Genomic DNA, 230686 nt, shown 5'->3' with positions numbered 1-230686 from the left:
GGCCGTGGGGGCGCTGGCCACCGGCCGCACCCTGTCCCGGCGCAAGGTGTCCCCGGTCTGGGGCCGTCTCCTGGACATCGGCGAGATCATCCTGATCATCCTGGTGGTGCCCGCCGTGGTCTGGGTCTGCGGACTCCTCACCTGGATCCGGGCGATCAAGGGCTGACGAGCCCGGAGCCGGGCGTTCAAGGACGAGCCCCGGCCCCCGGGATCGGTCGAGAGTGAGCCCTGCCTTGGGTGGTCGAGGTGAGTCCACGCCCGGGTGGTTGAGGGTGAGCCCCTGCCTTGGGTGGTCGAGGTGAGTCCACGCCCGGGGTGGTTGAGGGTGAGCCTCTGCCCGGGGTGGTTGAGGGTGAGCCTCTGCCCGGGGTGGTCAAGTGTGAGCCTGAGCCCGGGCGGTCAACCACGAGCGCAGGGGCGGGCGGTCAACCACGAGCGCAGGGTCGGGCGGTCGACGTCCGAGGACGGCGGCGAGCCCGGGACAGGGCTCGCCGCCGTAGCTCAATCCCGGGTGGGCGGGCCGAAGAGGCCCTTCTCCATCGAGGTGACGCTGAGCAGCAGGTAATGGTCGGACCGGCCGCCGAACGCCGCGACCATCTCGCCGGAGATCGACTGGAGATGGCCGGTGTGGTCCGGGTGCAGCCGCAACGCGGTGGCCGCCAGCCCGGCCTCCAGCGGTGTCAGGGTGCTCGCCACGACCAGGTCGGCGTCCAGCACGAGGCGTACCTGGCCCACGCTGAGTTGCGGGATCACCGACAGGGTGGTCTGCCACGGGCCGGGCGGACGTTCCTCGCCGACACCGACATACCAGATCGGGTGCGTCGGAGTGCCCGCCAGACCGGCCAGCCCGGCGGAATCCAGGACCACGGTGCGGTCCCGGCCGCCGGTCGCGGCCTCGGCGAAACCGGTCCAGGTCGGCTGCAGCGCGGGGTGGATCACCAGCCGCGCGCCGAGGGCCATCGCCCGGAACGTCACCAGCCGGGCCAGCCAGAACCCGCTGAGCACGCTGACCAGCATCGGCCGCGGGCCGAATGCGCGCACCACATACGGCTGGGCGCCGCGATCGCGCCCCAGCATCAACCCGGCGTCCAGCGGGGGCAGCGTGATCCCGGCCAGCGCCTCGGCGCCGGCCCGGTATGCACCCGGCGTGCTCATGACGTCACCTCCGCTGTGTTCCGCCGCCGCGGCAGGTGCGCCGACGGGCGCTGGGACAGGCATGCCGACGGGCGCCGGGATGGGCGCTGCGGCAGGCATGTCGACGGGCGCTGCGACAGGCATCCCGACGGACGCCGGGATGGGCGCTGCGACAGGCATGCCGACGGACGCCGGGATGGGTGCTGCGACAGGCATCCAGGCGGACGCGGCGATGGACGCTGCGACAGGCATCCAGACGGGCGCGGCGATGGACGCTGCGACGGGTGCCCCGGCAGGCGCCGCGAGGGGTGCCGTGACGGGCGGTCGTCCGTACCGATGGATCGGCTTGTGAGCTGGCTCATCGCAGCACCGCCGCGGTCGGAGCGGTCGCCCAGACCGCCGGGCCGTGCCGGCCGTCGAGCCGCTGCAGGCGGCCTCCGGCCCGGTCGGCCAGGGCGAACGCCTGGGTCACCGTCTCGGGGAGCGCGTCCGGCCGGGCGGCCACCCGGACCACGCACCGCGTCTCCACCCCCGAACCGGCCGGCCGCATCGTGATCGTGACGTTGACCAGGTCCGCCGGCAGCCCGGTCAGGGCGGCGAAGAGTTCGTCGGGGCGGTGCGCCGGCCAGCGGGTCAGGACCAGGCCGGCGTGTGCGAGGCCGGCCGCCTGCCAGCCGGTCCACACCTCGGCGCCGGGGGCGGGCTCGCCCGCGTCGGCGGTCGCCGGGCAGGAGCCGGCGAGGGCCGCGACCAGCGCGTCCGGGTCGAGGACCCGCACTGTCAGGCCGGTGCCGCCGAGCACCTTCGCGGTGCGGTTGACCAGCGCGGTGACGGCTTTGTCGACGCCGGTCAGGCCGCCGCCACGGGTGAGCGCCGCAGCGGCCGCGGATTTCGGCTCGAGCCGGACCGCGACCAGCACCTGCTGGTCGGCGGCGACCCGGTCGTGGGCGGTGAGCTCGAGGTAGGAGGTCCGGGCGGGCGCGGCCGGGTCGAGCAGGGTGCTCGGCGCAGGAACGGTCTGGCTGGTCACCGCCAGCGCGGACACGGGGATCGACGAGTCCTCGAAGAGCCGGGTCAGCCGGTCCAGCGGGAGCCGGTCGTCGCCGGTCACGCTCAGCGCGGCGAACCAGCCGCCGGGGTCCTGCCCGACGCCGATGGTGGCGCCCCGGTCGGCGACGGCGCGGACGGTCAGGCCGGGCGCGAGACCGGCCAGGGCGGTGAGCGGCCGGTGCCGGACCGTGTCCGGGCGCACCGCGCGGGCCGCCCGGTTGCGGCGGCGCAGCCGGGCCCGGACGACCTGCCTCTCATACCACCATCCGGCGGCCGTCGGCGTCCATGTCACCACCAGCAGGACGACGGCCACCAAACCGGCCGTGACCAGGGCGATCACGTTGCCGTCGGCGCCGATGCCGGCCAGGATCGCCACGGCGGCCAGCTCGATCGCGATGATGTGCACGATGCTCAGTGGACCGAGCCGTCCACGCCTGCGGACCGGTCTCAACGCCGGTCCTGCCGAGATGACCTCGCTTGTCACACCCCGTGTCCTTCCGTACGGCCGACTCAGCACACTATCGACCGGCCACTATCGTATTGGTGCCACGGTTGCGAACGCAGGGGGAGATCACACGTGCAGACTCGGCGCGAACAGGTCCGCGCGCACCGGTTCGTCACGCGGCGGCTCGTGTCGGCGCTGTTGTCCGGTGAGCCGGAGACCACCGAGCTGCCGATGCGGCGGCTGGGCCTGGCCATGATCGCCAGCGTGCTCGTGGCCGCGATCCTGTTCGCCGGGTTCGGGGCGTATGGTCTGCTCAGTCCCGGTGGCGCGAAACCGGACTCGGGCACCGTGGTGATCGAGCGGGAGACCGGCGCCCGGTATGTGTTCGTCAACGACGTGCTCTATCCGGTGCTCAACTTCGCCTCGGCCCGGTTGATCCTGGGCGCCGAGGCGCCGACCCGCACGATGGCGCAGAATTCGTTGCAGGGCCTGGCCCGGGGCCCGCAGGTGGGCATCGCCGGCGCCCCGGACGGGGTGCCGTCGCCCAAGGCGCTGGTCGGCCTGCCGTGGACGGTGTGCAGCGCCGCGGAGTCGAGCGCGGTGGCGACCCCGGTGACCCGGCTGCTGATCGGGCAGGAGCCGCCGACCGGCCGGGCGCTCGGTGACGACGCGGTGCTGGTGGCCGCCGGCAGCGGCGCCACGGACCGGTATCTGATCTGGCAGAACCGCCGGTACCGGATCAAGGACGGGGAGACGCTCGCCGCGCTGCGCCTGTCCGGCCAGCCGGTGCTGCCGATCGGCCGGGCGCTGCTGAACGCGGTCACCTCCGGCCCGGACCTGGTGCCGCTGGTGCTGCCGAACATGGGTCAGGTCAGCACCCGCCAGGTCAGGGGCGCGCAGGCCAAGGTGGGCCGGGTCTATCACGTCGGCGCCCAGCACTACGTCCTGACCAGCGCCGGGCTGGCCGCGATCGGCGACGTGTCGGCGCTGCTGCTGCTGGCCAAGGGCGGCACCGACGACGAGCTGACCGCCGAGCAGGCCGGTTCGCTGCTGCTCGACTCGCGGCTGGACCCGCCCGGGTTCCCGGCGCAGATGCCGGAGATGCGGGCCGTCGACCCGGTGGGCTCCGCCCTGTGCGCGGGGTACGGCGCGGCCAGCAAGGACGGGCAGGACGTCGCGCTCGCGGTGGCCGACGCCGGGGCGCTGCGCGCGATGACGGGCGGGCGGACCGCTGCCGACCAGGTGTCGCGCGGCGTGCAGGTGGCCGATCAGGTGCTGGTCCAGGGCGGGCACGCGGCGCTGGTCCGGGCGATCCCGGCGGCCGACGCGACGGTCACCGAGGGGCTGCCCGCCTATCTGGTCACCGACGAGGGCCGGCGGTATGCGATGCCCGCCGGGACGGCGGCGCAGGAGTCGCTCGGTTACGGGTCGGTGTCGCCGGTCCCGGTGCCGGCCGCTCTGGTCGCCCTGATCCCGCCGGGACCGCCGCTGGACCCGGCCACGGCCCGGAATTTCAGTGCGCAGAGCGGCGCCGTTTCCGGATCGTGACCCGCTGATCAGGACGAACCCGCCAAGATCATCTGAAATCGGGATCGAATCCAATGGATCGTATGGCCTATGGTGGTGGTCGCAAAAAACCGGCGCGATGACGGACGGGGACCGCGTCCATGCTCCACAACGGCACAGCAGTAGACATCCGATCGCTGGAGGATTTCCACGACACCCTGACCGCCAGGCTGGCGGAGGTGGACGCCGCTCTGCGGATGGCCACCACCCTGGCCGACCGGCGGCCCGCGCTCGGCACGTTCGCCGACGCGGTCCGGGTCGAGGGGACCTACGCGACGCTGAACAGTGGGTACCGCCTGCATCTCGAACAGTTGCGGGAGGCGATCCTGACCACCCGGCAGGCGACCGGTGACATCATCGCCAACTATCGCGGCGCCGAGGAGAGCATCCAGCTCAGCGCCGACGTCGTCGCGGACCGTCTGGACGGAGGCGTCCTCGATGCCTGAGGAGATCGTCGGCGGGTACGCCGCGCAGACGCACGACGAGCTGTACCGCGCCGTGATGGCCGGCGACCCGGATCAGGTCGACGAGGTGGCCACGGTGTGGCGCTCGCTGCAGGGCACCGTCGAGCAGATCGGCGCGGCCCTGGCCACCGACCTGGGCGCGCTCCAGCAGATGTGGCAGGGCGAGGCGGGCGCCGAGTTCCAGCGCCGGGCCGGCCTGATCGCCGGTTACTGCGCCGACCTGGGCCGCGACTTCGACGCCCTGCACCAGGGCCTGACCCTGATGGCCGGGGCGCTGCGCGAGGCGCGCGCCGAGGCCGAGGAGCCGGCCACCCTCACCACCGACCCGGTCGCTCTGGTCGCCGACACCGCCACCATCGGCGCCGCGTTCGGCGCGCAGCCGGAGCGGCAGGAGGCGGCGAAGTCACGGGAGCGGATGGTTCGCCTGGTCACCGATCTGGCGCTGACCTACACCCTGACCGGCGCCGACCGCTGGCCCGGCGAGGTCCCGCAGTCCCCGCCCGACCTGCCCGGCGCCGCGCCGGCGGTGGCCTCCGGCGCCGCCGCGGGTGGGCCGTCCGCCACGGGCGCGCCGTCCACCGCCACACCCGGCGGCACCTCCCTGGCGAGCGGCGGCGGCCTCGCGGCCTCCTCCGTGCCGTCGTCCGGCCTGTTCGACGGCCCGTCCGCCGGCACGCGGGCGGCGGGCGGCTGGTCCGGTGGCGCCGCGGGCGCCGACACCGCGGCCGTGCTCGGCGGCGCGCCGTCGGCCGGCCGGGCCACGAGCCGCCGCGACGACGGGCACCGGGCCGCGGCCGGCGTGTCCGGCATGCGGTCCGGCTCCGCCGGTGACCCGGACGACCACGACAACTGGCTGGTCGAGGACGACCTGGCCTGGGGCGGCGGGGACGACACCGCCCCCGCGGTGCTGGGCGGCGTCGCCGACCGGCCCGACGACTTCGCCTGACCCGGCCGTGCGCCAGCAGATCTGACCGAAACGGAAACGCATGTCAACGAGCAGCCCGGACGGCGAGGAGACCGCCGTCACCACGACGGCGGAACCGGAGGCCGGCGAACAGCCGGCCGCGGAGCCCGCCCCGAAGAAGAAACGCCCGCTCTGGGCCCGGCTGCTGATCTGGACCGGCGTGGTCGTCGTGGTGCTGTCGATCGGCGCGGTGGTCGGCGCCCGCCTGCTGGTCTCCCGCTACACCGGCGCGGTCGCCCAGGAGCCGATGCTGGGCGACGCGGCCGTGCCGGAGCCGGCGAAGGGCGTGTCGCCGCTGGCCGGTCCGCTGAACATCCTGCTGGTCGGGGTGGACGACCGGGCCGACGACGAGAACGGGGTGGGCACCCGCGCCGACTCGATCATCGTGGTGCACATCAACGCCGCGCACGACAAGGCGTACATGCTGTCGGTGCCCCGGGACACGCTGGTCCAGATACCGGCGTACCCGAAGACCGGGTTCACCGGCAGCCACGAGAAGATCAACGCGGCGTTCCAGCACGGCAGCGGCGGCGGTGGCGGCCGGGCCGGCGGTTTCGAGCTGCTCGCGAAGACGGTCAGCCAGGTCACCGGGATGAAGTTCAACGCCGGGATGATCGCGAACTTCGTCGGGTTCGAGGGCGCGGTCAACGCGCTCGGCGGCGTCGACATGTGCATCGACCAGAAGGTCACCTCGATCCACATGAACACCGAGGGCAAGGTCCGCGCCCTGGAGGGCGGCGACGCGAAGGTGTACGAGCCCGGCTGCCGGCACCTGGAGCCGTGGGAGGCGCTCGACTACGTGCGCCAGCGGCACACCAAGGGCGGCGACTACGACCGGCAGCGTCACCAGCAGCAGTTCGTCAAGGCGGTGATGAAGGAGGCCCTGGACACCGGTGTCTCCAGCCCGCTCACCCTGGACCGGGTGCTCACCGCCACCGGCAAGGCGCTGACCGCCGACTGGGGCAAGGCGTCGATGACCGACTGGCTGCTCACCGCCCGCGGCATCGGGTCCGACGGCGTCACCATGCTGCGCACCAACGGCGGCGACTACGCCTCGGTGAAGTGCCCGAACGGCGCCTCCTGCGAGAACCTCACCGCCGAGAGCAGGAAGATGTTCGACGCCGCGCGCGAGGACAAGCTGGACGCCTTCATCGCCGCACACCCGACCTGGGCCGCGGCCGGCAAGTAAGCACCACCGACGGGGAGACCGATGGGATCGATAGCACAAATAGGGTACGGCCACTGGGGCACCAACCTGGCCCGTAACCTGAACACGCTGGCCGGCACGGACTGGCGTTACCTGGTGGAGAGCTCACCCGAGCAGGCCGCCAAGGCCCGCGCGCTGTATCCGCACCTGCGGACCACCGACGACGTGGAGCAGGTGCTCGCCGACGACGACGTGACAGCTGTCGTCATCGTCACCCCGGCGGCCACGCACGCCGACCTGGCCACCCGCGCGTTGCGGGCCGGCAAGCACGTGATGGTGGAGAAGCCGCTCGCGCTGTCGACCGCCGACGCGGTGGCGCTCGCCGAGCTGGCCGACAGTCTCGGTCTGGTGCTGATGGTCGGGCACACCTTCGAGTTCGTGCCCGCCGTCCGGACGATGCGGGAGTACGTGACCGGCAACGAGCTGGGTGACGTGCTCTACCTGCACTCGCAGCGGCTCAACCTGGGCCGGATCCAGACCGACATCAACGCGTTCTGGTCGATCGGCCCGCACGACGTCTCCATCGCGAACTACCTGCTCGGCACCGGCCCGGAGTGGGTGTCCGCCCGCGGCGCGCGCTACCTGCACCACGAGACCGAGGACGTCATGTTCGTCACCCTCGGTTACCCCGGCGGCATCCTCGCGCACGCCCACGTGAGCTGGCTCGACCCGTCGAAGACCCGGCGTACCACGGTGGTCGGCAGCAAGCGGATGCTGGTCTACGACGACATGGACTCCGAGGCCCGCCTGAAGATCTTCGACAAGGGCGCGGACCGGCTCGACCCCGACGCGTACGGCGCCTACCAGTACAAACTCCGCGACGGCGCGATGCTGGTGCCGTCCCTGCCGATGGTCGAGCCCTTGGCCGCGGAGATCAAACACTTCCTGGATTGTGTACGGACGGGAAGCCGCCCCCGGACCGACGGGTGGAACGGCGCCCGTGTCGTGGCGGCGCTGGAGGCCGCCGACCGGTCGCTGCGCAACGACGGCGCGCCGGCTCCGGTCACCGACCTGGGCGGGCCGGCCGCATGATCAGCCCGCTCGCTGTCGTGGCCCCGGGCACGGTGCTCGGCGCCGGCGCCACGGTGGAGGAGTTCTGCCTGATCGGCCGGGCGGAGGAGAGCGAGCCGACCCGGATCGGCGACGGCGCCCGCCTGCGCAGCCACACCGTCGTCTATCACGGCAACCGGATCGGCGCGCGTTTCCAGACCGGCCACCACGTGCTGGTCCGCGAGCACAACACGATCGGCGAGAACGTGTCGATCGGCTCGCTCAGCGTCGTCGAGCACCACGTGACGATCGAGGACGGGGTGCGGATCCACTCGCAGTGCTTCATCCCGGAGTACACGGTGCTCCGGGAGAACGCGTGGATCGGCCCGCGGGTGACCGTCACCAACGCCCCGTTCCCGAAGTGCCCCGATGTGTCGAGCTGCATGCGCGGCGTGACCGTGGAGGCCGGCGCCCGGGTCGGCGCGAACGTCACGATCCTGCCCGGTGTGACGATCGGCGCCGGAGCGCTCATCGGCGCCGGCGCCGTGGTCACCCGGGACGTCCCGGCCCGCACCGTGGTGGTCGGCCCGGCCGCCCGGGTCGTCAAGAACGTCGACGAGCTGCTGTGCCCGGTCGGCGCCGCCCACCAGCCCTACCCGGGTCCGCCCGGAACCGAGGAGGACCCCGCGTGACCGAGATTCCCCTGGTCGACGTCAAGGCCGGATACCTGCGCCAGAAGGACGCCATCGACGCGGCGATCCGCGACGTCGTCGACAACGTCCGGTTCATCAACGGCCCCGAGGTCGCACGGTTCGAGCAGGACTTCGCCGCGTTCTGCGGCACCCGCCGGGCGATCGGCTGCGGCTCCGGCACGGCCGCCCTGCACCTGGCTCTGGCCGCGCTCGGCATCGGTCCCGGCGACCAGGTCGCGGTGCCCGCGCACACCTTCATCGCCAGCGCCGAGCCGATCTCCTGGCTCGGCGCCACCCCCCGGTTCGTCGACGTCGACAGTGAGTCCGGCTGCCTCGACCCGGCCGCCCTGGCCGCCGTGATCGGCGAGGTCAAGGCGGTCATCGCGGTCCACCTCTACGGGCGGCCCGCCGACATGCCGGCGATCATGGCGATCGCCGACGCGGCCGGGGTGCCGGTCATCGAGGACGCCGCACAGGCCCACGGCGCGGAGATGACGACCCCCGACGGACGGACGGTGCGCGCCGGGGCGTACGGCCGGGTCGGTTGCTTCTCGTTCTTCCCGGGCAAGAATCTCGGCGCGTTCGGTGACGCGGGCGCTGTCACCACCGACGACGAGGCGCTGGCCGACCGGATCGCGATGCTCCGCGACCACGGGCGGACGAGCAAATACGAACACCTCGTCTCCGGGTACGCTCACCGGCTGGACACCATCCAGGCCGCGGTCCTCGGGGTGAAGCTGCGGGTGCTGGCGGACAACAACCGGCTGCGGCAGGAGCTCGCCCGGGCGTACGACCAGGAATTGACCGGTGTCGGCGACCTGGCGCTGCCCGCCCGCGGTGACGGTCGCACCGGCGTCTTCCACCTCTATGTGGTGCGCACCGCGCGCCGCGACGACCTGCTGCGGCACCTGCACGCCGCGGGCATCCGCGCCGGGGTCCACTACCCGGTGCCGCTGCACCGGCAGCCCGCCTACGCCGCCCTCGGCCTCGACCCGGCGGACTTCCCGGCGGCCGACGCGTGGGCGCGGGAGTGCCTGTCGCTGCCGATCTACCCGGAGCTCGACCCGGCCCTGGTCGCCGTGGTCGCGAAGTCGGTCCGGGAGTTCTTCGACAGTGCTGATTGACGACAGTGCCACGTGAGGCGTCACCCGGGAGGTCAGGGGGCCCTGGACAGGGCCCCCGCCACCGCGGCGTACGCCGGCTTCGGAACCAGCTCGGCGTCGAACAGGCACGCCATCCCCGCGCCGGACTGGAGGTTGGGGATCCACGAATAACGATCGGTGAAACCCCACACCGTGAAGGACACACACTCCGGTACGGCCAGACAGTCCTGCAGCGTGCGCCGGTACACCTCGGCCTGCTTTTTGAGTTTCGCCGCCGTCGGTGGCAAGATCAGCCGCACATCGACCTCGGTGATCGCCACATCGAGGCCCAGCGCCGCGAACCGCCGGAGGTTTTCCACCCGATGCTCGGGCACCGGCGTGAGATCCACGTGACTCTGGAAACCCACCCCGTCGATCGGCACGCCCTTCTTGACCAGACCGCGGACCAGCTCGTAGAACGCGTCGCTCTTGGCGCCGTCGCCGTCCACCCCGAACTCGTTGAGGAACAACTTGGCGTGCGGATCGGCGGCCCGCGCGGCGCGGAACGCGTCGGCGATCCAGTCCGGCCCCATCGCCTTGGACCAGGCCGTCCTGCGCAGCCGGCCGTCGGCCTCCAAGGGCTCGTTGACCACGTCCCAGCCCCAGATCCGGCCCCGGTAACGGCCCGCCTCCTCGGCGATGTGCCGATGCACCGCCTCCCGGATCTGCGCGTCACTGAGCGAACCGTCGGCGAGCCAGGCGGGTGTCGACGCATACCAGAGAAGGGCATGGCCGTAGACGGTCTGGCCGTTCGCGCGGGCCACCTCGACGACCCGGTCGGCGTCGCTCCAGTCGTGCTGACCGGCCTGCGGCTCGATCCGGGGCCACTTCATCGCGTCCTCCGGCGTCACCATGCTGAACTCGCGGGCCAGCACCGACGCGTACTTCGGGTCCTGCGCCAGGGCCTGCGCGCTCGCGGCCGAGCCGATGAACAGGTCACGCTCGGCGGCCAGCGCCCGCAACGAGCCGGGCTCCGGCACCGGGCAGTAGGGTCCCGGCACCGGACCGGACGGCTCACAGCTGGGCGCGGGACTCGGCTGCGGCCGGGGATCGGGCGCGGCGGCCGTGCCGGCCAGCAGCAGCACGACACTCGCGAGCGGCAACAGGACCGCCAGCACGGTCCAGCCCTTGGCCCAGGCGGACGCCCGTGCTCGATGGAGTGGCTCGAGCACCCGTCGCCCCCTAGTCTCACCGGTCACCGTTCACTATCCCACGTTCGAGGAAGACACTGATGTCCGCAGACACCCTGCCCGCCCGGCCCGCCACATCGGGCGGGCTCTCGCGGCTACTGACCCTGGCCCTGGTCGCTCTGGTCGGTGCGGTGCTCGTCAACGCGCTGTTCGAGGGGTGGGTCCAGGCCCTGCTCGGCTCGACCAGCCGCGGCAACTTCGGACGGGTCGTCCTGCACGAGGTGGCCTGGCCGAAGGCGGTCAAGAACGGGTTGTTCCTCGCCCTGGCCGCGGGCGCGGTGCTCAAGGTGGCCGTGGACCGGCGGTGGCGCGACTTCACCACCCGGGCCGACGTCGCCCTGGCGGTGCTCGGGGTGGTGCTGGTCACCGCCGGCCTGGTCAACGGGTCGTCGCTGTCGCTGATCGCCGAGGCGGGGTACGTCTACCTGCGCGGCGCGATCGTCTTCTACGCGCTGCGGGCGGCGGCCCCGGCCTGGTCCACGATCCGGCCGGTGATGCTGGTGATGGGCGGCCTGGTCGTCCTGAACACGGTCGTCGCGCTGGCGCAGATGATCGGTGGGCCGGCCGTCTACGAGGCGTTCGGCTGGGTGGACATGACGTGGGCGAACACCGCCCGCTCGCAGGGCATGCTGAACCATCCCAACCACCTCGGGCACGTCCTCGCCCTGTCGATCATCGGACTGCTGCTGTGGGCCCGTGCCCGGGAACGGATGGGCCGCCGGGCGTGGATCGCTGTCGGGCTGCTCGCCCTGGCGCTGTCGGCCAGCCAGTCCCGGGAGTCGATCATCGCGTTGTGCGTCACCGTGGGTCTGCTGTGGCTGCTCCGCGGTATCGCGTTCCGGCGGATGGCGATCGTGGCCGTGCTGATCGTCGCGTTCACCGGGGCGCAGATCGTCTTGCGCCCGGACAACCAGGCCGAGTGGCAGAAGCGGCTGAACGGGGTGGCGGCGGCGCTGCGCTTCCCGACCGGGGACGAGGGGCACCGGACCGAGTCCCCGGCGCCGGCCGTCGCCCCGTCCGCGGCGCCCTCCGTCAGCCCCTCGCCGGCCCGGTCCGTCACCCCCTCGCGCAAGCCCACCGGCAAGCCGTCGGGGAAGCCCTCGGGCAAGCCGTCGAACAAGCCGTCGGGGAAGCCGTCCGTCACCGGGTCGCCGAAGCCCTCCGCGGTGTCACCCGGCCCGTCGCCCGCGCCGTCCACCACCTACGTGCCGCCGCGCGAGATCCGCGTCCTCTACTTCCTGCAGAGCGTGCGGCTGATCGAGGCGAAACCGGTGCTCGGCTACGGGATCGGCCAGTTCGGTGGCATCGTCGCCGAGAAGAACAACCCGGACTGGCACCTCAACCCGGCGTTCGGGCCCGAGGGCTTCGACCGGCACGGGTTCGCGGCCAAGCAGGTCGACTCGTTCTGGCTGCACCTGATCGTCGAGGCCGGGGTGCTCGGCATCCTCTCCTACCTGGCCTGGATGGTCCTGATCGGTCAGCCGCTGCTGCGCCGTACCGAACGGTTCCGGGGCGACCGCAAGCCCGGCGGGCCGTACGTCTACTGGGGTCTTGCCGCTCTGATCTTCGGCTTCCAGGTGGCGTTCCTGTCCGCGTCGCTGGAGGACCCGATCCTGCCCGCCCTGATGTTCGCGATCGTGGCGCTGGGCTGGCTGTTCCCCGACCGTGGCGCCAACTCGACCGACCCGGAGGCGACCCTCCCGTGAAGATCCTCGTCGTCACCAACCTCTGGCCCGAGAACGGCGGCTACCGCGGCATCTTCGTCCGTGAACAGGTCGACGCGCTGCGTGCCCTCGGCCTGACCGTCGACGTCGAGGTGGTCGCCCAGTCCCGGGGCCGGGCCGACTACCTGCTCGCCGCGGGCCGCGTCCGGCGGCGGGTCCGCGACGGCGGCTACGACGTGGTGCACATCCACTACGGGCTGGCCGCCCTCGCCGCCCGCCTCGCCGGAACCGTCCCGCAGGTGCTGACCCTGCACGGCAGCGACGTGCAGGTGCCGTGGCAGGCCCGGTTCACCCGGCTCGGCGCGGGCCGGGTCGCCCAGCGCATCTACGTGTCCCAGCGGCTCGCCGACGCCGCAGGCGAACCCGACGGCCTGGTCATCCCGGGCGCCGTCGACTTCGGCCTGTTCACACCGATCGACCGGGCCGCCGCCCGGGAACGGCTCGGGCTGGACCCGGACCGGCCGGTCGCGCTGTTCGGCGCGAACCCGGCCCAGGTCGCCAAACGCTACGACGTCTTCCAACGGGTCCTGGACCGTCTCCGGGAGCGGGGCCTGCCGGTCGCCGAACTGGTGCTCGCCGAGCCCGGCCAGGCCCGGGCCGACGTGCCGCTGAAGTTCGCCGCCGCCGACGTGCTGCTGTTCACCTCGCGGCAGGGGCACGAGGGCTCGCCGACAGTGGTGAAGGAGGCGACCGTGATGGGCCTGCCGGTGGTCACCACGGACGTCGGCGACGTGGCGGACATCCTCGGCCCGATCCGGCCGTCAGCGGTGGTGCCGTTCCCGCCCGGCTGGGGGACCGAGGAATCCGTCGAACACCTCGTCGAGGCCCTCACCGAGCCGGCCGCCCGGATCCTGCGCGACCCGGTCCGCTCCGACGGCCGCGACCACAACGCGTGGCTCGCGGCCGACCGCATCGCCGAACGGATCGCCGACGTCTACCGCCGGGTCGCCGCCTCCTGACCCGGGCCGGTCGTCAGTGCTGTTCCGGCGCCGTCGCAACAGCACCGACCGCCGGCTGGATCCGCCTCCTGACCCGGGCCGGACCCCAGCGCGGTATCAACGCGACAGCACTGACAGCCGGCCGGATCCTGATCGGGGGGCACCGCGGGGCGGCTCTCCATCCGCCCGGGAACCCGTCGGTGACGGTTGCCGCTCGTGAGCGTCCCACCATCGTCCGCACGACGGCCCGCGGCGACGGCGTCTTCTAGCTGCTCTCCTGCACGGCAGCGGCAGCGGGCTTCCCAGGGCGGAGGACGCGCAGCAGGGCGCGGGCGTCCGGAATCATCACGACGGCGGCGAGCAGGGCCGCCACCACGGCCAGCGGCACCGCCCACGCGGACCGGCCGGCAGCGTCGACGGTGGTGGCGGCCAGCGACGCGGTGACCAGCACCGCACACGAGCGGGCCAGGGTGCCCGCCCACGGCATGCGCTCGGCCCGCCACACGAGGACCATCGGGATCGCCGCGGTCACCGCCGAACCGGCCAGGTAGCCGAGGGCCACACCGGTCGCGCCCAGTGGGCCGCCCAGGACGGCCACCACCAGCAGGCCGGTCAGGCAGCCGGTGACCGCTGCCGCGGCCGGGATCCGCGCGCGCCGGCCCGCGTCACTGGCCAGCGCGTTGATCGACGGGACCTGGAGGACACCGAGCCACGTGGCGGCCAGCATCAGCCGCAACACGTCCGCGCCCGCGGCGTACTCCGCGCCGCCGAACACCACCAGCAGCCACGGGGCGAGCAGCGCGGCGGCGGCGAAGACCGGGGCCTGCAGCGTCGCCAGCGCCCGCGTCGAGACGTCACCCTGGCGGCGGACCGCCTCGTGATCGCCGGCGCCGTAGGCGGCCGCCATCGCCGGGAACAGCGCCAGCCCGAGCGCCCGGGGCAGGAAGTAGAGCGGCGCGACCAGAGCCACCGACGCGGCGAACCAGGCCACCTCCTCCGGCCGGGCGAACCAGCCGGCCAGCAACTGGGTGCCCTGCAGGAAGCCCTGCCCGGCCAGGGTGCCGACGGAGGCCACCACGGCGTAGACGAGCACCGGCCGGACCGCGGGACCGGCCTGTGACGTGGCTCCCGGCTCGTCGGCCGGAGCGCGCAGCAGGAGGCGGGCGCCCAGGACGAAGACCGCGTAGCCGACGGCCAGCGGCAGCAGATAGGCGGTCCCGCCGAACACCACGGTGGCCACGGTGGCGAGGATCGCCAGGGACGAGGTGGCCACCTCCAGGATCGCGTACGCCCCGGAGCGGCCGAAACCGTAGAGCGCCGACTTGTCCACCGAGTAGACCGAGTACGACGTGGTGAGCAGCCACACCGCGAACGCCTCGGACCGGCTCAGATCCCACACCACGGCCGCGATCCCGGCCGCCGCCAGACCCAGCAACGGCCCGGACGCCATGCTCCACCGGGTCAGCAGCCGGTGCACGGCCCGTGCCGCCGCCGGCCGCCCGGCGCCCCGCTCCAGCGCCACGTATTTCGCCATCGCGCTGGACAGGCCGCCCGGCAGCATCAGGCTGGCCACCGTGCTCAGCGCGATCAGCGAGCCGACCAGGCCGTACGTCACGCGGTCGGTCGCGTGGCTGACCAGCGAACCGTGCACCAGCCGGGTCAGGCCGACCGCGATCAGCGCGAAGACGGTCAGCAGCCCGGTCCGGGCGATGCTCATTCGCGGTCGGCGGCCAGCGCGCCGCGCTGGCGGGGCACGTGCGGCTTGCGGCGGGACGTCATCCGGTCGATCAGATCGAGATAGACCTCTTTCTGTCGCTGCCAGGCGATCCCCTCGACGACGGTGGAGGCGGCCGCGGCCCGGCGGCGGGCGCCCTCGACGTCGCGCACCACGGCGAGCATCGCCTCATACAGCGTGTCGGGGGTGGCCGGGTCGGCGAACATGACCTCCTCGGCGGTGAACACCGAGTCGATCACCGGGTTGCGGAAGCTGATCGCCGGGATGCCGAGCGTCGCATACTCCAGCAGCTTGGTCGGCAGGACGGCGCTGGTCCACGGGTCGAGCTTGCTCGGCACCAGACCGATGTGAACGCCCTCCAGCCGGCCCACCACCTCGGGCACCGGCAGCGACCGCTCCGGCAGCTCGACCACGTCGGTCAGCCCGAGCCGGGTCACGTCCTCCCGCAGGGGGGCCAGCCCGTCACCGTTGCCCATCACCAGCAGGCGCGCACCCGGCACCTCGGCGCGCAGCCGGCTCAGCGCCTCGGCGACGTTGCTCAGCCCGTGCCGCGGGGCGATCAGGCCGTGATAGCCGAACACCACCTCACCGGCCGGGTCCCACGGGCGGAACGGGCGCGGCTGGAAATAGCGGTCGTCGGGCGCGTTCATCACCACCGACACCGGACGGCTGGTCATCTGCCGGATGGTCTCCGCATACGGCTCGTGGACGGTCAGCACCTCGGTGGCGAACCCGAACGACGCCCGCACCGACCCGTTGAGCAGTCTCGGCAGCAGCGGGTGCCCGGCGAACTTCGACGCGAAAAGCTGCGGCGACAGGTCGTGCACGTCGAGCAGCAGCGGCACCCGCAGGATGCCCTGCACGGCGGCGGCGAAGATGATCGCCTCCGGCACCGAGTGGGCCTGCACCAGGTCGAACGAGCGCGGGCGGCGGGCCAGCCAGCCGGCCGCGTGCGCGGTGAAACCGCCATAGAGCGAGAGGTACGCCCGGACGGAGTCGCCCCGGTACTTGCTCGTCGGCGCGTGCACCACGTGGACGCCGTCGATGATCTCCTCGTCGGGGCGCCCACGGCCGCCGAGCGCGAAGACGGTGACCTCGTCACCCCGGGCCGCCAGCGCCTCGGCCTGCCGGCGCACGCGTGCGTCCGACTCGTACTCACTGCACACGACCATGCCCACACGCAGCCGGTCTCGATGCTGGTCGATGCCCCCATTCACGCCGGACACCCTACCTCCACCAGGTCCTTCCGCGAGGCCCCCGGCGTGATCATGTTGCCCTCGCTACACCTTCGCGCGCCAGCTCGCCACGGCGGCCCGGACCCGCCCGGCCTTGAACCACGGGACGAAACCGAGCCAGAGCCAGCCCGGATCGTCCGGGACGGCCGGGTGCGGAGCCAGGCGGGACGCCTGCGGCAGGCCGGTGCGATCGTCCCAGCGGGCCAGCCGGACCACCGCGACCGTCCGCGGCCCGGCCCGGACGATCTCCAGACCGGCGATCTCGGGCCAGGCGAGCATCCGGCCCTCCGAGGCGGGGTCGGTGAGCTGGACCCCGTGCGGGCACAGGATCCCGGCGACCCGTGGCGGGTCGTCGAGCCGGTAGGCGCGGACGACCCGCCTCACCTGATGGATCAGGATCGCCGCCTCGACGACCAGGACGATGGTCAGCCCCAGTGGTCCGAACAGCGAGTTCGCGACGTTGGCCGCCGACCAGAAGACCGCCGCCATGAACGCCGCGCCGACGGCCAGGAAGATCTCTCCGAGCCACGACGACTTGGGGTCCCACAGCGCGATGCCGTCAGCACACTCGTGCATCACATCTTCCTCCGCGTCGGCGAACGTCGGCATGGACGGTAGCCGAACATCGCCAGGTGGGACGACGCGGGTAGATTCGGATCTCGTGGCCGGCGAGGGCCGGCGCGGTGACGACGAGAGGAATGGCTCATGGTGTTCGGGGGCGGCCAGTCGATGGAGGAGGCGCTGCGGTCCGGCGAGGTGATACAGCGGCGGCTCGAGCAGCTGCAGGAGGGTCTCGCCGCCATCACCGCGGAGGGCCGTGACTCCAGCGGGCTGATCCAGGTCACCGTGGGTGCGGGTGGCGTGCTCACCGACGTCTACGTCAACCCCCGCGCCATGCGGCTGGCCTCCGAGGACCTGGCCGACGGTTTCAAACAGGCGCACGCCGCCGCCTCGCTGGCCCTCGCCGAGCGGATCGCGGAGGTCCGCCGGGAGACGTTCGGCGGCGAGGACCCGCTGGCCGACCTGGAGGGGAAGCAGGCCGGAGAGATCTTCGCCGACCTGCGGCGGAGCGCCGACCGCGGGATCGACGACGCCCTCGCGCAGGTCGAGAAACTGCACCGCGACCTCGGCCGTTAGTCCTCGCTGCCGGTGTCCGCCCCGGAGGCCTCGGCGTAACCGACCGGCTCCTCCTTCTTCGGGGAGATCCACTGGTTGGGCGGCGCCCAGTCGATCTTGGTGGACTTGAGCGTCGCGGTCTCCCCGGCGACCGGGTTGTACTTCATGCCGCTGAGGCCCGCCACCGCGACCGCGCCGAGAAGCGCGCCGGTGGTGGTGACGACGAGGCCGAGCTTGGCCAGCATCGCGTCCAGCGCCGAGTTCAGCGCCGTGACGTTGGCCTCGGCGGCGGCCCGGACCCCCGGCCCGGCCGGCGTGGCCATGGTCGCCAGCACCATGCAGCCGAGATAGACCATGTAACCGGTCACGGCGACAGCGAAGGCCCAGAACGCCGCGTACGCAGCACCCACCGCGTACATGCCGCCACCGACCAGCCCGGTCGACGACTGCACCTGACCGAGATCCTTGACGAGCTCCTTGACCTTGGTCTCCAGAGCGTCGAAGTCGTCGGCGGTCCAGCCCTCCTTCGCGGTGTCCAGAGCGTCGGAGAGCTTCGTCGCCATGTCCCCGATCTGGGCGTCCACCTCGGTCTGCCAATGCGTGCCGGCCGAGAACATGCCGGGCATGTTGGCCACCGCCGCCGACAGGAGCAGAGCCGTCCGCGCCGCGTTGGCGATGGTGAGACTCGACATCCGGGCGGCCTGGAGCGCGAACGGGATCGCCGCCTCCGCCGCGGAAATGGGCGCTGTCATGATGTAAAACCCCCGTGATCGTTACTTGTCGCCGTACAGGACCTGGGTGTTCGTGTCCTCGGCGGCCTCCCAGGCCGGCGCGGTCTTGGTCCGCAGAATCGTCGAGATGTCGTGGACGGTCTCCTGGAACGCGGTCATGTAGTCCCGGAAGTCGTCGATGATCGACGAGTACACCGGCTGCAGACTGACCGCCCCGAGCAGCCCGAACGCCGGAAAGCCGACCTCACACCCCTCGAGCGACCGCTTGGCCACGGTGATCTGATCGGTGACCTTGGTGTCCAGCTCCTTGGCGAGCCCGGTGATCGCCTCCGACGTGACGTGCTTCTTGACCCCCATGCGGCGTCCCTCCCTCAACTGATCCCACAGGGTAACCAGTCGTGCCTTCCTCCGGGACGGGGTTGACCCGCAGCAGCCGCCGGACCGGCCCGCGAGCAGGGGCTCAGTCGATGAAGGGAGCGTCCTGCCGCCGTGCGGCGTCCTCGAGGACGGGGACGTCCGGTCCGAAGAGCGGCGTGGGAAGGCGGTCGAGCGCGAACCACGCCAGTTCGGTGGCTTCGCCGTCGAGGGTGCCGGTCCGGCGGGCCGGGGACGCGAGAAAGACGGCGCCGACGCAGTGCACGACCCGTCCGGTCGGGTAGCGGTGGGTCTGGGTGGCGGGATCGCTGTACAGGCCCAGCAGCCCGTGCAGGGTGATCTCCCAGCCGGTCTCCTCGAGGCACTCGCGCCGGGCGGCCTGCTGCCAGGTCTCGCCGGCCTCGACGCCGCCGCCGGGTATGCCCCACGTCCCTTCGCCCCGGCGGCGGAGCAGCAGGACCCGGCCGTGATCGTCGAGGACGACCACGCCGCAACAGGCGCGGAGCTCGGTCTCGCTGTCCATGCGACGATGCTGCCAGACGTGCCGGAGCCCGGCGCCGTCGTCGTCCTGCCGGGACCCGGTGCTTCGCGAGAGGTGGGGAACACCCCGCCGATTCAGCGGTGCCACCTGTCGTACGGGTGGCGGCCGGGACGGAAGCCCATCGCCTCGACCACGGCGACCGCGTGCGCGAAGCCGTCACCCACGCCGCCGGGATGGTGCGCGTCGCTGCCGAACGTCACCACCGCGCCGCCGCTCTCCCGCCACCACCGCACGATCTCGGGGAAGGGCCGGCGATTGGTGTTGACCTCCAGCACCCGGCCGGCGTCGGCCACCGTCCTCAGCGCATGCCGGAACTCCTCCTCGAAATCCCCGGGACGGAAGGGGCCGGCGCTCCCGGGCCAGAACCGGCTGACATAGTCGATGTGGGCCAGCACCTCGAAATCCGGGAAGCCGTCCACCAGCCGGGGTATCTCGGCCAGATAGTCACGGACCACCTCCGCGGCCGGCCGTCGCGCGAAGTGCTCGCCCGGCTCGTTGAGGCCGGCGCCCAGCGGCAGCGTGTGCAACGAACCGAGCACGCGGTCGAACCGTCCCGCCGCCAGAACCGCGGCGACCTGGTCCCGGTGCCAGTGCGGCTCCCCGACCTCCACGCCGGTCAGGATCAGCAGGCCGGGGTGTCGCTCGCGGCAACGCCGGACGCAGGCCAGATAGCCCTCGACGTCCAGGAGCGGCGGGGTCAGGGTCCCGTCCTCGGTGATCAGGCCGGTCACCTTCGCGGGCGCGTCCGGCGCCGGTTCCACGCCGGTCCAGACCGTGAAGTCGAGGTGCTCGGTGAAGGCGACGGCCGGCAGGCCCACCCTGATCGCCCGGGCGCAACTGGCTTCCATGTCGCCGGGCTCGCAGTCCCACGACCATTCGGTGTGCACATGTCCGTCGGCCGGAAGCACGGCTGTCATCCGGTCCCCGCCCCGAGGAAGCCCGACAGGAGTTGCCGGAACTCGTGCGGGTGCTCGATCGCCGGCACGTGACCGCAGCGGCCGAGGACGTGCAGGCGGACGTCGGGCACGTGCTGGAGAAGGGGCAGGGCGGCGGTCGCGAGCGGGGTGACGCGGTCCTCGGCGCCGTGGACGAGCAGCACCGGAGCACGGATCGCGGCCAGGGCCGGCGCCGGGAGGGTCAGGTCGTCGGCCCACCGTGCCCGGGGCGAGGGGAACAACGACGCGTAGGCGGCCGCCCCCTGTCGCATCGCCGCCGCGCGCGCTTCGACGGCCGCGTCGGTCACCAGCGCCGGGGCGAAGAACAGCCGGCTCAGCATGTCGCGGGCCCCGTTCCGGTCGGCGGGGGCGGCCCAGATCGCGTCGAGGTCGGCGGAGAGCGGCGCGCCGGGGGCGCCCATCGTCGAGACGGCGACGACCCGGGTCACCTGCCGGGGGCGCGCGGCTGCCAGCGCCAGCGCCACCGCGCCGCCCATCGAGTGCCCCACCACGGCGTACCGCTCGACGCCCAGTGCATCCATGAGGCCCGCGGCCTGCTCCGTCCACAGCGTGAGGCCGCTCCGGGAGCCCGGCGGCACCGGCGTGCTGCCGAATCCCGCCTGGTCCGGCACGATCCACCGCCGGGACGGGCCGAGCGCCTCCGCCGTCGCGGCCCAGGCTCCGGACCCGGTCGTGCCGGGGCCGGAGCCGTGCAGCATCAGCACTGCCGGACCGTGGTGGCTGTCCAGGACGTGGACGGGCGAGCCGCCGACGGTGACGGTCCGGAACCCCGTCACCTCACGCCGCTGCGGAGTTGACGGACTTCGCGAACACGTCCATCATCGCCCGGCCGAACTGCGGCATGTCGGGCCAGCCCCGGCACGAGACGAGGTTGCCGTCCACGACGTCGGGCGCGTCGACGACCGTCGCGCCCGCATTTTCCATGTCGCCGGTGATGGGCGGGAAGCACGCGGTCCGGCGGCCTTTCAGCAGCCCGTAGACGGCCGGCACCTGGGCGCCGTGGCACACCAGCGCGATGGGCAGGTTGCGGGCGAAGAAGTGCTCGGTGATACGCCGGACGTCGGCGTCGACGCGGATCCACTCGGGGGCGCGGCCGCCAGGGATGATCAAGGCCTGGTAGCGCTCCACATCGACCTCGGCCCACGGCACGTCGACCGGCAGTTTCCGGCCGTTCTTCTCGACGTAGGCGTCGGAGCCGGGGTCGAACTCGTGGATGACCAGTTGCACGTCACGCAACGTCCGCGACGAGACGTCGACGTCCCAGCCGCCCTCCTGCACGCGATAGTAGGGATACATGGTGTCGAGCTCTTCGGCGGCGTCGCCGGTCAGGAGCAGTGCTCTGGGCACCCGCTTCTCCTCGCATCCGGGGGCGGCTGGGAGGATCCGATCGGATCCGATTTGATCGGACCAGCATCGCTCGGGGTGACCGGCCCGTCAACCCTCTGCCGCCATCGCGCCGACGTCGCTCACCTCGTCGAAGATCCGCCGGAAACGCTCGCCGGAGCGCAGGATGTGCCGGCGCATCGCGTAGGCGGCGGCGTCGGGGTCCCGCGCGGCGATCGCGGCCACGATCTGCTCGTGCTCGGCCATGGCCAGGTGGGTGACCTGGGCGTCGCGGTGCAGCCGGAAGAGGTGTACGTGGCTGTGCAGGCGAGCGAGCGCCTCCTGGATGACCTCGTTCTGCGCGCTCCGGGCGACGAGATCGTGGAAGGCGGCGTCGCGCAGGCCGAACGCGCCATAGGCCGTGGGCCCGGCGCCGCCCTCCAGCTCCGCCATCTCGGCCAGCATCCGCCGCAGGCCGCTGACCTGCTCCGGGGATGCCCGCTCAGCCGATCGGCGCGCCGCGGCGGGCTCGAGAAGCAGGCGAACCTCGAGCATGTCCTCGAAGCGGTGCCGGGTGATCTGCGGGGGAATGCGGTAGCCGGCATGCGGGACCCGCACGACCAGGCCCTCCGCCTCCATGCGGTTGAGGGCGTCCCGGATCGGCGTCTGTGAGACCCCCAGCTCACGTGCCAGGACATCGATCGTGACGCGGGAGCCGGGCTCGATCCGGAGCGACATCAGCTGGCTCAGCAGGGTGTCGTAGACCTCGTCGGCCAGCCGGCCGCGAGACCGGCCCGGCGGTACAGCGCCACCCGCGCCGTTGCGGTCCGGCGAGGTCATCGCTTCGTCGTCCATCGCACCAGGAGGTCCTTCCTGCATCTTCGACCCCGTTGACATCAGTCACCACGCTGCGGCATTCTGACGCCCTCGGGCCGGATCGTATAGGAAAAGTCGCGGATGATCATCCTTCCGCAACTCAGTACATCGAGGCGCACTCGTGTCTCCGGCTCCGGGGCGACACCGATACGGCCCGTCACCCCTCCTCCCGGATCCAGCACCTGCGGAACGCGACGAAGCACCTGGCGAGGTTATAGAAGGTCCCACCTCAGAAAGCAGGCAACAGATGCGATCCTTACCACGAATAGGACGACCTGCTCGAAAGGTATGCCTGACAGCGGCAGCTGTACTGCTGGTGGGCGCCACCATGACCGCCTGCGGGGGCAGCGAGGACGGCGCCGGGCAGGGGAGCGCGCCGAAGGCGCCGGCGACCATCCCGGAACTCACCAAGGACCCGCTGACCCTCAGTTTCGTCTGGTTCGCATGGCCTCCCGCCCAGGCACTGGAGAAGTTCGCGAACGAGGAGTACCGGAAGGTACGCCCGAACGCGACCATCAAGGTCAACACCGTCCCGAACGCGAACTGGCACGACGCCATGTTCACCCAGTTCGCCGCGCGGAAGACCGATTTCGACATCGCGATCCTGGACTCGCAGCACATCGGTGAGGCGGTGACGAACGGCAACATCCTCGACCTCACCGACTTCGTCAAGAACAACATCGACGTCAACGCCTACGACCCGTACCTGCTGGCCGCCTACGGCCAGTTCCCCCAGGCGGAGACCGGCCGGCGCGACGAGAACGCCAGCCTGTACGGGCTGCCGCTGCTCGGCGACACCTGGACGATGATCTACCGCAAGGACCTGATCGGCGACCAGGCGCCACAGACCTGGGACGAGATGATCTCGGCGGCGCAGAAGTGCCAGACGGACCACCCGGGCGTCAGCGGCCTGGCCTTCCACCAGGCCAACGGCTCCGACGCCGCGGCCGTCACCTACAACACGGTCAACGGCGTCTACGGCGGCAACCTGTGGGACGCCAAGGCGAAGAAGATCGAGGGCGTCCTCAACGACGCGGCCGGCCAGGAGGCGATGGACGTCCTGGTCAACAGGATGAAGCCACTGACCGCCAAGGGCTCCGGCAACTGGTTCATCGACGAGGTGAACGCCGCGGTCGCGCAGGGCAAGGCGTGCATCGCGTTCAACTGGATCGCCGCGAGCGGCGGCCTGCTCGACCCGAAACAGTCGACGCTCGGCAAGTCGCGGGAGGAGATCCTCGGCAAGCTGGGCTTCGCCACCCTCCCGAAGCAGAAGACGGACCTGGTCCCGCTCGGCGGCATGGGCATGCACGTGTCGGCCTACTCCGCCGCGGCGAACCAGGCCGAGGCGCTGAACTTCATGAAGTGGTTCGAGCAGGCCGACATCCAGAAGAAGTGGGCCGCGGCGGGCGGCGTGCCGTCGCGGACCGACGCCATCCAGTCACCCGAGTTCCTCAACGCCGGCCCGTTCAACAAGGTGTACGCCGACTCGGTCCCGCGGATGCGCGACATGTGGAACGTGCCCCAGTACGCGCGGCTGGTCGACATCGAGAACACCGGGGTCAACGCGGCTCTCAACGGCGCGAAGAAGCCGGGTGACGCGCTCGACGACATCGCCAGGGAGCAGCAGGCCGTGCTCGACGCCAGCGGCAGAAAGGGCGGCGGCGGACTGTGAGTGACGCCGTTCCCCTGACGACCGACAGCTCTGGGCAGGTGGCGACCGTGACGCCGCCGGCCCGGGGCCGGTCCCGCCGGTTGAGCGACCGCAAGCTCGCCGTGGCGTTCATCACCCCGGCGCTGCTGCTGTTGCTCGCCATGTCGGTGTTCCCGTTGCTGTGGGCGTTGTATCTGTCCTTCACCGACTACTCGGCCACACGTGGAGGGTCGGCCGGCTTCGTCTGGTTCGAGAACTACATCGCCGTCCTGACCTCCGCGCAGGTCCACCTCAGGGCCCTGACGACACTGATCTACGTGGTCGGTGCGGTCGCCCTGCAGACCGTGCTCGGCTTCACCATCGCCTACCTGATCTCCCGGCGCACGCACGGGCGGGGACTGCTGACCACGCTGTTCCTGGTTCCGATGATGCTGTCGCCGGTCGTGGTCGGCCTGTTCTGGCGATTCATGCTCGACGCGCAGTTCGGCGTGGTCAACAGCATGCTCGGCTCGCTCGGCCTGGAGCAGGTGGAGTGGCTCACCCGGCAGCGCACGGCACTCGCCTCCCTGATCGTGGTCGACACCTGGCAATGGACGCCGTTCATCATGCTCATCGCCCTGGCCGGCCTGACCGCGGTGCCTCGATACCTCTACGAGGCCGCGTCGATCGACCGGGCCTCCGAGTGGTTCAAGTTCCGCACCATCACTCTTCCGCTGGTGTGGCCGCTGCTGCTCATCGCCGTGCTGTTCCGGTCCATCGAGGCGTTCCGGCTGTTCGACCTCGTCTACATCCTGACCAGCGGAGGTCCGGGGGTCTCCACCGAGACGCTGTCGTTCCACGTCTACAAGGTCGCGTTCCTGGGCTTCAACACCGGGACCGCCTCGGCGTACGGAATTCTCATGGTCGTCGTCGTCATCGTCCTCACGCAGCTCTACCTGCGCTACCTGAACAAGCTCAAGGAGGACTGATGGCCGTCTCCGTGAACGAGGCCGTGCCCGCAGGTCCGGTTCGGGACCGCACACCACCCGCCCGTCGCGTCGCCGGCGGGCGGGGCCGCTCGGTGCTCGAGGTCGTGCTGCTGGCCGTGCTGGCCGTCGTGATGCTGTTCCCGGTGCTCTGGATGATCGAGACGTCCATCAAGGAGAACCGCGACGTCTACGCCGTACCGGCCAAGTTCATCGACTTCCAGGTCACCCTGGCCCACTACCGGGACGTCTTCGTCGCCCCCGGCGGCGGCCGCTCGGCCCTGTCCGTCGCCTTCCTCAACTCCGTCCTCGTCGCCGGTGTCTCCACCGTGCTGGCCACGTTGCTGGGCGTCCCGGCGGCCTGGGCCTACTCACGCTTCACCCTGAAGGCGAAGAAGGACCAGCTGTTCTTCATCCTGTCCACCCGCTTCATGCCACCCGTGGTGGTCGTGATCCCGATCTTCCTGATGTACCGCACGGCCGGACTCATCGACACCCCGCTCGGCCTGATCCTCATCTACACCGCCTTCAACCTGCCGTTCACGATCTGGATGATGAAGGGGTTCGTCGACGAGGTGCCCCCGGAGTACGAGGAGGCCGCCATGCTCGACGGCCACACCCGCCTGCAGGCGTTCCGGAAGTACACCCTGCCCCTGCTCGTGCCCGGTATCGCCGCGACGGCGGTGTTCGCCCTCATCTTCTCGTGGAACGAGTTCGTGTTCGCCGTCTTCCTCACCTCCAGCGACAGCGTCCGCACGGCCCCGCCGGCCATCGCCGGCCTCATCGGCGGCACGACGGTGGACTGGGGTCTGGTGGCCGCCTCCTCCGTGGTGTTCGCCCTGCCGGTGCTGCTCTTCGCCTACCTGGTGCGCAAGCATCTCGTCGCCGGTGTGACGCTCGGGGCGGTGCGACGCTGATGGCCGCCATCGAGGTGACCGCGCTGCACAAGCGTTACCCGGACGGGACGGTCGCGGTGGAACACGTGGACCTGTCCATCGGCGACGGCGAACTGTTCGTGATGCTCGGCCCGTCGGGTTGCGGCAAGACGACCACGCTGCGGGCCGTAGCCGGCCTGGAGAGGCAGACCGCGGGCGACATCCGCATCGGCGCCACGCTGGTCAACGACCTGCCGCCGGCCGGGCGCGACATCGCCATGGTGTTCCAGTTCTACGCTCTCTACCCACATCTGCGCACCCGCGACAACCTGGCGTTCCCCCTGCGCGCCGAGGGACTTCCCAAGGCCGAGGTACGCGAGCGGGTCGACGAGGCGGCCCGGCTGATGCGGCTCGGTCCGCTGCTGGACCGGCGGCCCCGCCGGCTGTCCGGCGGCGAGCAGCAGCGTGTCGCGCTCGCCCGCGCCCTGGTGCGGCGACCACAGGCCTTCCTCATGGACGAGCCCCTCACCAACCTGGACGCGGAGCTGAGGGCGGACATGCGTACCGAGATCAAGCACCTGCAGGGCGAACTGGGGACGACGATGGTCTACGTCACCCACGACCAGGTCGAGGCGATGTCGCTCGGTCACCGGATCGCCATCCTCAACAAGGGCCGCGTCGAGCAGATCGGCACGCCGCTGGAGGTCTACGACCGTCCGGCGAGTCTCTTCTGCGCCGCCTTCATCGGCTCCCCGCCGATGAACCTCATCGATGTGGAGGTGGCCGACGGGAGGCTGCGCGGCAAGGGCGGGCTGGACCTCACACCACCGCCGGGCCTGCCGCGCGACCGTGACCTGGTCGCCGGTGTCCGGCCGGAGGCGCTGGAGGTCACGGCGCCCGGGGCGGACCGTTCCATCCCGGCCCGCGTGGTCTCGGCGGAGTGGCTGGGCGACGAGATCATCTACGTGGTCGACCACGGCGGCCGGCGCGACGTACGGGTCCGGATGGCTCCGACGGTCCGTTTCGCCACCGACACCCGCGTCGGTCTGCGGCACACCGGCGCTGTCCCCGCGGTGTACGACGTGCGCACGGAACAACTGGTGGCCTGATGGGAACCGTGACACTGCAGGGGCTGCGCAAGTCCTTCGGCAGGGTTCAGGCCCTGGACGGGGTGACCCTGGACGTGCCGGACGGCTCGTTCTTCGTCGTGCTCGGGCCGTCCGGGGCGGGCAAGACGACGACCCTGCGAACGATCGCCGGTCTGGAGAAACCGGACGCCGGCTCGGTGCATCTGGACGGCCGGGACGCGACCGGCGACGCCCCGGCCGACCGCGACCTGGCCATGGTCTTCCAGAACTACGCCCTCTACCCGCGGCACACGGCGTACGAGAACATCGCTTCGCCGTTGCGGGCCCGCGGGAGGTCCCCGGGCGAGATCGCCGAGGCCGTCGACCGGATATCGGGCCTGCTGCACATCGAGCGCCTGCTGCGGCGCCGTCCCGCGCAGATGTCCGGTGGTGAGATGCAGCGGGTCGCCCTGGCCCGCGCACTGGTCCGCAGCCCGCGCGCGTTCCTCATGGACGAGCCGCTCACCAACCTCGACCTCAAGCTGCGCGTCGAGATGCGTACCGAGCTCAGCCGCATCCACCGCAGCCTCGGAGCCACCTTCGTCTACGTGACCAACGACCAGGTCGAGGCGCTGTCCATGGCCGACCGGGTCGCGGTCCTCAAGGAGGGACGGGTGCAGCAGGCCGGGACACCGGCCGAGGTGTACGAGCGGCCGGCCAACCGGTGGGTCGCCGGATTCGTCGGGAGCCCGCCGATCAGTCTGCTCGCCTGCCGCGCCGAAGGAGACCGCCTGATCGGTACGGACGGCTGGTCGCTGCCGCGGCCCGGCTGGACCACGGCCGAGGACGATCGTCCGCTGCTGCTGGGGCTGCGCTCCGAGGACCTGTCCGTCGAGCAGCGGGGCGACGCCTCGTTGCCCGGCGAACTCTACGGGCTCGAGCCGCTCGGTGACCGGACGGTGGTCGACGTCCGGGTGGGAACGGCGATCCTCAAGGTGAAGGCACGGCCCACGATCAGCGGCTCACCGGGTGAGCGGCTGCTCGTCACGGTCGACCTGGATCGTGCGCACCTGTTCGATGCCAGCACCGGGCAGTCACTGTCCGCGGCCACCCGGTGAGGAGCCCCTGCGATGCGTGACCCGATGCACGTCCTGGCCCCCGAGCACCGGCTGCTCCGGATCGGCGACGCCTGGCGCGGCGCCGCGAGCGGAGCCACCTTCACCGTCGAGGACCCGGCCACCGGCGGGACCGTCGCCGAGGTGGCGGACGCCGGTGCGGCCGACGGGCTCGCCGCCCTGGACGCGGCGAGCAAGGCGATGGCGGACTGGGCGGCGACCCCGCCGCGGCGACGATCGGAGTTGCTGACCGCGACGTACCGGGCGCTGACCGAGCGGTCCGAGGACGTCGCCCGCCTGATCACCCTCGAGATGGGCAAGCCGCTCGCCGAGGCGCGAGCGGAGGTGGCGTACGGCGCCGAGTTCTTCCGCTGGTTCGCCGAGGAGGCGGTCCGTGTCGAAGGGCGCTACAGCATCGCTCCCGGGGGCGGCTGTCGCATTCTCACCGTACCGAAGCCGGTCGGACCGTGCGTGTTCGTGACGCCCTGGAACTTCCCGCTGGCCATGGGCGCTCGCAAGATCGCTCCGGCGCTGGCCGCCGGCTGCACCACGATCACCAAACCGGCCGCGCTGACGCCGCTCACCATGCTGTTGCTGGCACGCATCATGGAGGAGGCCGGCGTTCCCCCGGGCGTCGTCAACGTGGTGACCACCAAGCGGGCCGGCGAGGTGGTGTCGGCCCTGCTCCGCGACGACCGGACCCGCAAGATCTCGTTCACCGGGTCGACCGAGGTGGGGCGCGGGCTGCTCCGGCAGGCCGCGGACAACGTGTTGCGTACCTCGATGGAACTGGGGGGCAACGCGGCCCTGATCGTGTGCGCCGACGCCGACCTGGACGTCGCGGTCGACGGGGCCATGGTGGCCAAGATGCGCAACATCGGGGAGTCCTGCATCGCGGCCAACCGGATCTACGTCGAGGAGCCGGTACGCGAGGAGTTCACGACGCGCTTCGCCGGGCGGATGGCCGCGCTGTCGGTGGGTCACGGACTCACCGACGGGGTGGACGTCGGGGCGTTGATCGACGCGCCCTCGGTCGCCAAGGTCGACGAACTCGTCGCCGACGCGGTCGATCGCGGCGCCCGCGTCGTGGTGGGCGGCCGGCGCCCGGACGGGCCGGGCTACTTCTACCCGCCCACTGTCCTCGTCGACGTGCCCGAGGACGCGCGGATGCTGACGGAGGAGATCTTCGGCCCGGTGGCGCCGATCATCTCGTTCACGTCCGACGACGAGGTGATGGCGAAGGCCAACGACACCGGGTACGGCCTGGCGGCCTACGTCTTCACCCGGGACCTGCAACGGGCGCTCCGGTACGCCGAAGGGCTGGAGACCGGGATGCTCGGCGTCAACCGTGGCCTGATATCGGACCCGTCCGCTCCGTTCGGCGGCGTGAAGCAGTCCGGGATCGGCAAGGAGGGCTCGCACGAGGGCATTCTCGAGTACCTCGACCTCACCTACGTGGCGATCGACCTACCGTGACCGGCCCGCTGTCCGTCCATGACCGCCGACGCTCCAGGAGGCGCCGACATGCTTGAGACCGTCCGCGGGCCACGCCAGCTGATCGTGGGCGAGGGCGTCGCGCAGAACATCCCCCGTCTGGTGGCCGAGAGCGGCTCACGGGTCCTCATCGTGACCGACCGGACCCTGCTGGAGCAGCCGGCCGTGGCCGAGATCGTGGCCGCCGTCCGGGACAGGGTGCGCGCTGCCGAGGTCTTTCCCGACGCGACTCCCGACGTGCCGCTCAGCGACGTCGACCTGGCCGTCTCGGCGGCCACCGCCCTGGGCGCCGACGTGATCCTGGCCATCGGTGGCGGCACGGTGATCGACCTCGCCAAGATCGTCGGCGTCATCCGGCGCCACGGTGGGACACCGCGCGACTACTACGGCGAGTCGAAGGTGCCCGGCCCGACGATTCCGCTCGTCGCCGTCCCGACGACGTCGGGCACCGGTTCCGAGCTGACCCCGGTCTCGGTGCTGACCGATCCGGACCGCGCGCTGAAGGTGGGGGTCTCCAGCGTCCACATCGTGCCCGACTTCGCCGTCGTCGACCCCGAACTCACCTACACCTGTCCGCCCACGGTCACCGCCCACTCCGGCATCGACGCGTTCTGCCACGCGGTGGAGAGCTACACCGCGCGGCCCCGGCCCCACGGACCGCGCGACCCGGTGGAACAGGTCTTCCTCGGCCGCAACCGGATCACCGACCACTATGCGCTCCTGGCCGCCGAACGGATCGCCCGCAGCCTGCGCCGAGCCGTCCGGGACGGAGGTGACACGGAGGCGCGCGCCGACATGTCCTACGGGTCCATGCTCGCCGGGATCGCCTTCTCCCACGCCGGCAACGCGGCCCCGCACGCCCTCCAGTACCCGATCGGCGCGGCGACCCACACACCGCACGGCCTGGGTGTCGGGATGCTCCTGCCCTACGCCCTCGACGCGGCCCGGGACGCCGTCGGCGACCGGCTGGCCACCCTGGCCCGGGTGTGCGGCCTCGACGTGGCCGGCGCGCCGGACACCGAGGCCGCGGACGCCTTCCTCACCTGGCTCGACGAGCTCCTGGCCGACATCGGCATTCCGGCCACTCTGGCCGACATCGGCGTGGCCCGCGCCGACCTGCCCCGCTTCGCGGAGATGGCCGGTGGTGTCACCCGCCTGATCCAGAACCATCCGGGCCCGGCCGACACCGCCAGCCTGACCGCGATCCTCGAAGCCGCCTGGACCGGCGACCGGAAACGCAACGTCCCGACCTCGACCAGGGTTCCACGGAGGTGGTGACGGCGATCAGGGCAGCGAACGCCTGAGTGTCACGGAACCGGCGGGTGACGCGATGACCGCTGTCGCGCTCGCAGGGATCCGCCCTGATCAGAGCGCCACCCCGAGGCTTTCCCGCAACCCGCTGGCCCGGGCGATGGGCTGCCCGATCGCGGTACGGACCACATCCTCGCCGCCCACCACCCGCAGCCCCCTTCGCCGTGGTCACCGCCGTGTTGAACAGCGCTCTGGTCAGCAGCCGCCACACCGTGGTGCCGGCCGGCACGCCCCGGACGAACCCGAGCCGTTACTGATCCGGCTTGTCCAGGTCGTACCACCAGTCGGCGATCGCCGTGAACGTGGTGGCGCATGGCCAGGACCGCGCAGACCGTGACGGTCACCAGTGCCGCCAGGGGATAGCGCACTCCGCGAGGGTTACGCAGGTCCGGGACCGGACTCACGGCGGCCAGGAACCCGCCGCGTTCACCGTTGGTGACCGGCGGTGGCGTGTCGGTGCCAGGGGTTGGCACGGTCAGTACGCGGATCAGAGATGATGCCATCGGCGGGTGGAGTCCTCGGTGGTTGTGCAGCGTGAAGAACTCCATGATCACCTTGAGGGCTTCGCCCGCTCCATCCGCCTCCATATAGGCCGATCACTCGACACCATCCCAGCTCAGAGCGTCCGCCCGCGAGGACGCAATAGCCCTGCCGCCGAGCACCGTGGTCGAATGATGGGAAGCGGTTCGGGGATGACTGCCCACCAGGCCATTGTGTTCTCGACGGACACGGCCCTGAACTGGGGATTCACGGCGTGAAGGGCCTCTGTGGAGGCGGAAGCAGCGGGTGGGATCACGTCGGTGATCATGAAGTTTGCTAGGCCACACAAAGCTCCGAGGAACTCACCCGCCGATGGCGTCATCTCTCATCACCGCACTGACCGTCACGACACCCCTTGCTACCACCGCACCGACCCCGGGCACCGACGGTGAACAGTGTGGGTTGCTGAACGCCCTGGCGAAGGTTCCCGATCCGCATGATCCCCGCGAGATTCGTCATCCGCTGTCGGCGGTACTGGCCGTCGCGGTCTGCGCGGTCATGGCCGGCGCATCCTCGTTCGCGGTGATCTCCGATTGGCTGCACGACCTTGACGAACGCGCCCGTACCCGGCTCGGTTCCAGCAGCGGTGTGCCCGCCGGCACGACGAGGTGGCGATTGTTGTCCGTCTCCATCCGACACTGCAGACCACCATCCTCGCCGGCTGGCTTCACGCCCAGGCTCCTCAGCCGGGCCCGACGCCACGCCGCCACCGCGAAGTGATCACTGTGGACGGCAAGACCGTACGCGGCGCCCGCTTGGGTGACGGCCGTCAGGTCCATCTGTTGTCCGCGCTGGATACCGCCACCGGGATCGTGCTCGCCGAGGTCACCGTGGATACGAAGAGCAACGAGCCAACGTCGTTCGCGCCGCTGCTCGATCTGTCGAGAAGGTGCTCGGCACTCTGGCCGGGGTCCTGTTCATCGCCGATGCCCTGCAGACCCAGACCGCGCACGCCGACGAGGTCACCGCCCGCCGAGCTCATCTGCCCGCGCAGGTGAAAGGCAACCAGACAACCCCTTTTCAAGCAGCTCAAACGCCTGCCATGGGCGCAGATTCTCGTCGGTGACCGGACCCGCGATCGCGGTCACGGCCGCCGCGCAACCCGGACCGTCAAGGCCGCCACAGTCGTCACCCCAGGCGGCATCGGTTTCCCGTACGCCGTGCATGCCGTCCGGATCACCCGCACCCGGATGGCCGCCGGCAAGACCAGCCGCGAGACGGCCTACCTTGCCCGTGTCACCGACCGCCAGCCATGCCCCGGTCCGTGATCCGCAGACCTGGATCCGGCGGCATCGGCGCATCGAGAACCGCCAATACCACGTCCGCGACGTGACTTCCGTCAAGACCGGCAACCAACCCGAACGGTCAACGGACCCGCCGTCACCGCGACGCCGCGTAGCACAGCGATCGGTCGGCACCGCCTCAACGGCGCCACCAACATCGCCCGCGCCACACGCCGAACCAACCGTCGCTCATACGACCCGATCGCCGCTGTGACCAGCAGCTACCCGAAAAGGCAATGACCCTGGACTGCCGCCGAGTGGAATTCCTGTCGCGTTGGCCGAAGAAGCATCAATCGGCGTTCGGTGACGACGACTCGTGGCTTGTGTTCGGCTGACCAGTGCTACTGCCGAAAGGCGCGGATGTCGAAGCTGCCGGCCGAGGGTTGGGCTGATCTGAATTCCCGTCTTTTGTGGTGCGGGAGTCCGTCGATGCGAGCCTGAGCGTCAAGAACATGGCGGCGCTGAAAACCGTAATAGCCAGAGCGAGCAGGTACAAAACCTTTCTACGGATTCGCCGCGCGGCGGTCCCGACGATTTCTTGGCGCTCCTCCGGGGTTAATGCAGAGGTTATGAGTAGATCGGACTCTCGCTGGGCCTTCTCGGCGATAGCAGCACCGAATGCACAGATTGCAGCCAGTGCAACCCAGGGGGTCGCGGCGGATACCAGCCGAAATGCGGAAGCCGTTGATCCGCCGACGGCGGCCGTGGTGACGATATTGATCCCGGTTCCGGCGAAGACTCCGCTGAGAAAGTTCAAAAGGCTGGGGGAGGGAATCGAGTTCCAACGCATCAGTGGATCAGCTTCCCAGCATTCCACGCCTCAACTGAACGACTCGCTCGGCGAGCTGGGACAACTGGTTCTCGTTGATCTCTTTTCCTGTGATCTCGGCCAACAGTTCATGAACTTCATTGAGCTTGCGCCGCCATTCTGCCAGGTTGCGGGAAATAATCGGTGAATCTGAATTGTTGGTCAAGGCCAACTGGCGGTCCGAGACGTTTTTCTCGGCGATGCCACGTAATTCGTTCAGCGTCGCTACGATGCGACTGATTTGCGGCTCATCCTGCCTTTCCCGGACTGACTCAGCCGGAGCTTGTAGCGCGGACCATGGGCCACCTACGCTTTCGAGCAACAGAGGAAGCTCCTGCTTGACGGTGGACCACAGGATAGAAATCAGACTACCTACCACAAACGGGATCTTACCGCTCTCGGTCTGTGAATCAGACGCGAGTTGTCCGGCTTCCAGCCAACTGTTGCGGTCTTCTGCCCAAGCGAGAAGTTGCGATATTTCCGGCGCCAGATCACGCCAGAGACCCCCAACCAGCAGCATCGCCTCCACAAATAGCGATGTATCGATCTCTGAGCCTGGGACGCCGCATTCATGACGCTGGCTTCGCATGTATATGCGGCCGACTCGCATTGCGTTGTCATGTATGGGAACGCTGGCACTGCCGAGGGCCGCGAGGCACATAGCCGTGGTCATCAGGCGGGTATTCCATGTACCCGTTCCACTATCCCATGCGCCCAAACTGTAAGGCCCACCAGGCGGGGCAGTTCGCAGCCAGTCGCACGCGTCCTTGACAACGCGACTCGACGAGTAGTTCTCGCCAGCCCTGACCATCCCGAGCACGACTCTCGCCGTCAGCCAGGGAACGCGGGCGGGATAGAAGGAGCCATCAGGTTCTTGCTGTTCCTGCGCGATTGCTTTAAGGCGATTTAGGCGTGCTCTGTCAGGTGAGACAGCAGCGCCTTCGAACCCGAGCAGCAGCCCGAGAGCCCATGTTCTGTGGAAGCGCGTGAAGTCGATATCCGCGTATCCCATCCGGGCCGGAGGTGCACCGCCCTGTCGAGAATCCTCCTCCAGCATTCTTTTTCGAATCTCTGGGAAGTCGTACCATTCGGCGGGTAGGTCACCATTCGGCCTCGGCAGGTCGAAGTCATTATCATACAGCCATCTCGATCGCACATAATCCGCAGAGAGGCTCCATTCTTCGGTTTTACCGATTGCGGCCAGAGCATCGCAGGCGAAAACGGCTGACGATAAGTTGTCGGCCCACGTCGGATCGCTCTTCACCTGACGAGCTAGGTAGCCGCCGAGAAGATTTAGTGAACGCCAAGCGCGGGCTAGGAATGCGCCGGCGTCCTCGGCTCCAGAAAATGCAATCGAAACCAGATCGAGTTGATCCAATGTTGCTCTGATCTGCAGATCGTCGGAGCCGCGCAGATAATCGACTGCAATTTGGGTCACGGACCCGGTCTGAGCAACCTCCGCTGCCCACCGTCGACTCGCATACTTGGCTATCAATGCTGCCTGGCTTCGGTGACCTACCGTGAGGGTAGCGTTATCTATGCGGACCAACCCCGTGTCCACGAGTTCGTTGAGAGCCGCAGGCGGAAGTGAATCTGCGTATCGCTCTTGCACTCGGATCTCAAAAGATCCCAAAGCTGCGAACCAGTACAGCAACTTCCGCGTCTCCGGTGGTAAGCCGATGACCGCAGGCCGTTCGTTTACATAGAGTTCTGCCGCCTCATCGAGGTCGGGCATGGTTCCTCTCTCCGTCGCGAAGGAGATAGCGAGGTTGGCTACGACAAGGTCACCTTTGGAGAGTTCAGCCAGCTTATCGAGCGTTTCATCCTTCAGGCCACGTCGATTGCCGAGAACGCTGACGACCTCTTCTCCGATTGCCTGCAATACTGTGGCGACAGGCAGAACCGATTCAGTTAGTTGCCTGGCCGAAGGCCAGGTGATCAGCAAAATCGAGAGCTGGGAGCGCGACTGCTCGCGGAAACTTTCGACGAGCTTGCAGATCTCGCTTCCGACCAGTGGATTGGCCTGGAAGTTGTCGACGATCACGAGTGGCCGCGCTTCGCCGGCAGGAACTGCGGCGAGGCCTGCGACCAGGCTTGTCGCATTGACTCCAGAGAGTGTCAGATCGAGCCAGACAATCGACGAACCCTGCCTTAGCTCTCGTGAGGTGACGAGTTGAGCGGACAATGTCTTACCGCTTGCACTCGGACCGACCAGAATGACGTCACGCTGCGCTGACAATTCGGAAATGAGTCGGCGGTCGCGACCCGTTTCGACCATTCCTTTAAGGAGTGGCTCCAGCCTGGCGATGCTTTGCTCAGAGGGCTCCACAAGAGCTCGCGCATCATCCCCATTCGGCACTCCTGCCAAGCAGCGAAGGGCAGCGGCCAGCAGGCCGCCGCCCTCGGCGACCGCGAAGCGTGCATCCGGCAGGCTTAGGACCGATTCCCACTGTCCGCCTTCACGACCCATCTGAACGCGCATGCTGCCTGGCTGCGCATCAACCGAAATGGGAAACTTCGGACGCCTTGTACCGAGCCATGAGGAGTATTCGGCCCGGAATAACTCAACCGCAGCAGAGACCGCTACCGCGTCATCTCCAGAGCCGAGAGCAATCAGAAGCGCAGGATTGAGGGCCGGCCACGGTCTGGAATCAGCCAACTGCGGTTTCCAGCCAGTTCTTAAGGTGTCTCACGACAGCGTCCTCCGCTCCGGCGAAGTTATGGGGAGCGCCAGGAACGACGCGAGCAGTTACCGCAGGGCTCGCGGAGAATGAATTTATGACCGCTTCTGGGCTCGGGGAAGCGGCGAAGTCGTCGCCGCCGACGAGGACCAGCATCGGTAGGGAGTTTTCAGCGACGAAAGAGCCTGCAGAGTCGTCACGCGTCGGGAACTGGTCCCAAGCTCCTGACTGTGTCGTGGCTGATCTAATCGTTCCCACAGTGATGGGCCACATGTCGAAAACAGATCTCGGGACGTTGTCGTCGTCAGCGAGATCATGAATCAACTCGTTCAATCCTGCAACGCCCCCAACGGGACCGGAGTAGAACTGCACGACATCGAAGGGAGCCAACAGCACGAAGGCGCGGACTTCCGGCGGGAGCTTCTTCTGTTGGTGGGCGTAAGCGATCTTGATTGCTCCAAGACTGTGTCCTTGGAGGATCAAGGGGCCCTGAGGGTTGAGGAGACGGGCCCACTCGGCCAGTGCCGGGGGGAAGTCGTCCATCCTTTCATTCGCTGCCGTCTCGTCATGTCCCGGTACGTTGACAGTCGCGAAGGAGTAACCAAGCTCTGCATACGCGCTCGCCAGCGGATTGATGAAGGGATTCCCGTAGAAGTTGCCCCAGGTGCCATGAATGTGAAGGGCTAAACCTCTGGGCTGTTCGACGTGGTGCACCAGACCGTGCAGGCTGCCTGTCGATGTGGCAAGTTGGACCAGTTCGAACTGAACAGTCATTCGCTCTCCTTGGCGGCAATAACGCGCAGGTACCTGGCCGGCATGAGTTCACCGGGCACGTCTGCAGTTTCGCTATGGACGATACTGAACCCTACCGCACCGAAGTCGCTCAGGATAGCATCTGCTGCTCCCTGGTCATGGCTGTGCATCCGACGAGCATAGGTTTCTGCCATTCGATAGATCTCTCGTGGCTCGACCTTCAGAAATGACCGCCACTTCTCGGCTCTTCGTCGAGCCCTATGCGCGAAGGCCGAGGCTTCGGCGACTTCATCTCTGGAGTCTTCCTCGCTGCGAGGCAACCTGACCGTGGTGATGACGACACCGCCGGGTTTCAAGGCGGCGTACCACGCCGCCTTGACGCGCCTGCTGTCGCGCCGCGTGAACCGAGTAAGAAACGCATCCGTCGCTATTATGTCGAAGTTTTCTTCCATCATGGCGGTCGGATTCAGGACATCATCCTCTAATGTCATGACTCCGAGTCCCAGCCTGTTTGCATACCAGCGGCAAGCGAATAGCGGAGTGGGACATCGGTCTAGGACCGTGGTGCCGAGGGCATCTTTCGTACGACTTCTTTTCGAGATGACGTATGACAAGAGTGAGTAGTCCGCCGTGCCGCAGATCAAGAGATCTGGCCGTTCCTTCTCGTAATAGGAGTTGAATGCCTCCTGGTAAAACTCCGAATGCCATGTAGGAGTGGATACCATGTCGAAAACTCGGAGATACTGCCACGCTGCGTGGTACCACTCGCATGACGATCTGTCGATGTAGCTGCCAGTGCATAGGACGTGGGCAACCTCGTTCATCAGGTCCGCGCTGTGAGTTAGCGGTTCTTCGAGATTCGGTCCGTCCATGTCAGTTCGAGGGCTTTCCAGGCCGAGGTTCCATAGCGCTCGCCATCGGCTGACCGCCTCGGATACCTCAGATTCGCCGGCGGTCACCCGCCATCCGTCGAGTCCGTTAAGTACTGTTTCCACGATCAAAGTGGAGTCATCGATGAGCCATGTCCTCCGGAATGCTTGGGGAGTAGAAGCAGCGAATGGCACGTCGTTCATAGGCAGAAACCGGGTCTCTGCTCCGGAGGACTGGTCGGCAGCTCGGATCCGGTCGATAGCCTGCTGCGACAGCGCTCGGTTCGGCAGAAGGTATAAGCGCCTTACCAGCTTGCCGTCGAGTGCGACACTCCGCCAGACCATATCAATATAGTCGTCCGGGTCTGGCACTTCTGGAAGGGCAACAATCTGCTGGACATGATTTCCTACCAGAGGTGCAATCGAGCGAGCCAGATCCGGCATTGCTTGAGCCGGAAGAAAAACCGCTCGATCAGTGCCGCTCCATCTTGCACGATATGCGTCCAGGACCGCCATCGAGGCCTTGACTATTGCGGAGCCTGGGTCTTCGCGGTTCACCGTGCCTCAGCGATTATTGCCGTGTGTTCGCTGGTCCTTCTGGCGGAGATGATCAGAGGCGACCAGCCGCTTGACCTCAGGAGATCCTGCACGTCCGTCTCCCTGAATCGGTAGGATCGAAAGCATTCGATTTCGGTGCCGGCCTCGAGGTCTAGGCCGAGCATCGTAGCCGGCCGCTCGAGTATTGCTTTGCCGATGACGGCAGACCCATCCCATGTCACCTCGAAATATGCCCCGTCGTCGGGTAGCCCACTGGCGCGCAAGGGCTCCAGGGCCGCGTTCTCAAATACTCTGGTTCTATAGGGCTGGAGGATGCTGTCGACCGTCTCCTCGGCGGAGGGCGTCAGTACCACGCTCAACAAGAGGAAATCCTTCCTGCGAAGACTATGTCGCAGATTTTTGAGCACGATGCCTGGCGCTTCAGGATTTCCAACCGTATGTCCAACCATCAGTGCGAGCACTCTGTCATCCCGGCGCCACTCCTCGACACGCGATGTCGGGCCGGTCTCGAAGTCCCAAATCGCCGACGCCATCGATATCCCGGGAAAGTGGGTTCGGAACTTGCTCCCGAAGTGTTGCAGCAGCTGCTCACTGAAATCGAGGCCTAGGTAATTCTCTACGGCCCATTGCTGCATATACCTTTGTAGGAGTGTTATGGTATGACGACCGTCACCCGGGCCCGCCTCTACTATGGTCGCCGGCGGTATTAGATCGGCGGCCAGCCGGGTCAGTGCCGCAAACTCGTCCTCGACGGACAAGACTACCGACTGGTATCCCTCTGATTCGGCGAGCTGTAGGTGGGTTGCCGTGGCACTCCCAGCGAACGCAAACTTGAGTGGCGTGCGTCGACGTTCGAGGTGACGTAGGAACTCGGCCTCATGTTTCGGGTTCTCGAAATGCGGCTTTGGCATACGGGCGCCATTCCTTTAGGCTTCGGATGTCCACGACGACTCGGGATCTCGCTGGCGTCGGTCCTCTCAGGAGTGGCAGCATCGGCGGGACTCATGCGATCCAAGAATCAGGCTTGGTATCTACGGCTGTTCGAGGGCGACTGATCGCATGAATGCATGAGCTGGCTGACGTGTTGTCGGCGGTTGCCCGGCTTGGTCGGCCTAGTCGATTGTGTCCTTACCGACGGACGGCTGCAAGTCCTGGCCGGCGATGCCCCGCCAGTTCTAGCGACTCGTTGGGATGTCGGCGTGGCTGGTGGGACCGTCAGGTCGGGTACGCCGTGGCCGGAGCCGGGATTGCATCAACTGGCGACGATCATGAGTATCGGTAGCCGATGATCGTTTCTCGGGTGTGGCGCTCTGATCGATATTGTCGGTAGGTCGGTGGTGTGGTGAGATCTCGCGGTCGGTGCCGCTACGATCATGATCGACTGATACCGGTATCGCGCACCAGCGGTTCGCCTGTTGCTGCGGCTATCCGTGGTGGGCGGTCGGCGGCCTCCAGGCCCTGATCGGTGACACGACGAGAACGCGTTCGCCTAGGACCGGCCAACCTGATGGTTCTGTTAATCCCGACTGTGGAGACCTTCTGCGCCGCGAGAGCGGACATCGGACCTTCGGTAGGCGCGGGACAGGTCTGATTCCGTGAGAAGGGCGACCCTGCTGCACTTACGCGTTATGCGTTGCGTTTGTCGCGCCAGGCGAGGAAATCACGGAGTTCAGTGAAATCGGGTGCGGGGCCGCTCGTGTGGACGGTGAAAAGGCGGGCGCCGAGTTCGTACATCTTGTCGCGGCTCCCGGTGTGGCCCATCACGGAGATCTCGATCTCGTTCGGGTCGCGGCCGACGTCGGCGCAGTGCTGGCCGAGGATGCCGAGTTTGCGCTCCAACGTCGAAGGGTCGGAGAAGCTGTGCCAGATGTCGGCGTGCTTGGCGGTCAGGCGCAGCGTCTTCTTCTCGCCGCCGCCACCGATCAGGACGGGGATGTCGCGGGTCGGCTTCGGGTTCAGCTTCTCCCAGCGGGACTCGATGCGGGGGAGCGTCTCGGCCAGGTCGTCGAGGCGGCCGCCCGCCGTGCCGAACTCGTAGCCGTACTCGGTGTAGTCACGTTCGAACCAACCCGAGCCGATCCCCAGAATCAGGCGGCCTGAAGAGATGTGGTCGACCGTGCGGGCCATGTCGGCGAGGAGCTCGGGGTTGCGATAGCTGTTGCAGGAGACCAGAGCGCCGATCTCGACCCGGGACGTGGACTCCGCCCAGGCGGCGAGCATGGTCCAGCACTCGAAGTGCAGCCCGTCCGGCTCGCCGCTGAGCGGGTAGAAGTGGTCCCAGTTGAACAGCACGTCGAGGCCCAGGTCCTCGGCTTCGCAGGCGGTGCGGCGGATGGTGGCGTAGTCCATGTGTTGCGGCTGCAGCTGCAGCCCGATGCGAACCGGCCTATCGATCATGTTTCCGAGCCTACGTCCCGGCGCCGCCGCGCCCCCGCATTCAGGCGAAGGACAATGATCCGGTACGGGTTCGCTTTAGCTCGAAGAAGTCGGGGTAGGCGGCCAGCGCCCGGGCGCCGTCGAAGATCGCTGCCGCCTGTTCGCCCCGGGGGATGCTGGACAGCACCGGGCCGAAGAACGCCACCCCGTCGATGTGGATGGTGGGTGTGCCGACGTCGGCGCCGACCGGGTCCATGCCCTCGTGGTGCAGTCTGCGCAACGCGGCGTCGTGTTCGTCGCTGCGGGCCGCCTCGGCGAGGGTGGCCGGCAGTCCCACCTCGGCCAGCGCTTCCACGACGACGGCGTCGAAGTCCTTGTCGCCGCGCGGGTGGATGCGGGTGCCGAGGGCCGTGTACAGGTCGCCGAGCACCTGTTCGCCGTGGGCGGTGGCGGCGGCGGTGACGACCCGGGCCGGGCCGAGGGAGCGGTCGACCAGGTCGCGGTACCACTCGGGCAGGTCGCGGCCCTCGTTGAGGACGAACAGGCTCATCGGCCGGAACCGCAGGTCGATCTCGCGCCGGGTCTGGACCTCCAGGATCCACCGGGAGGTGATCCAGGCGAACGGGCAGGCCGCGTCGAAGTAGAAGTCCACTCGTGTCATGCCTCCTACCCTGGGCGGTAAATTGGCATCCTCCAAGTGCCAATGCGACGTGATCTGAGAGAGCCAATGAGCTTCGAGGTGCACCTGGACGGGCCGGATCCGCTCGTCGTTCAGGTGTATCGGCAGGTGCGCGCGGCGATCCTCGACGGGCGGCTGCGGCCCGGTGAGCGGCTGCCGCCGACCCGGGAGCTGGCCCGGGCCACCGAGCTGTCCCGCAACACCGTCGCCACCGCGTACGAGCGGCTGCTCGCCGAGGGTTTCGTCGCCACGAGGGTCGGCTCGGGGACGTATGTGGAGGAGACGATCGCCAGGCCGGCGCCCGCCCGGCCCGGTGGCAGCCTGCGGCCCCGCCGGGCATGGACGCCGGCGTCCCCGTCCGGGGCCGCGCCCCGCTATGATCTGCGCGCCGGCGCCCCCGACCCGGCGCTGTTCCCGCTGGCGTCCTGGCGTCGTCTGATGAACCGTGAGCTGCGGCTGCGTACCCTGACCGACGCCCGTCGCACCGGCCCGGGCGGCGATCCGGCGTTGCGGGCGGCCGTGGCCCACCGGCTGGGCATGTCGCGGTCGGTGCGGGCCGCCGCCGACGACGTGATCGTCACCAGCGGCGCTCAGCAGGCGTTCGACCTGATCGGCCGGGTGCTGCTGGCGCCGGGTGACGTCGTCGCCGTCGAGGATCCGGGCTATCCGCAGGCGCGCCGGCTGTTCGAGGCCCTGGGCGCGGTGCCGGCGCCGGTGCCGGTGGACGGGCGGGGCCTGGTCGTCGACGCGCTGCCGGCCGGCGCCCGGCTGGTCTACACCACCCCGTCGCACCAGTTCCCGACCGGCGTGACGATGTCGCTGTCCCGGCGGCGTGAGCTGCTGGCCTGGGCCGGGCGGCACGACGCCGCGATCGTCGAGGACGACTACGACAGCGAGTTCCGTTTCGAGGACCGGCCGCTGGAGCCGTTGCACAGCCTGGACCGGGCGGGCCGGGTCATCCATGTCGGCTCGTTCTCCAAGACCATGCTGCCGGCGTTGCGGCTGGGGTTCCTGATCGCGCCGGCCGGTCTGCGCGCGGCGCTGCTGGCGGCACGGGAGGTCACGGTTCAGCACGGCGATCCCTGCGCCGAGGCGGCGCTGGCGGCGTTCCTCGAGGAGGGCCTGTTCGCCCGGCATCTGCGGACGGTCACCAGGGCGTACGCCGTACGCCGCGCCCTGCTCCTCGATGCCCTGCACGGCGAGCTGTCGCGGTGGCTGGTCCCGCTGCCGTCGATCGCCGGCCTGCACCTGACCGCCCACCTGCGCCCGGGGGTCCGCGACGGTGCCGCGACCGTGGTGGAGCGGGCCGCCCGGGCCGGGGTGGCGCTGCAGACGCTGGCGCAGTTCCACCGGGGGCCGGCCGGCCCGGACGGTCTGGTGATCGGGTTCGGATCGGTGCCGACCGACCGGCTGCCCGAGGCGTTACGCCTGCTGGCGGGCTGTTTCGCCGAGGGCTGAGACCGGGCCGGCAGTGTCCGCCGGCCGGGTGGGGCCCGGCTGGCCGGCAACTGCCAGCCGGGGGGAGTGGACGGCCGTGATCAGCAGGAGGCCAGGCTGTAGTTGAAGAGGGTCTCGACGTCGCCGTCGGTGGCGTTCATCGACATGGTGCTGGTGCCGGTGGAGGAGCCGGCGTCGATGCGCAGCTCGGTGTTGACGTTGAGGACGCTCTGCGAGCCGCATTCGGCGTACGTGAGCACGGGCGCGACGTCCCACGTTGTCCAGAGACCGTTGAGGGGGCCGCTGAACGTCACGTCCTTGCGCTCGGTGGCTGAGGTGCCCTGCCAGTAGTAGCTGGTGCGCTGCAGGGCGGTGGCGCCGGAGCGCAGGACGGCCTTGCCGCGGTAGTTGGCCGAGGCGATCGCGATGGTCCAGCCGTCGGGGATGGTCACGAGGACGCCCAGCTGGCAGTTCTTGCGGCGGTCGATGACGGCGGCGCCACCACCGGCTTCGGCGACGAAGTCCCGGTACCTGACCCGGAATCCGGTGTTGTCGCCGTTGCCGACGACCGACGCGGTGCCGGGGGCGCATCCGGAGCCGTTGGCGGCGATCACCTCGACGGTGATCGCCGGCGCCGCGGCGTGGGCGGGGGCGGCGGCTAGCGGGACGGCCAGGGCCGTGGTCAGCACGGCCGCCATCACGCGATTGCTGTTCTTCATGGACTTCCTTCCGGGGAACGGGTGGGTGCCACTTCAGGGAAACCTGGAATCATTCCAGAACGGCGGTCATCGCATCCGCGACCACCGTAGTGGCGGCCCTATTGCATTTACAAGCATGAATTACTGATTGATCTACAGGAAGCCTTGCAACTTGCATTGTTGCTGGTCCGGTCGCCGGGCAAATCTACTTATATCGCTTAAAGCGTGTTCTACTTTGCATCCTTTTGCCAGGTTCATGCCTCGCCCTCCTCTTTATCGATGTACATCAATAGGCGCTTCTTCGAGGTGTACGGCTGTTGACTTCTATTGACATGCATCAATAGCTTGGGCCCGTCCGTTCCCATCCCCGAAGGGGTGAACATGAAAAGGTTGTTAACCCGTGCCGCGGTGGCGCTGACGCTCCTCGCGTCCACGCTGCTCGGCGCCGCGCCGGCGTCCGCGGTGATCGTCATCGTCGACCCGCCGCCGGCCGGTGAGATGTCCATCGAGCTGGTCGCGATGGCCGGCTCGGGCTGCGCGCCGGGCACCGCCGACGTCGCCATCTCGCCGGACAACTCGGCCTTCACCGCGATCTACAGCGCCTACCTGGCGCAGGCGGGCCCGAACATCGCGGTCACCGAGAACCGGAAGAACTGCCAGCTCAACGTGCTGGTCCATGCGCCGGCCGGGTTCACCTTCGCGATCGCCAAGGTGGACTACCGCGGCTACGGATACCTGCAGCGCGGCGCGGTCGCGCAGCAGCGGGCGAACTACTACTTCCAGGGCATGACGGCCGGCAGCTACGCCAACCACGCGATCGCCGCGCCGCTGGACGACAACTGGATCGCCACCGACTCGGTGCCGATCGCCTCGCAGGTCTTCCGGCCCTGTGGTGAGCAGCGCAATCTCAACATCAACACCGAGCTGCGGGTCACCAAGGGCACGTCGACCGACGTCAGCTACCTGACGATGGACTCCACCGACGGCAGCATCGAGACGATCTACCACTTCACGTGGATGCGGTGCACCGCGAAGAAGTAAGGACGTAGCGCGCGATGGTGGTGGCGAATCCGCAACGTTCGCCACCACCGGCCTACGTGCAGGTGCCGTCGAGCCTCTGGCCGATGGTGGTGAAGTCGCCGTTCAGGAACGCTTTCGGGTCGGCGCCCCGGGAGGCCGCGGTGAGCGCATCGGCGATCCCGTCCGTCGCGGCGCGCTGGGCGGCGTCGGTGCTCCGGTCGCCGGCCGCGGCGATCTGGGCGGCCATGTCGGCGAAGGTCCGCTTCAGGCCCTCGGCGTCGTCGTTCACGGTGTGCTCGGCCAGCCGGACCGCACCCTCGGTGAGGACCTTGTAGACGGCGGTGCACACATACGCCGGCTGCCCGGCCGACGCCGACGGGATCGGCGCGATGCTCACCGGGGCCGGCAGCGATCCGGCCGGGATCTCGATCTCGATCCCGTCACAGCCGGACGCGAGCGCGGCCCAGGCCGTGAGCAGGGCGGTGGTGACGGCGGCGCGGCGGCGATGCGGCACTGCATTCCCCTCCTTCGATGGCGTACGCCGGAGCATAGTGCCCGCCGCGACTTTTGCCGATCTCGGAAGTTAGCTACCTACGTGGTAAAACTCGCCAAAACTGGTAAAAAGGTGTTACGTCGTGTGGTCCTCACCGGCATCGCGACGGTTCTCGTCGTCGCCGGTGGCACGGCCTTCGCCGAGATCGTCTCCTCGCAGCCGTCGCTCACCCCCTCGTTCAACGGCCCGGTCCACGCCGTCGCCTACGCCGGCGACACCGTCTACATCGGCGGCGACTTCACCAGCGCCTCCGCGGGCGGCACGGCGCAGCCCCGGGCCAGGCTCGCGGCGTTCGACGCGCGCACCGGCGTGCTGCGGGACTGGACGCCCTCCGCCGACGCCACCGTGCGGTCCCTCGCCATCGCCGACGGCGTGGTCTACGTGGCCGGCGACTTCGGCACGGTCAACGGCCAGGCCCGGGACGCGGTGGCCGGGATCAGCGCGGACGACGGCACGGTGACGCCGCTCAGCCACACCGTGGCCGGGCAGCCGAACGCCGTCGCGGCCGGGCACGGACGCCTCTACCTGGGCGGGCGGATCACCGCGGTGGACGGGCAGCCCCGGGCCAACCTGGCGGCCTTCTCCACCGGTAGCGGCGCGCTCGACGCGTGGGCGCCGGCCACCGACGACACCGTGCACGCGCTGGCCGTCACCGCCGACCGCGTCTACCTCGGGGGAAGCTTCCACAAGACCAACGACGTGCGCTCGACGGTACGGCTGGCCGCCGTCGACCCGGCCACCGGCGCGCTGGACGAGACGTTCCTGCCGAAGCCGGTGTCGCAGGTGTTCGCGCTGGCCGCGCACGCCGACGGGGTGTATGCGGCGCTCGGCGGCCAGGGTGGGCGGGCGGTGTCGTACGACCGGGCCGGCGAGACCCGCTGGACCCGGGTCTTCGACGGCGACGCGCAGGCCGTCGCCCTGCTCGACGACACCGTCTACGTGGGCGGGCACTTCGACAAGGCGTGCGTCACCGGCAACAACGGGGCCCGCGGCTCCTGCACCGACGGCGCGGTGGCGCGGGGCAAGCTCGCCGCCGTCGACCGTGAGGGCAACCTGCTGGAATGGGCGCCGCAGGCCAACGGCGTCGCCGGGACCCGGCAGCTGGCGGCCAGTCCCCGGCTCGGGTCGATCAGCGCGGTCGGCGACTTCACCGTGGTCGGCGGCATGAGCCGCAAGCGGTATGTCGAGTTCACCGGGGTCGCGCCGGTCACCGAGTCGGCCGTCGCCGCCGGCCACGTCGCCGCGTACAACTTCGACACCACGATCGCCGACGGCACCTTCGACGACGGGTCGGGGCACGGGCACCTGCTGCGGACGGTCACCCGGAACGGCGGGGCGCCGCGGATGGTCCCGAACGGCAACGGCCAGGCCCTGGCCTTCCCGGCCACGTGCGCCGGCGACGAGTGTCCCCGCCTGATCCTGCGGACCGGCGACACCGAGGACCTCAACCCCCAGGACCGGCCTCTGCGGTACGGAGCGAGCGTGCTCCTGGCCCCGGAGGAGACCGGCCGGGGCGAGAACATCCTGCAGAAGGGCTACTCGAAGAGCGGCGGGCAGTACAAACTGCAGGTCGACGGGCTCTCCGGCAAGCCCAGTTGCGGGATGAGCGACAAGACCGGCGCCTCGGTGTACGTGGCACGCAGCCGTACCTCCGTGGCCGACGGCGAGTGGCACTCCCTGGAGTGCCGCCGCACCGGCCCCACGCTGGCCATCCTGGTCGACGACCGGCTGGAGTCGGTGGCCGCGGTGCCGGCCGCGCTGTCGGTGGAGTCGCACGAGCCGTTCACCGTCGGCGGCAAGGGTGTCGGCCGGGACAACGACCAGTTCCACGGCACGCTCGACGATGTGTGGATCCAGATCGGCTGAGCGAATCGGTGGGCGGTGAGAGCCCCGGCGGCCGTTGTGGACGGCAGACGGACCGCCGGGGCGGGGAGCGTGTGCCGGTCGGAGGGCCGGCACACGCTGCTCACCTTCACGCTCCCGCGTCGTCCCGTCGTCCGGGAGCGGGGGCGCGGCCGGTCCGGCGAGGACGGCGCCGGGGGTCACGCGCTGCCGGGGCGGCGCAGAATCGAAGGTCATCGTTGCAGCCGTGTTGCGTGGACGCAACAGGATGTTCACATCCTGGCGGGCAGTCGTGTCGCCACCAGCGCGCCCACGGCCAGGATCGCCGCTCCGGCGAGCATCGCGGGCGCGACGCCGTCCACGAAGTCCTGCCCGGAGGCGAACCCGCCGTTGCTGCTGAAGATCGAGGAGAGCGCGGCCACCCCGGCCGCCACCCCGAACGAGCGGATCGTGTTGTTGGCGCCGGACGCCACCCCGCGCTGCTCCTCCGCGACGCTGGCCAGGGTGATCGTGCTGATCGGCGCGAAGGTCAGACCCATGCCCACGCCGGCCAGCACGAACGCGCCCACGATGTCGCCGTAGCTCGCGTCGGTCGAGGTGGCCAGCCCGAGCCAGAGGATGCCGGCGGCGAGGAACACCTGCCCGGCCGCGATCAGGTTCCGCAGCCCGATCCGGGCCCCGAAGATGCCGGCCAGCGGCGCGACCACCATCGGCGCGGCCGTCCACGGCAGGGTCCGCAGCCCCGACTCCAGCGGGGTGAGCCCCTGCACCACCTGGAAGAACTGGGCGAGCAGGAACACCGAGCCGAACGCGCCCGCCGAGAACGTCAGCGTCACCACGTTGACCAGGCTGAACGACCGTGACCGGAACAGGCTCAGCGGCAGCACCGGGTTGGGGTTGCGCGCCTGCCAGGCCAGGAACGCGACGATCAGCGCGACGCCGGCGGCCAGCATGACCGGCACCCGGCCGGAGGTCCAGCCACGGTCCGGGCCGTCGACGATGCCCCAGATCAGCAGCAGCATGCCGCTCGACGACAGCAGCAGGCCCAGCGGGTCGAGGCGACGCGCGCCGCCGCGGGACTCGTCGAGCACGACCGCGGCCAGGACCAGCGCGGCGACGCCGATCGGCACGTTGATCCAGAAGATCCAGTTCCAGGTGAGGCCGTCGACGACCGCGCCGCCGATCACCGGGCCGAGCGCGACCCCGAGGCCGGTGATGCCGCCCCAGATGCCGACCGCGGCGTTGCGCAGCCGGTCCGGGACCGCGGCCGCCAGCAGGGTCAGCGACAGCGGCGCCATGGCGGCGCCGCCGATGCCCTGCACGGCGCGCGCCGCGGTGAGCTGCCACGGCTCGGTGGCCAGGGCGGCCGCGGCCGAGGCGGCGGTGAACAGGGCGATGCCCGCCAGATACATCCGGCGGCGGCCGAGGCGGTCGCCGAGCGCGGCGGCGGTGAGCAGGAAGGCGGCGAACGGCAGGGTGTACGCGTTGACGAACCACTGCAGGTCGGCGATCGACGCCCCGAGCTCGGTGCGGATGACCGGCAGCGCGGTGCTGACGACCAGGTTGTCCAGCGCGCCCATGAAGGCCGGGATGCCGACGGCGGCGATCACCAGCCCGAACGGGCGCGTTCTCGTGGGTTTTGCGGCGAGGGTGGTCACGATGCTCCCATAGTTGTTATCGACTGATAACTAAGGACGGTAAGCATCGACTGATAACCTGTCAACATGGTCCGGACACGTCTCACCGCCCAGGAACGTCACGCGCAACTCGTGGCGGCCGCCGTCACCGCCTTCGCGCAGGGCGGTTACGCGGGGACGACGACCGATCAGGTGGCCCGGCTCGCCGGGGTGTCCCAGCCGTATGTGATCCGCATCTTCGGGTCGAAGCAGGAGCTGTTCCTGGCCACCGTGCGGCATGCCGGTGAGCGCGTGCAGCAGATCTGGCGTGACGCCGCCGCCGTGGACCCGACGCTGAGCGGGCTGGGCAAGGCCTACAAGCAGCTGCTCGCCGAGCGTGATCTGCTCGTCGTGCTGCTGCACGGGTTCGCCGCGGCGGCCGATCCGGGTCTCGGCGACGCCGTCCGGCAGTGCTACGGGGAGCAGTTCACGCTGGTTCGCGAGTTGACCGGGGCCTCGGCCGAGGAGACTCGCGACTTCTTCGCGAACGGCATGCTGATCACCGTTCTCGGCGCGATGCGGGTGCTCGGCCCGGACGCGGTCCCGCCGCAGCCGTGGATGGCCGATCTGCTCGACACCCTCCCGCGATAGGACTCAGATGTTGTGCCGGGTGTAGGCGGGCTCCCGCCAGCCCAGCATCGCCTCGGTCATCCGGATCGCGTCGGTGGCGGCCCGCACGTCGTGGACCCGCATGATCCGGGCGCCACGGGTGATGCAGAAGACCAGCGTGGCCAGGGTGCCGGCCAGCCGCTCCTGCTGCGGGCGGTCCAGTGTCTCGCCGATGAAGTCCTTGTTGCTCAGCGCGGCCAGCATCGGGTAGCCGATCGCCGCGATCTCGTCGAGCCGCCGGCACAGCTCCAGTGAGTGGTGGGTGTTCTTGTTGAGGTCGTGACCCGGGTCGATGACGATCTGGTCCGGCCGGACCCCGCGCGACAGCGCCAGCTCCACCTTCTCCCGTAGGAAAGCGCCGACCTCGGCGGTCACGTCGCCGTACCGCGGGCTCGGGTACTCGGTGCGCGGCGCCGCCAGGCTGTGGCAGATCACCAGCTGCGCATCGGTGCCCGCGACCGCGTCGGCCATCGCCGGGTCGCGCAGCCCGGACGTGTCGTTGACGACCCCGGCGCCGGCCCGGATCACCTCGGCGGCGACCTCCGGCCGGAACGTGTCGACCGAGACGACCGCCAGGCCGCGGGCCGCCTCCACGACCGGCAGCACCCGGTCCAGCTCCTCGGCCGCGGTCACCTCCGGGCCCGGCGCGAACGGCACCCCGCCGATGTCGATCCAGTCCGCCCCGTCGGCGGCAGCCCTCGCCACCGCCTCGGTCGCCTTCTCCAGAGCGAACGTGCGGCCCTTGTCGTGGAACGAGTCGGGAGTGCGGTTCACGATCGCCATCACGACGACCCGGCGGGAGAAGTCATAGGACCGGCCGCCGATGATCCGCGGGCCGAGAAGTTCGCTCACGGTTGGCGACCCTAACAAAGACCCGCAGACCTTCGAGGCGGTACGCCGTACCCAAGATCAACGTTTTTAAGGGTCGGGTTTTCGCGCCATTCATCACAACCGGTGACGAGTCGATCGTCTCCGGGTGGGTAGCTGACAGGCCGTATGCATCTTCTCGGTTCGGGAGGAACCACCATGAGTGACGTATCACCGGCCGGTCGCGTGCCGGAGCCGGCATACCCGGCCGACGTGCCGCAGCAGACGTCCTACGACCCGGCGCCGCAGACCTCGCCGGCGAACGCGGACCGGTCCACGGTCAAGCAGGTGGCCCAGCAGACCCGCGCCGCGGCCGGCGACGCGGCGAGCGATGTGGCCGGGACCGCCAAGGAACAGGCCCAGCGGGTCGGCGCCGAGGCGCGAACCCAGGCCCGCAACGTCGCCTCCGAGGTCCGCGACAAGCTCGGCGAGCAGGCCCGTACGCAGAACAGCCGCCTCGTGGGCAGCATCCGGCAGACCGCCGACCACCTCGACGAGATGCGCGGCGACTGGGCCGACTCGCCGGCCGCCGCCGTCGTCTCGCGGGTCGCCGAGGGCGGCCGCCAGTTCGCCGACTACCTGGACCGCAACGGGCCCGAGGGTGTGCTCCGCGAGGTCGAGGACTTCGCCCGCCGCCGCCCCGGCGCGTTCCTGGCCACTGCGCTGGCCGCCGGATTCGTCGTCGGCCGCCTCGGCAAGAGCGTCGCCAAGGCCGACCCGGACGCGGGCGCCGTCAAGCCGAGCACCGACACCTACACCGAGTCCACCGGCTACCCGGCGGCCTCCGCGGGCTCCACCGGCTACCCGGCGGCCTCCGCGGGCTCCACCGGCTACCCGGCGGCCTCCGCCGGCTCCACCGGCTACCCGGCCGCGTCGACCGGCCATGCGACGGAGACCGACGAGACGCTCGCCTACGTGCCGGCCTCCACCGGCTCCGGCTACGTGACGCCGGCCACCACCCAGTACACCGGCACCGGCACCGGCGCCCCGGCCGTCGTCACGCCCGGTGACCCGGAGTACCGGTCATGACCACCCCCGACCGTGTCGAGCAGACCTCGATCGGCGAGATCATCGGCAACATCAGCGACGACCTCTCCCAGTTGTTCCGGCAGGAGGTCGAGCTGGCCAAGGCCGAGATCCGGCAGGAGGCCACCAAGGCCGGCAAGGCCGCCGGGATGCTCGGCGGCGCCGGGTTCGCCGGGTACCTGGCGGTGGTGCTGCTGAGCTTCGCCGTCGTGTTCGGCCTCTCCAACGTGATGGACCCCGGCTGGGCGGCGCTGATCGTCGCCGTCGTCTGGGGCGCCATCGGCGCGGTGCTGTTCGTGAGCGGCCGCAACAAGATGAAGACCGTCGACCCGGTGCCGCGCCGCACCGCCGAAACGTTGAAGGAGGACGCCCAATGGCTGAAGAACCCGACCGGCTGAGGCAGGACATCGAGAGGACCCGGGCGTCGCTCACCCGCGACGTCGACCTGCTGGCCGAGAAGACGAGCCCGCGCCAGGTCGCCCGGCGGCGCTGGACCGCGGTGAAGGAGAGCGTGATGGGTACTGCGGAAGACACCCGGCACAAGGCGTCCGACCTCACGGAGGCCGCCGGCACCAAGGCGTCCGAGCTGTCGGACGCCGCGAGCGACAAGGCGTCGGCCGCCGCCGACCGGGTGCGCCAGGCGCCGCAGGCGGTGGCCCGGCAGACCCAGGGCAACCCGATCGCGGCGGGCATCATCGCGTTCGGCGTCGGCCTGCTGACCGCCTCGCTGATGCCGGTCACCGACGTCGAGCGGCGGGCCGGTCAGCAGCTCAAGGACCACAGCGGCGACCTCACCGACAAGGTCAAGGACGTCGCGAGCGATCTCAAGGACGAGATCGGCGGCACCGTGCAGGAGGCCGCGGGGCAGGTGCGCGAGACGGCCCGCGACGCGGCGCAGGCGACCAGGGAGACGGCCCGGTCGGACGCCCAGGACGTACGGCACGCGGCGACCCCCTGACGACGACGGTCATTTTCGGCGGGACAGACGTGGCAGCTCGAACTGCCACGTTTGTCCCGTTCCTACGAGGGAATCGGGCAGCACCATGAGACTCGGATACAAACTCGCCGCAGAGGCGTTCGGCCCGAAGGAACTGGTCCGGCAGGCGATCCGCGCCGAGGAGGCCGGGTTCGACTTCGTCGAGATCAGCGACCACTACCACCCGTGGCTCGACGTGCAGGGGCACTCGCCGTTCGCCTGGAACGTGCTCAGCGCCATCGCCGTGCAGACCACCCGGCTCGGGCTGGCCACCGGCGTCACCTGCCCGACCGTCCGCTACCACCCGGCGATCATCGCCCAGGCCGCGGCGACCCTCGCGATCCTGTCGGACAACCGGTTCACGCTGGGCGTCGGGGCGGGGGAGCGGCTCAACGAGCACGTCGTCGGCCTCGGGTTCGGCAGCGTCCGGGAACGCCACGAGCGGCTGCGTGAGGCGCTCGACATCATCAACCTGCTCTGGCAGGGCGGCTACCGGTCGTACGAGGGGAAGTACCTGCAGCTGGAGGACGCCCGCGTCTTCGACCTGCCGGAGACCCTGCCGGCGATCGCGGTGGCGGCCGGCGGCACGGCGGCGGCCGAGCTGGCCGCGACCCACGGCACCGGCCTGTTCGCCACCGAGCCCCGCGCCGACCTGGTCGAGACGTTCACCGGCAACGGCGGCAGCGGGCCCCGGTACGCGGAGCTGTCGGTGGCCTGGGCACCGACCGAGGAGGCCGCGATCAAGGAGGCCCACCGCACCACCCGCTGGGCGGTCACCGGCTGGAAGGTGATGTCCGAGCTGCCCAACCCGGTCAACTTCGAGGCCGCGTCGGCGACCGTCACCGAGGACGACGTCCGCGAGAAGTTCGTGGCCGGCCCCGACCCGGACCGCTACACCGACGCCGTCCGCGAGTACACCGACGCCGGCTTCGACCACGTCGTCCTGATGAACACCGGCCCCGACCCGGACGGCTTCCTCGACTTCTTCGCCAAGGAGCTGCGCGGGCGGCTCGCCGCATGACCGTTCCGGCGCCCGTCGCCACCGCCGCGGAGACCGACCGGGTCACCGTGGTGGTGGCCACCCGGGACCGGCGGGAACGGCTGCTCGAGACGATCCCCGAGCACCGCGCCCCGGTGATCCTCGTCGACAACGGCTCCACCGACGGCAGCCCGGAAACGATCAGCCGCGCTTTCCCGGCGGTCGGCGTGGTCCGGCTCGGCGAGAACCGGGGCGCCGCCGCCCGCAACGACGGGGTACGCCGCGCGCGTACCCCGTATGTGGCCTTCGCCGACGACGACTCCTGGTGGACCGCGGGCTCCCTGGCCCGGGCCGCCGCCCTGTTCGACGCCTGCCCGCGTCTGGGCCTGCTCACCGCGCGGGTGCTCGTCGGAGCGGACGGCCGCCTCGACCCGGTCTCCGCGGCGCAGGCCGCCGCGCCGCTCGGCACCCCGCCGGGCGCTCCCGGCCCGCAGGTGACCGGCTTCCTCTCCTGCGCCGTCGTGGTCCGGCGGGAGGCGTTCCTGGCGGCCGGCGGTTTCGAGCCGCGCCTTTTCGTGTACGGCGAGGAGGCGCTGCTGGCCATGGACCTGACCGCCGCCGGCTGGTGGCTGTGCTACCGGCCGGACCTCGTGGTACGTCACTTCCCGCTCCCGGCCGGCCGCGACACCGGAGCGCGTCGCCGCATCGAGTCCCGCAACCGCCTGCTGACGGCCCTGCTGCGCCGCCCGCCGTCGGTGGTCGCCCGCACCGCCGCGGCCACCCTGCGGGACTCGCCGTCCGCCGCGTGGGACGTGACGCGCGCCCTGCCGTGGGCGCTGCACCACCGGCGCGCCCTGCCCCCGTCCACCGAGGCCGCCTTCGCCCGCACGGACCGGTGACCGCTCACCGTCCATCGGGAGACGAGGTCCCCGGCGCCGGTCTCGGCGTACCGGGTCCGCCACCCGTGGGCGTCAGCGGGTGACGAGGCGGAAGACCGGGAAGCCGGGGGCGGCCGCGGCGATGTCGGCCTCGGGGGAGTCGGCCTTGAGGCCATCGAAGAACGCGCCCGTCTCCCACGCCCATTTGCGCAGGTAGAGGCGGATCAGCTCGGGCTTGTCGGCATCCGCGACCTCGACCGGGGTGAAGGTCTCGGCGCGGCGGCCGAGGCGCAGCTCGCCCTCGCCGGCGGCGCGCAGGTTGCGGACCCACTGGGTGTGGCCGCGCGGGGAGAGCAGGTAGCGCTCGCCCTCGAAGTCGAACAGGTTGACCACCGTGGTCCGGATCTCGCCGGACTTGCGGCCGCGGATCGCGACGACCCGGCTGCCCATCAGGCTGACGCCGTGGGCGGTGAGCCACTTGGCGAACTGGTTGAAGAGGTTCGCGGCACGTTTCGGGGCCAGGTATCGCATGATCGCTCCTCGGATGTGCGAGAGCACTGCTCTCTGTTGAGGCCAGTGAACCGCAGTGCGGTGTTCACTGTCAAGAGCAGTGCTCTCTAAATGGAGCGAATGTCTACCAGCCGGAGGGCGGCGCCTCCAGGTGCACGACGGTGGTGACGGTCAGCTCGTCGAGCAGCTCCGGGCCGTACCCGAACCCCTGGCCGCTGGCCCGCCGCGGGTGGGCCGCGCCGCCGGGTGCCCCGCCGAACACCGCATTGACCTTGATCGTCCCCGCCGGCAGCTCCCGCCAGGCGCGCTGCGCGTTGCTCATCGACCCGGTCAGGACCGAGGCGGCCAGCCCGTACGGCGAATCGGCCGCACGGCTCAGCGCCTCCTCGAAGGACCGCACCGTGGCCACCGGCGCGACCGGCCCGAACGTCTCCTCCCGCATCACCGCCATGGCGTCGGTGCAGCCGGACAGCACGGTCGCCGGGTAGTACGCGCCCGCCCCCGACGGCACCGTCCCGCCGCAGACCACCGTGGCCCCGTCCCGTACCGCCTCGCGCACCTGGGCGTGCACCGTCTCCCGCAGCCGCCGGTCGACGAGCGGCCCGATCTGCTTGCCCCAGGTCTCCGCCTCCGCGGCCAGCGCCTCGGTGAACGCGCCGGCGATCGACTCGTGGACGTAGATCCGTTCGACGGCCACGCAGATCTGCCCCGAGTTGGCGAACGCCCCGAGCGCCGCCTGCCCCGCCGCCCACACCGGGTCCACGCCGACGTCGACGATCAGCGGATCGCTGCCGCCGTTCTCCAGCAGCGCCTTCGCCCCGGTCCGCGCGCAGGCCGCCGCGATCGCCCGCCCGGTCGCCGTCGAGCCGACGTGGGCGACCACGTCCACCTCGGACGACGCCAGCGCCGCCCCGGCCGGGCCGTCGCCCTGGATCACGTTGAGCACACCTTCGGGCAGGTGCGGGGCGATCAGCTCGGCGAGCCGCCGGCCGGTCGCCGGGGTGCGCTCGCTCGGTTTGTGGACGACCGTGTTGCCGGTGACCAGCGCCGCCCCGAGCAGGCCGCAGGAGACCGCGACCGGATCGTTCCACGGGGTGATCACCGCGACGACGCCGCGCGGCCGGTACGCCATCAGGTCGATCGCCTCGTCGTTCCCGGCCAGCGTGCGCCCGCGATGGGTGGGTCCGAGTTCGGCGTACTGGCGCAGCGTCCCGACTCCGGCGCCGATCGAGTCGCGTGCCCCGTCGACGGGTTTGCCCATCTCGGCGGCCATGATCTCGGCGAGCTCCCCGGCGGCCGCCTCGATCGTGGTGGCGGCGGCGTGCAGGGCGGCGGCGCGGGCGGCCGGGGCGGTGCGGGCCCACCCGGGGGCGGCCCGGCGGGCGGCGTCGACCGCGGCGGCCACGTCCTGCTCGGAGGCGACCGGAACCCGGGTGACCGGGCTGTCGTCGCGGGGGTCGATAACGGTCAGAATGCGCCCGGAGGCGCCGGTGGCCCACCGTCCGTCGATGAGCTGAGCGGCCTCGTACATGGGCTCAGCCTTCCCGCATTGCATCGTATAAAACCTTTCCCTGCGGCAAATATTCTCAGGAAAAGACCAGCTCAGTGCCAATGTCACGAGAAAGGGGAGAAGTCGATGATCATGTGAGTAAGTGAAAAATTGCGGGGTATCCGGCCCGCCATGCGTGTTCTCGGGATCAACGCGATCTTCCATGATCCATCGGCGGCCGTGATCGTCGACGGTCGTGTGCTCGCCGCCGCGGAGGAGGAACGGTTCAGCCGCCGCAAACACGGCAAACGGCCGGTGCCGTTCTCCGCCTGGGAGCTTCCGGAACTGGCCGCGGCCTGGTGCCTGCAGGAGGCCGGACTGCGCCCGGGCGACCTGGACGCGGTCGCCTACTCGTTCGACCCGGCGCTCTGCCGCGACCAGGCCGACCTGAGCCTCGGCGACCCGTGGGACCACCTGCGCGCCGACTACGCCCGGCGGGCCCCGCAGTTCCTGGCCACCGCGCTGCCCGGCCTCGACCCCGGCCAGGTCCGGTTCGTGCCGCACCACGTGGCGCACGCCGCGTCGGCCGGGCTCAGCGTGCCGGAGGACAGCGCGGTCCTGGTCCTCGACGGGCGCGGCGAGTCGGCCAGCCACCTCGCCGGGGCCTACCGGGGCGGCAAGCTGGAGACGTTCCGCTGCCAGGAGCTGCCGCACTCGCTCGGCCTGCTCTACGAGGACCTGACCCGGCACCTGGGGTTCCTGCACTCCAGCGACGAGTACAAGGTGATGGCGCTGGCCTCCTACGGGCAGCCCCGGTTCCTCGGCCTGCTGCGCGAGCTGGTCCGGGCCGACGGGCAGGGCGGGTTCACCGTGGACCGGATCGACTGGGCCGCCCTCGCCGAGGCCCGCACCGCCGACGGCGAGATGACCGAAGCGCACGCCGACCTGGCGTCCAGCGTGCAGGCTCGCCTCGAGGAGGTGCTGCTCGACCTGGCCCGGTGGACGTACGACGCCTCCGGCGGCCTGCCCACGCTGACCATGGCCGGCGGCACCGCCCTGAACTGTGTCGCCAACGCGCGGATCGCCGCCGAAGGCCCGTTCGACCGGGTGTGGGTGCAGCCGGCCGCCGGTGACGCGGGCACCGCCCTCGGCGCGGCGCTCGCCCTCGGCGCCGAGCACGTCCCGTTCACCACGGCGGCCCTCGGGCGCGGGTGGAGCGACGACGAGCTCGAAGCCGAACTGCGCCGGGCCGCCGTCCCGTACACCCGGCCCGCGTCGATCGCCGCCGAAGCCGCCGCCGTGCTGGCCCGCAACGGGATCGTCGCCTGGTACCAGGGCCGTAGCGAGTACGGCCCGCGCGCCCTCGGCCACCGGTCGCTGCTCGCGCACCCCGGCGACCGCGACACCCAGACCCGGATGAACGACGTGAAGGGCCGCGAGCAGTTCCGCCCGATCGCGCCGATGGTCCGCGCCGAACGGTTCCACGACATCTTCGACGGCGTCTACCCGAGCCCGTACATGCTGTTCGTGCACCGGGTCAGGGACGAGTGGCGCGACCGGATCCCGGCGGTCACCCACGTCGACGGCACCGCCCGGGTACAGACCGTCCACACCGACACCGAGCCGCTGGTGGCCGCGATGCTCGCCGAGTTCGAGCGGCTCACCGGGCTGCCGGTGGTGGTGAACACGTCCCTCAACACGGCCGGCCGGCCGATGGTCGACACCCCGCGCGAGGCCCTGGAACTGTTCGGGTCGGCGCCGGTCGACCTGCTCGCGATCGGCCCGTTCGCCGTGCACCGCGCCCAGGTCTACGGCGGCACACGGTGAACACCGTCAGCGTCGTCGTGCCCACCCTCGGCCGGCCGAGTCTCGCCGCCCTGCTGCGGGCGCTCGGGCCCCTCCCGGCCGGGATGGAACTGATCATCGTGGACGATCGGCCGGAGGTCCGTACCCCCCTCGATCTGCCGTCCGGAAGCCCCGCCCGCGTGGTCGCCGGCCGCCGGGCCGGACCCGCCGCCGCCCGCAACACCGGCTGGCGTGCCGCCCGTCACGAGTGGGTGGCGTTCCTCGACGACGACGTCGTCCCCGAGCCCGGCTGGGCCTGGCGCCTGCTCGGCGATCTGCGCGAGGCCGGGCCCGAGGTCGGCGGGGTGCAGGGCCGGATCAGGGTGCCGCGGCCCGAGGGCCGCCGGCCCACCGACTGGGAACGGGTCACCGCGGGACTCGCCGACGGCGAATGGATCACCGCCGACATGGCCTACCGGCGGGCGGCCCTCACCCGCACCGGCGGCTTCGACGAACGCCTGCCGCGGGCCTTCCGCGAGGACGCCGAACTGGCTCACCGTGTCCGGCGCGCCGGCTGGCAGCTGCGGGCCGGTCAAAGATCAACCACTCATCCGGTACGGCCGGAAGCGCGCTGGATCAGCCTGAGGCTCCAGCGGGGCAACGCCGACGACGCCCTGCTGCGCCGGATCTACGGCCCGTCGTGGCGTACCACCCTCGGCATCCCGCCGGGCCGCCGTCACCGCCACGCGCTGATCACCGCCTGTCTGGCCGCGGCCGCCGCCTGCGCCGCCGCCGGCCTCGTCACCGGCCGTCGCCGGTGGACCGTGGCCGCGGCCGCCGCCACCGCGGGCTGGGCCGCCGGAACCGCCGAGTTCGCCGCGGCCCGCATCCTCCCCGGTCCCCGCGACCGCCGGGAGGTGACCACCATGATCCTGACCAGCGCCGCCATCCCGCCGGTGGCGATCACCCACTGGGTGCGCGGCTGGTTGCGCTGGCGTGGCGCCCGGCCGCTGCCACCAGGGGCTACGCCCGCCCTCACCCGCATCACCGCTCCCACCTCGGCGGTGGCGTTGCCGCCAGGGGGGACGGCCGGCCCCACCGGTATCACCGCTCCCGCCTCGGCGGTGGCGTTGCCGCCAGGGGCGACGCCCGGTCCCACCGGTATCACCGCTCCCCCCTCGGCCGTGACGCTGCCGGACGCCCAAGGCAGCGAGCGCGTCGGGAACAGTGCCGGGGCCCGCCGGTGACCGGGACGCTCTTCGACGCGGTGCTCCTCGATCGGGACGGCACTCTCGTGGTGGACGTGCCGTACAACGGCGATCCCGCGCTGGTGCGGCCGATGCCCGGAGCCCGGGAGGCCCTGGACCGGCTGCGGGCCGCCGGGCTGCGGCTCGGCGTGGTCACGAACCAGTCGGGGCTGGCGCGGGGGCGGTTCACCGCCGGGCAGATGGCGGCCGTCAACCGGCGGGTCGAGGAGCTGCTCGGGCCGTTCGACGACTGGCAGATCTGCCCGCACGACGACACGGCCGGGTGCGGGTGCCGTAAGCCCGCGCCCGGGATGGTCATCGCCGCGGCGGACGCGCTGGGGGTCGCGCCCGGCCGGTGTGCCGTCGTCGGCGACATCGGACGGGACATGGAAGCCGCGCTGGCCGCCGGGGCCACCGGCATCCTGGTCCCGACCGGCGTCACGCTGCCCGCCGAGGTCGCCGCCGCCCCGCATCGCGCCGCCGGCCTCACCGCCGCCGCCGATCTCATTCTGCAACGTCAGGAGCTGCTGAAACCCGCATCCCGGCCGGGACGGCCCGGCGGGGTCCTGGCGGTGCGTTCCGACTCGGCGGGGGACGTCCTGGTCACCGGGCCGGCGATCCGCGCGCTGGCCTCCGGCGCCGGCCGGGTCGTGCTGCTCTGCGGCCCGCGTGGACGGGCCGCGGCCGAGCTGCTGCCCGGCGTCGACGAGATCATCGAATGGCGGCTGCCGTGGATCGACCCTGAACCGGGGCCGGTCGACCCGGACGACATGCGCGCGCTCACCGACCGGCTGCGGCGGGCGGGCGTGGACGAGGCGGTGATCTTCACGTCGTTCCACCAGTCGGCGCTGCCACTGGCGCTGCTGCTGCGCCTGGCCGGGATCGGGCGGATCACCGCGATCAGCGACGACTACCCGGGCTCGCTGCTGGACGTGCGTCACCGCGTACCGCTGGAACTGCCCGAAGCGGAACGTGCCCGCAGCGTCGCGGCAGCGGCGGGGTTCGCTCTTCCCGCGTCCGACGACGGGCGGTTGCGGGTGACCGTGCCGCCCCGGCCGGCCGGCGACTACCTGGTCGTTCACCCCGGCGCCAGCTGCGAGGCACGGGCCTGCCCGCCGGAGAGCCTGCGCCGCATCGTCGCCGCGCTGGCCGGCGCCGGGCACCGCATCGTGGTGACCGGTGGCCCGGGGGAGCGTCACCTGGCCGCGTATGTCGCAGGCGCCGGCCGTCCTGCCGTTGCTGCCCGCCTCACCGGTGTTGATCCTGTTGATCATCGTGCCGGTGTTGATTCTGTTGACGGCGTTGATCCTGTTGATTCTGTTGACGGCGTTGATTCTGTTGATCGTGTTGCCGGTGTTGATCAGGTTGATCGTGTTGATGCTGTTGATCCCGCGTTCGCTGTCGACCGCGTTGCCGATGTTGACCGCCTCGCGGATGCTGACCGCCTTGCCGTCGGCTCGGTCGACATCGCGGGGCCGATGTCGTTCGCCGAGCTCGGCGCGCTGATCGCCGGCGCGCGCTGCCTGATCGTCGCCAACACCGGCCCGGCGCACCTGGCCGCCGCCGTCGGCACCCCGGTGATCAGCCTGTACGCCCCCACCGTCCCCTACGGACGCTGGGGTCCCTACCGCGTCCCGGCCGTGCGCCTCGGCGACGCGGCCGCGGCCTGCCGTGACACCCGGGCCACCCGCTGCCCGGTCCCCGGTCACCCCTGCCTGTCCGGCGTCACACCGGACGACGTCCTCACCGCGGTGCGCCGGCTCGGCGTCACCGCCCCGCAACCGAACCACGACGAGGTGGCCGCGTGAACATCCTGCTCTGGCACGTGCACGGGTCCTGGACGACATCGTTCGTCCAGGGCAAACACCGCTACCTGGTGCCGGTCAACCCGGCCCGCGACGAGTGGGGCCGCGGCCGGGCCCGTACGTTCGACTGGCCCGACTCGGTGGAGGAGCTGCCGCACGACCAGATCCGCGACATCGACGTGGCGATCGCCCAGCGGCCCGAGGAGCTCGACCTGATCCCGCCGCACGTGCCGGTGATCTACGTGGAGCACAACACCCCGAAGGGCGACGTGCCGAACACCCGGCATCCGCTCGCCGACCGCGACGACGTGCTGATCGCCCACGTCACCCACTTCAACGAGCTTTTCTGGGACTGCGGCGGCACCCGTACGACGGTGATCGAGCACGGCATCGTCGAGCCCGCGGCACGCTGGACCGGCGCCCTGGAACGACTGGCGGTCGTCACCAACGAGCCGGTCCGGCGGGGCCGCGTGACCGGAACCGATCTGTTCGGCCGCTTCCCGGCGGTGGACGTCTTCGGGATGGGGGTCGCCGGCCTCGACGGCTGTGCCGTGCACGAGGACCTGCCGCAGCGCGCGATGCACGAGGCCGTCGCCCAGCGCCGCGCCTACCTGCACCTGTGCCGCTGGACGTCGCTGGGGCTGAGCCTGATCGAGGCCATGCAGATGGGCATGCCGGTGCTCGCCCTGGCCACCACCGAGGCGGTCGTCGCCGTGCCGCCGGACGCCGGGGTCCTGTCCACCCGCGTCGACGACCTGGTCGAGGCCGCCCACTGGCTCCTCGACGAACCGGAGGAGGCGGCCCGGCTCGGCGCCCGGGCCCGTCAGGTGGCGCTGGCCCGGTACGGCCTCGACCGGTTCCTCGCCGACTGGGACCGACTGCTGGAGGAGCAGACATGCGCATCGCGATGATCTCGGAACACGCCAGTCCGCTCGCGGCGCTCGGCGGCGTCGACGCGGGCGGGCAGAACGCGCACGTCGCCGAGCTGGCCGCCGCCCTCGCCGGGCACGGCCACCAGGTACGCGTCTACACCCGGCGGGACAGCCCCGGCCTGCCCGAGGTGGCGCCGATGCTCGACGGCGTGGACGTGGCGCACGTGCCCGCCGGTCCGGCGACCGGGCTGCCCAAGGACGAGCTGCTGCCGTACATGGGGGAGTTCGCCGAGTGGACCGCCGCCGACTGGCGCGACGAGTGGAAACCCGACGTGGTGCACGCCCACTTCTGGATGAGCGGGCTCGCCGCCCTGGACGCCGGCCGGGCCTGTCACGTCCCGGTCGTGCAGACGTTCCACGCGCTCGGCTCGGTGAAGCGCCGCTACCAGGGGGCCGCCGACACCAGCCCGGCCCGGCGGATCGGCCTGGAACGGCACATCGGCCGGACCGCCGACCGGATCGTCGTGCAGTGCCGCGACGAGATCGGCGAGCTGCTGCGCCTCGGCGTGCCCCGTTCGCGGATGTCGCTGGTGCCGTCGGGGGTGAACACCGAGCGGTTCAGCGACCGGGGCCCGGCCGTTCCGCGCCGGCCCGGCCTGGCCCGGATCCTCACCGTGGCCCGGCTCGTCGAGCGCAAGGGCATCGAGGACACCGTCCGGGCGATGCGCGGGGTGCCCGGCGCCGAACTGGTCGTGGTGGGCGGCCCGCCGGCGGGCGAGCTGCGCGCCGACCCGTACGCCCGCCGGCTGCAGGCCCTGGCCCGGCACTGCGGGGTCGCCGACCGGGTCACGCTGGTGGGCGCCGTTCCCGCCCACGAGATGCCGGCCTGGTACCGGTCCGCCGACGTGCTCGCCGCGACACCCTGGTACGAGCCGTTCGGCCTGACCCCGCTGGAGGCCATGGCGTGCGGGGTGCCGGTCGTCGCCACCGAGGTCGGCGGCCTCACCGACACCGTCGTCGACGGGATCACCGGCGATCTCGTCCCGCCCCGCGACCCGCGGGCCCTGGCCACGGCGCTGCGGCGGCTCCTCGCCGACGACGTGCGCCGCTACGGGTACGCGGCGGCCGCCGCCGACCGGGCGGCAGCCTCCTACTCGTGGCCCCGCATCGCCGAACGCCTGGCCGCCGTCTACACGACCGTCGCCGAACTGGAGGTTGCCGCGTGAGTAGCACCAGTCCCCTCGACGCGCATCTCACCGGGCTCGTTCAGGCGCTGCTGCCGTACCGGTCGCAGGCCGGACGCCTGGCCCGCTGGGGCGCCCACCTGGCCCGGCGCCTGGCCGGCGGCGGGCGGCTGCTGGTCGCCGGCAACGGTGGCAGCGCCGCCGAGGCCCAGCATCTGGCCGCCGAGCTGGTCGGCAAGCTGCGCGACGACCGGATGCCGCTGTCGGCGATCGCGCTCACCCCGGACTCGTCGGCGGTCACCGCGATCGGCAACGACTACGGCTTCGACGAGGTGTTCGCCCGGCAGGTCCGCGCCCACGGCCGCCGCGACGACATCCTCATCGTGATGTCCACGAGTGGCCGCAGCCCGAATCTGATCACCGCGGTCCGGGCCGCCAAGGAGCTGGGCATGCGCACCTGGGCGCTGGTGGGGGAGCGGCCCAACCCGCTCGCCGACATGTGTCACGAGGCGTTGTGCTGCCCGTCACCGGACAGCCAGGTGGTCCAGGAGCTGCACCTGGTCTCGGTCCACCTGATGTGTGAGTACGTCGACCGCTACCTGCCGATGTTCACCGGCGACGGCGCTCTGCCCGCCGAACTCCCCGGCACGCCCCAGGCGGGGCGTGATCTCCCTTTCGGCCTGGACCACGACGAGTTCGAGGAGATGGTCAACGTATGAGGCTCGTCATCGTCGGCGACACCCTGCTCGACCGGGACGTGCTCGGCACGGTGACCCGGATCGCGCCGGACGCGCCCGCCCCGGTGCTCGACGAGGAGGCCGCACACGAACGGCCCGGCGGCGCCGGCCTGGCCGCCCTGCTCGCCGCCGCCCACGGGCACGACGTCGCCCTGGTCACGGCGCTGGCCGCGGACGCCGCCGGCGCCCGGCTGAGCGAGCTGCTCACGGCCGCCGGCATCGAGGTGTACGCCCTCCCGCTGCCCGGCCCGACTCCGGAGAAGATCCGGATGCGCGCGGGCGGCCAGGTGCTGCTCCGCCTGGACCGTGGTGGCGCGCCCCAGCCGCCCGGCGACGCCCCGGACGCCGTGCTGGAGCTGCTGCGCGACGCCACCGCGATCCTGGTCAGCGACTACGGCCGGGGGATGGCCCGGCATCCGGCTCTGCGCGCCGCGATCGAGGAGTCGAAGGCGCCGGTGGTGTGGGACCCGCACCCGAACGGCCCGCCCCCGGTCCCGAACGTGCGGCTGGTGACCCCGAACGAGTCCGAGGCCCGGCGGCTCTCCGGGGACGCCGGCAACGGCTCGGGCCTGTCCACCGCCCAGCGTGCCGGCCACGTCCTGCGGCAGCGCTGGCAGGCCGGCGCGGTCGTGGTCACCCGCGGCGCGGAGGGCGCGGTGCTGTGTCAGGGCGGCCCGACGCCGCTGGTGGTCCCGGTGCCGTCGGCGTCCGGCGGCGACACCTGCGGGGCCGGTGACGCGTTCGCCGCCGCCGCCGCGGTCGCGCTGGCCGGCGGGGCCCTGGTCTCGGAGGCGGTGGCGGCGGCCGTCGGCGCGGCGAGCCGCTACGTGGCCGGGTCGCCGCAGAAAGCCGGGTCGCCCGGGAACGCCGAGCCGTCCGGGACGGCCGGGGAGCGGGCCGAGCCGGAGAGGATCGGCGCCGCCGAGGCCGGCCGTCTGGCCGCCGAGGTCCACGCCCGCGGCGGCACGGTGGTCGCCACCGGCGGCTGCTTCGACCTGCTGCACACCGGCCACCTGGCCACCCTGCGCGCCGCCCGCGCGCTCGGCGACTGCCTGATCGTCTGCCTGAACAGCGACGACTCGGTCCGCCGGCTGAAGGGCGAGGGCCGCCCGCTGACCCGCCAGGAGGACCGTGGCCGTCTGCTCGCCGCCCTGGACTGCGTCGACGCGGTGGTCGTCTTCGACGAGCCCACCCCCGAGCCGGTGCTCACCTGGCTGCGCCCGGACGTGTGGGTGAAGGGCGGCGACTACGACAACCTGCCCGAGACCGAGGTCGTCCGGCGCTGGGGCGGCCAGACAGTGATCGTCCCGTACCTGGACGGCCGTTCCACCACGAAAACCATCGCCGAAGCACGCAGGAGGTAACGCATGGACGCCGTCATCGTCACCGGAGGGTCCAGTGGGCTGGGCGCCGCCGTCGTCGACGCCGTGATCAAGGCGGGCGGGCGCCCGTACGTCATCGACCGTCAGGCGCCGAAGGAGGGCGTCGACTGGATCGAGTGCGACCTCGCCGACACCCGCGCCGCCGAGCAGGCGACCCGCGACCTGATCGCCCGGGCCGGCGGCAGCGTCGACGGGGTGGTCACCGCCGCCGGCATGGACGTGCCGGGCACGCTCGAGGAGATCCCCGGCGATGTCTGGGACCGGATCGTCGCCGTCGACCTGCTCGCCACCGCCGCGGTGATCCGGGCCGCCGTCCCCGCGCTCAAGCAGACCCACGGCGGGATCGTCACCGTCTCATCGACGCTCGGCGTCAAGGCGGTGTCCGACGCGACCGCCTACTGTGCCGCCAAGTTCGGCGTCGTCGGCTTCACCCGGGCGCTCGCCGCCGAACTCGCCGGCCAGGTCAATGTCACCCTGCTGATCCCCGGCGGGATGCGCACGAAGTTCTTCGACGAGCGGGACGCGAAGTACAAGCCGGGCCCGGACGCGATCCTCAACGACCCGGCGAACGTGGCGGCCGCCGTCGTGTTCGCGCTGAGCCAGCCGGCCGGCTGCGCGGTCCGGGAGCTGGTCGTCGCGGCGGAGACGGAGAGCTCGTACCCGTGATCCTCGTCCTGCGTGCCCTCGGCGTGGGTGATCTGGCGACCGCGGTGCCCGCCCTGCGCGGGCTCCGCGCCGCCTACCCCGGCGAGACGCTGAGCCTGGCCGCCCCCGCCTGGCTCACGCCGCTGATCCGCACGATCGGGGCCGTCGACCGGATCGTCCCCGCCGCCGAGCTGGAGCCCCTCGACGCGGCGCCCGCCCGGCCCGGCCTCGCCGTCAACCTGCACGGTTCCGGCCCGGAGTCGCATCGCCGGCTGCAGGCGCTGCGTCCGGGCGCGCTGTGGGCGTTCGCGAGCCGGGCCGCCGGCCACCACGACGGCCCGGGCTGGCTCGACGACGAGCACGAGGTCCGCCGCTGGTGCCGGATGGTCCGCTACTACGGCGTGGCCTGCGACGAGTCCGACCTGGACCTGCACGTTCCGGACGCGGACGTCCCGACGGGCGTCACGATCCTCCATCCGGGCGCGAAATCCCCGGCGCGGCGCTGGCCCGCGGACCGCTTCGCGTCCGTCGCACGGCGGCTGGTCACCGCCGGCCATCAGGTCCTGGTCACCGGTTCCCCGCAAGAGCACGACCTGTGTGTACGGGTGGCCGCGCTCGCCGGTCTGACGCAAGAGGCGGTCCCGCGTACCGGCTTGACGGAACTGGCGGCCCTGGTGGCCGGCGCCCGTCTGGTGATCTGCGGCGACACCGGTATCGCCCATCTCGCCACCGCCTACCGCACCCCGTCGGTGGTCCTGTTCGGCCCGGTCTCGCCGGAGCGCTGGGGCCCGCCCGCCGGCCGTCCCCGGCACCGCGCGCTGTGGCACGGCACCCGCAGCGAACGCGGCGACCTGCCCGGCCCGGTCCACCCGGCACTGCTGGCGATCACCCCCGACGAGGTCCTGGCCGCCGCGGCCGGGGCGCTCGCCGCGAGCAAGGAGGAGCGGCATGCGGCTGCGGCGCAGTGACCTGCGCAAACCCGGCCTGTCCCGGCGCCGGGCCGGTAAGGGGTTCGCCTACCTCGACACCGACGGCGGCCCGCTGCGGGACGCCGGGGCGGTCGAGCGGATCAAGGGCCTGGTGATCCCGCCGGCGTGGAAGGACGTCTGGATCTCCCCGGATCCGCGCGGCCACATCCAGGCCGTCGGCGTCGACGCGGCCGGGCGCCGGCAGTACCTCTACCATCCGCAGTGGCGTGAGCAGCAGGACCGTGCCAAGTTCGATCACGCCCTGGAGGTCGCCGAACGGCTGCCCGAGGTCCGCGACCGGCTCAGCGCCGACCTGACCGGCCGGGGCCTGACCCGCGACCGGGTGCTGGCGGCCATCGTGCGCCTGCTCGACATGGGCATGTTCCGGGTCGGCGGCGAGGAGTCGGCGGCCCGCGAGGACGATCCCACCTACGGCCTGTCGACGCTGCGCCCGGACCATCTGCGGGGCAGTGGCGGCTGTGTGCTGCTGGAGTTCCGCGGCAAGTCCGGCGTCGAGCACGCCGCGACCGTCGGCGACGGCGAGGTCTGCGCCGTGCTCCGCGACCTGAAACGCCGCCGCCGGGGCGAGGAGCGGCTGTTCGCCTACTGGGATCCGGCCCGCCGCCGCTGGCAGGAGATCCGCGCCGACACCATCAACGAGTACCTGCGGGACATCACCGGCGAGCAGATGACCGCCAAGGACTTCCGGACCTGGCACGGCACCGTCCGCGCGGCCACCGCCCTGGCCGAGGCCGGTCCCCAGCCGACCGCCACCAAACGCAAGAAGGCCGTCGCCCACGCCATGCGCGAGGTCGCCGACCTGCTGGGCAACACCCCGACCGTGGCCCGCAACTCCTACGTCGACCCGCGGGTGGTGCAGGCCTACACCGAGGGCGAGGTCATCGACGTGGACCCGGACGACCCCCCGGCCGAGGTCGAGGAACAGGTCCGCGACCTGCTCACCGACGGCTGAGCGTCGCATCCGGCCGGTCGTCAGGGGCTGTCCCGGGCTTTCCTGAACAGCCCTGACGCCGGCCGGATTCGTCGACCGCGGGAGTGCGGTGCGGCTCGTCGGCCGGCGCCGGTGGCTGGGAGCGAGTCGTGGCGGATGCGCGAGCTCGGGATCCCGGCCCGTGGGCCCTACCAGTCCATCCACCCGTCCAGCGAAGGTTTGCGCAGGTAGGGCGGCTCGTCGAAGTCGATGGCGGTGAGCCACGGCTCCTCGGCGAATGGCCGGTGACCGAGCGTCCCGGTCAGCTCCCGGACGACCAGCGGCATGTGCGCGGCCCCGAACACCACAGCCACCTCGATGTCCTCGACGGCGAACGCCTCGTCGATCTCCCGGATCACGCCGAGCAGCAGCCGGTCCCGCTCGGTCAGCCCGTCCGGGCCGAGCACCTCGCCGGGCATCGGCGCGAACTCGGTCGTGTCGTCGACGTCCAGGCCCTGGCCGGCCAGCCAGTCGTCGCGGCCGGAGAGGGCCATCCGCAGCGCCAGCCCCGGCGTCGACACGATCACGTCGGCCCAGCCCAGGTCCGGCATCCGGCGGTCGTCCTCCGGCGGCGGGGCGGTGTGCGCGTCCGGGAAGATGACCGGCACCCCGAGCGCGCCGTAGTCGATGTCCTGGTGCACCAGCTCACGACTGGCCCGCTGCCGGGTGAGGCGCATCGCCGTGGCGTACGCGTACCCGGTGGAGCTGGGCCCGTCGTACTGCTCGGCGACGACCGCCTGACAGGACCGCAGCCGCTGCCAGATCGCCCAGTAGTAGTCGGGGTGACCCATGTGGATCGTGGGGATGACCACCCACCGCAGCCCGCCGGCCGGCCGCCGGAACACCCGCACCGAAGTCCGGAAGCCGGCGTCGCTCCACTCGGTCAGCCGCATGCCGGCCAGCGTAGAGACCGGCCGCCAGCGCAGCTCCGCTCCGTCGGGCATCGCGGTGGCGCCGCCGCCGAACGGGGTGAGCCGTCGGCGGGCCGGCGCCGGCAGCCGGGAAGCAGCCGCATTCACCTGCGCGGTCGCCCAGCTCTGCAGATGGGTGCGCGGCACGATCGCGCCGAGGCCCATCCCGGACGTGGGACGGCGGGCCTCAGCTCAGGCGTTCGACGCCGGGTCCGGTCAGGTCCGGCAGGGCCGCCCGCCGGCCGGTGATCGCCATTCCCAGGGCCTCGGCCGGCCCGCTGACCAGCGCGCCCTCGCCCGCCGCCCAGTCGGTGTCGGTGGCGGCCAGGCGTAGCCCCGCCAGACGGCCCGGCGGTGTGAGCCCCGGCGCCGCCGACGGTGACGTCAGATGGTCGAGCAGGAGCCGCCAGTGCTCGACCGGCACGTCGGCGTCGAGGCCGAGCGGCCGGGCGATGTCCCGCAGGTGCACGCACGTCTCGGCGAACGGCCCCATCGGCCCGACCCGGGGCGGGTTCACCCGGTCGGCGGCGTGTGCCCGGAGCAGGGCGGTCAGCTCGCCCCGCGACCGGCGGGCGAGACGGCGGGTGAAGTGGTCGACGGTTCGTGCCGTGTCGCCGCGGTAGCGGAACGACGTGACGAAGAACCGTCCGAATCCGATCAGCATCGGCTGGACGAAGTGGGCGGCCAGGTGGTGCACCGTCCAGCCGTCGCAGAGGGTCGGCGCGGCCCAGGCCGTGTCGTCGAGCCCGTCCAGCAGGTCGGCGATCATCAGCCGGTTCGCGGTGGTCAGGCGGTAGATGGCGGCGGTCACGACCGGACCTCGGCGCGGACGTCACGGCTCAGGGCGGCGAGCACCCGCAACGCGGTCGCGATCTCCTCGGGTGTGCAGTCGGCGGCCATCCGGTCGAGACGGGACAACTCGCCGGCCCGGATCCGGGCGAACAGCTGCGCGCCGGCCGGGGTGGTGGCGATCAGCACCGAGCGCCGGTGGGCCGGGTTGGCGTGTGACGCGGTCCAGCCCCGCTCGGTCAGGTCGTTGACGTGCCGCTGGATGCCCTGACGGGCGAGGTCGAGGCGGTCGGCGAGATCGGGGACGGTCATCGGGCCGTGCTCGGCCAGCACCTCCAGCACGGCCCGCATGCCGACGGTCAGCCCGTCGGCGCGCAGGGACGCCTCGACCACCCGCGCCGAGTTGAGCACGAGGGGGCGGACGTGTCGCAGGATCTCGTAGACGGTCGCGCCGCGCTCAGACATGACAACAATGATGTCATATTCAGTCGATCCGATACCACCACGTGCTCAGCTCGTCGTCCATCTGGTCCAGGGCGTCGTCGTCGGGACGGAGGTCGTACCAGAGTTTCGCCTGGTGGGCGCCGGTCCGCCGGACCACCGCCCGAAGCTCTTGAACTCCCGGCGTCGCGGCGAGCTCCTCCGCGGACAGCGGGCAGCCACCGACCAGCGCCTCATGCCCGAGCGCCCACCAGAGGGCGATCAGCTCCACGTCGCCGTCGCGCTCGGCGGCCTCGGCCACCGCGACCACGACGTCGAGCAGCCGCACTGCCCGCGGCGGCACCGCGTCCGGCCCGGCCATCCGCCGCCACAGCGCGCTGCCCGCCTCGCAGTACAGCCACGGCGGATCGACGTAGCCGTCCTCCAACTCCCCGGCGAACTCCACCTCATCCTCGCCGAACTCCCGCAGCGTCGTGAACTCGCCGATCCCGTCGAAGTACGCTCGCCGCCGCGCGTAGTCCGGATGCTCGCTCACCGGGAACCGCAGCGTGTGGCCGCGCCGCAGCAGGATGTCCAGCACCCGGTGCTGCGTCAGCGAGCAGTCGTAGCCGTCCTGGAACGCGAACAGCGCGACGATCCAGTCCCGTACCCGCTGGTCATCCGCCGGGAAGTGCCGGTCGAGAACCTCCACCGCGCCCTGCACCATGTCCTCGATCGCATGCATCGACATGGCGATCACCGTACGTGGCCTCGATCAGCGTCCGCGTCGAATGTGCCACGAACGAGCCGTGCTCGCGGATGTGCGCGTCAAGCCGGCGCAGCGGCTCCCGGTACCGGTCCACCTCGAAATCCGGGACCCACCACACGCACTTGCGTAGGATCCAGACGACCGCGCCGACGTCGAAGAACTCCATCCGGCAGCGGGCCGTCCGCAGATCCACCACGTCCAGGCCCGCCGCCCGCGCCTCGGCCGCCTCCCGCTCCGGATCGCGGCCGGCCCGCGACCACGGACCGAGAAACCACTCGATCAGCTCGTACGCCGACCCCGGCCCGACATGCTGTGCCAGGTAGACGCCGCCCGGCGCCAGCACGCGGGCGATCTCCGCGAAATCCGGCCGCACCGGATGCCGACTGCTGACCAGGTCGAACGACGCGTCCGCGAACGGCAGCCGCGCTCCCGGACCGGTGTCCACGACCGCCACGCCGCGGGGCCCGAGAAGCCGCCGCGCCCGGTCCGCGTTCGGCGCCCAGCCCTCGGTCACCACCATCCGCGGCGGCAGCGACGGCATCCCGGCGATGACCTCACCGCCTCCGGTGTCCAGGTCCAGCGCCGACCGTGCCGTCGCCAGGCGGTCCGCGAGCAGCCGCGCATAACCCCATGGTGGCCGCTCCTCGGTGGCCCGCCCGTCCAGCCAGCCGAAACCCCACCCGCCGACGTCCGCTTCCGAACCTTCGATCAAAAGCTCCGCAAAGGTACGCACAACCGGCTCCCGTTCCTGTCTCGCAGACCGTCCCGCGTCACCTCGGGGTGGCATCCGTGCCGTCCCGACCCCGCATCCTCGCCGTCGGCCGGTCCGCTGCGCCACGCGATTCTCGTGTCGGCCCCTCCCCGTCACCGCATCGTCGCCGTCGGCCGGTCCGCCGCGTCACGCGATTCGCGCGTCGGCTTCTCCCGGAGCCGCCGGGCCGTTCAGGCTGGACGCTTGACGGAGTGAGTACTCACTCCGTAGCTTGGGGGCATGACGGAGACATCGAACCGGCGGAGAGCGCCGGGAATGAGCCCCGAAGCCCGGCGGGAGATGATCGTGGCCGCGGCCCTGCCGTTGCTGGTCGAGCACGGCGCCGCCGTCGGTACCCTGCAGATCGCCAAGGCCGCCGGCATCGGCGAGGCCACCATCTTCCGGGTCTTCGCCGACAAGGAGGAGTTGCTGGAGGCCTGCGTGGCGGCGGCCCTCCGCAACGATCACGTGCTGACCGAGCTCGACGCCGTGCCGCTGGACCAGCCGCTGGCCGCCCGCCTGACCGAGGCAGCCGCCAGCCTGCACGCCTACCTGCACCGGATGGGCGCGGTGATCGCCGCGGTCCACTCCGCCGGCCGCCGGGGGGCCGCCCCGCCCCGCCGCCCCGGCGGCGCTGCGGCTGCGGCTACGGACGGCCTCGGTGCTGTTGGCTCCGGCGCTGCGGGTCCGGGAGCCGGTGCCTCCGGACATGGCGCCGCGGTGTCCGGCCGTGGCGGGTCGGTCGGCCGGGAAGAGGCCGCGGAGCGCACCCTTCAAGCGGTGGTCCGCCTCCTGGAGCCCGACCGTGCCGCCCTGCGCCTGCCGATCGAGCAACTCGCCGCGGTCTTTCTCGGCATGCTGTTCAGCGGCCGAGGCGCGCCCATCGTGGACACCCCGATCGAGACGCTCGTCGACATCTTCCTGCACGGCGTCGTGACTCCCGGAGCCGCATCATGACGATCACGCTGAACCACACCATCGTCCCCGCCGTCGACAACGAGACAGCCGCCCGCTTCTTCGCCGAGGTCATGGGCGTGACCTACGCCGGGCCCGAACGCCATTTCGCCCCCGTCCCGGTCAACGAGGAGCTGACGCTCGACTTCATGACCGTTGCCCAGCCGTCCCCCGTTCATCTGGCCTTCGACGTGGACCCGCAAACCTTCGACGGCATCCTGTCCCGCTTGCAGTCCAGCGGCATCCCGTATGGCAGCGAGCCCCACGCCCCCGACAACGGCCGCATCGACCACCCGCTGTGCCCCCGAGGCCTGTACTTCCGAGACGAGTCCGGCAACCTCTACGAGGTGATGTCCCCGGCCTGACCAGCCATCCGTCCCGTCCGGCGGGCGTTCTCGGCTCCGCCCCTTGAGGCCACCTCGGCCACGGCCCGTTTCCGTCGTTATCCCAGTGCGGCTTCCGCTCCGGGCCGCTCGCCGTCCTGGCCCGGTGGTCCTTCGCCGACATTCGATGCGGGTCGCGCTCTCCGGCGGGTCTGCTCCGTGCGAACAGCGTCCGTCCGGTTGCCGTCACTGCCCGCCGTGGAGGGCCTCTCCCGACGCGGGCACCCTGGCTTGAGGGCTTTCTCCCGGCGCGGGCACCCTGGCTTCAGGGTCTTCTACCGATGTGGGCACCCCGGCTTCCGCGAACTGCGCGGCCAGCAACCGCAACTCCATCTCGGTGCCCGTCAGCCCTGCGCCCTGCAGAAGCTCGACAACACCCGAGATCTCGGACAACGGCGTACCCCGCCGTTCCCGGACGACTTTCATCACCGCGATCCGGCTGGCGGCACCGATCCGCAACCGGTAGGTGCCACACTGTTCCAGCAACGCCGCCCGCCACTCGCTCGGCGTCTCGTCACGACCGCACGCTTGGATACTCGCAGCAGGGCAGACGTGCAAAGCCGACCAGTGCAACCGCCCGTCGACAATCATCTCCTCGAATGTCGCCCCGCCCGCGCAATCGTCACAGTCGAAGGGCACCACAGCGGAGGACACCATCCGAAAACCCTAACCCCGTGAAGGAGCGGCCGCTGGCCAGGAGTGGCTGCCGGCCAGGAGTGGCTGCCGGCCACGGGTATCGGCTGGTCACGAACGGCTGTCGGTCCGAACGGCTGTCGGTCCGATCGGCTGTTGGCCACGGGTATCCGCTGGCCCGAACGGCCGTCGGCCTCGGGCACCCGGCCGGTCACGAACGGTCGCCCGCGCCGAACGGTCGCCCGCGCCGAACGGTCGCCCGCCTCGAACGGTTGCTGGCCAACGGCTGTCGGCCACGGATGGTCGTCTGTGGCAACGGTCGTCTATGGGGACGGCTGCCGGGCGAAGTGGCCGGCGCGGCAGAACTGCATGAACGGCATCTGAGTGGTGGCATGGTGCTGTGCCGGAGTAGGTGGTGCGGTCGGGGGCCGGGATTCGCGGTGACGGGCCGCTTCGGCCCGGCGGCCGCGTTTCGGCCGGGACGGAACGCCTGCCTCGCGTGGTGGCTCACGGTGCTCCTGGTGGCCGTACCATCTCGGTTATCCAATGGACCGCGACCGGCGCATCGGTGGGCGTTCCGGAATGCAGGCCGTTGACGACGAGCCAGATGCGGTCGGCGAGTAGTTCGTCGCCGCCCGCGCCGATGACGAGGCGATCCATCTGGGCGCGGCTGTCGGCGAGATAGGATTGGGCGATACGGGCGGGTTCGTCGGTTTCGCCGGGGAACTCGGTCAGGTAGTTTCGGAACGCGCACCCGCGATATCCGGGCCGGCGGACGGTGTCGGCGATCTCGGTGACCAGGGCGAGCAGGCGATCGGTGGGATCCGTCGGCCAGCGCAGCACCTCGGCGACGGTGCGTTCGCGTTCACGGCGGGTGAGCGTGAGATATGCCGCCGCCAGGTCCGCTTTGCTGGGAAAATGCTTGTACAGCAGGTTTTTCCCGCAGCCGGCCGCCTCGACGACCTGGGCCATGCCGACCGCGCGGACGCCGAACTCGTAGAAGAGTCCGGCGGCCGCCGTCAGGATGGTGTCCCGGGTGCCGGGTGCCGCCGTCCGCGCCATGATCCCACTTTAAAGGACCGATCGTTCCAATCCGACATTCTTCTCTTTGAGGCCGTTCGGGGTGAGCTCCAGGAGGCGGTCGACCATGTCGAGACCGTCGGTCCGGTGCGCGAACACCAGCACGGTCCGCCCCGAAGCCGCATCCAGCAGATCCGTCATCAACTCCCGCGCCCCCGCCTCGTCGATGCCTTCGGTCGGCTCGTCCAGAATCAGCAACGCGGGATCCGCGAGCAGCGCCCGCGCGGTCGCCAGCCGCCGCCGCTGCCCACCCGAGATCGTGCCACCGCCGGCCCCCAGCCACGCATCGAGATCCATCCAACCCAAACCGACCCGGCCCAGCACGGCCCGCAACTGCGAATCGGTCGCCGCAGGCGAGGCAAGACGCAGGTTTTCTCGTACGGTCGACGCGAACACGTGTCCGGTCTCCTCCCCGACGAGCACCGCGGTACCGCTGACCTCGACGTTCCCGGCCCAGGGCGACAGCAGCCCGGCAAGCACAGCCGCAAGCGTCGACTTGCCACATCCCGACCGGCCCATGATCGCCGTCCGCGAGCCGGCAGGCAGCACCAGCCGAACCCCGTCCAGAACAGCCCCGTCCGCCCGCCTCCATCCCGCAACAACCCCGTCAACCCGAACCGCCCCGCGAGCCCTCACCCCGCGCTCAAGCGCAGACGCCCCCAAGAAGACCGACTCCTCAACATTGATGCCCCTGTCGACGTGCTCGTCAACGTTGATCGCCGCGTTGACGTGCTCGTCAACGTTGATCGCCGCGTTGACGTGCTCGTCAACGTTGATCGCCGCGTTGACGTGCTCGTCAACGTTGACCGCCGCGTCGACGGGCTCGTCACTGTTGATCAACACGTTGACCCGCTTGTCAACGTTGACCGTCGTGTTGACGGGGTTTTCTGTGTTGACATGAGGATCGTCGATGTCGCCGTGCATGTCGGTCGTCAGTTCGGCCACTCGGTGCTCGGCGGCGGCGGCACGTCGTCTGGCTACGGCTGCCTCAGGCAAGGGCACCATCGTCTCGCCGAGCACGACGACGCCGAGCAGCATCACCGCGCTCCATTCGGCACTCAGTCCGCCGCGTGCGAGGACCACCGCGACGCCTGCGGCCGCCATGCCCCACCCGATGTGGGCGATGGCCGCGGCCAGTCCAGCTTCTCGGGCCGTTCGTGCCTCCAGGGCGGCAAGATCGCGGCTCAGGGTGCGGGGCACGTCCGTACGGCCACCGCCCGCGGCCAGATCCTCGACCCCGTCGACGGTTTCGACCACGGCGTCCCGCAACGCGGACCGGGCCGCGCCGGTGGCCCCCTCCTGCCGGTCCACCTGACGGGCCGCGAACGCCGGAGCGACCACTCCGGCGACCAGCAGACCCACCGCCACGGGAACCGCGGTCTGCGCCGCCACACCGGCGGTCACCGCCACGGCGAGGCCTCCGGTGACCGCGGCGGCGATCACCGGGAGCCGTCCTCGCAACAGGCCGTCGGTGGTCGCGTCCACATCGTCGACGAGCCGGGTGAGCAGATCCCCGCGCCGGTGCAACCGTGGACCGGGAACATGCGGGATCAGGTCCGCATACACCGACGCCCGCCGCCTGCCGAGCCGCGCGAACGCGACTTCGTGGGAGACGAGCCGTTCCAGGTAGCGCAACAGCGGCCGGGCGACAGCACTGCCCCGGACCAGCACCACCGCCGCGGACAGACTGAGCACCGGCGGTAGCGATGATGCCCTGACCAGCAGCCACGCCGCGGCTCCGGTCAGCACTATCCCGGCAGCCGCCGACCCGGCCCCCAGCACAGCCGCCACCCACAGCCGCCCCCACCAGCGACCGTCCGTCGCCCGCCCACCCGCGGCCCCCGCGTGCGACCGCCCCGTGCCTTCCTCGTCGTTCGTGGCCGGAGCATGTGGGTGTCGGGATCGTCTCGTGCCGCCGGTGACCGCGGCGTCGGGCAGCGAAGGGGATCCCGTGTCGCGGATGTCCGCCGGTGCTGCCGCGGCGCCGGTGATCCGTTCGCGCGGTCCCGCATGGTCGGGCACAGCCGCTGCCACGGTGTCATCGGGGTTGTCGGTGTCTTTCGGCGGGGATGCGGTCCATGTGGGAAGTTCGAGAGGGCCGGCGAGCGTAGCCGTCACGGTGGCCCGGGGGAGCGCGGCGTCCGACGGCGAATGGACGTCCACCACGCGGTCGGCGGCGGCCAGCAGGGCCGGGCGGTGGGCTACGACCAGGACGGCACAACCCTTGGCGGCCAGCTCGTGCAGGCGGGCGATGATCAGGTGCTCGGCGGTGCTGTCGAGGTGGGCCGTCGGCTCGTCGAGCAGCAATGTGACGACCGAGGGCGCGTCGCGGTGGTCGGTGACGGCACGGGCGGTACGGTGCAGCAGCGCCGCGAGGGCGAGACGTTGGCGCTGGCCTGCGGAGATGCCTGCGGCCAGTTCGCCCAGGGGCGTCTGCTCGGTCACTTCGCCACTCAGGCCCGCCACGTGGAGCGCGTCGCGGATCTCCTGTGTTGTGGCGTCCGGCGGGAAGGCTTCGGCCACGGTACGGGCGTGCGGGAGAGCCGGCCGTTGCGGCAGGTAGAAGGTTCTGCCGACGGCCATCGCCCCCGATTCGGCGGGGTGCAGTCCGGCGAGCACACGCAACGCCGTGGTCTTGCCGGCGCCTGACCTGCCCCGCAACGCGACGAATTCACCGGCGCGAACCCTCAGCTCCGGCAGATCGAGCGCGTCGTCGAATGCTCCCGGATACCGGGCTCGGAGTCCGGAGGCCCGCACTCCCCACCGGCCCGAGGCCGCACGGCCGAACAGCGGCGGCTCCACAGTGATCCGACGGGCGTCTCCCGCTGGAGCGGTGACATGCCCGAACGGCGGCGACAGCAGAGCGGCCTCACCCGGCGGGACGAGACCGAGGACGCCGCCGTCGGTGGCCGGCCCGTGCGGACGGCGCGTGTGTGAGGAATGGCGCAGCGGCGCGGGGTCCCTGTCCGGATCGGGCGTGCGCAAAGCGATGCGCGACGGTAAAGGTCCGACGGTGGCCGGCGTCGGCGAAGGACTGCGCGGCGGTACGGGGTCGAGGCCCGGCGTGCGCGAAGGGCTGCACGGCGGTACGGGGTCGGGAGAGGCCGGCGCGCTCGACGGTACGAGCTCACTGGTGGCCGACGAAGCGTGCGGCTGGGGCGAGCCGGTGGTCGCCGGGGCGCCGGACGGCGCGGGGGAGCCGGTGGACAGGATCTCGTCCACGTCGGCTATCACGGCGCCCGCGTCGGTGGAGGCGTGGTATCGGGCGGCCATCTCGCGGAGCGGGCGGTACGCCTCGGGGGCGAGGAGGATCACCAGGAGGGCGGGGCCGAGTTCCATGGATCCGGCCGCTACCCGCAGGCCGGCCTGGACGGCGATCAGGCCGACCGCCAGGGTGCCGACCAGGTCCAGCGCGGTCGACGACAGGAACGCGACCCGCAACACCCGCATGGTGGCCGCTCGATGACGGTCGGTCAGGTCGGTTATCACGTCGATCTGGCGGTCGGCTCGGCCGTACATCCTGAGGGTGGGAAGGCCTCGTACGACGTCGAGGAAGTGGCCCGCCAACCGGGAGTCCGCTGCCCAGCGCCGTTCGGCGCGGGCCTTGGTCGCCCAGCCGATCAGTGCGCCGAGCAGCGGTAGCAGGGGGATCGTCAGGACGGCGACGACAGCGGAGGCCGGGTCCACCACCGCCATGATCACGACGACGAGGGGTGGCAGGAGTACGCCCAGGACGAGTGACGGAAGGTAACCCGAGAACCAAGGCCGCAACGCGTCCAGGCCGGCGCCGAGCACTGCGGTCAAACGGCCCGAGCCGTAGGCGGCCACCCACGCCGGGCCTCGGCGCACCACCCGGTTCAGCAGGGATTGCCGGAGTTCGTCGGTGACGCGGGTGGCGGTTCGCTGAGCGGTGACCTGTTCGGCCCAGGTCAGTGCGCCGCGTACGGCGAACGCGCCCGCAAGCAGCACGATCGCCGTGCCGATCGTGGCCGGGAGGAGGCCGTCCAGCGGTCCCGCGAGGACGCCGGGGGTGCCCGCGGTCATCGCCGTGACGATGCCGCAGAGCGCTACCGCGATGGTGATCGTCGTCAGCGCCTGACCGAATCCGATCAGGGTCAGCAGGGCGATGCCGCCACGGCTGGCTCGCGCGTGCCGCAGCAGCCGCGGATCGATCGGCCCCCGAGCGCTCCGCGGTCGGCCCCCACCGCCCGGCGACACAGGACCGGCGGCAGAAGGGGCGCCGGCGGAGGCGGACGGTGCGTCGCCCGGCCGCGGGACGGCTGTCACGAGGCGACCCGCTCGCTGGCGACGCGACGCCGGAACACCCAGTACGACCAGGCCTGATAGACGAGCACCCCGGGCAGGATCAGCACACCGGCGACGGTGAGCAGCCGCAGCGCCTCCGGACCGGCGGCGGCGCTCTCCCTGGTCAGGGACCACGCCGGGTCGAGGGTGCTGCGCAACACCACGTCACCGTGTGCGGTGAAGACGGCCACGACCGCCGCGCCCGCCGTGAAGGCGACGGCGAAGAACGACAACCCCTCCCGGGTACGCCGCGCGAGCAGCCCGGCGGCGAAGACGACGGCGGCGGCGGCCAGGGTGAGGCGGCTGCCCGTACCGATGCCGATGAGCAGAAGGGTGACGGCTCCGGCCGTGCCGGTGTGGCGGGCGACGTCGCGTGCCCGCCGCCGGACCGGCCCGGTGGTGCGCAGCGCGAGGAACGTGGCGCCGAGCAGGACCGCGGCGAGGAGGGCGGCGAGCGCGCCGAGTCCGGCGGCGGGACTGAGCAGCGGGCCGAGGCTGCGGCCGAGCCCGGCGCCGGTGACCTCACCGTCGGCGCGGAGGGCGAGTCCGTCGACGAGGATGCCGAGGACGGCGCCCCAGAGCAGCACGACCCCGCCGGACGAGACGGTCAGGAGCAGGTCGGCGCGCCGCCGCCAGGCCGGGGAGTCGTGTTTGCCGCGGAACTCCAGGGCCACCCCGCGGACGGCGAGGAGCAGCAGGATCGCGACCATCGGCAGGTAGAGGGCGGACATCAGGGCGGCGTACCAGTCGGGGAACGCGGCGAACGTGACGCCGACGGCGGCGACCAGCCACACCTCGTTGCCGTCCCAGAACGGGCCGATGGTGCGCAGGGCGGCGCCGCGTTCGTGTTCGTCGCGGCCGAGGAAGGTGAGCATGCCGACGCCGAAGTCGAAGCCCTCGAGGACGAAGTAGAGGACCCAGGCGAGGACCAGCACCGCGAACCAGAACGTGATCATGAAGGTCGCTCCTAGTAGGCGGGAACCGGCTCGGGCTCGTCGGCGGCTTCGGGGGCCGGAACGAGCGGCTTGCGCGAGAGGTGGACGACGAGCCGGCACCAGGCGACCGCCAGCAGCCCGTAGACCAGCGTGAACCCGGCCAGCGACGCGATCACCTCGACGCCGGTGAGTCCGGGGGAGATGCCGTCGGCGACCTTGGAGATGCCGAACGCGAGCCACGGCTGCCGGGCGGTCTCGGTGAACACCCAGCCGAACGTGTTGGCGGCGGCCGGCAGCAGCGGCGCGACCAGCACGAACCGGCGCAGCCAGCCGGGCGTTCCCCGCCCGGGCTGCAGAAACTCCGGCAGCAGCGGCACGCGGCGGGTCTTCCCGGAGAAAGACCAGGAGGACCAGAGGTGGTACGCGGCAAGCGCCATCCCGAGCACGCCGGCCCCGATCATGAACCGGAACGTCCAGAAGGCCACCGGGATCATCGGCACGTAGCTGCCCGGCCCGTATTGGGCGACATAAGCCGCCTGCAGATCGTCGATGCCCTGCACGGTCCCGCCGAACGACCCGGTGCCGAGGAAGGACAGCAGCCCGGGGATCTCGATGCTGAAGAACGGCCGGTCGTGCCCGAGCTCCCCGATCGCGAAGACCGAGAACGGCGCCGACGTGGTCGTCTCGTAGAGGGCCTCGGCGGCGGCCATCTTCATCGGCTGCACGGCCGTCATCACCTTGCCGAGGTGGTCGCCGCTGATCGCGGTGACGGCCCCGCCGAGCAGCATCATCCAGGCGCCGGCCCGGGACAGGGTACGGAAGGCGGCGTCGGCGGAGACCCGCCAGATCCCGATCGCCATCAGCAGCCCGCCACCGGCCATCGCGGCCCCGCCCATGGTGTGCGGGAACGCGGCGAGCACCACCTCGTTGGTGAGCAGCTCGGTGAAACTGGTCAGGTGCGCCCGCCCGGTGGCCGGGTCGAGGGCGTAGGCGACCGGGTTCTGCATGAACGAGTTGGCGGCCAGGATGATGTACGCCGACAGCAGCGTCCCGGCCGCGACGACCACGATCGTGGCGGTGTGCAGCAGGCGGGGCAGCCGGTCCCACCCGAAATACCACAGCGCCAGGAACGTGGCCTCGAGGAAGAACGCGAGCATCCCCTCGATGGCGAGCGTCGGCCCGAAGACGTCGCCGTAGAACCGGGCGAACGCGCTCCACCCGAGCCCGAACTGGAACTCCTGGACCAGTCCGGTGACCACGCCGACGGCGAACGTGACGATCAGCAGCTTGCCGGTGAACTTCGTGAGGTGCAGGTACTTCTCCCGCGACGTGCGGATCCAGGCGATCTGGAACCCGGCGGCCGCCGAGGCGAGCGAGATCGACACCGGCACGAAGAGGTAGTGGTAGATCGTCACGACCGCGAATTGCAGCCGGGTCAGGTCGAGCACGTCCATGGCAGCCCCTCTACGACGATTCGTAGTAGATACTACGACGCGTAGTACGACACGGTGAAGTAGAGTGGGTCACATGGCGAGGAACGACCTCGAGCGTGAGGTCATGACGAAGTTGTGGGACGCGGGCGAGCCGCTCACCGTCCGGCAGGTGCACGACCTGCTGAGCCGGGAGCGCGATCTGGCGTATACGACGGTGATGACGGTTCTCGACCGGCTCGCCAAGAAGGGTCTCGTCACCCAGCAGCGCGCCGACCGCGCCTACCGGTATGCGCCGGCGCAGACCCGCGAGGAGATGACCGCAGGCGTCATGCTCGACGCGCTCAGCGCCACCCCCGACATGGACGCGGCGCTCGCCTACTTCGTCGGGCAGCTGCCGCCCGAAGCGCTGCGCGCCGCGATCGAGAAGGCCCGTAACATCGAGCGGTGACCGCCCTCCTGCTCGGCGCCCTCGGGCTGACGCTCTCGCTGCTGGCGCCGAGACTCCTGGCGGGCGCCCGGTGGACCGATCGCGCCCCGGTCGCCGGCGTCCTGCTCTGGCAGTCGCAGACGCTCACCGCCGTGCTCTGCGCTCTCGGTGTGGTCCTCGCCGCCCCCGAGGAGGTCGCGCGGGCCGCCGGAGCCCGCCACCCCGAGACCGTGGCGGCGCTGCTCCTCTCCCTCGCGGTGGCCGCGACCATCGTGATCCGGCTGATCGTGTCGCTGATCCGGGTGAGTTCCCGTGCCCGCGCCCGCCGCGCCCGGCACCGGATGCTCGTCGACCTGCTCGACCGGGTGGAGCGCCACGAGGGCCTGGGCGGCGAGGAGGTCCGGGTGCTCGACGGGGCGCTGCCGCTGGCCTACTGCGTGCCCGGGCGCGAGCCGCGGGTGGTGCTCAGCGACGGGGTGCTGCGGACGCTGGACCGGGAGCAGGTCGACGCGGTCCTCGCCCATGAGCGCGCCCACCTGCGGCACCGGCACGAGCTGGTGATGGAGTCGTTCACCGCGTTCTACCGGGCGGTGCCGGGCCCGCTGCGGTCGAAGGCGCCGCTGGACGCCGTACATCTGCTGCTGGAGATGGTGGCCGACGACGCTGCCCGCCGCCGGACCGGGCCGGCCCCGTTGCGTGCCGCGCTGGCGCGGCTGATCGACGCCGTCCCTCTGGCGGAGGAGGTGACCGCCGATCCGGAGGGTGAATCCCGGCGCCGCCGGCTGGCCCGTCTGGACGGTCCCGGCGGAGCCTCCGCGGCCCTCACCGCGGCCGGGGTGGCCGGGGCCGCCGGCCTGCTGGTACTACCCACCGTGATCGTCGTCGTGCCCTGGCTGGCGCGGGCCCTGAACAGCTGGCCGTTGTAGACACTCAGTGTATCGGTGACGCTGCGTACAGTTCGGCGGGCTGTGCGACCTTCATTTGCCGTCTTGATCCGAGTACGGTGGTCCCCGGTCCGCCCAGCCCCCCATCGGCCACCCGGCCGATCTGGCGGACCACCGCCTAATCGCGCGTGACCGCAAGGCCGGGCGCGAGCCGGGGAACCGAGCACCTGGGGTGAAGCCGCGGCGACGCGGCCGGGCAGACTTCCCGCCCGAACCCGTCAGCTAACCCGGTCGGCGGCTGAACGGGAAGAAAGGACAACGCACCAGCGTGAAACGGATTGGCGCGCGTCGCGCCGGCCTCATGCGCATCGTGCTCTGCGCGGTGGCCGCGGCCGGGATCCTGGTCACGGGTCCGACCGTCGCTCATGCCGAGCCCACTCCCGGGCAGATCGAGGATCAGATCGACGAGGAGTGGAACCAGCTCGAGCCGGTCGTCGAGGACTACAACGGCACCCACACCAAGCTGGTCAAGCTGCGCAAGCAGCAGACGGAGCTGGCGAAGACGCTGGCCCCGCTGCAGAAGCAGGTGGACGCCGCGATGGTGGAGGTGCGGGGTCTGGCCGTCGACGCGTACATGCAGGGCTCGCCGAACCTCGTCAACGCGATGGTCCTGACCGGTTCGCCGACGGGCATGGTGGACAAGCTCACGCTTCTCGACCAGCTCGCCTTCAACCGGAAGGCGTCGATCGCGGAGGTCGCCCGGCTCCGCGACAAGTATGCCGCCGACAAGGCCAAGGTCGACCAGCTCGAGTCCGAGATCGAGATCCGCGACAAGGATCTCGGGACGAAGAAGGTCGCCATCGAGAAGGAGATCACGAAGCTCCAGAAGCTTCGGGTCGCCGCCTACGGCAAGGCGAACGCCGACGACGGCCCGTTGCGTCTCGGCCCGTGCCCGGTGGATTACACGAACGACAAGGGCGGCCGTGCCGCACAGAAGGCGTGTGATCTGATCGGCAAGCCGTACGTGTTCGGGTCGGCGGGCCCGAACAGCTACGACTGCTCGGGTCTGACCCAGGAGGCGTGGGCCGCGGTCGGCGTGCATCTCGAGCACTACACGAAGGATCAGTGGGGCTCCACCAGGGCGGTGAGCCGGAGTGATCTGAAGCCGGGTGACCTGGTCTTCTACTACTCCGACGTGCACCATGTCTCGATCTACATCGGTGGCGGCATGGTGGTCCACGCACCACAGACGGGCGATCACGTGCGCATGGCCACGATCGACCGGGGTCCTATCGCCGGCTACCGCCGGCCTGCGTGACACCAGCGGGCAAGGCCGCCGTCTCCTGGACGGCGGCCTTTTCCCTCGGTACGGCAGTTGCCCGGCGCTGATCAGGCCGGTGGCAGGGCGGGCGTGCCACCCTCCAGGTCCTGCAGCTGGCGGACGACGTGGTCGCCCAGCGCGGACCGGTAGTCCTGGGCCAGCTCGTCGAGCCGCTCGATCTCGGCGACCATCGCGGCCCGGTCGCGGGCCACCTCGTCCAGCGCCTCGGCATGCTGCCGGCGCGCGTCGGCCTCGATCGTGTCGGCCGTCCGGATCGCGTCGCCGGTCAGCTGGTCGGCCTGGGCCCGCGCGCTGACCAGCAGATCGTCCGACTCGCGCTGGGCGTCGCGGACGTGCTCGTCGGCGGTGCGGTGGGCCATCCGCAGCACCCGGTCGTCGACGGCGCCGCCGGGCCGTGGCTGCGCCGCCGCCCTGGCCTCGTCGTGCGCCCGCTCCAGCTGGACCTGCATCTCCCGGGCCTCGTGCTCGGCCCGGGCCAGCCCTTCGCGCATGAACTGCAGATGGGCGGCCAGCTCGGCCACCTCGGCGGTCATGTCGTCGGCCGCACCGCTGGAGACCTCACGCAACCGGGCGGTCAGCGCCCCGTTCTCGTCGAGCAGGCGCAGCATCTCCTGGCTCGCTTCCTCGAGAAGAGCATTGACCTCCTCCTCGTCGTAGCCGCGCTTGCCGATCGGCGGCTTCCTGAAATCCACGTTATGAATGTCTGCGGGAGTGATCGGCATCCTTACCTCGCTTCCCGGCGTCCCTGACGACCAGCACAACGCCCGGGGTACCTGTTTCGGCACGGCGGCACAGAGGTCCGGCGTGGACGGGCGCTGGCGAATCGTATCCGCCGGGCGCCACTTCGGCAGGCGGAAGCGCACCCCGGTCACCCCTTCGCGCGCCCATAAGAGCAGGTCGGCGGCGAGTGTGGGGAATCCTCACGAGGTGGCCCCGGCCGGGTGACGCGATCGTGCGGGCATAATCGCTTGTCATGAGCGATGCCTTGATCAACAGCCTGGCGGCCGCCGTCGAGGCGCGACCCGACGACCTGCCGCTGCGGCTGCACCTGGCCGAGCTGCTGGTCACGGCCGGCCGCGGCCCGGAGGCGATCGGGCACGTCGCTCAGATCCTGGCCCGCGAGCCCGGCAACGCGGCGGCGCAGCAGCTCATGACCCGTGCTCTGGGTGGTGGGACGGTTGCCGGGAGTGCTCCGGGCGTACCCCCGAAGGGGTCTCCGGAGGAACAGGCCGCGGAGAGCGCGGCAGCCACGCCGGCCGCCGGGGAGGCCGCGGACCGGAGCGGGATCGACTGGGCGGCCATGGAGGAGCAGTTCGGCGACGTGGTGCCGCCGCGGTTCGCGCGGGCCGACGGCGAGCCGGACCCGGTGCGCGGGCATGCCGACCGGGCGTTCGACGTCGAGCGGTCCACCGTCACCCTCGCCGACGTCGGCGGCATGACGGACGTGAAGAAGCGGCTGGAGGTGTCGTTCCTCGGCCCGCTGCGCAACCCGAAGCTGCGCAGCCTGTTCGGCAAGAGCCTGCGCGGCGGCCTGCTGCTCTACGGCCCGCCCGGGTGCGGCAAGACGTTCCTGGCCCGCGCGGTCGCCGGGGAGATGGGCGCCGCGTTCATCAGCCTGAGCATCACCGACGTGCTGAACATGTGGATCGGCAGCTCCGAGCGCAACCTGCACGACCTGTTCGAGTCGGCCCGCGGGCACGCGCCGTGCGTGCTGTTCCTGGACGAGATCGACGCGCTCGGCCACAAGCGCAGTCAACTGCAGTCATCCATGCGTACTGTAGTGAATCAATTGTTGACTGAACTTGACGGTGTTGACGGCGGTAATGACGGCGTCTTCGTGCTCGCCGCGACCAACGCGCCGTGGGATGTCGACGCGGCGCTGCGCCGCCCGGGCCGGCTGGACCGGACCGTGCTCGTGCTGCCGCCGGACGCCCCGGCCCGCGCCGCGATCCTCGAATACCACCTGCGGGACCGCCCGGTCGCCGGCATCGACCTGGGCGCGGTCGCCGCCGCCACCGAGCACTACTCCGGCGCCGACCTGGCCCACCTGTGCGAGACCGCCGCCGAGTACGCGATGCGCGACTCGATCGACACCGGCGAGATCCGCATGATCGGCCAGGCCGACATGCTGGCCGCGGCCCGCGAGGTGCGCCCGTCCACCGACGCCTGGTTCGCCACCGCGCGCAACGTCGCGATGTTCGCCAACGAGAGCGGCGCCTACGACGACCTGGCCGCCTACCTCAAGAAGCGCAAGATCCGATGAGGCGCGAGGCGCGGCCTCATCCGGCGCAACATCCGATGAGTCGCGAGGCCGGATGAGCGCCGCCGCCCGCGCCCGGGCGCTGGCCGGTGTCGGCCGTCTGGAACAGGCCGAGACGGCGGTCCGCGAGGGCCTGGCCGAGACCCCCGCCGACGCCGAGCTGCTCGGTCTGCTGGCCGGCCTGCGGCGGTTGCAGGGCCACTACGCGGACGCCCTGGAGTTCGCCGACGCCGCCGTGGCCGCCGCCCCCGGCCAGTCGGTGGTTCACATCGAGCGCGCCGAGTGCCTGCTGCTGCTGGGCCGCTCCGGTGACGCTCGGGAGGCGGCCGGGGAGGCGGTGCGGCTGGCGCCGGGCCGCCCGGAGCCGCATCGCGCGCTGGCCCGCTGCCTGGTGCTGCGCCGGGAGTTCGACGGGGCCCGGGACGCGGCCACCCGCGCGGTGACGCTCGCGCCGCATTCGGTGCCGGATCTGATGACGCTGGCCGAGGTGGAACGCAACGCCGGCCGTCGCGACGCGGCCCGTGCGGCGGCCGCGCGGGCGCTGGCCGAGGACCCGGAGGATGCCGAGGGCCGCTGGATGATCGCGGTGCTGGACGCGGAGAAGCTGCGGGTCCGGGAGGCGATGCGCGGCTTGCGGCAGCTGGCCGCCGACCACCCCGACCGGTACGGCGCGCCGGCCCTGAGCTGGCCGGTCCGAGGGCTGCTGGCCGGGCTGCGCCGGGGCCTGTCGGCCGGTGTCCCGGTGGTGGTGGCGCTGACCCTGGGCGGCCGCTGGTGGGCGCCGGCGCTGCTGCTGGCGCGCGGTGCGGCGGTGGTGATGGCGCTGGTCACGGTGGGTCTGGCGATCCGGGTGCTGACGCCGGCGGGACGTCTGCCGTGGCTGTGCCTGAGCCTGCTGCCGGCGCGCACGCGGCGCGCGATCGGCGCCGGGCTGGTCGCGGCGAGCGGTGCGGTCCATCTTCTTCTGTGGTACGCCGTGAGCCCGCACTGGCTGACCCTGGCGCTGGTGGCCACCGCCGTGGCCGTGCTGCTGACCGCGGGCGCCGTCGAACGAACGTGAACGGCGGGTTGCCTCACAGCTTCTCCGGTGAATCTTGCACAAACTGCAAGATCGGCGGATGCTATGCCCCTTGATCGACAGGGGGCGGTATGGCGAGCGACACCCGACGATTGCCGGCGCTGCGGGAGCTGGCCCTGGTCGCCGGCCTCTTCCTGGTCTACAAGGTGGCCCGGGTCGCCGCCGACGGCCACGTGGACGAGGCGTTCGGCAACGCGCGGGCGCTCTGGGACGCCGAACGATGGCTGCGGCTCCCCGGCGAACCGGCCGTCCAGCAGGCGGTGCTCGGCTGGGACACGCTGGTCGAGGCGGCGAACAGCTACTACGCGTACGTCCATTTCCCCGCCACGGCGGCCTGCCTGATCTGGCTCTACCGGTGGCGGCCCGCCCACTACCGGTGGACGCGCAACGTCATCGTGCTGCTCACGGGCGGGGCTCTGGGCGTACATTTCCTGATGCCCCTCGCGCCCCCGCGGATGCTGACCGAGGCCGGCATGCTCGACCTGGGCCGCCTCTACGGCCCGGCCGTCTACGGCCCGCCGGAGACCGACCGGCTCGCCAACCAGTATGCGGCGATGCCGTCCCTGCACGTCGGCTGGGCGCTGCTGGTCGCGATCGCCCTGATCGCCGCCACCACCGGCCGCTACCGTGCACTGTGGCTGCTCCACCCGCTGATCACGCTGCTGGTAGTGGTCGCCACCGGCAACCACTACTGGCTCGACGCGCTCGCCGCGTCGGTGCTGCTCGCCGCCGCCCACGCGCTGCTGCGCCACCAGCGGCCGGTCCCGGTGGCCGTCCCGCGGCCCCGCGCCGGGACAGCGCCGGGTAGGCTCGCCGAACGATGATGCGCGCGGTGATCTTCGATCTGGACGACACGCTCGTCGACCAGGTGACAGCGTCCGGCGCGGCGGTGGCCGCCTGGGCCGCGACGGTCGGCGTCACCGGGCCGGACGTGCGGGCGCGCTGGGCCGCGGTGTCCGAGCGGCACTACGCGCGCTATCAGAGCCGGGAGATCACCTTCGCCGGCCAGCGGCGCGAGCGGGTCCGCGAGTTCCTGGCCGCCGACCTGACCGATGCCGAGGCCGACGCGCTGTTCGCCGGCTATCTGGAGCGCTACGAGGCCGGCTGGACGATCTTCGACGACGCGATCCCGGCGCTGCGCCGGGTGCGGGCGGCCGGCCTGACCGCGGCGGTGCTGACCAACGGCGACGAGGGCCAGCAGCGCCGCAAGCTCGACCGGCTGGGCCTGTCGTCCGAGATCGACGTGCTGGTCGCCTCGTCGTCGCTCCCGGCCGGCAAACCGGATCCGCGGGCGTTCCGGCACGTCGTCGACCTGCTCGGGCTTTCGCCCGCGGCGGCCCTGATGGTCGGCGACTCGCTGGAGAAGGACGTGCGCGGCGCGCTCGCGGCCGGCTTGCCCGCGGTCCTGCTCGACCGGTCCGGCGCACACCCCGGCGTGGAGGTGCGCCGGATCGGCAGCCTGGCCGAGCTGACGTTCTGACCGTCAGCAGTTGCGCAGCTCCGGCGACTGGTTGAGCAGCTGGCCGCGCGGCGACACGAACCGCTGCCAGCGCTCGCCGCCGACCGCGGTGTGCTCGAAGGCGGCCACCCGGTGGCAGTTCTGGAACGCGAGCCGGGCACCGAAGTGCCGCTCCAGCCCGCCGCGGATGGCGTCGCTGGCCAGTGCCCGCAACAGTTGCCCGCGCTCGCTCTCCGACGGCGGCGGGATCTCGTGGTCGGCGAAGTCGCCGCCGGAGACGCGCAGGTCGGCCATCACCGAGCTGACGACCTCCCAGGCGTAGGGCAGCGACTCCCGGACACAGTCGACGAACTCGGCGTCGCTCACCTCACCGCGTTCCGCGGTCTCGAGCAGGGCGGGGGAGACGTTCAGCGACATGGGGCACTTCCTTTCAGCGGTACGACAGGAACGCCCCGATCTTCGTTGAAAACGATTCCCAACTTCAATAGGACACGCCGGGCTAGGTTGGGAACCGTGCGACTCGACTGGCCCGACTGCGTGAACGCCCGCGATCTCGGCGGCCTCCCGATCCGTGACGGCGGCCGCCTCCGCGAGGACGCCCTGATCCGCGCCGACAGCCACGCCCTGCTGACCCCGGCCGCTGTCGCCCGGCTCCGCGCACGGCCCCCGGCCCTGATCCTCGACCTGCGCTGGCCGCGCGAGTGCGAGGCATCCCCGAGCCCGTTCGCCGCCGACCCGTACTACCGCAACGTGCCGCTGCTGTCCGACCCGCTCGGCTACGAGGTGCTCGACCACACCTACGCCCCGATGCTCGACCACAACGGCGTCCGCGTGGCCCGGGCCGTCCGCGAGATCGCCGCCGCCCCGCCGGGCGCCGTTATCATCCACTGTCACGGCGGCCGGGACCGGACCGGCCTGCTCGCCGCCGTCCTGCTCGGCCTGGCCGGCGCCGCCCCGGACGACATCGCCGCCGACTACGCCGCCACCCCGGGCGCCGACGCCGCCGCGATGAGCCACACCCTCGCCCACGCCGAGACCCGCTACGGCGGCCTCGAGGCGTACCTGCGGGAGAACGGCGTCACCACCGCCGAGATCGAGGCCGTCCGCGAGCGCCTGATCGGCTGAGAAAAGCGAACTGCCGCGCCGGGGCAGCCGGCGCGGCAGTTCGAGCGGGGGTTGTCGCTTACTTCGCGGCGGCCGCCTTGTAGAGGGCCTCCGGGGTGACGGCGCCGGCGAGGATCCGGCCGTCGTCGGTGAGCAGCACCGTGAACAGCGAGCCCGACAGCAGCTTGCCGCTGCCCCAGGCGCCGCTCACCGGCTGCAGCGTGCCGAGGACACCCTCGGCCAGCTTGGACGCGTCGGCGCCCTCCGCACCCTGCTTGCCGGCCTCGTCGGTGAGCTTGGTGAGCTCGTCGAGGTTCGGGCCCTTGGCCACGGCGACGGACGTCCAGCCCTCGCCGACGACCTTGAAGTCGCCCTTGTCGGCGCTGGCCTCACGGGCGGCCTTGTGCGCTTCCTCGGCGGCCTTGTGCGCCTCCTCGCCGCCGCCCTTCACCGCGTCCTCCGGCACGGACTGCTCGGTGACCTTGGCGCCCGGCGGCGGGTTGAACGCGAACTGCTGGTCGTCCGGCACCGTGAAGGTGATCTGCTCGAACGCCACCCGGATCGCCGGCTTGGTGGTGTTCTTCGCGTAGACGTCGACGCGCAGCGGGATGTGCTCCTTCGCGTCGATCGCCAGGCGCACCTGGCCGACCAGCGACTCGGTGTCCCGCGGGCTGATCACCAGCTCGTACGCGTCCCGCCCGGCCACCTCGGCCGCGCCGGTCGTCTCCACCTTGGTGGTGCCGTCGATCGCCGCCAGCGCCGCGTCCGCCGCCTGCTGCGGGGTCAGCGCGGAAGCGCTCGCCTCCGGCGCCGCCTCCTTGCCCGTCATGCCCGCCGGCACCTTCAGGTGCGTGCCGGTGTTCTCCTTGCTCTCCCAGATCCACACGTCGGAGCCGTTGCGGATCACGTCGGTCTCACTGTTCGTGCCGAGCAGCGAGAACCGCATCTTCTCCTCACCCGCATACCACAGGCGAGCGGTGTTGCTGCCGGCGATCAGGCTGGTCAGGTTGCCGCTGCCGCCGGTCGCGTTCCCGAGCAGCCCCGCGATGCCCGGCAGACCCAGATCGGCGCTCTGCACCACGGTGCCGGAGAAGCCCGACGGGTCGGCGCTCTGCAGATCGACGAGCAACTGTGCGGCGCTGCGGTCCGGCAGTGCCGGGTCCGCGTTCGCCACGATGGTTCCGGCCGCCGCGCCACCCCCGATGACAAGTACCGCCGCAGCCGACGGGACCAACCAGCGCAGTGCCGGCCTGGACCTCAATGCAGACACGATGTCCACCTCCCGAATCTCTGCGACCCACTGTGCGCCGGAGCCGCTGTGATCCGGCTGAGAAGGTCCCCTAGGGGATGAGTGCCGGATAGCTTTATGTCAGTAAAAGGGGGATTTGTATGGACAGCTATCAGGGGCGACCGCTGCCCCGTCCCGGCGCGGACGTCGTCGACCAGGGCCTGGCCTTCGACCTGGCGACCCTGCGCCGCCGGCAGGCCCTGCGGGTGCTCGGCCTCGGCGCGATCGCCCTCGGCCTGGGCGGATGCGGCACGCAGGAGCAGGCCGCGACGGAGACCGCGGCGCTCGGCGAGATACCGGACGAGACGGCCGGCCCCTACCCCGGCGACGGCTCGAACGGGCCGGACGTGCTCACCGAGAGCGGGGTGGTCCGCAGCGACATCACCAGCAGCTTCGGCGCCGCCACCGGCAAGGCGCCCGGCGTGCCGATGACCCTCACCCTCAGCCTCCGGGACCTGGCCAACGCGGGCGCCGCCTACACCGGGGTGGCCGTCTACGTGTGGCACTGCGACCGGGCCGGCGCCTACTCGCTCTACTCCGCCGGCATCACCGGGGAGAACTACCTGCGCGGCGTGCAGATCGCCGACGACGCCGGCGAGGTGACGTTCACCAGCATCTTCCCGGCCTGCTACAGCGGGCGGTGGCCGCACGTGCACTTCGAGGTCTACCCCGACCAGGCGAGCATCACCGACGCGACGAAGGCGATCGCCACCTCCCAGGTGGCGCTGCCGAAGGAGATCTGCGACGAGGTCTACCAGCAGACCGGGTACGAGGCGTCGGTCACCAACCTGGCGCAGGTCTCCCTCGACGGCGACAACGTGTTCGGCGAGGACTCCGGCGCCCTGCAGCTCGCCACCGTCACCGGAACCCCGATGAGCGGGCTGGTGGTGACCCTGGAGGTGGGCGTGGACACCACGACCACCCCGACCGGCGGGCAGCTCCGCGGCGACGGGGCGCCGTCCGGGGCGCCCGGCCCGCCGCCGTCGGGTGGACCCGGTGGACCCGGTGGCTCGCCGCCGTCGGTTGGACCCGGTGGACCCGGTGGCTCGCCGCCGTCGGGTGGACCCGGTGGGCCCGGTGGCCCGCCGCCGTCGGGTGGACCCGGTCGGCCGCCGCCGAGCCGCTGAGAGATCCCTGAGAGCTGTTCCGGGGAACGGGCGCCCGCATGGCAGGGTGTTGCTGTGCGGGTGCTGGTGGTGGAGGACGAGGCGCGGCTCGCCGCTGCGTTGCGACGGGGCCTGCAGGCCGAGGGTTTCGCGGTCGACATCGCGGCCGACGGGCAGGACGGTCTGGAGATGGCCCGCCACGGTGGGTACGACGCGATGATCCTCGACGTGATGCTGCCGCGGCTGTCCGGATACCGGGTGGTGCGGCAGCTGCGCGCCGAGCGGCACTGGCTGCCGGTGCTGATGCTCAGCGCCAAGGACGGTGAGTACGACCAGGCCGACGGCCTCGACTGTGGCGCCGACGACTACCTGACGAAGCCTTTCTCGTACGTCGTGCTCCTCGCCCGGCTCCGTGCCCTGCTGCGCCGCGGCGCCCAGGCCCGCCCGGTGGTCCTCGCGTTCGGCGACGTCGAGCTCGATCCGGCGGAACGCCGGGTCCTGGTCGGCGGCGCCGAGGTCACCCTGACCACCCGGGAGTTCGCGCTGCTGGAGTATCTGATGCGCCGCCCCGGCCAGGTCGTCTCCAAGACCGAGCTGCTCGACCACGTGTGGGACGCCGCCCTCGACACCGCGCCGAACGCCGTCGAAGTCTACGTCGGCTACCTCCGTCGCAAGATCGGCCGTGATCGCCTGGAGACGGTTCGCGGCGCCGGCTACCGGCTGGCCGTCGTCGAGCCGGGCACCCCGGTCGGCTGATGCGCCGGATCAGGGAGCTGAGCCTGCGGGCCCGCCTGCTGCTCGTCTCGGCGGCCGGCCTCACCCTCGGCCTCGCCGCCGGCGGCGTCCTGCTCACCGTCGTCCTCGGCTATGCGCAGATCCGTTCGGTGCAGAGCGAGGCGATGACCACCGCCCGCGGCGTCGCCGACCTGGTCGAGCAGAATTCGCTGCCCGACCCGATCGTGGTCGCCCCCGGCGTGCAGGTGCAGGTCATCGACGAAGCCGGCAAGATCATCGCGGTGTCGGCGACCGCCGACCGGATGACGCCGCTGCTCTACCGGCGCGAGCTGGACGGCCTCAAGGACGGCGAGAGCCGGACCATCGACGGCGAGCGCATCGGCTACCGCGGCGAGGCGCGCGTCGTGCAGGTCACCGCCGGCCCGCCGACCGCCCCGCTGCGCATCCTGGTGGCCCGCTCCACCGTGCAGATCACCCAGAGCGTCCACATTCTGCGGATCACCCTGCTCATCCTCTACCCGCTGCTGGTGGCGCTGCTCGCGGCCGGGCTGTGGCGGGCGCTCGGCGCCACCCTGCGGCCGGTCGACGCGCTCCGGGCGGGCGCCGAGGAGATCACCGGCGGGACCAGGGCCGGGCGATTGCCCGTACCCGACTCGAAGGACGAGGTCCACCGCCTCGCGGTGACCCTGAACGACATGCTGCACCGGCTGGATGCCGCCCGCGCGCGTCAGCGCGCCTTCGTCGCCGACGCCGCCCACGAGCTGCGCAGCCCGCTCACCAACATGCGCACCGAGCTGGAGGTCGCGCAGCGCCTGCCGGACGACACCGACTGGCCGGAACTCGCCGACGACCTGCTCGCCGACGTCCAGCGCCTGTCCCGCCTGGTCGACGACCTGCTGCTGCTGGCCCGCTCGGACGACGGCGTGCCCAGCGCCCGGCTGGAGCAGATCGACCTCGCCCAGTTCGTCGGGGAGGCCGCGCAACGCTACCCGGACGTCTCCTTCGACGACCCGGGCCAGCCGTTGCCGCTGCTCGCCGAGCCGGACGCGCTGGCCCGGGTGGTGACCAACCTGATCGACAACGCGGTCCGGCACAAGCGGTCCACGGTGACGGTGTCGGCCACCGCCGAAGCCTCCCACCTGCTGATCGTCATCACCGACGACGGCCCCGGCATCCCCGAACCGGACCGGCAGCGCGTCTTCCAGCGTTTCACCCGCCTCGACGACGCCCGGGCCCGTGACGCGGGCGGTTCCGGCCTCGGCCTGGCCATCGTCCAGGAGCTGGTGCGCCGCCACCGCGGTTCGGTCACCCTGGGCGACGCTCACCCGGGGCTCAGAGTGGAGGTACGGCTACCCCGCTCGTGATCGAGCGGAGCCCGCGTCGCCGTCCCGCTCATCACGCCGGTTCCCTCGTGGTCCTCCTCCTACGGAGCCCGCGCTGGTCACGCCGGGTCTCCCGTGGTCCTCCTCCTATGGAGCCCGCGCTGGTCACGCCGGGACTCCCGTAGTCCTCCTCCTGCGGAGCCCGCGCTCGTCACGCCGGGTTCGCCGCGTCCTTCTCCTGGTACCGTTCCGCCCCGTGAAGATCGACAGAGCCGGGGCGTCCCGGGTGTGGCACGGCGTCCTCGCCCTGATCGTGTCCGCGTCCCTGATCACCCAGATCACACTGACCGCGACCCGCGACGGCGAGCCCGCGCTCACCCGCTTCGAGCGGCTGTTCAGCTACTTCACCATTCAGAGCAACCTGCTGCTGCTGGCCGCGGTCGCCGCCCTGACCCTCAACCCGCACCGAGACGGCCGACTGTGGCGCGTCATCCGCCTGGACGCCCTGCTCGGCATCGTCATCACCGGCATCGTCTACAGCACGATCCTGGCCGGCCAGAGCGACCCGCACGGCGCCGCGTGGTGGTCCGACCTGGGCTTCCACTACGTGGCCCCGTGGACCGCCCTGGCCGGCTGGCTCCTGTTCGGCCCCCACCCGCGCATCGACGCCCGCACCCTGGCATGGGCGTCGGCGTGGCCCCTGCTGTGGATCACGTGGACCCTGGCACACGGCGCCGCCACCGACTGGTACCCGTACCCCTTCACCGACGTCTCCCGCTGGGGCTATCCGGCGGTGCTGATCAACCTGGGCGCGGTGGTGCTGATCGCGGTGGTGCTGGGCGCCGTCCTGCGCCTGCTCGACACGCGTCTGCCCGGCGGATCGCCGGTCCCCGAGGCGACGGCTCCCGTTGCTCCCGGGCCTGGTTCCGGCAGGGAATCCGTACCTCGCGACGACAGTTGACGGCTCCGGCGCTGGGCTTTGCGCGTACTTGCAGGATCCGGGTCTTGTTCGCGGGACGGAACCGGCCCTGGTCGTCCTCGGTGGCCCCGAGAGCGGCTGCGTTGCTGTCGGTCGCCGGCCGATCTTCGACCCGAGGCTGCGGCGGTTGACGTCCTGATCGGCCTCGATCCCACGACGGCACCGGCAAAGGCGGTGTCTTCACTCGTACGCCCGGTCGACCAGCACCCCTGGCCTCGTGGGTCCTGAGTATGCCGCCACCGAGTCGGGGCGCCGGGCGTCGCGCCGGCACGACCCGATGCCGCGGTGGCCGCGATGATCGCCGCCCAGCCGGCCGGGCTGTGTCCGCGGTGCTCGGGGCCGGCCCGCTCGCGCATCAGCCGGACCGCCGCGTCACCGTTGAGGCGTCCACGGGATCCAGCCCCGGCGGTGCTTCGGGGTGAGGGTCACCGTGCCCTGCCGGGGTCATTCAGTCTCCGCTGCTCGCACCCGCCCACGCTGCCCGGATCGTCTCGCGGGCAGCCGCCTGCTCGTAGATCGCCGCGGTCAGCCACGCCTGCGCCAGCACCTCGACATCGTGCGGGTCGAGACGGCCGAAGACGTCGCGGGTGCGCCGCATGCCCGCCGAGCCCAGCGCGGTCAGGAACGCGGCCGCCCCGCCCAGATGTGCCGCGGTCAACCGGTGGGCGTCACCGGCGACGCCGGTCAACAAGGCGGGGCGGCCCGCCGAGACGACTCGTTCGAGGTGATGGCGCAGAAGGTGCAACGGCGCAGGAGCGGGTGGTTCCGCGGCCGAGGAGGGTGGGATCGGCAGGGCGCCGGGCATGTCCGCGCGGGTCAGCCGTACGGTGCCGAGGTCGGCGTGGCCGCCGTGCCGGGACGGCAGCCATCGCGCGGCGAAGGCCAGCCCGGCCACTCGCCGGGTATCCAGGAAACGTCCGGCGAAGCGCACCGGATGGCCGGCGGCGTGGGTGGCGAGCAACCGGAGGTTGGTGACATGGGGCAACGCGGGGTCGTCGAGGGCGGCGGTCACCGCCAGTGTGCCGGCGTGTTCTGTGGAGAGCAGCAGCCCTCGGCGGTCGGCGCCGACGATGGTGCCGTCGAGGAAGGCGAGGTCGTACGAGGCGGGACGCTCCTGTTCGGGCAGTGCCGCGGCGGTGAGCCAGCGTTCCACCTGGGCGGCCGGGACGACCTGCCAGAGCATGTCGAGCGGGGTGTCGAACCAGCCGGCACCGGGCACGGACACGGCCTGCCGGGCCCGGCCATGGCTGAGACGGCCGGTGGCGGAGGCTTGAGCATTGACGGCGAGCAGGCCACCGCGGGCGAGGTCGTGGTGGCTGAGGCGTGCCTCGCCGAGCTCGACGGAGGTGTGAGCGGCGGACACAGCGGCTGCGGGGTCCGCCGGCTTGACGTCGGAGACCACCCAGATGCGGCCCCCGGCATCCGCCAGGTAGGTGACCGCTCCGGCGTGACCGGTCGCCGCCCGGACCGGCTCGCAGAAGATCCCGTGCAGGCGCAGGTCGCCGACCGGTCCGTAGGCGCGGCGCGCGACACCGGCCGCGGAAGCGTCCCCGGACGTCACCCGATGGCAGGAGACGAGCACCTCCCGCAGATCGTCGGTGAGCACGGCAAGCCGGAATGCCGGATCGTCCCGCCGGGCAGCTCGCAGGTGTTCCACGACCCGGACGGCGGCCGCCGCGGGCGCGAAGAGCCTGACGGCCCGCGCCTGATGCACCGCGCGGAGCAACTCGGCCTGTGCCACCGCCCCGGCGCCGGGAATCCCGGTGGCGAGCACCGCGGAGGCGGCCGTGACCAGGCCGGCCGCCGCCAGGCGCTGTGCTTCGGTGACCGGTGGCCGTACGTCTGCGATGGCACCTGCCGGCGTCCGGGCGCCGGGCCGAACCTGCGGCGCCCCGGCGAGGACCGGTTCGCCGGAGTTGCCGCGCCGTTGTCCGCCCGGGGCGGCGCTGGTCGATTCGGCTGCCGAGGTCCGGCTGTCGCGGGAGTCATCGAGCGGTGTGGCGGCGCCGGGTTGCGCCGGGTCGCTGGGGGATCCGGTGCTGCCGGGCGCGGCCGTTGGGTGTCCGGTGCTGCCGGGCTCGGCCGGTGGGGGCCCGGCACTGGCGCGTGATGCTTCCCGCGAGGTCTCGGCCTCCGCATCGGCACGGGGCTCAGCGCTGCCGATCGCGGCCTGGACGGCATGACCACCGGCGGTCACCTCGCTACCGGCGGCGAGAACGGGTGCGCGGCTGAGCACTGCCGCCCGATGCAGGCAGCGGGGCGCCAGCAGGCAACTGCAGACGGCATCCCCGGCCGCCACGACCGGCGTGCTCAGCGTGACGATCGTCCGGTCGTCGGCTCGCACCGTGATCACGCCACCATCACCCGACACGGGCCAGGCGCCGGCCTGCTCGACCACGGCATCGAGCCGCTTGGCCAGGCGTGCGGGCAGCGCCGCAACCGCTTCGGCCGTCACCTCGGCGGCAACCGCAGGCAGGTTCATCGCACCTGCTCCCCGATCCAGCGGGCGAGTTCGGTCGGGCTCAGCGCCGCCACCGGCATGCCGGCCCCGGCCAGCTGTGCCGCGACGCCGGTGCTGTAGCGGGGGCGGCCCTTGTCGTCGAGGCTGGCGCAGCCGAGCAGGGTCGTCCCGTCGTCGGCCAGGGCCCGGACCGCCGCGAGCAGGTCGCCGATCGCGTACCCCTCCTCGAAGTCGCTGATCACGATCACCATGGTGCGCTGCGGCACGACCGTGATCTGGCGCGCGTAGCGCAGGCCGGCGGCGATGTGCGTGCCGCCACCGACGCGGATCTCCAGCAGCAGCGACAGCGGATCGTCGACCCGGTCGGTGAGGTCGATGACCTCCGTCGAGAACGTGACGAAGCGGGTGCGCAGCGCGGGCACGCCGGCCAGGACCGAGGCGGTCAGGGCGGCCCACACGGTCGACTGCTCCATCGAGCCGGAGACGTCGACCAGCAGGACGACCTGCCAGTCGACGCTGCGCCGGCCGGGGCTGCGGAACACCGGCTGCTGGGGGAGGACCTGCGCCCGCCCGTCCGGCCCCGGCCGTACGGTGTGCAGGTTGCGCCGCACCGTGGCACCCAGATCGAGCCGTCCGGTGGGCCGTCGGGTCGGCCGGGGCGTGCTCAGCCCGACGAGAGCGGGGCGGATACGGCGGGCCAGTTGGGCGGTGAGCTCGGCAGTCAGCCGGGCCACGAGCGGGCGAAGGCGGGCCAGGCGGGACTCGGGCAGCCCGCCGGCCAGTGACAGCACCGCGTGCAGCAGGTCCACCGACGGGCGTACCTGTTGCGGGTCGGCGGCGAGCACCGCGTCGAGCCGGCCGCGTTCGGCGGCGCGCGCCAGGACCTCGTCGCGTACTTCCGTGCCGAACAGCGACTCCAGGTCCTCCAACCACTCGCGGGCCTGCGGATAGGCCGGTTCACGCCCGGCGCCGCCGCCGTCGATCGGGTACGCCCCTTCGCCGCGCCCCGCCCCGTAGATCTCGTCCAGCGCGGTGGCGAGCCGCCGCTGGTCGGCGGGAAGCCGGTCGGTCTCCCGGCCGAGCAGCAGCCGCCACCGCTGTCCCGGCGAGATCGCACCCGGCTCCACCGGTCCGGCCGCAGCGGGTGGCACGGCTCCGGCGGCGGCGACCGGCTCCGTCAGGCCGAGCGCCCGGACCGCTGCCAGTCCTGCCCGATCCGCCGTCAGCCACGCCGCGACAGTCGCCGGGCCGGCCGCGAGCTGTTCCCGCACCGCGCCGTGCCGTTCACCGACGGTGTGCAGGAGACGATCGCGATCCGCCGGGCTCAGCGCGTCGAAACCGCCGCGCAGCGCGGGCAGCCGCCGTACGAAGTCGTCGTCGGAGAGACCATCGACCACGTCGAGCAGCGGTTCGAGAACCGGCCCGCCCGACTGCAGCAGCGCCCCGGCCACGCTGAGCGCTCCGCGCAGCCGATCGGTCGCCTCGGCCGCGGGCAGGTCCGCCCAGGACGCGAGCCGTCGCCCGAACTCCTCCGGTGCGCTGTGCCCGAGCAGCACACCCACCGCCACCGCGGCCCCGCTCATCAGGGGCGTCCCGTCCCGGGCGAGGCCACGAACGGCATGGTCGAGTCGCATCAGCCGCCCGGCCTCGTCGGCGGCCTGCACGAGATCATGCAACGCCCGGGCATCCTCGACCCGGGCCGACCCGGTGAGCCCGCCGATCGCCGCGACCGCGGCGGCGTGCAGATCGTCGCGGACGTCGGTGATCCCGTCCGGCGGCGTGGTCAGCCCGGCGACGTGACCCCGTTCGACCCGGTCGAGCAGGTTCAGCCCGGCGACGATCTGAGCGATCCCGCCACCATGGCACACCGCCTGCCGTACGTCCCGGATGCGCAGTGCGGCGAGCCCCGGCAAGCCGCACGCCGCGGCCACCTCCAGACCTGTCAGTGCCTGCTCGGCGGTCGGGCCGCCCTGCTCGATCTCCCGTCGGCGACGCATCGCCAGCAGGCCTTCCGTCGCCTGGACGAGGCTCACCCCGTGCAGGCCGGCGACGGCGAGCGCGGCGTCCGTGGAGGGCGTCCACTCCACCCGCCACACCGTGGTCAGCGCTTCGCCGCCGAGGGCCGGCCCGCTCGTACCGGGATCACCGTAAGCCGCGCCGCAGGCGCCGAGCCGGCGGATGACGAGTTCCCGTTCGCGGTCCGTGGGCGAGCGCAGCGGGTCGAGCCGGATGCGCTGCGCGGCCTGTCCCGGCCCGGGAAGCCGGAGCCGGCCCAACTCGTCCTCGACGGCGGGCAGCAGGCCGGTCCTGGGCGCGCCGGCGGGCAGCCGTCCCCGGCGGCGTCCGATCAGGACGGCGTCCATGGCATGGGCGACACCGCGGCCGATGCCGGTGGGTGCGCCCTGCGCGAGGACGGTCTGCAACGCCTCCACCAGTTCGCCGCGGCCGGGCGCGGGCAACGAACGCAACGCCGCCAGGTCACCCGCCAGCCGTACGACCTCCGCGGCCTCCCCGGGCCCGGCCGGACGGCCCTGTGCCCGCAACTGCCGGGTGACCTCGACGGCGAACGTGTGGGTGGCGAGCCTGATCCGTTCCGGATCGCCCCCGCTGTCGAGGACGGCCTGCTGCCAGCGTGGGTCCCGGATGCCTGCCGGATAGCCGGAGCGCGCGTCGAGCAGGTCGAACGTGTACGGCACCAGCGAGATCACGGGCGCCGGCCGATCGGCCGCGTCTTCGAGGACCGGCCCGTCGAGGAGCACCGGTGCATGAAACGCCCCGACGACCACGCTGACCCGTCCGCTCGTACCTCTCAGATGCCCGCGCATGCAGGCCTCGCGCCGCAGATCGACGGGGTCGACACCGTGCCTCTCGGCGTCGTGCCGCAATGCCCACCCCGCCGCGAGGGCCGCCCGCCGCACGGCCTCCGGCGAACTCCCCGGCGCTCCCGCCTCGATCCACCGATCCCAGAGGTCGTCACCTGCGCGACCGGTCAGGCTCCGGTGCACCGCCGCACCGAGCGAAGGGCCGATCTCAGGCCCGGTTACGGGGGATTCGCGCGGAGCACGGTCCGCCAGCGGCAGATCGCAGCAGACGACCGGCACACCGCGCCGGCGCGCCCACCGCAGCGCCACCAGCTCCGGGCTGAAGTCCGCGAACGGGTAGAAGGCCCGGCTGCCGGCGGCCAGAGCCACCGGCGTCACCGTCTCCGGGTCCGCCAGCCACCGCACCCACGGCTGCATCTCCGCGGGCAGCTCGACCAGCAGGGTCTCCGGCGCGAACGCGTCGAGCATCGCCGGGACGGCCGCCGCCAGGACCGGCGAGTGGTGCCGTACGCCGATCAGCTGCACCCGATCGTCCCCGGCGAGCCGCCCGACCAGCTCACGCGGGTCAGTCACGCAGCACGTCCCGATGCTCCCAGAGCTGCCGCCACATCCGGGCCCCTCCTTCCGCACGCCGCCGCAGCGCCCCGTCCCAGTACGCCAGCAGCCGCGCCGCATCACCCGGATCGTCCTTGCGCACCACCCCGAGCAGATGCCCCGGCAGCAGCGACAACGGATCCGGCCCCGGAAGGTACGCCTCGGAGAGGCCGATCGACGCCGCCACCGCGACCGCCTCCGCGGTGCTCATCACCGACGACGGCCGCTCCACCTCCCACCCTTCGGCGCTGAACCCGGTCCGCAGGTCCCGGAACGCCGTCACCAGCGTCTCCAGCACGGCGTCGTCGACCGAGAAGGCCGCGCCGCCGCGCTCGACCGCCGCCCGCGCCTGGCGCGTGACCAGGGCAACCTCCGCGTCGAGGTCGGCGATCGGCGGCACCACCTCGAAGTTGAACCGCCGTTTGAGGGCCGCCGACATCTCCGACACCCCGCGGTCGCGCAGGTTCGCCGTGGCGATCAGGCAGAACCCGGGCACGGCGTGGGCGACCGCGTCGTCGGTCCCGGTGAGCTCCGGCACGCTGATCCGCCGCTCCGACATGATCGAGACGAGTGCGTCCTGCACCTCCGGCAGGCAACGGGTGATCTCCTCCACCCGGGCCACCGCGCCGGTCGTCATCGCGGTCAGGACCGGCGACGGCACCAGCGCCTCCGGCGTCGGCCCCGTGGCCAGCAACAGCGCGTAGTTCCACCCGTAGCGCAGCTGGTCCTCGCTGGTGCCGGCGGTGCCCTGCACGGCCAGCGCGCTGGTCCCGCAGATCGCCGCCGCGAACAGCTCGGAGAGCATCGACTTGGCGGTGCCCGGCTCGCCGACCAGCAGCAACCCGCGTTCCCCGGCGAGGGTGACGACGCACCGCTCGATCAGGGCGCGCTCACCGACGAATTTCGGCGCGATGACCCGGCCGCCGAAGGGCACCCCGCCGGAACCGGCGACGAAGGTGACCACCGCGCGGGGAGTCAGACGCCAGCCCGGCGGGCGGCGGCCGGCGTCGGCGGCCACCAGGAACTCCAGCTCCTCCGCATACCGGTGTTCCGGCGGATCGATCTGGCGGACCACGGTCACGGCTTCTCTCCCAGGTCGCGGTAGCGGGGGACGTCGCCCGCGGTGATCCGGGCCCATGCCGCGGCGAACAGCCCGGGCAGCGGGCGGGTGACGACCCGCTGGTTGCCCGTGTGCAGGTACAGCTCCTGTTTCCAGGCTTCGACCGGCAGTATCGGCGCGCGGGCCGGCAGCCACCCACCGGGCAGGAACACCGGGCGCCCGGCGCGTTCCCGTTTGGCCGCCACCACCAGGTCAGCGGCCACCAGCGCCTCCCGGACCGTGCGGAGCTGGGCGGTCTTCCATCCGTTCCACGCCTGCACGGCCTTGTCGGTCGGGTCCGGCAGCGCGAGCAGCTGCAGGTAGTACGCCGCCGCGTCGCCGTCGAGCCCGAACCGCTCGCGAACCTCGCCGACCAGGTGCGGCGCGCTGACCCGGGGATCGTGCGGCTCGCCCGAGGCGCCGCCGGGGGTGGACACGACCTCGTCGATCCAGCCGGAGAGCAGCGTACGCAGGGCCGTCCCGGTGTCGTGGTCGATGAAGCCGAGCGCCACGTCGTCAGCGCCGGTCAGTTTCGCCGGCGCGATGTGAAAGGTCATGAAGTCGTGGTGACTCGTCCCCTCGACCAGGGCCGGCCCGGCCTCGGGCGGACCGCTCAGCGGATGCGTCGCGTGGCCGACCAGCAGGCCGGGGTTGCGCAGCCGCTCGCGGACCAGCCGCAGGGCCTCGGGCAGTGTGGACCGCAGCGGATCGTCCCAGCTCAGGTGGTAGCCGAGCCAGGGCAGGGCGACCGCCATCGCGAGCAGGTGCCGCTGGTCGAACGGCGTGCCGGTGTCCGCCACGGTCTCCACGTGGTAATACCCCGCGGCGGTGCTGCGCCCGTCGGTGTGCAGCCAGTCACCGGCCCGGGGCGCCGCCACGACCTGGAGGACGTCGGCCGCGCGAGCACTGTCGACGATCCGGTCGAGGGCGGCGACGAGCTCCTCCGGCACGGCGGCCCGGCGGCCCCGCAACCGGATCCACGCCTCGGCGACCGCCTCGACGTCCGGCCCGCTCTCCCACAGATCGGCCGGGTCCACCGGCATCGCCGCGTCGAGCAGCGCGACCCGCTGGTGTGCGGACAGTCCCCGCAGAGCGGACTTGGCGACCTTCGCGTGGGCGGCGCTGAGCCCCAGCAGAGAGCGCTGCGCCGGGCTGAGGAAATTCGACTCCCAGCTGTCGATGCCGGGCAGCCCGGCCAGCAGCAGCACGGCTTCGGCCCGGGTCATGCCGGTCATGGCGGCCAGCGCCTCGGCCGCCTCCGGCCGCCATGGCGCCGGACCGCGTTCGCGCAGCAGGGCACCGAAATCCTGTAGCCGCTCGCTGGTCTGACGGCCGCTGGGGTACGCCTCCTCGCGCAGCGTCACACCCGCCGGAGGGGTGAACCCGCCGTCCGGCGCAAGCTGGACGGCACTGCGTTGCCAGGTCAGCTGACTGCTGATGACGAAATGCCGCTGCGTGGGTGGGAAGAGCACCGTGATCTGGGCACCGGCCCGCTGCACCTCCACCTCCCCGTTGACGGTCATACGTTCCTGCGTGACCTCCAGCAGGCGTAGCCCGGGGCCGGCCAGCGGCGTCCCGGCGATCGCGGCAAGGAAGACGGCGAGGGCTTCCCGGTCGTCCGTCTCGGTGACCGGCGACGCGGCCCGCAGAGCGGGCGCACCGAGGCCGCCGAGCAGCGCCGTCCAGCCGCCGCCGACCTCCGCGGCGGGGATGGTCCCGGCTGCCGCTCCGGCCAGCAGGGCCGCGACTCCGGACACCTGCGCCAGAACGTCGTAGCGAGCCCCGAAACGCCCGCTGTGGTACATCCGGGTGGCGTCGCACAGCCCGCTCCATGCCTGCTGGAGTGCCTCGTCGGACACCGCGGGCACGGCCGCCCGCGCCGGGGCGACCTCGGCGTCCAGGTGCTGCGGCGCCTCGGCGATGCGCCGCCGCAACCGGACCGCCCGGGCCACCACCTCCGCGATCCGGGAGCGTAGAGCGACATCGGTGACCTGCGGCAGATGCGCCTCGACATTCGCCGTGACCGCGTCCTTGACCTCGACCGTCCCGGTCACCGAGTCGTCGACCGCCAGCAGCTGTGCCGCCGTCGCCTCGTCGACCGCCCGTAGCGCGGCCGACCCTGCCTCGTCACGGGTGCGCAGCGCATGCCACCAGGCCGGCGGCGGCAGCGTGCTGGTCGTCGCGGCCGTCTCGGCGAGCACGAACTGCCCGTCAGCTGTCCACACGCGCAGCCGGTCCCGCGAGTAGCCGCCCTCGACGCTGACCGGTAGCGGCGCGGCGGAGCCCGGCAGCATCATCGCACCGATCAGGCGGTCATCGCCGCGGTGAGCCTGGAGCCGCGGAACGCCGCCCGCGGGCAGGGTCACCCGGCGCCCGTCGACACCCTCGCCGGCCTGCGTGCCCTGCGCTGTCCGCGTCGTGCGCCACCCGACGAGACCGTCGTGCCAGCCCATCGGCGACCCGGCGAAGGCCTCCGGCGCCGGTCGCAGCACGCACGCCTCGGCGACCAGCCGGTCACCGGCCGGTGGGGTGAAGAAGGCCGGCGCGCTGACCCGGCCGGCGTCCCCGGTCCGCGGATCGAACTCGCGCCATCGCCACCCCCACTCACCGGCGTCGACCTGCACGTGCTCGCACCGCCAGAACGCCTCCCCGTCACTGGCCAGCGGAAAGATCTCGCTGGGCCCGCGGGCGTCGCCCGGGTGCACGGGCCGGGCGCCGGTGGTGAGGCCTCCGCCCGGAACGGGCAGTGGTTCCATCGGCACACCCCAGCCGGTGCGGTGCGACCGCCACTCACCGTCCACGATGTCGTCCGGGCGTGACGCCCAGTACGCCGCCGGGCCGCTGTCCCCGTGCCACGCGACCAGGAGGTCGCCGTCGGTGTGGAGGCAGGACGGCTGCGAGTAGTGACTCGGCGCGTGCGGGTGGCCCTGTGGCGGATAGCGGAACAGATGCTCGGCCGACGATCCGTCGGGTGCGATGACGTGCGCCGACTGCTGGTCGAAGACCACCAACTCGGGCCACGCGTCACCGATCCGGATGTTCTTCACCTGTTTCGCCGCGCCCTCGTAGGCGGGCCAGGACAGCTCGGTCAGCAGACCGGCCCGCAGGGTCCGCGCCAGCACGGCCGGCACGTCGATCTCGGGCAGCCGCCGGAACCCGTCGGGGGCGAGCGCCATCCCGGCGGCCGACCACAGCGGGGCGAGCGCGGTCAGATCGGCGTCGAGGCTGGTGACCGTGCCGCCGCCGGATCGTGCCAGCTGCTCGGTGAGCATCTCCACCAGCACCGATCGGACACCGGCGGCGCCGAACGCCTGCTCCAGGGTCCGCTCCGGCAGCGCCGGGCTGGTGAGCGCCTCGCCGGAGCGCAGGTTGTGCAAGGCACGGCTGACGCTGCGGGCGAACACCGGCCGTAGCACCGGGTCCGCGGCGATCGCGGTCAGGTCGCGGCGCCCCGGGCCGTCGTCGGTCGCCCAGTCACTGATCTCGAAACCGTTGCCCCGGCGCTGCGCCCCGACCTCGGCCCGGACGCCGCCGGACAGGCACAGGTCGAGCACGTCCAGCTCGACATCCCAATAGCCGGTCGCGAACTGCACGCCGTCCTCCGCAGCGAGCCGGGGCAGCAGCCGCTCGACCAGCGACAGCAGCGGCGCGCTGCGCTTGCGCCCGGCGCGGCTGGAACGCCGGCCGGCGAGGATGCGCTCCAGCCACCGGCTTGCCGGCCCGGCCGCGGGCGCACCGTCGATCAGGTCGGCGGCCGCCCCGGAGGCCTCCAGCAGCTCGAGCCACTGCCCGGTCATGTCGGTGCCGTAGCCCGGCGGCTCCGGCACGATCGCCAGCAGCCGGCCGCGGATCACCTCGTCCCGCTTGCCGAGCCGGACCAGACTCTTGCGGTACGCCTTCCAGACCGAGGGCGTGGCCCGGGCCATCGCGGGATAGGTCAGCAGCCGGGTCACGACCTCGTCGGCCTGCTGCTCGGCGTCGAGCCCGGCCGCCTTGGCCAGGCGCGCCAGGTCGGCGGCGATCGACGCGTGCGGCGCCAGCCCACCGGCGACCCGCCGCAGCGCGAGGGTCTTGACCAGCTCGTACGCCTCTGCGGCCGGCCGTCGGTCGACCACGCCACGCGCATACTCCGCCAGCATCGACGCGGTCAGCGCCCCGGCGAACGCGAACTCCAGATGCACGTCGCGCACCCGGTCCTCGTCGACGCTCAGCCCGTGCACCTGCTCGGCGCGGCGGGCCTCGGTGAAGCAGATGCCGGCCATCCGCTGATTCTCCGCGGCCAGGAACGCCCGCCCCGCCTGCTCCCAGAAGGTCGGCAGGAACGACGGAACCGCAGCACCGAGCCGCGCGGCGAGCACGTCGTATCCGTCTTTCGCGTTGCCCGGCTTGCCGCGGGCCGTCCGTGCGAGCTTCTCCATCTCCTTGACCAGTGCCAGCGCGTGCTTGCCGTTGGCCGGATCGTGCACCAGGGCCCAGGCCGGAAAGCCGAGCGCCTGCCGCCGGGCGTGGCCGACGACCACCGGCGCGGCGGCGGGCCGGAACCCGAGGAACTCCATGGTGAGGTCCTCGGCCTCGCCGAGGGCGGCGCCGACCAGCCGGACCACGGTGCGGCCGTCCAGCGCCGGGTGCGCGTAGGCGCGCGCGGTTACCGTGTCGACGCCGGTGTCGCGTGACTCACCGGGAAGGATCGCCCCGGCCTCCAGCAGCTCCCTCATTCCTGCTCCTCGACGATGCGGCCGGCATGCAGAGTGGCGGCCATGCGCATGCCCTCGGACCAGGCGACCGGTGGCACCTCGCCGGTGGCGACGGTCTGCCCGCCGGCGTCGGTGAAGGCCAGCTCGTAGGTCTCCGTCTCGATCGACGGGTCGCCGTCCCCGATCCACACCGACGCCACTATCGTGCGGCCGTCCTCCCACAACCGGCAGACCGCTGTGCCGCCCTGCACCCGGTAGCCCGCCGAGGTGGCCCGTGACTGCACGTGCCGCAGCTCCTTGAACCGTGCCCCCGCATATCGCCGTAGCTCCTGCCGCTGCTCGGACTCACCGGCCGGCTTGCGCCAGACCTCGCGGAACAGCTGCACCAGGCTCTGCTCCACACCGAGATCGGCGGCGAACTCGCGCAGATCGTCGAGATCGGGCAGCAGCACCGGATGCGGGACTGCCACCGTGCCGGCGGTGAGCCGGGCCGACTCGCCGTCCAGGTCGACGACGCCGAGGCCCTTGACCGCATCGGCGTCGCGCAGCAGACCGGCGGCCGCCACCTCCCAGGCGCCGTCGGCGCTCACCGGCACGATCACCGCGTCGTGCAGCAGGGCCCGCCACGTCTCGTCCGCCCAGAGCTGGGCGATCACCGCGGACGGCACCGGCAGCGAGCGGGTCATCCAGCGCTCGACCTCGGCACGGCAGGTCGTCTCGTGGCGGCGCAGCCACTCGACGAGCTGCCGCAGACCTATGACCGCGTCGTGCTCCTTCAACGCCTTGGGCAGGCTCCTCAGCGCCTTGCCCTGCGCGGTCCGCGCGACGACCTTTCCCCGGTCGACGCTCACCTCATAGTCGGCACCTGCCGGCACCCAGCCCATCGACATCCCCTCACCGAAGCGTGCAGCGGATTGTGTCAGCAGGGACCGACATTTTTCGGCCGCGCCTGCGGTGAACCGGGCCTGGCCGGACGAACCGCTGGTGACGCCGACAGGCACCACGGCGTTCTCCCTGCTACTTCTGCCACATCCGGCCAACATGGCCGGGTCGTCCTCGGCTGCGGAGAGGTGCCTTGCCATGCTGAACCGAGGGCGACTGCTCCGCCGTCATCCTGTTCGGCTCCAACCCGGGCGTTGCCTAAATAATCCAACGGGGTCAGGGCACTTCTCGCGAGATTCGTGCGGCGGGGCCAGGAGTTTATCGGCATACTCGACATATGAGACTCCCAGTGAGGGGGAAAGTCGCACTCGATAGCCCTCCGCGGTCGGCTCCACCCACATAAGGCAGGCGTCATAGAGGTTGTGCAAATCAGCCCGAAGCAGCATGCCGTTGTCAAGCCTATTGTTGGTTCCGGTGTGGGGTTCGACGTGGGCAGCCTGGAGGGCCTCCTCAACCGAACATCCGCTCACCCAACACCGGCGACCATAAAGCTCAAGCAGGGCGCTACGGAACCTATCCTGACCGAGACGAACAGTTACCAAACCCGGTCGGCGATGCCGGCCATCGGGAAGGTCTCCATCAAGGTTGGACGGAAAATACGCGGGATGGGCGGATCTATACCGAATTCGGCGCACAATGAAGAGAATTTCGCCGGACTCATTCCCGCCTGATTGCCATCCGGTTCCCGCAATGTGAGCCATACGGAACGAATATTCTCCTCCGCGGGACTCATCTCGACGTTCAACTTCACGCAGTTGACCTCCCGGCTTTGCCCAACTTGAGCCAGGTGATCGGCCGCGCGACGGGGTAGCTGAGGGTTTCAGGGTTACGATCCGAGATCACTCAACTGCCGCAAGTCGCGCTATGGTCCGTCATGGCGGCTGCTGATGCTGGACATGCATCGAGGTTGGTGATCGAGCGTTGATATGCACCTCGGTGCAAGATGTCATCCGGGTACTGCGGAATGGTGAGCAGATTTCGTGAATGCGGTCGCCTGATGGTAAGGCGATCCGGGTTGCGGTAGCGAAAGAGTGCCTGCTTCCGCAGCAACCTATCGATTGGACATCGTGATGTCCGGTGTTATGCGGTTTCAGGGCACAGGTGGCCTTTGATGCCACCGGCCGAGTTCACCCGCTGGGGTTGCCCGGCCGTGCTGATCAACCTGGGTGTCGTCGTCCTCATCGCGATCCTGCTGGGCACCGCGCTGCGCCTCCTCGACACACGTCTGCCCGGCCGCTCACCGGCCGTGCCCGAGGCGACGGCTGCCGTTGTCCCCGAGCCGGATTCCGTACTTCGCAACGACATGTGACAGCTCCGGCCAGAGGCCTTATGCGTGCTTGCGGGATCCGGGTTGTGAGCGGGTGACGGAGGCCGGCCGTGGTTGTCCGCGGTGGTCCCGAGGTTCGACGGTGGTGCCGGTTTTGAGGGTCGCTCCCTTTCGACGTCCCTTGCCGAGGTGGGGTCCGGGCATGGTGGTGGCCAGTCGTTGCCGTCGGCTGCCGTTTGCCCACCGTGATCTCGGCGGCTACGAGAACCGTCCATGAGCAGGGGTTGCGTCCAGGTCCGCCTACCGCCGCAGCCGCGGCAATCTCGGAGCCGACCCCGGCCTGTACGTAGACGCGGCCGGTCGCATGAGCCCTGTGCTGTCCGTAGCGCCGTGTGCCTGGCGATGGTGCGCGGCGAAGGCGAACTCGAGCCAGGGCGGTATCGCGTTCGGATCGGAAGCTTCCTGCCCGGCACGGCGCGGAGGGCTTCGTCGCCGTGGAGCGTGCCGGCGACCGCGGCCGCAGCCTGGCGGAACGGTTTCGCCGCCCGCTCCTGTTGCGGCGCGATGATCGCACCCATGCGCGGCAGGGCCCGTCGCGCGCCGTTGCCGGCTGGGGTGGGGCTTGGGCCGTAATGCGGCCGCTATGGAAATGTGATAGATAATCTTCATATTGCTGGGATCGCTCCCATCGATCCTTGCGAGGCTCTTGGTGCTAATGTCGCGTTTGCGCGGGGCGGGACTCATCGCTGTGTGCGTGGTTCCGTTCGCTCTGATCCCGGCGGCTCCGGCCACCGCCTCACCCGCCGCCCCGTCCGGCGCCGGGCCGTCGGCGACGGTCACTCTCCTCACCGGGGAGAAAGTGACCGTCACCATGACCACCGACGGAGCCACCGATCCCCAGGTGCGTGATGAGCGGGGCCGGCCGGTCGGCTTCCTGGCTCAGCGCAAGGGCAAGGACACTTTCGTCTATCCCGACTCGGCTCTGCCGTACGTCTCGGCCGGGCTGCTCGACAAGCAGCTGTTCAATCTGACCGAACTCGTCGAGGACGGCTACGACGACGCGCACAGCGACCGGCTCCCGCTGATCGTCCGCTACGCCGACCGGTCCGCTCGGACCAAGGTCTCCGCGTCCCAGGACGGCGCCGAGAAGGTCCTCGACCTCGAGAGCATCCAGGGCGCCGCGCTCAGGGCCGAGCGGTCGGACGACTTCTGGACCTCGATCACCGCGACCAGCCGCAAGCGTGCCGCCGCCGGGGCGCCCACCCTCGGCGGCGGCATCACCAAGATCTGGCTGGACGGCAAGTCACGGGGCGCCCTCGCCGAGAGCACCGCCCAGATCGGTGCGCCGCAGGTGTGGGCCGACGGCAACATCGGCGCCGGGGTCGACGTCGCGGTGCTCGACAGCGGTATCGACCCCGACCATCCCGACCTGGCCGGCCGAATCGTCGCCACCAGGAACTTCGTTCCCGAGTACCCGATCCTCGACCGGCTGGGCCACGGCACGCACGTCGCCTCGACCATCGCGGGTTCGGGGGCCGCGTCCGGTGGTGTCGAGAAGGGCGTCGCGCCCGGGGTGCGGCTGCACATCGGCAAGGTGCTCGGCGACAACAACTACGGCGAGAACTCCGGGATCATCGAGGGGATGGAGTGGGCGGCGCGCGACCAGCACGCCAAGATCATCAACTTGAGCCTGGGTGACAGCCCGACCGACGGCACCGATCCGATGAGCCTTGCGGTCAACGAACTCAGCGCCGAGACCGGAGCGCTCTTCGTCGTCGCGGCCGGAAACCAGGGACGCGAGTACGGGATCGGCACGCCCGCCGCCGCGGACGCCGCCCTGAGCGTCGGCGCGGTCGACAGGACCGACGCGCTCGCCGGCTTCTCCAGCATGGGACCGCGCCTCGGCGACCGGGCGGTCAAGCCCGACATCACCGCCCCGGGCGCCGAGATCCTGGCCGCCCGCTCCCAGTACGCCAAGGACGGTGAGGGCTCCTACATGGTCATGAGCGGCACCTCGATGGCGACACCGCACGTCGCCGGCGCCGCCGCGCTGCTCGCCGCGAAACACCCCGAACTGAACGGCGAGCAGCTCAAGCAGCTGCTGACGAGCACCACCGAGCGACTGCCGGACATGACCGCGTACGCCGGTGGCACCGGCCGCCTCGACGTCGCCGCGGCCGAGAAGGCGACCCTCTTCGGCTCCAGCACGGTCACCTTCGGGTACGCGGAGTGGACCTCCCCGGCGGTCCACACCCCGGTCACGCGGCCGGTCCGCTACACCAACCTCGGCGACGCCCCGGTGACGCTGGATCTATCGGCCTCCCTCACCGGTCTTCCGGCCGGGCAGGTGACGCTGTCGCAGTCGCGGCTCACCGTTCCGGCCCACGGCGATGCCGAGGTGAAGGTGACCGTCTCGTTCGACGGGATGCCGTTCGACCAGGCGTTCTCCGGCTTCCTGACCGCGACCGCGGGCTCGGCGGCGATCCGTACGACGCTGTCGGCCGGCCAGGAGACCGAGCGGCACAAGCTCGTCGTCACGACCAAGGACCGCAGCGGACGGCCCCTGACCGGAGCCCTCACCGTGATGGGGGCGAAGGGCCATTTCGAGTACGTCAGCGTCGACGCCACCGGCACCGCGACCCTGCGCCTGCCGGTCGACACGTACGCCGCATGGTTCAGCGGCGACGTCGAAGGGGTGCACGGCCCTTACTCGAAGGGCGCCGTCCTCATGCCGGCGAACGGGCTCGAGCTCGACCAGGACCGGGCCGTGGTGCTCGACGCCGCCGAGGCCAAGCGTGTCCGGACCACCACTCCGGAACGCGCCGACGTGACCGAGGCGAGCTTCGGTTTCAGCCAGCAGAGCCGGATCAGCGGCGGTAGCGATTGGTACACCGGGACCGCGCCGGACGCTTCGTACGACAGTGTCTGGGCCCTGCCCACCGGGAACACCAGGACGGACGGCTTCGCGTTCGGCACCCGCTGGCGTCTCACCCAGCCGGCCCTGCAGATCGCCGGCTACGACGACCTGCGGGCGCAGCACGCCGCTCGACCACTGCCGGCCGGTTCGTCGCACGTCGACGCCGTCCTCGCCGGTGACCGCGACGTCCACGGCAAAGCCGTCGTGGTGCGGCACGACCCCGGTAAGAAGATCGAGGACGAGGCGGCGGCCGCGGCAGCGGCGGGAGCCCGCATGCTGGTGGTCGTCAACGACGGAGTCGGCCGTCTCGCGCCGTGGACGTCCTCGGAGTGGGGGCCCGTCGACCCGCCGCCGGTCACCGTGGTCACGCTCTCGCACGACCAGGGGGAGCAGCTGATCAGCCGGATCCAGCGCGAACGGCGGGTCAAGCTCGACGTGACGTCCAACCCGACCGCCACGTACGTCTACGACCTGCAGCGCGACTACCAGGGTGGCCTGCCGGCCGACCTCACCTACCGGGCGGACAGGTCCAACCTGGCTCGCATCACGGCTTCGTACCGTAACTGGCGTTCGGACCGCGTGTTGCAGGCGCGCGGCAGTCGCGGCGCCGGCAACATGATGACGTCGCTCACGCCGGCGCCGGCTCCGGCGCGGGGCGAGCGGACCGAATGGGTCACCGCGGGGATTCCCTGGACCGACCAGGTCCTGGTCCCCAACGTGATCAGCCAGCAATCGGAGTGGACGACCTACCGAGCCGGTGGCACGGCCTCACAGACCTGGTTCAGCCCGGTGCAACGGCCACGCCTGGTGACCGTCATGGACACGGTGGTCCGGCACAGCGACGGCGCGTTCCAGGTGTTCGTTCCCGGCTGGGGCGACTCCGGCGCGGCACACATGGGGGAGATGGCCTGGGGCACGGCTCAGCAGTCACTGCAGCTGTATCAGGGCAACGACCTGATCGCCCGCAACGATGACGGCTCCGGTCTCTATCTCACCCTCGCTCCCGAACGCCTGCCGTACCGGTTGGTGTCGGAGAACAGCCGCGGTGAGGTCGCCGGGCCGTACTCGACGAGCACGCGTACCGAATGGGGTTTCACCTCGGGTGCGGTCACGTCCGGCCGGGACGCGAAGCCGGCGCTGATCCAGCTCGACTACGCGGTCGAGACCGACCCGGCCGGCAAGGCCGACCGGCACGCCGATCTGGAGGTGACCCCGTCGACCCTGCCGGGGGTCGTGGGCGCCGGAACCATCCGCAAGGTCACCGTCGACGTCTCTTACGACGACGGCATCACCTGGCGCCGCGCCGGCCTTCGGCGGGACGGGGACGCCTGGCGGGCCGAGCTCGACGCCCCGCGCAAGGCAGCGTTCGCCACGCTGCGCACGACCGCCTCGGACAGCAGGGGCAACACCGTCGAACAGCGCATCAACCGCGCCTTCGGCCTGAAGTGATCCCCGGGGGTGGGACCGCGACGCGGCCCCACCCCCGGCCGCTCCACACGGCCCTTCCGGCCGCCGGGGCGATCGCGCCGTCAGATGCTCAGACGCCGGGTCGCCGGACGGCCCGGACACGCCGATACCGGGACGCCGAACTGATCCGGTGCCCACGGTCGGACCCGTGGCCTGCTCACATCCTGATCCCGCATGCCGATCAGGAGTGTGGAATGACGGCGCGGTTCTGCGGGACGGACAGAGAGCGAACAACGCATGCGCGACGCCGACGAGGATCTTCCCGGCCTGCTCTACTCGACCGACCGGACCCGGGTGTTCCGGCTTCCCGCAACGGGAACCGGTCCGGCCCTCGTACGCAAGCAGGCGCTCGGCCAGCACGCCCGGCGCCGCCTGCGACACGAGGCGGCGGTGCTGCGGCGTCTCCGGCATGTTCCCGGGGTGACCCGGCTGGCCGAGGAAGACCTGGACGGTCTCGCGCTGATCCTCGAGGAGACCGGCGGGCAGACGCTGGGCGCGCGGCTGGCCGGGACCGGTCCGTTGCCGCCCACCGACGTCATCCTCCTGGCCTCGAGGCTGTCGCAGGTGCTGGCCGACGTGCACCGGGCGGGCGTGATCCATCGTGACATCAGTCCGGCCAACGTCATGGTCCGCGACGACGGCCGGCCCGTGCTGGTCGATTTCGATCTTGCCACCACCGCGGCCGAGGTACGCCCGGCGTTCCTCACCGCTCAGGACATCGCCGGGACGATGCCCTAATTCGCCCCCGAGCAGACGGGCCGGACCGGCCGGCCGGTGGACCGTCGAGCCGACCCGCCCTCGCGTGCCCAGCAGGTCGTCGGCGCCCGCCTCGGCGAGGCGCCGCATCACCAGATACGGGAAGCGTTCGGCCGCGTCGAGCAGCGCGGGCTGGACGAACCGGTGATCCAGGCGCTCGATCAGCCCGTCCACGGTGTCCTCGTCCGGAATCACCGCCAGAGCCCGCATCAGGGTCTGTTCGAGGTCGGCGTCCGTCGTGGCGTCGTACCACCGCAGCAGCACCGGGCCGGCGGCCGGACCGGCGCCGTCGAGCAGCGTGGCGATCGTCCGTGCCGGGTCGGCCAGGAGATCCCCGGGGCCGTGCCGGCCGAGTACGGCCACCGTGTCCGGGTCCTCCGCCGCCATCAGCAGCGTTGCGCAGAGGTACTCGTCACCGGCGTCGGCCTCGACGGCGGCCTCGGCCAGCCAGTCGTGGCGGGACGGCACGAGCACCGCGGTGGCGGCCCGGCAGTAGAGATGCTCGTCCCGGAATTTCCTGAGCACGTCGGCCACGGCGTCGAAGTCGGATTCCGGCAGATCGGCCAGCGCCTCGCGCACCCGGAGCAGAATCGTCCGCAGGGCGCCGGCGTACTCCCGGTGTTGCCCGGCGCGCAGACGCCGTACGTCCAACGTGGCCTCGCCCGTGGTGGCGTGCCGGCTCTCGGTGACGTCCAGCGCGAAGAGCTGCACCGAGGTCTCGGCGGCGAAGACCGGGCCGCGTTCGGTGACCCACAGGTCGGCGAACGCCGCCGCCTGATCACCGTTCTCCCAGGTCGGGATGAGAGCCGCCGCCGCGACCGCAGCAGCACCGGCCGAGGGTGCGGCAGCCCGCTCGCTGAGCCACCTCAGGCCGCCCGTGCGCAGGTCGCGGGACGTCCGGGAGGCGTGCAGGATTCGTCGGACCGCGCGCTCGGGTCGCCAGGGGATGCCCGGCGGCTCGGCCGCGTCGTGCCGGGCGGTGAACGAGCAGGCCCGGCCCCGGCCCCGGCGTCGCCACCGGAGATCCGCCCATTCCGCCGGAAGCACCCGCCATACCGCACCACCTTCCGCCCGCGAGCAAGCTCTCACCGGGAGCCCGATGAGCGAACGTGAACCAGCCCCGAATGTTCACGTCGCGATTACCGGCCGAAGGGGAGCGGTCCGCTCACCCGGCTCAGCCGTCGCCATCCTCCTGATTGCCGGAGAGGGCCGTCACTGCAGGATCGGCGCTTCGAGGCAGACTGCCGGCAACGAGAACCATCGCAAGCGCTCGAGCCCGGGCGGGAGGTCGGGCGGGGGGCCGACGTCGGTGCCGGGTCTGCTCTGCAGGAGACGGGTCGCCTCGGCCAGGTTCCACGCCAGCGTCGCCTCGCCGGCCGCCTCGTGCGGTACCGCGGGATCTGTCCATGCCCGGTCCAGGCGGAAAGCGCCGGCCGGCTCGGCGCGGCGATGACGCCAGTGTCCCGTGGCGATGTCGAAGCGGTAGTCCGGCAGCAGCCGGTGACCATGTTCGGCCACCAGATCGACCGCCCGGATCAGGTAGTTCGTGACCTCGTCCGAGAAGAAGTAGTTGAAACTCAGCCGTACCCAGCCCGGCTTGAAACCCTCGAGACCCCGCTCGATCAGCGCCCTGAACTCTCGGGACCGGGCCGGGTCGATGCCGAGCAGGTGATGCCCGTACGGTCCGGCGCACGAGCAGCCGCTGCGTGACTGGATGCCGAAGAGGTCGTTCAGCACGGCAGCGACGAAATGGTGGTGCAACCGCCGGCCGTCGTGCCGGATCGTGAACGAGAAGATGGGCAGCCGGTCGGCGTCGGGATTGCCGAGGATCTCGAGGTTCGCCGACCTCTGCCACCGCCGCAGGACACGATGCCGCAGCCTCTTCTCGTTGTGCCGGATCAGCGGGACTCCGACCGCGTCTTTGAGGGCGAAAACGATCCCCGCACGTACGGATTCGACGATGGCGGGTGTGCCCCCCTCCTCGCGCCGGACCGGGTCGGCCACGTACGAGTGCCCCACCCCATCGACGTACTCGACGGTTCCGCCGCCGGGCGCGGTGGGCACCGCTCTGCTGATCAGGCCGCGACGGACCACGAGCACACCCGGCGTCTGCGGCCCGCCGATGAACTTGTGCGGCGACAGGAACACGGCGTCCTTGCCATCACCCCGGCCGGGTGCGGACTCATTGACCCGGATGTCGACATATGGCCCGGCCGCCGCGTAGTCCCAGAACGCCAGCGCCCCGGCGGAGTGCAGCAGCCGGCTGACCGCGTCCACATCGGTGAGCATCCCGGTGACATTGCTGGCCGCGGAGAAACTGCCGATGATCAATGGCCGGTTGCGGTACGCCCGAAGTTTCTCCGCGAGATCAAGCAGGTCGAGCCGGCCGTCCGCGGTCAGCGCCACCTCGACGACGTCCGCATACGACTCGCGCCACGGCAGTTCGTTGGAGTGGTGCTCGTAGGGGCCGACCAGCACCATCGGCGGTTCGGTCCCGGCAGCGACCGGATCGTGACGCAGCCCGAGGATGTCCACCAGCTTGTTGACGGCGGCGGTGGCACCCGACCCGGTGAAGATCACCAGATGGTCGGGGCCGGCGTGGACCGCCTCGTGGATCGTCCGCCGCGCCGACTCACGTGCCAACTCGGTGCGGTTGCCGGTCTGGGATCCCGAGGTGTGCGTGTTGGCGTAGTTCGGCAGTACTTGATCACGGATGAAGTCCTCGACGAAATCGAGCGCCCGTCCCGACGCGGTGTAGTCGGCATAGGTGATGCGGCGAGCACCGAACGGGCCGTCGAGGATCCGTCCCTCGCCGATGACGCCGGCTCTGATTCTCCTGGTCAGCTCGGTCTCCATCGGCTGATCGCCGTTCGGTGGAGGTTGATGACGCGGCATGCCGGCCTCAGGACCGCGGGGCGCGGCGTGACGCCGACCATGATCGCGGGGCCGCGCCAAGTCTGTGCGGCCCGCGGACTTCACCGCGAAGGCCGTGCGCGACCGTGATGTGGGACCGGAGCGTGATGTCGAACATGTCCACCTCTTCCACCGAACCGGACACTCAGCAGACGCAGCCGCCGGCATCCCCTTCACGCGCGCCGGCTTTCGTGATCACCGTCTCGGGACCGCCCGGCGTCCTGCAGCGTAGGTGGCGTATGCGAGACAATCTCGTCAGCCGGTCGGTCGTGTCGCACCGGCCCTCGACCAAGTGCTGACACGCGCTCATCGCTACGGGTGCAAGGCCCTTCGGATCGTGGGCGCGAGTGGCAGATCGGACAGGCGCAGCGCGGCGACGATCCGGTCCGCCGCGTGTTGGAGTTCCTGCAGGCCGGCGCCGTCGAGGCCGTCGAACAGCAGTCTGCGCACGGTTGCCACGTGTCCCGGCGCGGCCAGTTCGACCAGTTCCCAGCCTTGCTCGGTCAGTACGGCATTGGTGTAGCGGGCGTCGTCGGGATCCGGCCGGCGTACCACCAGGCCACGCTTCTCGAGCCGGACGATCAGGTGCGAGATGCGCGACAGCTCCGCCCCGGTCAGAATCGCCAGATCGCTGAGCCGCAGAGTGCGGTCAGCCTGCTCGGAGAGACCGGCCAGCGCGTAGTACTCCAAATGGCTGATCCCCGCATCGCGCCGCAGCTGGACATCCAGCGCCGCGGGCAGCACAACGACTGCCGCATGGAGTGCCCGCCAGGCGCGCATCTGCTCCGCGGTCAGCCAAGGTTCTTCGTCGGCCGTCACCGACCGAGTCTAGCGTCACATGAAATTTCACGTTCCTGGCTGCTAGAGTCTCGCATGAAAATTCATGTAACTGACGAGGAGCAGGCCATGTCCGTCCTGAAGATCGCTGTCATCCTGGGCAGCACCCGTCCCGGCCGTAACGGCGCCGTGGTCGCTGACTGGGTGCTGACCCAGGCGGCCGGACGTGCCGCCGCCACGTACGAGCTGGTCGACCTGGCCGACTATCCCCTGCCGCACCTGGACGAGCCCGTTTCGGCCAAGGCCGGCTCCGGCCTGTATTCCAAGGACCACACCAAGGCGTGGGCCACCAAGATCGCCGGTTACGACGGTTTCGTGTTCGTCAGCCCGGAGTACAACCACTCCACCTCCGGCGTGCTGAAGAACGCGATCGACTTCCTGTACGACGAGTGGACGAACAAGGCGGCCGGGTTCGTCAGCTACGGCGGCGTCGGCGGCGCCCGCGCCATCGAGCACCTGCGCGGCGTCATGAGCGAGCTGCAGGTCGCTCACGTCCAGCAGCAACTGAGCTTCTCGCTGTTCTCCGACTTCGAGAACTTCGCCGACTTCAAGCCGGCCGACATGCACACCGGTGCCGCCCAATTGCTGTTCGACCAGCTGGAGGGCTGGGCCGGCGCGTTGCGCCTCGTCCGCGAGGGCACCCTCGCACCCGCCGCCTGACCCGGCGGGCGGCTCGGCGGATCGACAAGGTCACCGGTGAATGCGTTCACCGGTGACCGGCCCGTGCCCACGGGCAACAGCGGCTCAGGAGGAGGGCACCATGGAGTTCGGCACTGGCGTGGCCGACATCCAGCCCGACCTGACCATCGGATACACGCCGACCGGGCACGAGCTCATCCGGGGTGTCGTCGAGTCGGCGCCGCTCGTGGAGGAGCTCAATCTGGACGTTTTCGCGTTCGGTGAGCACCACAACCGTCCCGTTCGCGGCCTTGTCGCCGCCGGCCGTGCTCGCCCGCGTCGCGGCTCGGACGACGAAGGCCACCCTGTCGACCTCGGTCACCCTCATCACCACGAACGACCCCGTGCGACTGGCCGAGGACTACGCCTACCTGCGGCACCTCGCCGGTGCCGGCCGGCAGTACCAGTTGTGGTGGCAGCGGGCGATCGAGCGTACGACCGCCGAATCTCAAGGGGAGCCATGTCGAGGAAAATTCAGTTCACCCGGTACGGCGGTCCTGAGGTCCTGGAACTGGTCGACGTTCCCCGCCCGCAGCCGGCGGCCGGGCAGGTGCTGGTCGAGGTGGTGGTGGCATCGCTCAACCCGGCCGAGGTCGGTATCCGGGAAGGAGCGTTCCACGAGAGATGGCCGGCCGAGTTCCCGCAGGGCATGGGTCACGACTTCGCGGGGGTCGTCGTCGGCTTCGGCCCTGACGTCACGGGGTTTGCGGTCGGTGACGAGGTCGTGGGCTTCGCCCAGCGCGGTGCGATGGCCGACTTCGCTCTCGTCGATGCCGGTTCTGTGGGACCGAAACCGGCGGGTCTGGGCTTTGCCGCGGCCGCGGTCGTCCCGGCCGCGGGAGCCACGGCGTGGGCGACGGTCGCGGCGGTGGACCCGGCGCCGGGGGAGACGGTGTTCGTCTCGGCCGCCTCGGGCGGGGTCGGTGTGCTCGCGGGCCAGCTGGCTCGGCTGGCCGGTGCCCGGGTCGTCGGGGCCACCTCGGCGGGGCACATGCATCGGCTCCTGACCTTGGGGATCGAACCGGTGGAGTACGGCCGAGGCCTGCAGTCCCGGCTCCAGGCGATGATCCCGGACGGCCTCGACGCCGTGATCGACACCTTCGGTGGCGGCTACGTCGATCTGGCCATCGAGTTCGGTGTGTCACCCGAGCGGATCAACACGATCGCCGACCACGCCGCGGTCCAGCGATACGGAGTCCAGGCTCGAGGCAACGGCGATGGCATGTCGCCCGCCGTCTGGAGCGAGGTGCAGGCCTTGATCGCGGACGGCCGACTGGTGGTCCCGATCGAGGCGGAGTATCGGCTCGAAGACATCGCGCGCGCGTACATCGATGTCGCGAACCGGCGCGGATTCGGCAAAAGGGTGGTCCGGCTCCGGCCGGATCCCACCTCCGGGGCCGGCGTTCGGCCCCACAGCCGCCAGTCCCGAGCCGAGCAGGCGAGATGAACGCCGACATCGCGGTCGAGTACGAGGGTCGTGGTCCGGGCGGCCGCCTCGCCCGATTCTCCCTCGACGCCGTCCGGGTCGGCATCACCGTGACCTTCCAGGCTTTCCGAAGGGCGTCTGCGCGGTGCACACCACTGTGGCGGGGCGCAGGTGGTCAGATGGCTCGGGATGACGACGCGCTTGCGAACGCCTTCGTACTCGTAGACGACCTCGACGCCGGTGCGGTTCGAGACCCCGGCCGCGACGACCTCGTAGCCGATCTGCACCTCGACGGACATGTCGTCGTCGCCGTCGGTGGCGCGGACGACGAATCCCTCCGGCGCGACGGCTCCGGCGGCGTACGACTCCGTGGGGGGAAATCCCATGAGGTACTCGAACCAGCCGACCTCGGCGTCGGCCGGCAACATGTCGGGGATGACACGGATGCGGCTACCGAGCACGCGCAGGGCCGGGCCGTCGTCCATCAACGGCGTGATCGAGACGATCGTCAGAGGAGACGTGGCGGCGCCGGACAACTCGAGGTGGATCAGGCCATCGGTGAAGATGGCTCCGACATCCATGGCCTTGTGCCAGCCGTAGGCGCCGCCCTGGTTGGCGTCGATCTCAGGGCCGGGCGCTCGTGGCCGGTCGTTCGGCGGCTGCGGAGTGCCGCAGGTGGCAGCCGGGAGGACGAGAACGACAACGACGAGCACCGCCGACCACCACCGGGGCCATGTCCGTCGCTCGAATCTGATCATCACAAGCCACCTGGATCGGAGCCGGAAACCGGAGGGGAATTACCGCCTGGCGGCGGGATCATCCCCGCCGGGTGGCCGGCCATCTTCGGCCCGAGTTCGGCCACCGGGAAGCAGGGCGCCTTCACGGTCAGCGCGTGGACCTGGTCGGAATGCTCATCGGGCTCACGAACGGTGTGAGCCGTCCACGGGAACCGCCGTCCCGGCCGCGGCAAGCCGGGCTTCTCGGCCGCCGTCAGGGCCGATGTGGTGCGATGTCGGGGTGGAGCTGCGAGAGTTGCGGACCTTCGTCGCCGTCGCCGAGCAGGGCAGTGTGTCCGGGGCGGCGCGGCGGTTGCGGGTCAGCCAGCCGGCCGTGTCGCAGACCGTCGCCGCGCTGGAGGAGCAGGTCGGTGTGGAGTTGCTGGTGCGCAGCAGCACGGGCGTGCGGCTCACCGAGGCCGGCACGGTGCTGGCCGCCGAGGCGCGGGCGGTGCTGGCCCGCTACGAGCAGGCGCTGACCGCGGTCGGCCGGTTCGCGGTCGGCGGCGACTCGCGGCTGCGCGTCGGCGTACCGCTGGAATTGCCGCCCGAGCTGCTGCCGGACGCTTTCGCCGCCCTCGCGCGGGCGCATCCGCGGACGCGGGTCGAGGTTCGCCATCTCACCTCGGCCGCCCAGCTCGACGCGCTGCGCGACGGCGGCCTGGAGATCGGGTTGCTGCGCTCGCGTCCGCTCGGCGCCGACCTCGACGCGATCCTGGCGGTGCAGGAGCCGCTGGGTGTCCTGCTGTCCGCTGCCGATCAACGATCGGATTCCGCCGAGGTACGGCTGGAGAAGCTCGCCGGTCTCGACTGGCTCGCGTTCGCACGGGCCGACAGCCCGGACTGGTTCGACGAGGTGGCCGCCGTGCTGCGCAGCCACGGCCTGAGCCCGGGCCCGGCCGTGGCGCCCGGGCAGTTCCTGATCGCCGAGGTGAAGTTCGCGGCGGTCAGCTCCGGTCAGGCGTTCGCGTTCGCGCCCCGCGACTGGTCGACGCCGCTGCCGGCCGGCGTGGTCTGGCGGCCGTTGGCCGGATCCCCGCTGGTCCGGCGCACCTGGGCGGTCTGGCCGGCCGACTCCCGCCGGCGTGACCTGGCCACCCTGATCGCCCAGCTGGACGCGGGTCCGTAGGCCACCACCAGCCGCCGGCGGTCACCCGGCGGCAGCCCGCTCCCGCCGGGGCGTCGTTGATCGCGCCACGTCGCGCGGAGAAACTCGGGAACGGGCTGCCTGCCGGGGCGAGGTGGCCGTGGGTCAGCGGCTCTCGGCGAAGTACTCGTAGTTGTCGGCGTTGTCGACGGCGTTGGCCGGGTTCGACGCGGCGAGTTGCCGGGCCGCTGTCTGGCCGTACGCGTGGTCGTCGGTGCCGCCGTTGACGGTGAAGTGACTCGACTCGTGGATCAGCGTTCCGGCCTTCGAGTCGGTGCCCGTGGCGGGCGCCGTCCAGAACGCGTTGCACAGGTAGATGACGTAGGGCTGGTCCGGGTAGACGTAGGCGTAGTAATCCTCGTTGCTGGTGCAGTCGAGCGTGAGGGTCTTGCTGGTCAGCTCGCTGGTGATCTTGCTGTAGGCCGAGGTCACCCGGGTGAACCGGGACGAGCTGTAGGTGCCGAACCAGGTGGTGTAGGCGCCTCCGCCGGACGGGTTCGCCGCCAGCCAGGTCTGGGACTTCTGCGAGTACGTCGCGGCGTTGGTGACGGCCGTCTTCAGTGCGGTCTGCTCACTCGTCGTACAGCCGCGGTAGGTGATGCTGACCGCGGCGGCGGCGACTTTGACCTGCTCAGTGGTGGTCGGTGCGGCGCCGGCCGCCTTGCCGGCGCCGCGGATGCCGGCGCTGGTGCGGACGGTGGCGCGACCGGTGTCGACCCGGAGCGTGTCCCGGGCGGCCCGCACCCGGGTCGATGCCAGAGCGACGGTGAAGGTGCCCGGCTGCGACAGGTCGTAGTCGTCCGCCAGGTCCACGGTCACGGCGTACGCGCCACCGGCGGGAATGTGGGTGTAGTCGGCGGCGGCCGGCGCCGCGAGCTTCGCCAGCTTGCCTCGATAGGGCACCGGTACGCCGTCCCTGGTCACCGCCAGGACCGCGTGGGACGCGCGTGCCTGCGGCAGGTCCCGGGAGAGGACGTCGACCGCCGACGATGACGTGTTCCGCACCGTGACACGGACAGTGAGGGCGCTGCCGGTCACCTGGCCGATCTGGACGGTCGTGGTGAGGCCGGCGGCGCCGGCGGCGGCCACCGCGCTCGCCCCGGCGGCGGCGCCTGCCGGGATGGCTATCCCGACAGCGAGGCACGCTGCCCAGAGCGGACGTCGAGAGATGCGCACGTGGTCTCCCTTCTCAGCCGTCGACTCCCCTGCGTGAAGCGGCCTGGGGGCAGGGAAGTCTCGGCAAAGACATCAATACTTCTCTATCAGGATGATCCTCTCTCCGCGTCGATGAACTTCTCTCATCCCTGGTGGGTCATATCGCGCGGCCGGATCGCGGCGGGGCCGGCCACCGGGGTTCGCCGTCCTGGCAGCGCTCTGCTCCGTACGCTGGGGTCTGATCCGGTGGATGGGGCGTCATGGCGCCGTCTTTCCCGCCGCCGGGGAGTGCAGGATCTCGGCCAGGAAGGCGTCGTACTCCTCAGTGGCGCCGGGCGGGGGCTGCCATTGATAGTGGGCGGACTCGATGACCACCCGGAACAGGATGCGCCCGGGCATGTCGTTGTCCTGCGGATCGTTGTCCCCGCCGGTCGGCAGGGTCCGGTCGCGGTATTTCCGGAACAGATGCCGGAAGTGTTCCTCGGCGTCGTCGGTGGTCGGCGCCAGAGCGTGTCCGCGTAGCGTCGCGCATTCGTACGGGTTGCCGAGTGCGGTGACCGAGACGGTGACTCGTGGGTCCCGGATCAGGTTGCGAGGCCAGCCGCGGCCCTGCATGCCGTTCAGCAGGACGAGGTCGTCGCGCAGGTCGACCCAGGTCGGGGTCACCGACGGGCTGCCGTCGCGGCGCACGGTGGCGACGTGGGCGAAGTTGGGTCCGGTGAGCAGGTCTCTCAGCTTCTGGTCCATCAGTTCTGCTCACCGCCGGTGAGCAGGGCGAGCAGCCCGGTGGGGGTGTCGTCGCCGAACATCATGGCGAGGTTGGCGTCCGATTCGGCGGCGAACTGCTCGCTGCGGGGGAACAGGGCCCGCTCGTATTCGGTCAGGGCGGCCTCCGGATCGCCGGGGTGCGCGGCGATGGCTCTGCCGAGTTCGGAGCCGTCGTACATGGCGAGGTTGGCGCCTTCGCCGGCGAACGGGGACATCAGGTGGGCGGCGTCGCCGAGGAGCGTGACGCCGGGGATCCGGTCCCAGCGGTGGCCGATGGGCAGGGCGTTGATCGGGCGGAGTACGGGTGCGGTGTCGCTTTCGGTGATCAGGGCGGTCAGTTCCGGTGCCCAGCCGTCGAACTCGGCGGCCACCCGTGCGGTGGAGTCGGCGGCGTCGATGCCGGCGATCCATTCCGGGGGCTTGGACAGGGCGATGTAGGAGTGCAGGATTCCGCCTGCTTCGCGGTGGGCGAGGATGCCCTTGCCGGGTGCGAGGGCGAACAGCGCGCCGGCGCCGACGGCTTTCGCGGCGGCGGGGTGCCGTTCGTCGGCGTCGCGCAGCCAGGTCTCGATGAAGGTGATGCCGGTGTAGCCGGGTTGCGCGGGGGACAGCAGCGGGCGGATCTGTGACCAGGCGCCGTCGGCGCCCACGAGCAGATCGGTGGTGACGGTCGGACCGTGGGCGAAGGTCAGCTCGTGGCGTCCGCCGCCGAGCGGCTCGACCCGGGTCACCTTGTGGCCCCAGCGGATCGTGCCGGCGGGCAGGGACGCGAGCAGGATCCGGCGCAGGTCGCCACGCAGGACCTCGGGACGCCCGCCGGCGCCGTCGTCGGGTTCGTCGAGAAGCACGTTGCCGTGCCGGTCCAGGACGTGGGTGGCCTCGCCGCCCGGGTGGATGATCGCGCGGAACTCGTCGGTGAGCCCGGCGTCGGCGAGGGCGCGCTGGCCGTTGTACTCGTGCAGGTCGAGCTGGCCGCCCTGGGGCCGGGCATCGGCCGACGCGTCCGCTTCGTAGACGGTCGCGGCGATGCCGTGCAGGTGCAGGACGCGGGCGAGGGTGAGCCCGCCGAGCCCGGCGCCGACGATGGTGACTTCGGTGGTCATCGTGACTCCTCGGATCGCTCATTTCTGGTACGCGGTACCAGTAACAGATTGGTACGGCGTACCAGTCATGTCAAGATGGGGTATGACGAAAACGGTGCGGCGATCCGAGCAGGGCAAGGGTGCCCGGACGCGGGAGCGGATCATCGACGCGGCGGTCCTTCTGCTGGACGCCGACGGGGAAGCCGGGCTCACCTTCCGTACGCTTGCCATGCGGTTGGAAACCGGTCACGGCGCCATCCAGTGGCACTTCTCGACCAAGGGCGACCTGATCGCGGCGGCCGCCGACGTCGTGGTCGGCCGCGCCCTGACCGGCGCGGCTCCCGGCGCCGGCGCCGGCGCCCGCGAAGCGATCCGCGCCGTGGCACTGGCCGTCTACGACGTGATCGGGGCGCATCCGTGGGTCGGCGACCAGTTGGCCCGGCCGCCGTGGGCGGGGGCGATGCTGAAGATCTTCGAGCGCCTCGGCCGGCAGGTGGTGGCGCTCGGTGTTCCCGCGGAAGCCCGGTTCACCGCGACGTCGGCGCTGCTGATCCACATCGTCGGCGCCGGCCGCCAGGAAGCGATCAACTCCCACTCCCTGCAGGCGCGCACCGACCGGCAGGACTTCCTCGACGACCTGGCCGCGCACTGGGGGCAACTCGACGCCGGAGAGTACGCGTTCACCCGGACGATGGCCGACCAGCTCCGCGGCCACGACGACCGCGCCGAGTTTCTCGCCGGCGTCGATCTCGTCCTCGCCGGCATCGAGCACCTCGAGCACGCCGCGGCCGGTCACGTGCCCCGGCCGTCCACCCACGCACGGCGCTGACCGGCGATCACCTGGCCGATCGTGCCACGCCTGCATCGAACCGGCATGTGCCGGAGGGCGCCGCAGCACTGGTGCGGATCCGCCGGCCGCGGTGACGGGTCGTCACGGCGCGGGTGGGAAACGCAGGATCCGGTCGTCGGCCGCCGCCGGGGTGCCCCGGCCGTCCCGGTTGCTGGTGGTCACCCACAGGGCGCCGTCCGGGGCGCGTTCGACGGTACGCAACCGGCCGTACCGGCCCTGGAGCAGCGCGACCGGGGTGCCCGCGCCACCGGCGCCGTTCAGCGGGACCGACCACAGCCGCTGGCCCCGCAGCGCGGCGACGTAGAGGGTCTGGCCGTCGATGGCGGCGCCGCTCGGTGACGCCTCGGCGGTGCTCCACACCACGATCGGGTTCCGGAAACGGGTGTCGGTGCTGGTGCCCTCGACCGTCGGCCAGCCGTAGTTCCCGCCCGGGACGATCAGATTGACCTCGTCCCAGGTGTTCTGGCCGAACTCGGCGGCATACAACCGGCCCTGCGCGTCCCAGGCCAGACCCTGCGGGTTGCGGTGGCCGAGGCTGTAGACCAGTGAGCCGGGGAACGGATTGCCGCTCGCCGGGACACCACCGTCCGGGCGCATCCGCAGGATCTTGCCGTTGCGGCTCTGCTGGTTCTGCGCGTTCGACGTCACCCCCGCGTCGCCCACCGTGGCATACAGCATGCCGTCCGGCCCGAACGCGATCCGGCCGCCGTCGTGGATGCTCGCCCGGGCCAGGCCGCTCAGGATCACCTGCTGGCTGCCCGGCGTGTCCAGACGGAACCGGGTGATCCGGTTGTCGGAGGCCGAGGTGAAGTACACGTACACCAGATTGTCCTGCTCGAACGTCGGCGAGACGGTAAGGCCGAGCAGACCGGCCTCGCCGGTGGGGGAGACCCCGGCGATCGTGGTGACGGTGACCGGCGCACTCCCCGGACGCACCCGCAGGACGCGGGCGCTGGTGCGCTCGGCGACGAGCGCGCTGCCGTGGGGCAGGAAGCCGAGGCCCCACGGGACGGTCAGCCCGGTGGCCACGACCTGGGGATCGGTCAGGTCGGGTTCCAGCGCGGCGGCGGCGTGCGGGGCGGCCAGCAGAGCGGCGCCCAGAGTCAGCGCGGTGAGCGTGCGGAACATGTACACCTCCCATTAATCGGCGCATATCAATCTAGTTCGCCACGCGAGTTGTCGCGAATTGAGCCGAATCCGCCGTCTGTCCCTCGCTGAAGTGATTCAGATCAACAGCGCTGCGCGGCCGTCCGCAGTAGCGTGGCGGCGTGTCCTTGAAAGCAGATCTGACCAGCGCCGACCTCAATGAGATCCGGCAGTCCGCTCTCGGCGCCGCCGACCCGCTCGGTGTGGCCGCTGACCTGGCCGACGCCGCTCGCGACGGGCGCCTCGCCGACCCGCAGGATGCCGGCCTAGCGCTGACCCTCGCCGCGGAGATCGCCGAGAGCCGCTCCAAGCTCGACGCGGCGCTGCGATACGTCGACGGAGCCTTGGAGGCGTACGGCAAACGCGACGACAGTCCAGCCGCCGGAGCGCGCGCGCTCCGGGCACGGATCCTGTTCCGCGCCGGTCGCGGCGATGAGGCGTTCGCCGAGATCGAGCCACTGCGCCCGCTGCTCACGCAGTATCCGGATGCCCCCGCCTACATCACCGCGGCCCTGGCGGTCGGCAATCGCGGCCGTGAGGCGGAGACGTGGCTGACCGAGGCGGTGCAGGAGGTGCTGGCCGAGCGCGGCGCCACCGAGCCGGCCGACGCCGACGACGCCGGAGTGCTGTTCTTCCTGCTGCAGCAGCGCCACCGGTTGCGGCACGCGCTGGGCCGTCAGCACGACACCCACGACAACCTGGCCGAGCGCCTGGAGACCAGACTGGCGAACGCGTCCGCCCGCGCGGCGACCGCCCCCGCCGAGGACCTGGTGTTCTGGCCCCGGCCGGAGTTCGACCGTCTGGCGAAGCAGACCGAGGTGTACGGCGCGACCTGGGACGAGCACCGCGCCCGCCTGGAGCGCGAACTGGTCCGCCTGGCCGGCACGGGCCGCGCCGATCTGGCCGTGTTCCCCGGCTCGGTCGACGCGCTGACCAGGCAGGCCGGAGTGGGCGGCGATCCGGTGACAGGGGAGAACCGTTCCGCCTACGCCACCACGCTCGCCACCGGCGCCGCCCGCATCCCGTGGCCGCCGGAGCGCAACGGCTCCTGCTGGTGCGGGTCGGGCCTCAAGTACAAGAAGTGCTGCCTGCCTCGGTCCCGCAGCTGACGATTCTCTGACGAAGCGGCGGGCAGGCTTGGCCGCCGCTTCGTCTCGTCCGCCGGCTGCCGGGCAGCGGACGAGCCGTCGCGGGTCCTGCCACCTGGGCAGGCCACGATCGCGCTCAGTTTGTGGGTCGGCCCCCGTTCGGCCGTCTTCCTCTTCCTCGGCCGGGATCGGCGGGCTTGCGGCCCAGCGATTCGTCCGGCGGTTTCCTTCCCGGCGCCTGAATCACCGGTGCGAGCGGGTTCACCGCTGCGGTCGCCGATGCGCTCGGCCTTCGGATCGTCACCCACACGCTGGCCCGAGCCATGCTTACACGGTGCGCGCCTCTCAGCGCGGCCGCCCCTGGTCCTGTGGCTTCTTGGTCGGCCCTGGTCCTTCGGCTTATTGGCCGGCCCTGGTCCTGTGGTTTTCCGGCTGGGTCTGTTCTTGCGGCTTCTTGGCCGGCCCTGGTCCTACTGCCTTCCGGCCGGCCCTGGTCCCGCGGCCTTCCGGCCGGCCCTGGTCCCGCGGCCTTCCGGCCGGCCCTGGTCCCGCGGCCTTCCGGCCGGCCCTGGTCCCGCGGCCTTCCGGCCGGCCCTGGTCCCGCGGCCTTCCGGCCGGCCTCGGCCCGGCAAGGCGCGAGGGGTAAGGACTCTTCAGGGAGCTGCGAAGCGCCATCGTTTCCCGGCCACTGCCGACGAGCGTGTGTCCGCACGGGCCTCCCGAGACGAGCGGGTTTCAGCCGCGAGCCACGCGAGGGGATCCGCGGTGGCAGGTCCGTCAGCCCCTTCGTCGAGGTGAGCCGGCGCACTTCTTGCCGCTTCGACCGACGACCTGCCCCACCCAGGCGCCCGGCGGCTCCCCGCTCATGCGCCGCTTCCGACCGGGACGGGGGTCCGTGCCGTGAGCAGGGGATACCCGCCCACCGCGCGCAGCACACGAGCGGCCCGCGTCCCCGGATGCGCGGTGAGCGCCTCCAGCAGCGCGGCCGTGTCGTGCGGACGCCCCGGACCATGCCGCAGCAGGCTCCTCAGCGGCACCTCGTCATCGCCCGGTTCGGTTGCCGCCGCCGCGACCAGCTCGTCCCGGTCCACCCCGGCAAGCAACCGGCGGATGCCGTCGTAGAGTTCGGCGGCGCCGCCGGTCAGATGCGGATAGGCCTCGGCCACCTCGAACGTCGTGACCATCGCAAGCAACACATCATCGGTACGGGTCACCCGGCCGTGCCGCTTCGCGACGTCGTCGGCTTCCAGCGAGGCCCACAGGACAGGATCGGCCGCGTAGTTGACGTTCGCCCTCGTGAACAGCGAGATCAGAAAGTCACGTGGGCCACGCCCGCGGTACTGCTGCCGCCCGATCAACCTGTCCCGAACCGCCCCCAGCGCCTCCGGGAGCCGCTCCGTGCGCCCTGGCAGCTGCCCGGTCCTCAGCGCCCGCCGCACCGCTTCGACATCAGCCCCGCAGAACCGCAGCAGAGTCACCGCCCCCGTACCCGGATCGTCGAGAATGGTCGCCAGCAACTGCTGCGAAGTGCGCTTACCCGAGTGGTACGCGGCACACCGCACCAGCGCCGCACGCAGCCCCGCGGTGAGCGCCAGCGACTCGTGTCCCCGGATGACCGCAGCCACCGGCGGCGCCGGCCCGTCACCGATCACCCGTTCCCGAAGCACCGCCCGAAGCACGGCCGGCGTGATGTCGAAGACCCCCAGCAGCTCCGTGATCTCCGGCGCGGCGACGGCCATCCCCGCCAGCAGATGAACCGTGCCGAGCTCCTCACGGGCAGCAGCCCGGGCAGAGGCGAGAACTGCGGGAAACCGGTCATCCCCGGTGAACGTGACAGCCATGCAGAGAAGGCTATGGACCCCGGCCACCAGGCACTTCTGCCTACGAGCCGAACTCGCCTCTACCAAAGGGCATAGTCCCGCCTCCCACCCGGCAACCCTCCCCGGGCCGGCTCGCCCTCGGAGAGCGGCGGGCCCGACAACTCGCAGGCGCTGCCAAGCGTCTCCCGGCACCCGCTCCCGAGTCTGGGCCGTTACAGAACGAGACGGCAATGAGCGTGGTGACGGCAAGAATACGAACCGGCATATGCAAACCCTTGCAAGAACTGGAGCTTGATCGCACCAGCCGCGACGCAGGAAACAATGCAGAAGAAAGAAAACGGTCATCATAATTAACGCCGGCCATCGCACAGAAACCACCACAAGCCTTGCCCGAAACGCACCCGCCGAGTGAAACCGCCACCCACGCCCTGCACCGACCACACGAATTCATCAAAATTCCACCGCGAGCCGCTCAGGGAGCCCGAGGTCGGCACACCCGCCGCGACCAGAATCGAGACCAAGGCGATCCGGCCGATGCGACAGCCGTGGCGGCACACGACGGTTCGTTGTTGTCGGCCGGTGGTGCAGGCGGCGGGCAGTCGCCGAGCCCCAACCGATGAGGCCGATGAGACCGATGAGTTTGCGGAATCCACCGCTGCCGCGGGTCTCCGGTCGCTCCCGGCAGCCGACCGGCGTCTTCGTGAGCAGTGGGTCGCCCATCGAGGGCAACCATCTCACCGGTACGGCGGCAACGGTGGAGATCGACTGGTGGTGGCCGCCGGCTGACCGGCCACAGTGGTGAAGGCGGCCCGTCCTGGTCCTGCCGCCGTGGTGAAGCTGGCCCGTCCTGGTCCTGCCACAGTGGTGAAGTCGGTCCGTCCTGGTCCTGCCACAGTGGTGAAGGCGGCCCGTCCTGGTTTTGCCGCCGTGGTCGACGGTGCAGCCCAACCCACCGTCGTTCGCACTGGTTTGCTCGTAGCAGTGAGGTGGCCAGCGGAGAACACACCACTGGTGGCAGGCCTCGACCGCCGGTGGTGAACGTTCGTTCGACTATGGTCATGACTGGGCTGGCCAGCGGAAATCCTGCCGCAGCGACGGAAAGCGAAGCCGATGGGCCGATCGCAGTGGCGCAACTGGCCGGCCTGCGGACTGCGGTAGCCGGAACCGTGACCACCGAGTCGGCCGAACCCCTCGCGACCAGCGCAGTGGTGGTTATGGGTATCGCAGCTCTGCGAGCGACTGTGGGGGTGACCGTCGGCGCTGATCTGGTGGTGGCCGCCACTGACGCAGCTGTCGGCCAGGTCGCTGAAGGCGGCTCAGGGATCTTCCAAGATGGCGTCGTCGGTCGAGTCGCGGCGGCCGGCGTGGGCTGGACCGCTGCGGTCGCCGATGCCGCTGGCATCGCGGCCATGGCTAACTCGATGGACGGACCGCAGGCGGTTGCCGCACTTGGTGGCGCGGGAACGTCGGCGGTTGCCGCACTTGGTGGCGCGGGAACGTCGGCGGTTGCCGCACTTGGTGGCGCCGGAACGTCGGCGGTCGCCGCATCTGGTGGCGTCGGAAGGCCAGTGGTTACCGCACTTGGCGGCGCGGAAACGTGGGCGGTCGCCGCATCTGATGGCGTCGGAACGTCGGCGGTCGCCGCATCTGGTGGCGTCGGAAGGCCGGTGGTTGCCGCACTTGGCGGCGCGGAGACTTCGGCGGTCGCCGCACCTGATGGCGCAGGAACGTCGGCGGTCGCCGCACCTGGTAGCGCCGGAACGACTGCTGCCGGCGAACTGGTGGGTGAGGGGTCAGCCGCCACGGCGGGCGCCGAAGCCCGCAAAAGCGCTGCCTCTGGCGGCAGGCCATCCCTCCGCGCAGCCGCAGCCCCTCGCGGCCCTGGGACCAAAGGAAGCCGTCGCGGTCCGGCGCCTGACGAAGCCGGTCGCGGCGGTGGAGGCGACGGAACTGGTTGTGGGCCTGGAACTGAGCGAGCGTGTGGTGCGTCGGGAGCCGACGGGGCGTGCCGCGCCCCCGTGAACGATGGAGCCGCCGGGTGAAGGCGGCGTAGCTTCTCGGCGTGACGGCGCTGCAAACCCCAAGCGCGGCGCTTCTCGTGATCGCGGCGGAATTCTTCACGCTCCGCAGAATAGTTACGAGACGCGGTTCGGTTGCGTATCGAGGCGATTTCCGCCCTGCTGAACAGCGACCCCTGAACCATGCACGAATTATGCTCCACCCCGATCGGCAACTGTCAGTGTTCGATCATGCCAAAATCCGCTCCGGAATTCTTGAACCGAAGGCTGGAAAAGGTGAGTCGCGCGGATGAGAGAATCAGCCCTGACAGCGATATTCCACCTGTGTGCCGACCTGGAGCGGTGACGGTTCGATGATGTTGACGGTGGCGGTTTCGGTGGCTTTGCCTGTGCCGCTGAACGTCCATGCGAGGGTGAGGGCCGCGGTGCGCTGGCCGCTTCCGACCTGTTCGGTGAGGATCGCGCCCGGTGGAGCGTCCGAACGGAACCACTGGTAGCGGATCACCCCGCTCCGGCCGTTGGTGCGAACGGTGGCGACCACGTCGACGGTGACATCGCAACGGTTCCCGGCGGGCTGGGGGACCGCCACGGTGACGCCCTCCACCTCCAGAGGGCTGAGCCGCTGCCAGATGTAGAAGCCGACCACCCCGATCAGCACGAGAGTCAGCAAACTGGAGACCAGCGATACCAACCTGCGCCAGATCGGACGCTTTCGGCGGGCCGCGGTCCCCGCCGGCCAGGCGGGAGCACCCGCGGGAGCCGCCGGCACCCCTGGGCCGAACCGGAGCTCGTTCTGGGCACGAACGGTCGGAACCGAGCCGTCGACCGGCGAAGTCGGAGGGTGGTAGGCCGTCGGTTCCGGCCCGGCCGGATGCGTGGGAAGGTCGGCGGGCCCGAGGCTGACGGTCTGACCCGGATCGCCGAGGCCGACCGCCGATGGACCGAGATGAACGGTGGCGTCTCCGAACGAAGCCGTCGGCTGCGGGGGATTTCCCATCGATTGCCCGAGATACGCGGTGGGTTGCCCAGAATTTGCGGCGGCCTGTCCGGCAGCTTGACCGAGATGGCCGGTGGCCCCGCCGAACTGGTTGGCGGCTTGGCCGTAGGAGGAGCCAGGCGGGCCCGGCTGGGCCACGAAATGGCCGGACTGCGGTGAGGACTGGCCGAAGTGAGCGGTGGCGTCGCCGTAGTGGACGGTGGGCCCGCCGGGTTGAGCGACAGGCTGCCCCGACTGCGCAGCGGACTGACCAGCCTGGGCGACAACGTGGCCCGGTGGAACGGCAGGCTGACCAGGCTGAGCGACGACTTGACCTGAGTGGACGCCAGGCTGACCCGGGTGGGCGCCAGGGTGGCCAGGGTCGGCGGCGGGCCGGCCGGGATAGGCGGCAGGCCGGCCCGGAAGGGTCGGCCGGCCGGGGTCGGGGGCGGGCTGGGCGGTGGCATCCGGCTGGGGGAGGGGAGTGCCCAGATACACCGTGGGACCCGGCAGGTCCGCGGCCGCCCAAGGGTCGTCCGGGGCCGGCATGGCCGGGTCGTCGAAAGGCTCCTCCGGGCGGTTCACTCCGCCGCTCCCCGGTTCGTCACCTGCGTGGGCACCGGCGCGCTCCTAACCAGGGGTGCAGTAGTTGTTGAGGGTCACGTACGCGGTGGACGCCGATCGCCCGGTGTTCTTCGCGGCGTCGACGGCGACGACGGTGATCGGGATGCGGGTGGTCGTCTTCGGGCCGGGCAGCGGACCCAGCGTCCCCTGGAAACGGCCCCGCCCGATCGACGTCATCCCGACGGAGCCGGTGGACCCGTTCAACGTGTAGCGGAACGTGACGGTGAGATCTCCCGCCGCGCTCACGTCGTCGGTGACGGTGACGGCGACGGCGCTGGACCGGTAGCCGTACGGGCAGCTCTCCCCTTCGATGACCGCCGGGTTGGCGCTGACCGTCCCGACCGTGGGCGCCGTCGTGTCGGCCGGGGTGGGTGAGGTGCTCACCGAGGGGCTGGGCGACGCCGGAGCCGACTTGCTGGGCGTCACGGACGGCGACTTGCTGGGCGTGCTGCCGCCGCCGGTCGGCGAGGAGGAGACAGGGGGGTCCGACGGTGAGGGGCCGGCCGTGACGGACGGCCCGGCCGATACGACCGGCGGTGTGACGCCCGGCGGGGCGGCCGCCGGAACGGGTGAGGGAGAGGCGGGGGCCACCGGCCCGCCCGAGACGACGGTCTCCTCCTCGGCGGCCGACGCGTACTGGTAACCGGCTCCGCCGATCAGCAGGGCCACGATCACCGCGCCGCCGGCGACCGCCGCCCAGGTCCGGTTGCTCCGAGCGCTGCCCGCGGTGGCCCCGAGCGTCGTGGTGGCGACCGCGGTGGCGCCGGCGTTGCCGTCCGGGAACGGCCACAGCGCGGCCAGCAGCGCGGCGCGGCGGGCGAGTTCCCGCAGCCCGCGGTCCTCCCAGTCCGCGCCGTAGGCGGCGCCGGCCACCTGTTCCAGGATCTCCAGGAAGGCGAGCGCGTGCGGCGGCCGGTCGCCGGGCTGTTTGGCCAGGCCGTGCCGGAGCAGGTCGTGCACCGGCTCGGGGGCGGGGTCGGTCGGGATGGGCGCGTTGGTGTGCTGCTCGTGGAGGGCGAAGAGGTTCGCCCCGTCGTACGGCGGCCGCCCGGTGAGGCATTCGAAGAACGTGGCGGTGGCGGCATAGATGTCGCAGGCGGGGGTGGCGGGCGCGCCGGTCCACTGCTCGGGGGCCATGTAGCGGGGTGTGCCGGTGACGACGGTGCCGGTGCCCTGACCGACCGGCGTGGCGATGCCGAAGTCGGCGAGTTTGCTCAGCCCTTCACCGGTGACCAGCACATTCTCCGGCTTGTAGTCGCGGTGCACGACACCGTGGGCGTGGGCGGCGGCGAGCCCGGAGAGGGAGCCTTTCAGGACCGTGAGCGCCGCCTCGGGGGTGGTGGGGCCGTGCTCGCGCAGCATCTGCCGCAGCGACACCCCGTTGACCAGCTCCATCACGATCGCCGCGCCGTCGGCGGACTCGACGTACTCGTACAGCCGGGAGACGTTGGGGTCGTCGATCTCGCCGAGCAGCTGGGCCTCGCGCCGGAACGCGGCCCGGAACGCGGCCTCGTCGCCGAGCACGTGGGTCAGGTACTTGATCGCGACCGCGGTGCCGGTCTCGTCGTGGGTGGCGAGCACGACGCTGCCGGACGCGCCGGAGCCGAGCCCGCGAACAGTCGTGTAGCCGGTCAGCTCCCAGCTGCTCATCGAAGAGACTCCACCGTTCAGGGGCGGATGCCTACCTCCGCCGCGCCGCTCATTCTGGTCGCGACCAGGCTAGTAGGCATCCGCACATCGGGTGTTTTCAATGAGCCGAAGAGGCCACGTCGATCGCGTCGATCTCCGCGTAGTTGGCGCCCTTGGCGTACGAGATGAGGTTGTCTCCGGCCCGCAGCGTCACCTGCCGTTCGCTGACCTGCCAGTTGTCCCAACCGGTGACCGGATAGTCGACGCTGCCGGCAGCCGCGCCGTTGACGGTGAGGCGGTGGCTCGCCGCGCCCCCGTCGGACCCGTTGGCGTAGCGGGTGGAGAGCCGGTATTCACCGCCGCGGGGGACACGGACGGTGAAGGAGACCCGGCTGTCGTCGAAGTCGATCCCGCCGACCACGGCGCCGTTGCTGGCGCCGCCGGCCGCGTACCGGGCGTTGGCCCGCGCGAAGTCGGCGTCCTCCGCCTCGTACCGGATGGCGGCGCCCTCGACGACCGGCCGTCCGTCGAGCCAGTCGAGTCGCCGCGAGTACATCGCCCGGTACTCGAACCCGGCGTTCCAGCCGTGGAAGACGATCCGGTCACGCCCGTCCGGTCCGGTCACCACGTCCTGGCCGCCAGGCCCGCGGACCGCTCCGGCGAACGCGTCGGTGGTCATCAGCGGCGAGGCGGCCTTGGTGTACGGCCCGCGCAGCCGGTCGGCGGTGGCGTAGCTGCTCACATAGCTGCCGTTGCCGAAGAAGTTGGCCGAGTAGAACAGCACGTACCGGCCGCCGCGCTTGACCAGCGTCGGCGCCTCGACGAGGGTGCCCTCGAACGGCTTGTTCTGCTTGATCAGCGGGGTCTCCGCGCCGACCCGGCGCAACCCGTCGGCGCTGACCTGCTGCAGGCGCAGCCAGGTGTCCTGCCGGCAACAGTTGCCGTCGTTCTTCCACAGGAGGTAGCGGCGCCCGTTCTCGGTGTACGACGACGCGTCGATGGCGCCGCCGATCTCCGGGGTGCAGACCAGCGCGGTGTCCTGCGGGGTGAACGGCCCGCCCGGCGTGGTGGCGGTGGCCGCGCCGATGCACTGCTTGCCGGACGCGTCGTCGTGCGCCGTGTACCACATCACGAAACTGCGCGGCCCGGTGGCGAACACCTCGGGCGCCCAGACGCCGCGGTCGCCGGTGCCGCCGGGCGGGAAGGTCCAGTCCGGGTCGACCCAGGCGCCCAGCTCGGGCAGCGCGTCGCTCTCCTGCACGGTCCAGCTGACCAGGTCGGTGGAGGTGGCCCACCGGATGTTCCGGCCGTCGCTGTTGGTGGCGTAGGCGTAGTAGGTGCGGCCGACCTTCATCACGTCCGGGTCGGCGAAGTTCTGATCGATGACCGGCCCGGATCCGGCGGGCGCTGCCGGGGCGGCCAGCGGGGCGGCGGCCATGACCAGAGCCGCGAGGACGGCGGGGAGATGGAGCACGTGACCTCCACGTAGGTGTCGGTGGTGAGGAGATCGCCGTACCCTCGTCGGGGTGAGCATCGGCAAGGGCGACCTCGCGCCCGATTTTGAACTCCAAGACCAAAATGGCACAACCCGGCGGCTGAGCGAGCTGGTCGCCGGCGGCCCCGTCGTCCTCTTCTTCTACCCGGCCGCGATGACCCGTGGCTGCACCGCGGAGGCCTGTCACTTCCGTGACCTGGCCGCCGAATACCGGGCGGCAGGCGTCCAGCGGGTCGGCATCAGCAAGGATCCGGTGGAGAGGCAGAGGGAGTTCGCGGAGGCGCACTCCTTCGACTACCCGCTGCTCTCCGATCCGGACTCGGCGACCATCGAGGCGTACGGGGTGCGGCGCAAACTCAGTCTCGGCTCGCTGAGCACCAAGCGGATGACGTTCGTGATCGGGACCGACCGCCGGATCCTCGACGTGATCCACAGCGAGCTCGACATGAACCAGCACGCCGCTGACGCGTTGCGGGTGGCGAGCGCGGCCACCGCCTGAGTCACTTCTCGAAGCGGTGGAAGGCCGAGCAGAGCCCGGCCAGGACGAGGGCGAAGACCGGAAGCCAGAGCAGACGGTGTACGGGCCACGCCCCGGCCGGCTCGTCGAGCAGTCCCGGCAGCGGCCCGGCGAGCAGCCCGGCGAAGCTGACCAGCAGCAGCGCGCTCTGGTGCCAGCAGTACACGGTCATCGCCGCCAGGTTGAGCCCGGCGACCGGCGCCCACACCGCCGGCCGCCGCAGCCATCCCGCGAGCCGGTCCCGGACCAGCAGGAACGCGCCGAGCTGCGCGGCCGCCAGCGCCAGGGCGAACAGCGACGGCGGGTCGAGATTGGACCAGCCGTCGCCGGGCACCCCGACCGCGCTCGCCGGATAGCCGGCCAGCAGCACCAGCGCCGCCCCGGCGGCGACACCCGCCGGCAGCAGCACGAGACCGGTCCGGCGCGGCAGGACATCGCGGGCAAGAGCCATGCCGAGCAGGTACGGCACAGCCCAGCCACCCACCGTCGCGACCGGGTGCAGCCACGCCGCCGTGCCGAGGTGCCGGGCCACGTCGCAGCACACGACGAGCGCCACCGGGGGCAGCAGCGACCACAGTCCGTAGCGGCTCACGGCGGCCCGCAGCAGCGGCGAGAGCGCGGTCAGAGCGATGAGGACCAGGAGAAACCACATCGGGTGTACGAGCAGCGACCGCACCACGTGCAGGGTGCTGTCCGGCGCCCCGGTGACAGTCAGCAGCAGCCAGGCGGGCAGCCACACCGCCGCGAGCACCGCCACCGGCCGGGCCAGCCGGCCGAGCCGGGCGCCCAGCCACGACAGGTTGCCGCCGGTCCGGCTGCCCCGGGCGGCCGCGTAGCCGCCGGCGAAGAAGAACAGGCCGAGGGTCTGCAGCAGCCACGTCGCCGGGATCAGCGCGGGCCGGCCCTGCAGCGGGCTCGCGCCGTGCCACGCCGACGGCCGCGCCGGGTCGCTGACGATCGCCGAGACCAGCCAGTGCCCGAGGACCACGCCGAGGATCGCGACGGCCCGCAGCGCGTCGACGGTCCGGTCCCGGTGCGCCGGGGTGGCCGCGGCGATCCGTGCGGCGAGGCTCATGACAGTCCTCCGGCGACCCGGGTGAGCGCCGCCAGCGAGTCGGTGCCCGGCGACAGGTAGTGGTCGTGGTCGTGGACATCGGCGGCGGGGAACGGGCGGGCGCCGAATCCCGGGTCGGACGGCGCCGTGCCGTGCCCCAGCCCGAGCATGTGCCCGGCCGGCAACCAGCCGACCCAGTCCCGCTCGCTGAGGCCGGCCCACACCCGCGCGCCGGTCCGCAGCGCGGCGACGTCGTCCACGCCCATGCCGGGGCTGCCGAACACCGCGATGTCGGTCACCCGCGGGCTGAGCCGGGGCGCGGCGTGCCCGATCACGGTGGACCCGTAGCTGTGCCCGAACAGCGCGATGGTGGCCTGCGGGCGGACCGCGACCAGCCCGTCCACGAACGTCACCAGCGCGTCCGCGCCGGTCTCGGCCAGGTTCGCGCGGGCGGCCTCGTCGGCGCCCTGCGGCGTGTCGTAGCCGAGCCAGGCGATCACCGCGAGATCGTCCGAGGCCGCGGCCCGTCGCAGGTCGGCGGCCCACACCGCCGGTGAGCGGTACGCCTGGCCGCCCACACCGCGCCAGAAGTTCTGCAGCCGGTTGCGCATGCCCGGCACCAGCACGACGATCCGCCGCGCGGTCGTCAGGTCGCCGGACACCTGGGCCACCCGGCCCCGGCCGCGCGGATCGAAGAGCAGGAAGTCGCCGTCCGGCCGGTCGATCCCGGCCGCGAGCATGGCCCGCCGGTTCGCCTCGTACCGCAGCGCCGGCGGGGCGCCGTCCAGGTTGCCGACCACCCCCGGGTGCGCGGCGGCCAGCGCGTGCCGGTCGCTGTCGGACCGGCCCGCGAACCAGTCCCGGGCCGCCACCGGATCCGGCGGGTACGGGTACTCGGCCCGCCACGCGGCCACCCCGGGCGGGGGCGGCGCCGACGCGGTGGCGGGCGGGGCCAGGACCGAGCCGGCGGCCGGCGCCAGGATGACCGCGGTCACCGCCAGGATCGTCCGCAGCCGCTTGATCAGATTCATGGCCATCACGGTGCCGGGGCAGCGGCGCCGTCACATCGGCCCGTGGATCACAGTGAAGGTGGCCCGCGGGCGTAGTCCCCGGAGCCGATGCCCGCCCGATCTTGCGTCGATACAGTCGGCCGCATGTCCACCGTACGAAGCCGGATCGGCGCCGTGCTCGCCTGGATCGGCGCGCTGCTCTTCCCGCTCGCCCTGTTCACCGCGACCAACATGCAGGGCGGCAGCGGGCTCCTGAACGGGCTCGCCCTCGTCGCGGCGGTGTTCCTGCCGATCCCGCTGGCCCGCCGATCGCCGGCGGCGGCCCTGTCCGTGCTGCTCGCGGGTGGTGGGACCGTCGCCGTGCTGGCCATCTCCGGCAACGTCCCGGCGCGGGCGGTGCTTTTCGTCTTCGCCGTCTTCGCCGACATCATGGCCGGCAACGTGGCGGCCACCAGGAGCCGGCGGGTGTCGATCGGGGCCGCCGTGGTCACCGCGACGGTCCAGGTCGCGCTGGTCCTGCTCTTCGAGAACGGCGGCGACCTGACGACGATCCCCACCCTCCTGATCCTCGGCGTCGTCACCGCCTGGGTGGTCGGCGACTCGGTGCGGCAGCGCCGCCGGCACGCCGAGGTCCAGCGGGAGCAGGCCGAGGCCCGGGCGGTGGAGGCGGAGCGGCTGCGGATCGCCCGCGAGCTGCACGACATGGTCGCGCACAGCATCGCCGTGATCGCCGTGCAGGCCGGGATGGGCCGGCGGGTCATCGACACCCAGCCCGCGGAGGCCCGGACGGCACTGGCGAACATCGAGGAGACCAGCCGGGACACCGCGGCGGCGCTGCGCCGGATGCTGGGCTCGCTGCGGCGTACCGATGCGGGCTCCGGCGCCGCGCCCCGGGATCCGGCGCCCGGCCTGGCCGACCTGGACGGTCTGGTGGCCCGCAGCGCGCAGGCCGGTGTGGAGGTCGGCCTGCGCCGCGACGGCGATCCGCGGCCGTTGCCGCCGGACATCGATCTGTCCGCCTACCGGATCGTGCAGGAGGCGGTGACCAACGTGATCCGGCATGCCGGTGTCGGCCGGTGCGACGTCGCGGTCCGGCAGGACGCCGGTACCCTGACCATCGAGATCAGCGACGACGGGCACGGCGCGAGCGGCAGCACCGACGGCAGCCGCAACGGCATCACCGGCATGCGCGAGCGGGTCAGCCTGCTCGGCGGCGAGTTCGACGCCGGCCCGCGGCCGGAGGGCGGCTTCCGGGTCCGCGCCCGCATCCCTCTGCCGGAGGCGGCCCGATGACGACAGCGAAAGCCACCCGGATGACAGCTGCGCGGACCAGGGGAGCGGCGGGAGGCGCGGGGGAGCCGGTTGCCGGGACGGCGGAAGGCGTGCGGGTAAGGACCGCGGGAGTGGCGGGAGGCGCGGGGGAGCCGGTTGCCGGGACGGCGGAAGGCGTGCGGGTAAGGACCGCGGGGCCGGCGGAGGGCGTGCCGGGGACGGCCGGGTGCGCGGTGCGGATCGGGGGCGGGCGGTGACCATCCGGGTGGTGCTGGCCGACGATCAGCCGCTGATCCGCAGCGCTCTGCGGGTGCTGATCAACGACGCCGCCGACATCGAGGTGGCCGGCGAGGCGGCCGACGGCGCGGAGGCGGTCCGCCTGGCCCGGGAGCTGCGGCCGGACGTGATCGTCATGGACATCCGGATGCCGGTGATGGACGGCATCGAGGCCACCGGGCACGTGACGGCCGGTCCGGAGCCGGCCAATGTGCTGGTGCTCACCACGTTCGACGACGACGAGTACGTCTACGCCGCGCTGCGTGCCGGGGCCAGCGGTTTCCTCGTCAAGGACATGGCGCTCGACGACATCCTGGGCGCGGTCCGGGTGGTGGCGGGCGGGGACGCGCTGATCGCCCCGAGCGTCACCCGCCGCCTGATCCACCAGTTCACCGCCGCGGCGGCCCCCGCGCGCCCACCGGCCCGCCGCCGCCCGGACGACACGATCACCGAGCGGGAGCGGGAGGTGCTGACGCTGGTGGGCCGCGGCCGGTCGAACGCCGAGATCGCCGGTGACCTGCACATCAGCCCGGCGACGGCGAAGGCCCACGTGGCCCGGCTGTTCACCAAGCTGGACGCCCGGGACCGGGTGCACCTGGTGATCATGGCGTACGAGATGGGCCTGGTCACCCCACCGGAGTGACCAGGCCCGGACGGTTCAGGAGGTCCGGCAGGTGAGCGTCGGCCAGGTCCAGTTGCCGCCGTGCTGGACGGTGAACCCGAACGAGTTGCCGTTGCCGTTCGGCCGCCCGGTCATCACGTTGCCGCTGGAGTCCCAGGTGGCGGCGACGTTCCAGGTGGCGGTGATGCGCTGCGGCGAGCTGACCGTCACGGTGACGATCCAGTTGCTGCTGCCGGTGACGGTGACCTGGCCGTTGAAGCGGTCGTTCCACTTCTGGCCCTCGCTGTAGGTGGCCGTGCAGCCGCCGCCACCGGGGTCGGTGGACGGGCTGGTGGACGGGCCGGGCGACGACGGGCCGGGCGACGACGGGCTGGGGTTGGTGGGCTGCCCGGTGTTCAGCTGGGCGAGCACCGCGTCGTACGCCGCCTTCTTCTGCCCGTTGCCGTTGAACAGCAGCGGGGTGCCGGAGGCGCGCCACGAGTCGCTGTCCCGCACGCCCCACACGGTGATGCCGGTGCAGCGGGACACCGCCTGGCAGGCCTGGACGATGCCGCGGTACTGGTCGGCCTGGCTCGACCCGGAGCCCTCGATGTCCAGCTCGGTGATCTGCACGTCGACACCCAGGTCGGCGAAGTTCTGCAGGGTGGTGTGGTAGTTGCTGGGCACCGGGTTGCCGGAGTTGAAGTGGGCCTGGAAGCCGACGCAGTCGATCGGCACGCCGCGGGACTTGAAGTCCTGGACCATCCGGTAGACGGCCTGCGTCTTCGCGTGCGACCAGTTGTCGGTGTTGTAGTCGTTGTAGCAGAGCTTGGCGTCCGGGTCGGCGGACCGGGCGGCCCGGAAGGCGGCCTCGATCCAGTCGTTGCCGGTGCGCTGCAGGTTGGAGTCGCGGCGGGCGCCGGAGGAGCCGTCGGCGAAGGCCTCGTTCGCCACGTCCCACGCGTAGATCTTGCCGCGGTAGTTGGTGACGACCTTGGTCACGTGGTTGAGCATCGCCTGCCGCAGCGACGAGCCCTCCATCCGCTGCATCCACCCGGGCTGCTGGGAGTACCAGGCGAGAGTGTGGCCGCGGACCCGCTTGCCGTTGCTGATCGCCCAGTTGACGATCTGGTCGCCGGAGCCGAACGAGAACTGCCCCTGGTTGGGCTCGGTGGCGTCGGGCTTCATCTCGTTCTCGGCCGTGATCATGTTGAACTCACGGTTCGCGATGGTCGAGTACTGCGAGTCGCTCAGCCGGCTGCCGGCGATAGCGGTGCCGAAGTAGCGGCCCCGCTCGGCGGCGGAGGCGCCCAGCGTCGTGCCGGCGCTGGAGGTGCCCTGCCACAGGATCGCGGTGCCCGCCGTCATGGCGACGACGATGCCGGTGACGGCGGCGGCGCGCCAGCTTCTCTGTCTGTTCATCGGGGGATGAGCCTCCTCGGCCACGGGGAACGGGCTACCGAAACTTACGGAAAGCTATCGGTAATTAGACGGCATCCTACGTGGACTTTTTCGCTGCAGATAGACGTCACTCGCTGAAAAGTGAGCGGAAGATTATCGAAACTATCGATGGAAAATCCGTTATGCCGGAGGGCGCGCCGGAGTCGGTGGTGGCGAGATCCGCGCGAACGTGTCCGAAGCTGTTTTCTTCTGTTGACTTCATGCATGCAAATAGTTCAGTGTGTTTGCAATGTGCCGTTGATCGAAGGGAAACAATCGATGCCGCGATTGCCCTGGAGGCCGTTGCTCCTCGCTGTCCTCCTGGTCCTCTCCAGCCTTGCCGTGCCCGCCGGCCCCGCCTCGGCCGCCGCGCCCGTGCACGGCCTCAAGGGCGAGTACTTCCGGATGTCCGCCCCGGGCGCCCGCGACTTCGCCGAGCTCGGCGGGATCGTCCTCGACCCGAACATCGACCTGCCCGGCCTGGCCGGCGCCTTCGAGTCGCTGACCGGGCGCACCGAGCACACCACCGCCCGCTGGACCGGGAAGATCACCGCCCCGGCCACCGGCGACTACACGTTCTCGATGATCGGCGACAACGGGTTCCGCCTCCTGATCGACGACCGGCCGGTGATCGACCACTGGGTCGGCGACTGGGACCGCGAGCAGGTCAGCGCCCCGGTGCCGCTGGTGGCCGGGGAGGCGCACGCCGTACGCATCGAGATGTTCCAGGACGTCGGCGGCGCGAACCTGTTCCTGCGCTGGTCGGGCGCCGGTCTCGACAAGCAGATCGTGCCGGAGAGCGCTTTCACGCCGCCGGACGGCTTCCAGATCTTCCCGGTCACGTTCACCGTCCAGCCCGACGGCCGGACGCTGATCGCCGACTTCGACGCGACCGTGGACCGCCTCGGCACGCTCGCCGAGCACCTCAGGGTCGAGGTCGACACCACCCCGTTCCCGATCGAGGGTGTCCGCAAGAGCCGCGACAAGGTCGTCGTCACGCTCGCCGAGAAGGTGCAGAAGAACCAGAAGGTCCGGGTCGGCTACGACGGAACCGGCGGCCTGGTCGTCGGCGGCGAGACCGTCCCGCAGGTGATCCGCTCCGCGGCGAACACCTCCACGCACCGGCTCACCACGCCCTGGGGCGACCGGGTCGACGAGCGCAACCCGCTGCCGGAGTACCCGCGACCGCAGCTGATCCGCAAGGACTGGCTCAACCTCAACGGGCAGTGGGAGTTCGCCGGAGCCGAGGCCGGTGAGCAGCCGGTCTTCGGGCAGCGACTGGCCGAGCGGATCACCGTCCCGTTCCCGGTCGAGTCGCAGCTGTCCGGCATCGAGCGGCGCGAGGACCACATGTTCTACCGCCGGCTCGTCACCGTCCCGCACGGCTGGACCGGCAAGCGGATCAAGCTCAACTTCGGCGCGGTCGACTACCAGGCCAAGGTCTGGGTCAACGGCACGCTGGTGACCGAGCACACCGGTGGCTACACGGCGTTCACCGCCGACATCACCGACGCGCTCAAGCGACACGGCCAGCAGGAGATCATCGTCGGCGTCACCGACGTGACCGGGCCGAACCAGCCGAAGGGCAAGCAGTCGCTCAACCCGGGCGGCATCGTCTACGAGCCGTCGTCGGGCATCTGGCAGACGGTCTGGCTGGAGCCGGTCGTCGCCGCCGGGATCGACGGGATCGTCACCACCCCGGACGTCGCCACGGGATCGGTCAAGGTCAAGGTCGACTCCACTTCGACCAGGGCTGCGACGATCACCGTCAAAGACAAAAAGGGCAGATCTGTTGGTACGGCCACCGGCCCCGCCAACACCGACCTCACCGTCAAGATCGCCAAGCCGCGTCTGTGGAGCCCCGACGACCCCTACCTGTACGACGTCGACGTGAAGCTGGGCGGCGACACCGTCCGCGGCTACTTCGGGTTGCGTGCGGTGGCCGTACAGAACATCGGTGGTTTTCCGAAGTTGACCTTGAACGGAAAGCCGATCTTCTCGCTGGCCACCCTGGACCAGGGGTTCTGGCCGGACGGCCTCTACACCCAGCCCAGCGACGCCGCCCTCCGGTTCGACCTGGCCGAGACCAAGAAGCTCGGCTTCAACGCGGTCCGCAAGCACATCAAGGTCGAGTCGGCCCGCTGGTACCGGCACGCCGACGAGCTGGGCCTGCTGGTCTGGCAGGACTTCGTGTCGGCCGACATCAACAGCGCCGCCGGCCAGGAGGCGTTCCTCAGCCAGGGCCGGGAGATGATGCGCCAGCTGCACAACTTCCCGTCGATCATCGGCTGGATCGTCTTCAACGAGGGCTGGGGCGAGTGGGACCGCACCGCGACCGGCCAGATCGCCACGCAGATCAAGTCCGAGGACCCGTCCCGGATCCTCAACGCGCACAGCGGCGTCAACTGCTGCTCGTCCAAGGGCGACTCCGGCAAGGGTGACGTGATCGACCATCACGACTACGTCAACAACGACCCGGCCTACCCGGACGCCACCCGCATCGCGATGGACGGCGAGCACGGCGGCTTCACGCTGCGCACCCCGGGGCACATGTGGCCCGGCCCGCCGGCCGTCATCTACAGCGGCGTCGCCGACAAGGCGGCCCTGACCGCCAAGTATGTCGACAACACCGAGCGCTACTACCTGGAGGCGGCCGCCAACGAGCTGTCCGGCTCGGTCTACACCCAGATCACCGACCTGGAGACCGAGCTCAACGGCCTCTGGACCTATGACCGCCGGGAGATCAAGGTCGACCCCGCGGCGGTACGGGCGGTCAACGCCAGGGTCATCGCGGCCGGCGCGGCGTCGGGGCAGGCCCGCACCTACCCCGGCCACGGCGACTGGAGCCTGGACGAGGGCAGCGGCACGACCGCCCGCGACAGCGGCGGCGACAGCCACCTGACCCTGACCGGCAACACCACGTGGACGCCGGGCGTGACCGGGTCGGCGCTGAAGTTCGACGGGGACGGCGACTACGCCGACACCGCCGCGCCGGTTCTCGACACCACGAAGGACTACACGATCGCGGCCTGGGTCACGCTCGACAAGCTGCCGGGCAACTACGCCACCGCGGTCAGCCAGGACGGCCGCCGCACCGAGAACCCGTTCTACCTGCAGTACGGCCAGGGCGCCTTCGCCTTCAGCACCCCCGGCGGCAACCGGGCCCGGCTGGTGACGACACCCGAGCTGAACCGCTGGTACCACCTGGCCGGCGTCCGTGACCACGCCACCGGCCAGATCCGGCTCTACGTCGACGGCGCCCGGGCCGCCACCGTGGCGGCCGGGCCCGACGTGGTCGGCACCGGGCCGCTGTCGGTGGGCCGGGCCAAGTACGCCGGCAACCGGGTCGACTTCTGGTCCGGCTCCGTCGACGGCGTGCACGCCGTCGACCGGGCCCTGACCGACGCCGAGGTCACCGCCCTCTACACCGCCCGCTGATCGACGGACCGGCGTCTCACCCCGTGGTGAGGCGCCGGTTCATCTCCTCGGCCAGCCGCTTGTTCAGCTCGGCGAGCTGCTGGTCGGTGAGTCTGCTCAGGTCGCCGGTCTGACCCGGCTGCTCCTGCTGCTGACGCTTCTGCTCCTCGATCCGCTTCAGCTCCTGCTCCTCCGGCGAGCCGGGCGCCGCGTACGCGCACCGGATCAGCGCCCCCTCGGCGGACTTGAGACAGGTCGCCTCCCGGCCGTCGACCTGCCCCCGCCCCTCGATGCGGTAGCGGATGCTCTGCTCGCTGCCGATCGTGGCGGTCCACGTGGTCCCGCCGGTCGGCACCACCTCGAACACCCGATCGGAGTTCCAGCAGCAGACGTCCCGGTACTCGGCCTTGATCAGCGCCACCACGGCCTCCGGCGACGACCACGTCGGATTCAGCCGGTGCACCGTCATCGGCGCCAGGCCCAGGCCGTTCTGCCGGGTCGGCACCGTGGACACCGCCACCACCGAGCTGGCCTCGCCCTGCGGGGTGAGCGGCGTGACGTACGCGCTGCCGGTCCCGTCGGTGAACCGCAGCGTGAACTCGGAGTTGTTGCCCTCGTTGGCGCCGTCGTCGGAGGCGTCCCACCCGCCGCGCTCGGCCCACCAGTCGGCGAACCCGCCGACCGCCGCCGTGCCCTCCCGCTGCCGCGCGGCCAGGCTGATCGGATACGTCGGCCCGGGGATCCGCGCCGTGTCGTTCGTGATCGTCAGCTGCCCGGTCCGTCCGTTGTAGAGCGCTGCCCCGGCCGGCCGCTCGGTCACCGTCAACACCCCGACCTGCCGTTTCAGCGGAACCACCACCATCGGGGTGTCACCGTCGCAGTACACGTAGACGTCCCGCTCGTCGAACCGCACCCACCGCTGCTCGTTCGCGATCAGGCGCCCCAGGTTGTGGCCGAACCAGCCGCCCACCCGCGCGCCGGCCGCCTCCAGGTCGAACGCGCACCGCTGCGAGCTGCGGCCGTTGCTGCCCAACGGCACCTGCTGGACCAGGCCCACCTCGTAGCCGGACAGCCAGCCACGCCGTTCCACCAGCGTGCCGAACCGGTCGGCGTCCGGCAGATAGGTGATGTCGAAGATCTCCCCGGTGACGTCACCCAGGTTCGGCGCGGCCTGCGCCTTGCCGACCAGATAGGGCGCGCGGGCGGCGAGGCCCGGCACCGGGTCGTCGACCACCGTCATGGCCGACGCGTAGTCACGATCCCGCTGGTACGAGTCGTGGAACAGCCAGCCGATGCCGAGCGCCAGCCCGATCAACGCGCCGAGGCCCGCCAGCACACCGACGTAGTCCGGCTGCCGTTCCCCGCGCCGCAGAGCGGCACTGATCAGTTGCGGCACCGCGTACAGCACCACCACCAGCAGGACCAGCACCAGCCACGGTGTCAGCTTGCGCAGCTCCCAGACGACGATCGTGGTGGCGTAGGACGCCCACCACACCACAAGGGCGATGATTCCGGCGAGCGGAACAACCCATCGCAGCGCACGACCCACCGAGACCTCCTCGCCACACCAGGTGAAGAACTTCGATTGTTCGGCACCGTGTCCAGCCGACCCCGGTTGGAGCCTCGGTTTCCCGGGTAGGGCGCACTCGTGCCCCAGGATTCGAGGACCGCTGACACCGAGGACCGTGCCCGTCTGGACCGGGAGGACCGGGAGGAACGCGAACTCATCCGTGAACCGGACGTCAACCAGGAGTCGAACCGGTCCGCCACCCGGCTGGAACTCTTCTTCGACCTGGCGTTCGTGCTGTTCGTGGCCGGCTGCGCGGACCTGCTCGCCAAGGACCAGACCGCCACCGGGGGCCTGCGGTTCGCGGCCGTCGTCGCGGTCGGCTGGTGGGCGTGGGCCAGCACCACCCTCTACGCCAACCGGTTCGACACCGACGACGCGATCTTCCGGCTGCTCACCCTGGTCGGCATGGGCGGCGTGATCCTGATGGCCGCGGCGGCCGGCCAGATCACCGGTCCCGCCTGGACCTGGTTCGTGGCGGGGTACGTGATCCTGCGCGCCGTACTCGTCGCCGGCTACCTCCGGGTGTGGCGGACCCTCCCGGAGACCCGGGCCGGGATCCTGCCGTACCTCCTCGGGCATGCCGCCGGAGGCGCGTTCTGGCTGGTGTCGCTGATGGTGCCGGCACCCGCCCGCTACGTGCTGTGGGGTGTCGGCGTCGTCGTCGACCTGCTCGGACCCGCGCTCAGCGCCCGCCGGCCGGACTCCCCGCCGCTGCACATGGAACACCTGCCGGAACGGTTCGGGCTCTTCGTCATCCTGGTGCTCGGCGAATCGGTCGCCGCCACCGTGCACGGCCTGCACGACGGAAAATGGACCTCCGGAACGACGCTCACCGGCGTGGCCGCGTTCCTGGTCGCCGCCGCCCTGTGGTGGTCCTACTTCGACCTGTCCGGCGGCGCCGCGAAACGCCGCCTCGTCCAGGAGGGCGGCGAACGCACCCGCGAGGGCGTGCACGACTTCTACGTGTACGCCCACCTGCCGGTCGCGGTCAGCCTGGCCGCCGTGGCGGTCGGCCTGGAACACGCCATCGCCCACGGCTCCGACGACCATCTCACCGCCGGCGCCCGCGGAATCCTCGGCCTGGGCCTGGCCGGCTATCTGCTCAGCGCCGCCGTCATCCAGGGCGTCCTGTCCCGCCGCCCCCGCCCCGCCCTGATCTGGCCCGGCCTCGGTGTCCCGGCGGTCGCCGCGATCATGCTGTTCGACCTGAGGCCGGCGGTGCTGACCGCCCTGTGCGCGGCGACCCTGATCGCCGGCGTCGCCACCGGCATCCACCAGCACCGTCAAGGCGAGATCAAGGTCGCCAAGGTCTGACCCTTCCGCACCGATCTTGATCGTTTGACCACCGCATCCGGTGGTCAAACGATCAAGATCGTGCCGCGGCCACGGGTCGGGTCAGCGGCCGGTCAGGGTCAGCGCCGCATCCACGATCGACACCGTGTCGATGCCGTGCAGCCGGTAGGCGTCGGCCAGGCTCGATGACTGACCGAAATCGGTCACGCCCAGGCATCGGATCCGGTCGCCGCGGATCGCCGCCAGGAACGCGAGCGTGTGCGGATGTCCGTCGTGGACGGTGACCAGAGGGGCCCGGTGGCCGTCCGGGAACAGCTCGGACAGGATGTCCCCACCCGTCCCACCGTCCCGCGCCCCGCGCTGCTGGAACGACCGGAACACCACGTCCGGGCTGGTCAGGCAGACGACGCCGGCGTTGACCCCCTCGGCGGCGAGCGCCGCGGCCGCCTCGATCACCTCGGGCATGATCGCACCGACCCCGACGAGGGTGACGTCCTCGGCCGGCGGCGGGTGCGCGGCGGGTAGCCGGTAGCCGCCGGCCACCGCCTGGCGGCGACGCCGTTCCCGCAGCGCCGGGTCGTCCGGCACGGCGCAGAGCCGCGGATCGACCGGCCGGGTGGAGAGCCGGAAGTACGCCGACGTGCCACCCGGGACACCGACCCGGCCCATCGCGTGCAGGAAACACCATTCGAGGTCCTGCGGGAACGCCGGCTCCCAGGCCACACAGCCGGGCTGTTCCAGGCCGATCGACGGCGTGGTGATCGACTGGTGGGCCCCGCCCTCGGGCGCGAGCGTCACCCCGGACGGCGTGCCCACCAGGATCGACTGGCCGCCCGCGTAGATCCCGTACGACCAGGGTTCCAGCGCCCGCGAGACGAACGGGTCGTAGATCGTCGCGATCGGGATGAGCCGCTCGCCCCACCGTGACCAGGTGGCGCCCAGCTCGCCGAGCAGCGACACCAGGTTGACCTCGGCGATGCCCAGCTCGATGTGCTGGCCGGTCCGGTTCTCCTGCCAGCGCAGCACCCGCTCGGCGTCGTCAGCGAACCAGTCGTGCCGGTCCTGGACGGCCCACACCCCGGTCTTGTTGATCCAGCCGCCCAGGTTGGTCGACGAGGCCACGTCGGGGGAGCAGGTGACCACCCGGGCCGCCGCCGACGGCGCGTCCCGGGGCAGGTCGGCCAGCAGCCGGCCGAGCGCGGCCTGGGTGCTGATCGGCTTGCGGTAGGCGTGCCCCAGCTGGGCCGGAACGGACACCTGCGCCGGGGTGGCGACCGGCTCCCGGCGCAGCGCACGGCCGCGCTCGGCACACCAGCGTCCGGCCGCGCTGTCCGGGTCGAACCGCTGCCACGGCGCGGCCCGGTCCACTCCGGACGACGCGGCGAGCACGTCCATCTGGGCGCCGGTCAGCAGCGCCGAGTGGTTGTTCGGGTGGCCCTCGGTGGGCAGGCCGCGGCCCTTGACGGTGTAGGCGAACACCACCGTCGGCCGGTCGGCGTCCGCGTCGACGGCGCGGAACGTGTCGACGAGCAGCCCGATGTCGTGGCCGCCCAGGTCCCGGACGGCGGCCGCCAGCTCGGCCGGGTCCAGCTCGTCCAGCAACGCCTTCAGCTCGGCCGCGCCGGTGAGGGTGTCACCGGCGGCGAGGATCCGCTCGGCGGTCTGCGCCGGCCCGGCCCGCAGCATCCGCTGGTACTCCTCGTTGGGCATCGCCTCCAGCCGGGCCCGCAGCGCCGGGCCGCCGGGCCGCTCGAACAGCTCGGAGATGATCCGGCCCCATTTGAGGACGACGACCTGCCAGCCGGCGGCGGCGAACATGCCCTGCAGCTTGGCGATCTGGATGTCCGGCACGACCCGGTCCAGGGACTGCCGGTTCAGGTCGACCACCCACAGCAGCTCGCCCATCCGCGCGACGGCCGGGTCCATCACCGCCTCCCAGATGGCGCCCTCGTCGAGCTCGGCGTCACCGAGCAGGCTGACGAACCGGCCGCCGGTGGGCGTGCCGGCGAATCGGGAACTCAGGTAGCGGTGCGCCATCGCCGCCCAGAGGGCGGCCGTCGCGCCGATCCCGACCGACCCGGTGGAGAAGTCGACGGTGTCCGGGTCCTTCAACCGCGAGGGGTACGACTGGAGCCCGCCCTTCTCCCGCAGTCTCGGCAGATACGCCTCGTCGAGGTCGCCCAGCAGGTAGTTGACGGCGTGCAGCACCGGCGACGCGTGCGGTTTGACCGACACCCGGTCCTGTGCGGTCAGCTCGGCGAACCACAGCGCCACCATGATGTCGACCATCGACGCGCTGGACGCCTGATGGCCGCCGACCTTCACCCCGGAGTCGTTGGGCCGGCCGGCGTTGGCGGCGTCGACGATCGACGCCGACAGCCACAGCACGCGGCGGGCGATCTCGCGCAGCACGTCGACGTCGGGGGCGGGATGGGTCATGACGATCTCCGGGGTGGGACGGTGGCGGCGAGCGCCCGGTCGAGGTCGGCGATCAGGTCGCCGGCGTGCTCCAGTCCGATCGAGAGCCGCACCAGGTCGGCCGACGGGCGGGCGTGTGCGGGCACCGGCCGGTGGGTGAGGGCCGCCGGGTGCTGGATCAGCGAGTCGACGCCGCCGAGCGAGACGGCATGGGTGAACAGCCGGGTGCCGGTGGTCAGGCGGCAGGCGGCCTCGAAACCGCCGCGCAGCGCGATCGACACCATGGCGCCCGGGCCGCGCGACTGCCGGCCCAGCAGCCCGCGCGGGTCGCCGTCGAGACCGGGATAGTGCACGCGGGCGACGGCCGGGTGGCCGGCCAGCCAGGCGGCGATCCGGCGTGCGCTGTCCTGCTGGGCGCGCATCCGGACCGGCAGCGTGGCCAGCCCGCGATGCAGCAGGTAGGCGCCCCACGGGTGCAGCAGCCCGCCGGTGACGGCCCGGACCTGCCGCAGCCGGCCGGCGGTCGCCTCCCCGCACGCGATCACCCCGGCGACGACGTCGCCGTGGCCGCCGAGATATTTGGTCGCGCTGTGCAGGGCCATGGTGGCCCCGAGAGTAACCGGATTCTGCAGGACCGGGGTGGCGAAGGTGTTGTCCACCAGCAGCGGGACGTCACCGGCCTGCCCGGCGACGGCGGCGATGTCGACCAGGTCCAGGGTCGGGTTGGCCGGCGTCTCCAGGATCACCAGGCCGGTGTCCGGGCGGATCCGGGCGGCCACCTCGCTCTCGGCGCAGAACGTCACCTCGGTGCCGAGCAGGCCGGTGGCCAGCAGGTGGTCGGTGCCGCCGTAGAGCGGGCGCACCGCCACCACGTGCGGCCGGCCGGCCATCGCGGTGTGCGCCAGGATCGCCGCGGTCATCGCCGCCATGCCCGACCCGAACGCCACCGCCGTCGCGGTCTGTTCGAGCTGGGCCAGCGCCGTCTCGAAGCGGGCGACCGTCGGGTTCCACAGCCGGGCGTAGACGGCGCCGCCGTCGGGCAGCGGGTGGCCGCCGGTGGCCATCGCCTCGTACGACTCCCCGCCCCGCTCCGGGTCCGGCAGGGGATAGGTCGACGACAGGTCCAGCGGGGGAGCGTGCACGCCGAGCGCGGTGAGGTCCGCACGGCCGGCGTGCACCGCCACCGAGTCGCTGTGCAGAGGGCTCGTCATGCTCGTAGGGTTCCGGAAATCGCAACCCGAACATAGAGTCGCCGTCGCATCGGTAATCACTCGGCCATAATTCGACTTTTTCCGCAGCGCGGCGGCGATTTGGAGCGATCACTTTGCGGAACCCGCAACGGCCGGTCACCCTCGACCACATCGATCATCAGCTGCTGCGGGCGCTCGCCGAGGACGCGGGCGTGACCAACAAGGCGCTGGCCGGGCGGCTGGGTCTGGCCGAGTCCACCTGCGCCTACCGGGTCCGGGCGCTGCGCGAGGCGGGGGTGGTCACCGGCTCCCGTGCCCAGCTCGACGTGGCGCTGCTCGGCTGTCCCCTGCAAGCGATGATCAAGGTGCGGCTGGGCAGTCACACGATGGCCAACGTCAGCCAGCTGTACGACGCCCTGGCGGCCACCCCGGGTGTACTGCAGGCCTTCCACGTGGCCGGCGCCGACGACTTCTACCTGCACGTCGCCGTCGAGAACGCGGAGGCCCTGCGCGACTTCGTGCTGCGACACGTCACCAGCCACCGGGTGGTCCGGCAGACCGAGACGCACCTGGTGTTCGAGGTGCGTCCCGGCGCGGGTGTGCTACGGGCCTGACCGGTCAGCAGCCGAGCCGCCGGGTGCCGAGCGCGACGTCGTCGATCCAGAGGTCGAACGTGCCCGGCGTGGTGCCGGCCTGATAGAGCTGCCACCCGATCTTGACGGTGTCGACGGCCGGGAGCACGAACGGCACGTCGGCGCCGCCGTGCTCGGTGGTGGACGCGGTCAGCCCCGGGTCGGCCACCCCGTCGATCCACACGGCGACCCGGTTGCCGGCCCGGTCGAGCTTCCACTCGAAGCACTGCCAGGTGTCCTCGGTGACCGGGGCGGACTCGCGCCAGTTCGTCCAGTCGCCGGTCGGCCCGCCGTCCGCGCCGACGCCCCAGAAGACGCCGGGGACGGTCGGCGCGTACTGCCCGCCGACCGGCCGGACGACCTCGCTGCTGCCGGTCCCGGTCGCTTCGACCAGCGTGAAGTGGGCCCAGTCGGGGGCGGTCGGGAAGGCGTCGACGCGCAGCCGCATCCGGCCGTAGAGCCGGTCGCCGGGCACCGTCAGGTCGTCGACGCGCAGGAAGGCGCGCCCGTTGTCGACGGTGTGGACGTGCAGCACCCGGCCGTGGCGGGCGCGCTCGACGGTGAGGGCGCCGTTGCGGGTGTCGACGCCCCAGGCCGTGGTGGCCGGCCCGCCGAGCGGCTGCCGGTCGAAGCTCTCACAGAAGAGCAGTTCGCGGCCGCAGGCGCCGGAGCGGCCGGCGTCCGTCGCGCCGGCCGGGACACTGCCGGCCGTGGCGCCGAGCAGAGCGGCCGTGACGACCGCGGCGAAGAACGTGCGCACCGTTGCCTCCTACGATTCTGGGAGCGCTCCCGGGAATCGTAAGGCATCGATGTCCTCCCGTCAGGCGGTGAGCGGAAGGTAGTAGGCGGCGAAGGCGTCCGGCTGGAAGCCCTCGGACCGGTAGAGCGCCTGCGCCGTCGCGTTGTCCGGCGCCGTCTGCAGCTGGACGGCGACCGCTCCGGCCGCCCGGGCCGCCTCCGTGACCGCCCGCACCAGGGCTCGGCCCGCGCCGGTGCGCCGGGCGGCCGCCGCCACGAACAGGTCGTTGAGCGTCCACACCGGAGCCATCGACAGCGACGAGAAGGTCGGGTAGACGTTCACGAAACCGGCGGGCGTGCCGTCCGCGGCACGGGCCAGGAACACCACCGACTCGCCGCGCTCGTGCCGGTCGCGCAGGAACGCCAGCACCCGCCCGGCCGGGGCGGGCCGGTGATAGAAGTCGAGATACCCGCCGAACAGGCCGGCCACGTCCGGCAGGTCGTCGGCGCCGGCGCGGCGCACCGTGATCGGGCCGGTCGGGGTGCTGGTCATGTCGGGTGCTCCTCGATGCGTCGGATGCCGATCGGACCCGTCACATCCTGCCGCAGCGCCGTCCCGGGGCCGGGCGGACCCGCTGCCGTACCCCATTTTGGTCACCTCTTGTGACAGTAAGAATCGGTGACTATCTTGGAGGTCATGACGACCGTTGAACTCACCCGCTTCCGTGTCGAGCCGGCCCGCGTCGAGGAGCTGCTGCGGGCCCGCCCGGCGATGCTGGCCGACTTCCGTGCCGACCGGTCCGGTTTCCTCGGCGCCCGCCTCGTCCGGCTGCCCGGCGACGAGTGGCTCGACATCGTGACCTGGAGCACTCCGGAGGACTTCGCAGCCTCCCGGGCGAAAGGCGCGAACCTGCCAGGAATCGGGGCTTTCTTCGCCGCCATCGCCGGGCTCGTCAGTGCCGAGGAGGGGCAGGAGCCGCCGATCACGGGCAGCTGAGGCACAGATCCGGGATATCGCGTGCGGACCGGATCTGTCAGGATGATGGCCCTCGAAGTTTTTGATCGACTCGGCAGGCAACGTTTCGGGCCGCAGCCCCGTCATCTACCTGTACGGCCATGGATGGCGCCGACCGGGACCCCTCGATTGTGAGAGCCATGATTCAGCGACGCAAGGTCATCATCGGCACACTGGGCGTGGCCGCGGTCGCCACCGCCGCCGGGTGCACCGCCTCCGGCAAGAGTGGCGACAGTTCCACGGCCTGGGTCGAGCCGGTCGCCAACACCGAGCCGCCGGCCGCGCCGGTCCGCCTGGCCGTGACGCCCGCCACCGGCGCGAAGGACGTGTCGCCGGCGAGTCCGATCGTGGTGAAGGCCGAGGAGGGCACCCTCAAGTCGGTCACCGTGACCGCCGGCAAGACGAAGGTCAGCGGCTCGATCCAGTCCGACGGGACCTGGAAGTCCGACGACGAGCTGGCGTACGGCAAGAGTTACAAGGTGGTCGCGACGGCCGCCGACAGCAAGGGTGTGGACAGCGAGCACACCTCCACGTTCAGCACGGTGAAGCCGGCGAACGTCGCGAAGGTGACCTTCCAGGCGAACGCGATGACCACCCTCAAGGCCGGCAAGGCGTATGGCGTGGGCCAGCCGGTGATCATCGCGTTCAGCCGGGCGGTCAACAAGGCCGCCGCGGAGAAGGCGATCGAGATCGAGACGTCGCCCTCGGTCGACGGCAAGTTCTACTGGCGCGACGACCAGACCGTGCACTGGCGGCCCAAGAAGTACTGGGCGGCCGGCACGACGATCAAGGTCGCGGTGAAGGCGTTCGGCGTCAAGCTGGGCAAGACGGTCTACGGGGCGAAGGACACGTCGATCAACTTCAAGATCGGGCGTGAGCTGATCGCGATCAGCGACAACCGGACCCACATGACCAAGGTCTACATCGACGGCAAGCTGGTTCGCACGATGCGCAGCAGCCTGGGCAAGGGCGGCTGGACCACCGGGGCGCAGGGGCAGAAGATCAATTACTGGACCTCGGGCGGCCCGCACGTCGTGCTCACCAAGGAGCGCACGCACTCGATGAGCTCGGCGAGCTACGGTGTCACGGATCCCAACGACCCGAACTTCTACGCCCCCAAGGACATCGAGTACTGCGCCCGGATCAGTTACGGCGGCGAGTTCCTGCACGCGGCCCCGTGGAACGGTTCGCTCGGCCGGGCCAACCTGTCGCACGGCTGCATCAACCTCAGCACCGCCGACGCCAAGTGGGTGTATGAGAACTTCCTTCTCGGCGACATCGTGGACGTCAAGAACAGCCCGCGTGATCTCGAGATCTGGAACGGCATCGGCGACTGGACGGTCTCGTTCGACAAATACGGAGCCTGATCCGGCGGCGCGCTGACCGGTGGACGTCCTCTTCGACGCCGTGGACCGGGCGCTGGAGAGCGCCCGCCGCCGGTGGCCCGCGACCCTCTTCGTCCTCGGCGCCGTGCTGTGGGTGTCGGCCACCGCGGCCGTCGTCGGCGTGGCGCTGCTCGACAGCAACCCGCAGGCCGGGGCCGTGCTCGCCGTTCCGCCGGCCGCGCTGCTCGCGATCGTGGCGACACGCGGCATCACCCGGTTGCGGTGGCCGGTCTGGCTGGTGGGCGTGGCGCTGCCGGTGGTGCTCGCCGGACTGGTCGCCCCGCAGGCCGCGAGGTTCGACGACGCGTACGCCTGGGTGATCCCGGTCGTCGCCTTCGTCTACGCGCAGATCTTCCTGGGCACCGTCGCGGCCGGTGACGAACTGTTCCGGCGCCGGGTGGGCCGCACCGGCAAGGGCCGTGACCACATGAGCGCGGTCGGGCGCCGGCGGATCCTGCAGGTCAAGGTTCTGGTGGCGACGCTGGTGGTGCTCGTCTCGTCGCAGATCGCGGTGGGTGTCGACGGGGACACGTACGCGCCGGGCAATCAGGTCGGCTGGTCCGCGTTCGAGTACCTGTTCTCCTGTGTGTCGGCGCCGATGTTCGTGGCGGTGTGGTGGCGCAAACCCGCCCTGGCCTGGTACGCGGTGGCCGTACTCCCGCTGGTCTTCGCTCTGAGCCTGCTGCCGCGCACACCGGAGGCGCGCCTGGAGGCCGTGCTGGCGCAGGGCTGGATCGTGGTCGCGGCGACGTGGCAGTGGTCGCGAGCTGCGGTCAAACCCTTCTGGCGGGATCAAAAGCCTCGGCGAATATAAATATAGTGAAATACGGACCTCGTTTGTTGTAGATGTATCAGGATATTGCCTGCGCTGACCCTTTCCACGACAGAAGGAGTTCAGCGTGATCCGCAAGCGAGTGCCGACCGCCGTCGCCATGACCCTCGCCGCCGGAGCGGGCGTGGTCGGGCTGACCGCGTCCCCCGCGGCCGCCCAGGCTGTGCCCTGCGTCCAGAAGGTGGCCGTCGTCAACAACGGCGGCTTCGTGATCGACTTCCAGATCACCACGCGGGACGGCCAGCTCTCCGCGCCCACCGACGACTACCCGATCAACCAGTGGCGGATCGTGGACCTGGCCTCCACGCCGTTCGCCGAGGGCGTCGACGTGCGGCCGCTGGTCCACGCCCAGGCCGGTGACGACGTCCCGGGCAACGTCTTCGTCTCCTACTGCGCGAACGGGCAGACCGCGACCTACACGGCGAGCGGCACCACGCTCGACTACTCGGTGACCCTGCTGACCTGAGCCGCTAGGCGGTGAGGCGGGAGCGGAACTCGGCGAGGGTGAACACCGCCGCGTTCCGCTCCTCCACCGGGAAGATCGCGATGTCCGCGTCGTCCTCCTCGAGCTGCGGCAGCCACTCGGAGAGGAAGACCCGCACCGGGATGCGGATGGCGTGCTCGCCGTCGACGTCACCCTCGTTCTCCAGGCGGGCGACCGTCGCAAACGGCCAGATCGGCAGCAGATTGCGGCGACGGCCGTCCTCGGTGAAGAGGATGTCGCCCTCGTCGCCCCAGACCCACAGGGCTCCCCGATCGGCGATGGCCTCGAACGTGCGCTCCACGCGAGCCGCCGCGTCGAGGCCGAGAAGTCGCTCCGCGTCACGACGGGAGATGTCATCCGATGCCATGGCGAGCATGCTATCGGCCGCCGGGTGGCCGGCCACGGGCCACCCGGCGGGACCGGTATCAGGCGCGTGTGCATGCCGTTCCGTTGAGGGAGAAGGACGACGGGGCGGCGAACGTGCCGCTGTAGTTGCCCTGGAAGCCGAACGACGTGCTGCCGCCGGCCGGGATGGCGTTGTTGTGGTCGGCGTTACGTGCCGTGATCGCGCCGGAGGTGCCGCTCAGCGCGGCGTTCCACGAGCCGGTGATCGACTGCCCGGACGGCAGGGTGAAGTTCAGCGCCCAGCCGTTGATCGCGCTGCCACCGGTGTTGGCCACCGTGACGGTCGCGGTGTAGCCGGTGTTCCAGACGTTGGTGGCGTAGGTGACGCGGCAGGCCGCGCTCCCCGACGGGGTCGACGGCGACGGCGAGGACGGGCCGCCACCACCGTTGACCGCCGCGGAGAAGCTCGTCACGGCCAGGCCCGCGCCGCCGATCCACGGCTCGAAACCGGCCTGCACGCTGGTCAGATACCAGGAGTTGTTCACCGACGTACGCGTCTTGGTGTCGTTGATGAAGTCCAGGAGGCTGAAGCTCCAGCTGTTGATCGCCGACGGCGCCACGTAGGAGACGACGGCGTTGGAGCCGTTGCTGCCCTGCCACACCTGCCAGGTCCGCCCACCGATGGTGGCGTTGCCGACCACCGAGCCGATCGGCTGGATCGAGCCCTGGCGGTTGAACCAGATCATGATCTCCTGGGCGTTGACGCCGTCGGTCCGGGGCGACGGGTCGAGCCAGATGTCGTACGCCGCGTCGTAGGTGGCGCCGGAGACGTACTGGAAGCCGACGCTGCTCGTGGCGCTGCTGATCGAGCCGACCTGGATGGGCAGGTTGGTGCCGGGGGAGCACCGGGTGTAGTGGCATCCGAAGTAGACGGCCGGGTACGACACCGGCGCGCCACTGGTGCTGCCGGTGCCCTGCTGGCTGGTGATCGAGAAGCCGCTGCTCGTGACGTTGATGCACTGCTGGGCGGAGGTGCCCCAGCGGTTGTTCATCACCACGTAGCGGCCGCCGATCGTGGTCGCGCCGTACTGTTCGCAGATCTGGGTGTCGGCCTGTGCCGGGCCGGCGAGCGCGACGGCGGTGATGCCCGAGACGGCCAGCAGGCCGACCGCGAGCAGGGAACGGAGGGGACGGATCACGGGGGAGCTCCTATCGAGGGGATGTGTGGGAGCGCTCCCAGAAGAATACGCGGGTGTCTATGCCTCCGCTACTTCGACGAACTCCTCGTAGGCCTTCAGCACCAGGCCGTGGAAGTGGTGCACGCCGTGCTCGGACAGCCCGGAGCCCTCCGGGTCGTACACGATGCGTCCCTGATCAAAAGCGGGCGTCATCATGCCGCGCTGGACGCTCTCCACGATCGCGATGTCCTGCTGCTGGAGCACGTCGTCGATGTAGCGGACCGCCTCCACCTCGGCCTCCTCCAACGCGGGCGTCTCGAAGAAGAAGTCCCAGGTCTCCAGCGTCCGGTCCGGCCCGTCCGGGATCACCTGGAAGACCATGAAGTTGCCGCGGCCGGGATAGCGCAGCAGGCACGTGTTCGGCCAGAGCCACCACACCGCGTGCTGCGTGACCGAGGCGCCGGAGACGTCGTACGCCGGATTCTCGCTCTTGCCCGCCTCGGCGAAATGGCTGGACCAGATGCCGTGCGTGCGCACCTCGTAGGTGTCCATGTCGACGAGCGCGACGAACTCGCGGTGCGCGATGTGGCAGTGGTAGCACTCCAGGAAGTTGTCGATGACGTTCTTCCAGTTCGACTTCACGTCGTAGGTGAGCCGTTTGGCGAACGTCAGCCGGTCGACGTCCGGCGCCCACCGCTCGATCTCGGCGAGCAGATCCGGCGCCTGCCGCGCCAGCGGAGTGGCCGAGCCGTCCAGGTTGACGTAGACGAAACCGCCGAACTCCTCGGCCGCGATGCGGTCGAGACAGATCTCCGCGCGATCAAAACCGGGCATCCGGTCGGTCTGGCGGGCGCGGCGCAGCGAGCCGTCCAGGTCATAGACCCAGGCATGGTACGGGCAGACGATCGTGCCCGTGGTGCCCGAGCCGGAGAGCAGCTCGTGCGCCCGGTGCTTGCACACGTTGTAGAAGGCCCGCAGCTCGCCGGACCGGTCACGCACGACAACGATCGGCGCCCCCGCCACCGTCGCCGCCACGTAACTGCCGGGCGCCCGCAGCTTCTCCACGTGACAGATCCACTGCCACGTCCGGCCGAAGATGGCCCGCTGATCCACCTCGGTCCACCGCGGATCGGTGTACGCCGCCGCCCGCAACGACATCGACCGGGCCGGATCCGGGTCGTACCCCGAACCGATGTTCTCGACGTCCTGCCTATTGATCACCATGACTCGGCATTGTCGCCGAACGGCCTCGCCGCCGGGCGGAATGCCACGCCAGCACGGCGGCCGTTCCCAGCAGCGGCCCGGCCAGGAGCGCGAAGACGGTCGGTGCCGGGCTCACCTGCCGGTCGATGTTGATCGTCGCGGCCCGGTCGGCGGCCGGGACCCACACCTCCGGGTCGAGATCCGCCAGGGTGGCCCCGATCGACACCCCCACTGCCAGCAGCACCGACACCAGCATGATCGCGAGCCGGCCGCCGGTGGACGAGCGCCGCAGCGCCACGGTCACCAGCGCGATCAGCAGCACCAGCGCGGCCATCGCCGGCCACCCCGTCGCGGGGGCGAGCAGCGGCCAGTGGCCCTGCCACTCGCGCACCTCCGCCGCCGTCACCCCGTGCCCGATCACCCACGGCGGCGCCAGGCTTCCGGCGGCGACCAGCACCCCGGCGACCGCGGCCACCCGAGCGCCGCGGCCCGGCCACAGCGCCCCGGCGGCGACCAGGGCCAGGACCAGCGTGGCGAGGACCGCGGCCGTCCACCCGGTACGGTCCAGGGCGAGGTCGACGAACTCCCAGCGCTTCGGGCCGTCCGGCATGAGCCGGCGGGTCAGGTCCGCCCAGCGGCCGATCCCCTCGGCGGCGGCCTCGTCGAACCGCGAACTCGCCATGATCAGGCAGGCGGCGGTTACCGCGCCCGCGGCCAGGCCGGCCAGCGCGAGGCCACGCCGCCACCGGGGCCGGCCGGTGATGTGGGCGGCCGGCGCGACCACTGCGAGCAGCGCGGCGGCGGCAAGGAACAGCGGACCCCAGGGCCGCAGATCCAGCACGCCCACCTGCGATCCGGCGGACTCGCCGATCGGGGTGCCGCCCGGCAGGGTCGCCTGCACGTCGATCCGGGTCGAGAACCACGGCTTCAGGACCGTGCCCGCGACGAGGACGCCGGCGGCGAGGAACCAGGCGGTCAGGATCCCCTTGCGGGACCACAGCGGCCGGGGACGGGCGGGCGTGACGGCCGGCGGCGAGCGATGATCCACGCCGGGCACTATAGGGCGTGCGTCTCCGGCAGGAGGCGCTCGAGGGCGGCGCCGGTCGCGTCGGCCAGTGTGGACAGCAGCGCCAGTTGCTCGTCGGTGGCCCGGCGGGCGGTCGACCAGTAGACCCCGACCGCGCCGAGCGGGTCGGCGGGCCGGACCGGGATCATCGCCAGCGAGCGGACGAAGGTGGGACGGTAGGCGTCCATCGGGATGCGCTCGTCGAGACGGATGTCCGGGACGACCGCGGGCAGGCGGGCCAGCATCGCCCAGCCGCTGATGCACTCGGTGATCGGGAACCGCTGGCCCTTCCACAGCGGGCTGATCGCGTCCTCGTCGGCGTAGTAGCAGCGGTCGCCGTCGCGCAGCACGACGGTGGCGCCGTGCGCGTCGGAGAGCAGCCGCGCGCTGGTGCGCACCAGTTGCTGGACGACCGCCAGGGTCCGCGCCCGGCTCAGGGCCGCGACCACGTCCCGCAGCATGTCGTCCTTGGAGAGCAGCCGACTCACCTCCACACCATGGGCCACCGGAACCCACAGTAGGGCCGTCCGGGGCTTTTCGGGTCGTTTGCCACTCCGGAGAGTGACTTGCCCGATACGTGCGAGACCCGGCCCGATGATCGAGCCCGATTCGGTCCGCGGGGTGGGTGACGACGGCCGAAGGAGGTCGTTGAAACGATCATAGGTCCCGGCTTCGGGGGCAGTCGTTCCCCGGAGCAACTTCCCTGTGTCACGGTTGGCCCTCGTGTGGCTCTCACCGGCGCCTCACGACCGTGGAGACACCGGGCCACACGCCGCCGATCGACGACACCAGTGGAGGATTCGTGGCGAACATCGAGACCGCGCTGAAAGAGGCCATGACCCTCGAAGGCGCTGTGGGCGTCGCGCTCGTCGACTACACCAGCGGGCTCACCCTGGGCTATCTGGGCGGGGACGGCGTCATGGACATGACCGTGGCCGCGGCCGCCAACACCGACGTGGTCCGCTCCAAGATGCGGGCCCTGGAACTGCTCGGCCTGCAGGACGGCATCGAGGACATCCTGATCACCCTCGACTCCCAGTACCACCTGATCCGGCTGCTGCGCGCGCGGCGTACCGGTGACGCTCTCTTCCTCTATCTGGCGCTGTACAAGAACCGCGCCAACCTGGGCCTGGCCCGCCACCAACTGCGCAAGATCGAGTCGGAACTCGACGTATGACTGGCCCTCATGGCGGTCTGCCGAGCCGGCTCGCCCCGCGCAACGCCACACCACAACACGCCGCGCGGTCCGTCCAGCTCGATCCCCTGACGGACCCGCGGCGGCCGCTGCGACTGGAGCTGGCCGGGCTGCGGCACCAGGTCGTCGGGGTCACCGCCTGCCTGATCGCCGGGGTCGACGGGCTGCTCGTCCTGCACGACAGCCGGTCGCCGGGCGAGCCGCACGACGTGGCCGCGATGGCCGCCGCGGCGCACGGCATCAGCCGGACCTGCGGGGGCGCTCTGGGTCAGGGCCAGTTCCAGGAGGTGACCATCCGCAACCGGGAGGGCTGCCTCGCGGTCTACGGGATCGGCGACCTGGCGCTGCTGGCCGTGGTCGCCGACGGCATGGTCAACATCGCCCGGCTGCACCTGGAGGCCCGGCCGGTGCTGGGCCGCCTGGCGCGGATGCTCGACCTGACTCAGTTGTAGGAAATGATCTTGTTGATCAGCCCGCCGCCGGGGAAGTCCATCATCAGCGCCCCGGTCCGGGTGTACGACGCCGCGTTCAGCCGGCCGAGCAGGTAGGGGTTGACGCCCTGCTGGAACAGCGCGCCCCCGGCGACCCAGTAGGGCGGGGCCAGCGCGCCCGAGCCACTGGTGAAGTTGACGTAGATCTTCGCCGGGTCGCCGGAGTTCGTGGTGGTCAGGAAGGTGTTCACGGCCGCGCGCTTGTCGGCGATCTGGGCGAACGTCGGCACCGTGTACTGGTCCTGGACGTAGGTGGACGACCCGTCGGCCCACCCGGAGAACTGGGCGAGCCCGTAGTCGGCGAACCGGCCGCCGCGCGGGCCGTTCAGCACCGCCAGCACCACCCTGCCCCGGACCGCGCCGAGGGTGGGCACCGCGGCCGCGGACGAGCGCGTCACCGACGGCGTCCAGAACAGGCCGGGGCGGGCGGCCACGTACGAGTCGAAGATGTCCGGGAAGCTCATCTGCCCGGTCGCGTCGGCGCAGGACCCGGTCTCGCCGGTGCACTCGTGCTTGAACCGCAGCAGCACCGTCTCACCGGGATGCGCGCCGAGGAACGCGGCCAGCCGGTCGAGCACGTCGTCGAAGTTCGCCACCTGGTAGACGGCGCCGTGGTGGATGGTGAACGTGTTGCCGTCGTTGATCCGCGCCCGCACGTCGATCGCCCGGATGCCGGCGTTGAGCTGCGCGGTGAGGGTGCCGCCGCTGTCGCCGTGGTTCTCCTGGGTCTGGGTGTAGTCGCCGCCGTGGATCGACATGGTCTCGTGGGTGCCCGGGATCGACAGCGCGGCGAGGCTGCGGCCGTCCGGCACCCGGGCCATCCAGTCCGGGTTGCTCGCGCCGCTCAGCGTCCGGTAAGAGGTGTCGGCCGCCCGGGCGGACTGGGGCACGAGGAGCAGCGCGGCGCTGACGGCCACGACGGCGAGAAGGCGCTTCATGCGACGAGAAGATATCGACTGATCCTTATAAAGGCTAGTCGCAGCCTTGATCCGGGCCCTCGTGCAGCGCGCCGACGAGCTGGGTGGCGGCGTCGGTGTGCTTCGTGTACGCCTCCGGGAACGCCGAGATCTGCACGGCCTGCGCCGCCTCGGTGAGCCGCATCTCCTGCCAGCCGTCGACGGTCAGCAGCTTGTCGTAGAACTTCCCGGTCTGGTACGCCGGGTCGCGCAGCTGCTTCGGTGTGCCCCACCCCTGGCTCGGCCGCTGCTGGAACAGCCCGATCGAGTCCCGGTCGCCGCCGCGCAGATTACGCAGCCGCGACTCCTGCAGGGCGGTGGCCACCGCGATCACCAGGCCCTTCTCCGGCACCCGCCGGTCGGCGCCGATGGTGACGATGAGACGGGCGTTGGCGAGCTGCTCGTCGCTCCACCGGCCGGTCGGCGACGGCGCGGCGGCGGGCGTGCCGGCGCACCCGGCGTCGGCGCGGACCAGCGGGCTGATCAGGAAGGCTGCGAGAACGGCGACGGCGGTCACGAACAACGCGCGCACAGGGAGGGGCACCTTTCGCATGAGGGGGTCCGGCGAAGGGTATCGATCAATCCGGCCGGTGTGAATGCTCACGGGATCGTCCGTTCGGCCGAAGTGAGTCTTGTGGAGAGCACGGAGACTCTCGTGCCGCGGATGCGGCCGACCCGCACGCTCGTCGCGTCGATCGGCGTGGCCGCGACCGCCTGGGTGTGGTTCGCGATCGGGATGTTCCGGCACACCCCGCCCGCGGCGGGGTGGGGGCTGCTCGTGCTCGCCGTGCCGGTGGCGATCTACGCGAGCTGGCGGGCCGGCGCGGCCGGGCGCACGTTCTGGCGGTACGTGTCGGCCGGCATGGTCGGGATGGGCCTCGCCTCGGCCGCCGCGGCCCGCGACTACTTCAGCGGCGAGCAGGCCGGCCAGCACATCGGCACGGTGACCGCAACGCTCTACGTCACCGGCCTGATGCTGATGCTGCTGGGCCTGCTGCGCATCCCCGGGGCGCAGCGCTCGCGGATCGAGTGGACCCGGTTCGGCCTGGACGTCGCCACCATGGTCGTCACCGTGACCACCTTCAGCTGGCATCTGGTGCTGCCGCGCTGGGAGAGCTGGACCGCCGGCGGGGGCGCCGCCGGCACCGCCTCGGTCGTGGTCATCGCCACCGCGGCGGTGATCGGCATGCTGGCGTTCGTGAAGGTGTCCTTCACCGGCACCGGCCCGATCGACCGGCGCGCCCTCTACATCCTGGCGCTGACCGGGGCGGTCGGGGCCGGTGGCGGGGCGCTGGCGCCGCTGCTCGCCGACAAGCCGTACCTCAACACCGGCCACGTCCTGCTGCCCACCACCTCGATGCTGGTCTGCCTGGCCGCCGACCGGCAGCGGCGGGCGTCGCGGGCCGGCATCCCGGCGCCCCGGCCCCTGTCCCGGCGGCCCAGCGTCATGCCGTACACCGCGGTCCTGGCCACCGGCGCGCTGTTGCTGACCAGCGCGGCCGCCGGGGTACGCGACCTGCTGGCGGTCGCGGCCGGCTCGTTCGTGGTCACGCTGCTGGTCGCGACCCGGCAGGTGATCGCGCTGCGCGACAACGTGCGCCTGCTCGACGACCTCGACGCCCGCCAGCGGCAGCTCGCCCACCAGGCCGGGCACGACGGTCTCACCGGCCTGGCCAACCGGACCGTGCTGGTCCGGGAGATCACCGCGGCCCTGGCCGGCGGCTGCCCGGACGTGACCGTCGCGCTGCTCGACCTCGACGACTTCAAGGAGATCAACGACGACCTGGGCCATCCGGTGGGCGACGCGCTGCTCGCCGCGGTGGGCGCCCGCGTCACCGCCCAGCTGCCGGAGGGCTGCCTGGTGGCCCGGCTCGGCGGCGACGAGTACGCCGTGCTGCTGCGCGGCGACCACACCGCGATCGTCGCCGCGATCACCGCCGACCTGCGGCAGCCGGTCCGCGCCGGCGGGCACGAGCTGATCGTCGAGGCGAGCATCGGGCTGGCCCCGGCGCATCCCGGCGACACCGCCGACGAGCTGCTGCGCCGGGCCGACGTCGCAATGTACGAGGCGAAGGGCCAGGGCAAGGGCCGGCAGGTGGTCTACGACGACCGGATGGACCACCGGACCGCCGAGCAGTCCCGGGTCGCCGCCGACCTGCGCGGCGCGCTCGACACCGACCAGCTGCACCTGCTCTACCAGCCGATCGTGGCGATGCCCGGCGGCGAGCTGTTCGGCGTGGAGGCGCTGGTCCGCTGGATCCATCCGGAACGCGGGCCGATCGGGCCGAACCTGTTCATCCCGGCCGCCGAGCGGACCGGCCTGATCGTGCCGCTGGGCGCCTGGATCCTCGAGGAGGCGTGCCGGCAGGCGGTGCGCTGGCAGCAGGAGATGGGCGACGCCGCGCCCCGGACCGTCAGCGTCAACGTGTCGGCCCGGCAACTGCGCGAGGCCGGGTTCGCCGGCGAGGTGGACGCGGTGCTCCGGCGCACCGGCCTGCCGCCGCAGGTGCTGACCGTTGAGGTCACCGAGACAGCGGTCTTCGACGGGGGCACCGCGCTCGACGAGCTCAAGGCGATCGCGGCGCTCGGCGTGAAGATCGCGCTCGACGACTTCGGCACCGGCCACTCGTCGCTGGGCCTGCTGCGCACCTGCCCGGCCGACATCCTCAAGGTCGACAAGTCGTTCGTCGACGACGTCACCGGGGGCGGCGAGCCGGCGGTCATCGTGGCGGCGCTGCTCACCATCTGCGACGGCATGCGGCTGCGGGCGGTCGCCGAGGGTGTGGAGACCGCCGAACAGGCCGCTGAGCTGCACCGCCTCGGCTACCGGTATGCGCAGGGCTATCACTACGCCCGCCCGATGGCGGCCGAGGGGATCACCGTCTACCGGCCCGCTCACCGCGACAGCCGGGTCGCGGCCTGAGAAGACCCCGCGGAGGTACGGCCGTCGTGCGCCCCGGCACACCTGAGGCGGGCGGGCCGTCCCACCTCTCAGCCGGAGCGCGCCGCCGGAACCGGGTGCGCCCGCTGGGCCCGGTGCCGGCCCTTCACCTCGTACATGCCCGTGTCGGCGGCCGCCACCAGATCGTCGGCGCCGGTGCCGGGCCCGCCGACGGCGACGCCGATGCTCGCGCCGATGCGTACCGTGTGTTCCGGCAGGTCGAACGGCAGCGCCATGTCCGCCATCAGCCGCCGCGCCCGCTCGTGGACGTCGGCCGGATCGGTGATGCCGGTCAGCACCGCCGCGAACTCGTCGCCGCCGAGCCGACCCAGCAGGTCCTCGGCGCGCAGCCCGGCCCGCAGCCGTTCCCCGGCGGCCACCAGCAGCGCGTCCCCGGCGGCGTGGCCGTAGCCGTCGTTGACCGCCTTGAACCCGTCCAGGTCGATGAAGAACAGCGCCACCGGCGCGGCGCCGTCCGCCACGGCCAGCGCTGCCTCCAGCACCCGCAGCACCTCGGCGCGGTTGGGCAGGCCGGTCAGCGGGTCGTGCGCCGCGGCGTGGGCGAGCCGGTCCTGCTGGGCGCGCCGGTCACTGATGTCGCGCTGGTGCGACACGATGCCGCCGACGGCCGGATGGTCCAGCGCGTTGCGCAGCGTGACGTCGTGCCAGTGCCAGGTGCCGTCCCGGTGTGCGGCCCGCAGCTCCAGCCGGGCCTGGCTGTCCGCGCCGTCCTCGACGAGCCGGGCCAGCGCCGCACGGGCCGCCGGCCGGTCCCCGGGGTGGAACATGTCGGGGTACCCGGTGTGCAGCAGGTCCTCCGGGTCCCAGCCGCTGACGTGCCGTACGGCGGCGCTGACGTCGGTGATCCGGCCAACGGCGTCGATCACCGCCACCACGTCGGAGGAGTCCTGCACCAGGGCACGGAAGCGTTCCTCGGCGCGCTGCAGGGTGCGGGTGGCCTCCTCGGCGCGGGCGGCGGCCAGCCCCAGGTTGCTCAGCCCGAACCCGGCCAGCAGCAGGCTGATGACGGCGGCGAGGTGCGAGTGGGCGGGCGGCACCACCGACGGCGCGCCGCACTGCACGGCGACCTCCATGGCGATGGTCACCGCGGCGGTCACCGCGGCCGCCGGTTTCCACGTCTGCGACCCGGACCAGCCGATGTGCAGGACGCCGATCAGGACGACGGCGGCGGGCAGCAGGAATCCCCAGCCCGCCGCGAGCAGCACCACGCCGATCAGCACGGTGGCGTGCACCAGCCGCAGCACCACCCGGTTGTGCAGGTGCCCGCCGCCCAGCAGCCGCTGGTACCGTTCGCTGCCGCTGGCGGCGAACAGCACGACGAGCGTCGCCAGCAGCGCCGGCTCGCCGAGGACGGCGCCGTGCCGGCGGCCCCACACGGCGAGCCCGAAGATCGCGGCGAACAGGACCGGCACGCCGAGCAGCGGCGGCACGGCGTCGGTGGTCGGGCGTGCCCCGAGGAAGGGACGGGCGGGCGGCAGCTGCGTCACGTCGCTCCTTCGCCCTGGAACCGGTCCTCGGTGTCATCGGGCGGCGCCGTCGCGTCATGAGGATTTCGTCATGAGGAATTCGGCGCGGCGTTCTCCTGGTCGGTGTAGCCCTGGCTGATCTCGACGATCACACCGTCCGGGTCCTTCACCCACACGGTGCGCCAGCCGGGGATGAACTCGTCGAAGGCCAGTGGCCCGAGCGAGACCTCCAGCCCGCCGGGCGCCCGGGCCAGGAAGCCGTCCAGGTCGTCGACCTGGAAGGCCAGGTGCCGGACCACGCCGGGATGCGGCGGCCCGTCGGCGCCGAAGGTCTCCGGGGTCTCCCGGGCCGCGTCGAACAGCTCCAGGTGCACGTCGCCCTGCCGCAGGAACACCACCTCGGCGCCGCCCGCGCTGACCACCCGGGACCGCTCGAAACCGAACACGTCGGAGTAGAAGCGCTCGGTGGCGCGCTGGTCCCGGCAGTTGAGGCCGACGTGGGCCCAGCGCACCGCCGTCGTCGTCGTGGCGGTCATCGGCTGCCGCTCAGGACCGGTCCGAACGGGACGGTGTCGTGGAAGTTGGCCATGTACGTGATCTGCCCGTCGCTGACCTCGAAGTAGTTGCATACGTCCGCCTCGACGGCGTCGCCGTGCCGGGTCCGGCCGGAGATGTGCGACACCACCGCCGCGTGGTTGTCCGACACGACGACGTGCCGGGGAAGGTTCGCGAAGCTGGCGTACGTCTGCGGGAAGCCCTTCATCATCTCGCGCAGCGTCTCCCGGCCCTCGACGTGACCGGCGAGCTGCTCGTCCATCCGGGTGTCGGTGGCGAACAGCTCGCACCAGTCGTCCCACCGGCCGGCGTTGGCGAGTTCGTAGTAGCGGTCGATGACCTGCCTGGTGTCCATGGTTCCCCCTGGGCTCACTGCGGAAGGGTGACGCCGACCTGCCGCATCAGCCCGGCCGTGTCGGCCTGCACCCAGCGCTCGGCGACCCGGTCGTTCTCGATGCGGTAGACCTCGATGCTGGTCCAGCTGACGTCCTTGAAGGTCGGCGCGACCCCGAAGACGGGTTTGACGTGCCGGCCGCGGAAGGTGATCTGCATGATCACCCGATTGCCGTCGGCCGGGTAGAGCGCGTCCAGGTCGGCCCGGAAGTCGAGCGCCTCCTGGGCGCCCTTGATGAGGGCCTTGAGCGCCGGCAGGTTGTCGACGCTCCAGGCCGGGTTGTGGTCGACGAAGTCCGTGGCGAACAGCGCGTCCATGTCGTCGTAGCGCCGGGCGTTGACGGCGTCGCTGACCTTCCGCACGAGGGCCAGGTTGTCCTGGTCGAGTGAGGTCGTGGTGCTCACAGCGCGGCCAGTTCGTCGACGCGGTACTCGGTGATGACCAGGCCCGGGCCGGACTGGGTACGCGACAGCCGCCACGTCTGCCGGGCCCGCATCGCCAGGCGCGAGCCGTCGGAGGTCTGGGTGGCCCGCCAGATCACCGACACGGCCACGTCGATCCGGTCGTCCACGACGGCCGGTGTGACGTACTCGATCTCGTGGGTCTCGTCGGTGTAGAGGCCGCAGACCGTGCGGTACCAGTCGCGGAACTCGGCCACCGAGCGCAGCGTGCGCTCCGGGAACACCATCGTCAGGTCGTCGGTGGACAGGCAGCTCGCCAGATCGTCGGCCGGCGCGTGCACGTCGAGATACTGGAACCACTGTGCGGCGAACGCCGACACCGCGTCGGACAGGGTTTCGGACTTGGTAGTCACCGGTTGTCTCCAGGTTCGTCGAGGACGGCCTCCACCAGGTACGGGCCGTCGTGGTCGAGCATCGTGCGCAGGATCCCGGGCAGGTCGGCGGCGTGCCGGACCCGGGCGGCGGGCACGCCCAGGGCGGCCGCGAGATGCACGTAGTCGACGCGCGGCTCCCGCACGTCGAAGAACGGCGGGAAGGCGGCGGCCGGATCGTCGTCGCGGTCCCGCCGGTAGTGCACGAGATTGTCCTTGAGCAGCTGATAGCCGCCGTTGTGGCAGATCACGAACTTCGCGGCCACCCGATGGTGTGCCGCCGTCCACAACGCCTGGCAGGTGTACATGCCTCCGCCGTCACCGGTGAACCCGACGACCGTACGCTCCGGATGTGCGATCTTGGCGCCGATCGCGCCCGGAACGCCGACGCCGAGCGTGCCGCCGGGGGTCTGGAAGAAGTGCCCCGGCCGGGCCGGTGGCAGCCACCGGGTGAGCGCCGGCGAGTTGGTCAGCGCCTCGTCGAAGACGATCGCGTCGTCCGGCAGCATGCCGGCCAGCGCGGCGGCGACGGCCGGCATCCGCAGCGGCGCCGAGTCCGCCTCCAGACCGGCCTCCAGGTCGTCGGTGAGCGCCTTGTCCAGCGCGGCCGCGCGCAGCGCGCCACGCCGCCGGACCCGTTCGGCGGCGGCGTTGCGCTGCGGCTCGGTCATCACCTCGCCGAGTGCCTCGGTCAGGGCCCGCAGCGTCAGCCGCGGGTCGCCGAGCATCCCGGCGGTCACCGGGTGGTTCTTGGCGATCGCGTACGGGTCGAGGTCCACCTGCACCACCGTGGCGCCGGGCCGGAACGGGTTGTCCAGCGCCGGGAACACGTCGGGGAACACGTAGGTCCCGCAGATCAGCACCGCGTCGGCGTGCGCCACCAGCTCTGCGCTGTCGGCGCCGAACATGTGCCCCGTCAGGCCGCCCCACAGCGGATGGGTCCACGGCATGAGCAGTTCGGACGCCATCGCCCCGTGCACCACGGCGCCCCATGTCTCGGCGAACCGGGTCAGCTCGTCGACCGCCCCGGACGTGGCGATCCCGTCGCCGGCCAGGACGACCGGCGCGTGCGCGGTGGCCAGCAGCCGGGCCGCGGCCTGGATCGCGCCCGGCTCCGGCACCACCCGGGTGTCCGGGACGCTGGTCGGCATGACCGCCTCGTCGGCGAGCTGGTCGAGGACGTCCTGCGGCACGGCCAGGAAGACCGGACCGCGCGGGGGAGTGGCGGCCACCTTGAGCGCGCGCCGCACCAGCCGCAGCAGGCTGTCCGGGTGGGTGGCACGGGTGGCGTACTTGGTGACCGGCTTCGCGATGTCGACCAGGTTCACCGACATGTGCGCCTCCAGGGCGTCGTACGCGACCCCCGCCTCCCCGGCCATCACCAGCATCGGCGTCTGCCGGTGCAGCGCGTGGTAGAGGCTGCCCACCGCGTTGCCCAGGCCCACCCCGCTGTGCAGCAGCACCACGCTGGGCCGCCCGGTGGCCTGCGCGTAGCCGTCGGCGGTGCACACCACCGCGGCCTCCTGCAGGCCCAGCACGTAGTCGATGTCCGGGAAGCGGGCGATCTCCTCGAGCAGACCCTCCTCACTGGACCCGGGGTTGCCGAACAGATACCGCACCCCGTCGGCACGTAGCTGCTCCAGCAGCCGGCGGTGCCCGGTGCGCAGCGTGCTGGTCGCCGTCGCGGGCGCGGTCGCCGAGGTCACGACACACCGGCCGGCACGGCGGCCCGCGCGTGGATCTGCTCGATCACGGTACGGGCGAACACGCCCGCCTGCGCCCCGGTGCGCCCGGTGACCAGGTCGTCGTCGACCACCACGTCGGAGTCGACGTACTGCGCGCCCATGTTGAGCGCGTCGCCGTACAGGTTGGGGTGGCAGGTCAGGCGTCGCCCGCGGACCAGCTCGGGCGTCCGCGACAGCAGCCACAGCCCGTGGCAGATGATCCCCTTGACGATCCGTGGCTCGGCGAAGGCCCGGCGCACGAAGTCGGTCGCGGGTGGCAGCTTCGCCAGGTCCTCGCTGTAGCGCAGCCGGTCGCTGACCATCGCCGACGGCACGATGACCGCCGAGTACGACCGCAGCGCGTCGTCGTCCATGCCCTCGAACGACGCCGCGCACACGAACGGCGCCCGGTACTCGTGGCCGGTGAACGTGATCGACTCCCGGCCCCAGAGCCGGGTGAGGAAGTGCAGCTCGGCACCCTCCTCGGGGAACCGGTACGAGTAGTACCAGATCTCGTGCTCGTAGAAGTCGCTCTCCACCAGCACGGCGACCTTGTGCCCGGTCAGTGGCCCGCTCACCAGCCGTACCTGCGCAGTCCGTGGTCGAGGACGTCGACCAGCGCCCGCCCGCAGCCGTACGACGACTCGGTGGAGCGGGCCGTGATGAACGGATGGTCGACGATGACGCTCTCGGCGTGCCCGACGTTGCCGATGAACTCGCCGTCCGGGCCGACCGCGTCGCGCAGGATGAACTCCAGCGGGTAGAACGGCGGCCCGAAGTTGATGTAGCCGTCACCGAACCCCGTGGTGGAGCCGTCCAGCGCGTGCGGGCCCTCGAAGCCGGTGCCGTCGTGGTAGTCGTAGTCGATCGGGTGGCCGGTGACCCGCTTGCCGCCGATGATGCTGAGCTTGCGCAGCGGGTCCCGGGCGAAGGCCAGCGCCGCCACGCCGTAGCAGACCGCGGCGACCGGCTTGTCGAGCCGCACGAAACCGAGGATCAGCTCGTGCAGGCGCTGGTTGTTGGCCAGGTCGACCATGGCGCCGCTGCCACCGACGATCACCAGGGCGTCGTACGAGGGCAGGTCGTGGGTGACGATCCGGTCGATCTTGCGGTGGTACTCCTCGCTGTCGCGCAGGTAGGTGGGGGAACTGGGGTACGGCCGGGACGGCACCCAGCCGGCCAGGTCGTGCGGCTTGTCGAGGCGGTCCGAGGCGTCCAGCTCGCGCGTCTTGCGGGCGGTCTCCTCGCTGGTCACCGACTTGCCCTGGGGCGGGTCGGCGTAGGCGGGATCCATGCTGACGGCCAGCGGGGTGGGCCGGGCGCCGGTCGGGGTGACGAACTCGATCTCGTACCCGGCCTTGTCGCAGGCGTCGAGCGGCCCGATCAACTCCTCACCCCAGTAGCCCCACTCGGAGACAGCGAACAGGACCTTGGTCATGAGAGTGCTCCGATCGTTGCGGCGCCGGCTCCGGCCAGCTGCTCCTTGAGGAGGGCGGCCGGGGTGAGCCGGACCCGTACGGTCTGTGGCTGGTCGCTGTGCGGCAGGGTGACGGTCATGGCGTCGGCGTCGAAGTCGTCGTGCTCGTGGCCGTTGACCCACACCCCGGTCAGCCGCACCCGGCCCGCGGGCAGCAGGTCGGGCGCCACCCGCAGGGTCGCGCCGAACGCGCCGGGCTGCGGCTGGAACCACAGGTCCATCGGCTGCTCGCGGCGCAGCATGTTGCCGTAGACGGCGGCCAGGTAGCCCAGCTCCGCGCTGTGGTACATGGCCATCGAGTGCGAGCCCTTGCTGCGCTCGCCGCCCAGCTCGAACGGGACCCCACTGGCCAGCACGTTGAAGTAGACGCCGCCGGCGCCGGTGTCCAGCATCCACGCGTTGTAGAAGGCCGCGCCCTCGCGGGCCTGCTTGGCGTACTCCGGGCGGTCCAGGACGCCGTCCAGCACGAGGTACGCGAGAATGCCCTGCTCCTGCTGCCACCAGGCCTTCCGGTCGTGCCACACCAGACGGTGGAACCGCTCGCCCGGCGCGACCACCCGCTCGACCATGTCGTACCAGCCGCCGCGCTGCGGGTCCGCGCCGACCGACGGCATCAGGTCGGCGATCCGGGTCGCCAGCTGCAGGTAGGAGTCGCTGGGCCGCAGATTGTTCATCCGGGTCAGGTTCCACGCGATCTTCAGGTTGTGCCCGACGATCGCCCGGTTCTGCTGCTGGCCGTAGTGCTGGTCCTTGCGCCAGTCGCCGAAGAACTTCTCCTGCACGAACGGGCTGTTCTCGTAGTCGGGGAACCGCTCGACGATCGTGTCGCAGCAGTCCTGCAGCATGTCGGCGTATCGCTGCTCGCCGGTCGCGAGGAACAGGTTGATCAGGTACGCGGGAATGTGGTCGCCGACGGAGTTCCAGTTCTTGCGGTCGGCGTTGGTGTGCCCGCCGGTCTCCAGAGCCGGGCTGCGCGGGTCGAAGGTGACCGGGTCGATGTGCGAGAAGTAGCCGCCCTGGTCCGGGTCACGGAAGTACTTCTGGAACAGGTTGATGGTCAGGTCGATGATCTCGCGCAGCCGTGGCGCGCCGGTGACCCGGTAGACCTGGGTGATACCGGCGATCGCGTAGATCTGCTCGTAGCAGGGGATCGCGTTCAGGTCGTCACCGAACTCCGAGGCGAGGATCTTGCGCTCGGAGCCGTCCGGCAGCACGTCGATCGCGTGGTACCAGTAGGCGATCTGCTGACTGCGGTCGACCGCGCAGAAGTGCTCGATCAGGTAGTCGGCGCCGGCCCGTGCGGCGTCCAGATAGGGCTGCCCGCCGTTGAGCATGTAGGCGGTGGCCAGCCCGTACACCAGCCGGGAGATGGTGTCGGTCTCCTGCCGGATCGACTGGGTCTTGGTGCCGAGGATCGACAGGTCGGTACGGTAGCCGCGGTAGTCGAAGATGCCGGCCCCGCCGAACTCGGCCTGCAGGTAGAAGTCGGCGATCGCCCGGACCTGCCGCTGCCACCAGTCCGGCGACTCGAACCGGTACTCGTCGGCCTCCTTGCCGAACAGCAGCACGTGCTTGGCCTCGAAGCCGGTGCCGTTGTCCTCCATCGGGTAGAAGACGCCGTAGACGTGGATGAATCGGCCGGGCTGGAGCAGGCCGCGGAACTGCGCGCCCGCGTCCACATAGGCCTCGCCCAGGTTGCGCAGCATCTCGGCCACGGTGGTCGGGGTGAGCCGGGCGGCGTACGGCCGGCCGTCCGAGGTGTTCAGCGTGACCGTGTCGGTGGACGGGTCGAACCCGGTGACGTACCCGGCGACCAGGTCGGAAAAGGTGAAGTTCAGCTCGTTCACGGTGTCTCTCCAGAGAGGGTCCGCACCAGCACGATGCTGTGCGCGGTGACCAGGTAGCCGGCGGTGGTGACGTGCTGCTCGGCGCCCGGTCCGGCGATGTCGGCCGGTGATTCGAGGGCGGTGTCCAGGACGCGGGCCCAGCGGCGCCGCGGGTCGAGCTCGAATTCCAGCGGCTCGGAGTGCATGTTCATCATCAGGTGCAGGTCGGGCTCGCCGCCGATCCCGGCGAGGGTGCAGGCGAAGGCGCGGCCCTGCGGGTCGTCCCAGTCCGGCGGCGCCAGGCGGGTGCCGTGCCAGGTCACGTCGGCGGTGGTCCAGAACTCGTCACGCCGCAGCACCTGGTGCCGGCGGCGCAGCGCGATCAGCTCGGTCCAGAACCGCAGCAGGCCCGCGTGCCGGCCGGGCAGCGACCAGTCGAACCAGCTGATCGGCCCGTCCTGGCAGTACGCGTTGTTGTTGCCCTGCTGGGTGCGGGCCACCTCGTCGCCGGCGGTGATCATCGGGACGCCCCGGGAGACCATCAGCAGGGTGGCGAAGTTCTTCATCTGCCGGGTCCGTAGCGCCAGGATGCCGGCGTCGGTGGTGTCCCCCTCGGCGCCGCAGTTCCAGCTCAGGTTGTCGTCGTTGCCGTCCCGGTTGCCCTCGCCGTTGGCCTCGTTGTGTTTACGGTCGTAGGCGACCAGGTCGGCCAGCGTGAACCCGTCGTGGCAGGTGACGAAGTTGACGCCGTTGACCGGCCGGTGCCCGCGCGCCTGGTAGAGCCCGGCGCTGCCGCCGAGCCGCTCCGCCACGTCGCCGATCAGCCCGGCGTCGCCGCGGACGAACCGGCGCATGGTGTCCCGGAACCGGCCGTTCCACTCGGCCCAGCGATATCCGGGATAGCTGCCGACCTCGTACGCCCCGGCCGCGTCCCACGCCTCCGCGATGATCTTCGTGGTGGCCAGCGTGTCGGACAGCTCGATCTGCCACACCACCGGCGGCTCGTCGAGGATCGCGCCGCCCGGCCCCCGGGTCAGCACCGCGGCCTCGTCGAACCGGAAGCCGTCGACGTGCATCTCCCGGACCCAGTACTCCAGGCACTCGACGATCATCTTGGTGACGATCGGGTGGTTGGCCATCAGCGTGTTGCCGCAGCCGGAGTAGTCGTCGTAGTACCGCCGGTCGGCCTGGTGCAGGTAGTAGTAGTTGGGGTTGTCGAGGCCGGCCCAGCAGAACAGCGGCCCCAGGTGGTTGCCCTCGTCGGTGTGGTTGAAGACGACGTCCAGGATCACCTCGATGCCGGCCGCGTGCAGCGCCCGCACCATGTCCCGGAACTCCCGGACGTGCGCGCCCGCCTCCGGCCGCTCGCAGTAGGCGGCGTGCGGCGCGAAGAACCCGGCGGTGCTGTAACCCCAGTAGTTGCCGGTGGCCGGGTCGAAGTCGAAGACCGGCAGCAGCTCCACGGCGGTGATGCCGAGCGCGGTCAGGTACGGGATCTTCTCGACGATCGCGGCGAACGTGCCGGGCCGTTCGGTGCCGGCGCCGGGCGACCGGGTGAAACCGCCGACGTGCAGCTCGTAGACGACCATTTCGGACATCGGACGATTGAGTGGCTGGTCGCCCGCCCAGTCGTAGCCGCGCTCGTCGATGATCGCGCAGCGTAGCGAGGTGGCCAGCGTGTCACCGGGCACGCAGGCCGCCTCTCTCTTCCAGAGACTCCGATCAAGACCACGGGTGTACGGGTCGGCGAGCACCTTCTCCGGCTGGAACCGCAGCCCGTCACCGCCCGGGCCCCGGACCCGCAGGGCGTAGAAGGCGGGCGCCCGCAGGTCACGCAGGTGCACGTGCCAGACCGCGAAGCTGCGGTTGATGTCCGGGTCGAGAGTGACGGTCTGGATCGGCTCGGTGTCACCGGCGTCCGCGAAGACGAGGAGATCCATGCCGGTGGCGTGTTCGGAGAAGAAGGCGAAGTTCACGCCGTCGTCGTCCGCGGTGGCGCCGAGTGGATGGCTGCGCCCCGGTTCGGCCTGGTAGACGGGCCGGTGGAGCTGGCTCACGCTCATGCTGGAGAGCCTAGGGAGCAGCCTGAATAATTTTCACGTTTCTGGGTATCCGCTCCGGCCGGTTCAGCCCCGCCGTTCGAGGTGTGCCACGACGTCCTGATAGCTCTCCGGTTCGATCCGGACAGTGCCGGCGAACGGATAGTTCAGCTCGACGGCCAGGAACACGTTGACTCCGATCGTGGCGGCCACCCCGGCCACCAGCACCCGGCGCAGCATGTCGTCCCGGATGCCGCAGGTGACGCAGAGCGACAGCACCACGATCGATCCGGTCAGCACCGAGATCCACACAACGTTCGGCAACTGCTGGTCGTGCGCCAGCCGGACCGCCTCGGCCCGCAGCTCGGTCGCCCGGGTGAGCCGCTGCACGGCGTCCCGGACGAACGCCTCCTGCGCCGCCGTCCGCGGGGTGATCCCGGCGACCGTGACCATCAGCGAGTCCACCGCCTCACCGACCGCCGGGACCGCCTCCCCGCGCACCCGCTGCGGCCAGGCGGCGAGCACGTCCCGGTTGTACGCGAGCACGCCCGCGTCGATCGCCGTCGTCGTCGCCGGATCGCACACCCGGCCGCCCTCGGCCACCGCCAGCAGGTTCATCGCTTCCGCCTCGGTCGACGCGCGGGCGTCGTTGCGCTCCTCCCACAGGGTCACCACGCAGAGGCCCATCGCCACCGAATACACCACCGCAGCGGCGGACAGCATGATCCCGGTCGCGTCGTTGTGCTCGCCCCGCCGCCAGTGCGGCAGCCGCCGGTGCACCAGAGACTCCAACAGCAGCATGAACGCGGGCAGCCCGATCACCAGAACGATCAGGACGACCCACTCCGGCAACTCCGCCGCGAGCCACTTCGCCATCGCGCTGCATCCCATCCCGCCGAGAGGTCCCCAGGCATTGTGGCCGCGCGCCTTCCCACCGGACGTGTTTTCGCAGATAGTCGCCGTGATCCAGCATCGGGCCGCGAACAATGGACAGATGCGAAGCGCCCTATTGTCCATTTTGACGGCCGGCGCCCTGCTCACGCCGCAGCCACCCGCGGAGGCCGGCCCCGCCGCCGGATGCACGCCGACCGCGCGACCCGAGGGAACCGCCGCGACCATCGTCGGCATCGCCGAGGCGGCCCGTCGCGAGTCCGGCCTGAGCGCCGTGATCGTCCGTGTCTCGGCCGGCGGCCGGGAGATCGTGACGGCGGCCGCCGGCGAGTCGACGACCGGGGTTCCGGCGACCACGGACATGCGGTTCCGCACCGGGGCGGTCGGCATCACCTACCTGACCATGCTGCTGCTGCAACAGGCCGGCAAGGGCGTCGTCGGACTCGACGACCCGGTCGCCCGCTGGTACCCGGAACTGCCCCGCGCCCAGGACGTCACCCTGCGGATGCTCGGCAGCAGCACATCAGGCTATCCCGACTACGTGACCTACCAGCCGTTCATCGACCGGCTCTACGCCGACCCGTTCCGGCACTGGACCGAGCCGGAGCTGATCGACCTGGCCCTGGAGCGGCCTCTCTGGTACGAGCCCGGCACCAACTGGAGCTACTCGCACGCCAACTTCGTCATCCTCGGCCGGATCCTGGCCCGCGCCACCGGCACCCCGCTGGCCGAGCTGATCCGGCGCGACATCCTCGACCCGCTCGGACTGCACACCACCGTCGCCGCCGACACCGCGGAGATCCCCGCCCCGGTCCTGCACGGCTTCACCACCGAACGCGGCCGGTACGAGGACTCCACCTACTGGAACCCGTCCTGGACCACCGCCGCCGGCGCGATCCTGACGTCGGACATCTGCGACCTGGAGACCTCCGCACGGGCCGTCGGCACCGGTCGGCTGCTGTCCGCGGCCGACCAGCGGACCCTGCTCGATCCGGGCACCGTCGGGCTCGGCGGGCCGACCGCGACCTGCCCGGCCACGATCTGCGTGCACCACACCGAGGAACATCACTACGGGCTCGGCGTCGTCGTCCAGGACGGATGGATCAAGCAGACACCGTCGTTCGCCGGCTACGCGGCCGTGCAGGCCTACCTGCCCGGCCGCGACATCGCCATCGCGGTCGCCACCACGCGTGGCCGTACCACCGACGACGTGAACACCGCCGGGACGGTGACCGACCGGATCGCCGCCGAGCTCACCCGGAGCTGACCGCGGCCCGGGCCGCCAGCACCGCGCCGGCCAGCGTGCGGGTCCGCGGATCGGCGCCGTTCTGCAGCTCGCCGCGGGCCAGGGTGACCGCCTGCCCGACCACCTCGTCGATCTTCGTGGTCGCGGCCGCGTCGAACGCCGGACCGGACAGCGCGGTCAGCGCCGCCAGCTCCGGCGCGGTCACCATGCCCGGCATCGGCATGCCGAGGTGCGGGTTCTCCGCGGGCAGCCCGGCCAGCTCGTGCAGCGCCCGCAGTTCCGGTAGCTCCGCCTCGGTGGCCGCGCGGACGCGTGCGGCGAGGTCCCGTGTCGCCGCCGCGCCCGCGCGGGCCGGCACCGCGTCGAGCAGGGGAACGACCTGCTCGTGCATGGCCAGCGTGATCTCGATCCAGGCCCGGTCGGTGCCCCCGAAGGCGCTCGTGGGCGCGGGGGCCGGTGGGACCGCCGGCGCGGGCGTGCCGCATCCGGCGAGCAGCAGGGCCGCCAGTGTGGCGTACCACAGCCGATGGCCCTGCCGCCGCATCGCCGTCAGCCGAACGACGGCGTCGTGCCGCACTTGGCGTCGGCGTTGATGCAGACCTTGACCAGCGCGGCGAGCTTCGCCGGGTCCCACGCGTTCATGAAGTCGCCGTGGATCGACGACGCCATCCCCGACGACAGGGTCAGCCCGTCGCCGCCGAGCGAGTCGTAGCCGAGCATCATCGAGATGTTCGGCACCGCCACCGGGTACTTGCCGGTGCAGACGCCGTTGACCGACGGGCCCATGTGCGACTTGTGATCCGGCGAGTCGATGTGCTTGCCGTCCCAGCAGTCCTGGTAGGTGAGCTGGTAGATCAGGTTGCCGCCGGCCGCGCACCTCGGCCAGTTGCCGTCCGCGCTGCGGCCGATCTCGGCGCTGCCCGCGCACCAGAACTGCCCGCTCGCGCCCTTCGGCGTGGCCACCTGCCGCTTGGCGTCACCCTGCACCATCACCAGGCCGGGCGGGAACGGCACCACCGTCGCCGGGTCCTTGATCTTCGCGCCGTAGTAGGCCCGGAAGTTCTTCATCTTCACCGGCTTGCCGTTGAGCAGCAGCGTCGGTGCCCAGTACGCGCTGTTGTCGCCCGGCGCGTCACACGTCGTCGGCTGCTTGCGCAGCTGCTCGCCGGTGCTGCTCGCGGTCACCTTCGGCCCGAAGAACGTGTGCAGGTGCGAGGCGCCCGGCAGGTTCGGCAGGACGATCGGGTCGTCCGGCGACTCACCGGAGACGGTGCAGTTGGTGTGGAACTCCGGCACCCGGACGATCCCGGCCGGGACCGCCTTCGGCTGGACCGCCTTGTGCAGGGCGAGAGTCTCCTTCCAGGCCGCCTCGTCGACCGGCACCCAGCCGCCCGGGCTCGCGGACGGGCTGGTGGGCGCGGCGCTGGTGGGCGCGGCGCTGGACGGGGCGGCACTGGACGGCGCGGCGCTCGACGGGGCCGCGGCCGTGCCCACATTGAAATGGTTGATGTTGACGAAGTCCGACCGCGACCGGCTCTTCATCACCAGGACCAGCGTCTGCTTGCCGGCCGGCGCCTTCGCGGCCTTCGCGGTGACCGTCGTCCACTTCTGCCAGCCGCCGGTCGACGCCACCGGGAAGGTCGCCAGCAGCGTGCCGCTCCGGCCGCCCAGGCGCGCCTCGATCGAGCCGCCCTCGGTGTTGTCCGACGCGATCCGGGCGCTGAGCGTGGCGCTGCCGATCGTGACGTCCCGGTACTCGAGCCAGTCGCCGTTCGCCAGCCAGCCGACGTTCCGCCCGCCGCCGGTGTCCGAGGTGTTCTCCGTCTTCGCGCCGGACTGCGCCGCGAACGCCTCGGCCTGCAGCGTGCCGGGCGTGGTCACCTCACCGGCGCCCGCGGTGGCGATGTAGGTGCCGCTCGCGCCGAGAGCCGCGACGACGGCCACACCCAGGACGACCCGGGTGGCACGGCGACGTCGCTTCGGGTCCGGCGGGGCTACGTGCTGGGATTCCTTGCCCATATCGATCCTCAACAAAATGGCGGGGAAAGCGTGCGGCACGAATTATGCAGACCTCGCACAGGCGGTTCAATACGTCAAGAAAAAATTCATTTCCCCAGGTCAGAGCGGTGCTGGTGGCCGTCGTAAAGCCTTTCGATAACAGTTTTTCGACATCGTTTTCTTAAGTCTCCATTAATTCGTTCGGGGTCGATGCCCGGCCCTGGCCGCGGCCCGCGGCGAGGGTGGGAACCTGGTGAAGGCCGTCGAGCATTCCGGGAGCGCCGATCGTGCAGACCAGTGACCGTGAGTTCACCGTCGACATCGCCCGGGCCATCGTGACGCCGGTGGACCCGCAGATGCTGACCTACCTGGAGGCCGACGCCGAGGCGTACTTCGCCGACCCGCGCGAGGCCCTCGCCACCGGCCGGAAGTCCACCGAGCTGGGCAGCGGCGTCGAGGTGGCCGTCGGTGTGACCGCCGTGGCGCTGTACGTCGCGCAGGCGGCCCTCGACGTCGTCCTCGAGGAGTCGATCAAGAAGGGCGTCGACGGGATCCGCGGCTTCCTCAACCGCCGCCGCAAGCCCGGGAACGAACTCGCCGGCCGCCCGGACGTCCCCACCTTCACCGACGAGCAGATCGACCTGGCGGCGGCGGCCGTCACCGCTGTCGCCCGGGGCCGGGGCCTCGACGCGGCGGCCGCCACCACCCTGGCCACCGCCGTCCGCGACCGGCTGCCCCGCAAGCCGGCGCCGCCCTCCGGCGACTGACCCTCTCGTTTCTCCTGCCCACCGCGCTCCTGTGGACCGTGCACATCGGATCGTGAGCGTTCCGGCCGGTGTCCTGGCCGAGCAGCGCGGCCGGTCCGTCGTGGAGCCGGAGGTGGCAGGCCGGTCCGGTCACTCCAGGTTCAGCCAGGTCGCCGCGGTCAGCACCGCGAGAGCGGCGACGGCGCCGGACGAGATCAGCACGGCCGCTGTCCGGCGCATCGGTGGCCGTTCGGCGGCGGGTGGGCGGCGCCGGGCCGTCGCCACCAAGCCCGCCGCGATCATGCCGGCGACGACGGCCTTCACCGGCTGGGCGGTGCCCGCCATGCCGAACAGGATCAGATAACCGTTGAGCGGGTCGTCGCTCAGGCAACCCGGCCCGACCGGCAGACCGCACGCGGCCACACCGATCAGCGCCGGAGTGGCCACCGCCCCGGCGAACGCCACGACCAGCGCCGACACCAGCCCCGCCACCACACTGCGGGACCGGTGCGCCGCTGTCGTCACGGCGGCGGCGAACGCGCCGGCCGCGGTGGTCAGCAGGGTGGCCGTCGACATCAGGTAGTGCAGGAACCCGGTCAGGTTCGCGCGGTCCTGCCGGTAGACGCCGGAGATCGTCCCGTGCGCCGCTGTGGCCAGCACCGTTCCCGCGACCAGCAGCACGACCGCCCCGGCCAGGCCGATCAGCACGGCCCGCCCGAGCGGCGGCCGATGATCGGGCGGCCGGGAGATCCGTCCGGCGCTGCCGTCGTCCGGACGGTGCTCGCCGCCGGGTGGCGGAGCGAGGTGACCGGCGTCGCCCGCACCGCCGAGGTCGCCGGCGTCGTCCGCACCGCCGAGGTCGCCGGCGTCGTCCGCACCGCCGAGGTCGCCGGCGTCGTCCGCACCGCCGAGGTGGCCGGGGCGGGGCCGGACGGTGGCCTTCACGGCACCGTCGGCGGACCTTCCGGCACTGTCGGCGACCCTCCCGGGACCGTCGGCGGCGCGACGGTGACCGGGATCCGGCGGGTGGGGCGCCGCCGGGAAGGTCGCGCGGGTCAGCCAGGCCGGTGTCCGGGGGGTTCGGGAACGCAGCAGGCCCGCCGTGGTCACCAGCACCGGCAGGACGGTGAGGGCGGCGACGCCGGGCGCCCAGCCGAGCATGTCCCACGGGATGTAGGTGATCTGCAGCCACTCCGCCGCCGGCAGCGGCAGGTAGCCGTAGGTCAGCGCCTCGGCGAAACCCGGCGTCCACAGGTAGAGACGGCCGTGCAGAGGGGTGTCGTGCATCGCCCACCAGGTGGCGTACCAGGGGAGGACCGCGAGGGCGCCGATCACCGCGCTGCGACGCGCCGCCCGCCGTAGCGAGCCGCGGATCGTCGGCAGCCAGGCGCCCGCGTTGTCCCACGACCAGCGGGCCAGGGCGGCCAGGATGCCGATCAGCGCCAGCGCGGACACCACCGCGGGTCCCGCCGCGCCGTCGCCGACGCCGTCGAAGACGCCCCAGCGGCTGGCGTTCGCCGCGGAGACGGCAGCCGGCTCACCGGCCAGCATGCCCGCGCCCAGGCCCAGCGCCAGGGCCGCCACCGGGGGCCGGGCCGTGGTGAGCCGCCGCTGCCAGGCCGTGACGTTCACCAGCCAGGCCAGCGCGCCGATCGGGCCGGCCGTCGCGAGCGCCACCACCATGATCAGCAGGAACGTCATCCGGGGGCCGGGCACCGGGTCGACGCCCGCCGCTATCAGGGCCTGCCAGGCGAGGGTCCCGGCGTCCTGGCACAGCACCGCCAGGCCGACCCCGGCGCCGAACAGCTGCGCCACCGACAACGACGGCAGCGTCCACGGCTCGGCGGCCACCCGCAGCCGCACCGCGATGTCCGGGTGCGTGCTCAGCACCCCCGGCCGGCGAGCCCGCGCCGCGGCTCTCCGGCCGGACGCCGCCACCGCGCCCCACCACGACGAGGCCGGGCTGCGGGGCGCGGTGAGGTGAGGGCGACGGCCGGGGTCACGCGAGGCCGGCGGGGTGCGCAGCGTCGTCAGGTGGGCGAGGGTGGCGGCGCCCGACGGGTGGCGGCCGGCGGTGGCGTCGGCGGTCAGCTCACGGTCGCGGAGCACCGCCTGGCGGGTCAGCGCCACCAGGGTCAGCAGGACGGCGATCGCCCCCACCGTGTGCAGGTCGTCGTGCCGGAAGAGCGTGATCCGGGGGGTCAGGCCGGTGAGGTCGGCGGCCAGCAGCGCCAGGTACGGGACGGCCGCCAACCCCAGGAACGACCGCCAGGCCGTGCCGAGCAGCAACGTCGGGCCGGTGTCGCGGTTCTTCAGGTGGGCCAGCTCGTGCAGCACCACACCGGTGAAGCGCGCCGGATCGCGGGCGTGCGTCCGGGCCGTCTCACCGGCCACGCAGAGCAACGGCCGCCGGGCGGTGCCGAAGACGAACGAGTCACGGGCCGCCGGAGCGACCATGACGACGGGGCGGCGCGGCAGGCCGTACCCCTCGATCAGCTCGTCGATCTTCGCGGCGGCCGCCGCGTCGTAGGTGTGGAGCGGGCGCAGGCGACCTCTCCGGCGCCACAGCCGCCACGGGGTGGCCAGGGCGTAACCGGTCAGGGCGCACGCCGACAGCGCCACCGGGCCGGCCAGCGACGACCAGACGATCAGGGGGATGTCGGGGGCGACGCACGCGATGACCGGGACCGTGTCGCCGATCAGGGCCGGTGAGGCGCCCGGCTGGTACGACGGCAGGCCGGCCAGCCCGGTGCCCTGGAGGCACGCGGCGACCCTCGTCTCGCCGGGCCGCGAGAGCCGCACCCCGAGGTAGCCCCAGACCGACGCCGTCGTGGCCAGGAGCAGCACGAACAGGATCAGGAACCGGGCCGACAGCGTGGCCGGCAGCACTGACGGGTCGCCGGCCGCCCGGTGCGGGCCGGCCGGGGGAGCGGTCACCACACCGACGTGGTCTTCCGGTACGCCTTGGCGGCGGCCCGGACGGTGAGCCCGTCGTCGATGCCGGACAGGCTCGTGTGGGTCAGGATGATCAGGGTGCCGGCGCGGCGTACCAGGACGAGGTTCTCGACCGCGACCACCGAGGCGATCTGCGGGCGCATGGTGATGCGCAGCGCGGCCGCCTCGTCGCCGATCCGGCCGACGCCCAGCCGGTCGACGGTCACCGTGACCGTGCCGAGCTGGTCGACGGTGGTGGTGTACCGGCCGCAGACGCCCGGCGCGCCCTTGACCCGGTCGATCGCGGCGCGCGCCGCGGACTCGCCGAGGTGCCGCATCCGCTCGCGGATGTACGACGAGTCGCCCGCCGCCGACTGGAACAGCAGCACCTCCGCCCGGGCGCTCGCGCCGCCGGAGAAGTCGGTGTCCAGCGCCGCGCAGCCGCCGCCGCCCGCGTCGCCGCCGCCGCCCGCGTCGCCGCCGGCCCCGCTGTCGACCTGGAAGCCGGCCAGGTCGCCGGGGCCGAGCAGGGCCTTGCGCAGCTCGTCGCCGGTCGGCACGTGCGGCGGCTGGGGTGCGCCCTTCGGCGGCTTCGCGGTGCCGCCGGTCGTTCCCGGGCCGGTGGCGCTGCCGGGCCCGCCTCCGGTCCGCGTGCCCGATCCGGTCCTCCTTCCCGGCCCGGCCGGTGAGGGGGAGGGCGAGCCCGTCGGCGGGGCGACGCCGGAGGGGAAGACGCCGGGCGGGAGCGGGCCGGACGGGACGGCGGGCAGACTCTCCGCCAGCGACGGCAGCGCCACCGGGCTCGCCGGATCCTCGACCGGCGTCCGGGTCACACACCCGCTGACCGCGCACAGCAGCACGACCCCCGCGGCGACGAGCCGGAAAGCGCCCGCGGCGGGCCGGATGAGGGCCGGCGCGGCGGGCTGGGCGGGGCTTGCGGTGGGCCGGATGAGGGCCGGCGCGGCGGGCTGGGCGGGGCTTGCGGCGGGCTGGGCGGGGCTTGCGGTGGGCCGGATGAGGGCCGGCGCGGCGGGCCGGACGGGGCCGGCGGCGGGCTGGGCGGGGCTCGCGGCGGGCCGGATGCTGGCCGGCCTCACGCGGTGAACCGCACTCGGTCGCGCCGCCACCGGAGCGTGCCGAGCAGCAGCAGCCCGGCGGTCACCGTCGCGAGCCCCAGCAGCGCGAACACGCCGGGCCGTCCGCCGGTGATGGGCAGCGTGGCGGTGTCCGTGGGCGAGGCGACGGGCGACACCGCGGCGCTGGGCGACCGCGACGCGGACGGCGAGACCGACGGCGGGACCGATCGCGAAGCCTGCGGCGAGGCCGACCGTGACGGCGACGGCGACGGCGACGGCGACGGCGACGCGGACGGCGGGAGGCAGACCGCGGTCAGCGCGAAGGTCGCCGCGCCCCCGGCCGTGCCGCCGGTGACCAGCAGCGCCCCCGAGGCGAGCCGCCATCCCCGCGGGGTGCCGAGCCAGAGCCCGGCCTCGGTCAGCCCGCCGGTGACGCCGGCGCGCGGCGGCAGCAGGTCCTCCGGGCCGAACTGTCCCGCCATGGTCCGCTCGTTGACGGCGACCTCGTACACCTGACCGGCGATCACCCCGATCAGCGCGGGTTTCGGCGCCCCGTTCACCGTTTCGATGAAGCCCATCACGTACGCCAGCGGCGTCCCGCCCGCGACCGGCTGGTCGAACTGCCAGCCGTCGGCGCCGGGTTTCCCTCCTCCGGGGAATGTGCCGCACGTGCGAATGGCGGCCGGCTGGTCGGTGGCGGCTTTTCCGGTGGCGGCCGTGAACGCCTTGTCGAGGCTCAGCGGCGCCGGTTCCCCCTCCGCCGCGAAAGCCGCTGTCTGCAGGGCGAACGCGGCGATGCACGAGGCCGCCAGCAGTCCGGTGCAGCGAGCGATTCTCCCGATCATCGGCGTTCCCTCCGTGGGTGGCAATCATGATTCGCGATGCCGCCGAAGCTTTCCAGGAATGCGCAGACAACGCCGTCCACCGATGGGGTGACCCGTTTCGACGATCATCCACCGCCGATGTCCGCAATGGACGCCGAGATCAGTCGATCATCCTTTTCACCGTGGGGCGCTAGGATCCGCGGATGCTGCGGTGGAGGACGCTGGACCCGATGCTCCGGGACGCCGCGGGCGCGGCCCTGCTGATCGTGGCGGCGTTCGTGCCCGGCGTCGCCGAGCTGGGCCTGGAGATCGGCGAGCTGCACCTGCGTGCCGACGACCGGATCAGCCTGGCGCTGCTGCTGACGCAGGCGGCCGCGCTGGTCCTGCGCCGCCGCCGGCCGGTGCTGTGCCTGGCGATCGTGGCCGCCGCCTTCGCCGCGCACCAGCTGGCCGGCTATCCGCCGACGGTGGCCGGGCTCGCGCTGCTCGTCGCCCTCTACAGCGCCGGGGCGCACCAGGAGCGCCGGCGCCGGGCGGCGGCGGTGACCGCCTCCGTCGCCTACGCCGGCCTGGCGGTGGCGCTGCACCTGCGCGGCTCGGCGGAACGCCTGATCGACTTCGTGACGTTCTTCGCGGTGCTCGCCGCCTGCTGGGCGGCCGGATCGTGGGTGCGGGCGCGGCAGGCGGAGGAGCAGCGCCGGCGGCGGGAGAGCGTGGGCGCGGCGATCACCGCCGAGCGTGCCCGGATCGCCCGTGAGCTGCACGACGTCGTCACCCACCACGTGACCGCGATGGTGGTGCAGTCGGACACGGCGGGCCTGCTGGTCGGGCCGCAGCCGGACCGTGCCGTCGAGGCGATCGCCGCGGTGAGCCGGTCCGGCCGGGAGGCGCTCACCGAGCTGCGGGTGCTGCTGGGCGTACTCGACGGGGATCTCGACGAGCGGACACCCGCCGCAAGCGGCCTCGCCGACCTGGTGGACCGGATGCGCCGCGCCGGTCAGCCGGTCGACTTCGCCGAGGAGGGCGGCCCCGGACCGGACGGCGGCCTCGGCCTGGCGGTGCACCGGGTGGTGCAGGAGGGCCTGACCAACGCGGTCAGGCACGCCCGCGGCCGTCCCACCCGGGTGCTGGTGCGGCACGACGGCGACGGGACCGCGATCGAGGTGGTCACCGCGGGTTCGTCGCACGGCGAGCCGCGGCCGGGCCGCGGCCTCACCGGCCTGCGGGAGCGGATCACGGTGTTCGGCGGCACGTTCGACGCCGCCGGGGGTCCGGAGGGCGATTTCCGGGTACGGGCGTGGCTGCCCCGTTCCCGTGCGGAGGCGTCGTCGAGCGCGAGTCCCTCGGGCAGCGGCGCCGGGGGTGACGGATGATCCGCGTGCTGGTCTGTGACGATCAGGCTCTGATCCGGGCCGGTTTCGTGACCGTTTTCGGTCTCCAGCCGGATCTGGAGGTGGTCGGCGAGGCGTCCGACGGCGAGGCCGCGGTCCGTGCGGCGCTGCGCCTGCGCCCCGACGTCGTGGTGATGGACATCCGGATGCCACTGCTCGACGGCATCGAGGCGACCCGTCGCCTGGCCGGCCCGGACGTCACCGATCCGATGAAGGTGCTCGTGGTGACCACGTTCAACCTGGACGGCTACGTCTACGAGGCGCTGCGGGCCGGCGCCAGCGGCTTTCTGCTCAAGGACGCCCGGCCGGCCGAGCTGATCGACGGCATCCGCACGGTGTCGCGCGGCGAGGCGCTGCTGGCGCCCGCGGTGACGCGTGCCCTGGTCGGCCGGTTCGGTGACCGGGTCCGGCCGTCGACGGCGGGACGGGACGAGCGCCTGGATGTCCTGACGGCCCGGGAGATCGAGGTGTTCCGCCTGATCGCCGAGGGCCTGTCGAACGCGGAGATCGCCGGGGCGCTGGTGATCAGCCAGGAGACCGTCAAGACGTACGTCTCCCGGATCCTCACCAAGCTGGCGCTGCGGGACCGGGTGCAGGCGGTGATCCTCGCCCACCGGACCGGCCTGGTCGTGTGACCATCCCCCGGGCGAGCCAGCCGAGGTGCCCACCGCGGGGCGATGATCGTCGACGGCCGGCTGCCTAGCGTCGTGCCCATGAAGCGTCTCGCCCGTCCGCTGCTGCTCCTGCTGATCTTCATCGCCGTCGACGCGCTGGTGGTCACCCTCCTCAACGCGCTCTCCGGCAGCGCGGTCCTGTCGCTCGTCGTGGGCTTCGCCGCCGCGGCCGGCACCCTCCTGCTGTATGCGTGGACCACCCGCCGCATCGAGCGCAGGGAGCCGGCCGACCTGCCGCGCCCGGGCCGCCGGCGCACCCTGGCCCGGGGCACGCTGGCCGGCATCGGCCTGTTCACCGCCACCGTGCTGGCCATCGCGGTCCTCGGCGGTTTCCGGATCGACGGCTGGGGCTCGTTCGGCGGCATGCTGTCGATCTTCGGCCTGATGGCCGGCGTCGCCACGGTCGAGGAGGTGCTGTTCCGGGGCATCCTGTTCCGGCAGATCGAGGAGCGCGCCGGGACCCGGCCGGCGCTGGCCGTGTCGGCGACCCTGTTCGGCCTGCTGCACCTGATCAACGACCCGACCGCGATCGGCGGCGCGTGCGCGATCATCGTGGCCGGGCTGATGGCGGGCGCCGCCTACGTCGCGACCCGTGCCCTGTGGCTGCCGATCGGCCTGCACCTGGGCTGGAACTTCGCCGAGGGCGGCATCTTCGGTGTCCCGGTCTCCGGCGCCGACAGCTCCACCCAGGGTCTGCTGCGCGGCGTCTTCGACGGCCCGGCCCTGCTGACCGGCGGCACGTTCGGTCCCGAGGCCAGCGTCTTCGCGGTCCTGGCCAGCCTGCTCGCCGCGATCTGCCTGCTGCGCCTGGCCCACCGCCGCGGCAACCTGCGGCCCCGCCCGGTGGCGGACCCGGACGCCGCCGGCGGCCGCGTCGCCGGATAGGGGGACCGGGCGCCGGCCGGTGGCGCCGGGACGGTATGCAGGTCACGTGACAGAAGGATCATCGATCGGGCGGGCCGGGCAGCGGATGGCGGTGGCCACGCTCGCGTCGCGGGTCGCCGGGTTCCTGCGGATCCTGGTGCTCGCCGCCGCGCTCGGCCTCGGCACCCGGCTGCTCGACACGTACAACGTGGCGAACACGCTGCCGAACTCCGTCTACGAGCTGGTCGTCGGCGGCACCATGGCCAGCATCGTGGTGCCGCTGCTGACCCGGGCGGCGCTGACCGAGCCGGACGGCGGGGTGCTCTTCGCGCAGCGGCTGCTGTCGCTGATCGTGTACGTCCTGAGCGCCGTCACGATCCTCGCCGTCGTCGCCGCGCCGTGGCTGATCGACCTGTTCGCCCCCGGGTTCACCGCCGATCAGCGGGATCTGGCCGTCGTGTTCAGCCGGTTCTTCCTGCCGCAGATCCTGTTCTACGGGCTCAGCGCTGCCACCGGGGCGATCCTCAACATCCGGGGCCGGTTCGCGGCGGGGGCGTGGGCGCCGCTCTGCAACAGCGTCATCGTGATCGCGGTCGGCCTGACCTACCTGGCGGTGGCCGGCGGCGCGGTCGCCGGGACCGGGCTGAGCACCGGGCATCTGCTGCTGCTCGGGCTGGGCACCACGGCCGGCGTGGTCGCGCAGACGGTCCTGATGATGTGGGCGCTGGCCCGCAGCGGGTTCCCGATCCGGCTGCGGCTCGACCCGCGGGGCATCGGCATCCGGCGGATCGGGAAGCTCGGCGCGTGGGTGCTGCTCGCGGTGGTGGCCTCGCAGACGCTGACCGCGGCGGCGACCCGGGCCGCGTCGTGGGCCGGGCCGGGCGGGGTGACCGCCTATCAGAACGCGAGCGCCGTCTACCTGGTGCCGTACGCGGTGATCGCCGTGTCGGTGATGACCGCGATCCTGCCGCGCCTGAGTCGGTACGCGGCCCGCGGCGAACCGCAGCGGGTCACCACCGGGCTGTCCCGGGCGGTCCGCACCGCCCTGGTCGTGATGGCCCCGATCGCCGCCGCGTTCGTGCTGCTCGGGCCGACCATCGCGACAGTGCTGTTCGCGCACGGCAACAGCAGCGCGCCGACGGTACGGGTGCTGGGCCTGGTGCTCGCCGGGTTCGGGCTCACGCTGGTGCCGTTCACCAGCTACATGATCCTGCAGCGGGGCCTGTACGCGCTGCAGGACACCAGGACGTCCGCGCTGATCACGGCCCTGGTCGCGGCGGTCGGCGTGGCCGGGTGCGCCGCCGCGGCCCTGCTGCTGCGCGGTGAGGACATCGTGATCGGCATCCCGCTGGCGTACGCGCTGGCCTACACCGTCGGGCTGAACGTGATCGCTCTGGTGCTGCGCCGGCGCCTCGGTCGTCTCGACGGGCGGCGGCTGGTGCGTACCCATGTGCGGGTCCTGGTGGCGACGGCGGCCGGCGCCGGATGCGCCGGCCTCGTCGTCTGGGCCGTCGGCGCGTCCGGCTGGGCCGGCGCGCTGCTCACCCTGGCCGGCGCCGTGCTCGCGGGCGCCGCCGGATATCTGGCCGCCGGCCGGCTGATGCGGCTGGCCGAGCTGCGGCATCTGCTGAACCTGGCGCTGCCCGGCATCCGCACCTGGTGAGCGGACCTACTTGACCGGTGCGGGCGACGCGGTCGGCGCCGTGGTCCGGGCCGGTTTGACGGACTTGGCGGGCTCACGGACGGCGAACGTCGGGCAGTGTGCCGCGCCGTCGTCGGGTGTCGTCATCCGCAGTTTGCCGAGCGTCTTCACCGAGGCCTTGGTGATCGCCCGCACGCTCGGTTCCTGCTGGAAACCCTGCAGGTTGCTGGTGTAGCCGCCGTCCCCGGTCGGATAGAGCACCAGCTGCACCCCGTCGATGTAGGCGCAGGCCGTGTCGTTCTCGCCCCAGCCCATGATGTGGTGCCCGTGGTAGGTCTCGAAGAATCCGGGCTTGCGGACGGCCGGCTTCGCCACCGGCGTGGACGCGGAGGCCGACGGGGTGGCGGCGGGGTCCACGTCCGGCCCGGTGCCCGCGTAGACGGTCCCCGCGGTGGTGGCCGCCGCGACCGCCACGGCCAGCAGCGCGACCGCCCGGACGGCGTATCCCGGGCCGTTCCCCCGTCGTTTGCCATGGAGCATGGAATCCATTGTCGTACCACTTTCATCGACGTTTGCAGGAAATAAACAGAGCTGCACGTGACCGTACTCCCGGAAAACGATTGTCAGTCGTCCCGGAAACGCCGTGACGATGCGTTTCCAGTCCTTTCGGTGACAATGGCGACACGATTCCCGTGCTCTCCTGTTGATTATCTCTGCCGAGTTGTTCGTCCATTTCGAGGATGAGGTTTTCTGTATGGCGAAGACGAACCGTCGTGACGTCCTGCGCTACGGCGCGGCCGGAGCGGTGACCGCGGCCACGGCCGTGGTCGCCGGTCAGGAGCTGGCCAGCGCCGACCCGCCGCCGGGGCTGGACGGCGTGACGAGCCAGGTGCCCGGTCTGAAGGACACCCTGGACGGCCTGAAGGCCCCGCTGGACCCGCGGGACTTCGACGAGATCTTCAAGGGCAAGAAGATCCGCGGCCTGCACGGCCTCCGGGGCCGCAACGAGCTGATGATCAACAATCGGCGGCTCGCGCTCACCGAGATCGAGACGCTGTTCGTGCCCGCCGACGGGTCCCCGCCCTACGTGGGGACGGGCTGGATCAGCGCCCTGAACCACTACGACCCGGTGGAGGTCGACACCCGCCGCAACCGTGAGGGACTGCGCAAGCTGGCCCGCAAGGTCGTCGACGTCCTCGGCGACAGCGAGCTGGCCCCCTCGGCCGCGCAAGAGCACGGTCACTGACGGATCCCCTGAGAGGCGACTGACCATGGCAGTACGCAAGAGCATCTCCGCGATGTCCGGCGCGGAGAAGACCGCATTCATCAACGCGCTCCGCCAGCTCAAGACGACGGCGGTGAACGGGCGCAACTACAACTGGTACATCGACCAGCACGTCACCTTCTTCTCCCGTACCGCGGACAACATCAGTCACGCGCACCAGGCGCCGTCGTTCTTCCCGTGGCACCGGGAGTACCTGCGCCTGCTGGAGATCGACCTGCAGACGGTGAGCGGCAACACGGACATCTTCATCCCGTACTGGGACTGGACCGGGGGCGCCAGCCCGTTCACCGCCGACTTCCTCGGCTCGATCACCAACGGCAGCGTCTCCAGCGGCAACTTCAGCCCGGCCTGGGGCTGGTCGCTCTACCGCAGCAGCATCCAGACCCCCTTTCTGCAACGGCGGGTCGGCCAGAACGCGAGCCGGCCCTCCGCGGCGACGGTCAGCGCGGTGCAGAGCTGGCAGGTGTACGACCAGTCGCCCTGGAACTCGACGGTGTCCAACAGCTACCGCAACCGCAACGAGATCGAGCTGCACAACCGGGTGCACAACTACGTCGGCGGGCACATGGCCACCCGCGAGGCGCCCAACGACCCGGCGTTCTGGCTGCACCACTGCAACATCGACCGGCTGTGGTGGCTGTGGCAGACCAGCCGGGGCATCGACACCTACCAGCCGCGGACCGGCTTCACGTCCGGCGTGATCGACAACGACGAGACGATGCGGCCGTTCGCCGCCGGGCGTACGCCGTCCGCGGTCCGTGACATCAACTCCCTGGGCTACAGCTACGCCTGACGCCCAGGCCACTGCACGCTCAGGCCACTGCCCGGCGGCGGCGCGCGAAGCCGCCCCCGGCAGCGGCCTCGACCGCGGCGGTGCGGTTGACGGTGCGGCGCTGCAGGCCCGGGTGCCGGGTCTCCCACGCCGCCCGGACCCGGGACGGCAGGTGCAGGTCACGCCACACCCGGCGGAGCATGGCCGGGTTGATCAGATCCTCCACCTCGCCGCAGTTGGCGGCCTCGCACAGGACCTGCTCGTAGGCGTGCCGGACCTGGATCGGGTCCTCGAGCTCGTACTGACGGCGGCTGGCATGCCCGCAGGCCATGTGATGCGGCACCTCGAGCACGCCGACGCTGTGGCCGTGCAGGTCGTCGATCCGGTCAGGGACGGCGGGGGCCCGGGTGGCGGCGCTGCGGTTCTTGCGGCCGTCACGGGCGGCGACGTACGACATGCCCCTCAAGATAGGCCCGCCGGGGTGCCGGAGTGGCCGGATACGAAATCGGTGGCGGCGCCGGGACAGCCGTGCCAGGGTGGGGAACGCCAGGAGAGCCCACAGACGAGGAGAGACCGATGCGAGCAGCTTCCACGCTCCGGACCCCGACCCGTCCCACCGTGGAGTTCTGCTTTGGCATTGTTGAATCTCGGGATCGTCGCCCATGTTGACGCCGGCAAGACCAGCCTGACCGAGCGCCTGCTCTTCGAGGCGGGGGCCGTGTCGCGCCCCGGCAGCGTCGACGACGGCACCACCCGCACCGACTCGATGGAGCTCGAGCGGCGGCGCGGCATCACCATCCGCGCCGCCGTCACCTCGATCAGCCTCGGTGACCTCACCGTCAACCTGCTCGACACCCCCGGTCACCCGGATTTCATCGCCGAGGTCGAGCGGTCCCTGGCCGTGCTCGACGCGGCGGTTCTCGTGGTGTCCGCGGTGGAGGGTGTCCAGCCGCAGACCGTCGCCATCTGGCGGGCGCTGCGCCGCATCGGCGTGCCCACGCTCTTCTTCGTCAACAAGGTGGACCGGCGCGGCGCCGACGTGGACCGGGTGACCGCCCAGATCCGCCGCCGGCTGGCCACCGCCCCGGTGTCCCTCACCACGGTCGAGGACCAGGGCAACCCCACCGCGACGGTACGGGCGAAGCGTCTCGACGCCGAGCCGGTGGTGTCCGGGGTGGCCGAGGGCGACGACCGGATCGCCGAGAAGTGGCTGGCCGGCGAGCCGGTCCGGGCCCGTGACGTGCGCCGGGCCGTCCGGCGGGCGGTCCGCACCGGCCGGCTGAGCCCGGTGGTGTGCGGCTCGGCGATCACCGGCGCCGGTGTGCCCCAGCTGCGTCATGTCCTGGCCGACCTGCTGCCGCGCAGCGACGGACGGGACGGTCCGCTGGCCGGCACGGTCTTCGCCGTCGACCGTGACGACCACGGCCGGCGGGCCTGGGTGCGACTGTGGTCCGGGCGGCTGAACGTCCGGGACCGCATCGACCTCGGCGGGACCCGCCCGCAGACCGTCACCCAGATCGCGGTCAGCGAGCCGGACGGCGTCCTGGTGCGGCCGTCGGCGGCGGCCGGGCAGATCGCCGCCGTGCGCGGCCTGTCGGCGCGGATCGGCCAGCATGTCGGGCAGCCACCCCGGCGGCGGCTCTACCGGTTCCCGCCACCGACCCGGCAGGCCCTGGTCGAGCCGGTCGACCCGGCCCGGCGGCTGGCGCTGTTCGCCGGGCTGACCGAGCTGGCCGACGAGGACCCGCTGGTCGACCTGCGGCTCGACGAGCACCAGGAGGAGGCGGTGATCCGGCTGCACGGCGAGGTGCAGAAGGAGGTCATCGCGGCGCTGCTGCACGACCGGTACGGGGTGGCGGTGCGGTTCTCCGGCACGCTGACCGCCTGCATCGAGCGGGTGGCCGGGGCCGGGAGCGCGCAGGAGCGGATCCGGGAGCGCGGGAACCCGTACCTCGCCGGGATCGGGTTGCGGATCGAGGCGGCCCCGGCCGGGAACGGTGTCGAGTTCCGGCCCGGCATCGAACCGGGACGGCTGCCGCCGGCGTTCATCGCCGCCACCGAGGAGGGCGTGCGGGCCGCGCTGCGGCAGGGCCCGTACGGCTGGCCGGTCACCGACTGCGTGGTCAGCATGACGTCGTCGCAGTACTGCCCCCGGCAGAGCCGGCCGCACCAGAAGTTCGACAAGTCGATCTCCAGTGTGGCCGGCGACTTCCGGCACCTCGCGCCGGTGGTGGTGGCCGAGGCGCTGCGGACCGCCCGGACCCGGGTGTGCCACCCGGTCGAGCGGTTCGACGTGAACCTGCCGCATCAGGTGGCCGACGTGGTCACGGCGCTGCTCGGCCGGGCCGGGGCGGTCATCTCCGACACCGCGACGGCCGGCGGATACCTCGAGGTGAGCGGTGTCCTGCCGTCGTCACGGGTGCCGCAGGTGGTGGCCGCGCTGCCCGACCTCACCGGTGGGGAGGCCGTGCTGACCGCCCGGTTCGACCACTACGCGCCGGTCACCGGCGAGGACCCGCCGGTGATGCGACGGCGCGGCCCCGACCCGGCCGACCGCACCGGGTGGTTCCGCGCCGTACCCCGATGAGGTTTCAGGAGGTTTCGAAGGCGCCGACGTCCGGCGCTGATCCGTTGTACGGCAGGCCGACGTTCACCCCCTTGTTGATCAGGGTGCTCCCGGCGGCCAGGTGCAGCGAGGTCAGCGCCGGCAGGCTGCCGTCGGACTGCCGGGACACGTTCCAGCCGGTGGTCGCGACACTCTGGAACTGGCTGTCGGACATGGTGACGCCGAGGTTCCACGAGTTGTTCGAGGCGGTCGTCCCGCTGAGGTTGGCGGTCAGCGTTCCGCCGTACGCGATGTTGTTGCGCAGGGTCCCGAGCCCGACGGCCGCGCCGCCGGAGTTGATGCCGAGCATGTTGAAGCCGATGCCGTTGCTGTAGGCGGTGTTGTTGAAGTAGTCGTTGGCGACCGGGTGGTGGTTGCTGTAGAAGCCCGGCCCCCGGTTCAGGAACGCCACCGAGGTGCGCACCGTGTGCTTGACCCCGTTGGACACGTAGACCCCGCCGTACCCACCGGCCTTGAAGCCCGCGCCGTTGCCGGCCGCCGTGGTGGTCTGCGGCAGATACCCGTTGCGCCACGCCCACGAGTTCTCGATCGTCACCGGCGAGTACGCGTTGATCAGGTCGAACCCGTCGTCGGTGTTCCACCACGCCCGGCAGCCCCGGAACACGTTCCCGGCCCGGCCCGCCCCGATGTGCGCCCCGAACCCGTCGGCGTTCTCCCCGGCCCCGTTCGAGCTGTACGGGTCGTAGTTGTCGTGCGAGTCGGAGTTGAGCACCAGGTTGTTGCTGCCGCTGGCGATGAACACGCCGGGACCCATGATGTGGTGCGTGTTCAGCTTCTCGAACGTGTTGGAGCTGCCGGAGATCCACACGCCCCACGACTCGTGGTTGAGGCTGTTGTTCTGCGGCACCCCCTTGATCTCCAGGCCCCGCAGGTGCAGGTAGCTGCCGGTCACGTCGAAGCCCTTGATCCGGCAGTTGCTGGTCATCCCGGTGAAGTCGAAGAGCACCTTCTCCCCGGGGTAGTTCCAGTAGTTGATCGGGCTGCCCGAGGTGCCGCTCTTGTTCAGCGTGATCGCGTCCACCACCGAGGTCTGGCCGGCGCAGCTGGTGGTGGCGGTGGTGTACGCGTAGGTGCCGGCGCGCAGGTAGACGGTGTCGCCGGCGGTGGCGGCGGTCTGCGCGCGGGCGATCGACCTGAACGGGGCGGCCTGGGTGCCGGCCGCGGTGTCGCTGCCGGTGGGGGAGACGTACCAGACACTGCCGGCCGCCCAGCTGGTGGCGGCGAGACCACCGGCGGCAGCGACGGGGATCACTGCCAGCAGGGCGATCATCAGAACTCTTCGTGCTCTCACGGGGATGCTCACATTTCCGGGGAACGGGGGATGGGGGATGGGGGATGGGGGTCAGACGGCGGAGGGGCCGTGGTTGGCGTACTCCCACAGGCGGTTGTGATCGACGTCGGAAAGGTTGCGCCCGATCTCGATCGGGGCGGAGAACGGCCGGGCCGTGGTGGCGGCCGGCGCCCACGGCGCGGCCGTGTCGAAACCGGCGCCGAGGTGGCTGTCGCGGATCACCAGCTGCCCGTTGGGGGTGATGCCGGGCAGGTATCCGGTGGCGCTCGCGCCCTGGTCCCAGGCCCGGCCGAGCCGTCCGGTGGGCGCGGCGGCGTACCCGTCGTCGGCGACGATCCGGGAGCGGGTGACCAGGAAGCCGTACGGGTACGCCGGGTGGGTGTCGGGTGCGAAGATCACGCCACCGGACGGCTTGCGGCTGGAGACGAGCCGGAACGTGCAGTGGGTGAAGACCGCGGCGGCCCGGCCGAAGACGAAGTCGGTGTCACCCTCGACGTAGGTGTCGCGCACCGACACCCGGGCGATCCGGGAGTCGTCGGCGTTTGCCAGCAGGGTGTCCTGACGGCTGATCAGCCGCAACCCCTCCAGCTGGGTACGGTCGGCGTCGGTCCGCAACGCGAGCGCCTGATGGGTGCCCCGGTCCACCGTGTCCAGAAGCGTGTTGGTGATGGTCAGGTTCGTCAGCTGCAGGTCGGTGCTCTGCGCCCAGACGACGGTGGCGCACAGCCCCGCGGTGGCGCTGGTCTTCGTGGCGCACGACTGGTACATCGGCCAGGCCGGGTCGCCCTCGGCGTACCGGCCGTCGGGGTTGACCTGCGCCGCCCACTGGGCCGGGGTGACCGTGGCGTCGATGGTGAACTCGAGCCGCACGTCCTCGGCCCGGCCGGCGCCGTAGACGGTCAGCGGGGGAGTGCCGGCCGGGATGAGGACCGTGCCGGTGTACGTGCCGGGCCGCACCGCGATCCACCGGCGGGCGGTGCCACCGGCCCGGTAGGCGGCGTCGACCGCGTCCTGGACGGACGCGTAGCCGTGCGGGCCGACCACGAGATCGGGGCGATGCGGGAGGCGGATCGGCGGGGGCCGCCACGGGTCGGCGACCGGGGCGGCGTACGTGCCGGAGAAACCCAGATAGTTCTCCGGCACGTACGGCCCGGCCTCCTCGGCCGACAGGATCGGACGTGCCGTCGTGCCCGGCGGGACCTGGGGGGATCCGGGGGCGCCGGCCGTCGGCAGGGCGAGTGCCACAGCGATCAACGCTGACACGATGTGCATCGTCAACCTCCAGGAATGCGCTTTCCTGGAGGAGCTTACCCAGATGTACGTCGATGTCGAGCGGTCACGCGTTGGTGATCGTGAAGGTCATCTCGGTCTCGTACTGGCCGTTGTCCGACGTGGAGCAGGACAGGCCCTCCGGCACGAAGCAGTTGCTGCTGTTCGGCTCCTCGTACGGGTTCGAGAAGTAGATGACGAGCTGGCCACCGCCGGAGGCCGCGTACTTGACGCTGCCCGAGGTGCCGCCCTGATCGACGTTCGCGGTGGTCTTGAGCCAGTCCGATGATTTCGCCGGGATGGTCTGGTTGGGGCTGATCACGTTCTCGCCCTCGGTGACCTCATAGGAAATGAGTTCGAAGGACTCCCTGGTCTGATTGTCGATCGTGATCCGGGCGGTGAACACGCGCGGATCGGCGTGCGCCGGAGCGGCGAGACCGGCCGTCATCGCGGTGGTGGCCAGGGTGGCGGCCGCGGCGGCGCGCAGGGACAGGAAACGGGTACGCGAAATAGCCATGACGATTCTCCTTGGTTTCGTACGATTAGTTCGACAATTTCAGGGCGGATCCCTGAATGCGTTACCAATCATCACGGCCCGGAAAATCCGGCGTTCACGAAATGCGTCGCGATAGTACGAACGGACGAGGCCGCCGGTCGTTTCGGCCCCCTTGTCAGGAAGCGTAACGCCGTTCGGCGCGGGCCCGGGCCTTCGCCGCCTCCACCTCGCGGTCCCGGGGCGGGGCGCTGGTCACCAGCGCGGCGAGCAGCTCGGCGGTGGCCGCCTGGACCGCGGCGACGGCCTGGTCGAAGGCGGCCTGGTTGGCCTGCGACGGACGAGCGGTCCCGGCGATCTTCCGCACGTACTGCAGGGCCGCCGCGTGGATCTCGTCCGGCGTCGCCGGCGGCTCGAAGTTGTGCAGCTGGTGGATGCTCCGGCACACGGTCGGATCCCTTCGGTACGAATGCCTGTGGACCCTCCCAGGGTAGGCGGCCGGTCAGCCGGCCGTGGTCTCGTCGATGTCCAGCGGCTTGGCGGTGAGCACGTCCGAGCTGACGTAGGCCAGGTCCAGGGTCACGTCGGTGAACCAGAGCACCGGCAGCGTCAGCGGCGGCGGCTGCTCCGGGGTGAAGGTGACCGGGATCAGCCCGAACAGCTTGCCCTTGAAGGTGGGGCTGTAGAACTCGACGTTGCCGTCCAGGATCAGCTCACCGCTCTCGATGACCGTGACCGCGTCGCCCGGCTCGTCGATGGTGAGGGTGAACGGCTTGTTCACCACCTTGTCCATGGTGAACTTCAGCGACCTGATCGGGCCGTTCCCGGTCGGCACCTCGGCCACGCCGTCGTAGGACGAGTTGTACATGGTGATCGAGGCGGCCTTCACCACGCCCGGCTTCGCCCCGGCCTGCGGGAGGCCGCTGTCGTCGGCCCGCACGTTCATCTGCCGGGGTCCCAGGCAGGGGATCTCCTCCGGCCGGGGGGTGGCGCTCGTGCTCGGCGACGCGCCGGCGCTCACCGGTGCCGAGGGGCCGGCGCTCGGAGCGGAGGTCGTGGGCCCGGGCGACGTCGGGGCGGCCGACGACGACGACGGCGACGGGCTCGGCTCGGGCTCCTCCTCGCCGCCGACGCCGAAGAAGTCCCCGACGCCCTCCCAGAAGTCGTTGATGCCGTCCAGCACCGGGTTCCCGCTGCCGGTCCCGGACGGTGACGGTGACGGCGAGGCGCTCGGGGACGTCGAGGCGGACGCGCCCGGGGCGGGGGTCTTCGTCTTCGAGGCGGCCGGCTTCGGCTTCGTCCTCGTCTTCGCGGCTCCGGCGGACGGCGAGGCGGGGGCGCTCGGCGAGGCCTTGCGCGACGGCAGGCCCTCCGGGCAGTCGGCGGCCTGCGCGGGCCGGTTCCCGGCGACCATCACGCTCGTGGCCAGCAGCAGCGGGGCGACGATCAGCAGCGCCTTGCGGTGCGCCGTCCCGGGAACGGGCGGCTGCCCGGCGACCTCCCCGGCCGCCTGCTCGCCCGCCGCCCGGTCATCACCAGCCCGGTCATCGACATCCCGGTCATCACCAGCCCGGTCATCGCCGGCGTGGTCATCGAGAGCCTGGTCCCCGGCCGGCTTCGGCGCCGTCCGGGGCGGGCCCCAGGCGATCACCAGCGCGCCGCCGACGATGCCGAGCAGCATCCCGGCGATCCAGCCGCCCAGGTTGAGGCCGATGAACGAGTACAGCGCGGTGATGATGCCGATCACGCCGTAGAACACGCGCTGCGCCGGGGAGAACCAGGCCAGGACACCGGCGGTGATCATCATGACCGGCAGGAGGTACGAGTAGAAGCCCTGCGGCCCGATGTGGACCTGGATGTTGTCCAGCTCCATGTTCGCGCTGCCGAACATCTCGATCCCGGACAGCACCAGGAAGAGCCCGCCCCAGTACGGCCGGCCGCGCCGCCACCGCCGGAACCTGCCCCGGATGTTCTCCGTCGCCACGCCGAGCCTCCCAGTCACCTCAGAACGACGGGCTCGCGGCACAGTGCCCCGCGAGCCCGGTGGATCGATGTCAGTCCTCGTCGTAGTAGCACTCGTGCGAGCCGCCGATGTGCAGCTTGAGGCTCATGCCACTGAGGGTGAAGGTGGCGGCGGAGGTGTAGTACGCCTCCTGGCGCAGGCCGTTGATGGTCACCTTCTTCGCCTGCTGGCCGAAGGAGAGCGGAGCGCCGTGGCTGGACGCCTGGTCCTGGCTGAGGGTGGACCCGTCCAGGCCGATCTGGATCTCCTCGAAGGTGGCGTCGCCCCCGAGAGTGGACATGCCGATCAGCAGCTCGTCGGCGTGCACCGGGTTCGCCGGATCGCTACCGGCCTCGATACGCAGGGTCACCGGGCCGACCGCGACCGACTGGCAGAGGTTCCACAGGTCGGCGCTGCGGATGCCGGACATCGCCGCCGGGATCTTGCCGTCCGGGAAGTTCTCCTTGTCGTCGGTGGGCAGCTCGCCGCTGTACTGGGTGAAGCCGTTGCCCACCAGCTTGTCCGCGGACAGCTTGAACTGCTTGCCGGACACGGTGAAGTTCGCCGCCAGAGCGCCCTCGGCGAGCGCCAGGACCAGCCCGCCCGCGATCACCGTCGGCACGCCCACCGCCACCGCGAACCGGCGCCAGTTGGTGCGCCCGTACGCCGCAGCGCTTTGCGCCTCCTCCACGGAACCTCCTCAGGGATGGTTGGACCGGCGACTTGCGCAGCGAGGCACATCGATGGTCGCGGTCGTAATGTGCGGGAAATGTTGCCGCTAGCCGGCGGCGACTACAAGAGCTCGATCTACCGGTCAGTAACTCAGCTCACTAGATCAACATGACGCACCGTGATGTCCGCCACGCAGGTGTCCGAAATTTCCGACATTAGTATCGAGCCTGGCCAGTTACCCGTTACCCGGGGTACGCAAGGCCCTGTTTATTGCGGATAGGTAACGAAGTGAATTGCCGGGGAGGAGACTTAGGTCACGGCCCGTACCTGCCGAACGGAAAGGCATGACCGACCGCGAGGACCGCCGCCGATGAGCGTGCAGCGCCGCCTCAACGTCGGCTTCTGCGCTCTGCTCATCCTGTTCATGGTGCTTCTGGCTCTCCAGTTCGGCCTCGGCGGACGGCTGCGCTCCCAGCACGACCGCGAGACCGACCGGGCCAACCGCGCCGAGGCCGCCAACGACCGGGTGCTGCAGCGCATGACCGACGCCGAGACGGGGGTACGCGGATTCCAGCTCACCGGCGAGCGGGTCTTCCTGCAGCCCTACGAGAGCGGCGCCACCGAGGCCCTCGCCGCCCTCGACGACCTGGCCGCGCACCTCGACGGTGACGAGGCCGTCCGCCTGCTCGACCGGCAACGTGACGCCGCGCACGCCTGGCTCGACGGGTACGCGGCCCCCGTCGTCGCCGCCGGCGTGCCCGACGGCGACACCGGCCGCGCCGTCCGCGGCAAGGCGGTCTTCGACGAGTTCCGGCTGGCCAACGCGGCCGTCGCGGACGCCGTCGACCGCGACCGGCAGCGCGTGCTGGCTCTCGTCGCCGGCGGGCGCGGCTCCCTCGACCTGGCCGCCGCGGTCCTCGTCGTCGCCATCATGATCATCGGCGTGTCGGTGGCCCGTACCGGACGCCGGCAGCTGCTCGTACCACTCGCGCAGCTCGGCCTGACCATCCGCCGGCTCGCCGGGGGTGACCTGTCGGCGCGGGCCGAGCCGGCCGGGGCGGACGAGCTCCGTACCGTCGTCGAAGCCCTCAACGACCTCGCCGCGCAGACCGAGACCCTCCTCGCCGCCGAGAAGGCGCGCGCCGCCCGGGCCGGCCTCCGGCAGGCCGTCGCCGCCGAGATGCAGGAGTCCACCGACCCGGCCGCCACCGGCCGCCGGGTCGCCGAGCTCGTCGCCGCCGCCGTCGGCGCCGCTGCCGTGCACAGCGAACTCGACGTCCCCGGCACCGGCAGAGTCCAGTCCCGCTGGCCGGCCGACGCACCCGACCCGCCCGGCGACCAGATCGCCGAGACGGTCGCCGGCCGACCCGGACAGCTGCGGGCCCGCCCCGACGGCAGCGTCTGGCTCACCGTCGGCGGCGACGACGGCTGCTCACCCGGATACCTCCGCGCCCACCGCCCCGGCAACCCCGAGTGGACCGACGACGAGCAGCGGCTGCTCGCCGGCGCGGCCCGCGAGATCGAACGCGCCCTGCGCCTGCTCGGCGTCCAGGACAAACAGGCCCGCCTCATCACCGAGCTGCGGATGCTCGACCAGCGCAAGGACGTCTTCATCCAGACCGTCACCCACGAGCTGCGCACGCCGCTGACCAGCATCCTCGGCTACACCGAGATGATCACCGAGGAGGACGGCGGGGCGCTCACCACGCTGCAGCAGCGCGCGCTCAACGCCATCCTGCGCAACGCCCACCGCCTGCACGACACCATCGGCGACCTGATCCTGCTCGACCGGCCCGACCACGACACGACAGTACGCACCGAGACCCTCGACCTGGCCGGCCTCGCCGTCCTGGTCCGTGACGAACTCGCCAGCGCGGCCCGCGCCAAGGACCTCACCGTCACCTTCGACGCCGGCGAGGGGTGGGTCCGCGGCGACCGTACCCAGCTGCAACGGGCCCTGCGCAAACTAGTCGAGAACGCCATCAAGTTCACGCCCGCCGGTGGCAGCGTCGACTGCCGGGTCGCCGCCGACCCCCGCGCGGTCTCCGTCGCGGTCACCGACACCGGCATCGGCATCCCCGCCGAGGACGTGCCCGGCCTGTTCACCCCGTTCCATCGGGCGGGCAACGCCATGGATCAGGCCGTCCAGGGTCCCGGCCTCGGCCTGGCCATCGTCCGGGACATCGTCCGCGACCACGGCGGCACCATCGCCGTACAGTCCGTCGTCGGCCGCGGGACCACCTTCACCCTCACCCTGCCGGCCTGCGCGGCGCCCGCCGAACCGCGGTCACCCGCCCACGTCTGACCCGCCCATCGAGACCACCGTCAGCCCGTCCAGGTCGGTGCGGTGCGTGATCAACAGGACGGTACGCTCCCCGGCCGCCGCCAGCAGATCCCGCGTCAGGGCCGCCGCCGTGGCATCGTCGAGATGCTCGGTCGGCTCGTCGAGCACCAGCACCCGCGCGTCGCCGAGCAGCAGCCGCGCCAGCGCCAGCCGCCGCCGCTGCCCGCCGGACAGCGCCATCCCGTGCTCCCCGACGAGCGTGTCCAGCCCGTCCGGCAGCGTCCCGGCCCAGTCCCGCAGCCGCGCCGCGCCCAGCGCCTCCCACAACTCCCCGTCAGTGGCGTCCGGCCGCGCGATCCGCAGGTTCGCGCCGATCGTGGTGTCGAACAGATACGCGTCCTCCGGCAGGTAACCGACCACCGCCCGCACGTCATCGGCCGCGAGCTCCCGCAGATCGACGCCGTCCATGGTGACCCGGCCCGCCCACGGATCGAGAAACCTCACCAGCAGCGCGGCGACCGTGCTCTTGCCGGAGCCGCTCGGGCCGGTCAGCGCGACCCGCGCACCGGGCGGCAGCATCAGGTCGAACCCCGTCACCGCCGTACGCCCCGCGACCCACCCCGCCGTGACCCCCTCCACCCGGACCTCCGGCACGCCCCCGGCGCCGGGCCCCGGCCGCCCACGCCCGTCCAGCCCTGGTCCTCGCCCCGCCGGCTCGCCTCCCGGCCCGTGCCCGTTCCCCCCGGTCGGCGCCCTGTCCTGTTTCCGGTGTCCCGAAAAAGCGTTCCGCGCCGCCCCGTCCTGTTTCCGGTGTCCCGAAAAAGCGTTCCGCGCCGCCCAGCCCTGTTTCCGGCGTCCCGAAGCAGCGCTCCGCGCCGGCCGGCCCTGTCCGGCCGGCGTCAGGCGCTGTTTCAGGCGCGCCGTAACAGCTCCCGGCGCCGGCCGGCGTGGCCCGTTTTGTCCGGCTGGTTCCAGGTGCTCCTGCCGAGGCGCGAGGGCAGCCCTCGGGGCCGGCCGATCCTGCCCGATCTGTCGGGCTGGTGCGGAATGCTGTTCCCGGCGCCTCAGGACCGGCCACGGTTCTCGAGGGCGGGCCGGAGACGGCTCGCCGGCCAGTGGATCGGGCGCGGCCCAGATCTCGGCGAGACGCCGCAGCGACGCACGCGCCGCCGCACAGTGCTGAGCTGCCGCCGGAAGCGGCCCCGCGATCTCGAACACCGCCAGCGGCGTGAGCACGACCAGCGCCAGCAGTTCCCCGGGAAGATCACCGGCACGCACCGCGAACGCCCCCGCCACCAGCCCCGCCAGCACGGACACCCCCGTCGCGAGAACGGTCACCGCCGCGCCCAGCCCCGCCGTCGCGGCCGAACGACGGGACGCCGCGGTCAGCCGGGCATCGATCTCGGCGAGCCGGGCGAGACGGTCAGGCGTGGCCCCGTACGCCATCAGATCGGGCAAACCGTGCAGCAGATCGACGACGCCGGTGTGCAGCCCGGCCCGCAGCGGCGCCAGCCGCCCGTCGGCGCGTCGTGCCGACGCCCGCTGCAGCAGCGGCACGCCCGCTCCGGCGACCAGCAACGCCAGCGCGAGAACCAGCCCGGCCACCGGCACCAGCGAGCCCACCACCAGCACCGACGCGAGACCGACGACGGCCGCCACCGCGTACGGCAGCACCACCCGGGTGACCAGATCGAGAACCGCGTCGACATCCGAGGCGAGCCGTCGCGCCAGATCGGCACGCCGGAAATCGGCCAGGCCGGCCGGAGCCAGCCGTTCCAGCCGCTCGAACAGCCGCACCCGCACATCCCCGAGAACCCGGAACGCCGCATCATGCCCGAACAGCCGCTCCAGGTACCGCAGCACACCCCGGCCCAGCCCGCACGCCCGCACCGCGACGATCGCCACCATCAGATGCAGCACCGGCGGATGCAGCGCCGCCCGCGAGATCAGCCACGCCGACACCGCGGTCAGCGCGACGGCCGCCCCGGCCGCTCCGGCCCCGGCGAGCACCGCCAGCCCGAGCCGCCCCGCCGCCGGCCCGAGCCCCGCCGCCGGCCCGAGCCCCGCCGCCGGCCCGAGCCGCGCCGCCGGCCCGAGCCGCGCCGCCGCCGGCCCGAACCCCGGATCCCGCACGCCGGTCCCGCTCACCGCAGCAGCTTCCGTCGTGGAGACGCCTTTTACACCGATCCCGCTTCCGTCGGTGGAGACGCCGCTCATGCCGGCACCCGCTCGCCGGCCAGGTGGATCTCACGGTCGGCGAGAGCGATCAATTCCGGACGGTGGGCCGCGATGATCACGGTGCGTCCGTGGGCCAGGCGGCGGATCGCGTCCATCACCCCGGCCGCGGTGACGGCATCGAGGTTGGCGGTCGGCTCGTCGAGCAGCACGATCGGCGCATCCCGCAGAAACGCTCTGGCCAGCGCGATCCGTTGCCGCTGCCCGGCCGAGAGTCCGGTGCCGGCGTCCCCGAGCATGGTCGCGTAGGCCTCCGGCAACGCCCGCACGAACCCGTCCGCGCCGGCGGCACGGGCTGCGGCGACGACATCCGGTCCATCGGCATTTCCGGTCAGCGCGATGTTGTCGTACACCGATGCCGCAAACAGATGCGGTCGCTGCGGGACCCAGGCGATCCGTCTACGCCAGGCCGCAAGATCAAGATCCTTCAGGGGTACGCCGTCCGCGCGCACCTGTCCTGCAGAGGCATCCACGAAGCCCAGCAGTACGGCAAGGGCAGTCGACTTCCCGCAGCCGGAAGCCCCGGTCAACGCCACGACCTCCCCCGGCCGAACCGTCGCGTCGAGGCGCAGAGCCACCCCGGGCCGCCCCGCGAACCGCACCTCGACCCCGTCGAAAACGAGCCCCTCACCCCGCAGGGACGCGTCTCCACCCGTCAGAGCACCGCCCGTACCCTGCGTGGCCTTGTGTCCACCCTGTATGGCCTTGTGTCCACCCTGCATGGCCTTGTGTCCACCCTGCATGGCCTTGTGTCCGCCCCGCATGGCCTTGTCCTCACCCCGCGTGGCCTTGTGCCCACCCTGCATGGCCTTGTGCCCACCTCGCATGGCGCCGCCCTCACCTCGGAAAGCTCGGCCGTCACCTTGCACAGGGCCGTTGTCATCGCCCGCGTCTCGCAAAGCCGGGTCCTCCGCGGCCGGCGAGGCGCCGCCACGCGAGGGACGCGCAGGGGAGTCGGCCGGCGGCGCGGCGGTTCTGGCCGGTGGGGTCTCGAGGATGGTGAAGACCTCCTCGGCGGCGGCCAGACCCTCCGCGCTGGCGTGGTAGTTGGCGCCGACCTCGCGCAACGGCCGGTATGCCTCCGGGGCCAGGATCAGCACGAGCAGAGCGGTGCCCAGGTCGAGGCTGCCGTGCACGAGGCGCAGCCCGATACCGACCGCGACCAGGGCCACCGAGAGAGTGGACAACAGTTCGAGCACGAGCGAGGACAGGAACGCGGTGCGCAGGGTTCGCATGGTGTGCCGCCGCTGTTCGTCGCTGATCCGCCGGATGATCCCGGCCTGTGCCCGGGCCCGTCCGAACAGCTTGAGCGTCGGCAGCCCGGCGACCACGTCGAGGAAGTGGTGGGAGAGCCGCGCCAGCAGCCGGAACTGTCGCCGGTTCTGCGCTTCGGTGTGCATCCCGACGAGTGCCATGAACACCGGGATCAACGGCAACGTGACAGCGATGGTGACCGTGGCGATCAGGTCGGCGGGCCACAGCCGGGCCAGCAGCAACCCCGGAACCAGCACCGCGAGAACGAGCTGAGGCAGGTACCGCGCGAAGTAGGCGTCGAGCGCGTCGAGCCCGTTCCCGACGACCGCCGCGATCTCCCCGGCGCCCCGGCCGCTCCCGCCTGTTCCCATCCTGCTTGCACCGGTTCCGGTCCCGTGGGATGCGATGTGTTCGCCGGCGAACCGGCCACCTGCGGGGCCGAGTTCGGCGATGTGTGTGAGGAGACGGGTGCGGAGCTGGCTCTTCACCGCGGCGGCGGATCGGGCCGCGGCCACCTCCTGCATCCAGGCGACCGCGGCCCGGGCGGTCACCGTCGACGCGAGCGCGGCCAGCACCGGGACTTCGAGACCGCCCGGCAGGGCCACCGTGACCGCCGTGATGGCGGCCCCGTCCAGGAACACCGCGGTGATCGCGTCGGCGAGCAGTCCTGCCTGGGCGATGAGCAGCACAGCATGGCCGGCGCCGAGGACGACGGTCGCTCCCAGGTAGGCCCGGGTCGCGCGGGCATACCCGAGCAGGCGGGGATCGAGCGGCTTCATCGATGTCCTTCCGGTGACGGGCGGAGGGAAGGGCCAAGGGCAGACTGGGAACGGATCGCGACGGGCCGGAAGGTCAGGCGTGGACCGGGTAGCGACGGGCCGGAAGGCAGGCGTGGACCGGGCGGGGGACGGGTCGTTTACCCGGCGCTGATCGGGGAATCCGGCCCGTCGCCTCGCCTGCGGTGATGGGCGCCGCAGGCGGGGCGTCCGTCAGGCCGGGATGTCGCTGAGCTTGAGGCGCTTGCGGAACACCCAGTAGGTCCAGCCCTGGTACAGCAGCACGATCGGGGTGAACGCCGCCGCCACCCACGTCATGACCGTCAACGTGTACGGAGTTGACGATGCATTGTTGACGGTCAAGTTGTTGACTGGATCAATTGTTGACGGCATGACGTCGGGGAACAGCGTCACGAACAGGGCCGCCACCGCGAGCACGATCGTTGCGCCTGTCGCCGTGAACGCCCAGCCCTCACGTCGGGACCGGGTCAGCAGCACCGCACCGACGAGAGCCAGCGCCGCCAGGACGGACAGCACGATGCCGACGCCGTCGAGATGCGTGACTCCGGTCCAGATCAGGAATGCGGCGGCGACCGGAACGGCGACGACGGCCAGGCGTGCGGCGAGCCGGCCGGCTTCCGTACGCATCGGGCCCTCGGTCTTGAGAGCGAGGAAGACGGCGCCGTGCAGGGTGAAGAGCGCGAGCGTGGTGAGGCCGCCGAGCAGCGCGTACGGGTTGAGCAGGTTGACGAATCCGCCCACGTACTCGTGCGACGCGTCGAGGGGCACCCCGCGCAGGATGTTGGCGAAGGCGACACCCCACAGGATCGCCGGGATCAGGCTGCCCCAGAAGATCGCCAGGTCCCAGCCGCGTTTCCACGCCGTGGACGAGCGTTTGCCGCGGTATTCGAAGGCGAGCCCGCGGACGATCAGCGCGACCAGGATCAGCAGCAGCGGCAGGAAGAACCCGGAGAACAGGGTGGCGTACCACTCGGGGAACGCCGCGAACGTGGCCCCGCCGGCGACGAGCACCCACACCTCGTTGGCGTCCCAGACCGGGCCGATGGTGTTGATGGCGAGACGGCGGGACCGGTCGTCCCGGCCGAGGACCGGCAGCAGGATGCCGACGCCGAAGTCGAAGCCCTCGAGCAGGAAGTACCCGGCCCAGAGGACGCCGATCAGAATGAACCAGACGGTGGTGAGTTCCATGGCTCCTCAGTAGGCAAACGCGAGCGGTTTGTCGGCTTCATCGGTTTCCGGAGCGATCTCCGGCGCCCCAGCAGCCGCATACTTCAGAAAGAGTCCGATCTCGATGACGGCGAGGATCCCGTAGAGCACCGTCAGGACGATCAAGCCGGTCGCGGCCTCACCGGCGGACACCGACGGCGAGCCGGATTCCGAGGTCTTGAACAGGCCGAACACCGTCCACGGCTGCCGCCCCATCTCGGTGAAGATCCAGCCGAACGAGTTGGACAGCAGCGGCATCGCCACCGTGCTGACCGCCGCGATCCACAGCCACCGGGACCGTGGGCTGCGCGAACCCCGGGTGAACCACAGCGCCGCGGCCGCGATCATCATGGCCAGCGCCCCGAAGCCGATCATCAGGCGGAACGACCAGTAGGTGACCGGAACGTTCGGCACGTAGTCGCCCGCACCGTACTTCTCCTGGTAGGCGGCCTGGAGATCGTTGATGCCCTCGACCTCCCCCTCCGGCGAGCCGGTGGCCATGAAGGACAGCAGCGACGGGATCCGGACCGAATAGAGCTCCTCGGACCCGTCCAGGGAACCGACCGTGAAGATCGAGAACGACGCCGGCGAGGTGGTCTCGTAGAGGGCCTCGGCGGCCGCCATCTTCATCGGCTGCTGCTCGGTCATCACCCGCGCCTGCAGGTCACCGGTGATCAGCACGCCCAGCCCGGCGATCAGCACCACCCACGCGCCCAGCCGCAGCGACGGCCGGAACACGTCGTCCTGACTGCCGCGCCGCAGGTGCCAGGCGCTGACCGCGAGCAGCAGCGCGCCCGCGGTGAGGAAGCAGGCGGTGATCGTGTGCGGGAAGGTGACGAGAGTCGTCGAGTTGGTGAGCACCGCGCCGATGCTGGTCAGCTCGGCCCGTCCGTCGCCCATGGTCCAGCCGACCGGGTGCTGCATCCACGAGTTCGCGGCCAGGATGAAGTAGGCCGACATCATCGTGCCGATCGACGCGATCCAGATCGTGGCCAGGTGCACGCGTTTCGGGAGCCGGTCCCAGCCGAAGATCCACAGCCCGAGGAACGTGGACTCCAGGAAGAACGCGAGCAGCCCCTCGATGGCCAGCGGCGCGCCGAAGATGTCGCCCACGAAGCGTGAGTACGCCGACCAGTTCATGCCGAACTGGAACTCCTGCACGATGCCGGTCACGACACCGATCGCGAAGTTGATCAGGAAGAGCTTGCCCCAGAACTTGGTGGCCCTCAGATACCGCTCTTTTCCGGTGCGCACCCACGCGGTCTGCAGTCCGGCCACGAGCGCCGAGAGCCCGATCGTTATCGGAACGAAGATGAAGTGGTACACGGTGGTGATTCCGAATTGCCACCGCGAAAGATCGAGCGCGTCCACTGGCGTCCTTTCCCCGACGTCGATGCCCACTCTTGACCAGGGACTTCACGCACGATCAGGGCCGAAAGTCCCGTTCGGCGGGAACAGGAGACAGGTTCGCCGGGGCCCGCGAAGATCGCTGAGAACGGAAACATGAGACGCGTAGCGTGATTTCGTGGACCTGCACACCGTCACCGAAGTGATCAGCCCTGCCCGGCCGGGTCAGTGGCGGCCCGGCGACGCCTGGCTGGGCGGGGGGACCGCCCTTCTCGGCGAGCCGCGCCCCCACGTGACCCGGCTCCTCGACCTGGCCGCCGCCGGCTGGCCTCCGATCACCGTCCGTGACGACGGTGTCGAGATCGCGGCCACCTGCACGATCGCCGAGCTCGCCGACCGGCTCGGGCGGCACCCGATCGTGCTGCAGTGCTGCCACGCGTTCCTGGCCTCGTTCAAGATCTGGAACGTGGCCACGGTCGGCGGCAACCTCTGCGCCGCGCTCCCGGCCGGCCCGATGATCTCGCTGAGCGCGGCGCTCGACGGCACGTGTGTGCTGGTCGGGCCAGACGGCGGGGAGCGGCGGGTGCCGGCCGCCGGCTTCGTGACCGGCGAGGGGACGACGGTGCTGCGCGACGGCGAGTTCCTCCGGGCGATCCACCTTCCCTCCGGTCCGCTGGGCGCGCGTACGGCGTACCGCAGAGGGTCTTTGCACCGTCATGGCCGCTCGGCCGTCCTGCTGATCGGCCGGGCCGACCCCGACGGCGGTATGTCACTGACGGTGACCGCCGCGACCCGCCGGCCGCATGTCTTCCGCTTCCTCTCACCGCCGTCGGCGGCCGAGGTGGAGGCGGCGCTCGAAACGATTCCGATTTCCGGCTACGTCGACGACGTGCACGGGCGACCGGTCTGGCGGCAGCACCTCACCCGCCACCACGCGCGTCGGATCAGGGCCGAACTTGCGGTGTGACCCGACGGCGCCGAGAGACACCCCGCCGCGCCGTCCGGCGCGTGCCCCGGGTGCGGGCCCCGTCTGACCAGGTCTTCCGGCCGCACCCGGCGGCCGGCAGGAAGGCAACGCACATGACCATCGAGATCAACGGAACACCGCACGACCGCACTCCGCTGCCCGGCCAGTGCCTGCGCACCTATCTGCGCGAGGAGGGCTGCTTCGGGGTCAAGAAGGGCTGCGACGCCGGCGACTGCGGGGCGTGCACCGTGCACGTCGACGGCACACCGGTGCACTCCTGCGTCTACCCGGCCTTCCGCGCACAGGGACGCAGCGTGACGACGATCGAGGGCCTCGCCGGCCCTTCGGGCCTGCATCCGGTGCAGCAGAGCTTCCTCGACGCGCAAGGTTTCCAGTGCGGCTTCTGCACCGCCGGCATGATCATGACGACCGCGGCCCTCACCGACGATCAGCGCGCCGACCTGCCGCGATCCCTCAAGGGAAACCTCTGCAGATGTACGGGCTATCGCGCCATCACCGATGCGGTCAACGGCGGGTCGCCGGCCGTGTGCCCGGCAGAGGGCGCCGCCGTCGGATCGAGTCTCGGCGCCCCCGCCGGACCACAGGTGGTGACCGGAACCGCCCGCTACACCTTCGACCTGGACGTCCCCGGCCTGCTGCACCTCAAGGTGCTGCGCTCACCGCACGCCCACGCCCGGATCCTGTCCGTCGACACGTCCGCCGCGCTCGCCGTGCCCGGGGTGGAGGCGGTGCTCACCCACAAGGACGCGCCCGACCGGCTGTTCTCCACCGCCCAGCACGAGAACGAGGCCGAGGACCCGTACGACACCCGGGTCCTCGACGAGGTCGTGCGCTTCATCGGCCAGCGGGTCGCCGCCGTGGTCGCCACGTCCGAGGCGGCCGCCGAGGAGGGGGTGCGGCGGCTGCGCGTGGAGTACGAGGTGCTGCCCGCCGTGATCGACCCGGCGCTGGCGATGCTGCCGGGCGCCCCGCTGGTGCACGGTGACAAGGGGATCGCCGAGGGCATCGTGCGGGCGAACGCCAACGTGGTGGGGGAGCTGCACGCCGGGATCGGCGACGTCGAGGCCGGGTTCGCCGCGGCCGACGCGGTGTACGAGGCGACGTTCCGGACACCGCGGGTGCAGCACGCCGCGCTGGAGACGCACGGCGCGGTCGGCTGGCTCGACGACGACGATCGGCTGGTGATCCGGTCCAGCACGCAGACGCCGTTCCTGACCCGGCGGGCCGTGTCCCGGCTCTTCGGCCTGTCCCGTGACCGGGTGCGGGTGGTGGCCGGACGGGTCGGCGGCGGGTTCGGCGGCAAGCAGGAGATGCTGGTCGAGGACCTGGTGGCGATGGCGGTGCTGCGCACCGGCCGGCCGGTCAAGTGGGAGTACACCCGATCGGAGCAGTTCACCGCCGCGACGACACGGCATCCGTTCGTCATCACGGTCAAGGCGGGCGCACGTGTTGACGGGTTGATCACTGCACTGCAGTTGACTGTACTCGTCAATACGGGTGCATATGGAAATCACGGCGCCTCCGTCATGCACCACGGCTGTCACGAGACCGTCGCCGTCTACCGGTGCGCGAACATCCGTACCGACGCGCACACCGTCTACACCAACACCGTCCCGGCCGGGGCGTTCCGTGGCTACGGGCTCGGTCAGGTCACGTTCGCCGTCGAGCAGGTCCTCGACGAGCTGGCCCGCATGATCGGCATGGACCCGGTCACGTTCCGGGAGATCAACGTGGTCCGCCCCGGCGACGACCTGACCGCCCCCGGCGCGCACGTCCCCGACCTGGGCATCGCCAGTTACGGCCTCGACCAGTGCCTCGACCGGATCCGCGCCGCCTCGTCGACGACCGACACGGCTCCTGACGGCTGGCTCGTCGGCGAGGGCATGGCGATCGCGATGATCGCGGCCGGCCCGCCCGGCGGCCACTTCGCCGACGCGACCGTCACCCTGCTGCCCGACGGCCGTTACGAGCTGGCCGTCGGCACCGCCGAGTTCGGCAACGGCAGCACCACCGTGCACGTCCAGATCGTCGCCGACGAGTTGCGCACCACTCCCGACCGGGTGCTCGTCCGCCAGTCCGACACTGACGTGGTCGGCCACGACACCGGCGCCTTCGCCTCCACCGGGGTCGTCGTCGCGGGCGAGGCCGTCCTCCGCGCCTGCCGGGCGCTGCGGGCCCGCATCCTCGCCGCCGCCGAACGCGGCCCCTCCGAGATCCGCTGCCTCACCGCCGACAGCGTCGCCGGGATCAGCCTGGCCACGATCGCGCCGCTGTCCGGGAGCGGCCATTTCGACGGCACACCCCGGTCGGTCGCGTTCAACGCGCAGTGGTTCCGGGTGGCCGTCGACCCGGACACCGGCGAACTGCGGATCCTGCGTTCCGTGCACAGCGCCGACGCCGGCACCGTCATGAACCCGCTCCAGCTCCGTGGCCAGATCGAGGGCGGCGTGGCCCAGGCGATCGGCGCCACCCTCGCCGAGCACGTCGACGTCGACGAGGCCGGGCAGGTCACCACCACGACGTTCCGGCAGTATCACCTGCCCACGGTCGCCGACGTCCCGGAGACGGAGGTCCACTTCGCGCGGACCACGGACGCGATCGGGCCGCTCGGCGCCAAATCGATGAGCGAGTCGCCGTACAACCCGGTCTCGCCCGCCCTGGGAAACGCCCTCCGTGACGCCCTCGGCTTCCGTCTCACCGACCTGCCCTACACCGCCGACCGGATCTGGCAGGCCATTCAGGACCACCGGCCCTGACCCGCCGCCATCCGGTCACCGTCCGGATCCGGCTGGTCCCCGAGGCCCGAGGACCAGCCGGGCAGGTCAGCTTCTGGTGGTCATGTCGCCGGTGGCAGGCGTGCCCTCGGCCAGCGCGTAGCGCAGCAGCACCGAGCCCTTCGGCGTGGTGAACGGCGGCTCGACCAGGGTCAGGTTGGCCGGGACCGCGCCGCCGTCGAACACCTTCTTGCCGGTGCCCAGCACGAGCGGGTGCAGCCACAGGTTGAGCCGGTCGAAGAGGCGTTCCCGCAGCAGGGTCTGCACCAGGTCGAGGCTGCCGATCACGTGGATCTTCTCGTGCCGGTCGCGGATCTCGTCGACGGCGGTCACCAGGTCGGGGCCGAGCAGTGTCGAACCCGCCCAGGTCAGGTCGGGCTTGCCGCGTGAGGCGACGTACTTCGGGACGCTGTTGAACAGGGTGGCGATCCCGCCGTCGATGCCGTCCTCCTGCTGCGGCCAGTACCCGGCGAAGATGTCGTAGGTCTTGCGGCCCAGCAGCAGCGCGTCCAGCCCTCGCATGCCCGCGCCGACCTGCTCGCCGCCGGCGTCGTCGAACAGCGGCGCCTGCCAGCCGCCGAACGGGAACCCGCCCTCCGGATCCTCGTCCGGGCCGCCCGGCGCCTGCCCGACCAGGTCGAGTGTCGCGAACAGGTCGATGTGAATCGTGCCCACGGTGTCCTCCCAGTGCTCGTCTGTCGCTTCGTCACCCCTGCAGACCGGCGCCGGCCCGGGAACTCATCGGCACTCCGGGAGAAATGTTCGAACTAGCCTCCTAGGATGCCCTGGACGGGGTGATCGGGACGCCTTGCGGTTCGCCGGGGGAGGACTACATTGCGGCTAAGGTGATCGACGGACCTGGATGGCTGCCATGTTCGAACAGTTCACGATCGTTACCGACCCCGTCGGCGGGTCCGTCGCGGTGTCCGCGGTCTTCGCCTCGTTGCCGCTGCTCACGCTCTTCGTGCTGCTCGGGGTGCTGCGGATGCGGGCCTGGCTGGCCGGGCTGATCTCCCTGGGCGTGGCGCTGATCGTGGCGGTGGCCGTCTACGCGATGCCGGCCGGGCAGGCGCTGCTGTCGGCCAGTGAGGGTGCGGCGTTCGGGTTCTTCCCGATCCTGTGGATCGTCATCAACGCGATCTGGGTGTACAACCTGACCGTCGTGAGCGGCCACTTCGACGTGCTGCGGCGGTCGATGGAACGGATCAGCCCGGACACGCGGATCCAGGCGATCATCGTGGCGTTCTGCTTCGGGGCGCTGCTGGAGGCGCTGGCCGGGTTCGGGACCCCGGTCGCGGTGACCGTGGTGATGCTGATGGCGCTCGGGTTCCGGCCGTTGCAGGCGGCGGCGGTGGCGCTGATCGCGAACACGGCGCCGGTCGCGTTCGGGGCGCTCGCCACGCCGATCGTCACGCTCGGCACGGTCACGTCGGGCGCCGCCGCGGATCCCCGGCTCACCACCGAGACCCTGGGCGCGATGGTCGGCCGGCAGACTCCGATCCTGGCGGTGGTCGTACCCCTCGTGCTGGTGGCGGTGGTGGACGGACGCCGTGGCGTCCGGCAGACCTGGCCGGTCGCGCTCGTCGCGGGGTTGACCTTCGGGGTCGGGCAGTTCGTGGCGTCGAACTTCGTGTCGGTGCCGCTCACCGACATCATCGCCGCGCTGGTGTCGGCGGCCGCGGTGGTGCTGCTGCTGCGGAAGTGGCGCCCGGCCGAGTCACCCGACCTGCACACCGGCGCCGCAGATCCCGAGCGGACGGAAGCCGGGCGGGTGACGGCCGGCCCGGCGGACGAAGCGGGGGAGCCAGGCACGACACGAGAAGCGGCGGCGGCCGGCACGACACGAGAAGCGGCGGCGCCGGGCCCGGCGAGAGACGCGCCGGTGGAGGTGCTGCGCGCGTACGCCCCGTACCTCATCATCATCGCGATCTTCTCGGTGGCGAACCTGGCGCCGGTGAAGAAGGCGCTGGCCGCGGAGCCGTGGACGGTGATCTTCGCGTGGCCGGGGCTGGACGTGCTGGGGGCGAACGGCAAGCCGCTGTCGTCGGTGAACTTCACCTTCGGCTGGTTGCCGGCGGCGGGGACGCTGATGATCGTGGCCGGGATCCTGACGGCGGTGGTGCTGCGGATCCGGCCGGGCGCGGCCGTGCGGGCGTACGGCCGTACCTATGTGGAGTTGCGGCACGCGATCGTCACGGTGATGGCGGTGCTGGCGCTGGCGTACGTGCTGAATCAGTCGGGTCAGACGGCGACGCTGGGGGCGTTGTTCGCGACGGCCGGTGGGGTGTTCGTGTTCCTGTCGTCGATCCTGGGCTGGATCGGGGTGGCGGTGACCGGTTCGGACACGTCGGCGAACGCGCTGTTCGGGGCGTTGCAGGTGCAGACGGCGGCGAACACGGGGCTGGACCCGGTGCTGCTGGCGGCGGCGAACTCGTCCGGCGGGGTGCTCGGCAAGATGATCAGTCCGCAGAACCTGGCGATCGCGGCGTCGGCGGTGGGGATGGCCGGGCGTGAGGGTGACATCTTCCGCCGGGTGGTCGGCTGGAGCCTGGTGCTGCTGCTGTTCATGTGTGTGCTGGTCACGTTGCAGGCGACGCCGGTGCTGGACTGGATGGTGCCGCGGTAGTGGCGTAGCGGCCGGGGCTGATGCCGAGGATCCGTTTGAAGTGCCGGTTGAGGTGCGGCTGGTCGTGGAAGCCGCTGTCGGTGGCGACGGCGCGCAGCGGCAGTCCGGTGTGGATGAGCCGGCGGGCGGTGTCGACGCGGCGGGAGATCAGGTACTGGTGCGGGGTCATGCCGAACTCGCGGCGGAACGCGCGGACCAGGTGGGCCGGGTCGAAGTGCAGGGTGGCGGCGGCGGTGGCCAGCGGCAGCCCGTCGGTGATGTGCTCTTCGAGAAGGTCGCGGAGGTCGTGTGCGGCGGCCGGGCCGGCGGGCCGGCGTCCGGCGGGTTCCCCGAGGTGGGTGCGGAGCCGGGCGAGGGCGAGGGCGAGCAGGTCTTCGGCGGCAAGAGCGTCTTCGGGGGTACGGATGAGCCGGTGCACCCGGGAGATGGCGTGGTGCAGGGCGCGGTCGGTGATGGCGGGGGTGTCGACGGAGGCGCCGATGAGGTGGGCCGGGAGCTGGTCGTGGTCGAGGTAGAGGACGCGTTTGCGGAAGCCGCCGGGTCGTGCCGAGGTGCCGTTGTGGGGGACGTGCGGGGGCAGGACGGTGATCAGGTCGCCGTAGGCGCCGCGCTCGTGGCGGTCGAGGTCGTAGCGGACGGCGCCGTCGTCGACGAGGAGCACGGCCCAGGTGTCGTGGGCGTGCATGGGGTAGGCGTGGTCGTCGAAGTGGGCGTGCAGCACTTCGGCCACGCCGGTCAGTGGTGGCCGCCAGGCTTCGAGCCGGTGCACGTCAAAATCGTACAAGACCTGGTGGGGGCCTTGTGGCGACGATGTGGCGCATGAGGTTCGACGACAAGATCGCTGTGGTGCTGCGGGACGACCTGTTGACGTGGCAGCGGCTGAACGTGACGGCTTTCCTGGTGTCCGGGCTGGGTTCGGTGGTGCCGGAGCTGGTGGGGGAGCCGTATGCCGACGGTGGCGGGGTGGAGTATCTGCCGATGTTCCGGCAGCCGGTGATGGTGTTCGAGGGCGGCAAGGAGTTGTTGTCGGCGGCGCACGGGCGGGCGCTGGGCCGGGTGCGGATGGCGGTGTTCACGTCGGATCTGTTCGCGACCGGGCACGACGCGGCGAACCGTGCGGCGGTGCGGGCGGTGGCGACGGCTGATCTGGATCTGGTGGGGCTGGCCGTGTACGGGCCGCGCAACGCGGTCGACAAGGTGGTCAAGGGCGCGTCGATGCACCCATGAGGTAGGTGGTGGTCTCCGCCTCCGGTCGCCGTGTGGTGGCCGGGGGCGGTTCGTCGTTCGTCGGGTAGCCGCAGCGGATCACCAGGTAGGGGTGGCAGGGTTCGCCGATCAGGGTGGCGAGCAGGCCGCGGGGCCAGGGCGCTTCGACGAGTTCGCTCATGGGGGAGCAGGCGACGCCGCGGAGGGTGGCGGTGAGCAGCAGGGCGGAGAGGGCCTCGCCGGCGCGGAGCCAGTCGGCAGGGGTGTCGCCGGGGCCGTGCAGGACGAGGTATCGGGCGCCGATGTCGCCGTCGCCGGTGGCGGGGCCGTGCAGGGCGCGCAGGGGGACGGGCCGTCGTCCGCCGGCGGAGGGCCGGCCGGTGGCCCAGTGGGCGATCTCGGCGGTGTGGCCGGGGCGGTGGGCGGCGTCGGCGGCGGCGCGGGCGGTGGTGGCGGCGAGGAGGGGGATCTCGTCGCGGCGTACCTGGTGGGTGTGCAGTCCGTGGTTCTCGGCGGCGTGGCGCAGGTCGGCGATGATCTCGTCGCTGGGGGGTTGGGCGCCGAAGGGGCGCCGGTCGGTGTGCCGGTGGGTGATGGCGGCGGCGAGGTCGGTGTCGCGCTGGGCGGCGGGGTTGCCGAGGACGAGGCGGGCGAGGGGGTTGTCGCCGCGTTCGACGAGGACGTCCCAGCCGAGGGCGTGGACGGCGACCTGCGCGTGGTGGAGGGCGGCGCCGCAGCTGAGCAGGGTGAGGTGCCGCTGCGGGTCGACGTGGGGCAGCAGCCGTGTGGGGTCGGGACGGAGTTCGGCGGTGTGCCGGCCGATCCGCCATTGCCAGGGCTGGGTGTTGAGGATCGAGGGGGCGTGCCGGGCCAGGCGGGCCGCGTGCGCGAGAACTGCCGTCCGGTGGGTCATGGTCCCAGCGTGTCGCGGCGTGGGGTGGGCCGGGCAGGGCCGGAGGTCCCGGTATGAGCGGCGGCGGTAGGTATCAGTGTTGTTGCGATCGGTGAAAGTGAACCCTCGGGGGTTTCGTAGCCGTGATCAACAAATACGATGAGCGGCGCTCGGTTACGGAACGTGGAGTCTGAACGCCTATTCAGGGCAGTTGAGGGCCTCCACGGTAACGGGGAGTGTTACGCAGCCGTTACGAACCCCCGCGTGAAACTCCCTCGTAAGAGTCGTATGTTGTCCGCAGCAACAAATCGAAGCTTCGGAGGCCCGGTAGCGGGCCCTATAGAAAGGAGACGTCGAGGTGTCCAAGAACTTCCGGGTCCTCGCGTCCGTCGCCCTGGCCGCTTCGCTGGCCGCGACCTCCGCCTGCAGCAGCACCCGCGACGAGTCCAAGTCGTCCACCGGCGGCTCCACCTCGAACCTGATCGGCATCGCGATGCCGACCCGCTCGCTCGAGCGCTGGAACAACGACGGTGCGCACCTGGACGACCTGCTGAAGAAGGCCGGTTACACGACCTCGCTGCAGTACGCCGACAACAAGGTGGACCAGCAGATCACCCAGCTCGAGAACATGATCAACCAGAACCCGAAGGTTCTGGTGGTGGCCTCGATCGACGGCACCGCGCTGGGCCCGGTGCTGGAGAAGGCCGCCAAGGCGAACGTCAAGGTCATCGCCTACGACCGCCTGATCAACGGCAGCCCGAACGTGGACTACTACGCCACCTTCGACAACTACCTGGTCGGCAAGCTCCAGGGCCAGTTCATCGAGGAGAAGCTGGGCCTCAAGGACGGCAAGGGCCCGTTCAACCTCGAGCCCTTCGCCGGCTCGTCGGACGACAACAACGCCAAGTTCTTCTTCAACGGCGCGTGGGACGTCCTCAAGCCGTACGTCGAGAGCGGCAAGCTGGTCATCCCCTCGGGCAAGAAGATCGCCACCGAGGAGGACTGGAAGACGGTCTCCATCACCGGCTGGAAGTCCGAGACCGCGCAGGCCGAGATGGACAACCGCCTGAACTCGTTCTACACCGGCGGCAAGAAGGTCAACGTCGTCCTCTCCCCGAACGACTCGCTGGCCCTGGGTATCGCGCAGTCGCTGGAGTCCAAGGGCTACAAGCCGGGCCCGGACTACCCGATCCTCACCGGTCAGGACGCCGACCTGGCGAACACCAAGAACATCCTCGCCGACAAGCAGTCGATGACGGTCTGGAAGGGCACCCGTACCCTGGGTGACCAGGTTGCCAAGATGGTCGACGCGATCGTCAAGGGCGGCACCGTCGAGACCAACGACACCAAGACCTACAACAACGGTGTCAAGGTCGTCCCGGCGTACCTGCTCCCGCCGGTCGTCGTCGTGAAGGAAGACGTCAAGACCAAGCTGGTCGAGTCGGGCTTCTACACCGCCGACAAGCTCGGCCTGTAAGTCGCACTCCGGCCGGGCCCACCTTCTGCGGGCCCGGCCGGTCCCGTCGGACCTAGAGCAAGCGAGTTGTGCGATGGCCAACGACACGACCCCGATCCTGGAGATGCGGGGGGATCACCAAGACCTTCCCGGGCGTCAAGGCGCTTTCGGACGTCACGCTGAGCGTGGCCCGCGGGGAGGTTCACGCCATTTGCGGCGAGAACGGCGCGGGCAAGTCGACCCTGATGAAGGTGCTCAGCGGTGTGTACCCGCACGGCACGTACGAGGGCGACATCGTCTTCGAGGGCGAGACCTGCAACTTCAAGACGATCCGTGACTCCGAGGAGCGCGGCATCGTCATCATCCACCAGGAGCTCGCGCTCAGCCCGTACCTGTCCATCGCGGAGAACATCTTCCTGGGCAACGAGCGGGCCTCGGGCGGCGTCATCAACTGGGCGCAGACCAACCGGCAGGCTGCCGACCTGCTGAAACGGGTCGGCCTGGACGAGCAGCCGGACACCAAGATCCTGGACATCGGTGTCGGCAAGCAGCAGCTGGTCGAGATCGCCAAGGCCCTGTCCAAGAAGGTCAAGCTGCTCATCCTCGACGAGCCGACCGCGGCCCTGAACGACGAGGACAGCGCTCACCTGCTGGAGCTGCTGCGCAGCCTCAAGGCCGAGGGCATCACGTCCATCATCATCTCGCACAAGCTCAACGAGATCGCCGCGATCGCCGACAGCACGACGATCATCCGCGACGGCCAGAGCATCGAGACCCTCGACATGCACGGCGCCGAGCCGGTCTCCGAGGACCGCATCATCCGCTCGATGGTCGGCCGGGACCTGGAGCACCGCTACCCCGACCACGTGTCGACGGTGGGCGAGGAGATCCTGCGGATCGAGAACTGGACCGTGCGTCACCCCAACGACCCGAGCCGGCTCGTGGTCGAGGACGCGTCGCTGAGCGTGCGCGCCGGGGAGATCGTCGGCATCGCCGGGCTGATGGGCGCCGGGCGTACCGAGCTGGCGATGAGCGTGTTCGGGCACAGCTACGGCACCGGCATCACCGGCAAGCTGTTCCTGCACGGCAAGCCGGTCTCCATCACCAACGTGGCGGCGGCCATCGAGCACGGCATCGCGTATGCGACCGAGGACCGCAAGCACTACGGCCTCAACCTGATCGAGGACATCAAGCGCAACACCACCGCGGCGCGGCTGAAGAAGATCGCCCGTGCCGGTGTGGTGAACTCCGCGAAGGAGATCACCATCGCCGACCGGTTCCGCAAGGACATGCGCACCAAGACGCCGAGCGTCGACGTGCAGGTCGGCAAGCTGTCCGGCGGCAACCAGCAGAAGGTCGTGCTGAGCCGCTGGCTGTTCGCCGAGCCCGAGGTGCTGATCCTCGACGAGCCGACGCGGGGCATCGACGTCGGCGCCAAGTACGAGATCTACGAGATCATCAACAAGCTTGCCGACTCCGGCAAGGCCGTCATCGTGATCTCTTCCGAGCTGCCCGAGCTGCTCGGTATCTGTGACCGGATCTACGCGATGAGCCAGGGGCGCATCACCGGTCAGCTGCCCCGTGCGGAGGCCTCGCAGGAGAGCCTCATGCGTTACATGACCATGGAGAAGAGCGGAGCAACACGGTGAGCGCGTCCACCACTCTTCCGGCGCCGGCGTCCTCGCCCGGCTCCGGGAAGAAGACGTCCGGGGGCGGCTCGCTCGCCGCCTACCTCGGCGGCAACCTGAAGCAGTACGTGATGGTCGCGGCGCTGATCGTGATCACACTGTGGTTCCAGTTCGACACCGACGGCCTGATGCTGCTGCCGAACAACGTGGTGTCGCTGATCCAGCAGAACGCGTACGTGTTCATCCTGACCATCGGCATGGTCATGATCATCGTGGCCGGCCACATCGACCTGTCGGTCGGTTCGGTGGTCGCCTTCATCGGCGGCATCTGCGGCTTGATGATCATGCAGTGGGACGTGTCCTGGCCGCTCGCCGTCGTGCTGTCCGTCGTCCTCGGTGGCGTCGTCGGCGCGTGGCAGGGCTTCTGGGTCGCCTACGTCGGCATCCCGGCGTTCATCGTCACCCTCGGCGGCATGCTGCTCTTCCGCGGCCTGGCGATCTACTACGTCGGCACCACCGTCGGTGGCCTGCCCAGCGACTTCAACGCCCTGGCCAACGGCGCCCTGCCCAACTGGCTCGGATTCGCCGGCAACCTGGACGTGGTCTCCGTGGTGATCGGCGCGGTCGCCGCCCTCGGCCTGCTGGTCAGCCAGATCCGCACCCGGCGCGAGCTGGTCCGCAACGACCTGCGCACCGAGCCGTCCGCCGCCTTCCTCGGCAAGCTGATCGTCGGCATCCTGGCCATCGGCTACCTCACCTGGCTGCTGGCCAACAGCGCCGGCGGCATGCCGATCGTGCTGGTCATCGTGGGCGCACTGGTCCTGCTCTACTCGTTCATCATGAACAACACGATCTTCGGCCGGCACATCTACGCGATGGGCGGCAACCTGCCCGCCGCCATGCTGTCCGGTGTGAAGACCAAGCGGGTCAACTTCCTGCTGTTCGTCAACATGGGCCTGCTCGCCGGTGTCGCCGCGGTCATCACCACGGCCCGCGCCGGCTCGGCGGTCGCCGCCGCCGGGCAGAACTACGAGCTCGACGCCATCGCCGCCGCCTTCATCGGTGGCACCGCTGTCACCGGCGGCGTCGGCAAGGTCACCGGCGCCATCATCGGCGCCCTGATCATGGGCGTGCTCAACATGGGCCTGTCCATCACCAACGTCAAGCCCGAGTGGCAGATGGTCATCAAGGGCCTGGTCCTGATCGTCGCTGTCGCGTTCGACATCCTGAACAAGCGGCGCGGCAAGTAGTCCTTCCGGGGGGAAGGAACAGCGCCGTCCGGCCGTGTGCCGGGCGGCGCTGTTTACATTTCCGAGGCAGGATTGACCGGCCATCAACGACGGAGGAGAACCGATGACGAGCATCCCGGACGAGCTGATCGACCTGCTGGAGCGGCCGCTGTTCGCCGACCTCGCGACGATCCGGGAGGACGGCACCCCGCAGGTCAACCCGATGTGGTATGCGTGGGACGGCCAGTTCCTGAAGTTCACCCACACGAACTTCCGCAAGAAGTTCAAGAACATCAAGGCCAACCCGGCCGTCGCCATCTCGATCATCGACCAGGACAACCCGTACCGGTATGTCGAGGTCCGTGGCGTCGTCGACCACATCGACCCGGACCCGACCGGCGCCTTCTATGTCGAGCTGGCCAAGCGCTACAACGCGCCGTTCGGCACCGACGCCCCCAAGGACGCCGCCGACCGCGTGATCATCTACGTGCGACCCACCTTCGCCGGCGGCCACTGACGCCATCGAGTCGCGGCGGCCTGCGCGGTGCCAGGCCGCCGGGATGGGATTGTTCCGCGGTGCTGCACGAGGCGGCTGGGCGCGCGATCAGCCTCGACTGACGCCTCGGCCCGGCGGCCGCGGTGCGGCCTTGCGCCGGGACCGGCCTCGCGGGGACCTCACGGGAGGTGTGGGTTGCGGTTGGTGACGGCTCCGGGCGTACGACCGAACGGGTGTTGATCTTAGAATGACGCGATGTCGTCGCCCGCAATCGTGCTGGACCAGCAACTGTTGACCGCCGCTGCCGAGGCGGCCGGTTTCATGCCGGCCGACGAGGGGCGCGCCCTCGCCGAGGCCGCTCTCGCCGCGCCCGGCGGGCCGATCCTGGAGGTCGGCAGCTACCTGGGCAAATCGACGCTGTATCTGGCCGCCGCGGCCCGTGCCCGGGGCGGCCGCGTGGTGACCGTCGACCACCACCGGGGCTCCGAGGAGCACCAGGTGGGATGGGAGTACCACGATCCGGGACTCGTCGACCCGCTGGTCGGCCGGATCGACACGCTGCCCGGGTTCCGGCGGGCCATCGCCCTGGGCGGCGCCGAGGACGTCGTCGTGGCCGTCGTGGCCCGCGCCGAGGACTTCGCGGCACTGTGGTCGACGCCGCTGGCGTTCCTGTTCCTCGACGGCAGCCACACCGACGAGTCTGCCCAGCGTGACCTGGCGAGCTGGGCGCCGCACCTGGCCGCGGGCGGGGTCCTCGCCATCCACGACGTGTTCCCCGACCCCGCCGACGGCGGGCAGGCGCCCTACCGCATCTACCGCAAAGCCCTCGACAGCGGCGACTACACCGAACTCACCGGCTGCGGTTCGCTGCGACTTCTTCGGCGATCCCCGGCGTCCTGAAGATCTCCGACCGCGGATGCGCCGCGTGCAGCGCGTCGACGGCCAGCACCACCGCCGCCGCCGTCCACGTGGTCCGCTCCACCGGCCAGCGCACCCCGTCGGTCAGCACCAGACCCGTCCAGTAGGAGCCGTCCGGCTCCCGCAGATGCTGCATCGCCGCGACCAGCTCGGCCGCGGCCTCCCGGTCACCGACCGTGTCCAGGGCCAGGGCCAGCTCGCACGTCTCCGCACCGGTCACCCACGGCCGGTCGGCGACACAGCGGGCGCCCCGGCCCGGCACCACGAACTCGTCCCACCGCTGTTCGATCCGCGATCTCCCGGCCACCCCGCGCACCGCGCCCCCGAGCACCGGGTAATACCAGTCCATCGAGAACCGGCCCTTGTCGGCGAACGCCGCCGGCCGCTGCCGGATCGCCTGCGCCAGCAGGTCGGCGGCCAGCTCCCAGTCCGGCTGCGGGTCACCCACCAGGTCGGCGATCGCCACCGCGCAGCGCAGCGCCTGATGAATGCTCGACGACCCGGTCAGCAGCGCCACCTCGTCACCGGCCGCCCACCAGATCTCGCCGCCCGCCCCCTGATGGGCGGTCACGAAATCCAGCGCCACCCGGACGGTGGGCCACATCCGGGCCAGGAAGCCCTCGTCGCCGGTGCACAGGAAGTGGTGCCAGCAGCCGACCGCCAGGTAGGCGGCATGATTGGTCTCCGCCGTCGCGTCGGCCACCACCCCCCTCTCGTAACGTGACGCCCAGCTGCCGTCGGCGCGCTGAGTCCGGCGCAGCCAGTCGTAGGCGGCCTCCGCCCGGGCCGGCTCACCACCCACATCGAGAGCCATCGCCGCCTCGACGTGATCCCACGGATCGAGCTGCCCGCCGGCATACCAGGGGATCGCCCCGGACTCCTCCTGCTCGGCGGCGATGCTGGCGACCGTGGCCCGGATGTCGTCGGCGCTCAGCACGCCCGGCAGATCAGGCACCGACACCCACGGTCACCTCCTCCTTTTTCAAGTAGATCGCCACACTCTTACCGATCAGCGGATTCAGCGCCTGCTCCAGCACCCGCGTCAGCGCGGGCTTCTCGGTGATGTCCCAGACGAGCATCCGGTGGTACGCCTTCGTCAGCCCCGCGTCACCGATCGCGCACTTGAGCCACCAGTAGGGGCTGTGCAGCGCGTGAGCGAACCCGTTGCCCGTCACCGTCAGACCCGCGTCCCGCAGCCGGGCCGACAGCTCGTCCTCCTTGTAGATGCGCACGTGCCCGCCCTCGTTGGCGTGGTACTCGTCGGACAGCGCCCAGCACACCCGCTCCGGCAGCCAGCGCGGCACCGTCACCGCCGCCAGCCCGCCCGGCTTGAGCACCCGCGTCATCTCCGCGATCGCCGTCACGTCGTCCGGGATGTGCTCGAGGACCTCCGACGCGATGATCCGGTCGAAACTCGCGTCCGGGAACGGCAACGCCAGCAGGTCACCCTGGACCGTCGTGGCGCTCGCCGTCGCCGGGACCTCGCCGGCCAGCTCCATCGCCACACACCAGGACGCGGTCGTCGCCAGATCCCCGACACTCAGATCCAGGGCGACGACGTCCGCGCCCCGCCGGTACGCCTCGAACGTGTGCCGGCCCTCGCCGCAACCCAGATCGAGAACCCGCATCCCCGGCCGCACGTCCAGCCGGTCGTAGTCGACGGTCAACAATGTGTCCCTACCTGCCCTTTCATTCGTCCACCCACGGTTGTGGGGTCTTGTCTCGCGCTTGCCGGCGGGCCGGTCCCACCCGACTCCCGATCACCTCACGCCGTGCGGTGCGCGGCTATCGCGTCGGCATACCATTCGGCGGTACGGATCGCGGTGCGCCGCCACGTGAAATGCTCGACCGCCCGGCGCCGCCCCTCCGCCCCGAGCCGCCGGCGCAGGCCCTCGTCGTCGAGCAGCCGCCCGATCGCCGCCGACAACGCCCCCGGATCGCCCGGCGGCACCTGCAGCGACGCCAGCCCGTCCGGCCCCGTCACCTCCGGCAGCGCGCCCGCCGTCGTCACCACCAGCGGAACCCCGCACGCCATCGCCTCCACCGCCGGCAGCGAGAACCCCTCGTACCGCGACGGCACCGCCGCCACCGTCGCCGACCGGAACAGATCAGCCAGCTCCGCATCGGAGATCCCCGACACGAACCGCACCGCCCCGTCCAGACCCAGCCGGGTGATCGCCTTGGCCGCCGCCCCGTCCGGCCGCGCCGAACCCACCACGACAAGCTCCACGTCGTGATCGGCGCGCAGCTTCGCCACCGCCTCGATCAGCTCCGGCAAACCCTTCAGGGGTACGTCCGCACTGGCCACCGCCACCACCCGTCCACCGGGCGCCGGCGGGGTGAGCCAGGCCGCCCCGCCGCGCGCCTCCAGCCCCTCCGCGGTCGCGGTCGCGGTGCCACTGGTTCCCGGGTGCGGGTTGGTGGTGTTGCCGGTTTCCGGGTGCGGACCGGTGGTGTCGCCGGTTTCCGGTTTCGGGCTGAAGGTGTCGACGTCGACGCCGACACCGATGACCCGCATCCGCTCGGCCGGGACCTGGAACGCCTCCACGATCTCGTCCCGCGCCGCCTGCGACACCGTCGTCAGCCACGGCAGCCGACGCGCCACCCGTCCCTGCATCCGCGTGAACGCATACCAGCGACGCAACGACAGCCGCCGCTTCCAGTCCGGCGCCGCGGCCAGCTCCAGGTCCCGGTCCACGGTGATCGGATGGTGGATCGTGGCCACCAGCGGGGTGCCGGACCGGCTCAGAGGCAGCAGCCCGTACCCCAGGCACTGGTTGTCGTGCACCACGTCGAACTCGGCGAGCCGCTCCCGAAGATGCCGCCAGGCCCGCAACGAGAACGTCAGAGGCTCCGGAAACGCCCCGGTGCACATCGCCGTCCACTCAAGAACGTCGATCCCGTCGCGGAACTCCGACAGCCGCGGCGTACGAAACGGATCCGGCTCACGATAGAGGTCGAGGCTGGGCAGCACCGTCAACTCGACCCCGGCGTCCAGCTCCGGAAGCGGCGGCCCGGAGAACACCTCGACCCGGTGCCCGAGCCGAACCAGTTCTCGCGACAGGTGCCGGACATAGATCCCCTGCCCCCCACTGTGCGGTTTGCTCCGATACGACAGGAGGGCGATACGAAGAGGCGCGGAGATCACCAGATGACCCTAAGAGGCAGGAACCAGATGATCACTACTGTTTCAGCCTGAGGATTCGATCACTTTACCAAAATAAGAAACAATCTCACTCTGTACGCCCGGAGCAGATCCCCAGCGTGCCGTTCCCTACACCCTCGGTAATGCTCCGGATGACCTCGGCCTTCTCCCGTGCCTCCGCCGCCCCTCGCTCTCCGTCGATCTCGCTCAGTCTGGCGGCTCTCCCCGCCCAGCCCCGTGCGGTCTGCAGTTCCGCGGTCGCTTCCCGGAGCCCAGCGGTGGGACTGGTTCATATCGGCCGACCTGGTGGTGGACCCGCACCCCGGGCCGTGGTGGTCCTACAGCGATGTTCGCAGTCCCGGCCCGCTCCGCGACGCATGGCGAAGCCGTCCCGGCACACGAGACGACCATGCCGTTCTCCTCGGTGGCCCTCATACCGGCATATTCCCAGCTCGCCCGTTCTGCGCTCGCCTGCTCGCGCTTGCCCACGTGGCCGTGTGGCCGCTCGGTGGCTTGCCCACGTGGCCGCGTGGCCGCTTGGCCGCTTGGCCGCGTGGCCGCTTGGCCGCTTGGCCGCTTGGCCGCTTGGCCGCTTGGCCGCTTGGCCGCTTGGCCGCTTGGCCGCTTGGCCGCTTGGCCGCTTGGCCGCTTGGTCGCTTGGTCGCTTGGCCGCTTGGCCGCTTGGTCGCTTGGTCGCTTGGCCGCTTGGCCGCTTGGTCGCTTGGTCGCTTGGTCGCTTGGCCGCTTGGCCGCTTGGCCGCTTGGTCGCTTGGCCGCTTGGCCGCGTGGCCGCTTGGTCGCTTGGCCGCTTGGCCGCTCGGCGGCTTGGTCGCTTGGTCGCTTGGTCGCTCGGTCGCTTGGCCGCTCGGCGGCTTGGCCGCTCGGTCGCTTGGTCGCTCGGTCGCGTGGCCGCTTGGTCGCTCGGTCGCGTGGCCGCTTGGCCGCTCGGTCGCGTGGCCGCTCGGTCGCTTGGCCGCGTGGCCGCTTGGCCGCTTGGCCGCTTGGCCGTTCGGCGGCGTGGCCGCTTGGCCGCTCGGTCGCTCGGCGGCTTGGCCGCTTGCCCGTTTTGCGCTTGCCGGCTCGGCCGCTTGTCCGTTCTGCGCTCGCCTGCTCGCCTGCTCGCCTGCTCGCCTGCTCGCCTGCTCGCCTGCTCTACGCTTACCCGCCCGGCGCTCGGCCGCTCCACGGCGACCGGGAACGCCGAGATCAGCGGAAGGACCAGCGCTGGTTGCTGCCACCGGTGCACGTGGCAACGACGACCGCGTTGCCGGGGCGGGCACCCCAGAACGGATCGGTGAGACACCGGCCGTTCGCCGCGTTCGTCAGCACACCGTCGCTCATCAGTTGCCATTGAGCGGTAGTGCGCCCGTCGCACCCCGTCAACTCGACGGTGCCGTCCCCCACGAGGTAGGCGCACATGCCGAGCACCTCGAGAGTCCGGTTGGCGTTGAGTTTCCAGCGCTGCGGACTGGTGCCGTTGCAATCGTCGATGTGGACGTCACGCCCCTCGGAGGCCTCCGCGCCACGCAGGTCCAGGCACAGACCGTTGCCGGTGACCAGAAGCCCGCCCCCGGTCGCTATCGGACTCGGCACAAGATCGATCGGCGCGACCGGCGCCACCGGAACCGAACTGCTCGAACCACCGGCCGAGGACCCGGCCGACGGGCTCACCGAACCCCCACCCGACGGCACTGCCCCCGAAAGCGACGGGCTGGGCCGCGTCGCCTCGGTCGTCCTACCCGGGCCACCCTGCCCGCCCTCGTCAGCACCGTTATCGTCCGGAAGCGAACTCGGCGCGACATTCCCCGATGTGGCCGGACCGATCGCCGCCGGAAGCGACTGCCCCGGCAGTGACATCCAGCTCTCCTGCTGATCATCGGCCCGCAGCAGCGCATACCCGGCGACAGCGGCGACAGCGACAGCCCCGACCCCGATCAACAGCACCGCACTGCGCTGTCGCCGGGCGCCAGGCGCACCCTGCTCCGCCTCGCCGCCCAGCCGATCCGGAACAGTAGGCAACACCTGGGTCGGCATCTCCCCGGCGCGCTGCTCAACCGGCCAGGTGGACACGGACGACGGTGGCTCCTGGCGCACCCCGTCCGGAAGAACGAACGGACGCACCAGCAACGGATCACGCTCGTCGCTCAGATCCTCGCCCACGTGGCGTCGTCACCCGTTACCTTTTTGATCGTCCCCGATGGGGACTGCTCGGTCGCTCGGTCCGGTATGACTTACCGCCCCTGTCGTACGCATGATCCGGGGGGTGT

General features: G+C 71.4%; 201 protein-coding genes, 1 pseudogene and 1 riboswitch (1 of these 203 cut by a window edge). Of the genes and pseudogenes, 95 read left to right on the top strand and 107 right to left on the bottom strand.

Annotated features, from left to right (window positions below):
- A protein-coding gene (gene eccD, locus BM290_RS19780) for a type VII secretion integral membrane protein EccD (protein WP_093616142.1) crosses the window boundary here: on the top strand, positions 1-166 show its 3' end. 1238 nt of this gene lie to the left of the window's left edge; the window shows 166 of its 1404 coding nt (coding positions 1239-1404); the start codon falls outside the window, past its left edge; the stop codon is at positions 164-166.
- A 335-nt stretch (positions 167-501) separates the two neighbouring features.
- Here the strand turns inward: eccD and BM290_RS19775 are convergent, their stop codons facing one another.
- Together BM290_RS19775 and BM290_RS48420 are read right to left on the bottom strand one after the other, a co-directional pair.
- Positions 502-1155, bottom strand: a complete 654-nt coding sequence (locus BM290_RS19775; RefSeq protein WP_093616140.1) for a hypothetical protein — start codon at positions 1153-1155, stop codon at positions 502-504.
- Between the two features lie 337 nt (positions 1156-1492).
- The gene (locus BM290_RS48420; protein WP_177319802.1) at positions 1493-2590 is read right to left on the bottom strand and encodes a type VII secretion protein EccE; all 1098 of its coding nucleotides are present in this window, start codon (positions 2588-2590) and stop codon (positions 1493-1495) included.
- A gap of 171 nt (positions 2591-2761) precedes the next feature.
- Here BM290_RS48420 and eccB point away from each other — a divergent pair, with 171 nt between their 5' ends.
- The 7 genes from eccB (at position 2762) to BM290_RS19730 (ending at position 9636) form a co-directional block, all read left to right on the top strand.
- Positions 2762-4177: a type VII secretion protein EccB gene (eccB, locus tag BM290_RS48415; protein WP_177319801.1), complete on the top strand. Its 1416-nt coding sequence runs from the start codon at positions 2762-2764 to the stop codon at positions 4175-4177.
- A gap of 119 nt (positions 4178-4296) precedes the next feature.
- Positions 4297-4641, top strand: coding sequence for a hypothetical protein (locus BM290_RS19755; protein ID WP_093616134.1), 345 nt, complete (start codon positions 4297-4299; stop codon positions 4639-4641).
- Complete coding sequence (locus BM290_RS19750) at positions 4634-5605, top strand: WXG100 family type VII secretion target (protein ID WP_093616132.1); 972 nt, start codon at positions 4634-4636, stop codon at positions 5603-5605. The genes BM290_RS19755 and BM290_RS19750 overlap by 8 nt, the downstream gene beginning before the upstream one ends.
- Positions 5606-5645: 40 nt before the next feature.
- A complete protein-coding gene (locus tag BM290_RS19745; protein WP_093616130.1) occupies positions 5646-6812 on the top strand; it encodes an LCP family protein in 1167 nt (388 codons plus the stop codon).
- Positions 6813-6833: 21 nt separating this feature from the next.
- Positions 6834-7862 (top strand): Gfo/Idh/MocA family protein, encoded by a 1029-nt coding sequence (locus tag BM290_RS19740; RefSeq protein ID WP_093616128.1) that lies wholly within the window; start codon positions 6834-6836, stop codon positions 7860-7862.
- Positions 7859-8512 (top strand): N-acetyltransferase, encoded by a 654-nt coding sequence (locus BM290_RS50695; RefSeq protein WP_093616126.1) that lies wholly within the window; start codon positions 7859-7861, stop codon positions 8510-8512. The genes BM290_RS19740 and BM290_RS50695 overlap by 4 nt, the downstream gene beginning before the upstream one ends.
- On the top strand, positions 8509-9636 hold the full coding sequence (locus tag BM290_RS19730; protein WP_093616124.1) for a DegT/DnrJ/EryC1/StrS family aminotransferase: 1128 nt from the start codon (positions 8509-8511) through the stop codon (positions 9634-9636). The genes BM290_RS50695 and BM290_RS19730 overlap by 4 nt, the downstream gene beginning before the upstream one ends.
- A 32-nt stretch (positions 9637-9668) precedes the next feature.
- Here BM290_RS19730 and BM290_RS19725 read toward each other — a convergent pair whose 3' ends face one another.
- Complete coding sequence (locus BM290_RS19725; protein ID WP_177319800.1) at positions 9669-10826, bottom strand: endo-1,4-beta-xylanase; 1158 nt, start codon at positions 10824-10826, stop codon at positions 9669-9671.
- A gap of 59 nt (positions 10827-10885) precedes the next feature.
- Between BM290_RS19725 and BM290_RS19720 the strand changes: the two genes are divergently transcribed.
- Entirely contained in the window at positions 10886-12550 is a 1665-nt protein-coding gene (locus BM290_RS19720; protein ID WP_203779411.1) for an O-antigen ligase family protein, read from the top strand.
- The gene (locus tag BM290_RS47410) at positions 12547-13527 is read left to right on the top strand and encodes a glycosyltransferase (RefSeq protein ID WP_177319799.1); all 981 of its coding nucleotides are present in this window, start codon (positions 12547-12549) and stop codon (positions 13525-13527) included. The genes BM290_RS19720 and BM290_RS47410 overlap by 4 nt, the downstream gene beginning before the upstream one ends.
- 244 nt (positions 13528-13771) lie before the next feature.
- Here the strand turns inward: BM290_RS47410 and BM290_RS19710 are convergent, their stop codons facing one another.
- From BM290_RS19710 to BM290_RS19700, 3 genes are all read right to left on the bottom strand, one after another.
- Positions 13772-15223 carry a lipopolysaccharide biosynthesis protein gene (locus tag BM290_RS19710; protein ID WP_093616120.1) on the bottom strand — a complete coding sequence of 484 codons (1452 nt, stop codon included), beginning with the start codon at positions 15221-15223 and terminating at the stop codon, positions 13772-13774.
- Positions 15220-16458 carry a glycosyltransferase gene (locus BM290_RS19705; RefSeq protein WP_143133842.1) on the bottom strand — a complete coding sequence of 413 codons (1239 nt, stop codon included), beginning with the start codon at positions 16456-16458 and terminating at the stop codon, positions 15220-15222. Before BM290_RS19705 ends, BM290_RS19710 begins: the two co-directional genes overlap by 4 nt.
- A 63-nt stretch (positions 16459-16521) precedes the next feature.
- A complete protein-coding gene (locus tag BM290_RS19700) occupies positions 16522-17052 on the bottom strand; it encodes a hypothetical protein (protein ID WP_143133841.1) in 531 nt (176 codons plus the stop codon).
- A gap of 129 nt (positions 17053-17181) precedes the next feature.
- On the opposite strand from BM290_RS19700, the gene BM290_RS19695 reads away from it, so the two are divergent.
- Positions 17182-17613: a YbaB/EbfC family nucleoid-associated protein gene (locus BM290_RS19695; RefSeq protein ID WP_093616114.1), complete on the top strand. Its 432-nt coding sequence runs from the start codon at positions 17182-17184 to the stop codon at positions 17611-17613.
- On the opposite strand, the gene BM290_RS19690 is transcribed toward BM290_RS19695, so the two are convergent.
- The 7 genes from BM290_RS19690 to BM290_RS19660 form a co-directional block, all read right to left on the bottom strand.
- Positions 17610-18344, bottom strand: coding sequence for a hypothetical protein (locus BM290_RS19690; RefSeq protein WP_093616112.1), 735 nt, complete (start codon positions 18342-18344; stop codon positions 17610-17612). The genes BM290_RS19695 and BM290_RS19690 overlap by 4 nt on opposite strands.
- A 21-nt stretch (positions 18345-18365) precedes the next feature.
- A complete protein-coding gene (locus BM290_RS19685; RefSeq protein WP_093616110.1) occupies positions 18366-18680 on the bottom strand; it encodes a hypothetical protein in 315 nt (104 codons plus the stop codon).
- A 103-nt stretch (positions 18681-18783) separates the two neighbouring features.
- The gene (locus BM290_RS19680) at positions 18784-19221 is read right to left on the bottom strand and encodes an NUDIX domain-containing protein (protein WP_093616108.1); all 438 of its coding nucleotides are present in this window, start codon (positions 19219-19221) and stop codon (positions 18784-18786) included.
- 92 nt (positions 19222-19313) lie between these two features.
- Positions 19314-20156 carry a PHP domain-containing protein gene (locus tag BM290_RS19675; protein ID WP_093616106.1) on the bottom strand — a complete coding sequence of 281 codons (843 nt, stop codon included), beginning with the start codon at positions 20154-20156 and terminating at the stop codon, positions 19314-19316.
- The gene (locus BM290_RS19670; RefSeq protein WP_093616104.1) at positions 20153-20971 is read right to left on the bottom strand and encodes an alpha/beta fold hydrolase; all 819 of its coding nucleotides are present in this window, start codon (positions 20969-20971) and stop codon (positions 20153-20155) included. The genes BM290_RS19675 and BM290_RS19670 overlap by 4 nt, the downstream gene beginning before the upstream one ends.
- A gap of 1 nt (position 20972) precedes the next feature.
- Positions 20973-21542, bottom strand: coding sequence for a DJ-1/PfpI family protein (locus BM290_RS19665; protein WP_093616102.1), 570 nt, complete (start codon positions 21540-21542; stop codon positions 20973-20975).
- A gap of 87 nt (positions 21543-21629) precedes the next feature.
- Positions 21630-22373, bottom strand: a complete 744-nt coding sequence (locus BM290_RS19660) for a GntR family transcriptional regulator (protein WP_093616100.1) — start codon at positions 22371-22373, stop codon at positions 21630-21632.
- Positions 22374-22710: 337 nt separating this feature from the next.
- Here BM290_RS19660 and BM290_RS19655 point away from each other — a divergent pair, with 337 nt between their 5' ends.
- From BM290_RS19655 to BM290_RS49860, 8 genes are all read left to right on the top strand, one after another.
- Positions 22711-24066 (top strand): extracellular solute-binding protein, encoded by a 1356-nt coding sequence (locus tag BM290_RS19655; RefSeq protein ID WP_239143604.1) that lies wholly within the window; start codon positions 22711-22713, stop codon positions 24064-24066.
- Between the two features lie 47 nt (positions 24067-24113).
- A complete protein-coding gene (locus BM290_RS19650) occupies positions 24114-25013 on the top strand; it encodes a carbohydrate ABC transporter permease (protein WP_239143603.1) in 900 nt (299 codons plus the stop codon).
- On the top strand, positions 25013-25927 hold the full coding sequence (locus BM290_RS19645) for a carbohydrate ABC transporter permease (protein ID WP_093616094.1): 915 nt from the start codon (positions 25013-25015) through the stop codon (positions 25925-25927). Before BM290_RS19650 ends, BM290_RS19645 begins: the two co-directional genes overlap by 1 nt.
- Entirely contained in the window at positions 25927-26994 is a 1068-nt protein-coding gene (locus tag BM290_RS19640; protein ID WP_093616092.1) for an ABC transporter ATP-binding protein, read from the top strand. Before BM290_RS19645 ends, BM290_RS19640 begins: the two co-directional genes overlap by 1 nt.
- Complete coding sequence (locus BM290_RS19635) at positions 26994-28070, top strand: ABC transporter ATP-binding protein (RefSeq protein ID WP_093616090.1); 1077 nt, start codon at positions 26994-26996, stop codon at positions 28068-28070. The genes BM290_RS19640 and BM290_RS19635 overlap by 1 nt, the downstream gene beginning before the upstream one ends.
- Positions 28071-28082: 12 nt before the next feature.
- On the top strand, positions 28083-29543 hold the full coding sequence (locus tag BM290_RS19630; RefSeq protein WP_093616088.1) for an NAD-dependent succinate-semialdehyde dehydrogenase: 1461 nt from the start codon (positions 28083-28085) through the stop codon (positions 29541-29543).
- A 48-nt stretch (positions 29544-29591) separates the two neighbouring features.
- Positions 29592-30839 carry an iron-containing alcohol dehydrogenase gene (locus tag BM290_RS19625; protein WP_093616671.1) on the top strand — a complete coding sequence of 416 codons (1248 nt, stop codon included), beginning with the start codon at positions 29592-29594 and terminating at the stop codon, positions 30837-30839.
- Between the two features lie 885 nt (positions 30840-31724).
- Positions 31725-32132, top strand: coding sequence for a transposase family protein (locus tag BM290_RS49860; RefSeq protein ID WP_239143602.1), 408 nt, complete (start codon positions 31725-31727; stop codon positions 32130-32132).
- A gap of 242 nt (positions 32133-32374) precedes the next feature.
- Here BM290_RS49860 and BM290_RS49855 read toward each other — a convergent pair whose 3' ends face one another.
- The 8 genes from BM290_RS49855 to BM290_RS19600 form a co-directional block, all read right to left on the bottom strand.
- Positions 32375-32755 carry a hypothetical protein gene (locus tag BM290_RS49855; protein ID WP_239143601.1) on the bottom strand — a complete coding sequence of 127 codons (381 nt, stop codon included), beginning with the start codon at positions 32753-32755 and terminating at the stop codon, positions 32375-32377.
- Positions 32756-32984: 229 nt separating this feature from the next.
- A complete protein-coding gene (locus BM290_RS47405) occupies positions 32985-33512 on the bottom strand; it encodes a hypothetical protein (RefSeq protein WP_143133840.1) in 528 nt (175 codons plus the stop codon).
- The gene (locus tag BM290_RS47400; protein ID WP_143133839.1) at positions 33493-35985 is read right to left on the bottom strand and encodes a prenyltransferase/squalene oxidase repeat-containing protein; all 2493 of its coding nucleotides are present in this window, start codon (positions 35983-35985) and stop codon (positions 33493-33495) included. Before BM290_RS47400 ends, BM290_RS47405 begins: the two co-directional genes overlap by 20 nt.
- A gap of 169 nt (positions 35986-36154) precedes the next feature.
- Positions 36155-36958 (bottom strand): alpha/beta hydrolase, encoded by an 804-nt coding sequence (locus tag BM290_RS47395; RefSeq protein WP_143133838.1) that lies wholly within the window; start codon positions 36956-36958, stop codon positions 36155-36157.
- Positions 36955-38364, bottom strand: a complete 1410-nt coding sequence (locus BM290_RS47390) for a hypothetical protein (RefSeq protein WP_143133837.1) — start codon at positions 38362-38364, stop codon at positions 36955-36957. The genes BM290_RS47395 and BM290_RS47390 overlap by 4 nt, the downstream gene beginning before the upstream one ends.
- Positions 38361-39275 carry an L-histidine N(alpha)-methyltransferase gene (locus BM290_RS19610; protein WP_143133836.1) on the bottom strand — a complete coding sequence of 305 codons (915 nt, stop codon included), beginning with the start codon at positions 39273-39275 and terminating at the stop codon, positions 38361-38363. The genes BM290_RS47390 and BM290_RS19610 overlap by 4 nt, the downstream gene beginning before the upstream one ends.
- Positions 39276-39990: 715 nt before the next feature.
- Positions 39991-40761, bottom strand: coding sequence for an LLM class F420-dependent oxidoreductase (locus BM290_RS19605; protein ID WP_093616084.1), 771 nt, complete (start codon positions 40759-40761; stop codon positions 39991-39993).
- Positions 40762-40801: 40 nt separating this feature from the next.
- Positions 40802-41401: a mycothiol-dependent nitroreductase Rv2466c family protein gene (locus BM290_RS19600; RefSeq protein ID WP_093616082.1), complete on the bottom strand. Its 600-nt coding sequence runs from the start codon at positions 41399-41401 to the stop codon at positions 40802-40804.
- Positions 41402-41467: 66 nt separating this feature from the next.
- Between BM290_RS19600 and pdxR the strand changes: the two genes are divergently transcribed.
- Complete coding sequence (pdxR, locus tag BM290_RS19595) at positions 41468-42877, top strand: MocR-like pyridoxine biosynthesis transcription factor PdxR (protein WP_093616080.1); 1410 nt, start codon at positions 41468-41470, stop codon at positions 42875-42877.
- 80 nt (positions 42878-42957) lie between these two features.
- On the opposite strand, the gene BM290_RS19590 is transcribed toward pdxR, so the two are convergent.
- On the bottom strand, positions 42958-43575 hold the full coding sequence (locus BM290_RS19590; protein WP_239143600.1) for a DUF4360 domain-containing protein: 618 nt from the start codon (positions 43573-43575) through the stop codon (positions 42958-42960).
- A 360-nt stretch (positions 43576-43935) separates the two neighbouring features.
- Between BM290_RS19590 and BM290_RS19585 the strand changes: the two genes are divergently transcribed.
- Positions 43936-44595, top strand: coding sequence for a DUF4360 domain-containing protein (locus BM290_RS19585; protein WP_093616078.1), 660 nt, complete (start codon positions 43936-43938; stop codon positions 44593-44595).
- A 52-nt stretch (positions 44596-44647) separates the two neighbouring features.
- On the opposite strand, the gene BM290_RS19580 is transcribed toward BM290_RS19585, so the two are convergent.
- On the bottom strand, positions 44648-45088 hold the full coding sequence (locus tag BM290_RS19580; RefSeq protein ID WP_239143599.1) for a hypothetical protein: 441 nt from the start codon (positions 45086-45088) through the stop codon (positions 44648-44650).
- A 111-nt stretch (positions 45089-45199) separates the two neighbouring features.
- Between BM290_RS19580 and BM290_RS19575 the strand changes: the two genes are divergently transcribed.
- On the top strand, positions 45200-46993 hold the full coding sequence (locus tag BM290_RS19575) for a LamG domain-containing protein (protein WP_239143598.1): 1794 nt from the start codon (positions 45200-45202) through the stop codon (positions 46991-46993).
- Positions 46994-47241: 248 nt separating this feature from the next.
- On the opposite strand, the gene BM290_RS19570 is transcribed toward BM290_RS19575, so the two are convergent.
- A complete protein-coding gene (locus tag BM290_RS19570; protein ID WP_093616072.1) occupies positions 47242-48627 on the bottom strand; it encodes an MFS transporter in 1386 nt (461 codons plus the stop codon).
- 66 nt (positions 48628-48693) lie between these two features.
- Here BM290_RS19570 and BM290_RS19565 point away from each other — a divergent pair, with 66 nt between their 5' ends.
- Positions 48694-49236, top strand: coding sequence for a TetR/AcrR family transcriptional regulator (locus BM290_RS19565; RefSeq protein ID WP_093616070.1), 543 nt, complete (start codon positions 48694-48696; stop codon positions 49234-49236).
- Between the two features lie 3 nt (positions 49237-49239).
- On the opposite strand, the gene folP is transcribed toward BM290_RS19565, so the two are convergent.
- Positions 49240-50037, bottom strand: a complete 798-nt coding sequence (gene folP, locus BM290_RS19560; protein ID WP_093616667.1) for a dihydropteroate synthase — start codon at positions 50035-50037, stop codon at positions 49240-49242.
- A 243-nt stretch (positions 50038-50280) separates the two neighbouring features.
- Between folP and BM290_RS19555 the strand changes: the two genes are divergently transcribed.
- The 5 genes from BM290_RS19555 to BM290_RS19535 all read left to right on the top strand — a co-directional run bounded on the left by BM290_RS19555 (position 50281) and on the right by BM290_RS19535 (position 54001).
- Positions 50281-51150 (top strand): hypothetical protein, encoded by an 870-nt coding sequence (locus BM290_RS19555; protein ID WP_244903937.1) that lies wholly within the window; start codon positions 50281-50283, stop codon positions 51148-51150.
- Entirely contained in the window at positions 51147-51545 is a 399-nt protein-coding gene (locus BM290_RS19550) for a phage holin family protein (protein ID WP_093616068.1), read from the top strand. The genes BM290_RS19555 and BM290_RS19550 overlap by 4 nt, the downstream gene beginning before the upstream one ends.
- Positions 51521-52105 carry a DUF3618 domain-containing protein gene (locus BM290_RS19545; RefSeq protein WP_093616066.1) on the top strand — a complete coding sequence of 195 codons (585 nt, stop codon included), beginning with the start codon at positions 51521-51523 and terminating at the stop codon, positions 52103-52105. The genes BM290_RS19550 and BM290_RS19545 overlap by 25 nt, the downstream gene beginning before the upstream one ends.
- An 85-nt stretch (positions 52106-52190) precedes the next feature.
- A complete protein-coding gene (locus BM290_RS19540) occupies positions 52191-53144 on the top strand; it encodes a TIGR03557 family F420-dependent LLM class oxidoreductase (RefSeq protein WP_093616064.1) in 954 nt (317 codons plus the stop codon).
- Positions 53141-54001, top strand: a complete 861-nt coding sequence (locus BM290_RS19535) for a glycosyltransferase family 2 protein (RefSeq protein WP_093616062.1) — start codon at positions 53141-53143, stop codon at positions 53999-54001. The genes BM290_RS19540 and BM290_RS19535 overlap by 4 nt, the downstream gene beginning before the upstream one ends.
- Before the next feature lie 72 nt (positions 54002-54073).
- Here the strand turns inward: BM290_RS19535 and BM290_RS19530 are convergent, their stop codons facing one another.
- Entirely contained in the window at positions 54074-54511 is a 438-nt protein-coding gene (locus BM290_RS19530) for a nitroreductase family deazaflavin-dependent oxidoreductase (RefSeq protein ID WP_093616060.1), read from the bottom strand.
- Positions 54512-54614: 103 nt separating this feature from the next.
- Positions 54615-56021: an aldehyde dehydrogenase family protein gene (locus BM290_RS19525; protein WP_093616058.1), complete on the bottom strand. Its 1407-nt coding sequence runs from the start codon at positions 56019-56021 to the stop codon at positions 54615-54617.
- Positions 56022-56171: 150 nt separating this feature from the next.
- Here BM290_RS19525 and BM290_RS19520 point away from each other — a divergent pair, with 150 nt between their 5' ends.
- Genes BM290_RS19520 through BM290_RS19470 form a run of 10 tightly spaced genes read left to right on the top strand, consistent with a single transcriptional unit; the run spans position 56172 to position 67577 of the window.
- A complete protein-coding gene (locus BM290_RS19520; RefSeq protein WP_093616056.1) occupies positions 56172-57806 on the top strand; it encodes a carbamoyltransferase family protein in 1635 nt (544 codons plus the stop codon).
- Entirely contained in the window at positions 57803-59011 is a 1209-nt protein-coding gene (locus tag BM290_RS19515) for a glycosyltransferase family 2 protein (RefSeq protein ID WP_093616054.1), read from the top strand. Before BM290_RS19520 ends, BM290_RS19515 begins: the two co-directional genes overlap by 4 nt.
- A complete protein-coding gene (locus BM290_RS19510; RefSeq protein WP_239143596.1) occupies positions 59008-60819 on the top strand; it encodes an HAD-IIIA family hydrolase in 1812 nt (603 codons plus the stop codon). The genes BM290_RS19515 and BM290_RS19510 overlap by 4 nt, the downstream gene beginning before the upstream one ends.
- Positions 60816-61727, top strand: coding sequence for a glycosyltransferase (locus BM290_RS19500; RefSeq protein WP_093616052.1), 912 nt, complete (start codon positions 60816-60818; stop codon positions 61725-61727). The genes BM290_RS19510 and BM290_RS19500 overlap by 4 nt, the downstream gene beginning before the upstream one ends.
- A complete protein-coding gene (locus BM290_RS19495; RefSeq protein WP_093616050.1) occupies positions 61712-62914 on the top strand; it encodes a glycosyltransferase in 1203 nt (400 codons plus the stop codon). The genes BM290_RS19500 and BM290_RS19495 overlap by 16 nt, the downstream gene beginning before the upstream one ends.
- Positions 62911-63591, top strand: a complete 681-nt coding sequence (locus tag BM290_RS19490) for a D-sedoheptulose-7-phosphate isomerase (RefSeq protein WP_093616048.1) — start codon at positions 62911-62913, stop codon at positions 63589-63591. Before BM290_RS19495 ends, BM290_RS19490 begins: the two co-directional genes overlap by 4 nt.
- Positions 63588-64973 carry a PfkB family carbohydrate kinase gene (locus BM290_RS19485; protein ID WP_093616046.1) on the top strand — a complete coding sequence of 462 codons (1386 nt, stop codon included), beginning with the start codon at positions 63588-63590 and terminating at the stop codon, positions 64971-64973. The genes BM290_RS19490 and BM290_RS19485 overlap by 4 nt, the downstream gene beginning before the upstream one ends.
- 3 nt (positions 64974-64976) lie before the next feature.
- Positions 64977-65657 (top strand): SDR family oxidoreductase, encoded by a 681-nt coding sequence (locus BM290_RS19480; protein ID WP_093616044.1) that lies wholly within the window; start codon positions 64977-64979, stop codon positions 65655-65657.
- Positions 65654-66604, top strand: coding sequence for a glycosyltransferase family 9 protein (locus BM290_RS19475; RefSeq protein ID WP_093616042.1), 951 nt, complete (start codon positions 65654-65656; stop codon positions 66602-66604). The genes BM290_RS19480 and BM290_RS19475 overlap by 4 nt, the downstream gene beginning before the upstream one ends.
- Complete coding sequence (locus BM290_RS19470; protein ID WP_093616040.1) at positions 66585-67577, top strand: DNA topoisomerase IB; 993 nt, start codon at positions 66585-66587, stop codon at positions 67575-67577. Before BM290_RS19475 ends, BM290_RS19470 begins: the two co-directional genes overlap by 20 nt.
- 167 nt (positions 67578-67744) lie before the next feature.
- On the opposite strand, the gene BM290_RS19465 is transcribed toward BM290_RS19470, so the two are convergent.
- The 5 genes from BM290_RS19465 to BM290_RS19445 are packed head-to-tail and all read right to left on the bottom strand — an operon-like array spanning position 67745 to position 71217.
- Positions 67745-68671, bottom strand: a complete 927-nt coding sequence (locus tag BM290_RS19465) for a hypothetical protein (RefSeq protein WP_093616038.1) — start codon at positions 68669-68671, stop codon at positions 67745-67747.
- Between the two features lie 22 nt (positions 68672-68693).
- The gene (locus BM290_RS19460; RefSeq protein ID WP_093616036.1) at positions 68694-69317 is read right to left on the bottom strand and encodes a maleylpyruvate isomerase family mycothiol-dependent enzyme; all 624 of its coding nucleotides are present in this window, start codon (positions 69315-69317) and stop codon (positions 68694-68696) included.
- On the bottom strand, positions 69314-69760 hold the full coding sequence (locus BM290_RS19455; RefSeq protein ID WP_093616034.1) for a MarR family winged helix-turn-helix transcriptional regulator: 447 nt from the start codon (positions 69758-69760) through the stop codon (positions 69314-69316). The genes BM290_RS19460 and BM290_RS19455 overlap by 4 nt, the downstream gene beginning before the upstream one ends.
- Positions 69761-69779: 19 nt before the next feature.
- The gene (locus BM290_RS19450; RefSeq protein WP_093616032.1) at positions 69780-70466 is read right to left on the bottom strand and encodes a hypothetical protein; all 687 of its coding nucleotides are present in this window, start codon (positions 70464-70466) and stop codon (positions 69780-69782) included.
- Positions 70393-71217 carry a class I SAM-dependent methyltransferase gene (locus BM290_RS19445; protein ID WP_093616030.1) on the bottom strand — a complete coding sequence of 275 codons (825 nt, stop codon included), beginning with the start codon at positions 71215-71217 and terminating at the stop codon, positions 70393-70395. Before BM290_RS19445 ends, BM290_RS19450 begins: the two co-directional genes overlap by 74 nt.
- A 258-nt stretch (positions 71218-71475) precedes the next feature.
- On the opposite strand from BM290_RS19445, the gene BM290_RS19440 reads away from it, so the two are divergent.
- Both BM290_RS19440 and BM290_RS19435 read left to right on the top strand, forming a co-directional pair.
- The gene (locus BM290_RS19440) at positions 71476-72192 is read left to right on the top strand and encodes a TetR/AcrR family transcriptional regulator (RefSeq protein ID WP_177319797.1); all 717 of its coding nucleotides are present in this window, start codon (positions 71476-71478) and stop codon (positions 72190-72192) included.
- On the top strand, positions 72189-72554 hold the full coding sequence (locus tag BM290_RS19435) for a VOC family protein (protein WP_093616026.1): 366 nt from the start codon (positions 72189-72191) through the stop codon (positions 72552-72554). Before BM290_RS19440 ends, BM290_RS19435 begins: the two co-directional genes overlap by 4 nt.
- Before the next feature lie 204 nt (positions 72555-72758).
- Here BM290_RS19435 and BM290_RS19430 read toward each other — a convergent pair whose 3' ends face one another.
- The 5 genes from BM290_RS19430 to BM290_RS19410 form a co-directional block, all read right to left on the bottom strand.
- Positions 72759-73229, bottom strand: a complete 471-nt coding sequence (locus tag BM290_RS19430) for a hypothetical protein (protein WP_143133835.1) — start codon at positions 73227-73229, stop codon at positions 72759-72761.
- Between the two features lie 483 nt (positions 73230-73712).
- Entirely contained in the window at positions 73713-74177 is a 465-nt protein-coding gene (locus BM290_RS19425) for a TetR/AcrR family transcriptional regulator (RefSeq protein WP_239143595.1), read from the bottom strand.
- 99 nt (positions 74178-74276) lie between these two features.
- Positions 74277-78572, bottom strand: a complete 4296-nt coding sequence (locus tag BM290_RS19420) for a thiol reductant ABC exporter subunit CydD/CydC (protein WP_425319638.1) — start codon at positions 78570-78572, stop codon at positions 74277-74279.
- Positions 78569-79546, bottom strand: a complete 978-nt coding sequence (gene cydB, locus BM290_RS19415; RefSeq protein WP_093616018.1) for a cytochrome d ubiquinol oxidase subunit II — start codon at positions 79544-79546, stop codon at positions 78569-78571. Before cydB (BM290_RS19415) ends, BM290_RS19420 begins: the two co-directional genes overlap by 4 nt.
- An 11-nt stretch (positions 79547-79557) precedes the next feature.
- Positions 79558-80979 (bottom strand): cytochrome ubiquinol oxidase subunit I, encoded by a 1422-nt coding sequence (locus BM290_RS19410; protein WP_093616016.1) that lies wholly within the window; start codon positions 80977-80979, stop codon positions 79558-79560.
- A gap of 73 nt (positions 80980-81052) precedes the next feature.
- On the opposite strand from BM290_RS19410, the gene BM290_RS19405 reads away from it, so the two are divergent.
- The 3 genes from BM290_RS19405 to BM290_RS19395 all read left to right on the top strand — a co-directional run bounded on the left by BM290_RS19405 (position 81053) and on the right by BM290_RS19395 (position 83587).
- Entirely contained in the window at positions 81053-81406 is a 354-nt protein-coding gene (locus BM290_RS19405; protein WP_093616014.1) for a BlaI/MecI/CopY family transcriptional regulator, read from the top strand.
- Positions 81403-82311: a M56 family metallopeptidase gene (locus BM290_RS19400; RefSeq protein WP_093616012.1), complete on the top strand. Its 909-nt coding sequence runs from the start codon at positions 81403-81405 to the stop codon at positions 82309-82311. Before BM290_RS19405 ends, BM290_RS19400 begins: the two co-directional genes overlap by 4 nt.
- Positions 82312-82434: 123 nt before the next feature.
- Positions 82435-82581, top strand: a riboswitch (cyclic di-AMP (ydaO/yuaA leader).
- Positions 82582-82597: 16 nt separating this feature from the next.
- Positions 82598-83587, top strand: a complete 990-nt coding sequence (locus BM290_RS19395; RefSeq protein ID WP_239143593.1) for a C40 family peptidase — start codon at positions 82598-82600, stop codon at positions 83585-83587.
- 71 nt (positions 83588-83658) lie between these two features.
- Here BM290_RS19395 and BM290_RS19390 read toward each other — a convergent pair whose 3' ends face one another.
- The gene (locus tag BM290_RS19390; RefSeq protein ID WP_093616010.1) at positions 83659-84333 is read right to left on the bottom strand and encodes a DivIVA domain-containing protein; all 675 of its coding nucleotides are present in this window, start codon (positions 84331-84333) and stop codon (positions 83659-83661) included.
- Between the two features lie 251 nt (positions 84334-84584).
- Here BM290_RS19390 and BM290_RS19385 point away from each other — a divergent pair, with 251 nt between their 5' ends.
- From BM290_RS19385 to BM290_RS19370, 4 genes are all read left to right on the top strand, one after another.
- Positions 84585-85874 carry an AAA family ATPase gene (locus BM290_RS19385; RefSeq protein ID WP_093616008.1) on the top strand — a complete coding sequence of 430 codons (1290 nt, stop codon included), beginning with the start codon at positions 84585-84587 and terminating at the stop codon, positions 85872-85874.
- A 52-nt stretch (positions 85875-85926) separates the two neighbouring features.
- Positions 85927-86931, top strand: coding sequence for a tetratricopeptide repeat protein (locus BM290_RS19380; RefSeq protein ID WP_093616006.1), 1005 nt, complete (start codon positions 85927-85929; stop codon positions 86929-86931).
- 89 nt (positions 86932-87020) lie between these two features.
- Entirely contained in the window at positions 87021-87773 is a 753-nt protein-coding gene (locus BM290_RS19375) for a phosphatase PAP2 family protein (RefSeq protein WP_093616004.1), read from the top strand.
- Positions 87773-88429, top strand: coding sequence for an HAD family hydrolase (locus BM290_RS19370; RefSeq protein ID WP_239143594.1), 657 nt, complete (start codon positions 87773-87775; stop codon positions 88427-88429). The genes BM290_RS19375 and BM290_RS19370 overlap by 1 nt, the downstream gene beginning before the upstream one ends.
- Before the next feature lie 3 nt (positions 88430-88432).
- On the opposite strand, the gene BM290_RS19365 is transcribed toward BM290_RS19370, so the two are convergent.
- The gene (locus BM290_RS19365) at positions 88433-88825 is read right to left on the bottom strand and encodes an SCO5389 family protein (protein WP_093616000.1); all 393 of its coding nucleotides are present in this window, start codon (positions 88823-88825) and stop codon (positions 88433-88435) included.
- A gap of 96 nt (positions 88826-88921) precedes the next feature.
- Here BM290_RS19365 and BM290_RS19360 point away from each other — a divergent pair, with 96 nt between their 5' ends.
- A complete protein-coding gene (locus tag BM290_RS19360; RefSeq protein WP_093616661.1) occupies positions 88922-89533 on the top strand; it encodes a tyrosine-protein phosphatase in 612 nt (203 codons plus the stop codon).
- A gap of 58 nt (positions 89534-89591) precedes the next feature.
- On the opposite strand, the gene BM290_RS19355 is transcribed toward BM290_RS19360, so the two are convergent.
- On the bottom strand, positions 89592-90782 hold the full coding sequence (locus BM290_RS19355) for a LolA family protein (protein WP_093616659.1): 1191 nt from the start codon (positions 90780-90782) through the stop codon (positions 89592-89594).
- 119 nt (positions 90783-90901) lie between these two features.
- Here BM290_RS19355 and BM290_RS19350 point away from each other — a divergent pair, with 119 nt between their 5' ends.
- From BM290_RS19350 to BM290_RS19335, 4 genes are all read left to right on the top strand, one after another.
- Positions 90902-91927 carry a dioxygenase family protein gene (locus tag BM290_RS19350; RefSeq protein ID WP_143133834.1) on the top strand — a complete coding sequence of 342 codons (1026 nt, stop codon included), beginning with the start codon at positions 90902-90904 and terminating at the stop codon, positions 91925-91927.
- A gap of 54 nt (positions 91928-91981) precedes the next feature.
- Positions 91982-92662, top strand: coding sequence for a response regulator transcription factor (locus tag BM290_RS19345; RefSeq protein ID WP_093615998.1), 681 nt, complete (start codon positions 91982-91984; stop codon positions 92660-92662).
- A complete protein-coding gene (locus BM290_RS19340) occupies positions 92662-94005 on the top strand; it encodes a sensor histidine kinase (protein WP_093615996.1) in 1344 nt (447 codons plus the stop codon). Before BM290_RS19345 ends, BM290_RS19340 begins: the two co-directional genes overlap by 1 nt.
- A 214-nt stretch (positions 94006-94219) precedes the next feature.
- Positions 94220-94924: a Pr6Pr family membrane protein gene (locus BM290_RS19335; RefSeq protein WP_239143591.1), complete on the top strand. Its 705-nt coding sequence runs from the start codon at positions 94220-94222 to the stop codon at positions 94922-94924.
- A 466-nt stretch (positions 94925-95390) separates the two neighbouring features.
- Here BM290_RS19335 and BM290_RS19330 read toward each other — a convergent pair whose 3' ends face one another.
- The 7 genes from BM290_RS19330 to BM290_RS48405 all read right to left on the bottom strand — a co-directional run bounded on the left by BM290_RS19330 (position 95391) and on the right by BM290_RS48405 (position 108305).
- Positions 95391-97424, bottom strand: coding sequence for an SWIM zinc finger family protein (locus BM290_RS19330; protein WP_093615994.1), 2034 nt, complete (start codon positions 97422-97424; stop codon positions 95391-95393).
- Positions 97421-100798, bottom strand: coding sequence for a DUF5682 family protein (locus BM290_RS19325; protein ID WP_239143590.1), 3378 nt, complete (start codon positions 100796-100798; stop codon positions 97421-97423). The genes BM290_RS19330 and BM290_RS19325 overlap by 4 nt, the downstream gene beginning before the upstream one ends.
- Positions 100791-101900 (bottom strand): ATP-binding protein, encoded by a 1110-nt coding sequence (locus BM290_RS50690; RefSeq protein ID WP_275413275.1) that lies wholly within the window; start codon positions 101898-101900, stop codon positions 100791-100793. Before BM290_RS50690 ends, BM290_RS19325 begins: the two co-directional genes overlap by 8 nt.
- The gene (locus tag BM290_RS19315) at positions 101897-106633 is read right to left on the bottom strand and encodes a hypothetical protein (protein WP_093615988.1); all 4737 of its coding nucleotides are present in this window, start codon (positions 106631-106633) and stop codon (positions 101897-101899) included. Before BM290_RS19315 ends, BM290_RS50690 begins: the two co-directional genes overlap by 4 nt.
- Positions 106630-107502 carry a DUF4132 domain-containing protein gene (locus tag BM290_RS19310; protein WP_239143589.1) on the bottom strand — a complete coding sequence of 291 codons (873 nt, stop codon included), beginning with the start codon at positions 107500-107502 and terminating at the stop codon, positions 106630-106632. Before BM290_RS19310 ends, BM290_RS19315 begins: the two co-directional genes overlap by 4 nt.
- Before the next feature lie 219 nt (positions 107503-107721).
- Positions 107722-108024, bottom strand: coding sequence for an HNH endonuclease signature motif containing protein (locus BM290_RS51085; protein ID WP_177319796.1), 303 nt, complete (start codon positions 108022-108024; stop codon positions 107722-107724).
- Positions 108025-108089: 65 nt separating this feature from the next.
- Positions 108090-108305, bottom strand: a complete 216-nt coding sequence (locus BM290_RS48405) for a hypothetical protein (protein ID WP_177319795.1) — start codon at positions 108303-108305, stop codon at positions 108090-108092.
- Between the two features lie 360 nt (positions 108306-108665).
- Between BM290_RS48405 and BM290_RS48400 the strand changes: the two genes are divergently transcribed.
- The 4 genes from BM290_RS48400 (at position 108666) to BM290_RS19285 (ending at position 115074) form a co-directional block, all read left to right on the top strand.
- Positions 108666-108863: a hypothetical protein gene (locus BM290_RS48400; protein ID WP_093615984.1), complete on the top strand. Its 198-nt coding sequence runs from the start codon at positions 108666-108668 to the stop codon at positions 108861-108863.
- Between the two features lie 712 nt (positions 108864-109575).
- Entirely contained in the window at positions 109576-113187 is a 3612-nt protein-coding gene (locus BM290_RS19295; RefSeq protein ID WP_239143588.1) for a S8 family peptidase, read from the top strand.
- A gap of 255 nt (positions 113188-113442) precedes the next feature.
- Complete coding sequence (locus tag BM290_RS19290; protein WP_093615980.1) at positions 113443-113943, top strand: protein kinase domain-containing protein; 501 nt, start codon at positions 113443-113445, stop codon at positions 113941-113943.
- A gap of 36 nt (positions 113944-113979) precedes the next feature.
- Positions 113980-115074 (top strand): hypothetical protein, encoded by a 1095-nt coding sequence (locus BM290_RS19285; protein ID WP_093615978.1) that lies wholly within the window; start codon positions 113980-113982, stop codon positions 115072-115074.
- Positions 115075-115173: 99 nt separating this feature from the next.
- Here the strand turns inward: BM290_RS19285 and BM290_RS19280 are convergent, their stop codons facing one another.
- Entirely contained in the window at positions 115174-116817 is a 1644-nt protein-coding gene (locus BM290_RS19280; protein WP_093615976.1) for an aminotransferase class V-fold PLP-dependent enzyme, read from the bottom strand.
- A gap of 369 nt (positions 116818-117186) precedes the next feature.
- Positions 117187-117693, bottom strand: coding sequence for a MarR family winged helix-turn-helix transcriptional regulator (locus tag BM290_RS19275; RefSeq protein ID WP_239143587.1), 507 nt, complete (start codon positions 117691-117693; stop codon positions 117187-117189).
- Positions 117694-117780: 87 nt separating this feature from the next.
- Between BM290_RS19275 and BM290_RS19270 the strand changes: the two genes are divergently transcribed.
- The 5 genes and pseudogenes from BM290_RS19270 (at position 117781) to BM290_RS19250 (ending at position 121720) form a co-directional block, all read left to right on the top strand.
- Complete coding sequence (locus BM290_RS19270) at positions 117781-118371, top strand: NADPH-dependent FMN reductase (protein ID WP_093615972.1); 591 nt, start codon at positions 117781-117783, stop codon at positions 118369-118371.
- 182 nt (positions 118372-118553) lie between these two features.
- Positions 118554-118718, top strand: a pseudogene (locus tag BM290_RS51080) (hypothetical protein); the annotation flags it as partial.
- Positions 118719-118849: 131 nt separating this feature from the next.
- A complete protein-coding gene (locus BM290_RS19260) occupies positions 118850-119836 on the top strand; it encodes an NADP-dependent oxidoreductase (RefSeq protein ID WP_093615970.1) in 987 nt (328 codons plus the stop codon).
- A complete protein-coding gene (locus tag BM290_RS47375; protein WP_143133832.1) occupies positions 119833-120750 on the top strand; it encodes a proline-rich domain-containing protein in 918 nt (305 codons plus the stop codon). The genes BM290_RS19260 and BM290_RS47375 overlap by 4 nt, the downstream gene beginning before the upstream one ends.
- An 82-nt stretch (positions 120751-120832) precedes the next feature.
- Entirely contained in the window at positions 120833-121720 is an 888-nt protein-coding gene (locus BM290_RS19250) for a LysR family transcriptional regulator (protein ID WP_203779396.1), read from the top strand.
- Positions 121721-121843: 123 nt separating this feature from the next.
- On the opposite strand, the gene BM290_RS19245 is transcribed toward BM290_RS19250, so the two are convergent.
- From BM290_RS19245 to BM290_RS19235, 3 genes are all read right to left on the bottom strand, one after another.
- Positions 121844-122914, bottom strand: a complete 1071-nt coding sequence (locus BM290_RS19245; protein ID WP_093615964.1) for a M35 family metalloendopeptidase — start codon at positions 122912-122914, stop codon at positions 121844-121846.
- A 237-nt stretch (positions 122915-123151) separates the two neighbouring features.
- Complete coding sequence (locus tag BM290_RS19240) at positions 123152-123640, bottom strand: TIGR03618 family F420-dependent PPOX class oxidoreductase (RefSeq protein ID WP_093615962.1); 489 nt, start codon at positions 123638-123640, stop codon at positions 123152-123154.
- Entirely contained in the window at positions 123640-124764 is a 1125-nt protein-coding gene (locus BM290_RS19235) for an FAD-dependent oxidoreductase (protein ID WP_093615960.1), read from the bottom strand. Before BM290_RS19235 ends, BM290_RS19240 begins: the two co-directional genes overlap by 1 nt.
- A gap of 82 nt (positions 124765-124846) precedes the next feature.
- On the opposite strand from BM290_RS19235, the gene BM290_RS19230 reads away from it, so the two are divergent.
- The gene (locus tag BM290_RS19230) at positions 124847-125572 is read left to right on the top strand and encodes a TetR/AcrR family transcriptional regulator (protein ID WP_093615958.1); all 726 of its coding nucleotides are present in this window, start codon (positions 124847-124849) and stop codon (positions 125570-125572) included.
- A gap of 102 nt (positions 125573-125674) precedes the next feature.
- On the opposite strand, the gene BM290_RS19225 is transcribed toward BM290_RS19230, so the two are convergent.
- The gene (locus BM290_RS19225; protein ID WP_093616653.1) at positions 125675-126721 is read right to left on the bottom strand and encodes a PQQ-dependent sugar dehydrogenase; all 1047 of its coding nucleotides are present in this window, start codon (positions 126719-126721) and stop codon (positions 125675-125677) included.
- Between the two features lie 140 nt (positions 126722-126861).
- Between BM290_RS19225 and BM290_RS19220 the strand changes: the two genes are divergently transcribed.
- Positions 126862-127848: an SEC-C domain-containing protein gene (locus tag BM290_RS19220; RefSeq protein WP_093615956.1), complete on the top strand. Its 987-nt coding sequence runs from the start codon at positions 126862-126864 to the stop codon at positions 127846-127848.
- Between the two features lie 842 nt (positions 127849-128690).
- Here the strand turns inward: BM290_RS19220 and BM290_RS19215 are convergent.
- From BM290_RS19215 to BM290_RS19200, 4 genes are all read right to left on the bottom strand, one after another.
- On the bottom strand, positions 128691-129668 hold the full coding sequence (locus tag BM290_RS19215) for a Clp protease N-terminal domain-containing protein (protein WP_177319793.1): 978 nt from the start codon (positions 129666-129668) through the stop codon (positions 128691-128693).
- Positions 129669-131963: 2295 nt separating this feature from the next.
- The gene (locus BM290_RS49845; protein ID WP_239143586.1) at positions 131964-132335 is read right to left on the bottom strand and encodes a hypothetical protein; all 372 of its coding nucleotides are present in this window, start codon (positions 132333-132335) and stop codon (positions 131964-131966) included.
- Between the two features lie 936 nt (positions 132336-133271).
- The gene (locus tag BM290_RS19205) at positions 133272-134915 is read right to left on the bottom strand and encodes a serine/threonine-protein kinase (RefSeq protein ID WP_093615950.1); all 1644 of its coding nucleotides are present in this window, start codon (positions 134913-134915) and stop codon (positions 133272-133274) included.
- A gap of 97 nt (positions 134916-135012) precedes the next feature.
- On the bottom strand, positions 135013-136368 hold the full coding sequence (locus BM290_RS19200) for a family 43 glycosylhydrolase (RefSeq protein ID WP_239143585.1): 1356 nt from the start codon (positions 136366-136368) through the stop codon (positions 135013-135015).
- A gap of 52 nt (positions 136369-136420) precedes the next feature.
- Between BM290_RS19200 and BM290_RS19195 the strand changes: the two genes are divergently transcribed.
- Complete coding sequence (locus tag BM290_RS19195; RefSeq protein ID WP_093615946.1) at positions 136421-136888, top strand: peroxiredoxin; 468 nt, start codon at positions 136421-136423, stop codon at positions 136886-136888.
- Between the two features lies 1 nt (position 136889).
- On the opposite strand, the gene BM290_RS19190 is transcribed toward BM290_RS19195, so the two are convergent.
- A complete protein-coding gene (locus tag BM290_RS19190; RefSeq protein WP_093615944.1) occupies positions 136890-137981 on the bottom strand; it encodes an acyltransferase family protein in 1092 nt (363 codons plus the stop codon).
- Positions 137978-138991 (bottom strand): alpha/beta hydrolase, encoded by a 1014-nt coding sequence (locus tag BM290_RS19185; protein WP_203779395.1) that lies wholly within the window; start codon positions 138989-138991, stop codon positions 137978-137980. The genes BM290_RS19190 and BM290_RS19185 overlap by 4 nt, the downstream gene beginning before the upstream one ends.
- Before the next feature lie 123 nt (positions 138992-139114).
- Here BM290_RS19185 and BM290_RS19180 point away from each other — a divergent pair, with 123 nt between their 5' ends.
- Both BM290_RS19180 and BM290_RS19175 read left to right on the top strand, forming a co-directional pair.
- Positions 139115-140263 (top strand): sensor histidine kinase, encoded by a 1149-nt coding sequence (locus BM290_RS19180; protein WP_093615940.1) that lies wholly within the window; start codon positions 139115-139117, stop codon positions 140261-140263.
- 232 nt (positions 140264-140495) lie between these two features.
- Entirely contained in the window at positions 140496-141161 is a 666-nt protein-coding gene (locus BM290_RS19175) for a response regulator transcription factor (protein WP_093615938.1), read from the top strand.
- A 15-nt stretch (positions 141162-141176) separates the two neighbouring features.
- Here BM290_RS19175 and BM290_RS19170 read toward each other — a convergent pair whose 3' ends face one another.
- The gene (locus BM290_RS19170) at positions 141177-142541 is read right to left on the bottom strand and encodes a glycoside hydrolase family 10 protein (protein ID WP_093616651.1); all 1365 of its coding nucleotides are present in this window, start codon (positions 142539-142541) and stop codon (positions 141177-141179) included.
- A 297-nt stretch (positions 142542-142838) separates the two neighbouring features.
- Between BM290_RS19170 and BM290_RS19165 the strand changes: the two genes are divergently transcribed.
- A complete protein-coding gene (locus BM290_RS19165) occupies positions 142839-145997 on the top strand; it encodes a LamG-like jellyroll fold domain-containing protein (RefSeq protein WP_093615936.1) in 3159 nt (1052 codons plus the stop codon).
- A 16-nt stretch (positions 145998-146013) separates the two neighbouring features.
- On the opposite strand, the gene BM290_RS19160 is transcribed toward BM290_RS19165, so the two are convergent.
- A complete protein-coding gene (locus BM290_RS19160; protein ID WP_177319792.1) occupies positions 146014-147525 on the bottom strand; it encodes a hypothetical protein in 1512 nt (503 codons plus the stop codon).
- A gap of 99 nt (positions 147526-147624) precedes the next feature.
- Here BM290_RS19160 and BM290_RS19155 point away from each other — a divergent pair, with 99 nt between their 5' ends.
- Complete coding sequence (locus BM290_RS19155; protein ID WP_093615934.1) at positions 147625-148860, top strand: low temperature requirement protein A; 1236 nt, start codon at positions 147625-147627, stop codon at positions 148858-148860.
- Positions 148861-148941: 81 nt separating this feature from the next.
- On the opposite strand, the gene BM290_RS19150 is transcribed toward BM290_RS19155, so the two are convergent.
- The gene (locus BM290_RS19150) at positions 148942-151278 is read right to left on the bottom strand and encodes a transketolase-like TK C-terminal-containing protein (protein WP_093615932.1); all 2337 of its coding nucleotides are present in this window, start codon (positions 151276-151278) and stop codon (positions 148942-148944) included.
- A complete protein-coding gene (locus BM290_RS19145) occupies positions 151275-152468 on the bottom strand; it encodes a trans-sulfuration enzyme family protein (protein ID WP_093615930.1) in 1194 nt (397 codons plus the stop codon). Before BM290_RS19145 ends, BM290_RS19150 begins: the two co-directional genes overlap by 4 nt.
- A 113-nt stretch (positions 152469-152581) precedes the next feature.
- Between BM290_RS19145 and BM290_RS19140 the strand changes: the two genes are divergently transcribed.
- Positions 152582-153061 (top strand): Lrp/AsnC family transcriptional regulator, encoded by a 480-nt coding sequence (locus BM290_RS19140; RefSeq protein ID WP_093615928.1) that lies wholly within the window; start codon positions 152582-152584, stop codon positions 153059-153061.
- A gap of 4 nt (positions 153062-153065) precedes the next feature.
- Here BM290_RS19140 and BM290_RS19135 read toward each other — a convergent pair whose 3' ends face one another.
- Both BM290_RS19135 and BM290_RS19130 read right to left on the bottom strand, forming a co-directional pair.
- Positions 153066-153839 (bottom strand): hypothetical protein, encoded by a 774-nt coding sequence (locus BM290_RS19135; RefSeq protein WP_093615926.1) that lies wholly within the window; start codon positions 153837-153839, stop codon positions 153066-153068.
- Positions 153840-153899: 60 nt separating this feature from the next.
- The gene (locus tag BM290_RS19130) at positions 153900-154370 is read right to left on the bottom strand and encodes a GNAT family N-acetyltransferase (protein WP_093615924.1); all 471 of its coding nucleotides are present in this window, start codon (positions 154368-154370) and stop codon (positions 153900-153902) included.
- A gap of 144 nt (positions 154371-154514) precedes the next feature.
- On the opposite strand from BM290_RS19130, the gene BM290_RS19125 reads away from it, so the two are divergent.
- The 4 genes from BM290_RS19125 (at position 154515) to BM290_RS19110 (ending at position 157515) form a co-directional block, all read left to right on the top strand.
- Positions 154515-154814: an antibiotic biosynthesis monooxygenase gene (locus BM290_RS19125; protein WP_093615922.1), complete on the top strand. Its 300-nt coding sequence runs from the start codon at positions 154515-154517 to the stop codon at positions 154812-154814.
- A 158-nt stretch (positions 154815-154972) separates the two neighbouring features.
- Positions 154973-156199 (top strand): L,D-transpeptidase, encoded by a 1227-nt coding sequence (locus tag BM290_RS19120; RefSeq protein WP_093615920.1) that lies wholly within the window; start codon positions 154973-154975, stop codon positions 156197-156199.
- 19 nt (positions 156200-156218) lie between these two features.
- A complete protein-coding gene (locus tag BM290_RS19115; protein WP_093615918.1) occupies positions 156219-157031 on the top strand; it encodes a hypothetical protein in 813 nt (270 codons plus the stop codon).
- Positions 157032-157116: 85 nt separating this feature from the next.
- Positions 157117-157515 (top strand): hypothetical protein, encoded by a 399-nt coding sequence (locus BM290_RS19110; RefSeq protein WP_239143584.1) that lies wholly within the window; start codon positions 157117-157119, stop codon positions 157513-157515.
- Between the two features lie 4 nt (positions 157516-157519).
- On the opposite strand, the gene BM290_RS19105 is transcribed toward BM290_RS19110, so the two are convergent.
- Genes BM290_RS19105 through BM290_RS19085 form a run of 5 tightly spaced genes read right to left on the bottom strand, consistent with a single transcriptional unit; the run spans position 157520 to position 161813 of the window.
- Positions 157520-157900 (bottom strand): DUF2750 domain-containing protein, encoded by a 381-nt coding sequence (locus tag BM290_RS19105; RefSeq protein WP_177319791.1) that lies wholly within the window; start codon positions 157898-157900, stop codon positions 157520-157522.
- 58 nt (positions 157901-157958) lie between these two features.
- A complete protein-coding gene (locus tag BM290_RS19100) occupies positions 157959-159077 on the bottom strand; it encodes a glycoside hydrolase family 12 protein (RefSeq protein WP_093615914.1) in 1119 nt (372 codons plus the stop codon).
- A 57-nt stretch (positions 159078-159134) separates the two neighbouring features.
- Complete coding sequence (locus BM290_RS19095) at positions 159135-160280, bottom strand: aromatic ring-hydroxylating oxygenase subunit alpha (protein WP_203779393.1); 1146 nt, start codon at positions 160278-160280, stop codon at positions 159135-159137.
- Complete coding sequence (locus BM290_RS19090; protein ID WP_143133830.1) at positions 160267-161307, bottom strand: hypothetical protein; 1041 nt, start codon at positions 161305-161307, stop codon at positions 160267-160269. The genes BM290_RS19095 and BM290_RS19090 overlap by 14 nt, the downstream gene beginning before the upstream one ends.
- Positions 161308-161315: 8 nt before the next feature.
- On the bottom strand, positions 161316-161813 hold the full coding sequence (locus tag BM290_RS19085) for a GAF domain-containing protein (RefSeq protein WP_203779391.1): 498 nt from the start codon (positions 161811-161813) through the stop codon (positions 161316-161318).
- A gap of 314 nt (positions 161814-162127) precedes the next feature.
- Here BM290_RS19085 and BM290_RS19080 point away from each other — a divergent pair, with 314 nt between their 5' ends.
- Both BM290_RS19080 and BM290_RS19075 read left to right on the top strand, forming a co-directional pair.
- Positions 162128-162502 (top strand): hypothetical protein, encoded by a 375-nt coding sequence (locus BM290_RS19080; protein ID WP_093616643.1) that lies wholly within the window; start codon positions 162128-162130, stop codon positions 162500-162502.
- Positions 162499-162972 (top strand): roadblock/LC7 domain-containing protein, encoded by a 474-nt coding sequence (locus BM290_RS19075; protein WP_093615908.1) that lies wholly within the window; start codon positions 162499-162501, stop codon positions 162970-162972. Before BM290_RS19080 ends, BM290_RS19075 begins: the two co-directional genes overlap by 4 nt.
- Here BM290_RS19075 and BM290_RS19070 read toward each other — a convergent pair.
- The gene (locus tag BM290_RS19070) at positions 162963-163949 is read right to left on the bottom strand and encodes a phosphatidylinositol-specific phospholipase C (RefSeq protein WP_093615906.1); all 987 of its coding nucleotides are present in this window, start codon (positions 163947-163949) and stop codon (positions 162963-162965) included. The genes BM290_RS19075 and BM290_RS19070 overlap by 10 nt on opposite strands.
- Before the next feature lie 34 nt (positions 163950-163983).
- The gene (locus tag BM290_RS19065; RefSeq protein WP_093616641.1) at positions 163984-164499 is read right to left on the bottom strand and encodes a peptidase M23; all 516 of its coding nucleotides are present in this window, start codon (positions 164497-164499) and stop codon (positions 163984-163986) included.
- A 102-nt stretch (positions 164500-164601) separates the two neighbouring features.
- Between BM290_RS19065 and BM290_RS19060 the strand changes: the two genes are divergently transcribed.
- A complete protein-coding gene (locus BM290_RS19060; protein ID WP_093615904.1) occupies positions 164602-166890 on the top strand; it encodes a putative bifunctional diguanylate cyclase/phosphodiesterase in 2289 nt (762 codons plus the stop codon).
- Positions 166891-166958: 68 nt separating this feature from the next.
- Here BM290_RS19060 and BM290_RS19055 read toward each other — a convergent pair whose 3' ends face one another.
- From BM290_RS19055 to BM290_RS48395, 11 genes are all read right to left on the bottom strand, one after another.
- Complete coding sequence (locus BM290_RS19055) at positions 166959-168416, bottom strand: sensor domain-containing diguanylate cyclase (RefSeq protein WP_093615902.1); 1458 nt, start codon at positions 168414-168416, stop codon at positions 166959-166961.
- 68 nt (positions 168417-168484) lie between these two features.
- Entirely contained in the window at positions 168485-168931 is a 447-nt protein-coding gene (locus tag BM290_RS19050) for a VOC family protein (protein ID WP_093615900.1), read from the bottom strand.
- Positions 168928-169305 (bottom strand): nuclear transport factor 2 family protein, encoded by a 378-nt coding sequence (locus BM290_RS19045; protein ID WP_093615898.1) that lies wholly within the window; start codon positions 169303-169305, stop codon positions 168928-168930. Before BM290_RS19045 ends, BM290_RS19050 begins: the two co-directional genes overlap by 4 nt.
- Before the next feature lie 14 nt (positions 169306-169319).
- Positions 169320-169748, bottom strand: a complete 429-nt coding sequence (locus BM290_RS49195) for an ester cyclase (RefSeq protein ID WP_203779389.1) — start codon at positions 169746-169748, stop codon at positions 169320-169322.
- A complete protein-coding gene (locus BM290_RS49190; RefSeq protein ID WP_203779386.1) occupies positions 169745-170158 on the bottom strand; it encodes a nuclear transport factor 2 family protein in 414 nt (137 codons plus the stop codon). The genes BM290_RS49195 and BM290_RS49190 overlap by 4 nt, the downstream gene beginning before the upstream one ends.
- Positions 170155-171882 carry a thiamine pyrophosphate-binding protein gene (locus tag BM290_RS19035; protein WP_203779384.1) on the bottom strand — a complete coding sequence of 576 codons (1728 nt, stop codon included), beginning with the start codon at positions 171880-171882 and terminating at the stop codon, positions 170155-170157. Before BM290_RS19035 ends, BM290_RS49190 begins: the two co-directional genes overlap by 4 nt.
- Positions 171879-172478: a DJ-1/PfpI family protein gene (locus BM290_RS19030; protein WP_177319790.1), complete on the bottom strand. Its 600-nt coding sequence runs from the start codon at positions 172476-172478 to the stop codon at positions 171879-171881. Before BM290_RS19030 ends, BM290_RS19035 begins: the two co-directional genes overlap by 4 nt.
- Complete coding sequence (locus tag BM290_RS19025; RefSeq protein WP_093615895.1) at positions 172475-173338, bottom strand: type 1 glutamine amidotransferase domain-containing protein; 864 nt, start codon at positions 173336-173338, stop codon at positions 172475-172477. The genes BM290_RS19030 and BM290_RS19025 overlap by 4 nt, the downstream gene beginning before the upstream one ends.
- Positions 173335-175224, bottom strand: a complete 1890-nt coding sequence (locus BM290_RS19020) for an AGE family epimerase/isomerase (RefSeq protein ID WP_093615893.1) — start codon at positions 175222-175224, stop codon at positions 173335-173337. The genes BM290_RS19025 and BM290_RS19020 overlap by 4 nt, the downstream gene beginning before the upstream one ends.
- Positions 175221-177266: a glycogen debranching protein GlgX gene (gene glgX / locus BM290_RS19015; protein ID WP_093615891.1), complete on the bottom strand. Its 2046-nt coding sequence runs from the start codon at positions 177264-177266 to the stop codon at positions 175221-175223. The genes BM290_RS19020 and glgX overlap by 4 nt, the downstream gene beginning before the upstream one ends.
- A gap of 63 nt (positions 177267-177329) precedes the next feature.
- Positions 177330-178118 (bottom strand): bestrophin-like domain, encoded by a 789-nt coding sequence (locus BM290_RS48395; protein ID WP_177319789.1) that lies wholly within the window; start codon positions 178116-178118, stop codon positions 177330-177332.
- Between the two features lie 118 nt (positions 178119-178236).
- Here BM290_RS48395 and BM290_RS48390 point away from each other — a divergent pair, with 118 nt between their 5' ends.
- Entirely contained in the window at positions 178237-179400 is a 1164-nt protein-coding gene (locus BM290_RS48390; RefSeq protein WP_177319788.1) for a serine hydrolase domain-containing protein, read from the top strand.
- Here BM290_RS48390 and BM290_RS19005 read toward each other — a convergent pair.
- Positions 179387-179923 carry a DUF305 domain-containing protein gene (locus BM290_RS19005; protein ID WP_143133829.1) on the bottom strand — a complete coding sequence of 179 codons (537 nt, stop codon included), beginning with the start codon at positions 179921-179923 and terminating at the stop codon, positions 179387-179389. The two genes, BM290_RS48390 and BM290_RS19005, sit on opposite strands and share 14 nt — an antisense overlap.
- Before the next feature lie 5 nt (positions 179924-179928).
- Positions 179929-181398, bottom strand: coding sequence for a DUF1996 domain-containing protein (locus tag BM290_RS19000; protein WP_093615885.1), 1470 nt, complete (start codon positions 181396-181398; stop codon positions 179929-179931).
- Between the two features lie 266 nt (positions 181399-181664).
- On the opposite strand from BM290_RS19000, the gene BM290_RS18995 reads away from it, so the two are divergent.
- The gene (locus BM290_RS18995) at positions 181665-182144 is read left to right on the top strand and encodes a hypothetical protein (RefSeq protein WP_093615883.1); all 480 of its coding nucleotides are present in this window, start codon (positions 181665-181667) and stop codon (positions 182142-182144) included.
- A gap of 129 nt (positions 182145-182273) precedes the next feature.
- On the opposite strand, the gene BM290_RS18990 is transcribed toward BM290_RS18995, so the two are convergent.
- From BM290_RS18990 to BM290_RS48380, 3 genes are read right to left on the bottom strand one after another with little or no spacing between them, the layout of a single operon-like run.
- A complete protein-coding gene (locus tag BM290_RS18990; RefSeq protein WP_177319787.1) occupies positions 182274-185060 on the bottom strand; it encodes a M48 family metalloprotease in 2787 nt (928 codons plus the stop codon).
- Positions 185057-186154 (bottom strand): hypothetical protein, encoded by a 1098-nt coding sequence (locus BM290_RS48385; protein WP_177319786.1) that lies wholly within the window; start codon positions 186152-186154, stop codon positions 185057-185059. The genes BM290_RS18990 and BM290_RS48385 overlap by 4 nt, the downstream gene beginning before the upstream one ends.
- On the bottom strand, positions 186151-186978 hold the full coding sequence (locus tag BM290_RS48380; protein ID WP_177319785.1) for a hypothetical protein: 828 nt from the start codon (positions 186976-186978) through the stop codon (positions 186151-186153). Before BM290_RS48380 ends, BM290_RS48385 begins: the two co-directional genes overlap by 4 nt.
- Before the next feature lie 182 nt (positions 186979-187160).
- On the opposite strand from BM290_RS48380, the gene BM290_RS18975 reads away from it, so the two are divergent.
- From BM290_RS18975 to murJ, 4 genes are all read left to right on the top strand, one after another.
- The gene (locus BM290_RS18975) at positions 187161-188330 is read left to right on the top strand and encodes a sensor histidine kinase (RefSeq protein ID WP_093615875.1); all 1170 of its coding nucleotides are present in this window, start codon (positions 187161-187163) and stop codon (positions 188328-188330) included.
- Entirely contained in the window at positions 188327-188983 is a 657-nt protein-coding gene (locus tag BM290_RS18970) for a response regulator (RefSeq protein ID WP_093615873.1), read from the top strand. Before BM290_RS18975 ends, BM290_RS18970 begins: the two co-directional genes overlap by 4 nt.
- Before the next feature lie 78 nt (positions 188984-189061).
- Positions 189062-189907 carry a CPBP family intramembrane glutamic endopeptidase gene (locus tag BM290_RS18965; RefSeq protein WP_203779378.1) on the top strand — a complete coding sequence of 282 codons (846 nt, stop codon included), beginning with the start codon at positions 189062-189064 and terminating at the stop codon, positions 189905-189907.
- An 85-nt stretch (positions 189908-189992) separates the two neighbouring features.
- Positions 189993-191549 (top strand): murein biosynthesis integral membrane protein MurJ, encoded by a 1557-nt coding sequence (gene murJ, locus BM290_RS18960; protein ID WP_093615869.1) that lies wholly within the window; start codon positions 189993-189995, stop codon positions 191547-191549.
- A gap of 6 nt (positions 191550-191555) precedes the next feature.
- Here the strand turns inward: murJ and BM290_RS18955 are convergent, their stop codons facing one another.
- Positions 191556-192068, bottom strand: a complete 513-nt coding sequence (locus tag BM290_RS18955) for a tyrosinase family oxidase copper chaperone (protein WP_093615867.1) — start codon at positions 192066-192068, stop codon at positions 191556-191558.
- A 214-nt stretch (positions 192069-192282) separates the two neighbouring features.
- Here BM290_RS18955 and BM290_RS18950 point away from each other — a divergent pair, with 214 nt between their 5' ends.
- Both BM290_RS18950 and BM290_RS18945 read left to right on the top strand, forming a co-directional pair.
- Complete coding sequence (locus BM290_RS18950) at positions 192283-192774, top strand: tyrosinase family oxidase copper chaperone (protein WP_093615865.1); 492 nt, start codon at positions 192283-192285, stop codon at positions 192772-192774.
- Between the two features lie 25 nt (positions 192775-192799).
- On the top strand, positions 192800-193606 hold the full coding sequence (locus BM290_RS18945) for a tyrosinase family protein (RefSeq protein ID WP_093615863.1): 807 nt from the start codon (positions 192800-192802) through the stop codon (positions 193604-193606).
- A gap of 19 nt (positions 193607-193625) precedes the next feature.
- Here the strand turns inward: BM290_RS18945 and BM290_RS18940 are convergent, their stop codons facing one another.
- Complete coding sequence (locus BM290_RS18940; protein ID WP_093615861.1) at positions 193626-194042, bottom strand: hypothetical protein; 417 nt, start codon at positions 194040-194042, stop codon at positions 193626-193628.
- 174 nt (positions 194043-194216) lie between these two features.
- Here BM290_RS18940 and BM290_RS18935 point away from each other — a divergent pair, with 174 nt between their 5' ends.
- A complete protein-coding gene (locus BM290_RS18935; RefSeq protein ID WP_093615859.1) occupies positions 194217-196172 on the top strand; it encodes an elongation factor G in 1956 nt (651 codons plus the stop codon).
- A gap of 4 nt (positions 196173-196176) precedes the next feature.
- Here BM290_RS18935 and BM290_RS18930 read toward each other — a convergent pair whose 3' ends face one another.
- The 6 genes from BM290_RS18930 to BM290_RS18905 all read right to left on the bottom strand — a co-directional run bounded on the left by BM290_RS18930 (position 196177) and on the right by BM290_RS18905 (position 201957).
- The gene (locus BM290_RS18930; protein WP_093615857.1) at positions 196177-197481 is read right to left on the bottom strand and encodes a right-handed parallel beta-helix repeat-containing protein; all 1305 of its coding nucleotides are present in this window, start codon (positions 197479-197481) and stop codon (positions 196177-196179) included.
- 72 nt (positions 197482-197553) lie between these two features.
- Complete coding sequence (locus BM290_RS18925; protein ID WP_239143583.1) at positions 197554-198747, bottom strand: putative acyl-CoA thioester hydrolase; 1194 nt, start codon at positions 198745-198747, stop codon at positions 197554-197556.
- A gap of 91 nt (positions 198748-198838) precedes the next feature.
- Positions 198839-199288, bottom strand: coding sequence for a hypothetical protein (locus BM290_RS18920; protein WP_093615853.1), 450 nt, complete (start codon positions 199286-199288; stop codon positions 198839-198841).
- A gap of 154 nt (positions 199289-199442) precedes the next feature.
- Entirely contained in the window at positions 199443-199712 is a 270-nt protein-coding gene (locus BM290_RS18915; protein ID WP_093615851.1) for a DUF2277 domain-containing protein, read from the bottom strand.
- 54 nt (positions 199713-199766) lie between these two features.
- Positions 199767-201248, bottom strand: coding sequence for a DUF6114 domain-containing protein (locus tag BM290_RS48375; protein WP_093615849.1), 1482 nt, complete (start codon positions 201246-201248; stop codon positions 199767-199769).
- A gap of 70 nt (positions 201249-201318) precedes the next feature.
- Positions 201319-201957, bottom strand: a complete 639-nt coding sequence (locus tag BM290_RS18905; RefSeq protein ID WP_093615847.1) for a DUF6230 family protein — start codon at positions 201955-201957, stop codon at positions 201319-201321.
- Between the two features lie 351 nt (positions 201958-202308).
- Here BM290_RS18905 and BM290_RS18900 point away from each other — a divergent pair, with 351 nt between their 5' ends.
- A complete protein-coding gene (locus BM290_RS18900; protein WP_093615845.1) occupies positions 202309-204243 on the top strand; it encodes an ATP-binding protein in 1935 nt (644 codons plus the stop codon).
- Here BM290_RS18900 and BM290_RS49840 read toward each other — a convergent pair.
- The 4 genes from BM290_RS49840 to BM290_RS18870 all read right to left on the bottom strand — a co-directional run bounded on the left by BM290_RS49840 (position 204226) and on the right by BM290_RS18870 (position 211085).
- Positions 204226-206370: an amino acid ABC transporter ATP-binding/permease protein gene (locus tag BM290_RS49840; RefSeq protein ID WP_239143582.1), complete on the bottom strand. Its 2145-nt coding sequence runs from the start codon at positions 206368-206370 to the stop codon at positions 204226-204228. The two genes, BM290_RS18900 and BM290_RS49840, sit on opposite strands and share 18 nt — an antisense overlap.
- 65 nt (positions 206371-206435) lie before the next feature.
- Complete coding sequence (locus BM290_RS49835; protein WP_239143581.1) at positions 206436-208490, bottom strand: ABC transporter ATP-binding protein/permease; 2055 nt, start codon at positions 208488-208490, stop codon at positions 206436-206438.
- A gap of 210 nt (positions 208491-208700) precedes the next feature.
- A complete protein-coding gene (gene cydB, locus BM290_RS18875) occupies positions 208701-209696 on the bottom strand; it encodes a cytochrome d ubiquinol oxidase subunit II (protein WP_093615843.1) in 996 nt (331 codons plus the stop codon).
- Between the two features lie 6 nt (positions 209697-209702).
- The gene (locus tag BM290_RS18870; protein ID WP_093615841.1) at positions 209703-211085 is read right to left on the bottom strand and encodes a cytochrome ubiquinol oxidase subunit I; all 1383 of its coding nucleotides are present in this window, start codon (positions 211083-211085) and stop codon (positions 209703-209705) included.
- 154 nt (positions 211086-211239) lie between these two features.
- Between BM290_RS18870 and BM290_RS18865 the strand changes: the two genes are divergently transcribed.
- Together BM290_RS18865 and BM290_RS18860 are read left to right on the top strand one after the other, a co-directional pair.
- Positions 211240-212028 (top strand): FAD binding domain-containing protein, encoded by a 789-nt coding sequence (locus BM290_RS18865; protein ID WP_093615839.1) that lies wholly within the window; start codon positions 211240-211242, stop codon positions 212026-212028.
- 113 nt (positions 212029-212141) lie between these two features.
- Positions 212142-214805, top strand: a complete 2664-nt coding sequence (locus tag BM290_RS18860; RefSeq protein ID WP_093615837.1) for a molybdopterin-dependent oxidoreductase — start codon at positions 212142-212144, stop codon at positions 214803-214805.
- Between the two features lie 66 nt (positions 214806-214871).
- Here the strand turns inward: BM290_RS18860 and BM290_RS18855 are convergent, their stop codons facing one another.
- Positions 214872-215498, bottom strand: coding sequence for a dihydrofolate reductase family protein (locus tag BM290_RS18855; RefSeq protein WP_093615835.1), 627 nt, complete (start codon positions 215496-215498; stop codon positions 214872-214874).
- A gap of 187 nt (positions 215499-215685) precedes the next feature.
- On the opposite strand from BM290_RS18855, the gene BM290_RS18850 reads away from it, so the two are divergent.
- On the top strand, positions 215686-217449 hold the full coding sequence (locus BM290_RS18850; protein ID WP_093615833.1) for an L-lactate permease: 1764 nt from the start codon (positions 215686-215688) through the stop codon (positions 217447-217449).
- Here the strand turns inward: BM290_RS18850 and BM290_RS18845 are convergent.
- The gene (locus BM290_RS18845; protein WP_239143580.1) at positions 217403-218218 is read right to left on the bottom strand and encodes an AraC family transcriptional regulator; all 816 of its coding nucleotides are present in this window, start codon (positions 218216-218218) and stop codon (positions 217403-217405) included. The genes BM290_RS18850 and BM290_RS18845 overlap by 47 nt on opposite strands.
- 50 nt (positions 218219-218268) lie before the next feature.
- On the opposite strand from BM290_RS18845, the gene BM290_RS18840 reads away from it, so the two are divergent.
- Complete coding sequence (locus BM290_RS18840) at positions 218269-218676, top strand: DUF2000 domain-containing protein (protein ID WP_203779376.1); 408 nt, start codon at positions 218269-218271, stop codon at positions 218674-218676.
- Here BM290_RS18840 and BM290_RS18835 read toward each other — a convergent pair.
- Positions 218651-219568 carry a hypothetical protein gene (locus BM290_RS18835; RefSeq protein WP_093615827.1) on the bottom strand — a complete coding sequence of 306 codons (918 nt, stop codon included), beginning with the start codon at positions 219566-219568 and terminating at the stop codon, positions 218651-218653. The two genes, BM290_RS18840 and BM290_RS18835, sit on opposite strands and share 26 nt — an antisense overlap.
- Before the next feature lie 337 nt (positions 219569-219905).
- On the opposite strand from BM290_RS18835, the gene chvE reads away from it, so the two are divergent.
- The 5 genes from chvE (at position 219906) to BM290_RS18810 (ending at position 225256) form a co-directional block, all read left to right on the top strand.
- The gene (gene chvE / locus BM290_RS18830; protein ID WP_093615825.1) at positions 219906-221024 is read left to right on the top strand and encodes a multiple monosaccharide ABC transporter substrate-binding protein; all 1119 of its coding nucleotides are present in this window, start codon (positions 219906-219908) and stop codon (positions 221022-221024) included.
- A gap of 68 nt (positions 221025-221092) precedes the next feature.
- Positions 221093-222652 (top strand): multiple monosaccharide ABC transporter ATP-binding protein, encoded by a 1560-nt coding sequence (gene mmsA / locus BM290_RS18825; protein WP_177319783.1) that lies wholly within the window; start codon positions 221093-221095, stop codon positions 222650-222652.
- Entirely contained in the window at positions 222649-223881 is a 1233-nt protein-coding gene (mmsB, locus tag BM290_RS18820) for a multiple monosaccharide ABC transporter permease (protein ID WP_093615823.1), read from the top strand. The genes mmsA and mmsB overlap by 4 nt, the downstream gene beginning before the upstream one ends.
- A gap of 103 nt (positions 223882-223984) precedes the next feature.
- Positions 223985-224377: a PPOX class F420-dependent oxidoreductase gene (locus BM290_RS18815; RefSeq protein ID WP_093615821.1), complete on the top strand. Its 393-nt coding sequence runs from the start codon at positions 223985-223987 to the stop codon at positions 224375-224377.
- A gap of 234 nt (positions 224378-224611) precedes the next feature.
- Positions 224612-225256, top strand: coding sequence for a class I SAM-dependent methyltransferase (locus BM290_RS18810; protein ID WP_093615819.1), 645 nt, complete (start codon positions 224612-224614; stop codon positions 225254-225256).
- On the opposite strand, the gene BM290_RS18805 is transcribed toward BM290_RS18810, so the two are convergent.
- From BM290_RS18805 to BM290_RS18790, 4 genes are all read right to left on the bottom strand, one after another.
- A complete protein-coding gene (locus BM290_RS18805) occupies positions 225207-226235 on the bottom strand; it encodes a prenyltransferase/squalene oxidase repeat-containing protein (protein WP_093615816.1) in 1029 nt (342 codons plus the stop codon). The two genes, BM290_RS18810 and BM290_RS18805, sit on opposite strands and share 50 nt — an antisense overlap.
- Entirely contained in the window at positions 226222-226941 is a 720-nt protein-coding gene (locus BM290_RS18800) for a class I SAM-dependent methyltransferase (RefSeq protein ID WP_218163295.1), read from the bottom strand. The genes BM290_RS18805 and BM290_RS18800 overlap by 14 nt, the downstream gene beginning before the upstream one ends.
- Before the next feature lie 98 nt (positions 226942-227039).
- Positions 227040-228422 carry a glycosyltransferase family 4 protein gene (locus BM290_RS49830; RefSeq protein ID WP_093615812.1) on the bottom strand — a complete coding sequence of 461 codons (1383 nt, stop codon included), beginning with the start codon at positions 228420-228422 and terminating at the stop codon, positions 227040-227042.
- Positions 228423-229625: 1203 nt separating this feature from the next.
- Complete coding sequence (locus BM290_RS18790) at positions 229626-230579, bottom strand: RICIN domain-containing protein (protein ID WP_093615810.1); 954 nt, start codon at positions 230577-230579, stop codon at positions 229626-229628.
- Positions 230580-230686 lie beyond the last annotated feature (107 nt).

The organism is Actinoplanes philippinensis, from assembly GCF_900113015.1.
In the GTDB taxonomy this organism is placed as follows: Bacteria; Actinomycetota; Actinomycetes; order Mycobacteriales; family Micromonosporaceae; genus Actinoplanes; species Actinoplanes philippinensis.
This window is presented reverse-complemented; position numbering and strand designations above follow the sequence as displayed.

Excerpts from the sequence above, each read along its gene's own strand:
- BM290_RS19775 (WP_093616140.1), bottom strand. The coding sequence starts at position 1,155 with ATGAGCACGCCGGGTGCATACCGGGCCGGCGCCGAGGCGCTGGCCGGG.
- BM290_RS19755 (WP_093616134.1), top strand. The coding sequence starts at position 4,297 with ATGCTCCACAACGGCACAGCAGTAGACATCCGATCGCTGGAGGATTTC.
- BM290_RS19750 (WP_093616132.1), top strand. The coding sequence starts at position 4,634 with ATGCCTGAGGAGATCGTCGGCGGGTACGCCGCGCAGACGCACGACGAG.
- BM290_RS19745 (WP_093616130.1), top strand. The coding sequence starts at position 5,646 with ATGTCAACGAGCAGCCCGGACGGCGAGGAGACCGCCGTCACCACGACG.
- BM290_RS19740 (WP_093616128.1), top strand. The coding sequence starts at position 6,834 with ATGGGATCGATAGCACAAATAGGGTACGGCCACTGGGGCACCAACCTG.
- BM290_RS50695 (WP_093616126.1), top strand. The coding sequence starts at position 7,859 with ATGATCAGCCCGCTCGCTGTCGTGGCCCCGGGCACGGTGCTCGGCGCC.
- BM290_RS19720 (WP_203779411.1), top strand. The coding sequence starts at position 10,886 with ATGTCCGCAGACACCCTGCCCGCCCGGCCCGCCACATCGGGCGGGCTC.
- BM290_RS19710 (WP_093616120.1), bottom strand. The coding sequence starts at position 15,223 with ATGAGCATCGCCCGGACCGGGCTGCTGACCGTCTTCGCGCTGATCGCG.
- BM290_RS19700 (WP_143133841.1), bottom strand. The coding sequence starts at position 17,052 with ATGCACGAGTGTGCTGACGGCATCGCGCTGTGGGACCCCAAGTCGTCG.
- BM290_RS19695 (WP_093616114.1), top strand. The coding sequence starts at position 17,182 with ATGGTGTTCGGGGGCGGCCAGTCGATGGAGGAGGCGCTGCGGTCCGGC.
- BM290_RS19690 (WP_093616112.1), bottom strand. The coding sequence starts at position 18,344 with ATGACAGCGCCCATTTCCGCGGCGGAGGCGGCGATCCCGTTCGCGCTC.
- BM290_RS19685 (WP_093616110.1), bottom strand. The coding sequence starts at position 18,680 with ATGGGGGTCAAGAAGCACGTCACGTCGGAGGCGATCACCGGGCTCGCC.
- BM290_RS19680 (WP_093616108.1), bottom strand. The coding sequence starts at position 19,221 with ATGGACAGCGAGACCGAGCTCCGCGCCTGTTGCGGCGTGGTCGTCCTC.
- BM290_RS19675 (WP_093616106.1), bottom strand. The coding sequence starts at position 20,156 with ATGACAGCCGTGCTTCCGGCCGACGGACATGTGCACACCGAATGGTCG.
- BM290_RS19660 (WP_093616100.1), bottom strand. The coding sequence starts at position 22,373 with ATGGACGACGAAGCGATGACCTCGCCGGACCGCAACGGCGCGGGTGGC.
- BM290_RS19645 (WP_093616094.1), top strand. The coding sequence starts at position 25,013 with ATGGCCGTCTCCGTGAACGAGGCCGTGCCCGCAGGTCCGGTTCGGGAC.
- BM290_RS19640 (WP_093616092.1), top strand. The coding sequence starts at position 25,927 with ATGGCCGCCATCGAGGTGACCGCGCTGCACAAGCGTTACCCGGACGGG.
- BM290_RS19635 (WP_093616090.1), top strand. The coding sequence starts at position 26,994 with ATGGGAACCGTGACACTGCAGGGGCTGCGCAAGTCCTTCGGCAGGGTT.
- BM290_RS19630 (WP_093616088.1), top strand. The coding sequence starts at position 28,083 with ATGCGTGACCCGATGCACGTCCTGGCCCCCGAGCACCGGCTGCTCCGG.
- BM290_RS19625 (WP_093616671.1), top strand. The coding sequence starts at position 29,592 with ATGCTTGAGACCGTCCGCGGGCCACGCCAGCTGATCGTGGGCGAGGGC.
- BM290_RS49860 (WP_239143602.1), top strand. The coding sequence starts at position 31,725 with ATGGCGTCATCTCTCATCACCGCACTGACCGTCACGACACCCCTTGCT.
- BM290_RS47400 (WP_143133839.1), bottom strand. The coding sequence starts at position 35,985 with ATGCGCGTTCAGATGGGTCGTGAAGGCGGACAGTGGGAATCGGTCCTA.
- BM290_RS47395 (WP_143133838.1), bottom strand. The coding sequence starts at position 36,958 with ATGACTGTTCAGTTCGAACTGGTCCAACTTGCCACATCGACAGGCAGC.
- BM290_RS19610 (WP_143133836.1), bottom strand. The coding sequence starts at position 39,275 with ATGCCAAAGCCGCATTTCGAGAACCCGAAACATGAGGCCGAGTTCCTA.
- BM290_RS19605 (WP_093616084.1), bottom strand. The coding sequence starts at position 40,761 with ATGATCGATAGGCCGGTTCGCATCGGGCTGCAGCTGCAGCCGCAACAC.
- BM290_RS19600 (WP_093616082.1), bottom strand. The coding sequence starts at position 41,401 with ATGACACGAGTGGACTTCTACTTCGACGCGGCCTGCCCGTTCGCCTGG.
- pdxR (WP_093616080.1), top strand. The coding sequence starts at position 41,468 with ATGAGCTTCGAGGTGCACCTGGACGGGCCGGATCCGCTCGTCGTTCAG.
- BM290_RS19590 (WP_239143600.1), bottom strand. The coding sequence starts at position 43,575 with ATGAAGAACAGCAATCGCGTGATGGCGGCCGTGCTGACCACGGCCCTG.
- BM290_RS19585 (WP_093616078.1), top strand. The coding sequence starts at position 43,936 with ATGAAAAGGTTGTTAACCCGTGCCGCGGTGGCGCTGACGCTCCTCGCG.
- BM290_RS19565 (WP_093616070.1), top strand. The coding sequence starts at position 48,694 with ATGGTCCGGACACGTCTCACCGCCCAGGAACGTCACGCGCAACTCGTG.
- folP (WP_093616667.1), bottom strand. The coding sequence starts at position 50,037 with ATGGCGATCGTGAACCGCACTCCCGACTCGTTCCACGACAAGGGCCGC.
- BM290_RS19555 (WP_244903937.1), top strand. The coding sequence starts at position 50,281 with ATGAGTGACGTATCACCGGCCGGTCGCGTGCCGGAGCCGGCATACCCG.
- BM290_RS19550 (WP_093616068.1), top strand. The coding sequence starts at position 51,147 with ATGACCACCCCCGACCGTGTCGAGCAGACCTCGATCGGCGAGATCATC.
- BM290_RS19545 (WP_093616066.1), top strand. The coding sequence starts at position 51,521 with ATGGCTGAAGAACCCGACCGGCTGAGGCAGGACATCGAGAGGACCCGG.
- BM290_RS19540 (WP_093616064.1), top strand. The coding sequence starts at position 52,191 with ATGAGACTCGGATACAAACTCGCCGCAGAGGCGTTCGGCCCGAAGGAA.
- BM290_RS19535 (WP_093616062.1), top strand. The coding sequence starts at position 53,141 with ATGACCGTTCCGGCGCCCGTCGCCACCGCCGCGGAGACCGACCGGGTC.
- BM290_RS19530 (WP_093616060.1), bottom strand. The coding sequence starts at position 54,511 with ATGCGATACCTGGCCCCGAAACGTGCCGCGAACCTCTTCAACCAGTTC.
- BM290_RS19525 (WP_093616058.1), bottom strand. The coding sequence starts at position 56,021 with ATGTACGAGGCCGCTCAGCTCATCGACGGACGGTGGGCCACCGGCGCC.
- BM290_RS19520 (WP_093616056.1), top strand. The coding sequence starts at position 56,172 with ATGCGTGTTCTCGGGATCAACGCGATCTTCCATGATCCATCGGCGGCC.
- BM290_RS19495 (WP_093616050.1), top strand. The coding sequence starts at position 61,712 with ATGCGCATCGCGATGATCTCGGAACACGCCAGTCCGCTCGCGGCGCTC.
- BM290_RS19485 (WP_093616046.1), top strand. The coding sequence starts at position 63,588 with ATGAGGCTCGTCATCGTCGGCGACACCCTGCTCGACCGGGACGTGCTC.
- BM290_RS19480 (WP_093616044.1), top strand. The coding sequence starts at position 64,977 with ATGGACGCCGTCATCGTCACCGGAGGGTCCAGTGGGCTGGGCGCCGCC.
- BM290_RS19470 (WP_093616040.1), top strand. The coding sequence starts at position 66,585 with ATGCGGCTGCGGCGCAGTGACCTGCGCAAACCCGGCCTGTCCCGGCGC.
- BM290_RS19465 (WP_093616038.1), bottom strand. The coding sequence starts at position 68,671 with ATGGGCCTCGGCGCGATCGTGCCGCGCACCCATCTGCAGAGCTGGGCG.
- BM290_RS19455 (WP_093616034.1), bottom strand. The coding sequence starts at position 69,760 with ATGTCTGAGCGCGGCGCGACCGTCTACGAGATCCTGCGACACGTCCGC.
- BM290_RS19450 (WP_093616032.1), bottom strand. The coding sequence starts at position 70,466 with ATGTCGATGCATGCGATCGAGGACATGGTGCAGGGCGCGGTGGAGGTT.
- BM290_RS19440 (WP_177319797.1), top strand. The coding sequence starts at position 71,476 with ATGACGGAGACATCGAACCGGCGGAGAGCGCCGGGAATGAGCCCCGAA.
- BM290_RS19435 (WP_093616026.1), top strand. The coding sequence starts at position 72,189 with ATGACGATCACGCTGAACCACACCATCGTCCCCGCCGTCGACAACGAG.
- BM290_RS19430 (WP_143133835.1), bottom strand. The coding sequence starts at position 73,229 with ATGGTGTCCTCCGCTGTGGTGCCCTTCGACTGTGACGATTGCGCGGGC.
- BM290_RS19425 (WP_239143595.1), bottom strand. The coding sequence starts at position 74,177 with ATGGCCCAGGTCGTCGAGGCGGCCGGCTGCGGGAAAAACCTGCTGTAC.
- cydB (WP_093616018.1), bottom strand. The coding sequence starts at position 79,546 with ATGATCACGTTCTGGTTCGCGGTGCTGGTCCTCGCCTGGGTCCTCTAC.
- BM290_RS19410 (WP_093616016.1), bottom strand. The coding sequence starts at position 80,979 with ATGGACGTGCTCGACCTGACCCGGCTGCAATTCGCGGTCGTGACGATC.
- BM290_RS19405 (WP_093616014.1), top strand. The coding sequence starts at position 81,053 with ATGGCGAGGAACGACCTCGAGCGTGAGGTCATGACGAAGTTGTGGGAC.
- BM290_RS19390 (WP_093616010.1), bottom strand. The coding sequence starts at position 84,333 with ATGCCGATCACTCCCGCAGACATTCATAACGTGGATTTCAGGAAGCCG.
- BM290_RS19385 (WP_093616008.1), top strand. The coding sequence starts at position 84,585 with ATGAGCGATGCCTTGATCAACAGCCTGGCGGCCGCCGTCGAGGCGCGA.
- BM290_RS19380 (WP_093616006.1), top strand. The coding sequence starts at position 85,927 with ATGAGCGCCGCCGCCCGCGCCCGGGCGCTGGCCGGTGTCGGCCGTCTG.
- BM290_RS19375 (WP_093616004.1), top strand. The coding sequence starts at position 87,021 with ATGGCGAGCGACACCCGACGATTGCCGGCGCTGCGGGAGCTGGCCCTG.
- BM290_RS19370 (WP_239143594.1), top strand. The coding sequence starts at position 87,773 with ATGCGCGCGGTGATCTTCGATCTGGACGACACGCTCGTCGACCAGGTG.
- BM290_RS19365 (WP_093616000.1), bottom strand. The coding sequence starts at position 88,825 with ATGTCGCTGAACGTCTCCCCCGCCCTGCTCGAGACCGCGGAACGCGGT.
- BM290_RS19350 (WP_143133834.1), top strand. The coding sequence starts at position 90,902 with ATGGACAGCTATCAGGGGCGACCGCTGCCCCGTCCCGGCGCGGACGTC.
- BM290_RS19340 (WP_093615996.1), top strand. The coding sequence starts at position 92,662 with ATGCGCCGGATCAGGGAGCTGAGCCTGCGGGCCCGCCTGCTGCTCGTC.
- BM290_RS19330 (WP_093615994.1), bottom strand. The coding sequence starts at position 97,424 with ATGAACCTGCCTGCGGTTGCCGCCGAGGTGACGGCCGAAGCGGTTGCG.
- BM290_RS19315 (WP_093615988.1), bottom strand. The coding sequence starts at position 106,633 with ATGAGGGAGCTGCTGGAGGCCGGGGCGATCCTTCCCGGTGAGTCACGC.
- BM290_RS19310 (WP_239143589.1), bottom strand. The coding sequence starts at position 107,502 with ATGTCGATGGGCTGGGTGCCGGCAGGTGCCGACTATGAGGTGAGCGTC.
- BM290_RS48400 (WP_093615984.1), top strand. The coding sequence starts at position 108,666 with ATGCCACCGGCCGAGTTCACCCGCTGGGGTTGCCCGGCCGTGCTGATC.
- BM290_RS19290 (WP_093615980.1), top strand. The coding sequence starts at position 113,443 with ATGCGCGACGCCGACGAGGATCTTCCCGGCCTGCTCTACTCGACCGAC.
- BM290_RS19280 (WP_093615976.1), bottom strand. The coding sequence starts at position 116,817 with ATGGAGACCGAGCTGACCAGGAGAATCAGAGCCGGCGTCATCGGCGAG.
- BM290_RS19270 (WP_093615972.1), top strand. The coding sequence starts at position 117,781 with ATGTCCGTCCTGAAGATCGCTGTCATCCTGGGCAGCACCCGTCCCGGC.
- BM290_RS19260 (WP_093615970.1), top strand. The coding sequence starts at position 118,850 with ATGTCGAGGAAAATTCAGTTCACCCGGTACGGCGGTCCTGAGGTCCTG.
- BM290_RS47375 (WP_143133832.1), top strand. The coding sequence starts at position 119,833 with ATGAACGCCGACATCGCGGTCGAGTACGAGGGTCGTGGTCCGGGCGGC.
- BM290_RS19240 (WP_093615962.1), bottom strand. The coding sequence starts at position 123,640 with ATGGACCAGAAGCTGAGAGACCTGCTCACCGGACCCAACTTCGCCCAC.
- BM290_RS19235 (WP_093615960.1), bottom strand. The coding sequence starts at position 124,764 with ATGACCACCGAAGTCACCATCGTCGGCGCCGGGCTCGGCGGGCTCACC.
- BM290_RS19230 (WP_093615958.1), top strand. The coding sequence starts at position 124,847 with ATGACGAAAACGGTGCGGCGATCCGAGCAGGGCAAGGGTGCCCGGACG.
- BM290_RS19225 (WP_093616653.1), bottom strand. The coding sequence starts at position 126,721 with ATGTTCCGCACGCTCACCGCGCTGACTCTGGGCGCCGCTCTGCTGGCC.
- BM290_RS19215 (WP_177319793.1), bottom strand. The coding sequence starts at position 129,668 with ATGGCTGTCACGTTCACCGGGGATGACCGGTTTCCCGCAGTTCTCGCC.
- BM290_RS19205 (WP_093615950.1), bottom strand. The coding sequence starts at position 134,915 with ATGAGCAGCTGGGAGCTGACCGGCTACACGACTGTTCGCGGGCTCGGC.
- BM290_RS19190 (WP_093615944.1), bottom strand. The coding sequence starts at position 137,981 with ATGAGCCTCGCCGCACGGATCGCCGCGGCCACCCCGGCGCACCGGGAC.
- BM290_RS19185 (WP_203779395.1), bottom strand. The coding sequence starts at position 138,991 with ATGAATCTGATCAAGCGGCTGCGGACGATCCTGGCGGTGACCGCGGTC.
- BM290_RS19180 (WP_093615940.1), top strand. The coding sequence starts at position 139,115 with ATGTCCACCGTACGAAGCCGGATCGGCGCCGTGCTCGCCTGGATCGGC.
- BM290_RS19170 (WP_093616651.1), bottom strand. The coding sequence starts at position 142,541 with ATGAACAGACAGAGAAGCTGGCGCGCCGCCGCCGTCACCGGCATCGTC.
- BM290_RS19165 (WP_093615936.1), top strand. The coding sequence starts at position 142,839 with ATGCCGCGATTGCCCTGGAGGCCGTTGCTCCTCGCTGTCCTCCTGGTC.
- BM290_RS19150 (WP_093615932.1), bottom strand. The coding sequence starts at position 151,278 with ATGACCCATCCCGCCCCCGACGTCGACGTGCTGCGCGAGATCGCCCGC.
- BM290_RS19145 (WP_093615930.1), bottom strand. The coding sequence starts at position 152,468 with ATGACGAGCCCTCTGCACAGCGACTCGGTGGCGGTGCACGCCGGCCGT.
- BM290_RS19130 (WP_093615924.1), bottom strand. The coding sequence starts at position 154,370 with ATGACCAGCACCCCGACCGGCCCGATCACGGTGCGCCGCGCCGGCGCC.
- BM290_RS19125 (WP_093615922.1), top strand. The coding sequence starts at position 154,515 with ATGACGACCGTTGAACTCACCCGCTTCCGTGTCGAGCCGGCCCGCGTC.
- BM290_RS19120 (WP_093615920.1), top strand. The coding sequence starts at position 154,973 with ATGATTCAGCGACGCAAGGTCATCATCGGCACACTGGGCGTGGCCGCG.
- BM290_RS19105 (WP_177319791.1), bottom strand. The coding sequence starts at position 157,900 with ATGGCATCGGATGACATCTCCCGTCGTGACGCGGAGCGACTTCTCGGC.
- BM290_RS19095 (WP_203779393.1), bottom strand. The coding sequence starts at position 160,280 with ATGGTGATCAATAGGCAGGACGTCGAGAACATCGGTTCGGGGTACGAC.
- BM290_RS19075 (WP_093615908.1), top strand. The coding sequence starts at position 162,499 with ATGACTGGCCCTCATGGCGGTCTGCCGAGCCGGCTCGCCCCGCGCAAC.
- BM290_RS19070 (WP_093615906.1), bottom strand. The coding sequence starts at position 163,949 with ATGAAGCGCCTTCTCGCCGTCGTGGCCGTCAGCGCCGCGCTGCTCCTC.
- BM290_RS19050 (WP_093615900.1), bottom strand. The coding sequence starts at position 168,931 with ATGACCGCCACGACGACGACGGCGGTGCGCTGGGCCCACGTCGGCCTC.
- BM290_RS19045 (WP_093615898.1), bottom strand. The coding sequence starts at position 169,305 with ATGGACACCAGGCAGGTCATCGACCGCTACTACGAACTCGCCAACGCC.
- BM290_RS19025 (WP_093615895.1), bottom strand. The coding sequence starts at position 173,338 with ATGACCAAGGTCCTGTTCGCTGTCTCCGAGTGGGGCTACTGGGGTGAG.
- glgX (WP_093615891.1), bottom strand. The coding sequence starts at position 177,266 with ATGAGCGTGAGCCAGCTCCACCGGCCCGTCTACCAGGCCGAACCGGGG.
- BM290_RS48395 (WP_177319789.1), bottom strand. The coding sequence starts at position 178,118 with ATGGCGAAGTGGCTCGCGGCGGAGTTGCCGGAGTGGGTCGTCCTGATC.
- BM290_RS48390 (WP_177319788.1), top strand. The coding sequence starts at position 178,237 with ATGCGAAGCGCCCTATTGTCCATTTTGACGGCCGGCGCCCTGCTCACG.
- BM290_RS19005 (WP_143133829.1), bottom strand. The coding sequence starts at position 179,923 with ATGCGGCGGCAGGGCCATCGGCTGTGGTACGCCACACTGGCGGCCCTG.
- BM290_RS19000 (WP_093615885.1), bottom strand. The coding sequence starts at position 181,398 with ATGGGCAAGGAATCCCAGCACGTAGCCCCGCCGGACCCGAAGCGACGT.
- BM290_RS48380 (WP_177319785.1), bottom strand. The coding sequence starts at position 186,978 with ATGATCGGGAGAATCGCTCGCTGCACCGGACTGCTGGCGGCCTCGTGC.
- BM290_RS18975 (WP_093615875.1), top strand. The coding sequence starts at position 187,161 with ATGCTGCGGTGGAGGACGCTGGACCCGATGCTCCGGGACGCCGCGGGC.
- BM290_RS18970 (WP_093615873.1), top strand. The coding sequence starts at position 188,327 with ATGATCCGCGTGCTGGTCTGTGACGATCAGGCTCTGATCCGGGCCGGT.
- BM290_RS18965 (WP_203779378.1), top strand. The coding sequence starts at position 189,062 with ATGAAGCGTCTCGCCCGTCCGCTGCTGCTCCTGCTGATCTTCATCGCC.
- murJ (WP_093615869.1), top strand. The coding sequence starts at position 189,993 with ATGGCGGTGGCCACGCTCGCGTCGCGGGTCGCCGGGTTCCTGCGGATC.
- BM290_RS18955 (WP_093615867.1), bottom strand. The coding sequence starts at position 192,068 with ATGCTCCATGGCAAACGACGGGGGAACGGCCCGGGATACGCCGTCCGG.
- BM290_RS18950 (WP_093615865.1), top strand. The coding sequence starts at position 192,283 with ATGGCGAAGACGAACCGTCGTGACGTCCTGCGCTACGGCGCGGCCGGA.
- BM290_RS18945 (WP_093615863.1), top strand. The coding sequence starts at position 192,800 with ATGGCAGTACGCAAGAGCATCTCCGCGATGTCCGGCGCGGAGAAGACC.
- BM290_RS18940 (WP_093615861.1), bottom strand. The coding sequence starts at position 194,042 with ATGTCGTACGTCGCCGCCCGTGACGGCCGCAAGAACCGCAGCGCCGCC.
- BM290_RS18930 (WP_093615857.1), bottom strand. The coding sequence starts at position 197,481 with ATGATCGCCCTGCTGGCAGTGATCCCCGTCGCTGCCGCCGGTGGTCTC.
- BM290_RS18920 (WP_093615853.1), bottom strand. The coding sequence starts at position 199,288 with ATGGCTATTTCGCGTACCCGTTTCCTGTCCCTGCGCGCCGCCGCGGCC.
- BM290_RS18900 (WP_093615845.1), top strand. The coding sequence starts at position 202,309 with ATGAGCGTGCAGCGCCGCCTCAACGTCGGCTTCTGCGCTCTGCTCATC.
- BM290_RS49835 (WP_239143581.1), bottom strand. The coding sequence starts at position 208,490 with ATGAAGCCGCTCGATCCCCGCCTGCTCGGGTATGCCCGCGCGACCCGG.
- cydB (WP_093615843.1), bottom strand. The coding sequence starts at position 209,696 with ATGGAACTCACCACCGTCTGGTTCATTCTGATCGGCGTCCTCTGGGCC.
- BM290_RS18860 (WP_093615837.1), top strand. The coding sequence starts at position 212,142 with ATGACCATCGAGATCAACGGAACACCGCACGACCGCACTCCGCTGCCC.
- BM290_RS18850 (WP_093615833.1), top strand. The coding sequence starts at position 215,686 with ATGGCTGCCATGTTCGAACAGTTCACGATCGTTACCGACCCCGTCGGC.
- BM290_RS18840 (WP_203779376.1), top strand. The coding sequence starts at position 218,269 with ATGAGGTTCGACGACAAGATCGCTGTGGTGCTGCGGGACGACCTGTTG.
- BM290_RS18835 (WP_093615827.1), bottom strand. The coding sequence starts at position 219,568 with ATGACCCACCGGACGGCAGTTCTCGCGCACGCGGCCCGCCTGGCCCGG.
- BM290_RS18815 (WP_093615821.1), top strand. The coding sequence starts at position 223,985 with ATGACGAGCATCCCGGACGAGCTGATCGACCTGCTGGAGCGGCCGCTG.
- BM290_RS18810 (WP_093615819.1), top strand. The coding sequence starts at position 224,612 with ATGTCGTCGCCCGCAATCGTGCTGGACCAGCAACTGTTGACCGCCGCT.